This window comes from Micromonospora sp. SD19 (assembly GCF_054462275.1).
This window is the reverse complement of record NZ_JBTLMN010000001.1, coordinates 112,054-340,131: the sequence shown is the minus strand read 5'-3', so window position 1 is coordinate 340,131 and position 228,078 is coordinate 112,054. Positions and strand designations below refer to the sequence as shown.

The following is a 228,078-nucleotide window of genomic DNA, read 5'->3' as shown; positions in this document are numbered from 1 at the left end:
GCCTCGGCCAGACAGGCGCGTGCCACGACCGCACCCCGCCGCCCACGGATCAGGTCCGGGAAGGCCGCCAACTGCGCCGGATCGATGCGGCACCGGTTCAGCGCCGAGTCGAGGACCGAGACCGCTGGATAACGATCAACCCGAAGGATGACGTCCGCGACGGTGCGGAGCGGAGAGGTCGCCGGGATGCCCGCGACCTCGACGACGTCGCCAGCACCGACGGTCACCTGATGCACCGTCAGCCACGGCACCAGGGAGCGCTGGGGCCGAGGTCGGTCGACTGGGACCGAGACGTGCACCTGCGACGTCCGGCGAAGACCGGCGATGCCGTGCAGCTCCAACGCAGAGTCCAGAACAGCGAAGGCACCCGCACCGAGGCTCATGACCGCCGCGCGGATTCGCGCCCGCCGACGAGTCGAATCAGTCAGCTCCGCCTCTGGGACGAAGCAGCCACGAAGAAGTCGCTGCCACCTGCCGGAGCGGTGCAACTGCCGGATCTGATCCCTGGTCAGGCCGGCACGCAATGCCTGGCCCATGGTGACCATGCCGTCCTGCCCGGCCGCGATCTGGCGAAGAAGCTGATCCGCACCCACGCCCACACCCTGCCCACCCACCCCACCCGAGCGAAGCCCCTGTGGACAACTCCCGAACCTCTGTGGATAACCCCCTCGCCGGCTCGGTGATCACGAGCTTTACGTCAATCTCACGGAGAAATCTGACGCAAACTTCTTGATCACCGAGCCGGGGGACGCAGAAGGGTGGGGGTGGGGTTAGGGCAGGAGGGGGTGGAGGTGGACGTTTTCTTCTCGGCCTGGGCCTACGCCTACGACGCTCACCCTGGTGTTGCAGAGTTCCTCGACCCGGGCGATGTAGCGGCGGGCGTTCTCCGGCAGGTCTTCGGCGGTGCGGGCCTTGGTGATGTCCTCCCACCAGCCGTCGAGCTCCTCGAAGACCGGCTTGGCGTGGTGGAAGTCCGTCTGGCTCATCGGCATGTCGTCGACCCGCACGCCGTTGATCTCGTAGCCGACGCAGATCGGCACCTTGGGCAGCCCGGTGAGCACGTCCAGCTTCGTGATGACCAGGTCGGTGACGCCGTTGAGGCGGCAGGCGTACCGGGCCACGACAGCGTCGAACCACCCGCACCGGCGCTCCCGCCCGGTGGTGGTGCCGTACTCCGCGCCGATCTTGCGCAGGTGGTCCCCGTTGGCGTCGAACAGCTCGGTCGGGAACGGCCCGGCACCGACCCGGGTGGTGTACGCCTTGCTCACCGCGATGACCTTGTTGATCGCGGTCGGCGGGATGCCCGCGCCCACGCAGGCGCCACCGGCGGTCGGGTTGGACGAGGTCACGAAGGGGTAGGTGCCGTGGTCCATGTCGAGCATGGTGGCCTGGGCGCCCTCCAGCAGCACCGTCTCGCCCCGGTCCAGGGCGTCCCAGAGCATCGCCCGGGTCTCCGCGATGTACGGCTTGAGCCGCTCCGCGTACTCCAGGTACTCCTCGACTGTCGCCTCGAGGTCGATCGCCTTGCGGTTGTAGACCTTGAACAGGATCTGGTTCTTCTCGCGCAGCGCGAGTTCCAGCTTCTTGCGCAGGATGCCCGGGTCGAGCAGGTCCTGGAGGCGGATGCCGATCCGGGCGACCTTGTCCCCGTACGCCGGGCCGATGCCACGGCCGGTGGTGCCGATCCGGGACGAGCCGAGGTAGCGCTCGATGACCCGGTCCAGCGCCCGGTGGTGCGGCATGATCAGGTGCGCGTCGCCGGAGATCCGCAGCCGGGACACGTCGACGCCGCGCTCGGCCAGGCCGTCGATCTCGGCGAGCAGCACCTTCGGGTCGACCACCACACCGTTGCCGATGATGATCATCGCGTCCGGTGAGAGCGCGCCGGACGGCATCAGGTGCAGCGCGTACTTCTGGCCGTCCGGGGTGATCACCGTGTGTCCGGCGTTGTTGCCGCCGGAGTAGCGCACGACGTAGTCGACCCGCTCACCCAGCAGGTCGGTAACCTTGCCCTTGCCCTCGTCGCCCCACTGAGCGCCGATGAGCACGATCGCTGGCATCTTTTCCGCCTCCAGAAGGCTCGGGTGCCAGGTGGCGACCGCTCGGCGAGCCCGGGGTGTCAGGTTAACAAGTAATGACGGCGTGGCCGGCAGGGGTCGCGTCGAGAGGCAGGAGGCTCCTTCCGTGTACGACGTGGTGCTGCTCACCCTCGGTTCGGAGCGGGACGCTCCCGGGGCCTGTGGCAGCGGCGGGGCCTGCTGTGGCGGCGCGACGGGGGCCGACACCGCCCCGACGGGCCAGACCGACGCCGGCCAGCCAAGCAGCGATCAGGCCGAAGCCGAAAAGTGCGCGACGGAACGGCCACGGGTGCCGGTGCTGGCCTGCGCCGACGCGCTGAACGCCCGGGGCGCCCGGGTGGAGACGATCACCGCCCGCTCCGACGCCGAGATCGACGCGGTGTTGGCCCGGTTCGACGGCCCGGCCCGCCCGGACGGCCTCACCTGGCCGGACCCGGACAGCAAGACCCGGCTGGTCGTCGCCACGGCCAGCGACGGGCAGTTGCGGGCCGTGCTGCGCCGGCTGGTCAAGCGGTACGCCCCGGCGCCCAGCAAGCGCCCGGCGGACCTGCCCGGCAACCGGACCCTGCCCGACCTGCCGCCGGTGGCCGTACTCCCGCTCGACCCGGCCCGTGGCGGCACCCACCGGGACCTGGCGGCGCAGCTCGGGCTGCCCCGGGACCCGGCGGCGGTGGCCGCCGCGGTGCTGGACGGCACGCCGCGCCGACTGGACCTGCTCCGCAACGACGGCGGCTCGGTGACCCTGGACGGCGCGCTGCTCGGCGCCGCCGACGACGCCGGCCGGCCGCTGCACTGGCGCGCCCGGGTGGAGGTCGACGACACCATTCTCACCGACGGCGCGGAACCGCTGCTGGCCTGCGCGGTCGGCAACGCCGGCGGGTACGCGACGCTCGACGACGTCACGCTGCTGACCGCGCCGGACCCGGCCGACGGCCAGGTCGAGGTCGCGGTGGCCGTGCCGGTTGTCGTCCGCTCGGCCTGGGGACGCAAGCGGGTACGCCTCGAAGTTCGGCGGGCCCGTGGACGGGCGGTGTCGGTGCTGCCCCGGGAGGGCAAGGTGCCGTACCTCGACGATGGTGTCGAGGGCGAACTGACCCGCAAGCGTTCCTGGTGGATCGAGCCGGGGGCCTGGGCGGTCTGGTCGAGCTGACCTCGACGCATCGACCGGCCGACCCGCCTGCGCCGATCGGCCCTGCCCGGCGAATGGGCCTATCCTCGCAGGAGGACTGGGGAGGGCCGTAATGGACGAGAACGCCGACCGGGCGCAGGTGCCCGGCCAGCAGCCGGCGCCGGAGCGGGACATCGAACCACTCTGGCCGCCGGATCCGGGCGACCGGGGCACCGCCCCGCCCTGGGCTGCGGTCGCCGAGCAACGGGGTGGGCCGTCGCCGGTCACAGCGCCGGTCACGCCACCGGTGGCCGCGCCTCCGATCGGGCGACCGCCGGTTCCCGGCCAGCCCGGCGCCCCGGCCCAGTCACCGCCCTCGCCGTCGGACTACCCGTCGCTCACCGGCGCCGTCCCGGCCCCCGGCTGGGGGCCCGGCGGCCCGTCCGGCGTCGGGTCGGGTTGGGCGCCGGCGCAGCCGAGCTGGCCACCGGCGACCGATCCGGCCGCCGTGCCCCCGCCGCCAGCGACCGGTGGCCAGCCGACACCGCCGGCACCCGGCCCCGGAAGCAACGGCGGGTCAGGTGACGCCGGCCTGCCCGCGACCGCTGCCGCTGCGGTTCCGAACGTCGCCCCCGCGCCGGGGGACGGCCGACCCGCCCCGCACGACGCGGCCGGTGCCGCGCCCGACGTGGCCAGCCGGGCCGGCGAGGCGGCGCACGTACCGCCCGGCGACCGGGCTCCGACCGCCGCTCCGGTCGCGCCGGGGGGTGTCGACCTGGACCTGCCCTTCACCCTGGATCGCCCCGCAGCCACCGACCCCACCGCGGCGACCACCGAGCGGGCCGTCCCCGCCGCCACCGCGTCCGCCGGCAGCCCGAACACCACCGGCAGCCCGAGCAACACCGGCAGCCCGAGCAACACCGGCAGCCCGAGCAACACCGGCAGCCCGAGCACCACCGGTCCAGCGCCGGCAGCCCCCTCGGCCGCTGGCAGCGCAGCGGCCGGACCGACACCACAGCCCGACGGACCGACAGCGCAGCCCAATGGACCGACGGTGCAGGCCGGCGGACCAACAGCGCACCCCAATACGCCGGCCGCGCAGGCAGGTGGACCGGCACCGCAGGCAGGCGGGCCCGGTGCAGACGGGCCCGCCGATGGGCCGGGGCGGCCGATCGCCGAGTCGCCGTGGGCGTATCCGCCGCAACGCCCGGCTGGAGCGGCACCCGCCCAGGACGAGGCCAGCGCGACGCCTCCGATTCCGCCCCCGCCTCCCGTCGTCCCGTACGTCGGTCCCGCGCAGGCGCACCCGGGGCAGCCGCCCGTCCCCGGGCAGACCGGCTCGGCGCAGATTCCGCCGCCGCCCGACGTGACGCAGTTCAGCTACCCGCCGCCCGGCCCTCCCGCGCCGCCGCCCGTCGCGTCACAGGCCGGGCCGGCGACCCCACCGCCGGGACCGTTCCCGCCCTCGCCGGGTTGGTACCCACCGCCCTGGCAGCAGGGTTCACCCGCCGGTACGCCGGGGCAGCCGTACCAGGAGGCCGACGGGGTGACCCGGGTGCCGGCACCGGGGTACCCGGACGCGACGGCGTACCCGGACGCGAGCTGGACACCGGAGGACACCGCCGCGCCGACCGCCGAGGACTTCGCCCGACGCCGCCAGGTCCGACCCGCCGACCCGGTGGCGACCATGGGTGTACGCGCGGTGGTCAACAAGATGGGCCTGCTCCGGCTCGCCCCGGGCCGGCACGAGCAGGAGCTCAAGCGGGACATCGAGATGGTGCGCCGCAACTTCGGCGGTCTGCGGCAGGTGACGGTCGTCAACCCGAAGGGTGGCGCGGGCAAGACGGTGGCGATCCTGCTGCTCGCGATGACGTTCGGTCAGAAGCGTGGCGGCTACGTGCTGGCCTGGGACAACAACGAGACCCAGGGCACCCTGGGGATGCGCGCCCAGCAGGACTTCCACTCCCGCACGGTGCGGGACATGCTGCGTGACCTCGGGCAGTTCCAGGGCGCGCACGGGCGGGTGGGTGACCTGTCGCAGTACGTGCGTTCCCAGGGCGAGGGGATGTTCGACGTACTGGCCTCGGACGAGTCGGCCACCGGTGGCGAGATGTTGACCGCCGCCGCGTTCGCCGAGATCCGTGAGGTGGTCAGCCGGTTCTACAAGTTGATCTTCGTGGACACCGGGAACAACGTCCGGGCGCAGAACTGGCAGGCGTCGATGGACGCCACGGACCAGTTGGTGGTCACGATGTCGGCTCGTAACGACTCCGCCGAGACGGCGGCCCGGATGCTCGACCACCTGGAGCAGAGCGGCCGGCAACGGCTGGTCCGGCAGGCCGTGACGGTGGTGTCGATGCCGCCGTCCCGCAAGGAGATCGACCTGCCGGCCATCCAGGAGCACTTCGCGGCCCGCACCCGGGCGGTGCTGCTGGCCCCGTACGAGCGACTCATCGACAGTGGCGAGCCGATCCGGTACGGCGGGCTCTCCTCGGCCACCCGGGACGCCTGGCTGAAGATCGCCGCCGCGGTCGCCGAAGGGCTGTGACCCGCCGACGGCCGGCCCGATGTCGGGCCGGCCGTCGGGGTGGGGTCAGTTGCTCGCGAGCGCGTCCGCCGCTTCCGGGTCGCAGTCGCGCAGGAACTGGGCACAGCGGGCCGCCTCGTCGGCCTCGCCGATCTCGTCGGCCGCCCGGGACAGCACGTACAGGCAGCGGAGGAAACCCTGGTTGGGCTCGTGCGACCACGGCACCGGGCCGTGCCCCTTCCACCCACTGCGGCGCAGCTGGTCGAGGCCCCGGTGGTAGCCGGTGCGGGCGTACGCGTACGCCGTCACCACCTGGCCCTGCGTGAAGGCCCGCGCCGCCAGCTCCGCCCAGGCGGCGCTGTAGGTCGGGAAGCCGGCCGCCACGTCGGCGTACGCCTCATCGGTGCCGGCCTCGTTGGCGGCGGCCAGGGCGGCGTCGGCCTCGTCGTTCACGGGCAGGCGGGTGGCCGGTGGCTCTGGCAAAAGGTTCTGCATCGCCCCATTCAACCCGCTGGACAGGGCGACACGCGAGCGGGTCGGCCGACGTGTTCCGCTGAACGGCTGAGGAGTTGGTCACGCCTGCGGCCTATGCCGCCGCCTGGTGTTTTCCATTACAACTAATGGTCCGGAGCCTCCCCAGGAACCGGTTATGCAGGAGCCCGGTGGCCACGACCGCCGGGCTCCTGTCGGTTCCGCCCCCGGCCCGAGGTTTGACCTGCCCCGGCGGAGGGGCAGGATGGCCCGGTGCCGACCCCACCTCCCGCAGACGTCATCGAGCCGCACCTGCACGCCGGCGAGATCCAGACCCGGGCCGAGTTCGACCAGCAGCTGACCACCGGTCGGCTGACCGGGCTGACCGTGCAGGGTCTGCGGCTCGACCTCGCGCCGGTGCCCGACCTGACCGGTGTCGACGTCACCGGCACCCTCTTCGTCGGTTGCCGGTTCGCGGCCCGGGACGTGGGCGCCGACCTGGTCCGGCGCGGCGCAAACGTGGTGCCGCCGTTCTCCGGGTTGCCGTACCCGACCCAGCCGACCCACCTCTACACCCCGGAGGAGCTGGCCGCCGGGTTCGCCGAGGGCGGGTTCACCGGGATGTACGACACCCGGGTGTACGACCACTACCGGGCGCACGGCGGCGCGCTGCCGGACGTCAGGGAGGCGCTGGGTCAGCGGCTGCACGACCACGGCGTGGACAACGCGCTGGCCGACGCCACCCGGGTCTGGTTGGCCGCGTATGGGCCGCAGTCGGTGGTGGGCATCATGGGTGGCCACGCGGTGCGGCGCGGCAGTCCCGCGTACCGGATGGCGGCCGTGCTGGGTTGGGAGCTGGCGCGGGCCGACCGGCTGGTGGTGACCGGTGGCGGCCCCGGGGTGATGGAGGCCGCGAACCTCGGCGCCTACCTGGCGGACCAGCCGGCGGCCGAGGTCACGGCGGCGATCGACCTGTTGGCCACCGCCCCGGACTTCACCGACCACCACCGGTACACGGCCACGGCGTTGACGGTCCGGCAACGGTACGCGGGGGTGCCCCGGCAGCGTGGCGCCGAGCTGGGCTGGGCGCGGGCGGGCGGGCTGGCCATTCCGACCTGGCTGTACGGGCACGAGCCGGCGAACCTGTTCGCGGGGCGGATCGCCAAGTACTTCTCGAACGCGATCCGGGAGGACACCATCCTGCGCCTCGCCCGGGGTGGCATCGTCTTCGCGCCGGGGCGGGCGGGCACCGTGCAGGAGGTGTTCCAGGCGGCCACGAAGACCTACTACGGCACCGACGGGGCCAGCGGGGCGTACATCTTCCTGGACCGCGACTACTGGACCCGGGAGTTGCCGGTGGAGGCGCTGCTGCGCCCGCTGCTGGCCGCGTCCCCGTTCGGTGACCTGTCGTCGACGATCCACCTGACCGATGACGTTCGCGAGGCCGTACGCCTGCTGACGACCTGACGACCTGACGACGACGGCCGGCCCCCGTGCGGGGAGCCGGCCGTGGGTGGGACGTCGTTACTTGGTCATCGTGGTGCCGGTGGAACGCAGGTGCTCGCACGCCTCGACGACCCGGGCGGCCAGGCCGGCCTCGGCGGCCTTGCCCCAGGCGCGCGGGTCGTACTGCTTCTTGTTGCCGACCTCGCCGTCGATCTTCAGCACGCCGTCGTAGTTGCGGAGCATGTGGTCCGCGACGGGGCGGGTGAAGGCGTACTGGGTGTCGGTGTCGATGTTCATCTTCACCACGCCGTAGTCCAGCGCCTCGCGGATCTCGCTCAGCAGGGAGCCCGAGCCGCCGTGGAAGACCAGGCTGAGCGGCTTGTCCTTGCCGTACTTGGCGCCGACGGCGTCCTGGATCTGCTTGAGGATCTCCGGACGGAGCTTGACGTTGCCCGGCTTGTAGACGCCGTGCACGTTGCCGAAGGTCAGCGCCGCCATGTAGCGGCCCTTCTCGCCGAGGCCGAGCGCCTCGACCATGGCCAAGCCGTCCTCGGTGGTGGTGTAGAGCTTGTCGTTGATGGCGTTCTCGACGCCGTCCTCCTCGCCACCGACGACGCCGACCTCGATCTCAAGGACGATCTTGGCCTTGGCAGCCTCGTCGAGCAGCTGGGCGGCGATCTCCAGGTTCTCCGCGACCGGCACGGCCGAGCCGTCCCACATGTGCGACTGGTAGAGCGGCTGCTCGCCGCGCTTCACCCGCTCCTGCGAGATGCCCATCAGCGGACGGACGAACCCGTCCAGCTTGTCCTTCGGGCAGTGGTCGGTGTGCAGGGCGATGTTGACCGAGTACTTCTTGGCCACCTCGTGCGCGTACGCGGCGAACGCGACGGCACCGGTGACCATGTCCTTGATCGAGGGGCCGGAGAGGTACTCGGCGCCACCGGTGGAGACCTGGATGATGCCGTCGCTCTCCGCGTCGGCGAAGCCCTTGAGCGCCGCGTTCAGCGTCTGGGAGGAGGTCACGTTGATCGCGGGGTACGCGTACCGGCCAGCCTTGGCGCGGTCCAGCATCTCCGCGTAAGCCTCGGGGGAAGCGATGGGCATGTGATGCGCTCCTTACTTACCACTCTCGGCCGTGCTGGCCGCTGTTCTTCATTTGTGCGCCGGACCGCGCTGTCCTCCGCCGGAAGTATCCCGTAGGTGAGGTGCGCCGGAACAACCGACCCGGGTGCTAGCCGTTCACCGGCGGCCCGGGTTGTCCGGCACGATGACGCTGATCAACCAGGTCACCACTGTCATCACGATGGCTCCCCAGAACGCCGCCCAGAATCCGTCCACCTGGAACGGCAGGTCCAGCCCGCGGGCGATCCGGTCGGTGAGCAGGAACAGCAACGCGTTGACCACCAGCGCGAACAGGCCCAGGGTCAGTAGGTAGAACACGCAGCCGACAACCCGGATCACCGGTTTGAGCACTGCGTTGATCACACCGAAGATCAGCGCCACCACGATCAGGGTGAGGGCGGTGTTGCCACCCGATCGGGCGTGCACGTCCACCCCGGGCACGATCAGCGTGGTTATCCACAACGCGACAGCGGTGATCGCCAGTCTGATGAGGAAGCCCACGGCACCATCCTGGCATCGGGTCACGTCGCCGAGGGCTGATTCGGCCTACTCCGCTTCCGGGCGGTACGCCCGCCCAGCCCGTACGGTGGGTGGGAACCGTGCCCCGAGACCCCCGGGAGGGACGATGGGTCAGCCCGATGAGGACTTCACCCCCGGCGACCACCTCGCAGCCGACGAACGCGACCCGGAGGCCGATCCGGCGGACGCGGTCGAGCAGGCCACCGTCGCCGGCCCCGCCGACACCGACGGTGAGCCGCACCGCGGCCTGGAGGTCGACGACTGGGACGCGATGGAGCAGGCCCGGGTGGTCACCGGGGACGAGGACGACTACCGCTGATCCCGCCACCGGGACGGCTGCCCGTTGCGCCAGAGGGTGCTCAACCGTTCGGGCCGTTCGACAAATATCGATCCCAAAGGGTTACCGGAGGAGCTGACGGCTCCCTAGGTTGGACGAGCGCCATAGGCATCCCCACGGGAGGACCCCCATGCTCAAGCACTGGCTCCGCTGGCTGACCGGGCTCGGCGCCGCCGGCGCGTTGGTCGCTGCCTCCGCCACGCCCGCCGTCGCCGCGGCCCCGATCGCGCCCTACTTCCAGGACACCACACTGGCCGTCGGTTCGGAGCCGGCCACCCGCGCCCTGCTCCTGTACGCCAACGAGCCGACGACCCTGTCCAAGGTCTCCGTGCGGTACGACTATCGCTCCCTGGCCAACAAGATCACCGTCGTCTCCGAGGAGGACGGCCAGCGGTGCACCGCCCCGGAGCCGGGCGTTCTCGTCTGCGAGGAGCCCTTCGACGTCGTCCTCTACGAGGAGCCGCCGCTCGGCAGCGGGATCTACCGCAACGGGCTCAAGCGGGTGCGCATCGGCCTCACCGAGGATGCGCAGCCCGGTGACTCCGGGGACGTCGTGGTCAGTTTCCAGGCGGCCGGCGGGCGCAGCGGCAGCTACACCTCGCGCGTCCGGGTCGGCGAGGGCGTCGACCTGGCCGGCGGGCCGTTCACCACCGCCTCGGCCAAGCCGGGTGGGAAGTTCTCGGTGCCGCTGGTCGTGGCCAACGCCGGCGACCGGAGGGTCGAGGGGTTCGTCGCGGTCTTCGACCTCGCCTACTCGATCCGGACCACTGACCGGTTCAGCAACTGCCGCTACGCCGACGACCACCTGGTCTCCTGTCAGTTCGACGAGGAGATCCCGGTGGGCACCGGGCTGGCCGCCACGCTGAACCTCGAACTCGCCAGGGACACCTACGCCCCCACCAACCAGTCCGGCTACGCCCAGTTCATGACGGTGGCCGACTTCGAGGACCTGACCAAGGTGCGGAAAGCAGTCGGCGCCCGGGCGGCCACCCCCGGCAGCGGCCCGAAGCTGACCCTGGCCAAGACGTCCGGCGCCACCCGGCAGGCCGACCAGACCGACGTCAACCCGGGCAACGACTACACCGGGTGGACCATCAAGGCCACCGGCACGAACGGCACCGACCTCGCGGCGATCGGGGCCACGCTCAAGGGCACGGCCGGCACCGTCGTCACGGCCACCGTCGGCTTCCGGAACAACGGCCCGGCGACGCTCGACAATGTGAGCGAGGAGTACGAGGCCGCCACCCACACCGACGTCGAGCTGCCGCCGGGCACCTCCGCCGTCGAGGTTCCCAAGAACTGCTGGTTGCGGCAGGACAGCACCCGCACGTACCTGTGCGCGTCGGAGATGCTCCTGGTGGCCGGGAAGACCTACACCATGACGTTCCGGCTGCGCATCGACAAGGTCATCCCCAACGCCCGGGGCGCGGTACGGGTCAACGCGCCGTGCGAATGCCCCGCCGGTGGCGGCTTCAAGGCCGACATCAAACCGGCCAACGACAAGGCCGCCATCGTGGTCAACGCGGCCCAGAGCGGCGGCGGTCAGGACGATGGCGATGGCGGCGGTGGCGGCGGCGGTTCGCTGCCCATCACCGGCGCCCCCACCAACCTGATCGCCGGCCTCGGCGTCCTGCTGCTCGTCACCGGTGCGGGCAGCTACCTGATCGCCCGCCGCCGGAACAGCCGCTTCGTCGCCTGACCCACCCCGCACGACCGGTGCCCCGCCGTCCCGTACCCGGCCGGCGGGGCGCCGTCGCGAACGCTCCGTCCGTCATCGAACGGGGTTGACCCGCTCCGGGTGCTGGGCCACCCACTGCGCCAACCGGTCCTCGGCCAGCGCGGCGAGAAACGCCTTGCCCAGCTTCGGGTCCAGCGGCAGCAGCGTACGGTCGTCCACCGGCTCGCCGACCGGGAGACTGAGCCCCACCGCTTCGATGCTGTCCAGCTCGGGTAGCACCGCCACCAGCCTGGTCAGCGGCAGGCCGTCGTCGTCGACCGCCAGACCCTTACCGGGGGCCGACAGCAGCCCGGCGAGCCGCACCGGGTTGCTCAGCACGTCCTTAGCGGACACCGCTCGGATCAGACCGGCGACATAGCGCTGGGCGTTACGGTCCCGGTCGAACGCGCCGTCGGGAAGGTCCCGCCGTTGCCGCAGCAGGTCGACCGAGGCAGCGCCGTCGAGCCGCTGACAGCCGGCCGGGAAGGTCCGACGGGTGTGCCAGGACTCGACCTCCTCCGGCAGGCAGACCTGCACCCCGTCGACCGCGTCGGTGATCCGGCGCAGCCCCGCGAAGGTCAGCACCGCGCCGGCGTCGACGCGTACCCCGGTCAGGTCGGCGACCACCCGGCGGGTCAGGTCGTAGCCGGCGTCCAGGTCGGGCCGGGGCTCGCCGGCACCGGTGAAGAACGCGCTGTTGAGCTTGTCAACCCCCCGGCCGGGGATCGACACCCCCAGGTCGCGCGGCAACGAGATGAGGTACGGCCGGCTCCGGTCGGCCGGGATGTGCACCAGCAGGACGGAGTCCGCCAACCGGTACGACGGTTGCTCACCGAAGCCGTCGACCCCGAGCAGCAGGACGTTCAGCGCCTCGGACGGCGTGCCAGCCGGTTGACCGGACAGCGACGGGCCGTCGACCGGCCGGTCGGGGCGCAGTTGCGGCACCCCGACTCCGAGCGCGGCGAGCAGGGCGAGCGTGACACCGGCGGCCTGGAACCGCTGCCGGCGGCGACGGCGGGTAGCGGCGAGCCGGTCGATCGACGCCCGCAGTGGGCCGGTCGACGGGGTCAACGGTTCGTGCCGAACGAACGCGGCACGCAGGTCATCCTCGATCATGGTCACGCCTCCACGTACTCGGCCCGGAGCGTCGCCAGGGCCCGGGAGATGGACGAACGAACGGTCCCGACGGCACAGCCGAGGATGTCGGCGATCTCCATGTCGGGCAGGTCCTCGTAGTAACGCAGCACCAGAGCGGCCCGCTGCCGGCGTGGCAGCCGAGACAGCCAGGACCAGATCTGATCCCGGTCCACGGCGGACTGGGCATGGTCGGTGAGCGCCGGCACCGACGCGTCGGGTTCCCCGCGCAGCAGCACCCGGCGAACCCACGAGCCGCGCCGCCAGTCGATGTACTGGTTGGTGAGCATCCGGCGCACGTACCGCTCCGGCGAGTCCGCGCGGGCGACCCGACGCCAGTTGAGCTGGACCCGGACCATGGTTTCCTGAACCAGGTCCTGGGCCTGGTGCGGGTCACCGGTCAGCATCACCGCATACCGCAGCAGCGGGGCCAGCCGCGTGTCCGCGAACTCCTCGTACGTCACTGCACCTCCCGGGGGCTCCTGTCACAGATGACGGGAGCGGACCGACCGAACATTGCGGTGACTCTGATCAACCTTTTGGCTCGTCTTAGGCAATGGGCGGCTCCACGGGGTGCAGTGAGCCTGAGCGATTCCTTAAGATCCGCAGGCTCCACCTGATCCCCCAACTGGAGGAACCCCCTCATGCTCACCCACTCCACCCGGCGTTGGCTGGCCGGGCTGGGCGTCGCAGGCGCGTTCGTCGCCGCCTCCGCCACCCCCGCCTTCGCCGCCCCTGCGGCCGAGTTCGACCTGTACTTCCAGGACGTCACCGTCGCCGCCGACTCTGCTGGCGTCGTCCGGTCTCCGTCCCTGTACAGCAGCGAGTCCACGGTGCTCAACGAGGTCTCGGTGCGTTACGACTACAGCAGCCTCGCCGGCAAGATCACGCTGGCGGGCGAGAGCGGCAACGACTGCGCCGCCGACGGCGATGGCGTACTTCTCTGCCGCGAACAGGTCCCGGTGACCATTGACGAGCTGTTCGGCGGCTTCTTCGGCGAGGTCGTCATCGCGCCGACCGACAAGGCGACGAACGGCGACACCGGCGAGCTGAAGATCAGCCTCAAGGCCGCCGGTAAGGACATCGCCAGCTACACCTCTCGGGTCCGGGTCGGCGAGGGCGTCGACCTGCAGGGCGGGCCGGACACCACGGTGACGGCGGCACCCGGCGGCAAGTTCCAGGCCCCGGTGACGGTGTTCAATGTCGGCACGACCGAGGTCGATGGTGTCGTGGCCATGTTCGACACCGACTACGGCATCCGGACCAAGGAGCGGTTCGACAACTGCCTCTACGCCGAGGACTTCCTCTTCGCCTGCATCTTCGATGAGAAGATCCCGGCCTCCGCTGGCGCGACGGCCACCTTCAACTACGAGCTGGCCACCGACACCTATGCGCCGGGTCGCGAAAACAGCTACGCCTGGTTCATGACCCCGGCCGACTTCGAGGACCTCCTCGCGATCCGCGACGAGGCCGGCGCGGAGAAGGCCCGCCGCGGCAACGGCAAGACGCTGTCGCTGAAGGCGGTCTCCGCCGCTCGCGCGGCCCGTGCCGTGCAGACCGACACCGAACCCAACAACAACTTCAGCGGGCTGGCTGTCGACGTCACCGGCAAGAACGGGGCCGACCTGGAAGCCGTCGGTGCCACGCTCAACGGCAAGAAGGGCGCCGAGCTGACCGCTGCCCTCGGTTTCCGCAACAACGGTCCGGCAACGCTGGACTACCTCCGCAGCGAGGCCAACGTGACGTACGTCGACGTGACGGTGCCGACCGGCACCACCGCCATCGCGGTGCCGATGGAGTGCGCGCCGCGGACCGGTAACGACGTTGAGTGGCCGGAGGCGGGCAGCCCCGGCGCCGGCGAGTACCGCTGCTACCCGGGCCCGTTCGCACCTGCGGGCGAGACGCTGACCGGTGAGTTCACGTTCCGGATCGACAAGGTGATCGCCAACGCCACCGGCACCGTCAAGGTCAACGTGCCGTGCGAGTGCGAGGGCGGCTTCTACGACGATCTGAAGCCGGCCAACGACGTCGCCAAGATCCTGGTGAACGCGGCCGGCGGCACGGGCGGTGGCGACGGTGACGGCGACGGCGACGGTGGTTCGCTGCCGATCACCGGCCAGTCCACCGGCCTGATCGCCGGCCTCGGCGCGCTGCTGCTCGCCGCGGGCGTCGGCGGCTACCTGGTGGCCAAGCGCCGCCGGACCCGCTTCGTCGCCTGATCCACCCCGCGGCACCGGTGCCCCGTCGACCACCACGGTCGGCGGGGCACCGTCGTTGCACCCCACGACGCCGGGACGCTGCCGCCCGCGCCGTACGGCGCGGGCGGGTGGTGAGGGGCCGGTCCGGCGCGGCCGGGGCCCCGGGCTTCGGTACCCTTTGTGGCCGTGGACACAGCTGAGAAGACCCGCGCTCTCGTGGAGAGCGTCGCCCTGAACCCGCTCGATCCCAAGGATCTGTTGCAGACCTTCGGACTGATCGGCGTGTGGGTGATCCTCTTCGCCGAGACCGGCCTGCTGGTGGGCTTCTTCTTCCCGGGTGACTCGCTGCTGTTCCTCGCCGGGGTCGCCTCGTCACCGGTCGCGGACGCGATCTTCGGCGACGGCACCCGCCTCTCCCTTGCCGGCCTGCTGATCGGTGGCCCGATCTGCGCGATCGTCGGCGCCCAGCTGGGGCACTGGCTCGGCGCGCGGTACGGCCGGCCGATGTTCGAACGGCCGAACTCGCGGCTCTTCAAGAAGGAGTACGTGGAGAAGGCCGAGTACTACTTCCAGAAGTTCGGCCCGGCTAAGGCGGTGGTGCTGGCGCGCTTCATTCCGATCGTCCGGACGTTCCTCAACCCGGTCGCGGGCGCGCTCGGCATGCCGGCCAAGAAGTTCCTGCTGTGGAACATCGTCGGCGCGGTGCTCTGGGTGGACGGCATCCTGCTGATCGGCTACCTGCTGGCCGAGCAGATCTACCAGGCCATCGGCGACAAGATCGACCACTACATCCTGCCGGTGGTCGCCCTGATCATCCTGATCTCGGTGCTGCCGATCTTCTTCGAGTTCCTTCGCGACCGGCGGGCTCGCAAGCGCGGCGAGGCGGTCGCGATGGTCGCGGCGGCCAGTGCCGCCGGAGCGGTGGAGGCGGCCCGCGAGGCGTTCGACCACGACCGGCACCCGCACGGCCAGCAGCGCCCGGAGCACGGTCAGGACCGCTGAGGGGTACGACGACGGCCGGCCCCCTGGCGAGGGGGTCGGCCGTCAGCGTGTCGAACCCGGCCTCCGGCGGTGCGACCGGGGACGAGCAGGTGTCAACCACCGGTGGCGCCACCCCTGGCTCGCCACCGGACGCCGCCCCGGCTCGGGGCGGCGCGTGATGCCTACGTCAGCGAGCCTTCTTGGTGGCTCGCTTACGCGGCGGGGTCAGCAGGTCGGCGATCGTCGCGATCGCACTCGGGACCAGGCTGTAGTACGCCCAGACACCGCGCTTCTCCCGCTGCAACAAGCCGGCCTCGGTGAGGATACGCAGGTGATGACTGACCGTCGGCTGAGAGAGGCCGAGCGGTGCGGTCAGGTCACAGACGCACGCCTCACCCTCGGGGGCCGACTGGATCAGGCTGAGCAGCCGCAACCGAGCAGGGTCAGCAAGGGCCTTGAGGACCCCGGCCAGACGCTCGGCATCGGCACGTTCGATCGGCTCGCCGTTTAGCGGCGAGATCTGAGGCATAGTCATTTCGGCCAACGCAGTTCCCACGTATTCCATCCTTCCACCAGCAGCATCGATCCGCCTGCATATCAGCAGATCCGAATCGGCAGACTTTTACGCCACAAGGCCGAGGTCAGCCAACGTATAGGCCGCCCGGTACGGCAATCCGGCGGCTCGCACCGCGTCGCCGGCGCCTCGATCAACAATAACCACCACACCCACGACTTCCGCCCCGGCCTCGCGAAGCGCCTCGACAGCGGTCAAAACACTTCCGCCCGTCGTGGAGGTGTCCTCCACCGCCAACACGCGGCGGCCGGCCACCTCGGGCCCCTCGATCCGCCGCTGAAGACCGTGGGCCTTGCCCGCCTTGCGCACCACAAAGGCGTCCAGGGCCCGGCCGGTCGGAGCGGCGGCGTGCAGCATCGAGAGGGCGACCGGGTCCGCACCAAGGGTGAGGCCCCCGACCGCGTCGAACTCCCAGTCGGCGGTGAGGTCCAGCAACACCCGGCCGACCAGAGGCGCGGCCCGGTGATGGAGCGTGACGCGCCGCAGATCCACGTACCAGTCTGCCTCGCGCCCCGACGAGAGCACGACCCGGCCATGGACCACAGCCAGATCGGTAATGAATTTACGCAGGTCGTCGTGGTCCCCCATGGCGATAGAGGTTACTGCGCAACTCTGAACGCCGTGTGCGGGGTCCACCCTGATCAGCCCCGGGGGGAACCGATGACTGGCGATGTTCGACTACGCTCAGCGACTGGTCTGACAGCGGCGCGCCAACGCCGTCCCGCCGCCGGCTCGGGGCCGACGGGCCTGTCGAAGCTCAGCGCTCGTCGCGACCGATCCGGCCGCGGGTGTCCCGGGCGACCGCCTGGAGCAGTCGGCGCGGCGCGTGTCGCATACCGGCGACGACCACCTTGTACTTCCACGCCGGGATGCTGACCATCTTGCCTTTGCGCAGGTCACGCAAGGCTTCGTCGACCACATCCTCGGCTCGCAGCCACAGCCAGTCCGGCGTCTTGGACATGTTGATGCCGGCCCGCTGGTGGAATTCCGTGCGGGTGTAGCCGGGGCAGAGAGCCATCACCTGAACGCCGAACGGCCGCGTCGACTGGCCGACGGACTCGCTGAAGTTGGTCACCCACGCCTTGCTGGCCGAGTAGGTCGAGCCGGGCATGGCCGTACCGAAACCGGCGACCGAAGAGACATTTATCACTGCCCCATTTCGCCGTTCGGTCATCGGTCGAACCGCCGCGAGGGTCAACCGCATGACCGCGTGCACGTTGAGGCGCAACAGTCGTGCCTCGTCCTCGGCCGTGGAACGCAGGAACGGTTTGTTCAGGCTGATGCCCGCATTGTTGACCAGCAGGTGCACCGGGCTGCCCTCGGCGAGCCGCCGCTCCACCGTCGCACATCCGTCGTCGGTGGACAGATCGGCCGGGATCGTCTCCACCTCGCGGCCGTACGCGGAACCCAACTCGGTGGCCAGCTCACTCAACCGCGCCTCGTCTCGGGCAACCAGCACCAGGTGCCAGCCGTCGGCGGCCAGTCGCCGGGTGAACGCCGCGCCGATGCCGGCGGTGGCCCCGGTGATCAGGGCTCGCCGCTCGGCGGTGGTGGGGTCGAGCGTCACGTGGCGGTCCTCACCTGGGCGGGAACGGGGGCGCGGGCTGGTGCGGGGCGGGCGTGAACGTGGGCGGTGCGGTTGGCGTGGCCGAGCGGTGGCGGCCGAACCAGCTGTTCGTTGCGGGCAGCGCCAGCAGCGTGGCTACTACAAGGTAACCGAGCCCCTGTGCGACGGAAAGCCCGGCGTTGAGCGGAATCCACCAGGACGGGTACGCGTCGCCGATCAGGCCCAGCAACTCGGCGAGAGCCTGCTCGCCCGAGCCCAGCCGCAGTGGCGCGGCCCGTTCGCCGACGACCACCGCCACGCTGCAACAGCCGGCGAGCAGGCCGAGCCCGCTGACCACCCACGTCGCCACCCGCACGCCGTTGCGACCGGCCAGCAGCCCGAGGGCCAGGCCGGCGAGCAGCGGCGCGGAGAGCACCGCCACCACCGCCGACAGCACCATGGAGGCGCGGAGCAGGGTCACCACGTCGTCGATCTGCTCCGGGCTCGCCGACGTGTTGCCGGCGGCGGAACGGAACGCGTCGACCGTCGCGCCCAGCACCACCAGATCGACCACGGCGTACGCGAGCGCGGCGACCGCCATCACCAACAGCACGGACGCGGCCGACAGGACGGCGGCGGGCCGGCGGGCCGGTGGCGAATCCGGGTACGACACGACGAATCCCTCCGGTAGGCGTCGGGTTGCAACCTACTCGGAGGGATCGTCGGCGTCGTGCTTATCGAGCCGTCAGCTCGTCGACGGCGGGGTTGACCCGGGCCGGTCCGTGGGCGGCGTGTCGTCCGGCCGGTCCGTGGGCGGCGTCGCGTCCGGCCGGTCCGCTGCCGGCGGCGGGTAGCTCGGCTCCCCACTCGACGGATAGCCCGGCTCGCCGGAGGCCTGCGGGTAGCCGGGCTGACCCGGCGCCTGCGGGTAGCCCGGGTAGCTGGCACCCGGGGTCGGCGGCTCCCAGGCCGCGGTGGGCTTGCGGAAGAACTCGTTCGCCTTCGGCAGCGCCAGCAGGATCAGCGCGGTGAGCAGCGCGATCAGGCTGAGCACGCTGAGCAGGAGGCTGACCGGGGTGGCCCAGGAGGGCAGGGCCTCCTCCAGGCGGCGCTGGAGCTCCTCGGGGCTGGGCCCGTCGCCGCCGGTCCCGCCACCGGCGTTGAGACCGCCGGCCGCGTTGCTGAGCAGGCCACCGCCGACACAGCAGACCATGATGCCGCCGACGATCCAGGTGGTGATCCGGGCGCCGTTGCGGCCCTGGTTGTTGAAGAGGGCCAGCACGCCCAACACGACCGCGAGCAGCAGCAGCACGACGCTGCCGCCGATGCCGATCACGGCGAAGACGTCGGCCACCTGGTCGGCGCCCTCGGCGGTGCTGTCCGCATACGCGTCACGAATCGCGTCCCGCGTCTTGCCGAAGGTGCTGAGCGTGATGATCAGGCTGATCACCTGGAGTGCCAGGAACAGGAAGAGCAGGTAACTGGAAATCGACACAATGGATGGCCGCTGACGGGCCGGTGTGCGCTGGGAATCGACCACGATTCTCCTTCCCTAAGATCGCGCCCACACCGTATCGACAACCGGCCAGTTCGGCATGTCGCGACGAGCTCGGCGCGCCCACCGGTCCAGCTCAGCGGAGCTCGGGTGTGGGGTGGATCGTCAGGTCGGCGGGCCCGAGCAGGTCACCGCGGGAAACCCGCCAGCCCTCTTCGCCGTACGCCTCGAAGGAGAGCCGCGCGGCGCCACCGGACTGGTAGTCGTGATAGCGCATGGTGCCGGTCGACGGCAGCTCGGTCTCGCCCGTGGCGGTGTATCGCGCCTGCCCGGTCTCGGCCCAGGTGAAGCGCCGCCCGCCGAGTTCGATGGTCGGGGCGCCCGGCGTGACGGTGGCACTCGGTTCGGCGGTCCAGAACACCAGCTCGAGTTCGGGGCCGTCCTCCACGGAGAGCCGGTGGCGGGTGCCGGATCCGTCGTCGAGCAGGTGCTGCACCCAGCTCCAGTCACCCTCGACCAGGCGGATGGTGGCGCTCACCGCGTACTCCCGCTCGCGGATCCGCACGCGGTCGCCGGGGGTCAGGCGGAGCGGGCCACCGCGCGGCGACTGCGCCGGGCCGCCCGCTGACCGGACGGACGGCGGCAGGCCGCCGGGCCGGGTTGTCCGGCGGGCCCGCGCGACGAACAGGAGCACGGTCACCACGAGCACGGCAAGCGCCGCCGCCAAGTACGTCACCAGCGCGTTCACCCGACTACCTCCCCAGGTTCGTCGGCGCAGACGGTAACAACCTTCGGCACCAGCGGGACCCGTACCGTGACCGACAGCTCAGCTACCGACGGCACCGGTGGCGCCGCCTGCTGCGCATGGCTCAGGCGGCGGCGAGCCGCCGGCTGGCGTAGGTGCCCAGGGTTTCGCGGTCCATGACGCAGCCGACGAAGGTGGTGAACTCGCTCGGGTCGTCCCGCAGCGACGTCCACGCCGCTCGGGCCGCCGCCGGGTCGACACGCTCCAACAGCGTGGCCGCGTACGCCCGGCCGGCGGGTGTGCCGTCGGCAAGCACCCGGTCGAGTTGGCGGCGGACCTCCTCGGGGTGGTCGTCGAGGGCCGCCGACACCCGCTCGTACGCCTCCGTCACCGGCAACAACGTGCCGGCGAGGCCAACTCCCCCGAAGGCGAGCGTGTCAGCCGCCGCCAACTCGTCGGCGGCCGCACCAAGGTCCCGCTCCCACTTCCTACCAATCCCAAACATGCCCCACCCCTTTCCCCGTCCACCCCCGCCCCACCCTGTTGATCAAGAGGTTTGCGTCATGCGAAGACGCGAACCTGACGCAAACCTCTTGATCACCGCGTTGAGGGGTGGGGATTAGGCGGGGGTTATGGAGAGGGTTCCGGTTTCCGGGGTGCGGTCGACCTTTACCGTTTCGCCGTCGCGGATCTGGCCGGACAGGAGCGCCTTCGCCAGCTGGTCGCCGATCGCGCTCTGCACCAGGCGGCGCAGCGGACGGGCGCCGTAGATCGGGTCGTAGCCGTGCTCGGCGAGCCAGTCCCGGGCCGCATCGGTGACCTCCAGGCCCAACCTGCGGTCGGCCAACCGCCGCCGCATCCGGTCCAACTGGATGTCGACGATGGAGCGCAGGTCGTCCCCGCGCAGCGAGGCGAAGACCACGATGTCGTCCAGCCGGTTGAGGAACTCCGGCTTGAAGTGCGACCGGACCACGGCCAGCACACCCTCCCGGCGCTGCTCGTCGGCGAGCGTCAGATCGCTGATCACCGACGATCCGAGGTTGGACGTGAGGATCAGGATCGCGTTGCGGAAGTCGACAGTGCGGCCCTGGCCGTCGGTGAGCCGCCCGTCGTCGAGCACCTGGAGCAGCACGTCGAAGACGTCCGGGTGGGCCTTCTCCACCTCGTCCAGCAGCACCACCGAGTACGGCCGTCGGCGTACCGCCTCGGTGAGCTGACCACCCTCGTTGTAGCCGACGTAGCCGGGCGGCGCACCCACCAGGCGCGCGACCGAGTGCTTCTCGCCGTACTCGCTCATGTCGATGCGGACCATCGCCCGCTCGTCGTCGAAGAGGAACTCGGCGAGGGCCTTGGCCAGCTCCGTCTTGCCGACGCCGGTGGGGCCGAGGAAGAGGAAGCTGCCGGTCGGGCGATCGGGGTCGGCGATGCCGGCGCGGGCGCGGCGTACCGCGTCGGAGACCGCGCCGACCGCTTCGCCCTGGCCGACCACCCGGCCGCCCAGCGAATCCTCCATCCGCAGCAGCTTGGCCGTCTCACCCTCCAGCAGGCGGCCGGCGGGGATGCCGGTCCAGGAGGCGACCACAGCGGCGATGTCGTCCGCGCCGACCTCCTCCTTGAGCATCGCGCCGTCGGCCTGGAGCTGGGCCAGCTCCTCCTCGGCCTGCTTCAGCTCGACCTTCAGGGCGGGGATCCGGCCGTAGCGCAGTTCGGCCGCACGTTCCAACTCGCCGTCCCGCTCGGCACGCTCGGCCTCACCACCGAGGCGCTCCAACTCCTCCTTGGCGGTGGAGAGCTTGGTGATGTGGCTCTTCTCCGTCTGCCAGCGCTCGGAGAGCACGGTGAGCTGCTCGCGCTTGTCGGCCAGCTCCTTGCGCAGTCGCTCCAGTCGCTCGGCGGAGGCGGCGTCCGGCTCCTTGGCCAGGGCCATCTCCTCGATCTCCAACCGGCGGACCGCCCGCTCGATCTCGTCCACCTCGACCGGCCGGGAGTCGATCTCCATCCGGAGCCGGGACGCGGACTCGTCGACCAGGTCGATCGCCTTGTCGGGCAGGAACCGGTCGGTGATGTAGCGGTCGGACAGGGTCGCGGCGGCGACCAGCGCGGCGTCGGTGATCCGTACGCCGTGGTGCACCTCGTAGCGCTCCTTGAGCCCGCGCAGGATGCCGATGGTGTCCTCGATGGTCGGCTCGCCGACCAGCACCGGCTGGAAGCGGCGCTCCAGCGCCGGGTCCTTCTCGATGTGCTCGCGGTACTCGTCAAGCGTGGTGGCGCCGACCATCCGCAGCTCACCACGGGCCAGCATCGGCTTGAGCATGTTGCCGGCGTCCATCGAGCCCTCGCCCTTGCCGGCGCCGACGACTGTGTGCAGCTCGTCGAGGAACGTGATGACCTGCCCGTTGGAGTTCTTGATCTCCTCCAGGACGGACTTCAGCCGCTCCTCGAACTGCCCGCGGTACTGCGCGCCGGCGACCATCGCGCCGAGATCCAGCGAGATCAGCTTCTTGTCGCGCAGCGACTCGGGCACGTCGCCGGTGACGATCCGCTGGGCCAGACCCTCGACGATCGCGGTCTTGCCGACGCCGGGCTCGCCGATCAGCACCGGGTTGTTCTTGGTACGCCGGGAGAGCACCTGGATGACCCGACGGATCTCGGAGTCCCGCCCGATGACCGGGTCGATCTTGCCGTCCCGGGCGCTGGCGGTGAGGTCGACGCCGTACTTGGTCAGGGCCTGGTAGGTCTGCTCGGGGTCGGCTGTGGTGACCCGACGGTCCCCACCGCGAACGGTCGGGAAGGCGGCGACCAGAGCCTCCTCGGTGGCGCCGACGGTCTTCAGCGCGCCGGACACCGCCCCGCCCACCCGGGCCAGGCCGGCGAGCAGGTGCTCGGTGGAGGTGTACTCGTCGCCCAGCGGCCGGGCGATCTGCTCGGCGGCGCCGATGGCGTTGACGAACTCCCGAGCCAACGTCGGCTCGGCGATGCTGGAGCCGCGGGCGGCCGGCAGGTTGTCGACAGCGCGCTGGGCGGTCTGGCGCAGCTCGGTCGGGTCGGCCCCGACGGCGCGCAGCAGACCGGTGGCTGTCGAACCGTCGGTGTCCAGGAGTGACAGGAGCAGGTGCCAGGGCTCCACTGTTGCGTGACCACGCTGGTTGGCCAGCGCGACGGCGCCCGTGATGGTTTCCCGGCTCTTGGTGGTGAGTCTTTCGGTGTTCATGGGCTCCCCCGGATCGGCGTTGTCCACTGGATTGGACACAACCAGAGTTGAGCGTATTCCACTCAACCTTAGCGCGTGACGCCCATCACTCCCGGCGCCGCCACCGCCAGTCGAACTCGCCGGCCGCCGGCGGCGGGCCGGGCAGCGGGTCCGCGTCCGGCACCGCCGACAGGCCGGCCAGCAGGACCGCGAGCTGCCGGCGGCGCAGTTGGCGGGTCCGCTCCGGATCGGGTACGCGCACCGCGGCGCACGCCTCCAACAGCAACCCCAGATCCTGGACGACGGCGTCGGGGCGCAGCCGCCCACTGGCGCGTGCCCGGTCGACCAGGGCGCTGGCCAGCTCACCGGCGCGCACCGCGTCCCGCCCCATCTCCTCGGTCGGGGTGAAGGTGCCGGCCAGGTGGACGGTGAGCGAGTGCACGTCGGCGTCGACGATCCGGCCGAGGAAGCCGGTGAACGCGGCCCAGTCGTCCGGCTGGGCGAGGGCGGTCTCGGCCTCTGCGACGTACCGGCGCAGCCCGTCGTGGCAGAGCTGACGCAGCAGGTCCTCCTTGCCCGCGTACCGCCGGTAGAGCGCGCTGATGCCGACGCCCGCGCGGTCGGCGACGGCGGCGATCGGGGCCTTCGGGTCGTCGAGGAAGACGGCGCGGGCGGCTTCGAGGATGACCTCGTCGTTGCGGGCGGCCTGGGCGCGGCGACCGCCCAGCGTCTTGCCGGAAGTCGATGACATGTCGTCAGCCTAACAGTGGAACGGATCGTTCCGCTCTGCTACTGTGATTGCAGAACGAAACATTCCGTTCCGAAGGAGTTCCGGCATGAGCGACACCGCGATCCGCCCGTTCCGCGTCGAGATCCCGCAGACCGCCCTCGACGACCTGGCCGCCCGGCTGGGCCGCACCACCTGGCCCGCCGACCTGCCCGGCGCGGGCGACTCCTACGGGATGGGCACCGAGCGGGTCCGCGCCCTCGTCGACAGGTGGCGGGGTGAGTTCGACTGGCGCGCCGTCGAGGCCCGCCTGAACGCCCACCCCCAGTTCGTCACCGAGATCGACGGCGAGCAGATCCACTTCCTGCACGTCCGCTCGTCCCGGCCGGACGCCACCGCGCTGGTGCTCACCCACGGCTGGCCCGGATCGGTGCTGGAATACCTCGACGTGATCGCCCCGCTCACCGAGCCCACCGACCCGGACGCGCCGGCCTTCCACGTGGTCATCCCGTCGCTGCCCGGCTTCGGCTTCTCCGGCCCGACCCGCAACGCCGGCTGGAACCGGTTCCGCATCGCCCGCGCCTGGGCCGAGCTGATGAACCGCCTGGGGTACGACAGCTACGGCGCGGTCGGCAACGACGCCGGTTCGATGATCGCGCCGGAGCTGGGCCGGATCGAACCGCAGCGGGTGCTCGGCGTCCACGTCACCCAGCTCTTCTCGTTCCCCTCCGGCGACCCGGCCGAGTTCGCCGGGCTCTCCGAGGCGGACCAGGCGGCGCTCGGGCACCTCCAGTGGTTCTACGAGAACAAGTTCTCCTTCAACCAGGTGCACAGTCAGCAGCCGCAGACCCTGGCGTTCGGGCTGGCCGACTCACCGGTGGGGCTGCTCGCCTGGAACGCCCAGCTCTTCGACGAGAGCCTGGACGCCGATTTCATCCTGGCCAACGTCGCGCTCTACTGGTTCACCGGGACCGCCGCCTCGGCGATCCGGCTCTACTGGGAGGACGCGCACGCCGGCGAGCCGCCGGCCGGGCCGACCACCGCTCCGACCGCGCTGGCCATGTTCCCCGGCGACTTCCAGTCCATCCGCCGCTTCGCCGAACGGGACCACGCGAACATCGTCCGGTGGACGGCGTACGCGACCGACGTCGCCGGTCGGGGCGACGTCGGCGGCCACTACGCAGCCCACCAGGCCACCGAGGTGCTGGTCACCGACATCAGCGAGTTCTTCGCCAGCCTCCGCCGACCGAATTGATCGACTCGGTTCGCTGAGGGTCGGGGTGTCCGGGCTGTCCGGACACCCCGACATCGTGAAGGCCGAGTCGATCACCCACGGTTGGGCCTGCTCCCTCCAAGATCTGTCTTCTGTTCACGAAGCGGTAGCCTGGGTGAGTGCGAGTACGTGTCGAGCAGACCGCCTTACCCGGGATCGGGGTACGTCACGATCTGGTGACGGAGTCCGGACGCCGCCTGGGCGTTGTCTCCCACCGCAATGGCCGCCGTGATCTCGTCCTCTACGACCCCGACGACCCCGACGCCTGTCAGTCGGACATTCCGCTGACCGACGACGAGGCCGAGGCACTGGCCGACATTCTCGGTGCGTCGCTGATGCTCGGTCAGCTCTCCGGGCTCCGCGAGCAGGCCGCCGGTCTGCTCACCGAGCAGATCGCCATCACGGCCGGGTCGCCGTACGTCAACCGGAAGCTCGGCGACACCAAGGCGCGTACCCGCACCAGCGCCTCCATCGTGGCAGTGCTGCGCGAAGGCGAAGTGATCGTTTCGCCACTCCCCTCCTTCCGCTTCGCGGCCGGCGACGTGGTGGTCGTTGTCGGGACCCGCAGGGGTCTCGACGGCGTGTCCGCCATCCTCGCCGACAGTGACCCGGACGGCTGAGGCGGATGCACGATTTCACCACGCTGCTCATCGAAGTCGGTGCGCTGCTGCTGCTGCTTGGGCTCCTCAGCCGGCTCAGCCGGCGCTTCGGCCTCTCTCCCATCCCCCTCTACCTGCTCGCCGGGCTGGCGTTCGGGCACGGCGGGCTGCTGCCGCTGGACGCCAGCGAGGAGTTCTTCGCCGTCGGCGCCGAGATCGGCGTCATCCTGCTGCTGGTGATGCTCGGCCTGGAATACTCGGCCAACGAACTCGTCGGCAACCTGCGCTCGGCAGCGCCGGCAGGGCTGATCGACGGCGTCCTCAACGCGCTGCCCGGCGCGGGGTTCGCCCTGCTGCTCGGCTGGGACTGGGTCGCCGCCCTGGTACTCGGCGGCATCACCTGGGTCTCCTCCTCCGGCGTGATCGCGAAGGTCCTCGCCGACCTGGGCCGGCTCGGTAACCGGGAAACCCCGGTGATCCTCTCGGTCCTCGTCATCGAGGACCTGGCGATGGCTCTCTACCTGCCGCTCGTCACCGCCGTCCTGGCCGGCACCGGCCTGCTCGGCGGCGGGATCGCGCTCACCGTCGCGGTGGGCACCGTACTGCTCGTGCTGGTCCTCGCCATCCGCTACGGCCACCTCATCTCCGCCGCCCTGTCGGCGAAGGACCCGGAGGCGCTGCTTCTGGGCGTACTCGGTCTGACCCTGCTGATCGCCGGCATCGCCGCGTCGCTCCAGGTGTCGGCGGCGGTCGGTGCGTTCCTGGTCGGCATCGCCCTCTCCGGCCCGGTGGCGCACCACGCCACCGAGCTGCTCTCACCCCTGCGGGACCTGTTCGCCGCGGTGTTCTTCGTCTTCTTCGGCCTGACCACCGACCCGCAGGACATCCCGCCGGTCCTGCTGCCGGCACTCGCCCTGGCCGTGGTCACCATGGGGACGAAGACGCTCACCGGTTACCTCGCCGCCCGCCGTGTCGGCATCGCGGAACCCGGTCGATGGCGGACCGGCCTGGCACTCGTACCCCGAGGCGAGTTCTCCATCGTCATCGCCGGGCTCGCGGTGGCTGCCGGGAGCGTCGAGCCACGGTTGGCGGCGCTGGCCGCGACGTACGTCCTGATCACCGTGGTGACCGGACCGATTCTGGCCCGACTGCCTGACTTCCCGTGGTTCAAGCGGTGGTTGCGCACTCGGGCGGCGGCCCAGCGGCGGGAGTCGACACCGGTCCCCGACCCACTGCACTGAGCACCACCTGAACCCGCGGGACGGCCACCGGGAGGGGCGTAATGCCCCTCCCGCCAACGGTTGCGGAATTGCTCCTCATGGGGGCTACCGCAGCAAAGCGTGGGCGGGTTACCGTTTCGCCGCAGCAGCCAGGGTCCGCAGGCAGCGTTGCCAAAACGCGGGCGAGAGCGGAAGGTTGGCCGGTGAGCGTGCAGGAATCGACGTTCCACGGCTTCGCCAACCCCGTCGATCCGACTCCGGCGGAGTTGCGAGCTTGGGCGTACAAGCCCGATTCGGTGCCGTTGGCCTCGATGCCACCCGACTGGGACCTGCTGGTCTCCGGCGACCGACTGGTGTTGACGCTCTTCGAGTTAGCGATGGATCCGACCTGCCCGGCCCGGCGTTTCGCGCTGCACTGCCTGTACATCTACGCGGCCGACGGCATCCGGACGAATTTCCGCGCCCACCCGAAGCGCCGCTTCCGCAAGCTCGTCGAACAGGCCGAGCGGGACGGCGACGAGCTGATGAAGATCTGGGCGCACAACGGCCGGGTGCTGTTGGCCCGACCGGATCTCTTCGTCTACCGGGACTGGTGCGAGGGCGGCCTGGTCCGCGAAAACCGCCGCCTCGGTTGAGAGCGGGCTGATCGCCAGCGGTCTGCGCAGCGGGGTGTTGGTTCCTGCGCCGCTGTGGAGCTGATGTCGCAAACGATTCACCGGTTGGGGTCCCTGACGTGACAGGTGCGGACCACAGCGTGATGTCGTAAACGATTCAGCTCCAAAGGCTCGGTATAGGACCCCCCCCCCGCTGCGCCCCCGCGTCCCGGCCCGCACCCAACCGGCGAACGGGCCGGGACCCCCCGTGGGTCCCGGCCCGCACGTCGGTCGCCGGTCAGTCCTGCTTGCGTTCCGTCTCGGCTCGGCCCGGTTCGCCGCCGCGCTCGCCGTCTTCGGCGAACCGGCCCGCGATGATCCGGTCCCGGTAGGTCCCCTCGGTGACCTTGTCGAACTTCTCGCGGACGGTCTCGGCCAGTTTCTCCAACCGGTCCTCCGTCTGCTGGGCCATCTTCTTCGCCGGCTCCGCCATCGCTCCCCCTCGCCATGCCGGTGGGTCCGATTTAAGCCGATTGAACCCTTATCGACAGGCTAACCGAAGCGGCCCGGACCGCGCCGGGAAATCCAGCGCGGTCCGGGCCGGGCAGACAGCTCCGGGTGAGCGGCAGGTCAGCGATCGGGCGTGCGGCGAGGGCGCCACACCACCAGGGCGGTGGAGGTGCGGTTGGTCGGCACCAGATCCCGGCCCGGGAAGCGGGCCAGCGACTCCAGTTCGGCCACCCGGCGGTACGCGGCGTCCAGCTCCGCCTCCAGCCGGGCCACCCGCTGCTGCGCCTGCTCCAGCAGCCGCTCCAGCCCGATGATCCGCTTGACGCCGGCCAGGTTGATCCCGTCGTCCTGGCTGAGTCGCTGCACCTCGCGCAGCAGCACCACGTCGCGGACGCTGTAACGACGCCCGCCACCGGCCGCTCGACCGGGCTGCACCAGCCCGAGTCGGTCGTACTGGCGCAGCGTCTGCGGGTGCATCCCCGCCATCCGCGCCGCCACCGAGATCATCAGCACCTTGGCCTCGTAGGCAGGGTCGCCCGAACCGAGGAACTCGCCCGACATCCCGCTCACCTCCGCGTCCCCTCCACCGGACTAACTGACTCGACGCACCCGTGCGTCGAGATGTTCCCGGGCCGCCGGCGGAGTCTGCTCGGCGAACGACTCCAGCGCCGTGCGCGCCTCGTCGGACAACCGGGCCGGCACCACCACGTCCAACGTCACCAGCAGGTCACCAGCCTGCCCATCACGGCGGACCACACCCTTGCCCCGGGCCCGCAGCACCCGCCCGCTCGGCGTCCCCGGCGGAACCCGCAGGGTCACCGCGCCGTCGAGCGTGGGCACCCGCAGGTCCGTGCCGAGCACGGCCTCCGCGAAGGTCACCGGAACGGTCAGCGTCAGGTCGTCTCCGGTACGCCCGAACAACTCGTCCGGCCGAACCTTGACGTGCACGAAGAGGTCACCGGCCGGACCGCCGCGCTCGCCCGGCTCGCCGCGCCCGGCCAGCCGGATGCGTTGACCGTCGGCCACACCGGCCGGGAAGCGCACGTTCATGGTGCGGGTCTTGGTGACACCGCCGCTGCCGTGGCACTCCGGGCACTTCTCCTCGACCACGGTGCCGACGCCCTGGCAGTTGCGGCACGGCTCGGAGAAGCTGAACGACCCCTGGTTGCGGGTGGTCACCCCGGCACCGTGGCAGACCGGGCAGGTCTGCGGCTGGGTGCCGGGCTTGGCCCCGTTGCCGTGGCAGGTGTCGCAGACCCCCGGCGCGCGCAGCGTCAGGGGCAGCGTCACCCCGCGCACCGCGTCGCCGAAGTCCAGCGCCACCTCGGTCTCCACGTCCCGGCCACGGGCCGGACCGCGGGGCGCGGCCTGCCCACCGGCCTGACCGCCGCTGAAGATCGAGCTGAACAGGTCCTGGAAGCCGGCGCCTCCGAAGCGGCGATCGCCGCCTCCGCCGCCACCGAACATGTCGGAGACGTCGAACGGCATGCCACCCGGCTGGCCACCACCCCGGGCGTTGCGCCGGAACGCGCCCGAGCCGAAGAGCGAGCGCATCTCGTCGTACTCGCGGCGGCGGCCGCTGTCCGACAGCACGTTGTACGCCTCGGACGCGGCCTTGAACCGCTCCTCGGCCTTCGGGTCGCCCGGGTTGTGGTCCGGGTGCGACTCCCGCGCCACCTTGCGGTACGCCTTCTTGATGTCATCCGCGGAGGCGGCCTTGTCCACGCCGAGCACGGCGTAGAAGTCCTTCTCGATCCAGTCCTTCGAACTCACCGGTCCACCTCCTTCCGACCCTGGTGGCCCGGCCGTCCCGCCCACCGCGCAGCGGTGGGCGGGACGGCCTGGTCACTGGCTGGCACTATTCCGGATCCGCGACCGCTACCAGCGCGGGGCGCAGCAGCCGCTCACCGAGCTGGTAGCCGCGTCGCATGACCTGCACGCAGGTCGGCTCGCTGACGTCGGCCGAGGTCTGGTGCGCGACCGCCTCGTGCCGGGTCGGGTCGAACGGGTCGCCCTGCTCGCCGAAGGCGTTCAGGCCGAACTTGCCCAGCGCGGTGGTGAGCTGTTCCGCCACCGTGCCGAACGGCCCGACCAGGTCGCCGTGTTCCCGGGCCCGGTCCAGGTCGTCCAGGATCGGCAGCAGCGCGGCCAGCACCGAGCCGGTCGCCTGCTCCTGCACGAGGCTGCGGTCACGGTCGACCCGCTTGCGGTAGTTGGCGTACTCCGCCGACACCCGCTGCAGGTCCCTGGTCCGCTCGTCGAGCTCGGCCCGGAGCGCCTCCAGCTCGGCACCGAGCGAGGTGCCCGTGCCGCCGCCGTCCACCGGCTGCGCCGGGGCGTCCACCACCGGCGGGCCGGACGGTTCCGGCCCGTCGGTGGCGTTGACCTCGACCTCGATCTCGTCGACCACGACCTCGGCGTCCTCGACCAGACCCTCGGCCGGCACGCCGGCCTCAGCGTCGGCGGCGGCGCCCTCCGGCTCGGCGGTGTCGACGAGCTTGCGGTTGTTACGGATGACGACCCGCTCCCCGTCGCCGGTGGTCTGCTCCGTGGGCGCGGAGCCACCCGGCGTCGACCCGGTCTCGCCCGGGTCGGCGGCTCGTGGCTTCTGCGTCATGCGGCTACCTCATCCCCTTCGCGGTGGACACGTGTCGGAGGCCGACGGTCACTTCTTGCCGTCCTCGTCCACGATTTCCGCGTCGACCACGTCGTCGGCGCCGCCGGCCTGCGCGCCGGTCGCGCCGGTCGCACCCGGGCCGGGCTCGCCACCCGGCTGCTGACCCTGCTCGGCCTGCTGCGAGTAGAGCAGCGAGCCGGCCTGCTGGGAGACCTGCGCCAGCTTCTCGTGCGCGGACTTGATCTTCTCGACATCCTGCCCGCCGAGGGCGCCGCGCAGCTCGCCGAGCGCCTCGTTGAGCTGCTCACGGTTCTCGCTGGGCAGCTTATCGCCGCTCTCGGCGAGGAACTTCTCGGTCTGCCACTGCAGCGCCTCGGCCACGTTGCGGGTCTCGGCGTCGTCGCGGCGGCGCTTGTCCTCCTCCGCGTGCTCCTCGGCGTCCCGGCGCATCCGCTCGATGTCGTCCTTCGGCAGCGACGAGCCGCCGGTGATCGTCATCTTCTGTTCCTTGCCGGTGCCCAGGTCCTTGGCGTGCACGTTGACGATGCCGTTGGCGTCGATGTCGAAGGCGACCTCGATCTGCGGCACGCCGCGCGGCGCCGGCGGGAGGCCGGTCAGCTCGAAGGTGCCGAGCTTCTTGTTGTAGGCCGCGATCTCCCGCTCGCCCTGGAACACCTGGATCAGCACCGACGGCTGGTTGTCGTCAGCCGTGGTGAAGACCTCGGAGCGCTTGGTCGGGATGGTGGTGTTGCGCTCGATCAGCTTGGTGAAGATGCCGCCCTTGGTCTCGATGCCCAGGCTCAGCGGGGTCACGTCGAGCAGCAGGACGTCCTTGACCTCACCCTTGAGCACACCGGCCTGGAGGGCGGCGCCGACGGCGACGACCTCGTCCGGGTTGACGCCCTTGTTGGGGTCGCGGCCGGTGAGCTGCTTGACCAGGTCGGTCACGGCGGGCATCCGGGTCGAACCGCCGACCAGGATGACGTGCTCGACGTCAGAGATCTTGATCCCGGCGTCCTTCACGGCCTGCTCGAACGGGCCCTTGCAACGGTCCAGCAGGTCCTGCGTCATCCGCTGGAACTCAGCGCGGCTGAGCGTCACGTCCAGGTGCAGCGGGCCGGCCGCGCCAGCGGTGATGTACGGCAGGTTGATGTTGGTGGTGGTGGCGGCGGACAGCTCGATCTTGGCCTTCTCGGCGGCCTCACGGAGCCGCTGGAGGGCCATCTTGTCCTGGCCGAGGTCGATGCCGTGCTCACCACGGAACGTCTTGACCAGGTGGTCGATGATCCGCTGGTCCCAGTCGTCGCCGCCGAGGTGGTTGTCACCGCTGGTCGACTTGACCTCGATGACGCCCTCGGCCAGCTCCAGCAGCGACACGTCGAAGGTGCCGCCGCCGAGGTCGAAGACCAGGACGGTCTGCTCCTTGGAGCCCTTGTCCAGCCCGTACGCCAGGGCGGCCGCGGTCGGCTCGTTGACGATCCGCAGCACGTTGAAGCCGGCGATCTCACCGGCCTCCTTGGTGGCCTGCCGCTGGCTGTCGTTGAAGTAGGCCGGAACGGTGATCACCGCGTCGGTGATCTGCTCACCCAGGTACGCCTCGGCGTCCCGCTTGAGCTTCATCAGCGTCCGGGCGGAGATCTCCTGCGGGGTGTACTTCTTGCCGTCGATGTCGACGGACCAGTTCGTGCCGACCTCGCGCTTGACCGACCGGATCGTCCGGTCCGGGTTGGTCACCGCCTGGCGCTTGGCGACCTCACCGACGAGCACCTCGCCGTTGCGGGCGAACGCGACGATCGACGGAGTCGTCCGCGACCCCTCAGCGTTGGCGATGACGGTGGGTTCACCGCCCTCGAGAACGCTGACGCAGGAGTTCGTCGTGCCGAGGTCGATACCGACCGCACGTGCCATGTTCGCTTCCTCGCTTCGTAAGGTTGTGCAGGTGACGGGCGTCGCCCGTGGGCTGCTGGCGAGCACCGCCCGCAGCGGGCCCCACCACAAGTTGAGTGAACTTGACTCAATAGTGCCACGCGTTGGCCAATCGTCAAGTCGACTTGAGTCAACCCGACGCAACCCAGCCGTTATTACCGTCCGGTTGTCTTCCCTTGCATCGGTCGGGCACGCTTTAGCGGTGACGACGCACGGCGATCCCGCCACCCGTTCCGGTGCGCCCGCCGTCGCAGCCCGCACCGACCCGCCGGACGCCGCGGAGGAGCCGCCCGCCACCACCGGGGACGACAGCCTCCCCGGCGCACTGTCGGGCCTCCGGGAGGCGATCGGCGCGACCCGGTATCCCCTCGCGCTGCCCTCTGCCAGCTCCGCCCGGCACGCCGCGACCGCCCTCACCGACCAGCTCGACGACTACCTGCTGCCCCGGCTCGCCCGGTTGGACGCCCCCCTTCTCGTGGTGGTCGGCGGCTCCACCGGCGCGGGCAAGTCGACGCTGGTCAACAGCCTGGTCAAGGCCCGGGTCAGCGCGGCCGGCGTGCTCCGGCCGACCACCCGCTCCCCGGTGCTGGTCTGCAACCCGTCCGACGCGGCGTGGTTCCGGCAGGGTGACCTCCTGCCCGGGCTGACCCGCACCACCGAGCCGAGCGACGATCCGCGCGCCCTGCACCTCGTCACTGCCCCGGCCCTGCCCGCCGGGCTGGCCTTCCTCGACGCGCCCGACATCGACTCGGTCGTCGACGCCAACCGGGCGCTCGCCACCCAACTGCTGGCCGCCGCCGACCTGTGGCTCTTCGTCACCACCGCCGCCCGGTACGCCGACGCGGTGCCGTGGGAGCTGCTGCGCAGCGCCCGGGCGCGCGGCGCGGTGATCGCCATGGTGCTGGACCGGGTGCCCGCTGAGGCCACCGACGAGATCGCCGCACACCTGACCGAGATGCTCGCCGAGCAGGACCTCGACCGGGCGCCGCTGTTCGTGTTGCCGGAGACCTGGGTCGACGGTCAGGGGCTGCTGCCCGAGGGGGTGACAGCGCCGCTGGCCGACTGGTTCGCCCGGCTGGCCGCCGACGCTGACGCGCGGGCCGCGGTGGTCCGCCAGACCCTCGACGGGGCGCTGGCCGCGCTGCATCCCACAGTGGAGGACCTGGCCGACGCCGCCGACGAGCAGCTCGCCGCCGCCGATGGGCTGGACGAACGGGTCCGGGCCGCGTACCGGGGTGCCGAGCGCACCGTCGAGCAGGGGCTTCAGGACGGCCGGCTGCTGCGCGGCGAGGTGCTCGCCCGCTGGCAGGAGTTCGTCGGCACCGGCGAGCTGTTCCGCACGCTGGAGGCACGGATCGGCCGCCTACGGGACCGGGTCGTGGCCGCCGTCACCGGTCGCCCGGCACCCGCCGCCGAGCTGCGCAACGCCATCGAGTCCCAGCTGGTGACGTTGCTGCGCGGGGTGGCCTCGGAGGCCGCCGAATCCGCGTACACCGGGTGGAAGGCCCATCCGGCCGGCGCCGGGCTGCTCGACCCGGCGCTCGCCCACCCGAGCGACGACCTGCCCGAACGCGCCGAACGGATGGTCCGGGACTGGCAGCGCGGGGTGCTGGAGCTGGTCCGGGTGGAGGGCGGTGACAAGCGGTTCGTGGCCCGCACCGCCGCGTACGCGGTGAACGCCACCGGGCTGGCCGTGATGATCGCCGTCTTCGCCTCCACCGCGTTCATCCCGACCGGGCTGGAGTTGGCCACCGGGGCCGGCACCACTGTCGCCGCGCAGGCCGTCCTCCAGGCGATCTTCGGCGACCAGGCGGTGCGTACCCTCGCCGCCAAGGCCCGCACCGACCTGCTGGCCCGGGTGCGGACGCTGCTGGACGCGGAGGCCGACCGCTTCCTGAGCCGCACCGCCGAGGCCCGCCCGGCCGCGGACGCCGGCGACGGGCTGCGCCGGGCCGCCGGCCGGGTCGAGCTGGCCCGGCACCGCAGTGGCCTGTCGGCCGGCGACGAGGAGGGCTCCCGGTGAGCAACATCGCCGGCCGGGTACGCGAGGTGTTCCGCAGGGACCAGCGGGTCGACGCCGACGCGCTGATCGCCCGACTGGACGCGGTACGCCGGTTCCTGACCGCCGTGGACGGTCTGCTGCCGGACGGCGACCTGGTGCCCGCGCACACACTGGTCGAGCGGGCCGGCACCCGGCTCGCGCTGTCCCGGGACCACACCGTTGTCGCCCTCGCCGGTGCCACTGGCAGCGGCAAGTCCAGCCTCTTCAACGCGTTGGCGCGGCTGGAACTCTCGCCGGTCGGGGTCCGCCGGCCGACCACCGGCGTCACCCACGCCTGCGTGTGGGGGCCGTTGGAGGGCGCCAACCATCTGCTCGACTGGATCGGCGTACTGCCCCGGCACCGCTTCGTTCGGGAGAGCGCCCTGGACGCCGACGACGAGACGGCCCTGCACGGGCTGATCCTGCTCGACCTGCCCGACTTCGACTCGGTGCAGCGATCGCACCGACTTGAGGTGGACCGGCTCCTCGGCCTCGTCGACCAGGTGGTCTGGGTGGTCGACCCGCAGAAGTACGCCGACCGGGTCATCCACGACAGCTACCTGCGCGAGTTCCACCGGCACCGCGACGTCACGGTGGTCGTGCTGAACCAGGCCGACCGGCTGTCCCCGGCCGAGGTGCCGCGGGTCCTGGACGACCTGCGCCGGCTGCTCGACACGGACGGGCTGACCGGGGTTCCCCTGCTGGCCACCACCGCCGTCGATCCGGCCGGGATGGTCGGGCTGCGCGCCACCATGGAGCGCACGGTGGCCGAACGGCAGGCCGCGTTGCGCCGCCTCGCCGGTGATGTGGACACGGTCGTCGCCGGCCTGGACCAACTTGTTGGTTCGGCCCGGCCGGCGGGTGGGCCGGACGACACCGCCGTCAACGGGCTGAACCGGGCGTTGGCCGGGGCGGCCGGGGTGCCCGCGGTGACCGAGGCCGTGGAGCGGGCGTACCGGCACCGGGCCGGCGCGGCCACCGGCTGGCCCGTGGTCCGGGGCTGGCGGCGGCTGCGACCCGACCCGCTGCGCCGACTGCACCTGCCGGGCCCGCCCGGCGACCAGAGCGACCCGGCGGAAAGCCTGGTCGCGGCCACCTCGGTACCGGACCCGACGGCCGCCCAACGCTCGGCGCTCGGCCTCGCCATCCGCGCGGTGGCCGACCGGGCCGCCGCCGACCTGCCCGCCGCCTGGCCCGGCGCGGTGACGTCCGCCGCCCGGTCCCGCCTCGGCGACCTGCCGGACGCCCTGGACCGCACGATCGCCGGCACCGACCTCGGCCTCGACCGTCGACCGGTGTGGTGGCGTGCCGTCGGCGGTGTGCAGTGGTTGGTCACCCTCGCCGCCGTGGTCGGGTTGGGCTGGTTGGTGCTCGGCTACGCGCTGCGGGTTCTCGGCCTGCCCGCGCTGGACAACCCGATGGTCGGCGCGGTGCCGCTGCCGACAGCGCTGCTGCTCGGTGGCCTGCTGGCCGGGCTGCTGGTGGCGGTGCTGACCCGACCGGTGGTGCGGTGGGCCGCCCGACGCGCCCGGGCCCGCGCCGAACAGCGGCTGACGGCGCGGGTGGCCCAGGTGGGCGACGAGTACGTGCTGACTCCGGTACGGATCGTGCTCGGCTCGTACGCGCAGGCCCGCGACGCGCTGCGGGACGCCGCACGCGGCTGACGCTCCGCACGGCCCGCTACCGCTCTCCGTACGCCCACAGCGGCGTAGGGTCGGAGCATGGCCACGCCTCAGACCCCCTACGACGCGGTGCTGCACGCCGCACGCGACGTGACCAAGCTGGAGTCCGCCCTCGACGCCGAGATGCTGGGCAGCGCCCTGCTCGGCAGTGTCTACGCGATCGCGGAGACCGACCGCGACGCCGCCGTACGGGAGTTCGTCACCGGCTTCCTCGCCGCCACCAGCCGCCGCCGGGTCGCGGCGGCGACCACCATCCGGCAGGTGTTCGCCACGCTCGTCCCCACCGCCGAGGGCACCGAGCGGGTCCGTCCGGGCAGCCAGGCGCCCAGCTGGACAGCGCAGCTGGGCCGGGTGCACCTCACCGGCAGCTGGGCGTACGGCGACGTGTACGGCGATCAGACCTCCTACCTGGCGACCTTCGCCTACGACGACGAGTCCGGCGGCTCGGAGCACGCGCTGGTGGCCCTGGTGGACCACAACATCGGCATCACCAAGGACATCTTCGTGGGCGGGCCGGCCGAACGGATCCTGGACCAGGTCCGGCAGATGTGCGCCGACGACGAGTTGACCTGGTTCCGTACCGAAGATCCGGCCCGGCTCCGGGGCGAGGTGGCGCGTCATCTGGCGGTCACCGACGACCTGGGCGAGTTGCCCGGTGAGGGCTCGCTCGCCACCGACCGGGCGTTGGTCGGTGCCCGGCTGGCGATGCTGCCCACCGCGGCCGGTCCGACCGGCCCGGCGGAGGTCGAGCCGCTCTCCGCTGCCGAGCGCACGGACCTGGTCCGGCGGTTCCTCGCCGCGCCGGAAGCCGTCCGGTTCGGGCTGGACGCCGTCGACGGCCCCGAGTTGGCCTCCCTGCACTTCTGCCTGAGCCTGCTGCTGGACCACTCGGCGAGCTTCCCGGACGCCGATCCGATGCGCTGGAGCCCGGCGGTGTCCGGGCTCTTCCTGCTCGACTGGGTGCACCGCCGGGCCGTGCTGGACATGGACGACGCGGCGATGCTGCCCCGGGTGCTGCGGGCCTGGGCGCGGTACGCGTCGCGCCAGCGCGGGCTGCCCGAGGCGGCGGTGACGCGCACCGACGAGGCGATCGAGGAGATGGTGCCGGAGTTCGCCCGGCTCTACTCGACAGGTGAGCGGCGCAGCCCGGCCACCGCGGCGGTGGCGCAGCTGATGGCCGACGGGGTGGACCCGGACGATCCGGCCGCGTTGGACGCCTGGATCGAGGCGAACCGGCACCGGCTCGCCGACGACGGCGCCTGACCGTGTCCCGGGGGTGGGTGGCTCCGCGCCGCCCGCCCTCGCGGCGGCCCGCGACGCCTCCCCGGTCACTGAGCGGCCCGCGACCCGCCTCGGTCGCTGGGTGGCGGGTCAGCGCAACGGGCCGAAGACCACAGCGGCGATCAGCGCGCCGAGCACACCACCGGCCAGCACCTGCGGCACCGTGTGGTCGCGCAGCCGTACCCGGGACCAGCCGACCACCGCCAGCAGCGGTGCGGCCGCGACCAGCCGCGTCCCGAAGGTCAACATCAGGATGACCAGCGTGCCGGCGGCCACCGCCGAGTGGATCGACATCTTCCACCAGTGGCTGACCGACACGGCGACGACGAGGCCGACCAGCCCGGCCACCGCCAGCGCCAGCACCGGGCGGGGCGCGCCGAGCACGGCGAGCAGGGCGAGCCCTGCGGCGACCGAGCCGAGGCCGACGAGCAGCGGCGCGCGGCGCTGCTCCCGGCGGCCGACGTGGTGGTCGGTGAGCCGGCCACGGCGTACCCCGCCGACGATGTAGGCGAACGGAATGCCGGTGACGAAGAGCGTGGCGAGCAGCCCCCAGACGAGACCCTGACCGGGGCGGTTCGCGCTGTGCCAGCTCACCGTGAGCATCAGCAGCGACACGAGCACCGCCGGTGCGGTCACCTCGGTGACCAGCCGGGCGATCCACAGCCCCGGCCCGGGTCGGGTGGTGACCGGGCGGAGTTCCGCACCGCCGCCCACGCCACCCCCTCCGGTACGCGCCTGTTGCCGATCAGCACCGACGCCGGACGGGCCGAGCCTGATCGTCACCGTACCGTCGGCGAAGCCAGGGGGTGTGTCGGTCCGGGCAGCGGAGCCAGACTGACGTGGGGGGTCGGGGCGACGGCCGACGGCGACGGGTTCGCCGGGCCGGGCCGGCGGGTCGGTACCGCGGGTGGCGTGGGGGTGGGGGCCGGCACGGACCGGGTGCTGGTCGGCACGGCGGTCGCGGTCGCGTCGTCGGTCGGCGTGGGTGTCGGGTCCGGCGTCGGGTCCACCGTCAGTGTCGGGGTCGGATCGGGGTCGGCCGAGCCGGTCGGGCCAGGGTCGGTGGGGTCCGGGTCGGGCGGATCGGTGGGATCGGTTGGGTCGGTGGTGGGCTCGGTCGGGTCCGGGTCCGGGTCCGGCGGATCGGTGGAGTCGGTGGGGTCCGGGTCCGGCGGGTCGGTCGGGTCGGGGTCGTGGGGCGGCGGAGCGACGGGCGGGGGTACGGGCGGCGAGGTGCCTCGCGTGGGTTTCGGCGCGACGGGCGGAGCGCTGGTGCGCAGGTCCGGCCCGGGATCGGCGGCGGCGGGTCCGTGCGCTGGAGGTCGTGGGGCGGCGGTCAGCCAGCCGCTGGTCGGGCCGACGCTGGGCGTGCCGAGCGGCGGAGGCGGCGGTTGGCTGGCCATCGGCAGCGGGATCACCACCGGCCCGACGGAAGGGGTCGGGATGAACGGGGTGCTGCTGTCCGGCAGGGCGGTGCTGCCCGGGGTGGCCGAGCCCGCGCTGATCGCGGCGAGGATGGGCATCGACGCGGTGCCGGCCAGCAGCGCGACGGTGAGCAGGTAACCGCGGGTGGGGCCACCGGCGCTGGGGGCACGGTGAACGCCGACCACCCCGCGATAGCCGCCGGCCGACCGGTGCCGACCAAGTGCTGGTGCGCCGGGACCGTCACCTGGCTCGTACACCGCACACTCCTTGTCGTCGGGTCGTCGGGTCCTTGGCGGGCGCGGACGGAAACCGTCGGGTCAAACCCGACAATTCACCCGATCGGCGCGATCCTGTGGGAATCAGCCTCGCGCAGTCACCCTCCGTCAGCCAACCTCCACCGCGTGTCGACACGCGGTGCTGGCCGAACGGTGACGATTCATGCCGCAACGCCTGGGAGACGCGGGCCGTCACGATGGCGACAAACGGCGTCAAAGCAGGGTCGGTCGGAATGCGGGGGCAGGCGTACTGTGGGCGCGCTCACCTGCTCTGCGAATATGGAGCACGACGGCAACGCAGCCGTGACCTCCGCGCACCCTCGCGGCAGGCGCGGCCCGGCGCCGGCGCTCCCCGATCCGGGTTCGGCCAGAACCCGGTTCACGCCGTGCGGCAACCCCCACCGGGGCTAGGCGCGGCCGCCAGGAACCGGTCCGGCAGCAGCCGGGCAGGCGCACGAGTTGCGTGGCCGGGTGACCCCCCGGTGCCGACGCAGACACGACAGGGAGAGACCGATGGCAAAGGGCGACCCCGGGGGCACCACCCGCAGCAGGCGGGCCGCACCCCGCTCCAGGAAGGGCACGGCCGGCGACCCCGCGCTGGTGCAGCTACTCACCCCCGACGGCGAGCGGATCGACAGCGCCACCGGGCCGGACGGCACCGAGTACCGCGTCGACTTCACCGACGAGGAGTACCGCGGGCTCTACCGTGACCTGGTGCTGGTCCGGAAGCTGGACGCCGAGGCGACCGCTCTCCAGCGCCAGGGCGAGCTGGGCCTCTGGGCCAGCCTGCTCGGCCAGGAGGCCGCCCAGGTCGGCTCCGGGCGGGCGCTGCGTGCCCAGGACATGGCCTTCCCGACCTACCGGGAGCACGGCGTCCTCTACTGCCGGGGCATCGACCCGATCATGCCGCTCGGCCTGTTCCGCGGCGTCGACCAGGGCGGCTGGGACCCGAACGAGTTCAAGTTCAACATGTACACGATCGTCATCGGCGCGCAGACCCTGCACGCCACCGGCTACGCGATGGGCATCACCATCGACGGCAAGACCGGCACCGACGACGGCGAGGCCGCGATCGCCTACTTCGGCGACGGCGCCACCAGCCAGGGCGACGTGAACGAGGCGTTCGTCTGGGCCAGCGTGTTCAACGCGCCGCTGGTCTTCTTCTGCCAGAACAACCAGTACGCGATCTCCGAGCCGCTGGAGCGGCAGACCCGGGTCCCGCTCTACCAGCGGGCCGCCGGCTTCGGCTTCCCCGGCGTACGGGTGGACGGCAACGACGTGCTGGCCTCGTACGCGGTCACCCGCACCGCGCTGGACAACGCGCGGCTCGGGCAGGGGCCGAGCCTGATCGAGGCGTACACCTACCGGATGGGCGCGCACACCACCTCCGACGACCCGACCCGCTACCGGATCGCCAGCGAGGTCGAGGCGTGGCAGGCCAAGGACCCGATCGCCCGGGTCAAGGCCTTCCTGGAGAAGCAGCAGATCGCCGACGCCGGCTTCTTCGCCGAGGTCGACGAGCAGGCCCGCCGCGAGTCGGTGCACCTGCGCGAGCGGGTGCTCGAGATGCCGAACCCGGAGCCGGTGACGATGTTCGATCACGTCTACCCCAACGGGTCTCCGCTGCTCGACGAGCAGCGCGCGCAGTTCAGCCGCTACATGGAGTCGTTCGAGGGGAGCGCCCACTGATGGCCACGGAGACGCTCACCATCGGTAAGGCCCTCAACACGGGTCTGCGCCGCGCCCTGGAGAACGACAGCAAGGTCATCATCATGGGCGAGGACGTCGGCAAGCTCGGCGGCGTCTTCCGGATCACCGACGGGCTCCAGAAGGACTTCGGTGACCAGCGGGTCATCGACACCCCGTTGGCCGAGTCCGGCATCATCGGCACCGCCGTCGGTCTGGCCATCCGCGGCTACCGGCCGGTCTGCGAGATCCAGTTCGACGGCTTCGTCTACCCCGCGTACGACCAGATCGTGTCGCAGGTGGCGAAGATGCACTACCGCTCGGGCGGCAAGCTCAACATCCCGATGGTCATCCGGATCCCGTTCGGTGGCGGCATCGGCGCGGTCGAGCACCACTCCGAGTCGCCGGAGGCGTACTTCGCGCACACCGCCGGCCTGAAGGTGGTGACCTGCGCCAACCCGCAGGACGCGTACGTGATGATCCAGCAGGCCATCGCCTCGGACGACCCGATCGTCTTCCTGGAGCCCAAGCGGCGCTACTGGGAGAAGGGCCAGGTCGACCTGGACGCGCCGCTGTCCGACGCGTACCCCCTGCACTCCGCCCGGGTGGTGCGGCCCGGCACCGACGCCACCGTGCTGGCCTACGGCCCGATGGTGCGGACCTGCCTGGACGCGGCGACCGCCGCCGCCGAGGACGGCCGTGAGCTGGAGGTCATCGACCTGCGCTCGCTCTCGCCGCTGGACCTGCGGGCGGCGTACGAGTCGGTGAAGCGCACCGGTCGTGCGGTAGTGGTGCACGAGGCGCCGTCCAACATCGGCCTCGGCGCCGAGTTGGCCGCGCGGATCACCGAGGAGTGCTTCTACTCCCTGGAGTCGCCGGTGCTGCGGGTGACCGGCTTCGACACCCCCTACCCGGCCGCCCGGGTGGAGGAGGAGTACCTGCCCGACCTCGACCGGGTGCTCGACGCCGTCGACCGCACCTTCGGCTGGTGAGCGGCATGTCCCGGATCAAGACGTTCAACCTGCCCGACCTGGGCGAGGGGTTGACCGAGGGCGAGATCCTGGCCTGGTTGGTCAAGGTCGGCGACACCATCGAGCTGAACCAGCCGATCGTCGAGGTGGAGACCGCGAAGGCGGCGGTGGAGATCCCGGCGAAGTGGGCCGGGCAGGTGCAGGCGATCCACCACCCGGAGGGCAGCACTGTCGAGGTCGGTACGCCGATCATCGCGATCGACACCGACCCGGGGGCCGGCCCGCTGGAGACGCCGTCGACCACTGCCACGCCCAGCGGTGACCTGCCCACCCCGTCGGCGGCTTCGCTGGCGGCGGTGGAGGTGGCACCGGCCGAGGGCATGGTCGAGCCCGGTCTGATCGGCGGTGCGGCCCCTGGTGGTCGCACGGCGGTGCTGGTCGGCTACGGCCCGCGTACCACCGCCGCGAAGCGCCGCCCCCGCAAGGGCGCGGTTCCCGCGCAGGCCGTGGCCGCTCCCGCACCGGCTGCGCCGACTGCACCACCGGTGGTGGCTCCGGCCCGCAACGGGCAGGCCGCGCTGACCGGTGGTGGCGTGCTCGCCAAGCCGCCGGTGCGCAAGCTCGCCAAGGACCTCGGGGTCGACCTCGGCACGTTGACCGGGTCCGGGCCGCTCGGCTCGATCACCCGGGAGGACGTGCAGCGGGCGGCGAGCGGTGCGACCACCGTCGTGGCCGAGCCGGTCGCGGCGACGACCGCGCCCAGCTTCGGCGCCGACCGGGAGCAGCGCATCCCGGTCAAGGGGGTTCGCAAGCTGACCGCCGAGAACATGTCCCGCTCGGCGTTCACCGCCCCGCACGTGACGGAGTTCCTGACCGTCGACGTGACCCGGGCGATGAAGGCGCTGGACCGGCTGCGCGGCCGGCGGGAGTGGCGCGACGTACGGGTCTCGCCGCTGCTGCTGGTGGCGAAGGCGGTGCTGCTCGCTGTGCAACGGCACCCGATGGTCAACTCGACCTGGGCGGGCGACGAGATCGTGGTCAAGGAGTACGTCAACCTCGGCATCGCGGCAGCCACCGAGCGCGGTCTGATCGTGCCGAACGTCAAGGACGCCGGCCGACTCTCGCTGCGCGAGTTGGCGGACGCGCTGACCGATCTGGTGCAGACGGCGAAGTCCGGCCGTACCTCGCCGGCGGCCATGTCCGGCGGCACCCTGACCATCACCAACGTCGGCGTGTTCGGGGTGGACACCGGCACACCGATCCTGCCGCCGGGTGAGTCCGCGATCCTGGCGTTCGGCGCGGTGCGGGAGATGCCCTGGGTGCACAAGGGCAAGGTCAAGGTTCGCCAGGTCACCACGTTGGGGTTGAGCTTCGATCACCGGATCATCGACGGTGAGCTGGGTTCGAAGTTCCTGCGGGACGTCGGCGACTTCCTCACTGATCCGGAGGCGGCGCTGCTCGCCTGGACCTGATCGTTCGCGTCACCAGCCACGGCCGGTGTGCCACGGGTTAACGCCCGGCACACCGGCCGTGTCCGTTGGGCGACGGAACCATCGGTCAGGAGCCCCGTTGACCTTTGATTGTTAGGCGGGTGTCTCAGCTCACCTAATAATCGATGGAATTTCGCCGGCTTCTGCTGTTGAATAGATGCATCAGGGGCTGACAACCGAATAGCTAGGGGGACCCACCAATGAGCATGATCGAGCGAATCCGCAACCACCGCGACGCCACCCGCCGCGCCCGTGCCATCGAGCACGCGCTGCGCTCGGCGAACTCGCCGGCGGTCCGCGAGGAGATCCTCGTCATCGCCCAGCGTCACATGAGCTGACGCTCCACGACATTCCTCACCTCCTCCAGATCGATGGCCCACCCGGCCCACCGGGTGGGCCATCGGCGTTCAGCCGCCACCCACCACCGGGATTCCGCCCTGCCGCAGCGCCCGGTACGGTGGGCTTCGGTCGCCGCCCGCCGACCCGGCAGAGGCCGAGCCGACAGAAGCTGCTCGACACCAACCGGCCACGGTGAGTGACGGCCAGTGCTCCTTGGACGTGTCGTGCCACCACCCGATACCGTGCGGGGAGCCGGCACAGCGGTACGCCGGTGACGCCGGCAGCCACGCCGAGGAGACCGATCGGCACCGGCGAGCCGACATGTGATGGAGGAGGCGCACCCATGACGTCCGAGGGCCCGCACCGTTCCGGCCAAGAGCCGGACGAGGTGTCACCGGGCGCCGGCGGACCGGCGCCGTACGGCGACCGCCCGGCGCAGCCGGACAACGGCCAGAACGCCGCCGGCCCCGACCTGGGCTGGGCACCCCCGCCCCCGACACGGCCCAACCCGTCGGCGCCGGCATGGGCGACCCAGCCCGAGCAGCCACCGGCCCCCGCCTGGGGTGCCGCCGCTGCTCCACAGTCCAACGACCCGGCACAGCCCGCCTGGGCCGCCGGCGGTGGCGGGAGCGAACCGCCGCAGCAGCAGCCCGGTGCGTGGCCCGGCAACGACGGTGCCCCGGCTCCGGCGCAGCCCGACCCCTGGGCGGCGCAGCAGCAGGGTTGGACGCCCGCCGAGCAGAGCGCGCCCGCGCCGACCTGGACCCCGAGCGCCCCGGCCGAGCAACCGGACTGGGTGCAGGTCCAGCCGGCCGCGCGGGGCGCCGCACAGGTTCCGCCGGCCACCGCCGCCTGGCCCGCCCAGGAGGACCCGGCCGCCGGCTGGGGTGGCGCGGCGCAGCAGACCAACCCGCCCGCCGCCGACTGGCGCGGGGCCGAGTCCACCCAGTCCGACGCACCGCAGTCCGCCGCCTGGCCCGGCGGCGCTCAGCAGGAACAGGCCACCGGCAACGGCGGCTGGCCCGCTGGCGGCGCCCGGGACGACCAGCCGGTGTGGACGCCGGCCGAGCAGTCGCCACCGGCCTGGGGCCAGCCCGCCGAAGCAACCGAGCAGCCCGCCCCCGGCTGGGGTCAGGCCGCCCAGCCGAACGCGGCCCGTGGCGCCGCCCAGGTCCCGGCCCCGACGACGACCTGGCCCGCCCAGGACGACCCGGCCAACTCCGGCGGGTGGGCCGCGCAGCAGCAGGCGCAGCCCGCAGCGTGGAACGACGGCAACGACGCGCGGCAGGACCAGCCCGCGCAGCCGACCCCCGGGCAGCCGGCCGCCTGGGGCGGTGCCGAGAGCCGCCCGCAACAGCCCGACTGGGTGCTGTCCCAGCCCGAGCAGCCGACCGAGCGGCCGGAGCAGGCAGCGTGGACCCCGCCGGAGCCGAGCAACCTGCCCGCCCGGGCCAGCGCCAGCGTGCCCACCAGCGGCGGCGCACCCAACTGGGCCGCCAGCCCGGACAACGCCGCGCAGGGCAACTCCGGCGCTGTGGCGGAGGTCGAACCGTGGGCGCCCGGTGAGGTGTGGGGCCGCGCGGAGGCCGAGGCTTCCGCCCAGGCCCGTGGCGGCTGGGAGGCGGACCGGGCCGACGAGGCACCGGCCTACCAGCCCGGTCCCGCACCGGGCATCTCACCGGCGAACGCGGTGCCGCTGCCTCCGCAGGAGCAGCGCGTGCCGGGCGCCAGCCTGGCTGCCGCCCCACCGGCCGACTACGCGCCCCAGGCCCAGTTCGCGCCGATCCCCGAGCAGCCCGCCTACGCCGAGCGGGAGACCCCGGACGCCGCCGCGCAGTACGGTGGCCGCCCCGAGGACTCCGCCGCGAGCGCCGCGGTGGTGCCCGCCCCGCGTACCTCACCGGAGTCCGGAGCGGGCCGTGCGGCGGTACCGGTGTCGGACGCCGAGTCGGCAGCCGGCGCGGCGGCCCGGGCCACGGCGAGCGCTTCGGTGCCGCTGGCCAGCCGGGTGATGCCCCCGACCGACCAGGCGATCCGACCGACCGGCACCGCCGCACCGCAACCCCGGGTGTACGGTCGCCCGGCTCGACCGGAGCCGGAGGCCGAGCCCGAGCCGGAGGCGTTCCAGGGCAACCCGGGCGGCGACCGTCAGGGTGCCCCGGAGTGGCAGAACGACGCGCCGCAGCAGGCCACGCCCGACTGGCAGAACGAGGGCCAGCGGCAGATCGCGCCCGACTGGCAGCACGACGCGCAACGGCAGGCGGGGTCCGGCTGGGGTGGCGACTCCCCGGCCGAGCCGCGCTTCGACGACCGGCAGCCCGCACCGAACCCGTTCAACGAGGCCCCGTCGGCGCCGCCGGCGTTCCCGCCCGGTGTGCCGTCCTTCGTCGACGCCCCGGGTAACAACAGGCCGGTGAACGGCGTTCGGCCGCACGCCGGTGCCGACCAGCCGGCGGACCAGTTCGGCGGCCCCGGCTCGCCGTCCGCCGGCACCGTGAACGGGACGTCGACCTTCGGTGCGCCGACCTTCGGTGGCCCCGGTTCCGGCGGGCCCGGCTTCGGCGCGCCGGCGGCCGAACCGGTGTCGGGCAGCGGCTTCCCGCCGTCGTTCCCGCCGCCGGCGCAGTCCGCGCCGTCCTGGGGCCAGGAGGCCAGCCCGACGGACCAGGGCCGGTTCGACGCGTTCAAGCCGGACGCCGACGAGCCGAAGGTGGAAGCACCGGCGCCGAAGGTGCGCAACGGCCGGGTGCTGGCCGCGGTGCTGATCGCCGCGGTGCTCATCCTGGCGGTGCCGCTCGGTCTGCTGCTGCTGCTCGGCAAGGTCGGCGGGGACGACGCGCCGGCCTTCGACCCGGCGGTCGGCACCTGCGTGAAGCAGTCCGGCGAGGGCGGCGCCTCGGCGGCGGACTGTGGCGAGGCGGGTGCGTTCACGATCGTCTCGAAGGTGGACGCCAAGGAGAAGTGCACCGACACGACGCAGCCCCACGTGGTGCTGCCGGGTGACGGCAGCAACCGGGTGCTCTGCCTGAAGCCGGCCGCAAAGTAGCTGCACCGACGGCGGGGTCACGGGCAACCGTGGCCCCGCCGTCGTCGTACCCGCAGGTGGTGTCGGTGACCACCAAATCTCGCCCCCTCCGGCCGGGTGCGGGCCGATGGTCAGGCACGATGGGTGCATGAGCGCACGAGTACGGGCTCCCGAACTGCGCGGTCGGGGCTGGCTGAACACCGGTGGACGCGACCTCAAGCTCGCCGACCTTCGCGGCAAGATCGTCATCGCGGATTTTTGGACGTTCTGCTGTATCAACTGCCTGCACGTGCTCGACGAGCTGCGCCCGCTGGAGGAGAAGTACGGCGACGTGCTCGTCGTGATCGGCGTGCACTCGCCGAAGTTCGAGCACGAGAAGGACGCCGACGCGCTCGCCGCCGCCGTGGAGCGGTACGGGGTGCACCACCCCGTCCTCGACGATCCTGAGCTGGACATGTGGCAGCAGTACGCGGCCCGGGCCTGGCCGACCCTGTCGGTGATCGACCCCGAGGGTTACGTGGTGGCCACCATGGCCGGCGAGGGGCACGCCGAAGGGCTCGCCCGGCTGATCGACGAGTTGGTCGCCACCCACGAGGCCAAGGGCACCCTGCACCGGGGGGACGGCCCGTACGTCCCGCCGCCGGCACCGGAGACCGCGCTGCGCTTCCCGGGTAAGGCGACGCTGCTGCCGAACGGCAACCTGCTGGTCTCGGACTCGGCCCGGCACTCGGTGGTCGAGGTCGAGCCGGACGGTGAGACGCCGGTGCGGCGGATCGGCTCGGGTGAGCGGGGTCGGGCGGACGGGCCGGCGGCCACCGCGACGTTCTCCGAGCCGCAGGGCGTGTGCCTGCTGCCCACGCATGTCGCCGAGGTGGCCGGTTACGACCTGGTGGTGGCCGACACCGTCAACCACCTGCTGCGCGGCGTACGGCTGGAGTCCGGCGAGGTGGTCACGGTGGCCGGCAGCGGCCGGCAGTGGCGCGCCGAGGTCGACGACCACGCCCACGACGCGCTCGCCGTCGACCTCTCCTCACCGTGGGATCTGGCCTGGTACGACGACAAGCTGATCATCGCGATGGCCGGTATCCACCAGCTGTGGTGGTTCGACCCGATCAAGCGGACCGCCGGCATGTACGCCGGCACCACAGTGGAGGCGCTGCGCGACGGCCCGCTGGCCGAGGCGTGGATGGCCCAGCCGTCGGGGCTCTCCGTCTCGGTCGACGGCACCCGGCTCTGGGTGGCTGACAGCGAGAGCAGTGCGATCCGGTACGTGGAGAACGGCGTGCTGGGCACCGCCGTCGGGCAGGGCCTGTTCGATTTCGGGCACGTGGACGGTCCGGCGGAGTCGGCGCTGCTGCAACACCCGCTGGGCGTGTGCGCGCTGCCGGACGGCTCGGTGCTGATCGCTGACACGTACAACGGCGCGGTGCGCCGCTTCGACCCGGACAGCAACCAGGTCTCCACCGTGGCGGACGGGTTGGCGGAGCCGAGCGACCTGGTGCTCACCCCGTCCGGTGAGGTGCTGGTGGTGGAGTCGGCCGCGCACCGGTTGACCCGGCTCGCGCCGGGTGCCCTGTCGGCGGCGGGGGCCAGCACGGTGGACGGCCCCCGGCACCGCACCGAGCGCAAGCCGACTGATCTCGCGGCCGGCGAGGTCACCCTGGACATCGTCTTCACCCCGGCGCCGGGGCAGAAGTTGGACGAGACGTACGGGCCGTCGACCCGGTTGGTGGTGTCGGCGTCCCCGCCGGAGCTGCTGGTGGAGGGTGCCGGGACGGGCACCGAGCTGTCCCGTCGGCTGGTGCTCAACGGCGAGGTCACCGCTGGCGTGCTTCAGGTGACGGCTCAGGCGGCGACCTGTGACGCGGACGTGGAGCACGCGGCGTGCCACCTGACCCGGCAGGACTGGGGCGTACCGGTCCGGGTGGTCGACGGTGCCGTGACGCGGCTGCCACTGGTGCTCCGCGGTCTGGACGCCTGACCTGGTCGGAGGGCCCCGCGCGGGCCCCTCCGGTCAGGCGAACGGGGCGAGCGTGATGTCGGCGTCGATCAGGGTGGCGCGGACGAGTTCGGCTGCGGAGACCGCACCCGGGGTGTCGCCGTGCACGCAGATCGAGTCGACCGAGCAGGGGATGACGGTGCCGTCGACAGCCACCACGCTGCGGTGCGTGGCCATCCGCACCGCCCGTTCGGCGACCTGCTCGGGGTCGGTGATCACCGCGCCCGGGGTGCCGCGCGGCACCAGCGCACCGTTGGGCAGGTAGGCGCGGTCGGCGAAGGCCTCGGCCACCACCGGCAGACCGGCACCGACGGCGAGTTGGGCGAGGGTCGACCCGGGCAGGCAGAGCACCGGCAGCTCGGGGTCGTAGCCGGTGACCGCCGCGACCACCGCCGCCGCCTGGGATTCGTCGATGCTGGCCGCGTGGTAGAGCGCGCCGTGCGGCTTGAGGTAGCGGACCCGGGTGCGGAACAGCCGGCAGAACGCGTCCAGCGCCCCGAGCTGATAGGTCACCTCGTCGCGGAGCTCGGCGAAGTCGTACGCGATGTGCCGCCGGCCGAAGCCGGCCAGGTCGCGGTAGCCGACCTGCGCGCCCACCGCCACCCCACGGTGCGCGGCGCCCTCGCAGACCCGCCGCATGGTGGACGGGTCGCCGCCGTGGAAGCCGCAGGCGACGTTGGCGGAGGTCACCAGGTCCAGCAGCGCGTTGTCGTCGCCGAGTCGCCAGATGCCGAATCCCTCGCCCAGGTCAGCGTTGAGGTCCATGGAATCTGACGGTAGTACCTGGCCGTGCCTGCGCGAGCGCTGTCACGTCGGTGACCACCCCGATGACGGGGTATCCGCCGGTGGTCGGATGGTCCGCGAGGAAGATCAGGGGTTGTCCGTCCGCCGGCACCTGTACCGCGCCGAGCACGATGCCCTCGCTGGGGAGTTCGCCGGCGACCGCGCGGGGCAGCGGCGCGCCGGCGAGGCGCGCGCCGACCCGGTTGCTCACCGGGCTGATGGTGTACGCGCTGCCGAAGAGCCGGTCGAACGCAGTCGGCGTGAACCAGTCCTCGCGGGGGCCGGGGCCGAGCGTCAGGTGCAGCTCCGGCTCGGGGTGGGCGCAGCTGGTCGAGTCGACCGGCGCGGGTGCGGCGACCGGTTCGCCCAGTGGCAGCCGGTCGCCGTCCCGCAGCGCAGGTGGGCCGAGCCCGGAGAGGGTGTCGGTGGCCCGGCTGCCGAGCACCGGTGGCACGTCGATGCCGCCCGCGACCGCCAGCCAGCTCCGTACGCCCCGTCGGGCGGGGCCGATCCGCAGCACCGTGCCGGCCGGCACGCTGAGCGGGCGTCCGGTGTCACCGGGCCGAGCACCCGCCTGGACCGGGACCTCGGCACCGGTGACCGCGACAGTGGTGGCCCGGGTCAGCCGCACTGTGCAGCCGGTCAGGGTGATCTCCAGGCCGGCCGCGTGCTCCGGGTTGCCGACCAGCCGGTTGGCCAGCCGCAGGGCGGCCGGGTCGAGGGCGCCGGAGCGGGGTACGCCCAGGTGCGCCCAGCCGGGCCGGCCGAGGTCCTGCACTGTGGTGAGCGCGCCGGCGCGGAGCACCTCGATGGCGCCCGGGTGGGTCACGCCGCCACCATCCGGACGGTGGTGCCCGGGTTGAGGCGGGCCGGCGGATCGGCGGCGACGTCGAACAGCACCAGGTCGGTCCGGCCGACCAGCTGCCAGCCGCCGGGCGACGCGCCCGGATAGATGCCGGCGTACGGGCCTGCCAGCGCGACCGAGCCGGCCGGGACCCGGGGTCGGGGCGTGGCCAGCCGGGGCAGCGCCAACTCGGCGGGCAGCCCGGTCAGGTAGGGAAAGCCGGGGGCGAAGCCGCAGAACGCGACCCGGAACCTGGTGCTGGTGATCCGCTGCCGCACCGCTGACACGTCCACGCCCCAGTGGTCGGCCACCGCCGGCAGGTCCGGCCCGTCGAAGGAGACGGGCACGACCACGTCCGCCGCGTCGGCGTCGGGGTTGGCGGCGGCGCTGGCGTCGGCGTCGGCGTCGGCGTCGGCGTTGGCGTCGGCGCTGGCGTCGGCGTTGGCGTTGGCGTTGGCGTTGTGGCCTGCGGCTCTGGTGTGCTCGGGGCCGGTGGCCGCGGCGGCGACGGCGGACGCCCATCGGGTCAGCTGCCGGGCGGTGGCGGTCGGGTCGGGCAGGCCGTCGAGCAGCACGGTCCGGGCCGCCGGCACGATCTCGACGGCGATCAGGTCGCCCCGTTCCCGACGCCGCCACAGTTCGCTGCGCCACGCTTCGACGAGCGCGGCCTCGGGGATGTCGGTGGGCGTGGTGCAGTCGAGGAGCAGGGCGTGCGCCCCGACGGGTCGGATCCGCATCCGCTCATCCTCGCCGATGTGCCGCCGATCCGGTGTTCACGGTGATGGTGCCCGGTGTCACCAACGCCACTACTTACAAGTAACCTACGGTGTCGTAACCTGACTGGGTGACCACCTCCGCCCCGCTTCGCCTGAAGCCGGTCGACATCGGTAAGCCTCGGATGCGCGGCTGGCTCCACACGTACGCCTTCTTCGTCGCCGTGGTCTGCGGCATCGTGCTCTGCTCGATCGCCGCCACCAGGCCGGGATGGGCGCCACTGGTGAGCTGCCTCATCTACAGCCTGACGGTCTGCGGGCTCTTCGGCACGAGCGCGTTGTACCACCGTCGGGTGTGGTCGGAGCGCGGCTACCAGCTGATGCGCCGGATGGACCACTCGATGATCTTCGTGTTCATCGCCGGCACGTACACACCGCTCTGCGTGATGCTGCTCGCGCCCCGGCCTGCCACGGTGATGCTGGCCCTGGTCTGGGGTGGCGCGCTGGCCGGCGTGGCGGTCAAGGTGGTCTGGCCGCACGCCCCGCGCTGGGTGTCCGCGCCGCTCTACCTGGCGCTGGGCTGGGTGGCGGTGGCCATGCTGCCGGAGATCCTGCACGGCGGCGGCGTCGCGGCACTGGTGCTGCTGATCGTCGGCGGCGCGATCTACAGCGTGGGCGCGGTCTTCTACGCGTTGCGGCGGCCCAATCCGTGGCCGACCGTCTTCGGCCACCACGAGTTTTTTCACGCCTGCACGCTGCTGGCGGCGCTCTGTCACCACATCGCCATCTACTTCGCGCTTTTCGCCTGACCCGAACTCCGGGATCGGCGGCTCCCCGGGATCGGGCACCGCATCCCACCTCACGATCCGCGGGGGCGCGCGGGGCGCGGCTCCGGGGCCGGGGCCGAACGCGAGCCGGGGCCCCGCGACGCTGCGGGACCCCGGAGTGTGTGAGCGAGGATCAGACCGGTCGGCCCGGCCTACGCACCTCGCGGTACTCCTGCACGACCTGGTCGTTCTGGACCGGAACGACCCGGTCGGCCACCACGCGCTCCTCGCGCACCGGCGCGGCGACCACCGCGCGGCGGCGGCTGCTCCAGAAGTAGAGGGTGACGAGCAGACCGGCGACGCCGGCCAGCATCAGCACCCAGCCGACCACTGACAGGTCAAGCCAGCCCAGGTCGGCTTCCACTGCGAACGCGAAGATCGCGCCTATCGCGATCAAGAAGATGCTGCCACCAATGCCCATGTCTCGCTCCTCGGCTCTAACCTGGCGTACCTCGCGCCGCGGCCGTCGGTAGGGGTGCGGCATCCATCGACTTACCCCGGCACGGAGATCGCCAATCGGGCAAGCTGGGACCATGACGGACGCCGACCCCGAGACACGGACACTGGTGTTGCTGCGGCACGCGAAGGCCGAGCAGGGCAACGACGCGGCGGACGACGCCGAACGGCCACTGAGCGCCCGTGGGACCGCCGACGCGGCCGCGGCGGGGGCCTGGTTGGCGCACCACGGGCTGCTGCCCGACGTGGTGATCTGCTCGACGGCCCGCCGCACCCGGCAGACCTGGCACGGCGTGGCGATGGGGATGACCGGTTCCCCGCCGGAGGGTGGCCCGACCGGTCCCCGCCCGACCGTCCGTTATGAGCCGGGCGCGTACGACGCGCACCCCGAGGAGTTGTTGTCGCTGGTCCGCACGGTGGACCCGGCGGCCCGCACGGCACTGCTCATTGCCCACAATCCAGGCATCTCGCTGCTCTCGGCGCTCTTCGACCCCGAGGGTGTCGACGACGGGGGGCTGCGCACCGCCGAGTTGGCGGTACACCGCTGCCCGGTCGGCTGGTCGCAGTGGAGCAGGGCGGGAGCGCCGCTCACGGCCCGCCACACCGCAAGCGACTGAGCCACCCGCCGGCAGTCGACGGGTGGCTCAGCGGTACGCGTCCAGCCTGGGTGGGGATCAGGACGGCGGCGCGGTCGGTGGCGGCGGGTCCGGCGGTGGCGGCATCATCGCCGTCGGATGAGACAGCCGGTTCTCCTCCACGATGAGGGTTCGGGCCCGCTTGCGCCGGTCCTGCCAGAACCAGAGCGTGGTCAGCAGGACGGCCAGCCCAGCCAGGATGAACACCCAGCCGACCGCGCGTACGTCGATCCACCAGACGTTGGCTCTCAGCGCGAAGGTCAGGATCGCGCCGATCGCGATGAGAAAAATGCCGCTACCTACACCCATGTGCGCTGCACTCCCCCGTGCGGTGGCTCTGGGCGTTCCCTTTCGAGGTCACGCGACGGTTACCCGCCACGCCACCGGCATACCCGACCGGGCTCGCCGAATACGTGCCCGACGCGGGGTGGGACGGCGACGGCCGGCGAGGCAGACAGCCCCGCCGGCCGTTGCGGCGTCGGGTGGTGCGACCCGAAACCGTCAGACGTGCCGTGGCACGCTCAGAAGGCCTCCTCCGGGAGGTCCATGATGTCGAGGTCCGCACCCTCGATGATCCGCCGGTCGGCACCGATGCGGGGCAGCACCTCACGGGCGAAGAAGCGGGAAGCGGCCACCTTGCCGGTGTAGAACGCCTTGTCACTGGCGGAAACCTCGCCGGCCAGCGCCTTCAGCGCCACGTCGGCCTGCCGCTGCAGCAGCCAACCGACCACCAGGTCGCCGATCGCCAGCAGGAACCGCCGGCTGCTCAGCCCGACCTTGTAGAGGGCGCGGGTGTCGCCGCCCTGCGCCTCGCCCAGCCAGCCCGTCATCACACCGAGGATGTTCTGCACCTCGGCGAGCGCCTTGCCGAGCGCCTGCCGCTCGTCCTTGAGCTGACCGTTGCCCGCCTCGGAGGAGATGAACTCCTGGATCTCGCCGGCCACCGCCATCAGCGCCTTGCCGTTGTCCCGCACGATCTTGCGGAAGATCAGGTCCAGGCTCTGGATGGCGGTGGTGCCCTCGTACAAGGTGTCGATCTTGGCGTCCCGGACGTACTGCTCCAGCGGGTAGTCCTGCAGGAAGCCGGAGCCGCCGAAGGTCTGCAGGGCCTCGTGCCCGAGCAGCTCGTACGCCCGCTCCGAACCAACGCCCTTGACCAGCGGCAGCAGCAGGTCGTTGACCCGCTTCGCCAGCTTGGTGGCCTTCTCGTCGCCGGCCGCCTCGGCGATCGCGACCTTGTCCTGCCAGGTGGCGGTGTAGAGGACCAGGGCGCGCAGACCCTCGGCGTACGACTTCTGCATCAACAGCGAGCGGCGCACGTCCGGGTGGTGGGTGATGGTGACGCGGGGCGCGGTCTTGTCCGCCTGCTGGATCAGGTCGGCGCCCTGCACCCGGTTCTTCGCGTACTCCAGGGCGTTGAGGTAGCCGGTGGAGAGGGTGGCGATGGCCTTGGTGCCGACCAGCATCCGGGCGTACTCGATGATCATGAACATCTGCCGGATGCCGTCGTGCTTGTCGCCCAGCAGCCAGCCCTTGGCCGGTACGCCGTGCTCGCCGAAGGTCAGCTCGCAGGTGTTGGAGACCTTCAGGCCCATCTTGTGCTCGACGTTGGTGGCGTAGACGCCGTTGCGCTCGCCCAGCTCGCCGGTGGTCTCGTCGAAGTGGAACTTCGGCACCACGAAGAGCGACAGGCCCTTGGTGCCGGGGCCACCGACCCCCTCCACGCCCACCGGGCGGGCCAGCACGTAGTGCACGATGTTGTCGGTGAGGTCGTGCTCACCGGAGGTGATGAAGCGCTTCACGCCCTCGATGTGCCACGAGCCGTCCGGCTGCTGGATGGCGCGGGCGCGGCCGGCGCCGACGTCCGAGCCGGCGTCCGGCTCGGTGAGCACCATTGTGGAGCCCCACTGCTTGTCGATGAAGAGCTTGGCCCACCGCTTCTGCTGCTCGGTGCCCTCGACCTCCAGCACGTGCGCGAAGGACGGACCCGAGGCGTACATCCAGATGGGGGCGTTCGAGCCGAGCACCAGCTCGGCGAGGGCCCACCAGAGGGCGCGCGGCGCAGTGGTGCCACCCAGGTGCGGCGGCAGGTCCAGGCGCCAGAACTCGGAGTCCATGAACGCCTGGTACGACTTCTTGAACGACTCCGGCAGCGGCGCGGTGTGCGTGGCCGGGTCGAAGACCGGCGGGTTGCGGTCACTGTCCGTGTAGCTGGCGGCCAGATCCTCGCGGGCGAGGCGGTCCAGCTCGGCGAGGAAGGTGCGGGCCGTGTCGGCGTCGAGTTCCGAGTACGGCGCCTGGCCGAACGCCCGGTCCGCCCCGAAGACCTCGAACAGGTTGAACTCGAGATCCCGCAGGTTGCTCTTGTAGTGGGTCATGCTCGCTGGCCCCGCTTCCGGACAGGTGTTACCGATCAGTAACCCAGACTGTATTACTCGCGGGTAGGCAGCGACAAGCGGATCACCCAAGTGACGGCGATTACACACCTGCGGTGCCGCCGGCCGACTCAGCTCTCGGCGGCGCCGACCTCCCAGCTCGGGACGGCCACGGCCGCGCTGGTACGAGCACCCACGTACTCCATCAGGACCAGCGCGATGTCGTCGTCAAGCCGGCCGTGGACCCACTCGACCAGGGCGGTCTCCAGCGACGCCAGCCCGTCGGCGACAGTGCCATGGCCGAGCAGCCGCCAGGCCCGGTCGGCGGTGGGGAAGAACTCGCCGTCCCGCCGCGCCTCGCCGAGACCGTCGGTGAACAACAGCAGCCTGTCCCCGGGCTCCAGGCGTTCGACCCGGGGGCGGACCACCGGCATGAACCCGAGCGGAGGCGCCGGGGCCGGCGGTTCCAGCGGGATCACCGCGCCCCGACGCAGCAGCAGCGGCGGCGGATGCCCGCAGTTGACGATCGTCAGGGTGCCGCCCCGCTCCTCGACCAGTGCCGCCGTGACGAAGTCCTCGTCCCCGACGTTGCGGGCCACCGCCCGGTCCAGGTCGGCGACGACGGCCCGCAGGTCGGCCCGCTCGTACGCCACGTGCCGGTAGGAACCGAGGACGATGCTGGCCAGCCGGACCGCGTCCAGGCCCTTGCCTCGCACGTCACCGATGATCATGCGTACGCCGTAGGGGGTGTCGATCGCCTCGTACAGGTCGCCGCCGATCTCGGCCGTCGCGGTGGAGGAGATGTAACGCCCCGCTACCGAGAGCGTGCCGACCTGCGGTCCGAGCGGGCGCAACACCGCCTGCTGGGCCACCGAGGCGAGTTTGGTCAGCTCGACGATCCGCTCGGCCTGCCGCTGGCGAACCCAGGCCACCGCCACTGCCAACGCGGTGACGAGCGCGACCGCGACAACGTTGACCGAGGTGTCCAACGAAACCTTCGGCGCGACCAGCGCGAAGCCGACGCTGAACAGAGTCGCCGCGACGCCCACCCCCAGGACCACCAGCCAGGACGCCAGGGCCGCGGCGAGCACCGGTGCGGCGGCCAGGAGCGCGACGTAGTGCACCTCCCGGCCGTCCGCCACCTCCACCGCCGACACGATCGCGAGCAGAACGAGGGCCGCGCCGAGGCCGGCGCGGGATCCGGGGCTCAGCGGGCGGCGGCCCGACTGGAGGAGTCGCGTGGGTACGACTGACAGTTTGCCTGATCCACGTGAACCGGTGAATGAACCTGACCCGTCGTCCGAGCAGGTTCTGTCCGGCCGGCCCAGTCGGCTGACCGAATCGGCGTCGTCCGCGCCGCTCAGCCGAGAACCTCGTAGCGGACGGTGAGCGCGCCCACGTCGACCGAGGCGATGGTGGCGAAGGCGGCCCGGGAGAGATCCAGGCAGCGGCCGTCGATGAACGGGCCGCGGTCGTTGATCCGCACCGTCACCGACTTGCCGTTGGCCGGGTTGGTCACCCGGACCTTGGTGTTGAACGGCAGTGTCTTGTGCGCGGCGGTCAGCGCGTCAGGGTTGAACGACTCGCCGTTGGCGGTGAGCTGCCCGTCGGAATAGAACGAGGCACCGCACGAACCGCTCTCCAGCACCTTCGCCGCGGCCGTGGTCTTCTTCGCGGTCGGCTTCGGCTTCGGCTTCGGCGACGTGGTGCGCTCCTTGCTCCGGGAGGCGGCCTGCTGCGACCGGGTCGCCGACGGGCTTGCGGTCGCACTGGGCGAGGCGCTGGCGCTCGGGGAGACGCTTGGGGAGCTGGGGGTGAGGCTGCTCGCGGCGGTGGTCGGGGTGAGGTCGAGAGCAACCTGCCCCGACTGGTCGGAGCCGGAGGCCAGCTGCACGGCACCGACGGTGCCCCCGACCGCGAGGGCGACGCCGACCGCCGCGGTGGCCACGATGCCCGCCGGGGAGGAGAAGATGCGGGTACGGGAGTGCCTGCCTGCCACCGGCCCGGTCCTTTCGTCGTCTGAACAAACCGGGTCGGACCGTAACGAGAGAAGCACTTCCGAAGTCAACGTGATCATGGTGCTATGCCCGCATTTGCACAGGTACGTGTAGCCGATCATCCGATCCGGGGTGGGCCGGGCGGCCCGGGTGCGGCGGGACCCACCGTCCGTACCGCAGGATGAGCGGATGCCCTCCGAGCTGACCGAACGCCTGGCCGCCCTGTTCCGGTGGATCGACCCCGGCCCGGGCACCAGTCACCTGGTCAGCGACATCTCCGGTTGGTGGCGGGACCCGACGGTGCTGGCCGAACTGGGACCGGCCCTGGTCGCGCCCTACCGGGCCGCCCGGCCCACCGTGGTGCTCGCGCCGGCCGTCACCGGGCTGCTGCTGGGGCCGTTGGCCGCCACCGCCCTCGGGGTCGGCTTCGTGGCCGCACACAAACCCGGTGACGGACGGCTGCCGGCCGGACCGCTCACCTGGGCCCAGAGCCCACCGGACTACCGGGGCCGACGCGTCGACCTCGCCGTACGGGACCGACACCTCGGCCCCGACGACCGGGTGCTGGTGGTGGACGACTGGGTGCGCACCGGCGCGCAGCTACGCGCCCTCTACGACATCTGCGCCGCACGGGGCGCCGAGGTGCTGGGCACCGCCGTGGTGGCGGTGGACTGCCCGCCCGACGTCGCGGCCGACCTCCGGATCACCGGCCTGATCGCCGCCGCCGATCTGCCCGCTTGACCTCAAGCGAGGTTCAGCATTGACGATCGACTGATGAGTGACGGAGTTCTCGACGAGGCGTACGAGCGACTGCACCGCACCGGCCCCGAGTTCGAGGGCTGGTTGTCCAACCACGGGCCGATGGCCGTCGAGGCGTTGGTCCGGCACGGGCACCAGCAACGGGTGCACCGCTGGCTCGACGACTACCTCGGCCGCCTCGACGAACTGCCCCGGGGGCTGCACCCGATCGACGACTGGCGGTCAGCGCTGGGCGACCCGAAGCGCGCCGGCGACTGGTTGACCTACTTCGACGGCCAACTGCGCGAACACCCGTGGCGCGCGGTGCTCGGCACCTGGTGGCCCCGGCTGCTGCCGGGCATCGCCGCCGGTGCCACCCACGGGGTGATCCGGGTCGGGCACGCCGTACGCGCGCTCGACTCGGCCGACGAGAACCCACTGCGGCTCGCCGAGTTGGGCCAGGCCCTCGGCTACTGGGCGGCCCGCTGGCAGCCGATCCCCGGCACCGACCAACTGCTCGCCGGCAATCCGGAGCAGTCGGGCACCAGCGACGTCGACGTGGCGGCCGCGCTGGCCGGGGTGCCGCGGATCGACGACCAGACCGGGGGCATCCGGGATCGGCTGGGCCGGCTGCCGGACGTACCCCGGTGGGAGCCGGCGCTCGCGGCGCTGCGACCGGCGCGGAGCCCGGCCGAGGCGCAGCGCGGGCTCACCACGCTGGTGCACCGGGCCGGCCTGGACTACCTGCGCTTCGGGCACACCAACCCGGTCATGCTGGTGCACGCGGTGACCGCGCCGACCGCTGTGCTGCGTACCCTGCCGGCTCTGGACCGGGCCCTGTGGGCGCCGAGCCTCACCGCGGCCTGGGCCGCGACGGCGGCCATGACCTCGGTGTACGCCCCGGCCGACGGCATCGCGCCACCGACGGTGGCCCCGGCGACGCCAGCGGAGGTCTTCGCCCGCGCGGCCCGGCACGGCGACGAGCACGTGGTCAAGCTGGCCGACGCGATCCTCGACGCGTACGCGGCCAGCGGCGACGACCGGCTCCTCACCGCACCCGGCTACGCCGGCCAGTTGATCTGAGCGGGGCGACGGGTATTGCGGCAGCGTCCCGGCCCGTGCTGGCCTAGCCTCGGCAGGATGTGGCCTCGGATCGGTGAACTGCGCGCCCTCGCTCTCGGCACCCCCGGCGAGCTACGGGCAACCCTCAACACCCTGGTGCTGGCCGGGGTGAAGACCGCCACGGCCGGGCGGCTCGCCGAGTACGCGGACGAGGGCGAGGAGTTGGAGCACGTCGGCGAACGCCTGGCGCTGGTCGACGACGACGACGCCCTGGCCGGCGTCGTGGAGATCACCGGAGTCGAGGTGGTCCGTTTCGCCGACGTGCCCTGGGACTTCGCCCACGCCGAGGGCGAGGGTGACCGCTCGATCGAGGAGTGGCGGGGCGGGCACTCGGCCTACTGGGCGCGGCTCGGCACGCCGGTCGACGACGACACCCCGATCGTCTGCCTCCGCTTCCGGCTGGTCTCCGGCGGCGAGGGTGGGGTGGCCGGCGGCGACCTCGGCACCTGACCCGGCGGGTTCGGGTGCGGGGACTCAGCCCGGCGGGTTCGGGCGCGGCGGACTCAGCCGCGTAGTTGTGGCAGCAGCCGGGTCGCCACGTCCACCAGGACGGCCTCGTCACCGGCGTACCAGCTGCTGGCCCGCGGCCAGTGCGTCACCACGTCGGTGAAGCCCAGCTCGGCGGCCCGGCCGACCTGATCGGCGAAGAACTGGGCGCTGCTGAGCGAGAAGACCGGCGCCGCGTCCAGCGAGAGGTAGCGGTCCAGGCTGGCCGGATCGCGGCCGGCCTCGGCCAGGGTCCGGTCCATCCGCGCGGACAGCGCCGACACGCTGGCCCACCAACCCGCCAGGTCGTTGTCGTCACCGGTGCCGGTGGTCACCCAGCCCTGCCCGAACCGGGCCACCAACCGCATCGACCGTGGCCCGTTGGCGGCCACCACGAACGGCACCCGGGGCTGCTGCACGCAGCCGGGATTGTTGCGGGCGTCCACCGAGGCGAACCAGTCGCCACGCCAGGTGGTGCCGTCCTCCCGCAGGATCAGATCCAACAGCTCGGTGAACTCGGCAAACCGGTCGACCCGCTGCCGCGGTGGCAATGTCTCACCACCCAACACCGCCGAGTCGAAGCCGATGCCGCCCGCGCCCAGGCCGAGCAGCAGCCGACCGCCCGAGACGTCGTCCACGGTGGTGATCTGCCGGGCGAACGCGGCCGGGTGCCGGAAGTTCGGCGACGCCACGAGGGTGCCCAGCCGAATCCGCGAGGTCACCGTGGCGGCGGCCGTCAACGTGGACATCGAGTCGAACCACGGGCCGTCGACCAGGTCACGCCAACCCAGGTGGTCGTACGTCCAGGCGTGGTCGAAACCCCACTCGTCGACCTGGCGCCAACGACGCTGCGACTCCGCCCACCGCTGGTCCGGCAGGATCACGATGCCAATCCGCATGATCGCCACCCTAGCCGGGGACACCACCAGGGTCGGGTTCTCGCTCTCGTTTCGCTGTGGACCTCACGGCGGTCTGCCGGAGGGCGACCTGCGGCGTGCCCGCCGGCCACCCTCCGACCCGAGCGACTACGGTTTACGGCACCTGCCTGCAGGACGTGCCATTTGAACCCTGGTGATAAATGGCCTTACGGGTATTCGGGCCATACACTCCGTCGGAGGGTGTGGCTACCGCAGACTGAACGGCTCGTAGTGCCTTTTCGGTAGCTGGACCGAAACTGCTATCGGCAGTGAGCGGATAGACGCCCTGGCTACGGAGAACCCATTCGTAGCAGACGTTCATTGTGACCTGCAGCTGAAAGACGGCAGAGTTCGCATTGCCCCGACGCAGCGAGCAATTGACGTTACTCCCGTACGCAGGCACGTCGGCCCCGTTGTAAGAGATCCACCTGTTGCACGTCGAGGTGGCCATGGTCTCCACTCCACCTGCCGGAGCAGCCATTACAGGTGTAGCGGTGGCGGTAGCGGCGATGGCCGCCAGCGCAAAGATTGTCAGGACGCGACGCAGCAGCATATTTCCTCCCATGCCGCGGCATTTGGCGCTAGCCCCGTGCCCCGCCTCAATGCCCTCGGCTTGGACCGACGATACTGGACACAGCCAGGAAGATCAATGTCTCTGTTTTGAAAAGATGCAACCCGTCCACCCATAAATCGCTGCCCCTGCGGAGTGGAGGGTCGATCGCCGCGACGGGGACGACATCGCCGCCCGACCTTGGCTACCGTTCGGCCATGGACATACAGGCACGCCGGACCGACACGGTACGGGCGTTCGGCACCCTGTCACTGCTGGCGGGTTTCGTGGTCTCACTGCTCAGCATGCCGTCCAGCCATGAGCCGCTGAAGCCGCAGATCCTGGCCGCTTTCCTCATCCTGACCGGTCTCGGTCTGCGGATCGAGGCGGCGATCGGCGACCGGAAGTCCTAGGTCCACCGCCGCCACCAGTCCGTACCCTCGGGGGATGGCCACCGAGGCGGCTGCTGCCCGCGTATCCCCGGATCGCCGGATCCGCGTGATCCGCACCGTGGCGATGCTGGTCGGGGTGGTCGTTCCGTCCCTCGTCCTCCGCGAGCTGGTCGAGTTCCGGTTCGGCAGTGGGCCGCTGGCCGACGTCAGCGCTGTCGCGGTGCCGATGGCGGCGACCGCCTGGCTCGCGCCGGACGCCTCCTACCGCCGCCGCGACGCCCTGCTCTGGCTGATCGGCCCCGGCCTCTACGTCTTGGCGGTGATCGCCTGGCGAGTGGCCCTCGCGCCCTACCGGGACTGGCGGCCCCGACCGGAGGAGGCGCACCGGATGCGCTGGTCACGCGACCCGGAACACGCCGGAACGTGGCTGTTGAGCAAGCCGACGAGTGACACGGGTCACACTGGCTCCTCGTAGGGACATCGCGTTCGGCTCCGACCTCTCGGCGAGCGGCACCCGGACGGGGTGTCGACCGAGAGAGGACCAGGCGCGATGACGAAGGTGACCGCACAACTGTCGGTGTCGGTGGACGGCTTCTACGCCGGCCCGCAGTTCGACGGCAACGGCGACTGGATGGGCTCGACGGAGAGCGCGAAGTTCTTCCGGGTCACCCGGTGGGCGACCGACGCGGCGGCCTGGCGCGAACGGCAGGGCTTCAGCGGCGGGGAGCAGGACACCAACTCCGAGGTGATCGCCGAGTCGTTCGGCGCGGCCGGCGCGTACGTGATGGGCCGCCGGATGGCCGACGGGGGTGAGATCCCCTGGGGTGAGGAGCCGCCGTTCCGCGCACCGGTCTTCGTCGTCACCCACCGCCCCCGCCAACGGCTGATGAAGGGGGGAGGCACCAGCTTCACCTACGTCACCGATGGTGTGGCCAGCGCCGTCGAACAGGCGCGCGCCGTGGCCGGTGGCAAGGACGTCGCGGTGGCCGGTGGCGGCAGCCTGGTGCGTCAGGTACTCAAGGCCGGCCTGCTCGACGAGTTGGAGCTGCACGTCGTGCCGGTGGTGCTCGGCACCGGCCTGCGGGTCTTCGACGCGGACCTCGACCTGGGCGACCGGGAGGGCATCGAACTGACGCCCACCCGCGTCCTGACCACCCCGCAGGTGACCCACATCCGGTACGCGGTGCGCGGTCGCGCCCCGCTTGTGCTCGACGACCGGGGCCGTGGCGGCGGCCCGACGGCAACCGCGAACTGAACCACTGCCGACCGGAAAGGAGGAAACACCATGTCACAGCTGTTGCGGGTGCAGTGCTTCAACGTTTCACGCGACGGGTTCGGCACCGGAGAGGGGCAGAGCCTGGAACGCCCCTTCGGTCACGCGGACCCCACCCCACTGTTCTCCTGGCGTGCCGCCACCGCCAGCTTCGTGTACCGCACCGAGCCGGGCGGCAGTCGCGGCCTGGACGACTACCTGACCCGCGACGCCGAGTGCAACATCGGCGCGGAGATCATGGGTCGCAACAAGTTCGGCCCGCAGCGTGGCCCCTGGAAGGACCACGAGTGGACGGGATGGTGGGGGGACAACCCGCCGTTCCACACACCGGTCTTCGTGCTCACCCACCACGAACGCCCGTCGTTCACACTGGCCGACACCACGTTCCATTTCCTCAACGCCAGCCCGACCGAAGCGCTGGCCCGGGCGAAGCAGGCAGCCGCCGGTCGGGACGTCCGCCTCGGTGGCGGGGTGGCGACGATCCGTGAGTTCCTCGAGGCCGACCTGGTCGACACGATGCACATCGCCGTCGCACCCGTCGACCTGCACCGGGGCGAACGGTTGTGGGACAGCCCCGACGAACTGCTCGACCGCTTCCACCTCGAGTCGGTGCCCAGCCCCAGCGGAGTCACCCACCTCCTGTTCTGGAAACGATGACAGCGCTCCTGGCCGGCACTGTCGGCTACAGCCGGGCCAGCACCAGCAACCGGTTGCCGTCGGGGTCGGTGACCCGGGCGGATCGCTCACCCCAGGGCTGGTCGACCGGCTCCTCGGTGACCGTCGCTCCACCGGTGCGCAGCGCACCCACTGCCGCGTCACAGTCGTCGGCGTAGACGCACAACTCCCAGCGGTGCGACTCGGCCGGCTCGCCAGCCTCCGGGTTGGCGGCCAGGCCGAGCTCGCTGCTGCCCAGTCGCAGCGCGACGAACTCCGGCACGCCCTCGTCCGGGAACCGGTAGGTCAGCTCGAAACCGACCACGTCCCGGTAGAACGCGATCAGTCGTGGCAGGTCAGGTGTCGTCACGATCGGAAAGGCTTCGGTGAACACGGACCACCTCCACGCCGGACCCTAGCCGCTGCCGTGGTCCAGCCGGAACCACCGCCGTCGATCCCGGCAGGTGTCATCATCTGCCGGCCAGACTCACCCCGGCCTCAACCATTTCCGGGACAGGTGGCGTTCTACCTGGCGAGGGGGTGGGGATGACCGAGACGTTCCACGAGTTCGTGGTGCACCGCACGCCGGCGCTGTCCCGGACGGCCTACCTGCTCACCGGCGACCATCAACTCGCCGAGGACCTGTTGCAGAGCGCCCTGGCCCGGACGTACCGGCACTGGCGGCGGATCCGCGACACCGACCCCGAGGCGTACGTGCGGCGGGTGATGTACCACCAGCAGGTCTCCTGGTGGCGGCGGCGCCGGCTGACCGAACGCCTGGAGGCACAACCCACCGACCGGCCCGGCGACGACCACTCCGAGACGACAGCCCTGCGGCTGAGTCTGCTGCACGCGCTGCGCGGGCTCACCCCTCGCCAGCGCGCCGTCATCGTGCTGCGCTTCTACGAGGACCTGACCGAAGCCCAGGCGGCCGAGGTGCTCGGCTGCTCGGTCGGCACCGTCAAGCGGCACGGCCACGACGCCATCCGCCGGCTGCGGGCGACCGCCCTCGACCTGATCGACCCGACAGTGGAGAGGAGCCATCAGTGACCGCCCGACTCCGCGAGACGCTGCACGCCGCCGCGGCCGACGTCCCCGCCTACCCGGTCTACGAACGAGCGCTCGCCACCGCCCGCCGCTCCCGCCGCCGCGCCGTCGTCGCCGCTGTCGTGGTGCTCGTGCTCGCCACGCTGACCGGGGCGGTGCTCCCGCTGACGCGTACCCCTGTCGTGGATCCGGCGGCCGGCGCGGACGCCGCACTACCCGACCGGATCGCGCTGCCCCCGCTCGGTGCGCTGCACGCCACCGACCGACCCCGGCTTGGGCCCGCGTCGGTCATCTTCAGCGGGCAGGCGCGACGTCTCCAGGGCTGGGACGAGGACGGCATCGTCGGCGTGGTCAGCGCCGACTCCGACCGCTACCGGATCTTCTCGATGGGTTACGAGGCACCCGTCGGCGAGCAGGTCATCCTCTCGCCGGACGGCCGGTACGTGGCCCGGCCCGCCGGCCTCTCCGAGGACGGCCGGGTCGATCTCATCGACCTCGTCACCGGTCGTACCCGGCGACTGCACAGCAAGGTCACCAACAGTGTGGGGACGAGCCCCAGGGCCTGGTCCCCGGACGGCAGGCAACTGGTGGTCGACGACACCGTGCCGACCGACCCGACGCGCAGCGGCTACCGGCGGGTGCTGAGCATCGTCACGCTCGACGGTGAACGCTGGACCCAGCTGGCTGACGCCGCTCAACAGCCGATCTTCGGCTCGTCGGTGGCCTTCGCCCCCGGAGGTGGACGGCTCGCGTACCAGATCGGTCGGACCGTCACGGTCGCCGACCCGGACGGCCGGACGGTGTCCACCTTCGAACTGCCCGCCGAGAGCTGGCTGGCCGGCAAGGGGGCGTGGACGACGGACGGGGCGTTGACGCTGATCAGCCGGAAGGCCGGCAGCACCGACTGGAGCCTGCGCCGGGTCGACAGCGCCACCGGCCGGAACACCGCACCGCTGCCAGTGCCCGGCGTCACCGGCGTGACCGCCATCCGGCTGCTCGGCTGGGGCCCGGACGGGTCCGCGCTGGTGGTCGCCTACCAGCCCGAGCCCCTCAGCCCGGACCGGTTCGACCAGCCGCTGGAGCTGGACCAACGCACCGCCTACCCCAACGTGCGCGGCGTACGGGTGTTGGCGTTGACGCCCGACGCCAGCGCGCCACGAACAGTGATGACCGCCCCGGAGCAGATCCTCGCTGTCGACGTCGCCGACACTGTGATCAGCGCCGGTCGCACGCGCGCCGCGGACCCGCCCGGTGGGTTGGGTGGCCGATTCTGGTCCTGGACGATCCTGATCACCGTGGTGGTCGCCGGCGTCGTCGTCTACCGCAACCGCGGTGGGCTGGCACTCTGGCTCGACGACCGGCGGGTCCGTCGGGCCCGCGGGCCCGACCCGAAATGAGGTGCGGAGCGGCGGGCAGAACTGTTGGATCTCGACATGGTGCATGAGCTCGTTCGTCCTCGAAAAGCCCGCCCCGGGGACCACCTCGCGGTCCTCTCGCCGTCCTTCGCCGCGGCCGGCGCCTATCCGGCGATCCACGAACAGGCAATGCGACGGCTCGCCGACCTGACCGGTCTCGTACCGGTCGAATACCCCACCACCCGCCAGGTGGGCGCGAGCGCGGCAGCGCGGGCGGCGGACATCAACGCCGCCTTCGCAGACCCCCAGGTACGCGGCATTCTCGCCGTCGTCGGAGGCGACGACCAGATCACCGTCATCCCCCACCTGGACGCCGACCTGGCCCGAGCCGACCCGAAGCCGTTCCTCGGCACCAGCGACAACACCAACCTGCACCACTGGCTCTGGGGCCTCGGCATCGCCAGCTTCTACGGCGGGTCGTCCCAGGTGCACCTCGGCCCCGGGCCTGCCGTTGACGACGTCCACGTCCGGTCGCTGCGAGCGGCCCTGCTCACCGGGGGACGGCTGGAGGTCACGGATCCGGGTGAGTCCGAGGACATCGGCATCGACTGGGCAGATCCGCAGGCGTTGAAGTCCTTCGGCGAGCGCGAACCGACGCAGCCGTGGAGTTGGTACGGGCCGTCGCGCTCGGTCACCGGCCGCACCTGGGGTGGCTGCCTGGAGGTCATCCAGTGGATCCTGACGGCGGGACGCTTCCCGTTTCCTCCCGAGGCCCTACAGGGCGGGGTGCTGCTCATCGAGACGTCGGAAGAGCTCCTTCCCGCCCGCGAGGTCGGTTGGATCGTCCGATCACTCGGTGAGCGCGGTCTTCTCAGCGCCGTCGACGCGGTAGTGGTCGCCCGTCCGCCGGTCTCCGACCACAACCGTCGACCCGCGGCCGAGGATCGGGCACGGCTTCGTGAGCAGCAGCGGGACACGGTCGTCGACGTGGTGACCCGCTACAACCCCGAGGCGGTCGTCTGTGTCGGCGTCCCGTTCGGCCACACCAGACCACAGTGGATCCTTCCCCACGGGGGCCCGGTCACCGTTGATGGCGTGGAACGGCGAATCTTCGCCGACTACCGATAGGAAACCGCAGGGTATGGAGCCGACGCAGACGGCGCTCATCGTGCCGATACCCGAGGCCGAGGAGGCGGTCGGCAGGTTCCGGGCATCACTCGACCGGGCCGCCTCGTGGGGCGTCCCAGCGCACGTGACAGTCCTCTACCCGTTCCTGCCACCGCAGCAGATCGACGAGCGGGCCTTGGCCGCGCTGCGTGACACCATCGCCGGGATACCTCGGTTCGACGTCGCACTGACGCACGTCGACTGGTTCGGTGACACGGTCCTCTGGCTTGCTCCGCAGCCACATCGGCCCTTCCGCGACCTCACCGGGGCAGTGTGGCGACGGTTTCCTGAGGCACCCCCGTACGGCGGGGCGCACAGCGACGTGGTGCCGCACCTGACCATCGGTCACGACGCCGACAAGCCCGTGCTGACCCACGCGGCGGAAACCGTCGCCGCGCACCTGCCGATCAACGCGGCCGTCGACAGGGTCCGGCTGATCGCCGGCACACCGGACGTCAGCCCGTGGCGCACCGTCGGTGAGTTCCCGTTGGGCCCACCCCCAGCGGCAACTGGTACGGGTCTCCAGGCGGTCTCGGCCTGACGTCGAGGCGCGGCCCGGACATCCCCGGATGCCTCGCCCGACAGGTCACGGCTTGTCGATCAGCTCGATCAGCGCGGCGTCGCCCTGTCCGATGGTCCGTTGGTCGGGAGCGACTCGCACGGTGATTCGGCGGCAGCCGTCGAGTTCGACGTAGGTGCGGGGCTCGCTGGTGGTCAGTGGGATCAGCACAGCGAACCGGCTCGCACGGGTGCTGCACGGGTTCGCCGGTCGAGACGCCCGCAGCGCACCCTCGATCGCCGCTCGTTGGTCCTCCGGCAGCACCGTTCCGTGCGCGAACTCGCCGAGTGGCTCGCCGTGCCCCTGCCTACTCTTCGGCACGTAGTAGACGCAGAGGCGGACCTGCTGCCCGGCGGGGAACGGCTCTGGCAGGGTCACGAAACGGGCTTCAGGGTCGGCCGCCAAGGATGTCATGTCGACCTCGCGCTGGCTGCAACCCGCTCTGGCCGAATCGCGCTCGGCGACCGGACGGGTCGCCACGGTGGTCAGCGGCAGAGCATCGAGCGCTGCCCGGAAATCGTCCGGCAGATTGTCGTGGCAGGAATCGAGTGGTATGCCGGGCCGCATCCACCGGCCGTCCGCGTCAACGAGCGCGAGCCAGGGTGCCTCCTGCAGGACCGCTCTGCAGGCGAGGCCGGGATTCTCCGGCGCGTCGGGCCGGCGGAGGGCGGCGACGAGGGTGGCGACGGCGGCGACGTCATCGCTACGCCGCTCCGTCAAGAGCCACTCGGACCGGACAGGAGGACGCTCCACCCGGCAGACGACGACCGCGGTGGGGATGAAGTCATCGCCGAGACGGGGCAGGGCGGCTGCTTCACTCGTTGGGACACGGAAGCCGCGCGCGACCATCTCCGGTGCGGCCTCCACGCACGAAGTCCACCGCCCCTGACCGGCGGAATCGGCAGCCGTGTGCGGTGAAGGTACGCCGTTGAGTATCTGCGCCCCTCCGACGCCCAGGCCAACGACCACTGCCACGGCGAGCGCTGCGCTTCCGATCAGGCGCTGCCGGCGCCGGCGGACCCGCCTGGCCACTTCGACGACCCGGTCCGGTGGCGGTGTCAGTGGCGGAACGGCGCTGGTCAGCAGGAGCCTGATGTCCTCATCTTCATGCGTCACTTCGCGACCTCCAGGCGGCGAACAATTCAAGATCCGGATCGGTACGCAGAATCCGTAAAGCGCGGAAGGCCTGCACCTTTACGGTGTTGTGCGAGCAGCCGAGCACTTCCGCTGTCCGCTGCACCGTCAGGTCCTCGACGTAGCGGAGCACCACGATCGCCCGCTGCTGCCGGCTCAGCCGGGCCAGTGCGCGGCGTACGGCGTCCCGGTCGGCGGACTCCCCGGCCATGTCGCCACGTGAGGGCTGGTCCGGCGGCTGGCTCGGCACCTCACTGCGCCAGCGCCGTCGCCACCAGGAGACGTAGGTGGTGAACAACGCTCTGCGCAGGTACGCCTCGGGATGCCCGGCGCTGTTGATCGTGGCCCAGCGCCGCCAGACATCCGCCAGGACCGTCTGCAACAGGTCCTCGGCCCGCCCGGCATCACCGGTGAGTAGCCAGGCCGAACGCAGCAGCGCATCGGAGCGCGCCGCGACGAACTCGGCGAAGCCCTCCGGCGGTGCCAGTTCCCGGGGTCGTTGCATGGTGTGTGTCCCTCCCACCACCTGAACGCTCTGGGAGACCAGCGAGGTTAACGCGGGAAGGGCGAGGTCTTCGCGGTCTTGTAGCGCCGCCGGGGTTGCTGGCGTTGCTGACCGCAACAACATTGCAGGCGGGTGGCCTGGTTTGACCCCTGGTTGTACGACCTTGTGGCCCGTGGATGGCCCATCGCTATTCGGGAGCCCGCCGGCGCGACGTAACGATGGTCATGATCTTGGCGCTCTATCGGATGGACGCCGACGATCCCGAGGACCGGGCCGCTGGCCCGGTCGATCCCCTCCGACGTTAGGACCTGATGTCCGTTCAATTCCGCTCCACCCGCCAGCACCTGCTCCGTAGCAGTCTCCTGGTCGGCGCGCTGGCCGGGCTCGCCACCGGCCTGCTGCCCACCGGCCCGGCGGGCGCCGCCCCCTCCCGGGCGGACCTCGTGGTCGCCGCCTCCGTCGACACCGTCGAGGTGCCGGCCAGCGGTGGCTGGTCGACCCTTACCCTCGACGTACGCAACTCCGGCACGAAGGCCAGCCAGGATGTGACAGTGGCGTTCACGCTGCCGGCGGGCGCCTGGTTCTCCTCCGACGGGTTCGTGATCCCGCCGAGCTGGAGCTGTGACCTGCAGGGCACCGCGACCTGCGTACACGCCCCCCTGGCCGCCGGGGAGATCGCCGACACGCTGAACCTGCCGTTCGGGCTCCCGCCCGGCACAGCCGGAGACGCGGTGACCGTCACCGCCACGGCGAAGACCGGTATGGAGTCGTCGACCGCCAACAACATCGGCCAGGCGAGCGTGCGCTACATCCCCAGCACGATGGACCTCGAGTTCGTGCCCGCCGCAACCAGCCAGCAGCTCCTCCCGAACGAGTATGTCAATGTTTCCACGTCTCTCCGGAACTCCGGGAACTCCCCCTCGGGCGAGGTGACCGTCACCATCCCGGTGCCGGCCGGGATGCAGGGCTCGGAGATGTCGAGCGAGGGGTGGGACTGCGCGTTCGGCGACGGCGTCGCCGACGGCCGGACTGGCTGGCGCTGCATCCACAGCCCGCTGTGGCCGGGCGAGACGAGCGAGCAGCTGTACTACGGCGGGATCCTCACCTCCACCACCGTCGGCGACGTCGTGACGATGGAGGCGACCGCGGCGACGACGTTGCCGGAGACGACCCTGGAGAACAACACGGCGCGGCACACCGTCACGGTCGAGCAGGGGGCGATCGTCCGCGGCACCGTCTGGGTGGACGGCAACAACAACCGCGTGTGGGACACGTGCGAGGTGGGCGCCCCGGTCGGCTACGAAGGGATCTACCGCATCGAGGTGGCGACGCAACCCGGCTCGTCCGGCTCCGGCGGGCTGACCACCATCAATCCCGACGGCACCTTCACGGCGTACGTCCGCCCGGGCACCTACCGGGTGCAGTTTCACGTGTACGACCCGCACGAGTTCATCGACTCGATCGACTCGGACCTGATCTACTACTGGAACGAGACCGGTGGCGCCAACTACGGCCACACCGACTGGGTCACCGTAGCTACGGGTGACGAGGTGACGCTGGACGCGGGCGTCAGATCACGCTGGATCCAGACCTGCTGATATTCCTCGGCGCCGTTTCGGCGCGCCCGGGCGGTCCGGCCTTTGCGGCCGGGCCGCCCGGATCTCGTCGTGGGCCTATCGGCACGGTGTCCGCTCGACCTTCTGGCTACCGGCCTGTGGATGGCCCGCCGGGTGCTCGTGGCCTGGGAAACGTCGAAGGCCCTGGCTGGGACTCTCGTCCTGACCAGGGCCCTTCGCGTGGAGCGGGTGACGGGAATCGAACCCGCACTGTCAGCTTGGGAAGCTGATGTTCTGCCATTGAACTACACCCGCAAGCGGCACCACTGTACCCGAGTCGTCGAGCCCGTGCACCCAGGTACCCCCGCCGGCCGCGGGTGTCCGCATACCGCACAACCCTGGCCGACCCGGGTTGATCCACTCGGCTTGCTGAAAATCGGGGCGTCCGAAGCGCCGGGACACCGCGGTTTCACGGAAACCGAGTTGATCATGCGGGGTGCCGGCGGCGGGCGTACGTACAGCCCGGTGTCGGCTCCGTCCTCACGGAGCCGACACCGATGATCTTCCAGTCGTGGTCAGGCGGCCGTGCACTGGACGTCACGGCTGAGGCGGGTCGGGCGCGTCGGCGGGACGGCCAACGGGGTGGCCACCGCCGACGGGGCGTTTGGGTCGAGCCAGACCCGCACGGCCGGCCGACCCGGCGCGAGGCCGGGAACGCCCGCGATGTGCTGCTCACGGCGGGTAAGCATCGCCACGTCGATGGTGAACTCGAAGAGCCGCCAGTCGACCTGCGGCTCGGCGCGGGCGCTCTGCGCCAGCTGCGCCACCCGGACCGGATCGGTCACCGGACGGGCCCGCCCTGCCACGTATGCCTCGTCGTCGCTCTCCTCGGCCGGGAACGAGTGCAGCGCGTAGCGGCCGTCCCGTTCGAGGTCACGGCGCTTGGGCGAGTCGATGATGAAGCAGAACAGCCCCTCGGCGGTGATGACCGGGGAGACCGGATGGACGCGGGGCCCGCCGTCGGCGCGGACCGTGGCCAGATAGCCGAAGCCCGGCCCGTACTGCTGGAGGAGAACGCGGATCCCGTCGGCGAGTCGGGGCTCGTCGGCGGCGAATTCGGACCAGGAAGCCATGCGGGCATTCTATCGAACAAATGTACGAGCAGCGACCTCGACGCGCTGGTCACCGGCACCGAATCCGGGCACTTTCGGCAACGCGGCTATGGTGGTCCGATGCTGCTCTCCGACCGCGACCTGGTCTCCGAGATCAAGGCCGGCACGCTGGGCCTGGAGCCGTTCGAGCCCACCCTGGTCCAACCGTCCAGCATCGACGTCCGACTCGACCGGCTGTTCCGGGTCTTCAACAACCACCTCTACACCCACATCGATCCCGCCATGCAGCAGGACGACCTGACCTCGGCGGTCGAGGTCCCCGACGGTGAGCCGTTCGTGCTGCACCCCGGGGAGTTCGTGCTCGCCTCGACGCTGGAGGTCATCTCGCTGGGTGACCAGCTCGCCGGCCGACTGGAGGGCAAGAGCTCCCTGGGCCGGCTCGGGCTGCTCACCCACTCCACCGCCGGCTTCATCGACCCGGGCTTCTCCGGTCACGTGACGCTGGAACTCTCGAACGTGGCGAACCTGCCGATCACCCTGTGGCCCGGCATGAAGATCGGGCAGCTCTGCATCTTCCGGCTCTCCTCGCCGGCCGAGCACCCGTACGGCTCGGTGGTCTACGGCTCGCGCTACCAGGGCCAGCGGGGGCCGACGCCGAGCCGCGCCTGGCAGCACTGGCGCACCTGGCCCACCCGCTGAACCACGACGACGAGGGCCCGCCGCGACGGATCGCGGCGGGCCCTCTCGTCACCCGGGTCAGCCCGGGCGGCCGTAGCTGTGGATCGGGCCGTCGTCGACCTTCTTCATCTTGACCGGTTGACCGGCCTGCGAAGCGTGCACCACCCAGCCGCCGCCGACGTACATGCCGACGTGGTGGATGTCGCTGTAGTAGAAGACCAGGTCGCCGGGGCGCAGGTCGCCCCTGCTGACGTTCTTCGTGACGCGGCTCTGCGCGGCGGCGTTGTGTGGCAGCGACACGCCGGCCTTCGCCCAGGCGGCCAGCATCAGCCCGGAGCAGTCGTACGAGTTCGGACCCTCGGCACCCCAGACGTAGGGCTTGCCGATCTGGGCGCAGGCGAACTTGACAGCGGTGCCCGCGCCGCCGCCGGGGTAGCTGCCCGGGCAGGGCGCCGGGCGCAATGGGCCACCGCCACCGTTGCCGTACACCTTGAGGCGCAGCTTCTGCAGGCGGTCGATCTCTTCGTTGATCTGCTTCTTCTTCGCCGCCAGCTGAGCTTCGGTGCGGGTCAGCTGGGCCACCATCTCGTCCAGCGGCGCCTTCTGCGCGGCCAGCTGGTCGCGCAGGTCGGCGACCTCGCGTACGTCCTTCTGTTGGTTGTGCGCGAAGCGGTCGAGCATCTCGAGCTGGCCGACCACCTCGCTGGGCGACCGGCTGCCCAGCACCGCGTTGACGGTCAACACGTTCTCACCCTTGTAGGCGCGTACGGCCAGGGCGCTGACCTTGTCCATCGCGGCGTCGACCTGGCGCTCCAGCGGGGTGATCCGGGCGGCCAGGGCGTCGGCCTGCTTGCGCTTCGCGGCGAGGTCGGCGCGGGTGGCGTTGTGCCGTTCGATGATCGGTTCGAGCTTGTTCCAGTCGGCGTCGATCTGGCGCTCGATCTCGGCGACCGACGGGTCGGCGTGGGCCGCCGTGGCACTGCCGGTCAGGACGACGGCGACGCCGGCCAGGGCGGCGAGTGCGGTGGTGAAGCGGGACCAGCGTGGGCGCGGCACGATCGACGTCGGGCCGGCTGATGCCGACCGCTCGGACGACGGCCGCGGGGCATGGAGTGCCACCGGGGTTCCGTACTCCTTCTTCCTGACCGCCTACCGGGTTAGCTGACGGGTTCGGGCGGGAAGTCGGCGCCCTACCGCAGTGGCTGCGGATTCACCCCGAGGGACCTGGGTCCCCGGTTCGCTCGGAAACGACTCGGCGGTGTCGGTCCGTTACCGCCCGGGCTGGGCGGAGCTGCTGTCGGCCCGACGAATGACCAGAGTAGAGACGCTTGTTACCGATCCGCAACCCGCACGGCCGTGACACTCCGTACCGATTGGACGAGGTCACCGACCGTGTGTGAAGAATTCTTTCCCCACGCTTCGATAGATGGAAAGGTATTGACCTGACCTCCCGGACGGCGCGATGGTGACCTGACTCACTCCGCGAGAATCTAGGGGGTTCGATGCACCATCCAACCCTGTCGACGGGCTGGCGCGCACTGCTCGCCGCCGCCGTGGTCGCCGCCGCCACCACGGTGCCACTCTCCGTCGGCCCGGCCGCCGCCGCGTCCACCACCGACCGTCAGCAGCAGTACGCCGCCGCGGCCACCGAGTACGGGGTGCCGACAGTCGTGCTGCTCGCCGTCTCCTACCTGGAGTCCCGCTGGGACACCAACGCCGGCACACCGAGCACCAGTGGCGGCTACGGCCCGATGCACCTGACCGACGCCCGCCACGTGGCCGCCCTACCCGGGCGCGGTCACCACGACGCCGGTGCCGAGGACCCGCGCGGCGACGACTCGCGTCCCGCCCGGGTGCCCGCGCCCCGACCGGTCGAGGCCCCCGCGCCGTCCACCGCCGCGTTGCAGACCGTGGACGCCGCCGCCACGCTGACCGGCGTCGCCCCCGAGGCACTGCGCACCGACGCGGGCCTCAACATCCGGGGTGGGGCGGCGCTGCTCAGCGCGTACCAACGGGAGCTGGACGCCCCGGTCGGCGCCGACACCAACCCGGCCGCCTGGTACGGCGCGGTGGCCCGCTACTCCGGCGCGGACAGCGCCGACGCCGCCGCGGCCTTCGCCGACGAGGTCTTCACCACCATCGGCGCGGGCCAGTCCCGGGTGACCGACGACGGCCAGCGGATCACCCTGCCGGCCCGCGCGGTACGGCCCGAGCGTTCCTGGTTGGACCGGCTGGGCCTGCGCCGGCTGGCCCGCCCGGACGGGGTGGAGTGCCCCCGCACCATCTCGTGCGAGTGGATCCCGGCACCCTACGAGGCGTTCGGCGACGGGGACTACGGCAACCACGACCTCTCCGACCGGCCCGCCCGGCAGAAGATCGAATACATCGTCATCCACGACACCGAGGCGAGTTGGGCGACGACCCTGCGACTCGTCCAGGATCCGACCTACGTCAGCTGGCACTACTCGCTGCGCTCGGTGGACGGGCACATCGCCCAGCACGTGAAGACCAAGGACGTCGGTTGGCACGCCGGCAACTGGTACGTCAACGCGAAGTCGATCGGGCTGGAACACGAAGGCTTCGCGGCGCAGGGGACCTGGTACACCGAGGCGATGTACCGGACCTCGGCGAAGCTGGTCCGGCACCTGGCGCTGCGGCTGGGCATCCCACTGGACCGCCAGCACATCATCGGCCACGACAACGTGCCCGGCACCGTCGCCTCCACGGTGCGGGGGATGCACTGGGATCCGGGACCGTACTGGGACTGGACGCACTACTTCGACCTGCTGCACGCACCCCGACTGGACACCGGCACCCCGGCCACCGGGCTGGTCCGCATCGACCCCGACTACGCCACCAACCAGCCGGCGTTCACCGGTTGCGTCACCGCCGGCGTGCCGTGCGCACCGCGCGGCTCCTCGGCGGTGGTGCTCCGGAGCGCACCGTCCGCGGACGCGCCGCTGGTCAACGACGTCGCGCTCCGCCCGGACGGCACCCCGAACACGATGGCCGTGTCCGACCACGGGGCCCGGGCCTCCGCCGGGCAGACGTACGCGCTGGCCGGCCGGCAGGGCGACTGGACGGCGATCTGGTACCTCGGGCAGCGGGCCTGGTTCCACAACCCGCCGTCCGCGCCGACCGCCAGCTGGACCGTCGGCGTCGTGGCTACCCCGAAACCCGGACGGGCCACCATCCCGGTGTACGGACGGGCGTACCCGGAGCAGGCGGCGTACCCGGAGGGGGTGCCGTACCAGACGATCTCGCCGCTCCAGTACACCCTGGCCGCCGGGCAGCGGTATGCCGTCGGCGCGGTACTGGCCGGCGAGTACTACCGGGCCAGCACGTTCGACGGCTCGTCACCCGGCGACTGGACGGTGATCCGCGGCAAGAACCGCTACGCCCAGATCCAGTTCGGCCACCGGATCATGTACGTCGACCTCGCCGACGTGCAGCTGTTGCCGTCCCCGGTGGGCGCGCCCCGCTGACAACCACGACGGCCCCCGGTCGGTGACCGGGGGCCGTCGTGTCGCGCGAGGTGGATCAGCCGGGTCTACGGAACCCGGCGACAGGCATGGTGGTGATGCTGGACACCTGCACCGGCTTGCCGGCACGTGGCGCGTGCACCATCTGGTTGTTGCCCAGATACAGCCCGACATGACTCAGGCCGGAGAAGAAGAAGACCAGGTCACCGGGGCGGGCATCGCCCCGCGAGATGGCCTTGCCCTCGTTCCACTGGTCACCGGTGTGGTGGGTGAGGTAGATCCCGGCCGCCTTGTAGGCGTACTGGGTCAGCCCCGAGCAGTCGAACGAGTTCGGGCCGGTGGCACCCCAGACGTACGGCTTGCCGACCTTGCCGCAGGCGGTCTTGATCGCGGTACGAGCCGCCGCGCTGACCACCCCGTTGATGGTCGGGCAGGCCGCGGTCACCACGGTGGTCTTCGGCATCGACGCCTCGAGCTTCTTGATCTCGCCGTCGATCTGCTTCTTCTTCGCCGCCAGGTCGTTCTGCTGCTTGGTCTGGGTGACGATCAGCGCGTCCAGCTTCCGCTTCTCGCCGTCGTACTTGTCCCGCACGGCCAGCACACCCTCGACCTCCTTGCGCTCCTGCGAAGCGAGCCGGTCGAGGATGGTGAGCTGCTCGGTGAGCGTGTCCGGCTTGGCGCTGACCAGCAGCGCGCCGATGTCATGCGACGGGCCGGAGATGTAATAGCGGGAGGCGAGGTCGCCGACCCGGTTGAGCGCCAACTCGCTCTGCAGCGCCAGCGGCTCGATCTTCTTCTGCAGGTCCGCCGACTTCTGCCGGTTGACCTTCAGCTGCGCCCGGACCTTGTTGTACTGCTCGATGGTGGGCTCCAACTGCTCCCACTTCTTGTCGATCTGCGCCTCGATCTCGTCGACCGAGGGCGCGGCGTGTGCCGGCGCGGTCAGCAGACCGGCACCGACCGCCGCGGCGGCGACCAGGACCAGCACCCGGTGCGCGGCGCGACGCAGACCACCAGAGCGAGCAGACGCGTTCAGGTCGTGACGATGAGGGGGCATGGTTGCCACCGGCACCGACTCCTTTGCAACCGACCGCCGGGCGCCTCGCGTGAGGGAAGGGCCGAGGCAGACGACCCACAGCGGTCGGTGCCCCACATTAGGGAAGCTCGGGGCGGTAATCAAGGCGAGCGCGGTAACCATCACTGTCGTGCAACAGCTTGCACACCAAGGGTATTGGTCCATCACCCAACGATTGCGGTCAATACATCGTCAAGAGTGACCACACCGAGAGGCCGACGCCCGTCGCTGACCAGCACCATGTGCCGCCGTTCGCGACGCATGGCCAGCAGCAGATCGGCCAGCGTACGCTCCGGCGGCACCACCGCCAGCGGACGGTAGACGTCGGCCGGCACCGGGGACCGACGGCCCTGCCCGGCGTACCCGAGCACGTCCTTGACGTGCACGAAGCCGAGCACCCGACGGGTGGACCGCTGCACCACCGGGAACCGGGACCGGCCGGTCCGGGTCGCCAGCACCTCCAGTGACGCCGGTGAGACGTCCTCGGCCACCGTCACCACCGTCGACCACGGTTGCAGCGCGTCCGCCGCCGTCCGCGCGTGCAGGGCCAGCGCGCCCGTGATCCGCGCGTGCTGCTCCGCGTCGAGCAGTCCCTCGGTCCGCGCCTGGGAGACCAGCCCGGCCAACTCCTCGGCGGTGAACACCGTCTTCACCGACTCGGACGCCTCGATCCGCCAGAACGCGAGCACCCGTCGGGCCGCCCATTTCATCGCGAGCAACAACGGTTTGGTGGCCACACAGAACGCCAGCATCGCCGGGCCGAGCCAGAGCGCGGAGACCTCCGGTCCGGCCAGCGTGATGTTCTTCGGCACCATTTCACCGACGACCGTGTGCAGGAAGACCACCACGCCCAGCGCCAGCACGAACGCCACCGGGTGCACCGCCCGCTCCGGCAGACCCACCGCGTGGAACGGCGGCTCCAGCAGGTGAGCCAGCGCCGGTTCTGCGATCGCGCCCAGACCCAGCGAGCAGACAGTGATGCCGAGCTGCGCACCGGCGATCATCAGCGGGATCTGGTTCATCGCCGACAACGCCCAGCGGGCGCGTTTCGACCCGGCGGCCAGCGGCTCGATCACCGTCCGGCGGGACGCGATGAGCGCGAACTCGCTGCCCACGAAGAACCCGTTGCCGAGCAGCAGCACCACTGTCACCAGCAGCTCAGTCATCGTCGTCCGGATCCGCCGGGCGCAGCACCCGGACCTGCTCGATCCGGTGCCGCTCCACCTCGACCACTGTGAACTCCCAGCCGTCCGTCTCGACCGTCTCGCCGGCGAGCGGAATGTGCCCGAGCTGCGCCATCAGGAACCCGGCCAACGTCTCGTACGGCCCCTCGGGTAGCCGGAAGCCGGTCTGCTCGGCCAACTCGTCGGAGCGGAGCACCCCGTCGACCAGGACTGTGCGCTCACCGCCCGGCACTGTCAGCTCGGCCGACCCGTGGTCGTCGACGCTCGCCGGATCGAACTCGTCGGCGATCTCGCCGACCAACTCCTCGACGAGATCCTCGACGGTCACCACGCCGTCCGTGCCGCCGTACTCGTCGACCACGATGGCCAGGTCGGCCCCGGCCGCCTTCAGCGCGGCCAGGACACCGTCCAGGTTCAGGCTCTCCGGCACGTACACCGGTTCGCGGGCCACCGAGCCGACAGTCGTCGACGCCCGGCCGGCCAGCGGCACCCCCAACGCGTCGGGCACCGCGGCAACCCCGGTCACCAGGTCCAGGGTCTCCTCGTACACGGGGAAGCGGGTCCGCCCGGTCCGCCGCGACTCCTCCAGCAACTCGGCCACGGTGGCCGTGGCGCGCAGCGCGACCACGTCCACCCTGGGGGTCATCGCCTCCGCTGCCCGCTTGTCACCGAAGCGGATGGTGCGACGCAGCAGCATCGCGGTGTCAGTGGGCAGCGCGCCGGCCCGCGCCGAGATGCCCGCCAGCAGTCCCAGCTCCTCCGGCGAGCGGGCGCTGGCCAACTCCTCCTGCGGCTCCACGCCGAGCGCCCGGACCAGTCGGTTCGCCGAGCCGTTCAACCCTCGGATCACCCAGCCGAACGTCCGGGAGAAGGTGTGCATCGGGCCGGCCGTGGCCAGCGCCGCCGGCATGGGCCGGGCCAGCGCAGCGTTCTTCGGCACCAACTCGCCGAAGAGCATGGAGATCAGCGTGGCCAGCGCCAACGCCAGGAACGGGGTGACCCGCTCGGTGCTGTCTCCGGCCAGCGGGCGCAACAGCGGGGTGAAGAGACGAGCCAGGGCCGGCTCGGCCAGGTAGCCGGTGAGCAGCGCGGTGATGGTGATGCCGAGCTGTGCGCCGGAGAGCTGGAAGGAGAGTTCGCGCAACGCGGTGCGTACCGTCAGGGCGGCCTGGTCGCCCGCGGCGGCCCGCCGGTCGATCTCCGCCCGGTCGACAGTGACCAGGGCGAACTCGGCCGCGACGAAGAACGCGTTGCCCGCGGTCAGGGCTACGAAGCCGACCAGGGGCAACAGCGTCGTCAAGAGTAGGCCGTCGATGTCGCCTCACCTCGGCGAGATTCTTGCACGACGGCGGCGGCCCGCAGGGGCCACCGCCGTCGATGTTTCAGAACCCGGAGGTACGCGTCTCAGCCGCCGATCGGCGCGGTCTCCTTGCCGCCCTGCGGCTGCTCGGGCTTGACCGAACGGAGCAGCACGCTCGCCACGTCGATCACCTCGACCTGCTCGCCGGCGCCCTTGCCGTTGACCCCGTCGTTCAGCATGGTCGAGCAGAACGGGCAGCCGACGGCGACCGTCTTCGCCCCGGTGGCCATGGCCTCCTCGACCCGGTCCACGTTGATCCGCTTGCCGATCTTCTCTTCCATCCACATCCGGGCGCCGCCGGCACCGCAGCAGAAGGACCGCTCGCTGTTGCGCGGCATCTCGGTCAGGTCACCAGCGATAGCGTCGCCGAGGACCTCGCGGGGGGCCGCGAAGATCCGGTTGTGCCGACCCAGGTAGCAGGGGTCGTGGTAGGTGACCCCGCCGTCGACCGGCTGCACCGGCGTGAGCTTGCCGGTGGCGACCAGGTGGGCCAGCAGCTGGGTGTGGTGGACCACCTCGAACTCGCCACCGAGCTGCCCGTACTCGTTGCCCAGGGTGTTGAAGCAGTGCGGGCAGGTCGCGACGATCTTGCGCTTGGTCTTGTCCCGGCCCTCGAACGCCTCGTTCAGCGTCTCCACGTTCTGCTGGGCCAGCATCTGGAAGACGAACTCGTTGCCGATCCGTCGTGCCGGGTCACCGGAGCAGGTCTCGCCCTCGCCCAGGATCGCGAACTTCACGCCCGCCTCGTTGAGCAGCGTGGCCACCGCGCGCGTGGTCTTCTTGGCCCGGTCCTCGAACGCGCCGGCGCAGCCGACCCAGAACAGGTACTCGAAGTCGTCCACCTCGCCGACCCGGGGCACCTCGAAGTCCAGGCCCTTGGTCCAGTCCTCGCGGGTGTTCTGCGGCGCACCCCACGGGTTGCCCTTGTTCTCCAGGTTGCGCAGCATCACGCCGGCCTCGGAGGGGAAGCTCGACTCGATCAGCACCTGGTAGCGGCGCATGTCGACGATGTGGTCGACGTGCTCGATGTCCACCGGGCACTGCTCGACGCAGGCACCGCAGGTGGTGCAGGACCAGAGCACGTCCGGGTCGATGACCCCGCCCTCCTCGGCGGTGCCGATCAGCGGCTTGTCGGCCTCGGCGAGGGCCAGCACGTCCAGGTGCGCGAGCTGGGCCTGGGTGGCCTTCTCCTCGCCGGTCAGGTCCTTGCCGCCGCCGGCCAGCAGGTAGGGCGCCTTGGCGTACGCGTGGTCGCGGAGGCTCAGCACCAGCAGCTTCGGCGACAGGGGCTTGCCGGTGTTCCAGGCCGGGCACTGCGACTGGCAGCGGCCGCACTCGGTGCAGGTGCTGAAGTCGAGCAGGCCCTTCCAGCTGAACTGCTCGACGTGGGCGACGCCGAACTGGTCCTTCTCCGGGTCCGCCTCCTCGAAGTCGAGCGGCTTGCCCTGGCTCGTCATCGGGCGCAGCGCGCCGAGACCGGAGCCGGCCGGCTTGGCCGGCTCCCGCTTGAAGAAGATGTTGGGGAACGCCAGGAAGCGATGCCAGGCCACACCCATGGTGACGTTCAGCGAGATGACGATCAGCCAGGTCATCGAGATGGCGATCTTGATGAGCGCGGCGACGCTCGCCCCGTCCGACCAGTCGGGCAGCACCGCGCCGACCGCGTGGCTGACCGGGGTGGCCCAGAGCGGGTACTCGAAGTGGTCGGTGGCGACCTTGAAGCCGCGGATCAGCAGGCCGAAGATCAGGACCAGCAGCACGATCCACTCGACGAAGTAGCCCTGCCACATCGTCGATCCGGTGAACCGGGACCGCCCGCCCGGCCGGGTCGGCCGGTTGCGCAACCGGATCACCATCAGCACCAGGATGCCGATCAGGCCCAGCACGGTGATGATCTCGGTGGCCAGGCCGAAGATCGTCCAGGGCCCGATGATCGGCAGCCCGCCGGTCGGGGTGACCACCTCGAAGTACGCCTCGAGCACCAGCAGCGACAGCACGATGAAGCCGACCATCACGAACCAGTGCGCCGCACCGACCACGCCCCACTTGAGCATTCGGGTGTGGCCGGCGGTCTCCACCAGCATGGTCCTGGTACGGGCGCCCTTGTCGGAGAACCGCTCCGGAGCGGGTTGCCCCAGCCGGATGACGGCCGTCATCTTCATGACCGCGCGTACCGCAAGCCACACCGCCACGGCGGTGATGGCGGCCGCGAGGATCGTGGTGACGATCTGGACGCTGCCCATCGAGTTGGCCTCCCCGGTCTGCTGCCTGATGACCTCGCTCTGCTCGGTCATGCACTGCAGCCTACGCGAAGGTTACCCAGCGGTAACGTGAGTCATCTCGCAGTAGGCCACGCTGCCTGCGCACACCATAGGGGGCCCCGCCCGATCCTGCCGGGCAGGGGCTCGACGGGTGACGTGAGACCGCCGACGCGACGGCCTGCCAGATCAACGCCAGCGGGAGAGCAAGGCCAGCGAAGCGACCATCGCGCCGAAGCCGACGGCGAGGTTCCAGTAACCCCACGCCATGACCGGGTACTCCTGCTCGGACAGGTAGTAGAGCACCAGCCAGCCGATCCCGACGACGATCAAGGCGACCGCGGTGACCGGCAACCACACCGGGCTAGGCTTGCGCGACGACGCCGTCGTCGTCGGACGGACGTCCGTCGGCGGGGTGTACACCTTCTTCTTACGGACCTGAGACTTGGGCACGGCGCTCTCCAGAGGGGTGACGACCTCGTCCGGCCTGACAACCGGGCGCGGGGGCGACGGTCCATGGCCAATAATGTTCGAGAGCTAGCGTAGTCCCGATTGGCCGCCTGGACCACGAATGGGGTCAGGCCGGTGCACGGAGTGACCGAAAGAGGCGGGACTGTTCGCATCGCCGGCCCGGCCGGCACGGACCGATCCCCGACACGCGGAAGGAACGCTCGGTGGAGTACACATCCGGCGCAACCTCCTGGCAGAAGGTCCTCCGACGGGCCGTTGCCGGGCTGCTGCCCCGGCGACCGCGTCAGCGCCGTCCGGGCTGGTCGATCGGGGTGCCCCTGATCGCGGCGGCGGCCGGGTTGCTGTTCACCACCACCGCCACCACCGCCGGCGGCACCGCTCTCCGGGAGGACCGGCGGCCCCAGCTCAATCAGCTCATCGAGGACCGCCGCGAACAGGTGGCAGCCAGCGAGCGCCGCGCCGCCGAGCTGCGCGGCGAGGTCGAGCAGCGGACCAACACGCTGGCCGGCTCCGACGCCCCGATCAAGGAGCAGCAGAACCGCGCCCAGGGCAGCCTCCAGAACGCCGGGTTCACCGCCCTGACGGGCCCCGGGGTCACCGTCGAGCTGAACGACGCGCCGCAGATCGACCAGACCCAGTCGGACGCCAGCAACGACGACCTGGTGGTGCATCAGGGAGACGTACAGGCGGTGGTCAACGCGCTGTGGGCCGGCGGAGCCGAGGCCATGTCAATCATGAACGTCCGCGTGCTCACCACCAGCGCGGTACGCTGCGTCGGTAACACCCTGCTACTTCATGGCCGGGTGTACTCCCCACCGTTCAAGATCGTAGCAATCGGCGATCCCGCTGCCCTCCAGCAGGCCCTCGCCAGCTCTCAGGGAGTCCGGTTGTTCAAGGACGCGGTCGACGACTACCAGCTCGGCTACACGGAGACAGCCTCCACGGTGCGAGTCCCCGCATTCGAGGACTCCACCGCCCTGCGCTCGGCTACGGTGCCCAGATGAGCGGGCCGGACGAGCGTCGCGACGGGCGACACCGGGACCAGACCGACGAGCCGACCGCCTTCCTGCCCCCGTTGGATCGGCCCAGGTCGGCAGCCGACCGGCCGGCCCCGGCCGGCAACTGGCCCGAGCCGGTGCTGCACCCTCCCCGAGCCGGGCAACCGACGCGACCGAACGCCGACCGACCTGAACCGAACGAGACCCCGGGCCGACCGGGTGTCGAAGCCCCACCGCCCTGGCCGGGCACCGCGGCTCCCGGGCTGGGCCCGCACGGCAACGCCGGGGCTCCCCCCGCGACCACCCCCGGCCGGCCGGCCACCGGCAACCAGGGCCCGGTTCGGCCCGCTGCCCCCGGCAACGCACCGACCCGACCGGCCGCGCCCAGCGCGATGCCGACCCGCCCGACGACCTCCGGCCCGCCCAGCCGGCCGGCCTCCTCCGGCCCTTCGACCCCGCCGCTGGCCGACTCACCGACCGCGCCGATTCCGCAGGTCACCGCCCGGCCCGCACGGCCCACCGGCCCTCCGAGCACCCCGGCTGGCCCGGCCATGCCTGTGTCACCGGCCGCCCCTGGTCGGGCGGCAGCGGCCCGGCCGGAAGGCGTCGCGCCGTCGACCGGGCCCGGCCGGGTCCCGCCGAGCGCTGGCGGTGACCGGGGCGCGGATCCGGCCGCCACCGCGCTGATTCCGGCCGTGCCCGCAACACCCGCCACCAGGCCGCCGACCATGGACTCGACCGCGCTGATGGGTGCCGTTCCGCGCACCGCGGTCCCCGCCGAGCCGACCGGCGGCAACCCCGCCGACCCTCCCCAGCCGCGTCGGGGCGAGCGGGTGGTCCAACTCCGGCCGCACCAGACCGGCGAGGGCTACAAGAGCGTCTACTCCGAGCTCACCCGGCCGTCGTTCGGCTCCCGGCTGCGCACCGGTATCCGCGTCACCGGCGAAGTCCTGATCACCTTCGGCCTGGTGGTGCTGCTCTTCGCCGGGTACGAGGTGTGGGGCAAGTCGGCCATCGTCGACGCCCACCAGAACGACCTCAACAACGAGTTGGCCCAGGCGTGGGGCCCGACCGACGACCCGACTGTCGCCCCGTCGGCGGCTGGCCCGAGCGTGAAACCGTCACCTCCGGTACGCGGCAAGCCGCTCGCGGGCCTCTACATCCCCAAGCTCGACAAGAACTGGGTGGTGGTCGAGGGCGTCACCCAGGCCGACATCCGCTACGCCCCGGGCCACTACCCGGCCAGCGCGCTCCCCGGCCAGGTTGGCAACTTCTCCGTCGCCGGCCACCGCAACCGGGCCACCTTCTGGCGGCTGGACGAGCTCAGCGAAGGCGACGCGATAGTGGTCGAGAGCAAGACCGACTGGTACGTCTACCGGGTGTCGCAGTCGCGGATCGTCAAGCCGACGCAGGTGGAAGTGGTGGCACCGGTGCCCGGCGAGCCAAACAAGAAGGCGACCAAGCGGATGCTGACCCTCACCACGTGCAACCCGAAGTTCGACAACTACCAGCGTCTGATCATCCACGCCGAGCTGGACCGTACCCAACCCAAGTCGGCGGGCCGCCCGGCGGAGCTGGGAGGCTGACCCGATGTACGCGTTCATCTGGCGCAAGCTCCCCTTCGGCCTGGTCGGAAAGCTGACCGGCTCGGTGCTGCTGGTGGCCGCCACCGTCGCGCTGCTCTGGTATGTCGCCTTCCCGTGGGCCGAGCCCCTGCTGCCCTTCGACGACGTGCAGGTCGAGTCCGGCGTTCCCGCCGAGACCGGTGGCGGCGGCGACCCGGTGACCGGGGAGACCCCGGCCGGGGGAGATCACGAGCTGCCGTACGACACCGACCAGAACAACCCAGCGCCGTCCTCCCCAAGCAGGTGACCATGCGCGTCCTCGTGATCGACAACTACGACTCGTTCGTCTTCAACCTGGTGCAGTATCTGGGCCAGCTCGGCGTCGACTGCGAGGTCCGCCGCAACGACGAGATCGACGTCGCCGAGGTGGGCAGGGTGGGCGCCGCCGGCGTCCTGCTCTCACCCGGGCCGGGCAGCCCCGACCGGGCCGGCATCTGCCTGGACGTCATCCGGACGTACGCCGGCGAGCTGCCGATCTTCGGTGTCTGCCTCGGTCACCAGGCGATCGGCGAGGCGTTCGGGGCGACCGTCACCCGGGCCCCCGAGCTGCTGCACGGCAAGACCTCCGAGGTGCGCCACCATTCGGTCGGCGTCCTCGCCGGTCTGCCCGACCCGTTCACCGCCACCCGGTACCACTCCCTCGCCGTTCTGCCCGAAACGCTCCCCGACGAGCTTGAGGTCACCGGCTGGACCGGCTCCGGTGTGGTGATGGCGATGCGGCACCGGACGCTGCCCATCGAGGGCGTCCAGTTCCACCCGGAGTCGGTGCTCACCGAGGGCGGCCACCTCATGCTGGCCAACTGGCTGGCCGGTTGTGGTCACGCGGAGGCGCTGGAGCGCGCACCGGCGCTGGCCGCCGAGGTCGACACCCGCCGCCGCGCCGCGTTCGCCACCACCTGAGGCCGAACCGTCCCGGCCGTCATCCGGCCGGGTGGCGTGAGAACGCGGGCCGGCTGGGTCAGTTCCGCAGCGCGTTCTGGACCGCCGGATCCGCCGGCGAGCGGACCGCGGGCGGACGGCTCCGAACGGCGTCCCACGCCGCCTTGCCACTGGCGAAGTAGTCCCGGACCGACTTCTCGGCGAGCAGTGCGGTGCCGCAACCGTCGCAGCGGGCGGTCACCCCGTCGACGTCGAGGCCGAGATGGCGGCACAGCGTCACCGCCCGGGACAGGTGGTACGACTGGGTGACGATCAGGGCCTTCTCGACGCCGTACACCTCGCGCGCTCTCGCGCAGGTGTCGTAGGTGTCCAGGCCGAACGGGTCGGCCACCACCCGACGCCTGTCCACACCGCGCTCGGAGAGATACGTCGTCATCACCGCCGGCTCGTCACCTGACGCGCCACCGCCGTCGCCCGACACGAGAACGACAGTGGCCCGCCCGCTGGTCACCAGCTCGGCGGCGGTGTCCAGGCGACCGGCGAGACGGTCCCCGGGCCGCTGTCGGTCGGCGGCCACCTCGGTACCGAGCACGATCACCACGTCGACGGTCGGCGCGTCGGCGGCAGCGTACACGTGGCCGCGGGCGGCGAGCGTCGTCCACAGCCACGGGGAACTGGCGAGCACCAGCACGACAAGGCCCGCGAGTGCCAGCCAACGGAGGCGTCGGGGCCACCGCCGCACCGGCTTGACCGGGGACGATCCCGCCTCGGTCATGTCGGTGCCCACTGGTGGCTCAGTCCTGCGGCCGGCTCGGCGGGGGTGGGAACGGCAGACCGATGCCGCCCCCGTTGCCGGGAGTGGTCGGCGTGGTCGTCGGCGTGGTCGTCGGCGTGTTCGTCGGTGTCGGGTCGGTCTCCGGCTCCGGCTGACTCACCTTGATGGTCACCTTCGTGCCGGTGGGCTTCTTCTCCTTGCCGTTCGGGCTCTGGTCGGTGACCTTCCCCGCTTCGGCGGCGGGCACCTCCGGCCCGTTCTGCACGACGACCACGAAGCCGCGGTCCTTGAGGAACCGGGTGGCGTCGTCCTGGCTCAGCCCGACCACGTCCGGCACCTCGCGAACCTTGCCGTTCGAGACCGTGAGCTTGATCTTCGTGCCCTCGGGGACGCTCTCGCCGGAGGGTGGGTCGACGTCGAGAACCTCGTCCTCGCTCGCCTCGGCGTCCACCGTCTTGACTTCGTACTTGAGCTTCGCCTCGGTGAGCCGGTCGATGGCGCTCTCCCGCTTGCTGCCCTTGAGCCCGGCCGGAACGCGGACCTCGGGAACGCCGCCACAGACCTGAATGGTGACAGTGCCGTTCTGCTCCAGCCGGCTCGTCGGTGCCGGATCCTGGTTGACGACGTTGCCCTTCGTGCAGTCGCTGGCCAGCACCGGATCACCCACCTTCGGGGAGAACCCGGCGTTGCGGATCTCGTCGATCGCGACGGCCTGGCTCTTGCCGGTGAGGGTGGGCACCGATTTCAGGTCCTTGCCCTGCATGTTCCAGAGCAGGGCGGCGACCAAAGCGATCACCGCCAGCACGCCGACCGCGCTGAACATCGCGATCAGCCAGGAGGACGCCTTGCGCTGACGCGGGTCTCCCACCCGGGCGGGGATCTGCCCGGTCTGCGGCCCGCGGCCGGAAGCCGGGTAGCCACCCCCACCGCCGGCCGGGGCCATCGCCACCGTCTCCGCCTCGCGCAGCACCGGGGTGGCCAGCACGGGCCGGCCGGCGGCGGCGCGGAGCAGGTCCGCCCGCATCTCGCCGGCACTCTGGTAGCGGTTGAGCGGGTTCTTCGACAACGCCTTGAGCACGATCGCGTCGACGGCCGGCGTGACGTCCGGGTTGATGTCGCTGGGCGTCGGCGGCGTCTCCCGTACGTGCTGGTACGCGACGCTGACCGGGCTGTCCCCGACGAACGGGGGATGGCCGCAGACCAGCTCGAACAGCACGCAGCCGGCCGCGTACACGTCGGAGCGCGCGTCGACGGCCTCGCCGCGGGCCTGCTCCGGGGACAGGTACTGGGCCGTGCCGATCACCGCGCTGGTCTGCGTCATGGTGGTCGCGCCGCTGGCCAGGGCACGGGCGATACCGAAGTCCATCACCTTGACCTGGCCGGTCTGGGTGAGCATCACGTTGCCGGGCTTGATGTCCCGGTGGATGATGCCGTGCCGGTGGCTGAACTCCAGCGCCGCGCACATGTCGGCGCAGATCTCCAGCGCCCGGCGCGGCTGCAGTCGGCCCTCGGCGCCGAGGACCTCCTTCAAGGTCCGCCCGTTGACGAACTCCATGACGATGAACGGCAGCGTCTCGCCGGTCGGCGCGGTCTCCTCGCCGGTGTCGTAGACCGCCACGATCGCCGGGTGGTTGAGTGAAGCGGCGTTCTGCGCCTCCCGACGGAACCGCATCTGGAACGTCGCGTCCCGGGCGAGGTCGGTGCGGAGCATCTTGATCGCGACGTCCCGACCGAGCCGAAGGTCGCGACCGCGGTGCACCTCGGCCATACCGCCATAGCCGAGCAGCTCGCCGACCTGGTACCTGCCACCGAGCAGGCGGGCCTGCGCTGTCATCGCGTCTGTCGTCCTTCGCTCGTCGTCGTCCCGCCGTCGCCCGGCTGGAGTCGTACCTCCCGACGGTACGACGTCCGGGTCGGATCGTCGCCTTCGTCGAGTCGTAGCGCGCCGGACGCCACGGTGTGCGGCGCCAGCCCGGCCGATGCACCGGCCTGCGACTGCTTCCGTAGGTTGTAGGAAATCACGCCCGAGCAGAGCAGGACCAGCACGGCGAGCAGGATGGCGAGGAGCACCATCCCGGGGCGGGACCGCTGCGGCTGGGGTGACGGCACTGCCGGGCCGGCCTGTCGGACGTACGCCGGCGGGTGTTCCTGTCGGGGTGGCCCGGCGGGCACGGCAGCGGCACCGCGCGGGTAGCCGTTCGGTGCGCCCTGCGGCCGGGCTGGCTGAACGGCCGGCGCGACGGCGGTGGGGCGTGGCTGTTGGGCGGGCGCGATCGCTGTCGGCCTGGGCCCGCCCACCGGCGGGCGGGCAGCCGGCGGACGCATCTGATGCGCCTGCGGCACCTGGGCCCGGCCGGGCGCGGCGGGCGAGGCGGGCGCGCCCGAGACCGGCCCGGAGTTACCGGCCGCCCGGGCCTGCTGGGACAGCGCGGCCTTGAGCTGACGGGCGACCCCGGCGAGGGCGGCGGCGCTCGGCCAGCGGGCGGCCGGGTCCTTGGCCAACGCCCGTTCCACCAGGGCGCGCACCTGCGGAGGGATGTCGGACGGCAGCGGCCGGGGCGTCTCCCGGACGTGCCGCATCGCGATGTCGAGGGGATTGTCGCCCTCGAACGGCCGCCGACCGGCCAGGCACTGGTAGGCGACCACGCCGAGGGCGTACACGTCGGAAGCGGGGGTGGCCACGCCGCCGGTGGCCTGCTCCGGCGAGATGTACGAGGCGGTGCCGAGCACCGAACCGGCGGCGGTGAGCTGGCCGACCATGTCGGAGCGGGCGATGCCGAAGTCGGTCAGCACCAGCGTGCCGTTCGGCCGGACCAGCAGGTTGCCCGGCTTCACGTCGCGGTGCACGATGCCCTTTTCGTGCGCGGCGTGCAGCGCGTCGGCGGCCTGCGCGACGAGGGCCATCGTCCGGGCGGGAGTGAGCCGGCCGACCCGGCTCAACGTCGACGACAGGGCGTCACCTTCGACGTACTCCATGACCAGGAAGGCGATCTGCTGGTCGTTGCCGAAGTCGTAGACGTCCACCACGCCGGGATGGTTGATGGTGGCCATGGTGCGGGCCTCGCCGCGGAACCGCTCGCCGAAGTCCGGGTCGTCGAGTAGCGCGGGCAGCAGGCTCTTCACCGCGACCGTCCGGCCGAGCACCTGGTCGGTGCCGCGCCAGACGTCGCCCATGCCGCCGCTGGCGATCCGCTCGTCGAGACGGTAGCGGTTGCCGAGCTGCACGCCGGGGCTGAGCATGTCAGCGACCCCCCGGGTCGGTGATGGCGGCCCGCATGATCTGACCGGCGATCCGGGCGGCCTCGCCGCTACCACCCGGACCGGCCTGCTCCAACATCACGCAGACCGCGGACACCGGGTTGCCGTTCTTGTCCATCGCGAAGCCGATGAACCAGCCGTGGTCCGGTCGATCCGGGGCGGACTGGGCGGTGCCGGTCTTGCCGCCGACCGTGTAGCCGCCGATCGCGGCACTCTTGCCGGTGCCGTTCCGGACCACGCTGACCATCATCTCGCGCAGGTCGGTGGCGACCTGGGAACTGACCGGCTGGCGCAGCTCCCGCGGCTTGGCGGTGTAGTAGCTGGTGGTCCGGTCCGGTGCGAGCCACTGCCGGACCAGGTACGGCCGCATCTGGCTGCCGTTGTTCGCGATCGACGCAGCGATCATGGCGCCTTCGAGCGGGGTCATCCGGACGTTGTTCTGGCCGATCGAGGACTGGGCCAGTGCGGCCTGGTCGGTGCTGCCGTCCGGGTTCTGGATGTCCCCGGTCCGGCTGGCCGCCGTGGGCAGGCCGCCCTCACCCAGGTGGCCGACGGTCAGGTCCTCCTGCTCGAAGCCGAACTGCCGGGCCTTCTCTTTGACAGTGTCAGCGCCGAGCCGCACGCCGAGCTGGGCGAACCCGGTGTTGCACGAGTAGGTGACCGCGTCCAGCAGGCTTACCTGCCGTCCCGGGCAGATCGACGGATCGGCGTTGCGGATGGGCGTGCCCGACGTGGGCGCGGTGTAACTGGAACCGGCCGGGATCTGGGTCGTCGGCGTGACGCCGTTCTCCAGAGCCGCCGCGGCGACCACGATCTTGAAGGTGGAGCCCGGCGGCAGCGTCTCGGCGAGCGCGCGGTTCTTCAACGGCTCCGTCGGGTCCTTCTCCAGCTTGTTGAACGCCGCGGCCGCCTCGTTGCTGTCGTGGCTGGCCAGCGGGTTCGGGTCGAAGCTCGGCATGGAGACCAGCGCCTGCACCGCCCCGGTACGCGGGTCGATGGCGATCGCCGCGCCGCGCTTCGCGCCCACCCTGTTGTCACCCAGCTGGTCGTACGCCACGTCCTGGGCCTTCTTGGAGAGCGAGAGCAGCACGTTGCCGCCGCCGGTGTCATCCCCGGTGAACATGTCCTTCAACCGGTCACCGATCAGCTGGTCGCTGGTGCCGGCCAGGAAGTCGTTCTCCGACCGCTCGATGCCCTGATCGGCGAGGTTGACCGGCTTGTAGCCGAGCACGTGGGCGTACTTGGCGCCGCCCGGGTAGGTGCGCAGGAACTTCAGGTTGCCGGTGGTTTCCTTGCTGGTGGCAAGGGCTGTGCCGCCGGCCTCGATGTTGCCGCGCTTGCGGTCGTACTCGGCGACCTGGACCCGACGGTTGTAGTCGCTGGTGCGGTATTCATCCGCCTTGTAGGCCTGAATCCAGTTGAGGTTGGCGAAGAGCAGACCGAACAGGACCATGACGACGACGCCGACGCGGCGCAGGGGTGCGTTCACGGCTTGATCACCTCCGTGGGAGCACCGTGCAGCTGCTCCGGCGTGCTGCCGCTGGGACGGACGGCCTTGCCGCCGCCTCCTCCGGTCACCGGACGGCGGGCGCCGTCGGAGACCCGCAGCAGCACCGCGATGAGCAGCCAGTTGGCCATCAGCGACGACCCGCCTGCGGACAGGAACGGGGTGGTCTGACCGGTCAGCGGGATGAGCTTGCTGATCCCGCCGACGATCACGAAGACCTGGAGGCCGAGGGTGAACGCCAGACCACCGGCGAGCAGCTTGCCGAACGAGTCCCGGACGGCGAGCGCGGCACGCAGCCCACGCTCCACGATCAGCAGGTAGACCACCAGCAGCGCGGAGAGACCGAAGAGGCCGATCTCCTCACCGATGCCGGCGAAGATGAAGTCGTTCTGCACCTCGGGCAGGATCTCCGGCTGACCGCCGCCCGGACCGGCACCGAAGAGCCCGCCCGTGCCAAGGGCGAGCAGTCCCTGCACGAGCTGGTAGCCCTTGTCGGTCGGGTCGGCGAACGGGTCCAGCCAGATCTCCGCCCGCAGGTAGAAGTTGGCGAACGGCCCGCCCACCGTCGAGCCGAGGACGTAGGCGAGGTACGCGCCGCCGAAGAAGAGAACCAGGCCGATCAGCAGCCAGCTGACCCGTTCGGTGGCGATGTAGAGCGTCACCACGAACATGCCGAAGTAGAGCAGCGAGGTGCCCAGGTCCTTCTCGAAGACCAGCACCAGGACGCTGATCAGCCAGACGCCGACCACCGGGCCGAGGTCACGGCCACGGGGGAAGTCGATGCCGAGGAAGCGCCGGCTGGCCAGCGACAGCACCTCACGCTTGCGCACCAGGTAGTAGGCGAAGAAGACCAGCAGCGCCAGCTTGGCGAACTCACCCGGCTGGATGGAGAAGCTGCCCACCCGGATCCACAGCTTCGCGCCGTTGATCTCGGAGATGCTCGACGGCAGCACCGCCGGGATCATCACCAGCACGATACCGGCCAACCCCAGGGTGTACGCGTACCGCGAGATCGACCGGTGGTCACGCATGATGGCGAGCAGTCCGGCGGCGAGGATCACCGCACCGAGCGTCCAGGCCAGCTGGCGCCCGCCCTGCCCGGCGAAGACGGCCAGGTTCTCGCGCTCGGCCACCGGAGCGTCGCCCAGGTCGATCCGGCGCAGGAAGCCCACCCCGAGCCCGTTGAGCAGGGCCACCGCCGGCAGCAGGGCCGGGTCGGCGAACGGGGCGAGGAACCGGATGACCAGGTGCAGGCCGAGGAAGACCGCGCCGAGCGCGGCGGCCGGCATCCAGAAGTCCGAGGTGACCGTGTCCAGCAGGTTCGCTTCGACGGTCGCCCCGTACGCGGCCACCAGCACCATCGCGAGCAGCAGCAGGGACAGCTCGGCGTTGCGGCGCGACCGCGCCAGGCGTACGCCGGATTGCTCGCCCGCGGTGGCGGGCGAGGGTGCCGGTGTGGCCGCTACGGTCACGGGTGGAGTCCTCGGTATCTCAGCCGACGCTCACTCAGGAGACCGGCAGCTGGCCGGGTCGAGCGCCGGCGTGGCCGAGTCTGAGGGCGTGACGTCGGGTGTGGTGGTCGCGCCGGCCCCCCCGAGAGCGGTGGTGGCACCGGCGGTCGGGGTTGCGCTGACAACCCCGTTGGGGGTCGACGAGGCGTTGACGCTCGGGCTGCCGTTCGGGGTCGGCGTCAAACCGATCGGCGTCGGCGTGGGCGTGGGCGTGTTGGCCCCGGCGGCGGTCGGGTCGAGTGGGCAGAGCGGCTTCAGGTTGGGGTTGCTGGGGGTGTCGCTGGTCAGCTCGGCGAGCTGACGCTCGGCGTCCGGCTCGCTCTTGGCCCGGATGCCGACCTTGACGGTGTCCTGCGCGGCGACAGTGAGGTCGTCCAGCCGGGTGCCGCTGCGGCGGTGCACGCTGGACAGGTCCATCCCGGCGATCTGACCCTGGACCCCACGGAAGACGGCGACCTGCCCCTCTTCGGTGGCTCCCACGTAGTACTGCCGCTGGGTGTACGTCCAGCCGCCGAACGCCGCCCCGCCGACGATCACCAGCACGGCCAGCGCCATGGCGGCGGTCCGCACCGGGCGTCGTTTCGGCCGGTCCGGTTCGTCGTCGGCGGCCGCCGGCTCCTCGGGCGCGGCCGGGCGCGGCGCGGAGAGCGCCGAGGCTCGGGCGGCCGGGGTCGAGTCGTCGGCGGAGGTCGCCATTCCCCGGTCCCGGGCGGCGGCACCGCCGACGATCGGGGTCGCCTCGACGATGTCCTGGTCGGTGGCGTCGGCGATGATCACCGTGATGTTGTCCGGCCCGCCGCCGCGCAGCGCGAGCTGCACCAGCCGCTCGACACACTGCTGCGGGTCGGCGTACTCCCGCATGGTCTCGCCGATGGTTTCGGCGCTGACCACACCCGAGAGGCCGTCGCTGCAGATCAGGTACCGGTCGCCGGGCATGACCTGGCGGACCGAGTATTCCGGGTCGATGTCCCGACCGTCGAGGGCGCGGGTGAGCAGCGACCGCTGCGGGTGGCTGCTCGCCTCCTCGGCGCTGATCCGGCCTTCGTCGACGAGCATCTGGACGTACGTGTCGTCCTTGGTGATCTGCGCGAACTCGCCGTTGCGCAGCAGATAGGCCCGCGAGTCACCGATGTGGACCATTCCCAGCTTGCTGCCGGTGAAGAGGGTCGCCGTCAGCGTGGTGCCCATCCCCTCCAACTGCGGGTTGGCGTCCACCGTGTCGCGGAGTTGTTGGTTGGCGGTGCCCACGGCCGAACGCAACGCATCGACGAGGGCGTCCCCCGGGACGTCCTCGTCGAGCGGCGCCATGGCACCGATGACGATGTTGCTGGCGACGTCACCGGCGGCCATACCGCCCATGCCGTCGGCAACGGCGAGTAACCGCGGCCCGGCGTAGACGGAGTCTTGATTGCCGTCTCGGATCAGACCGCGGTCGCTGTGGGCCGCATAGCGCAGGGTCAGAGTCATGGCCGTAATTCGAGGGAAGTGCGGCCGATCCGGATCGGCACGCCGAGGGGGACGGGGGTTGGTCCGGAGACCTTAGCGCGATCGAGGTACGTGCCGTTAGTCGAGCCGAGGTCCTCGACGTACCACTGCCCGTCACGCGGCACGAGCCGGGCGTGTCGCGCGGAGGCGTAGTCGTCGGTGATGACCAGGGTGGAGTCCTCGGCTCGACCGATGGTGATCTGAGCTTCACCGAGAGTGATCCTGGTGCCGGCCAGCTGACCGGCTGTCACCACCAACTGGTGCGCCGCCCTACCCCGCTTCACCTTCGCTGGCTTGGCCGCCTGCCCCGTCGAGGCGCCCACCGCGCGTGGCGCGGCCACCAGGCGACCGGACCGGGCGCCCGCGAAGAGGTCCCGGCGGATCACGCCGACCACCGTGAACACGAAGATCCACAGCAGGATCAGGAACCCGAACCGGGCAACGGTGATGACCAGTTCCGGCAAGGCGGCTCAGCCGTCCACGCGGAAGGTCAGCGTCGTCGTACCGAGCTGGACCATGTCACCGGGGTTGAGCGCGACGGCGGAGACCCGCTGCCCGTTCACCATGGTGCCGTTGGTCGAACCCAGGTCGGTCAGCACGACCTGGCCCCCGTCGAAATCCAGCCGGGCGTGTCGCCGGGAGATGCCCACGTCGGGCAGCCGCAGGTTGGCCTGGTCGCCACGACCGATCACCGTCGACCCCATCTGGAGGGGATAGGTGCGACCGTCGCCGGAGACCAGCCGCACGTTGCGACCGCCGCCGTGCCCGGGCGGCGGACCGTAGCCACCGCCCTGGTCGTACGCGGGGTAGGCGGGCGGGCCGGCGTCGTAGCCGGGTGCCGACACCGGGGCGACCTCGCCGCCGGTGTAGACCTCGGCCGTGACCCGGAACATGCCCGTGTCGAGGCCCTCACCTCGCTCGATCTCGACGATCACGTCGCCGTAGACCGTCCACGCCTGCTCGCCGATGAACTCCGCCTGCGACTGGGCCAACTCCTGGGCCAGCGCGGCGGCGTACGGCGCCAGCCGACTATGGTCGAACGGCGAGAGATCGATCACGTAGCGGTTGGGCACCAACGTGCGCCCACCGGCCAGGATCGCCTTGTGCGCCTCGGCCTCCCGCTGCATGGCGTTGAGGATCTCCACGGGGTGGACCACCCCTTTGAAGACCTTGGCGAAGGCCCCTTCGACCAGGCCTTCCAGACGCTTCTCGAAGCGTTGCAGCACGCTCACCGGCTCCTCCTCGGGTCCCGAGGACATGATGGTATCCGGCCGGCGCGCGCGCAGCTCACACGCCGCTCGGCCGGCTGCTCTCGACCCGTTCGGAAGGGCCGGGACTGTCGTGCTAATCTTTCGTCCGCCACGAACGGTAACCGCTCGTGGCGAGCGCCGGGAACAGCGTAGTATTCCCGGGGCCCGTTGGCGACAGCGGGGCCAGGGCGGCTAAGGTGTTCCGGGTTGTGCCACGGGGATGTGGCGGAATGGCAGACGCGCACGGTTCAGGTCCGTGTGCCCGAAAGGGCGTGGGGGTTCAACTCCCCCCATCCCCACCACCGACGAAGGGCTCCGCATATGCGGAGCCCTTCCGTCATATCGGGGCGTGCCGGACGTCACGCTATGCTCCGATGGATTCTGCCTCCGATGGACCAGGAGTGGCGTGTGAGTGTCGCGTTGGTGACAGGGTCGGGTGGTCTGATCGGCTCCGAGGCCGTCCGGCATTTCGCCGGCCTCGGTCTGGATGTCGTGGGCATCGACAACGACATGCGCCGGTACTTCTTCGGCGAGGACGGTTCCACCTCCTGGAGCCTTGAACGGCTCAGCCGTGACCTGGGTAACGCCTACACCCATTTCGCGGTGGACATCCGGGACCGGGACGGCCTGGAGCAGGTGTTCAAGAAGTACAGCTCGGACATCGCCGTGGTGATCCACAGCGCCGCGCAGCCGAGCCACGACTGGGCCGCCAAGGAGCCGTACACGGACTTCGACGTGAACGCCGGCGGCACGCTCAACATGCTGGAGAACACCCGCCGACACGCGATCGACGTGCCGTTCATCCACTGCTCGACCAACAAGGTCTACGGCGACCGGCCCAACAGCCTGCCGCTGGTCGAGCTGGAGACCCGGTACGAGCTGCCCGAGGACCACCGTTGGTACCAGGGCATCACCGAAGAGATGTCGATCGACCACTCACTGCACTCCGTCTTCGGCGCCTCCAAGGTCGCCGCGGACGTGATGGTCCAGGAGTACGGGCGCTACTTCGACATGAAGACCGCCTGCTTCCGGGGCGGCACCCTGACCGGCCCGGCGCACTCCGCCGCCGAACTGCACGGGTTCCTGGCCTATCTGATGCGCTGCGTCATGGAGGGCCGGACGTACAACCTGTTCGGTTACAAGGGCAAGATGGTCCGGGACGCGATCCACTCCCACGACGTGCTGACCGCGTTCGAGGCGTTCTTCCGGGCCCCCCGCTCCGCGGAGGTCTACAACCTCGGCGGCGGTCGCCACTCCAACACCTCCCACATCGAGGCGTTCCGCATCGCGGAGGAGATCACCGGCCGGGAGGCGCGGATCAACTATGTCGAGCAGAACCGCACCGGCGACCACCAGTGGTACGTCAGCAGCATGGCGCGGTTCGAGGCGCAGTATCCGGACTGGAAGATCACTTACGACGTGCCGATGATCCTGCGGGAAATCTACGAGGCCAACGTGGACAAGTGGGTGGCCCAGCCGTGAGCAGCCGAACCAAGCGCAACGTGCTCGGCGTCCTGGTCGACGCCACCGACTACGCCACGGCGACCGACGCGGTGGTGACCGCGGCGCACGAACGGCGTCCCCTCGCGCTGACCGCGCTTGCCGTGCACGGTGTGATGACCGGGGTGCTCGACCCGGCGCACAACGCGCGGCTCAACTCCTTCGACGTGGTCACGCCGGACGGGCAGCCGGTGCGGTGGGCGCTCAACCTGCTGCACCACGCCGGGCTCAGCGACCGGGTGTACGGGCCGACCCTGACCCTGCACGTGCTGTCGCGGTTCGCGGACGAAGGGCTGCCGGTCTACCTGTACGGCTCGACCGAGGAGACCCTCGCCCGGTTGATCCCGGCCCTGGAGCGGATGTTCCCGGCGCTGAAGATCGCCGGGGTGGAGCCGTCCAAGTTCCGTGCCGTCCAGCCCGGCGAGGACGCCGAGATCGCCGACCGAATCCGGTCCAGCGGTGCCCGGCTGGTCCTGGTCGGCCTCGGCTGCCCGCGCCAGGAGGTCTTCACGTACGCCATGCGGCCACTGCTCGACATGCCGCTGATGGCGGTCGGCGCGGCCTTCGACTACCACGCCGGGCTGTTGCGCCAGCCCCCGCCGTGGATGCAGCGTGTCGGCCTGGAGTGGTTCTGGCGCCTCGGTCTGGAGCCGAAGCGGCTCTGGCGCCGCTACATCATCCTCAACCCGGCCTACCTGAGCCGCCTGGTCGCGCAGAAGCTCGGCCTGTGGAAGGCCCGCCCGCCGGCGCCGGCCACCGAGCGGCCGGCCAGCTTCTCGGTCTGAGCCCTACGACCCTTCTCGGTCTGAGCCCTACGACGCGAGGCCCCACCCGGCGTGCCGGGTGGGGCCTCGGTCGTGGGAGACCGGTCAGACGGTCAGGGTCCAGGTGTTGATGTAGCCGGTGTCGGCCGAGTAGGTGTCGCGCACCTGGAGCCGCCAGATGCCGTCGGCGGCCTCACCGGACACGTTGACCGTGTACGTGGCGTTGACGTTGTCCGCGCTGTCCGAGGTGCTGCTGTTCTTCAGCCGGTACGAGCTGCCGTCCGGGGCGAGCAGGTCGATGACCAGGTCACCGCGGTAGGTGTGCACGATGTTCACCGCCACCGTGGAGGCCGAGGAAGCGTTGCGACCGCAGCCGGAGATGGTGATCGAGCTGGTCACCGCCGAGCCGGCGTCCGGGATCGACACGTCGGTGCCGTTGGTGCCGGTGCAGCCGGTGGGCGGCGGCGGGGTGCTGCCGGTACCCACGTAGAGCAACAGGTTCGGCGAGCCGGAGCCGGGGTTGCCCACCACGTTCGGGGTCGCGTTGGCCACCAGTTGGTTGCGGACCTGAGCCGGGGTCCAGCTCGGGTTGGCGCTGGCCACCAGGGCCGCCGCTCCGACCACGTGCGGGGTGGCCATCGAGGTGCCGCTGATCGTGTTGGTGGCGGTGTTGCTGGTGTACCAGGCCGAGGTGATCGACGAGCCGGGCGCGAAGATGTCCAGACAGGTGCCGACGTTGGAGAACGACGACCGGGCGTCCGAGCTGGTCGTCGAGCCCACCGTAATGGCTTCCGTGGTGCGCGCCGGCGAGGTGTTGCAGGCGTTCGCGCCGCTGTCGTTGCCGGCCGCCAGGCCGTACGTGACGCCCGAGGCGATCGAGTTGCGCACGGCGTTGTCCAGGGAGCTGTTCGCGCCACCGCCGAGGCTCATGTTCGCCACGGCCGGCTTGATCGCGTTCGCGGTGACCCAGTCGACGCCGGCGATCACACCGGCGTTGGTGCCACTACCGGAGCAGTTCAGCACCCGTACGCCGACGAGCTGGACGGCCTTGGCCACCCCGTACGCGGACCCGCCGACGGTGCCGGCGACGTGCGTGCCGTGCCCGTTGCAGTCGTCGGCCGACCCGCCGTCGACGGCGTCGTAGCCGGAGGTGGCCCGGCCGCCGAAGTCGTTGTGGGAGAACCGGATGCCGGTGTCGATGATGTAGGCGTGCACGTTGCTCGCCGTGTTGGGGTAGGTGTAGGAGCTGTCCAACGGCAGGTTGCGCTGGTCGATCCGGTCCAGACCCCAGGAGGGCGGGTTGGCCTGCGTGCCGGAGATCGAGACGGTGTGGTTCTGCTCGACGTACGCCACCGCCGGGTCGGCCGCGATCCGCGCCGCCGCGTTCGCGCTCACAGTGACCTCGAAGCCGCGCAGCGCCGCGCCGTAGGTGCGGGCCACAGTGCCGCCGTGGCGGCCGGAGAGCCGCTTCGCGGTGTCGCCGACCCGGTCCCGGGCCACGGCGCTGTCCTTGAGTACGACGATGTAGCTGTCCGGCACGGCGGTGGCTCCGCCGGCGGCCCGAACCACACCGACGGGTTCGGCGGCCAGGGCCGGGGTGCCGACGGCCAGCACTGTCGCCGCGGCCACCCCGATCAGCACGGACCTTCGTGGAAGACCCATCTCCTACCTCCCTCTGACCGGCGGCGGAACGTGACCACCGGTCCCAACATCAATCGACAGTTGCCGATTTAGCTGAGGGTAGATCAGCAGCGGGGCAATTAAACATGTCGGAACGTCCATAACCTTCGAGTGATGACCCCCTACGGGCCCGGCGTCCGGGACGAACGGGGGACCGGCCCGGATTCGCCTCGCCGAGATTCGGGAAAGACTCTCGAGCATGGAGAGTCAGCTCACCATCCTGCTCCCGGTCGCCGCCGTCTGGCTGGCCGCCGGCATCGTTGCCGACGGCCTGCCCCGGCTGCGCAACACCCGCGTGCTGCGCCGGCGTACCGGATGGTTGCTGGTGCTCGCCCTCACCGGCGCGACGCTCACCGCGGCCGTGCTCGGCGGCGGCCTGTTCAGCGCGGGCACCGCGCCGGTCGACCGGGCCGCCGCCGGGCTCACCCTCGCCGCCGGCCCGGCGCTCGTGGCGACGGTCTGCTCCGTACGACGGATCCGCCGGCTGCGTGCCGGTGCCGGCGCGTTCGCCAGCGCCCCCGCCACCCCCGCGCCACACGGGCTGCGCGCCGCGGCGGCCCACCCGCTGGTCGGGCTGCCACTACAGGTCACCGCCCTGGCCACCGTGCCGGCGTTGGTCGCGGCGGCCGGCACCGACCTCGGCGCCGACCCCGGGGTCACCGGACCGGCGATCACCGTCGGCGCGGTCGCGGTGATCGCCATCGGGGTCCGGCACGCGCTGCGGCACAACCGCCTCGCCGAGCGGGCCCGGCCGGCCGTCGCACGGTCAGCGCGGGCGGCTGGCGCTCTGCACGTATAGCAACTCCAGGATCGACCTGGTCGCCTCGAACCAGCGATCCAGCCAGTCCTGCGAGGGCACGGTGCCCTTCGGCGGCAACTCCATCAGCAGGCCACGCAGCAACGGGTGGTCAGCCAGGGACTGGGGCGGCTCCACCGGCCAGCCGCTCGGTGGGAACGACGGCTCGATCAGCGGGTTCGGGTCCAGTGAGGGCAGCGAGAGCGGGGGATCCGTCGTCTCGGCGGCGCCCTCCCGCCCGGTCAACTCCTGGTCGGTCGAGACCACCTCGGTCAGAACCGTGTCCCGACGAGCGCCGCGGTACTTGCCACCGAACCGCTCCGGCTTCGCCGGGCCGTTGGTGAGATTTTCTGAACCGATCGTCGTCATCCGTCTCGCCTACTCGCTCGGTTGCGGGTCGGTGCGGCGGGTCGTCGACCAGCGCCGTACCGACCGGTTCAACGAGACGGGGGCGCTGTGGCGACGGGAATCCCGACGGAACCTCGCCGGCCACCGTCGGGACCCGCGACCGTCCGCCGTACCTACCGGGGACGGACACGGTGAAGTCCCCGTCCGGCGAACCGGACGGGGACTTCACTGACCACTCGGTCAGACCACGCCGAACACACCACCGCGGGTGCCGGCGACGAAGGCGTGCCAGTCGCCCGGCGCGAAGACCAGGGCGGGGCCCGCCTTGTCCTTCGAGTCCCGCACTCCGACCGCCCCCGTCACGTACGCCACCTCCACGCAGTTGTCACAGTTCGGCCCGCTCTTCGAGCTCTTGAACCACGCTGCCTGCGTCAGGTCCACCGGGAACCCTTTGGTCGCCATTTCCACAACGGCTCCTCTGCCAGTTTTGCGATGTGTGCGACGGACTCCTCCGGACGTATGGCCGCAGCGCGGATGTGATCGAAGATGAAGCTGTACTTCTGTAGTTCGTCGCTCTTCTCGAGGAAGAGCCCACCCGTGGCGTTCTCCGCGTACACAACATCCGGATCACCGGGCTCAGGGAAGCTGAGGATCGTGAACGTGCCGTCCATGCCGGCGTGCGCACCCACCTCGAAGGGCAGGATCTGCAGCGTCACGTTCGGCAACTCGGCCACCTCGACCAACCGTCTGAGTTGGCCGCGCATCACCTCGTCCCCGCCCACCGGCCGACTTACCACCGCCTCATCGAGCACCACCCACAGATCGACCGGATCGTCCTGGGTCAATAACGACTGACGGCCCAGACGGACACGCACTCTCTGGTGCACCTGATCGGCGGTGAAGTCCGGACGAGCGGCGCGGATCATGGCACCGGCGTACTCCTCGGTCTCCAGAAGGCCCGGAACGACCTGCTGTTCGTACGCCCGGATCGAACTCGCGGCCGCCTCCAGCCCGACGTACGCGCCGACGAGCACCGTGCTGTACGGGTGCCACCAACCCTTCTGGCGGGCCTCCCGGGCGATCTGCACCAGCTCGTCGCTCTCGGCGCCGACCACGCCGTAGATCCGCAGCATGTCCCGCACGTCGCGAGGGGTGGCCGTGGTGTGCCCGGTCTCGATCCGGGAGACCTTCGACGCCGAGCACTCCAACTGTTCGGCGACCACCTCGATGGTGATTCCGGCGGACTCCCGCTGGCGGCGCAGCTCGGCCCCGAGCCGCCGCCGTCTGATGGTGGGACTGCGCCGCTCACTCATCGCGCGACCCGTGACTCACTGGTCCCCGCCGCTGGCTGCTCGACCCCACTCGGGCTACCTCCGGTAACGCGCCACTGGGTGACACCCGCCGGGGGCGCGATCGTCGACCGGCGAGCGTTCGCGACGGAGGGGAGTGGTGCCGGTCCTCGGCCGGCCGCGACGGGCGAAACCGGCCCTCAGTGTGCCGCCCGGATGCGGATGGCTTCAATAGGCCTTTCGCGCGACACGCTCACGTATCGGCAAAAGTCGACGTGCAACTTGCATGAAGCACGTCACTGATGCACTCTGTCCGTATGGCACGGATCACTCAGCGTCCCCGTTCGGTCCCTCCCAGTGGTGACCCCACCGATCCGGGGGCGCCGAGCCCGACGCGGGTCCGGCCGACGACAACGAGACCTGCTCCGGGGTAATGACCCCGCCGCTGCAAGCCGGCAAGCTGCGGCGGCGGGCGCGGTTCCCGGAAGCAACCGGGTGGTGGTCGGGTGGCGGCACGTCACCAGCGGGGTACGGCCCGACCACCGCCATCCGCACCACCGGTTCACGAGGCACGACCCCGTCACCGGCCGAGACGTCCCCCGTTCAGGCACCGCCGGCGCAGCCGCCGGCCGATCCTCCCCAGGAGCCCATGTGCTTCCCCGCACCGGTGACGTACTGCACGTGACTCGCGCGGCGAGTGTCCAGTTCCTCAGGCCGATCAAGTTCCGGGTGATCCGGGTGCTCGACTGGCCGACCTATGACGGCTGGCTCTGGCTCGACGGCTACGAGTTGAACGCGGCGGGTGACGCGGTCACCCGACGGTCGATCTTCGTCCAGCGGGAAGGGCTGCAGCAGCTGCACGCCGCCCCCGAACCCCGTCCGCACACCGTGCGGACCCGCCGCCCGGTCGCGCGCACCCCGGTCCGGGTGGGCTGACCGAGCAGATCCGCCGCCGGTGGGCGTGCCGTCGCCATAGAATCAGGTACGCCCACCCCGGCACCGTTCCACCCGCTCGTCCAGGACCCTGACCCTGGGATGGTCATGGTCAATCAGCCCGCCCTGCGGCGGCACCACCGCTCCCGTATCGCCTATGCCATCGGACTCCTCGCCCTCTTCGGGGCGATGGCGACACTGCTGGTCCTCGTCCGCGACCCGGCGATGTCGTCCACCCGGCTGACCACACCGGTGCCCGCACCGGAGATCACCGTGCTCGACTCCGACCCGCCGACTGACGACGGTCAGTCGGTCGACGAGGAACCGGGCTGGATCGACACCCACGCGCCGGCCGACCACTACGGCGGTGCCGACCCGACCGGGGCGGTATCCGGCCTGGGTGCCGGCGGCCAGTCCGACAACCGTCAGGAGCTCACCGAAGCAGCTCCGGCCGGACACGACGCCGAAGAGATCCGCCGCTCGCTGTTCTGGTCCGGCATCTTCGGCCTGGCCATCTCGCTGGCCGGCATCGGCCTCGTCGGCACCCGCCGCCGGATGTGGTGACAAGCGGTCACGGCGTACGCGTCACAGTGGGGCTGGGTGTGGTCGGGGTCGTCCCGCTCGGAGGCTCGGCCTGCGAGACGATCAACAACACCTCATCGTCGGTCGACACCGACTCGCCCGCCCCCGGCTCGGTGCCCACCACCGTCCCCGCCGGCAGCTCCGACGGGCGGAACACCACCCGGTGGGCCAGGCCGAGCCGATCCAACAGCCCTTCGGCGGTGGCCTGCGGCAGGCCGGTGAGCGGTGGCACCGGCACCTCGTCCGGCGCGTCCGTGGTGGCCGGGCTGCTCGGGGACTCGCTGGTGGGTGCCGCCGAGGTGGGGGCCGCGCTGGTCGCAGGGGCGCTGGTGGCGCTGGTCGGCGGCAGTGACGGGGTGGACCCCGGATCGTCCCGGTCGTCATCCTGCGGGGAACGCACCAACCAGAGCGCGCCTCCGATCAGGCCGGCGAGCAGCAGCGCCAGGACGCCCCAGAGGATCGGCGACCACCACCGCCGACCACCCTGCTCCTCGACGTACCACTCTCCGGCGGAGTCATCGGGTCGGGGCGAGCGCACCTCCGCCCGCCCGGACCACGGCGGAGGTATCGGCGCCGTGTGGTCGGCCGGCGGGCCCGGCCGGTCAGCGTCGGCGGGCAGGGGACGGGTCAAGTCGTCGTCGTCACCGACGGGAGGCTCCTGGCGGTCGTCGCTCATCGCACGTCCCTTCCCGAACCCGGACGGGCGTCACGGCCCTCGACCGCCAACCTAGTCGTCCACACCGCCATCGGCGGGGATCAGCGTGCCGAGCCGCGCCGGCTGTCGACGAGGCCGAGCGGCGGGCACCCGCCGGGAAGCGGGACCCGCCGGCCAGGCGTCAGGGCGTGGGTTTCGTGGTCGGTTGCTCGACGGAGTCCGCGCCACACCAGAGGCTGACCTGGTCGTTCCACCGGGCCGAGCCATCCTCGGTGGGCTCCTGCCGACTGACCTTCCCGCTGCGTCCGGTGACGTAGCGGGGGTACAGGCCCTCGTCGACCAACTCGTCGGCGGCGTCCGCGCAGCTCTCGCCGACCACGTCCGGCACCTCGGCGGCCGGCGCCGGCCCGGCGACCTGTAGTTGCACTGTCGTCCCCCGGGCAACCTCGGTGCCCACCTCCGGTGTGGTGCTCTCGACCGTACGACCGACGCCGCCACCGAAGACCAACCGCCAACCCAACCGCTGCTTGCGCAGCGTCTCCCGGGCCTGCTCGAAGTCGGCGCCGATCACCGGGGGCACGGTCAGACCGGCACCCTTGGTCGCAGTGGCGGAGGTCTGGACCGCCGACGGTGTCGGCCGTCCGCTGCTCGGTCGCGGTGCGGTGGTCCGGCCGGTCGGCGCACCCGACGTGGTCGCAACGGCCAGCGGATCACCGGAGGGTGTCTCGTCCTCGCCGGCCAGCAACCAGCCACCTGTCGCACCGACCGCGGCGAGCAGCACCGCCGCCAACCCGCCACCGAGCACGACGCTGGCCCGGCCCGCACCGCCACCGGCGGCATTCTGCCGACCCGGGTTCGTGTCCGTCATAACGCCCACCGCCTCATCACCGGCGACCGTACCGCCCGCCGCCCAATCCGCCGCGCCGGCGTCCCACACCGGCGGGTCGTTGCGACTCGCCGCGCCGACGACGGGACGTTACGCTGCCCGGCATGGCCAGACAGGGCTGGGGAGTGTCGATCGCGACGGCGATCGGGGTCGCTGCCGGCGCGGGTGCCGCACAACTGGGCTTCGGCTACGGGCTCGGCGTCATCACCTGGACGCCCACCGATGCCGCTGCTACCGACACCGCCTGGGCGGACGGGCTCGCCTGGGCGACCTGGCTCGCCGCCAGCTCGACGGTCCTCGGCGCGGTCTGCGCGCAGCGGCTCCACCAACGCACCGCTCCGGCGAAGACCGCGATCTCTGCGCAGACCGCTACCGACGATGCGGACCGCCACGACGGCACGCCGCCCGGTGACCGAGAGCCGGAACACGAGCCCCCGGTCGACCCGCGTCCACCGACAGCCGGGGCCGCCCCGGCCGGGGTGACGAGCACACCACCGCCGGTGGCCGAGTCGCCGGAGCACGACCGCGGGGGCCTGCTGCGGCGGGTGGCCCTGGCGCTCGGTGCCGGGTTGGGCGGGCTGGTCACGGTGCTGTTGATCGCCGTACCCGCGCGGGTCGCGACCGGCGCGGACACCGGCGCACCGCAACGGACGGCCGCCGTTCAGGCAACACTGGGCATCCTGATCGGCGTCCTCGTCGCGATCTGGGCGCTGCGCTCCCGAGCCGCCGCCGTCAACGTGACAGCGACGGCAGCCTGGCTCTGGCTGCTCGCGGTGATCTCGGTGATCGACGGGGTACGCGTCGGACGAGGGCTGACCGGCGCGCAACTCGGCACCTGGCAGTTCGACCCGGACCACGCCCGGTACTGGATCGGGGGGCAGATCTACTGGCCGGGCGCCCTGCTGGCCCTGGTGCCCGCGCTGCTGATCGGGGTGCTGGCCGCCCGTCGGTCCGCCCGCTCGGGTGGGCACCGGGTGGGTGCGGCGGCCTCCGGCGCGGCCGGTCCGATGCTCGTCGCACTCGCCTACCTGACCACACTGCCGCACTGGTCCACGCTCGGCCCCGCGCAGCTCTCCACCCAGCTGATCGCCCCGTACGCGGTGATCGCCGGTATCGGCGGCTCGGTGCTGGCAGCCCGCCTCGGCGAGCGGGCCGAGCGACATCACCCGACCGAGCGGCGCCACCCGGCCGAACAGAGTCGGGCCGACCGGATTCCGGCAGCTCAGGGCACGGTCACCGACCCGGCCCCGGTCGCTCAGGGCACGCTGGCCGACCCGGCAGTGGTCACCGACACCGGTCCCGGCCCGGCGGCCTCCGGGTCGGCGGCCTCCGGGTCGACGGCCTCCGGTTCGACGGCCTCCGGTTCGACGGCCGGAACCGCTGCCCGGCGCCGGAAGCCCGACACCTCAACGCAGACGCCCCGCACGGATTCGCTGCCCGGCTCAGGCTCGCTGCCCGGCGAGGCGACCGCCGTACCGCAGGTCCCCGCCCCGCGAACCAACCCGGACGACATCGACCCGGCCCGCCCCAGCACCGAAGCAGCAGTCCCGACCCCCAGCCCCCGCCGCTCCCGACCACCCCGCCGCCAACCCCCCACCTAAGCCCACCCATCGACCCCTTCCATTGATCATGAAGTTTTTGCCATGACACGCCGGGCGAGGTGGCAATAACTTGATGATCAACCCGCACGGGGGTTAGGGGGTTGGCCAGGTGTGGACGGGTTGGTTGGTGCGCTGGAGTTCGGCGTAGCGCTGGACCATGTGGTGCAGGGCAGCTGTCCGGTCCATGCCATGGTGCCGTTCCGCCGCCCAGACCGCCTCGGTCTGCCAGACGGCGCCGTTGCGGCCGGTACGGCAGCGCTGCTCGATGATGCCGAGCAGACGGTCCCGCTGCGCCGCGGCGACACCGAACCCGTCCAGGCCGGCGGCGGCGGTGGGCAGCAGCTGGTCCAGGACCAGCTTGGTGACCGGCACGTCGCCGAGCCCGGGCCAGTGCAGCACGGCGTCGAGGCCACGTCGGGCGGCGGCGTGGAAGTTCTCCTCGGCCGAGCTGAAGGTGAGTTGACTCCAGATCGGCCGGTCGGCCTCGGCCAGACCGCGTACCAGCCCGAAGTAGAAGGCCGCGTTGGCCAGCATGTCCACCACCGTCGGACCAGCCGGCAGCACCCGGTTCTCCACCCGCAGGTGCGGGCGGCCGTTCATGATGTCGTAGACCGGCCGGTTCCACCGGTAGACAGTGCCGTTGTGCAGCCGCAACTCGCCGAGCTGTGGCACACCGCCGGCGTGCAGCACCTCCACCGGGTCCTCGTCCTCGCAGATCGGCAGCAGCGGCGGGAAGTACCTGACGTTCTCCTCGAAGAGGTCGAAGATCGAGGTGATCCACCGTTCGCCGAACCACACCCGGGGTCGTACGCCCTGGGCCTTCAGTTCGTCCGGGCGCGTGTCGGTGGCCTGCTGGAACAGGGCGATCCGGGTTTCGGCCCACAGTTGGCGGCCGTACAGGAAGGGGCTGTTCGCGCCGACCGCCACCTGCACACCGGCGATGGCCTGGGACGCGTTCCAGTAGTCGGCGAAGCTGTCCGGGGCGACCTGGAGGTGGAACTGGAGGCTCGTGCAGGCGGCCTCGGGGGCGATCGAGTCGGTGTGCGTCCGCAACTGCTCGACGCCGCGAATGTCCAGTTCGATGTCCTCGCCACGGGCGCCGACGATCTGGTCGTTGAGCACGCGGTAACGCTCGTTGGTGGAGAGGTTGTCCTCGACCAGGTGCCCCTCGGTGAGGGTGGGCAGGATGCCGACCAGGACGATCTTCGCGTCGGATCTGGCGGCGCGCTCGTCGGCCCGGGAGAGGCTGCCGCGCAGGTCGTTCTCGTAGTCGGCGAAGCCGGTGCCCTCGATCAGTCGGGGTTCGGCGTTGAGTTCGAGGTTGAACTGCCCCAGTTCGGTCTGGAAGAGGGGGTCGGCGATGTCGGCGAGGATCTCCTCGTTGCGCATCGCGGGCTCGGCGGCCGAGTCGACCAGGTTGAGTTCGATCTCCAGGCCGGTCATCGGCCGGTCCGCGTCGAAGCCGAAGTCGTCGAGCATCAGGGCGAAGACGTCCAGGCACCGCCGCACCTTCTGCCGATACCGGACGCGATCATCCCGGGTGAAGGCGCCCTCTGAGACGTCCCTGCCCATGTGTCCTCCCGACGGCCGGCGCGGTCGGGATCCTGCCGTCCCGGAAGCGCTTTGTGAAGCATCCACGGTAAGAGCGCCCACCTGACCGGGGCCAGAGGCCGACGCCGGTGATCCGGCGTCGACCGGCGCGGACGCGCTCGTGGCGCCATCTGTACCCCGTCGTCGCCCTGCAGGACCCGGTGGCGGTGCGATCAACTCGTGACAATTACCACGAGCGGAGACGACGCAGGGCCCGCGCCGACGTACGGCGCGGGCCCTGCGTGCCGGATCACCCGGGAGGATGCCCCTGACCCTCCGGCGATCCCCGAGGGATCAGGCCTGACGGACGGCCTCGCCCTCGATCTCAATCTTGATCTTGCGGCTGACCAGCACGCCCCCGGTCTCCAGGGCGACGTTCCAGGTCAGGCCGAACTCCTCGCGGTCGATCTCGGTGCTCGCGGAAAAGCCGAAGATGTCCTGGCCGAACGGGCTGCGGCCGACACCCTCGAACTCCACCTCCAGCTCGACCGGACGGGTGACGTCCTTGATGGTCAGCTCACCGGTGAGCACGAACTCGCTGCCGCGACGGGACTTGACCCCGGTGCTGCGGAACTCGAGCGTCGGGAACTTGTCGGCGTCCAGGAACTCGGCGCTGCGCAGGTGCGCGTCCCGGTCGGCCTGGGTGGTGTCGACGCTGGCGGCCTGAATGGTGGCGACGACCGACGACTGCAGCGGGTCCTCGGCAACGGTGATGGTGGCGGTCGCCTCGTTGAACTCACCGCGAACCTTGCTCACCATCATGTGCCGGGCAACGAAGCCGACCCGCTTGTGCGCCACGTCGAGCGCGTAGGTGCCGGCCGCCGGGATGGTGAGGCCGTCCCAGTCGCGGGTAACCGCATCGATGCTGCTGGTCATGCTGCTGTCCTCCAGGAGATTGTTTAATAGCCCAACGACTGCGTGAGCAACTATAACCGCAACAATATTCCCCGTGTCAAGCACTGGTATGATGAACGGGTGACCAACGTCTTCGACGATCCCCGGATCACCGCCGTCGGCCTGCTCTTCGAGGCACACGCCGGGCTGTCCGCCCGGTTCACCGCCCAGCTGGAGGAGCACGGCCTCTCCGCGGTCGAGTTCGAGGTCATCACCCGACTCGCCCGCTCGCCCGGCAACCAACTACGGATGACCGACCTCGCCGCCCAGACCTCCCTGTCGACCAGCGGAGTGACCCGGGTGGTCGACCGCATGGAGCGCGACGGGCTGCTCACCCGCCGGGCCTGCCCGAACGACCGGCGCAGCTCGTACGCGGTGGTCACCGCCGCCGGGATGCAACGCCTGAACGAGACGCTGCCCGGCCACCTGCAGATAATCGAACAGTGGTTCACCGGGCAACTCGACCCCGAGGCGCTGGCGGCCCTCCTCGACGGGTTGCGACGGGTCCGCGACGCCGCGCATCCGTGCGCCACCGCCGGCAGTGACGACGTCGACCCGGAGCAGCGCGCCGACGCCGACAGCGCCGCCCGACGACAGTGAGAAGCACTGTCACCGCCATTGCACGGCGGCAGAAAGACCGGCAGAACTGACCCAGCCAAGCTGGAGAATTCGGTCCAAGCCGACTTTCTGCCATCGCATCGGTGGCAGGCTTCCTGCACCGGGGATCACCGGGGGGTGACGGCGCGGGCGATCAGCGAGGGGTAGCACCAAAGGGGGCTCTTCGCCCGCGCCACTCTCCCGTCGCGATCCTCCCGAGGACACCCGGTTCGTCGCTCCTAGCGAGTCGACCCGTCCCGGTCGGCGACCAGCGCGTAGAGCAGGCCCGACTCCTGCGGCAACAGCCGGATGCCGGTCTCCACGCAGACCCGGTCCAGTCGATCGAGCACCGTCGGGTCCGCAGTGCTCGCGGCCAGTCCCACCAGCGCCTCCACCACGTCGCGGCGATCCTGCCCCGCGTTGTCGCTGGCGGCGGCGAACCACTCGGCGGCCAACTCCCGGTCACCCCGGTGCAGCGCCAGGTTCCCCTCGATCAGCGCGCACAGCCCGGCCTCCGGCCCACCCCACCTCAGCGTCGCGTCGCCCGACCGTTGTCGCGGCACTGTCGGCCGCGCCGGCAACGACTCCACGCCCCCGGCCCGCAACTCGGCCAGCACCTCGGTCGCCTCCGCGACCCGCCCGTCCTGGGCGAGCGCCAGCCCGACGGTCCCCAGCACCCGACGGCGACGCCCGGGGTCACCCAGCTCGGACAGGGCCTCGATGGCCCGCTGGCCCCGGTCGACAGCGTCCGCGTACCAGCCCTCCAGCCGGGCGACCTCGGCACGGTTGGCCCAGCCCAGCACCCGCAGTCGCCGCTCCCCGCTCTCGACGGCGAGCCGGTCCACAGCAGCGAGCCGGCGGCGGGCCGCAGCCAGGTCGCCGGCGCGGATCTCGTGCCAGGCGAGGCTGTTCTGGGCCACCGCCAGGTCCCGGGTCCGGCCGTTGCGGGCAGCCAACCGCAGCAGCGCCTCGGCCTGCTCGCGAGCCTCCTCCTGCCTCCCCACGGAGATCAGCAGGGTGCCGAGCACGTTGCGCGCCTCCAACTCCCCGGTGACGTCGCCGGCCCGCCGGAAGGTGTCCAGCGCCGCGCGGGCCGTCGACAGCTCCTCCGCCCCCGCCCCGTGCTCGGCAGCCAGCCGGGCGGCCCCGAGAGCGGCCCAGCCCCGCAGGAGAGGGTCGGCGTCGCCGGTCCGCGGGTCCGCCAACAGCCGCCGCAGCCACTGCCGCCCGACGACATCGCGTCCGCGGAACCGCCACCAGCGGGTCAGGCAGGCCGCCAGCCGCAGTGCGGTCAACGGGTCGTCGGTGGCCGCGTGGGCCAAGGACGAGCTGATGTCACTGCTCATCTCGTCCAGCCGGTGCACCGCGTCGGGCAGCCGTGGGCCGACCAGGTCACTGGCGGTCCGTGCCACCAGGCGCGCGATGACCTCCGCGTGTCGACGCCGGATGCAGGTCAGCTCGCCCTCACCGGTCGCCTGCTCGACGGCGTAGTCACGGACCGCGTCCAGCAGCCGGAACCGGAACGACCCGGTTCCGCGTACGCTCAGCAGCCCCAGCTCGACGAAGCGGTCCAACAGCGGCACCGGGTCGATCGCCACGGTGCCGTCCCGGTCGGCCTCGTCGGCGAGCATCTCCTCGGCCAACTCCACGGACCAGCGGTTGCCGAAGACGGCCAGCTGCCGCAGCGCGGCCCGCTCGTCCGACGCCAACAGGCGGTAGCTGAACGCCACCGCGTCCCGCAGGGTGACCGCTACCGCGCCCCCCGCACCGTTGTCGGGCACGCTCGTGCGACCGGTGCGCCCCTCCGGTGCGTCCCAGCGCGGGTGGGTGGAGGCGTCGACCGGAGTGGCCAGGTCGAGCACCCGGTCGCCGTACCGGTCGAGCAGTTCGGTGAGGTCGAGGAGCCGACCCCGGGCGGCCATCAGCTCGATGGCCAACGGCAGCCCGCCCAACCGGCGCACCAACGCGGCGAGCGCCGGCAGCTCAGCGGGGGTGGGCGGCTCCCGGCGCACCTGAGCGAGCCGGGCGGTGAACAACGCGACCGCCGGCCACGATTCGAGTCCGGCGTGCTCGGCCTCCGGCGGTGGCACGTCGAGCGGCGCGACCGGCCAGACCCGCTCACCGGGCAACCCGACCGGGTGTCGCCCGGTCACCAGGACCCGCAGTGAGGGCAGTGCGCCGATCAACCGGTGCAGGGTGGCGGCCACCGGTCCCGGGGCGTGCTCCACCGCGTCCATCAGCAGCAGCGCCGGCCGTCCGGCGAGCCGGGCCACGAGTTCGGACAGGCGCGCCACACCGAGTACTGACATCGAGGCGGCGAGCACGTCCGGACCGTCCGATCCCTCGCCGACCAGCACCCCGGCGACACCGCCCGGGTGGTCGGAGGCCACCAGGTGCGCCACCGACGTCGCCAGGGCGGTCTTGCCGACGCCGGCCAGCCCGACGAGGCTCACCAGCCGGGGCCCTCGCTCGGCGGTCAGCATTGCGGCCAGCTCGGTGAGGTCGCGATCCCGGCCGATCAACGCGACCGGCGGCGGGAGCGCGACCGCCGGGCCGGCGGGTGCGGCCGACGCGGCGTTGCCGCTGACCGCGAACGTCGTCGACGCGACGTCCGGTGGGGCCGGCTCGGCACCGACGCCGCGGGCCGCGGCCAGGAACGCCGCCCGGCTGGCGCCGGTCAGCGCCAACGCCCCGGCGAGCAGCTCGACGGTGGTGCGCTGCGGCCGGATCGACCGGCCACGCTCCAGGTCACGCACCGTCCGTACGCCCACCCCGGCCCGGGACGCCAGCTCGGCCTGGGTCAGGCCGGCGGCGCGTCGATGCCCGCGGAGCAGCTCCGGCAGTGTGGTCCGCCCAGCCGGGCTCCGCGACCAGTCATGATCCGGAGTCATGGGCTCGAAGAGTACGGATCGACTCCGACCATCGGCAGTCGAACGTCGGGCTACCGACGCCCGCTCGCCGAAACCCGACAGCCGTACGGACAGCCCGTCCAGAACGACCGGCTGATCAGTTCGGCTGGACCACTCAGAGACCCAGATCCCGAGCGATGATCATGCGCTGCACCTCGCTGGTGCCTTCGCCGATCTCCAGGATCTTGGAGTCCCGCCAGAACCGGGCAACCGGGTACTCGTTCATGAAGCCGTACCCGCCGTGGATCTGGGTGGCCTCCCGGGCGTTGTCCACGGCGATCGTGCTGGCGTGCAGTTTCGCGATGGCGGCCTGCCGCTTGAACGGCTCGCCGGCCAGCATCCGCGCGGCGGCGTCGTAGTAGGCCAACCGGGCGGTGTGCGCCTTCAACTCCATGTCGGCGATCTTGAACTGGATGGCCTGGTTGGCGCCGATCGGCTGACCGAAGGCGTGCCGTTCCTTCGCGTACCTGATGGACTCGTCGACGCAGCCCTGCGCGAGACCGACGGCCAGCGCGGCGATGGCGATCCGGCCCTCGTCGAGGATCCGCAGGAACTGCGCGAACCCCCGACCCCGAGCGCCGAGCAGGTTGGCGGCCGGCACCCGACAGTCGTCGAAGGTCAGCTCGTGGGTGTCCGAGGCGGTCCACCCCACCTTGGAGTAGCCGGGGGCCACGGTGAACCCGGGCGTCCCGGTCGGCACGATGATCGTCGACAGTTCCTTGGAACCGTCCGGGTTCGTGCCGGTCACCGCGGTGACAGTGACCATGGCCGTGATGTCGGTCCCGGAGTTCGTGATGAACGCCTTCGACCCGTTGATCACCCACTCGTCGCCGTCCAGCACCGCCCGCGTCTGCGTGCCGGCGGCGTCCGAGCCGGTGCCCGGCTCGGTGAGACCGAAGCCGGCCAGCGCCTCACCGCTGAGCAGCCGGGGCAACCAGGTCGCCTTCTGCTCCTCGGTGCCGAAGCGGTAGATCGGCATCGCGCCCAACGAGACCGCCGCCTCCAGCGTGATGGCCACACTCGAGTCGACCCGGGCCAACTCCTCCAGCGCCAGGCAGAGCGCGAAGTAGTCGCCGCCCATGCCGCCGTGCTGCTCGTCGAAGGGCAGGCCGAACAGGCCCATCTTGCCCATCTGCCGGATCACCTCGTACGGAAAGGTGTGCTGCTCGTAGTGCTCGGCGATGACCGGGGCGACCACCTCGCGGGCGAATTCCCGCACGCTCTCGCGCAGCGCCTCTTGTTCGTCGGTGAGCCGGAAGTCCATCTCATCCTCCTGTAAGGACGGTCCGCCTCGGCGCTCGTGACGCCGAGGGCGGGTCGCTGTGCGGGCCCGAGTCGATGATCAGACCGGGGTGACGCCGTGCCGACGGCGGGAGAAGTGCCGGTCCTTGGTGCGTGCCGCAGCGAACCGGCGGACCAGCTCGGTGCGCAGGTCGTGCGGCTCGACGATGGCGTCCACCACCAGTTCGCTGGCGAGCCGGACGACGTCGATGTCCTGCTCGTACTCGGCGCGCTTGGTGGCGACGAACGCGGCCCGCTCGTCCTCGTCCGCAATGGCGGCGATCTTGTTGGCGTAGACCGCGTTCACGGCGGCTTCGGCGCCCATCACCGCGATCTTCGCGGTGGGCAGGGCGATGGTCGCGTCCGGCTCGAAGCCGGGGCCGGCCATCGCGTAGAGGCCGGCGCCGTACGCCTTGCGGACCACCACGCAGATCTTCGGCACCGTCGCCTCGGAGATCGCCGTGATCATCTTGGCGCCGTGCCGGATGATGCCCTGCTTCTCCACAGCGCTGCCGACCATGAAGCCCGGTACGTCGCTGAGGAAGAGCAGCGGCACGTTGAACGCGTCGCAGAGCTGCACGAACCGGGTGGCCTTGTCGGCCGAGTCGACGAAGAGCACGCCGCCCTTGAACATCGAGTTGTTGCCGACCACGCCGACGACCTGGCCGTCGAGTCGACCGAAGCCGATGGTCAACTCCTTGGCCCAGAGCGCCTGGATCTCGAAGAACGAGCCCTCGTCGAGCAGACCCTTGACGTACCGCCGCATGTCGAACGCCTGCCGCTCACTGGCCGGCACCAGCGCGGCCAGGTCGGCCTTCGCGGGCGCGGCGACCGCCGGCGCGGCCGGCGGTTGCTGGGTCCAGTTCGCCGGCAGGTACGACAGGTAGGTCTTCACGACGTCGAGCGCGTCGGCCTCGGTCTTGCAGAGGAAGTGCCCCACTCCGGATTCGGCGGTGTGCACCTTCGCCCCGCCCATCGCCTCCAGGGTGGTCTTCTCGCCGGTGACCATCTCGACCATCCGGTCGGAGCCGAGATACATGCTGGCGTTGCCGTCGACGAGCGCCACCACGTCGCAGAACGCCGGGATGTACGCCCCACCGGCTGCGCTCGGACCGAACAGCGCGCAGACCTGCGGGATCGAGCCCGAGGCGCGGACCTGGTTCCAGAAGATCTTGCCGGCGCCCCGCCGGCCGGGAAAGAGGTCGACCTGGTCGGTGATCCGGGCGCCGGCCGAGTCGACCAGGTAGACCATCGGCACACCGGCGCCGTACGCGCGCTCAATGATGCGGATGATCTTCTCGACGGTGCGGGCGCCCCAGCTGCCGGCCTTGACTGTGGAGTCGTTGGCCATCAGGCAGACCTGTCGGCCGTCGATCGTGGCGGTGCCGGTCACCACGCCGTCGGCGGGCAGCCCGTCGGCGAGCGCGTTGGCGTAGAGGCCGTCCTCGACGAACGACCCCTCGTCGACCAGGAGCGCGACCCGTTCACGGGCGAAGAGCTTGCCCTTGGCCGCGTTGGCGGCGTGGTACTTGTCCGCGCCGCCGGACCGGGCGCGCTTGCGCAGCTGCTCCAGTGCCTCACCGTCGAGCGTCACGCCGACTCCTCCGCCAGAACGACCTGAACGATCGTTAGGCTAGCGCATGAGCACGACTGTCGGCGACCTACGAGCGAATCAGACAGTCGAGCCGAGAGCAAGACATTGAATAACATGAATGAGTATCGCTAGGCTCCTGACACCCCTCCTCCCGGATTGGAGTCAGCGATGACCTCACGACTCAATCGGCTCGCTGTCGCGTTGCTCGCGACGGCACTCACCACCCTCGGCCTCACGGTCGCCAACCCCGCGCCCGCGTCCGCCGCCATGACCATCTGCTACAACACCAGCCAGGCGGGCAGCTACGCCAGCGTCGCCAACCAGGCCGCCACGATCTGGAACAACGCCACCGTCAACCTGACGCTCACGGCGAACTGCGGCTCGAACCTGCGGATCTACCGGATCACCGGCGGCGGCTCGTACGCCGTGCGGACCAGCCTCGGCAACGGCCGGGTCTACATCGACACCCAGCAGGCCGCCCAGTACAGCGTGCTGCGGATCATGACCCACGAGATCGGGCACATCCTCGGCCTGCCGGACAACTACAACGGGAACTGCTCGCTGCTGATGTCCGGCGGCAGCGCCGGCACCAGCTGCACCAACCCGTACCCGAGCAGCGCCGAGGCGAGCCGGGTCAGCAACCTCTTCGCCGGCACGTTCAGCGCCACCGACCGCAGCGCGGACATCTTCCGCGACAGCTGGCCGAGCACGCTCACCCCGGTGAGCTGAGCGACCAGGCACCTGGAAGGGGCCGGCGACCGCGCCGGCCCCTTCGTCGCGTCCTCAGCTCGGCAGCGGCGTCAGCCGGGTACGCGGGCCGGCCCGCAGCACACCGGACGGCAGCTTCTTGCCGAGCAGCTCCTCGGCCAACTCCGCCACCTCGATCAGCGCCGGCAGGTCGATGCCGGTGTCGACGCCCATGTCGTGCAGCATGTGCACGGCCTCCTCGGTGGCCAGGTTGCCGCTCGCCCCCGGCGCGTACGGGCAGCCACCGAGGCCACCGACGCTGGCGTCGAACTCGGTCACCCCCAGCTCCAACGCGGTCAACAGGTTGGCCAGCGCCGTACCCCGGGTGTTGTGGAAGTGCAGCAGGACCGGCACGTGCGCGTTGCGGTCGCGTACCGCGGTCAGCAGCTCGCGGACCCGGCGTGGGGTGCCCATGCCGGTGGTGTCGCCGAACGCGACCCGGTCCGCGCCGTCGCGGACCACCCGGTCCACGATCCCGGCCACCCGCTGCGGGTCGATGTCCCCCTCGTACGGGCAGCCGAAGCTGGTCGCCACGATCACCTCGACCCGCGCCGAGGCACCGTGCAGCAGGTCGATCAGCTCGGCGATGTCGTCCAGCGACTCGTCGGTGGACCTGTTGACGTTGCGCCGGTTGTGCGTGTCACTGGCCGAGACCACCACCTCGATCTCGGTGAACCCGGCGGCGAGGGCCCGCTGCGCGCCCCGGGTGTTCGGCACCAGCGCCGAGTAGCGCACCCCGTCGGCCTTCACCGCCCGCCGCCACACCTCGTCGGCGTCCGCCATCTGCGGGATCGCCTTGGGGTGCACGAACGACACCGCCTCGATCCGGCGTACACCGGTGCCGGAGAGGGCGTCGAGCAGCCGCACCTTGGCGTCGGTCGGGATCGGGTCCTCGTTCTGCAACCCGTCCCGTGGCCCGACCTCACGGATCGAGACGAAACTCGGCAGGTCCACCATAAGGGGTCACCTCACTGTGACGAAAGCAGTGCTTAGGGGTTCCCCCAGCATGCCACTCCACTGTTGATCAAGAGGTTTGCGTCATCCTCGGCACGAATCCTGACGCAAACCTCTTGATCACCGCGCGGGGTGGGGGGGGGGGGTGGGGGTGGGGTGGGGTGGGGTGGGGTGGGGTGGGGGTCAGCGCATGCGGGAGACGATGGCGGTGTCGTAGGTGCCGGAGCGGAACTCGTCGTTGGTGAGCAGTTCGGCGAAGAAGGGGACGTTGTTCTTTGGGCCCTCGATCTGGAACGCCGCGACGGCCGCCTCCGCGCGGTCGAGCACCTCGGCTCGGGTCGCGCCGGTGATGATCAGCTTGGCCAGCAGGCTGTCGTAGAACGGGGTGACCGTGTTGCCCTCGGTGTAGCCGGAGTCCACCCGGACCCCCTCGCCCGTCGGCTCCACCCATGTCCTGATCACACCGGGGCCGGGCAGGAAGCGCTTCGGGTCCTCGGCGTTGATCCGCATCTCCATGGCGTGACCACCGGGGGTCAACGCGTCCGGGTCGAACGTCGGCGCCAGCCCGGAGGCCACCCGCAACTGCTCCTCGACCAGGTCGATGCCGTAGACGTACTCGGTCACCGGGTGCTCCACCTGCAACCGCGTGTTCATCTCCAGGAAGAAGAACTCCTCGGAACCGGAAGCAGCGCCAGTAGCGTCCCGCTGACGCGGGACCAACAGGCACTCCACAGTCCCCGCGTTGCGGTAGTCGACCGCCTCGCCGGCCCGCACCGCCGCCGCCAGCAGACGGGAGCGCAGCTCCGGCGAGACCGCCGGCGACGGGGACTCCTCGACCAGCTTCTGGTTGCGCCGCTGCACCGAGCACTCCCGCTCGCCGAGCGCCACCACCCGACCGTCGGCCAGACCGAGGATCTGCACCTCGACATGCCGTACCCGGGGAAAGTACCGCTCGATCAACACCGAACCGTCGCCGAACATCCGCTCGGCGAACGCGCGCACCTTGTCGTACTCGGTGCGCAGCGCGGCCTCGTCGACGGCCACGCCCATGCCCATGCCGCCACCGCCGGCGGCGGCCTTGACCATCACTGGGTAGCCGATCTCGGCGGCGGCCGACACCGCCGCATCCAGGTCGGCGGCCGGGTCGGTGGTGCCGGGCGCGACCGGAACACCCGCCGCCGCCATCAGGTTCCGAGCATTGATCTTGTCGCCCATCGCGGTGATCGCGTCCGCGTCAGGTCCGACCCAGATCAGGCCGCTCGCCTCGACGGTACGGGCGAACTCGGCGTTCTCCGACAAGAAGCCGTAGCCGGGGTGGATGGCCTGCGCGCCCGTCGACTTCGCGGCGGCGAGGATCGCCTCGGTGTTGCGGTAGCTCAGCGCCGGGTTCGGTGGGCCGATGAGGACCGCCTCGTCCGCCTCGGCGACGAACGGCAGGTCGGCGTCGGCCTCCGAGTACACAGCGATCGCGCGGATGCCGAGCCGCTTGGCGGTCCGGATGATCCGGCGGGCGATCTCGCCCCGATTGGCGACCAGCAGTGACTCGATCATGTTTCCTCCCGGCGTCCGGATGGTGGGACGATGTCAGGGAATCATGACCGGCACGGTTCTGACGAGTCGGCTCAGGCGAGCAGCGCGGCCAGGGTCGCGCCGCGCAGCAGCTCGGCACGACGTCGCCGGTCCACCTCACCGCCGAGGAACGGCGTCGAGTTCATCAGGCCGAACGCGGCGTGCGCGAGCACCCGCGCCTCACCATCGGGCATGCCCGGGTGCAGCGCGGTGAGCACCGTCACCCACTCCTCGACGTAGAGCCGTTGCAGGCGGCGGATCCGCCGCCGCGGCTCCTCGGGCAGGCGGTCCAGCTCGTGCAGGTGCAACGCGATCACCGCCGGGTTGGCCAGGGCGAACTCGACGTGGAAGTCGATCAGCGACTCCAGTACGCCGCGCGGGTCGTCCGACCGGCCGGCGGCGCGTTCCCGCCCACCTGCCAGCAACCCCTCACTGACCGGGATCAGCGCGGCGGCCAGCATGGCCTCCTTGCCGGCGAAGTGGTGGTACAGCGCCGGACCGGTGACCCCGGCGGCCGCACCGATGTCGTCCATCGACACGCCGTGATATCCGCGCGCTGCGAAAAGACCTACCGCGATCTCCAGGATCTCGTCCTTGCGGGACCTGCGCCGGCCCGCACCCGCCGCACCCCGTGCCTGCTGCTCCACCGTCACCGGGCAAGCCTAGACCGGGAACTGCCTGCGGTGGAGCGGCGGCTGACGGTCGTTCCGCACTGTGGTGGCTTGACCCTCGACCCGGTCGAACCGGCACGGTCACCGGCATGACCGCCACTGCTCTCGGCCGGGACTTCCGGCTGCTCTGGTCCGCTGCCGTGTCGTCGCGATTCGGAGACGCGCTGCGTACCCCGGCGCTGGCCCTGTTGGCCGCGACAGTGACCCGCGATCCCCGGATCATCGCGGCGGTCACCGTGGCCGGGCAGTTGCCGCCGCTGCTCTTTGGTCTGCTCGGCGGGGTGTACGCGGACCGCTGGGACCGCCGTCGGACGATGGCGGTGGTCGACGGGGTACGCGCTGGCGTGGTGGCGGCGCTGGCCGTGGTGGTCGCGCTCAACCGGGTCAGCGTCCCGGTGTTGCTGGTGGCGGCGTTCCTGCTCGCCGCGTTGGGCACCCTCTTCGACTCCGCCTCGTTCGCGCTGCTTCCCGCGGTGGTGCCGCCGGACGCGTTGCCCCGGGCGAACGGCCGGCTCCAGGCGGGGTCAGCGGTGGCCGGCGGTTTCCTCGGGGCTCCCGCCGCCGGTGTCCTGTTCGCCGTCGCCCCGGCCCTTCCGTTCGCCCTCGACGCCGTCACCTTCGCGGTGGCCGCGGTGCTCGTGCTGGCCCTCGCCCCGGCGCCACGGACCAGGGTGCGGAGGCGGCGCGGTTCGGTGTGGAGCGAAATCGTCGAGGGGCTGCGCTGGCTGCGGGCGCACCGGACGCTGTGGCGGCTCACACTGCTCACCGCGGCGAGCAACCTGGCGATCAGCGGGATCATGGCGGTGCTGGTGCTCTACGCGCTGGATGTGCTGCGGGTGCCGCCGGCCGGGTACGGGCTGTTCGCCGCCGCAGCCATCTTCGGGGGCCTGGCGGGGGCGCTCGGGTCGGGGCGGCTCGCCGCCCGGCTCGGCACGGTGCCGGCGCTGCGGGTGGTGCTGGCCGGGCAGACCATGGCGCTGACCGGCTTCGCGCTGGCTCGGCATCCGGTGCCGGGTGGGATCGCGCTGGCCGTCTTCGCCGCCGGCACAGTGGTGTGGAACAGCCTGTGGGCGTCGTACGGGCAGCGGCAGGTGCCGGGCGAGCTGCTGGGCCGGGTAGGTGCGGCGCAGCGGATGGTCGGTCTGCTCACCGCACCGCTCGGGGCGGCGCTCGCCGGGCTCGCCGCCGCGGCGTACGGCACGGTGCCGGTGGCGGGCACGGCGGCGGTGACGTTCGCGCTGGTCACCCTGACCGCGTGGCGGACGCTGCGGTCGGCCGCACCCGGCGTGCTGAGCCGCAGCGACGTGGCCTAGCTCGGCGTTCGCTCGCGGTGGGACAGCCCGGACAGGCGCAGCGCGATCCGTCGACGGGCCGGTGGAACGGCACCGAGCAGCCGGAGCAGCACGTCCCGGGCGGGCCGGCCGGCCGGGGAGACGGCCGCCAACCTGGTCAGCCCGGCGGCGAAGCTCATCACGTCCTCGGCCATCGGTCGCTGCCGGGCGTCGTAGTCGTCGAGCAGCGTCTCCGGGCCACCGTCGAGCACGTCCGCCACCGCGGAGCCGAGCGCGACCGCGTCGCAGATGCCGAGGTTCATGCCCTGCCCGCCGGCCGGGCTGTGCACGTGCCCGGCGTCACCGGCCAGCAACACCGGTCCGGCTCGGAAGGTGTCGGCGATCCGGTGGTGCACCCGGAACCGGGAGCCCCAGACCACGTCGGTCACCCGGTCGGGTCGTCGTACCGGGCCGCGCTCGTCGAGCAGCGCCTGAAGGTAGGCCGCATCCGGTTCGGGCGGTGCGTTCCGCACGGCGGCGACCATCCGAACCACCCCGCCGGGGAGTGGGGCCCAGACCAACGGCCCGGGGCGGGCGAGGAAGAGCGCCGCCTCGTCGCGGGGCAGCACGCTGTGCACCCGTACGTCGGCGAGGACGAAGGACTCCTCGTCGCTGCTGCCGGTGAAGCCGATGCCGGCCAACTCCCGGACCGTGCTGTGCAGGCCGTCCGCGCCGACCACGAACCGGGCGCGCACCGCCTGCCCGTCGACCTGCGCGAGCATGCCGTCACCGACGCGGCTCAGCCCGGTGAGCTGGCACGGCCGTCGTACCTGGACACCGAGCTCGGCCAACTTTTCGGTGAGCACGGTCTCGGTGACCGCCTGGGAGATCAGCAGCGCGTAGGGGAAGCGGGACGGCAGCTCGTGGAACGGCACCGACAGCAGCACCCGGTCCCGGTCGCGCACCGTGAAACGAGGCGTCCGCACCGCCTGGGCGATCAGCGGCGCGGCGGCGCCGATCCGGTCCAGCACCTCCAGGGTGTACGCGTGCACGACGGCGGCGCGGGAGGTCGTTGGCGGCGCGGCGAGGCGGTCCAGCACTGTCACCTCGACCCCGCGCCGAGCCAGCGTCAACGCGGTGGCGAGACCGGTGGGGCCGGCACCCACCACCAGGACGTCAGTGCTCGTGGGCAGCATGGCCACCTCCAGAAGACGGCTGCCAACATGTGTTGGCAAACACTTGTTGGCCACGCTAGAGCGCCTCACGATTGCGTGTCAACAAGTGTTGGCATACGGTCGTTGGCATGACCTCGTCCGCCCCGCCGACCCAGCCCCGCCGCTCCGACGCCACCCGGGCGGCGATCCTGCGAGCGGCCCGGGAACGGTTCGCGGCGGACGGCTACGAACGCGCCACAATCCGGGCCATCGCCGCCGACGCCCAGATCGACCCGTCGATGGTCATGCGCTACTACGGCAGCAAGGAAGGGCTCTTCGCGGCGGCGGCCGAGTTCGACCTCCGCCTGCCCGACCTGACCTCGGTGCCGCCCGCCCGACTCGGTGAGGTGCTGGTCCGACACTTCCTGGCCCGGTGGGAGGGCGACGAGACCCTGGTGGCGCTGCTGCGGGCCGCCAGCACCAATCCCGGTGCGGCCGAACGCATGCGCGGCATCTTCGCCAACCAGCTCACCGCCGCAGTGGCCACCTTCGGCACCGACCCGACGCTGACCGCCCGACGGGCCGGCCTGGTGGCCAGTCAGGTCCTCGGTCTCGCCTTCACCAGATACATCGTCCGGTTGCCGCCCATGGTGGACACCACGCCGGACGAGCTGGTCTCCTGGGTCGCGCCGACCCTGCAGCGTTATCTGACCGGAACGCCGCCGAGCTGACCCAACCTTTTTCCCCCTCCCGTGCGTCTGCCTGTTGACGCGTACCGCGCGACGGCCGGGAGGGGGGCGGATGGCGCCGACGAGGGACGACGGACGCGACGGCTACCTCGCCTTCGTGGAGAACCACCAGCACCGGCTGCTCCGCGCGGCCTACCTGATCTGCGGCAACCGGCACCAGGCCGAAGACCTCCTCCAGGACGCGCTGCTCAAGCTGGCGCTGCGCTGGTCCTCGGTCCGCGACGGCGACCCCTCCGCGTACGTGCGGGCCATCCTCTACCGCGACTCGGTGTCGTGGTGGCGGCGCCGACGGCGGGAGTGGCTCAGCGCCGCGCCGCCGGACCAGGTGGCCCACGACCGGGACGGCGCGTTACGGCTGACGATGCACGACGCGCTGGGCCTGCTGCCCCCACGGCAGCGAGCCGTGCTGGTGTTGCGCTACTACGAGGATCTGACCGAGGTCGCCACCGCTGAGGCGCTCGGCGTGACAGTCGGCACCGTGAAGAGCCAGTGCCACGCGGCGCTGCGCCGACTCCGCGAGGTCGCCCCGGACCTCGCCCGCGACGCCCGACCGGGTCGAGGCCCGGCCGATCTGGCCAGCGGTCTGGAGGTGAACCCGTGAACGAGCAGGAGCTGCGCCGACTGCTGACCGTCAGCGTCGAGGACGTGCTGCCCAGCCAGCCGGCCGCCGCCGGATGGGAGCGGGCTCGGCGTACCCGGCGCACCCGGCGGGCCGTCGCGGTGGTCGCCCTGGCCGTGGTGCTGGTCGGTGGCGGCACGGTGGCGGCGCTGCGACCGCCCGCCGATCCCGCGCCGGTCCCACCGGTGGGTCCGACGGTGACCCCGACCGTCGACCCCTCCCACGCGGGTCCGGTGCAGAAGCCGCCCGCCGAGCTGACCTTCCCGCCCGATCCGTTGGCCCGGCTCGGCGCTCCGGCGACGGTGCCGCTCTCCGAGCGACCGGTCCAGCGGGCAGTGGCGCTGTTCCAGCCGGTGGACGAGGAGAATCGCGCGGACGGCCCGGTCCGGGTGCTCGGCAACGACGGCGTGGTGCGCAGCCTCGACGTGGTGACGTTGGCACCGACCCGCGACGCGAGCGGCAACGAGGCGGGCGCGCTGAAGCCGGGAGTGCTGTCGCCGGACGGCCGGCAGGCCGCGTTCGCGCAGACCAAAGAGCTGGTCCTGATCGACCTCAGCACGGCGGCCGTCCGCCGGATCCCGCTCGACGGCTACCTGGAGCTGGTGGTGTGGGCGCACGACCGGGTGCTGGTCGGCGGCGACGACCGGACGTACGCGGTGGACCGGGTCACCGGGGCGGCCAGCATCATCGACGTGTCGACCTGGGAGTTGATCGCACCCGACCCGGACGCCGGCCGGGAGGCCCCGTTGATCGAGACCCACGGCGAGGGGACCAGCCTGATGCTGCGCAGCCGGACCGCCCGGGAGGGCGAACTCCGCTCCGAACAGCCGGTCAACGCCTCGCAGCTGCCCTCGCCCTACCAGGTCAACGAGTTCTACGGCCGAGGCTGGTTGCACGGTGAACGGCTGGCCCGGGCGGCCTGGATCACCAGCAGCGAGATCAACGGTGCCGAGGGGGCGGCGGTGCTGGACGCACGGACCGGCGCCGTACTCCACCTGCTCGACCTCGGCCGGGATCGCGCCAAGGGCTGCTGTGAGGTCCTGGGCTGGGACGGCAGGGGCGCGGTGCTGCTCCGACTGGAACCGGCCGCCCTGGCCCGCTGGCACCCGGAGACCGGCGAGATCACCGGCATCGTTCGCGACCTGCGCGGCCCGATCGCACTGGCCGGCTGAAACACCGTCCCCGCGCGACGTTCACTGTCACGCGGGGACGGTCGTGCCGGTCAGGCGGCCAGGCCGCCCGGCTGGTCGCCCTTCACCACAGGTGCCCGGACCAGGTTGCCCCACTCGGTCCACGAGCCGTCGTAGTTGCGCACCTGCGGGTAACCCAACAGGTGCCGCAGCACGAACCAGGTGTGGCTGGACCGCTCCCCGATCCGGCAGTACGCGATCACGTCGTCGTCGGGGCTCAGCCCGAGCTGGTCGGCGTAGATCGCCTTCAACTCGTCGGCGGACTTGAACGTGCCGTCCTCGTTGGCGGCGGACTTCCACGGCTTGCTGACCGCACCCGGGATGTGCCCGCCGCGCAACGCACCCTCCTGCGGGTAGTCCGGCATGTGCAGCATCTCGCCGGTGTACTCACCCGGCGAGCGGACGTCGACAAGTGGCCGACCGGCGGCGATGTGCGCCATGACCTGCTCACGGAAGGCCCGCAGCGGGGCGTCGTCGCGCAGCGGCACCGGGTAGTCGGCGCGCGGGCGGGCCGGCTTGTCGCGGGTCACCTCGCGTCCCTCGGCGATCCACTTCTGCCGACCGCCGTCGAGCAGTCGCACATCGGCGTGGCCGAAGAGCGAGAAGACCCAGAGGGCGTACGCGGCCCACCAGTTGAAGTTGTCGCCGTAGAAGACGACGGTGTCGCCCCGGCCGATGCCCTTCGCCGCGCACATCTCGGCGAAGCTCTTCGGGTCCAGGTAGTCCCGGGTCACCTGGTCGTTCAACTCCAGGTGCCAGTCGACCTTGACGGCACCGGGAATGTGACCGGATTCGTAGAGCAGCACGTCCTCGTCGGACTCGACGACGACGAGGCCCTCGTCGCCCAGATGCTTGGCCAGCCACTCGGTGGTGACCAACCGCTGCGGGTCCGCGTACGACTGGAGGCGGGGATCGGGATCGTTCGGCACAGACATGATCCCAAAGGTACGCCGGATCGCCGCCCGCGACCGCTGTAACGCCGGCCGGCCCACCACCCCCGCACGGGATGGTGGGCCGGCCGGCATTCGCCGGGTCACGATCGCCCGGCTGGGCCGCCCGCCGGGTTGCTCCGGCTAGCTGCTCGGCGGCTGGTTGCCGACGAAGAAGGTGAACGACGCCGAGTCCGACTGGGTGCCGTCCCCGTCGATGCTCCAGACGGTGAGCGAGGTTAAACCGGCCTTGGTCGGCGCCCAGGTCACCGACGCGGTGCCGTCGGCCGCCGCGGCCACGGTGCTGGTCACAGTGCCGAAGCGATAGCGGTAGCTGACCACGTCGGGCTGGCGCGGGGTGAAGGTGAAGACCCCGGGCACGCCCGGCCCCCCACTGGTGACGCCCTGCTGATAGACCGTCGCGGTGATCTTCGGCGCGGTGCTCAGCCGGAAATTGCTCGACGCGGTCGCGGTCACGCCGTCGGCGGTCACGCTGGTCACCGAGAGCGTCCGGTAGCCACCCCGGGTAGCGGTGACGGTCAGCGTGGCGGTGCCGTCGGCCGCCGCCTCCACCGTCTGCTCCGGGTCGCCGTCCAACTGGAACCGGTATCGGACCACCCCAGCCATCTGCGGCTGCACCGTGAACGTGGTCGGCACACCGATCTCGGTGAGTCTGCCGGTGATGATCGGCGCGACATCGCTGGCCCGGAATTCGTACCGCGCCTCGGGCGAGCGGTTCCCGGCCGCGTCGAGGCTCCACACCACGAGGGTGTTGGGCCCCGCCTCCGGGCGGAGCGTGACAGTGGCCGAGCCGCCGGGCCCGTCCGCCGACACCACCTGGACACCGTCGCCGCCGAGCAGCTCGTACCGGAAACCAACAGCGTCCGGTGTGGCCGCCGCGTCGAAGGTGAACTGTCCCGGCAACGCCGGGTGCCAACCGTCGACCGGGAAGTCACTGGAGGTGACGACCGGCGCGGCCTCCGGGCCCTGGAAGTCGGTCCGGAGGTAGCAGAGGCCGCTCCACTCGCCGGTCGCCTGGCTGTCCGCCGCCCGGACCTGCCACGCGTACACCCGGTCGTGGGTCAGCACCTCCCGTTCGAAGAGGCCGCTCTCCCGATCGCCGTCCCGCCCGTTGTACCCGAACCGTTCGATCCGGGCCGCCGGCTCGTCGACCGGCCAGAGCGCGAAGGTGGTGGTCAACCGGTCGGTGCCGCCGTTCGCGTCGATGTCCGGGTCGTGCAGGACGGCGGAGAGCGTCAGGTCGTCGTTCTGCCACCACTGGTACGGCTCCGCCGTGGTGCACGGTTCGCCGGAGGTCTGCAGCTCGGTCGGCACACCCGGCGGCTGGTTGTCGTCGATGGCAGGCGCGTTCGGTACGTCGTTCGCTGCGGCCGGCACGGCCGTCAGCGTGAGCGTCCCGGCGGCGACCGCCACGGAAAGCCCCGTCGCCAGCAGCGCCCGGAGCGGTCGTGCGGATGTCGTCGTGCCAGGTATGAGGGTCATCCCCCAGCCACCTTTCCCCGATGTCCCCGCCTTCCGATCAGCGGGGGCAGCGGATGTTATCGGGGCGGGCGGACATCGGGCGACCCCGATTCGATCAGTGCACTCCACAGTGGAGACGGCAGGGATCGTTCAGGCGCGGCGGTGGACGATCCGACCGGCTACCACTGTCACCAGACAGGTGCCGTCGTCGCCGTGCACCGCGAGGTCGGCCCGACCGTCCGGACGCAGCGTCGGCACCACGGCGGTGGGCAGCACCAGCAGGTCGCTCCGCTCGGCGGCGGCCCGCAGCGCCGGGTCGGCCAGGTGTTCCGCCAGGACCGCCGTCACCCCGGTACGCAACAGCGCGTGCACCCGTTCGCGCGGGGTCGGTGCGGGCGGTAGCGGACCGTCGTGCAGCAGACCCGGCCCCAGCGTCCCGGGCCAACGGCGAATCCGGGCCCCGGCGTACGCCGCAATCAACTCGGCCAGCGGGCCGACGGCCGCGACCCGGTCGCCGCTGACCAGCACAGCGTGCTCCGGCACCGGTTCGCCGTCCCGGTCGCGGCACAGCAGGGCCGCGGTGTGCAGGGTGAGCACGCTCAGTCGACGAGCGGGCCGAGTTGCGGGCGCTTCGCCGTCACCGTGTCGCCGGACGACCGACCGGTCAACCGCCGCTTCACCCACGGGGCGAGGTGCTGACCGGCCCACCGCAGATCGGCGGCGCGGGCGGCCAGCCACGGCGAGGGTGCCGGGTGCGGCGGGACCATCAGCCACTCCTCGTCGCAACCAACCCCCAGGGCGTTCAACACCTGGCCGGCGACCCGCCGGTGGCCGGCCGGGGAGAGGTGCAACCGGTCGGTGCTCCAGAGCATCGGGTTGAGGAAGGTGTCGTCGGCGTACAGGTCGACCATGATGGCGCCGTGCCGCTCGGCGGTCTCGCCGACCGCCTGGTTGAGCAGCTGCACCCGGGGTGCGACGAGGCGTTGGCCGGGCAGCCGGGCCATCACGTCCGCGAACCGGAAGAGGAGCACGTCAGCGCCGCCCGAGCGCAGTTGCCGGACCACCTCGTCGAAGCGGGCGACCAGCGTGTCCGGGTCGAAGGTGCGCCGCAGCACGTCGTTGCCACCGGCCGCGAAGCTGATCAGATCCGGCTTCATCGCCACCGCGGAGGGCACCTGCTCGGCGACCACACTGGGGAAGAGCCGGCCCCGGATGGCCAGGTTGGCGTACCGGAAGTCGGGGCCCGCCTCGGCGGCGAGTCGGGTCGCCACCAGGTCCGCCCAGCCCCGGTAGGTGCCGTCCGGGTACGCGTCGTCCATGCCCTCGGTGAAGCTGTCCCCGACCGCGACAAAACTGCGCCAGCGCACCCGCGCCTCCCTCACGCCACTTGTTGCCTGCGGCGACCAGTCTGTCACCGCGGGATCGCCCGGTGCCGCCCCGAATCCGCGACGTGTCGGAGGTCATTGCCCAGTTGCCGCCCGGCAGCCTGATTCGACGCCGGATCGCCGATATCGGGTGTTGCGCCGCCGATATCCGCGATGTCGAAACGGGATGGCTCAGCCTGACGCATCGACCGTAGGCTGCCCGGATGCTGCTACGCATGTCGACAGTGCTGCTGCGGACCCTGCGCGAGGACCCGGCCGACGCGGAGGTGCCGAGTCACCGGCTGCTGCTGCGTGCCGGTTACATCCGTCGGGCCGCACCGGGCGGCTACACCTGGCTGCCGCTGGGCAAGCTGGTGCTGGACCGGATCACCGAGGTGGTACGCGCCGAGCTGTTCGCGATCGGCGACCAGGAGGTGCACTTCCCGGCACTGCTGCCGGCCGAGCCGTACCGCACGAGTGGCCGGTGGGCCGAGTACGGCGACGACATCTTCACCCTCGCCGACCGGCGCGGCGCCGAGCACCTGTTGGCGCCCACCCACGAGGAGATGGCGGCGCTGCTGGTCAAGGACCTGTTCACCTCCTACCGGGACTTCCCGGTGACGCTGTTCCAGGTGCAGACGAAGTTCCGCGACGAGGCGCGGCCCCGGGCCGGGCTGCTGCGCGGCCGGGAGTTCCTGATGAAGGACGCGTACTCCTTCGACCTGGACGAGGCCGGGCTGCGCGAGGCGTACGCCCGGCACCGCTCCGCGTACCGGCGGATCTTCGACCGGTTGGGTCTGGACTACACGGTGGTGCAGGCGATGTCCGGCGCGATGGGTGGCTCGGCGTCGGAGGAGTTCCTGGCCGCGACGCCGGTCGGCGAGGACACCTTCGTGGGCTGCACCTCCTGCGACTACGCGGCCAACACCGAGGCGGTCCTCACCCGGGTGCCCGCCGCCGGCGATCCGGCCGCGCAGCCGGCCGCCGAGGTGCACGACACCCCGGAGACCCCGACGATCGCCAGCCTCGTGGATTTGGCCAACGCGCGCCGGTTGGGCGGTCGGGACGGCTGGACCGCCGCCGACACCCTGAAGAACGTCGTGCTGTCCGTCCGGCAGCCGGGCGCGGAACGGGCCGTGCCCCTGGTGGTCGGGCTGCCCGGTGACCGGGAGGTCGACCTGAAGCGGGTCGGTGCCGCACTGCACCCGGCGCAGGTGACCGTCTTCGAGGAGTGGGCCGAGCATCCGGAGCTGGTACGCGGCTACATCGGGCCGCAGCTGCTCGACAAGCTGGGCATCCGTTACCTGGTCGATCCCCGGGTGGTGGCCGGGTCGGCGTGGCTGACCGGGGCGAACGAGCCGGGCCGGCACGCGACCGACGTGGTCTGCGGACGGGACTTCACCCCCGACGGCACCATCGAGGCGGCCGACGTGCGCCCCGGCGACCCCTGCCCCGACTGCGGGACGGGCGAGCTGACCATCCGGCGGGGCATCGAGATCGGGCACATCTTCCAGCTCGGCCGCCGGTTCACCGACGCCTTCGCTGTCGACGTGCTCGGGCCGGCCGGCAAGCCGGTCCGGCCGACCATGGGCTGCTACGGCATCGGGGTCTCCCGGGCGGTGGCGGCCGTCGCCGAACAGCACCACGACGACCGGGGGCTGGTCTGGCCGGCGGCGATCGCGCCGTGTGACGTACACCTGGTGGTTGCGGGCAAGGGCCCGCAGCTCGACGCGGCGCTGGAGCTCGGCGGGCGGCTCGCCGCGGCCGGCCTGCGGGTGCTGGTCGACGACCGCACGCACGTCTCGGCCGGGGTCAAGTTCACCGACGCCGAGCTGATCGGCATCCCCCGGGCCGTCGTGGTCGGCCGCCGACTCACCGAGGGGTACGTCGAGCTGCGCGAGCGGGCCGGCGGCGAGCGCACCGAGCTGCCGCTGGACGGTCTGCTGGATCGACTCGTCAACGAGGTACGCCAGGAACGTGCGAGCCTGGTGTAGCCACGGCGTCACTGGGTAGTGCAGTCGGATCGGTGGAAACGTCTTCGGAGGCTCTCATGACCGGTTACCGGGTCAGCGACGTGATGACCAAGCAGGTGGTGTACCTGCCGGCCGAGACCACTCTGGACGAGGCGGCCAGGGTGATGAAGGAGGCCGACATCGGTGATGTGGTGGTCACCGATGGCGCCAGCCTCGCCGGCATGCTCACCGACCGGGACATCGTGGTGCGGGCCGTGGCGGAGAACAGCTCCCCGGCGGCCACCACCATCGGCGCGATAGTGACCCGCGAGGTCGTCATGATCGAGCAGCACTGCACGGCAGGTGAGGCGGCGGCGCTCATGCGGGATCGGGGCATCCGACGGGTGCTGGTCTGTGACAGTGACCGCAAGCTGGTGGGGATCGTCTCGCTCGGCGACCTGGCCATGCAGCTCGACCCCACCAGCGCGCTCAGCGAGATCAGTGAGCAGTCGCCCACTGTGTGACCGGGGCTCCGGCACCACGGCGGTAGCCTCGACGCATGGCTGACATGCCGGCCCGACTGGCCGAGATCGTCGACGAGTTCGCGGCCGCGCCGCGCGACCTGGTGCTGGAGATGCTCCTGGAATACGCGGACGTCATCCCGGCGCTGCCGGAGGGTGCCGCGGAGCGCGAGGGCATGGAGCAGGTGCCCGAGTGCCAGACGGCGTTCTTCCTGCGCGCCCGGGTGACACCGGAAGGCACCGTGGAGACGCTCTTCGACTGCCCGCCGGAGGCGCCCACCACCCGGGCGTTCGCCGGGATCCTCGCCGAAGGGCTGGCCGGCGCGAGCGCCGAGCAGGTGCTGGCCGTACCGGACGACCTCTACCAGCGGATGGGGCTGGCGCAGGCGATCAGCCCGCTGCGGGTCCGGGGCGGCACGGCGATCCTGGGTCGTCTCAAGCGTCAGATCCGGGAACAACGCGGCTGACCGCGAGGTTGGCACCGGTCATGGAGATCGAGATCTACGCGGACGTCATCTGCCCGTGGTGCTACATCGGCAAGCGCCGCCTGGATGAGGCCCTCGCCAGCTACCCGGGCGAGGTGACGGTCCACTACCGGCCGTTCCAGCTCGACCCGTCGCCGGTGCCGCAGCCCCTGCCGCTGGTGCAGGCGTTGGCCGGCAAGTTCGGCGGCCCGGGGCGCGCCCGGCAGATGGTCGACCACGTGACCCAGGTCGCGGCGGCCGACGGGCTGCGGCTCGACTACGACCGCGCGGTGATCGCCAACACCTTCGAGGCGCACCGGCTGGTCTCCTGGGCGAGCGACCAGGGCAGGGCCGCCGAGATGGTCGAGGCGCTGTACCAGGCGCACTTCAACCACGGCGTCGACGTCGGGTCGCGGGAGGCGCTGGCCACCCTGGCCGGCGAGGTCGGCCTGGACGCGGCCGACGCCCGCCGGTTCCTCGACTCCGACGAACGCGTCGCCGACGTCACCGCCGCCCTGGCCCACGCTCAGGCCCTGGGCATCACCAGCGTGCCGACCTTCGTGCTGGCCGGGAAGTACGCGGTCTCCGGCGCGCAGGAGGTGCAGACGTTGCTCGCCGCGCTGGCCGAGGTGGAGCAGCGCGAATCCGCAGCCCACTCACACTGAGTCACCAGCGGCCAGCATCCGGCATCGATGATCACGATGTTTCACGTGCAACGACATCGATGCCGATGCGTGGTCAGGCCGGCCTGGCCAGCCCTTCCACCACCTGCGCTCCGGGCAGCGCGCCCAACGCCGGCCCCGGCAGCGCGATCTTGCTGTGCCGTACGCCGGACCCGACGATCACGTGCGGTGTGGCGATGACCCGCGCGTCCACCAGGATCGGCCACTGGGCCGGCAGCCCGATCGGGGTGATGCCGCCGTACTCCATGCCGGTCAACTCGACAGCGTCGGCCATCGGGGCGAAGCTCGCCTTGCGGACGTCCAACGCCCGGCGGGCCACGCCGTTCACGTCGGCCCGGGTGGTGGCCAGGACGATGCAGGCCGCGTAACGGACCACACCCTCACGCTTGCCCGCCACCACGACACAGTTGGCCGACACGTCCAGCCCCACCTCGTACGCCGCGCAGAACGCCGCGGTGTCGGCGAGGTCGGCGTCGATCGGCGCGACCAGCACGTCGTTGACGTCCACCGGGGCGCTGGCCGGCCACTGGGCGATTGCCTCCGCGACCGGCGGGGCGAGCAGATCGAGGCGGGCGCGGGCCGGTTCCGTCTTCAGCGTTCCCATCACGGGTGCGATCCTCGCATCCGCGACGTTGAACCGTCCGGCGGCTCCCCGTCCGCCCGGCGACGCCACCGGGCCGGGTCGGACCGATCCGGCGCTCAACTGCCGGCGAGGAAAGCGTTGTCGCGCATGAAGGAGCGGTCGCGGGCGGCCGCCAACTCCTCTTCGCGCTGGGCCTTGGCCCGTTGCAACTCCAGATCCTCGAACGCGTGCCGGACACCCAGCCGGATCACGCCGTAGAGGAAGACGAAACCGAAGACGTAGAGGATCACCGTGGTGACGACAGCGAACATGGCGTCACGGTAAGACGAACGTGAACCGTTGTTGCGCTCATCTCCGCCCGGTTCCCCCGTACGTGTCAGCGGAGGGCGGCGGTTGAGCCGGACCGGATCAGGTCCAACCCGGTCAGCAGCGCGAAGAACGCGATCACGATCTCGCTGACGATCCAGGCGTGCCCCTCGGCCCATTCCCGCATCCGGGTCAACACCCGCGCCGCCCTGCTCCCGAGCAGCAGCAACGCCAGCAGCGGCAGCCCGAGCAGGAGCACTGTGAACAGCACGAACGGCACCAGGTGCCACCACGGCAGATCGTGACGGGCCACGCTCGCCCCGACGGTGGCCATGGTGAGGTCGTCCGTGGGGGTCGCCACGAAGAGCAGCGCACCCAGCCGCAGCGCCTGCGGCGCGTCGGCGCGCTCGATGCCGCCCAGCCAGCGCGGCGGTCCGGACCGGTTGCGGCGTAGCCAGATCAGCACGGCCAGGATCACCAGCAGGGCCAGCACCACCAGGTCGATGGCGGGACCGCGATCGATCTTCCCGGCGACGGCGCTGGCGTCGGCCGCCACTCCACCCACCAGCCGGGTCACCAACCACGCCACAGTCACCCCGGCGGCCACCACCAGCCCCGCGCCGGTGAGGAAGCCCAGCGACGCGGCCCGGGGCCGATCCGACGAGGCGAGGAAGACCGCCACCACCAGCTGCGTCCCGGCGACCATGACCACGGCGAGCGGCAGGACGGTCAGGAGGTTCATCGCCCGCCATCCTTCCGGCACCGGCAGCCGGGACGCGGCCGAATCCGCGGATCACCCGCCTTGTCGCACACCCCCGCCCACCACCACCCGGCCGGCGAGCACCGCCCCGAGCAGGGCCAGCCCAGCGGCCACCACGAGCGTCGTCGTGTAGCTGGCCGGGCCGGGGGCACTCCCGGCCGCCAGCACAGCCCCGGTCAGAGCGAGCACGGTGGCCGCGAAGAGGGAGTCGCTCAGTTGCAGTGACGAGCTGTTGCGACCCTGCTCACCCGGCGCGGAGAACTCCAGCGTGAGCACCGACAACGACGGATAGAGCAACCCCATGCCCAGACCGGCCACCGCCCAACCGACAACGGCGACAGCCACCGGGAGCTCGGGCCGGACGGCCAGCGCCACAGTGGCGGTGCCGATCGTGATGCAGCCCAGCCCGACGCGCGGCAGGGTGGCCCGCGATGCCGGCACCGGAATGCGGCCCTGCAACCAGGAGCCCACCGACCACGCCAACGCGCCGACGGTGAGGACCAGTCCGGCCGCTGTCGGCGAGAGGCCCCGCTCCCGCGACAGCATCAGCGGGATGACCACCTCGGCGCCGACGAAGGCCGCCGACGCCAGGCCCCGCAGCCCCACGACGGTGGGCAACCCTCGGGCCGCCCGGAGGAACCCGGCCGGCAGCAGTCGCGGGGCGCAGACCAGCAGGCCAACCACGGCGAGCGCGACCAGCACCAGGGCGGTGGCACCGCGCTGCTGTCCCCCGATGTGCAGCAGTGCGGCACTCACCGCGGCCCCACACGCCCAACCGATCCGCCCGAGCGCGCCCGCCGGTGGGCTCGCGGCCACACTCCGGCCCAACGACCGCAGGCCCGGATGGATCAGCAGCACCGCCGGCACCGCCACCGCCGGCACCGCCAGGAAGACCCACCGCCAGCCCAGGTACTGCACGATCAGGCCGGCGACAGCCGGCCCCACCAGCGACGGTACGACCCACGCCGCAGCGAACGCCGCGAAGATCCGCCGGTGCAGCTCCTGCGGGTACGCGTGCCCGACGATCACGTAGAGCGCCACCGAGAGCAGCCCGGAGCCGAAACCCTGCACGACCCGCCCGACGACGAGCGCGCTCATCACCGGGGCGGTCCCGGCGATCAGCAACCCCACCACGAACCAGGCGACGCCGTGCCACATCGGTCCGCGAGGCCCCCGGGCGTCGCACCAGATTCCGGAGACCACCATGGCCAGCACACCGGTGGCGAACGGGCCACCGAACGCGATCCCGTAGAGCGCCAGCCCGTCCAGGCTGCGGGCGACCGTCGGCATCGCCGTACCGACCGCCAACGCCTCGAACGCGAGCAGTGAGATCAACGCGACGCTGCCCACCGTCATCGCGCGGAACCGGGGTGCGAAGAGCCCTGGTGCGGTGGGTGCGGCGGTGACGGCTGTGCTCGACATCGGCCGAGCATGCGACCTCAACCCTGATTCATGTCAACCGTCCGGTGACCCGGCTCTCGTCACGCGTCCTGCAGAACCTCCCCGAGACCGCGCGCCAGACCGGAAAAATGCTGGTCTGCCAACACGTGGCCGGCGGTGATCACCACAGCGATCGGCCACTCGATGACCTGTAGCGCGGCGAGCACGCCGAGCCCGGCGTAGTAGACGACCTTGTCCGGTGGCGGGACCGCCACGTCACCCAGCATCGGCAGTTGGACCCGACGGCTGTACATCCGCATGTTCTCCCGCGAACCGTTGAGATGTCGCGTCAGCGTGCTCATGCCGGCCTCCCCATGTCCGGTGATGCTCGTCGGATTCCACGGCCCAACCTGTCCATGCGCCAGCGACGACGGAAAATTCCGCCGCTCAGGGGGCATAACGGATGGCAGGTCGGGAAGCCAGGCCGCCGGACGTGAGCGCGGTGGGAGGACGACATGGCCAAGGTCAGGACCAGCGGCAACAGGGAGCCGGGCTGGCGTCCGTCCAGCCGTACGCCTCGATGACGGCGGCGGGTCGCGCTGCCGGCCGCATCCTGCCGTCCTTCGGCGTGCCGCACCTGATCGGCGAGGCGTCCCGGACCGTCGGGTCGGCCGCGACCCGGCTGGCCCGGTCGGTCGGGCTCAGCCGGCGTCGGGTCTGGTCACGCCCCGGTCGGCACCACATCGAGGTACACGGCGTTTGCCAGGAGGGCGGCGACCAGCTCGCCCGGCAGGTCGAGGGTGCGCTGGAGCGGATGCCCGGGGTGGCCTGGGCCAGGGTGAACGCTCCATCCGGGCGGGTGGTGGTGGCCGTGCAGGCCCCCGAACCGGATCTCGACGACCTCATCGCCACCATCAGCCGGGTCGAACGGACCTGCGATCACGAGCCCGATCCGGAGATCCCACCCCCGCACCCGCCCGAGGAGGGCCCCCACAACCCGCGCACCCTCGGCGCGCTCGCCTCGGACGCGCTGGGTCTGACCCTCTGGGCGGCCACCCGGATCCTGCCGTTCGCGCCGCTGCCCGGTGAGGTGGCCGGCGTGCTGGCGGCGGTCGACCTGCAACCGAAGCTGCACGCGTTCCTCGGCAGGACACTGCGCTCCGACCCGCGCGCGGAGGTCCTCTTCCCGCTGGCCGAGGCCGTGGTGCAGGGTCTCACCGGCCGCTGGACCGGCATCGTCCTCGACGGCGCCCAACGGCTCGTGGAGTGGGGTGAGGACCGGGCCCAGTTCTCCGCCTGGGAAAACGCGGAACCCCGACTGACCGGGGACCCCGAGCGTGCCGTCGCCCGGTGGCCGATAGCCGACCGTCCCCGACCCAAGCCGCACGGCCCGGTCGAGCGGTACATCAACCGGATGCTCGCCGCCGGCGCGGCGGCCGGCGCGGCGGCGGTGCCCTTCGCCGGGCGCAAGCGGGCCGCCGCGCTGGGCCTGTCGGCGCTGCCGAAGGCGCCCGGCAGTGGACGTGAGGGGTACGCCGCCCAGCTCGGCCGGATGCTGGCGCGGCGCGGGGTGATCGCGATGGACCGCAGTGTGCTGCGGGAGTTGGACCGGATCGACACGCTCGTGCTCGACGCCGCGGTGCTCGGCTCGGACCGGGGCGTACTCGCCGACCTGGCGCCGGCTTCCGACGCGGACGTCGACGAGGTGGCCGAGCGGGCCTTCGCGTTGTTCGACCCCGACGATCCGGCCGCTTCCCGTGCGGCGGACGGCTGGCGGCTCGGACCGTTGGACCAGATGCCCGCGAACCACCTGGACGCCATCGCGGACGCGGGCCGGCTGCGCTCGGCCGGCGGCCAACTGCTCGGCCTCGCCCACGGCGACCGGCTCGCCGCGCTCCTGCGGGTCGAGCCGGAACCCGCACCCGGTGTCGACGGGCTGCCGGCCGCCGCGCGGCGGGCCGGCCTGCGGCTGATCGTTGCCGGTGGCGACGAGCAGCGGTACGGCTTCGCCGACGCGATGCTGCCCGGCGGGGACCAGTTGGTCGAGTCGGTCCGCGGACTACAGCGCGACGGCGCGATGGTGATGCTCGTCTCCGCCGACCGCAAGGCGCTCGGCGCGTCCGACTGCGGTCTCGGGTTCGCCGCGCCGGAGGAGCTGCCCCCGTGGGGCGCACACCTGCTGGTCGGTGCCGACCTGCGGGTGGTGGCCCTGGTGATCGAGGCGACCGGGGTGGCCCGGCGTACCGCCCAGCAGAACATTCGGCTGGCCATGGCCGGCACCGGTCTCGGGGCGCTGGGCGCGTTCACGGCCCCGCCGACCGAACTGCCCGGCCGGTCGCTCGTCGCGGTGAACGGCGCGGCCGGGTTGGCCTTCGCGAACGGGGTCTGGCAGGCCCGCCGGTTGCACGACCAGTCGGACACCCCGGCACCGGTGACGACCGCCTGGCACCTGATGCCCGTCGGTACGGTGCTCGACCACCTGCGCTCCACGCCGGACGGCCTGACCAGCGCGGAAGCGCAGCGCCGACGCCACAGCTCGGGCGCCGACGGCGGTGCCGAACCCGGAAGTGGTGGGCTGCTGCGCGCCTTCCTGGACGAGCTGTCCAACCCACTCACCCCGGTGCTGGCCGCCGGGGCGGTGCTCTCCGCGTCGTTCGGTTCACTTGTCGACGCCGCGCTGGTGAGCAGCGTGGTCGGTGGGTCCGCCCTGATCGGAGCGGTGCACGAACGCAACACCGAGAGGTCACTGGCGGAGCTGCTGTCGCGGTCGGCGGTGACCGCACGGGTCCGCCGGGACGGCGCCGATCAGGTGCTCGCCGCCGAGGACCTGGTCCTCGGGGATGTCATCGCCCTCGAACCGGGAGACTCGGTGCCCGCCGACTGCCGGGTGCTCGAGTCGGTGGGCCTGGAGGCCGACGAGTCGTCGCTGACCGGTGAGTCGCTGCCGGTCGCCAAGTCCAACCGGCCGGTGGTCGCCGCCGCCGTCGCCGACCGGCACTCGATGCTCTACGAGGGCACCACGGTCGCCGCCGGGCACGGCACCGCAGTGGTGGTGGCGACCGGCAACGACACCGAGGCCGGGCGCAGCCTCGCGTTGGTGCGGCAGGCACCCCCGACCAGTGGGGTGGAGGCTCGGCTCGGCTCGTTGACCAGCACCGCCATCCCGCTGGCGGCCGGTTCCGCGATAGCGGTGGCCGGCGCGGGCCTGCTTCGGGGCGTACCCCTGGCCGAAACGGCGGCGACCGCCGCGAACCTCGCCGTGGCGTCGGTGCCGGAGGGGTTGCCGTTCCTGGTCAGCGCGGCGCAGCTGGCCGCGGCCCGGCGGCTGGCCGAGCACGGCGCGTTGGTCCGCAACCCGCGCACCATCGAGGCGTTGGGCCGGGTGGACGTGCTCTGCTTCGACAAGACCGGCACCCTCACCGAGGGCCAGTTGCTGCTCGCCGGAGTCGGCGACGGCGTCGGTGACCGGTACGCGCCGGTGGACCGGTTGGACGACCGGCTCCGGATGACGTTGGCCGCGGCGCTGCGGGCCACCCCCGCCGCGAAGAATCCGGAGGAGTTGGCGTTGCAGACCGACCGGGCGGTCCGGCGGGGCGCCGGGGAGGCCGGCGTGGTGGAGCAGACCGGTGCCGCCGGCTGGCACGCTGCCGGGGGCCTGCCGTTCGAGCCGTCCCGCGGCTACCACGCGAGCATCGGACGGACCGACGGTCACCTGCTGTTGAGCGTCAAGGGTGCTCCGGAGACAGTGCTGCCCCGCTGCTCGTCCCGACGCACCGACGGCCGTCAGGAGCCGATGGACGACGCCGGCCGCGCCGAGTTGGAACGGATGCTCGCCGACCGGGCCGGTGCCGGAAACCGGATCCTGGCCGTCGCCGAGTGCCCGGTGAACGACTCGACGGTCACCGACTCCGACGTTCGAGGGCTCACCTTCGTGGGTTTCCTGGCCCTCGCCGACGGTGTGCGGGAGAGCGCCGCCCCTGCGGTACGCCGGATCCGGCAGGCCGGCGTGCACACCATCATGATCACCGGCGATCATCCGGCCACCGCCGAGGCGATCGCCGCCACCATCAGCGACCACGACGAACAGCGGGTGGTCACCGCCGGTGAACTCGACCAACTGGACGACGACGCGCTCGCGGAACGGTTGACCAACACCGACGTGGTGGCCCGCTGCACCCCTGCCCACAAGGTGCGGATCATCCAAGCGTTGCAGAAGTGCGGGCGGACAGTGGCGATGACCGGCGACGGCGCCAACGACGCCCCGGCGATCCGGCTGGCCGACGTCGGCATCGCCCTCGGCCAACGGGGCACCCCGGCCGCCCGCGCCGCAGCCGACCTGGTGGTCACCGACGACCGGTTGGAAACCATCATCGCGACCCTGATCGAAGGGCGGGCGATGTGGTCGTCGGTGCGGCACGCGCTGAGCATCCTGGTCGGCGGCAACCTCGGCGAGATCGCCTTCAGTGTGCTCAGCGCCGCGGCGACCGGCCGTTCCGCGCTCACCGGGCGACAACTGCTGCTGGTCAACCTGCTCACCGACCTGGCGCCGGCGCTGGCCATCGCGGTCCGGCCACCCGCGTCGGACCGCGCCGACGCGCTGCTGCGGGAGGGCCCGGACAGGGCGCTCGGCGAGAGCCTCACCAGGGAGATCGGGCTGCGGGCGACGGCCACCACGCTGGGGGCGACAGCGGGTTGGACGTTGGCCCGCTACACCGGACGCCGCCAACGGGCGGGCACCGTCGCCCTGGTCTCCCTGGTCGGCACCCAACTCGGGCAGACCATCCTGGCCGGCGGCACCAGCCCGGCCGTGCTGGCCTCCACCGTGGCATCACTGGGCGTGCTGGTCGTGGTGGTGCAGACGCCGGGGGTGAGCCAGTTCTTCGGCTGCACCCCGCTCGGGCCGGTCGGCTGGACCATCGGAGCCGGGTCGGCGCTCGGTGCCACCTTCGCCAACGGCGCACTCACGAAGCTGATGGAGCACGTGCCCCAGGCCCGACCCGACACCGCCTCGACTGACAACAGCGACTCGACGCACTGAGCGTCGGCACGCCGCATGCCGCCGGCTCACCGGGGTACCGGAGCCGGAGGAGGTGGACACCGTGGCAGAGCAACCGCAGGTGACGTTCATCGGTACCGCCACGACGGTGCTACGGATCGGCGGATTCACCCTGCTGACCGACCCGAACTTTCTGCACCGGGGCCAGCGGGCGTACCTGGGCAAGGGGTTGTGGTCGCGCCGGCGCACGGACCCGGCACTGCGGATCGCCCAGCTTCCCGAACTGGACGCGGTGGTCCTCTCCCATCTGCACGGCGACCACTTCGACCGGGCGGCCCGTCGGGAACTGGACCGGGAGCTGCCGATCGTCACCACCCCCGCTGCGGAACGCAAGCTGCGCCGCTGGGGCTTCCAGGCCGCACAGGGCCTGCCGACGTGGTCGTCCCGGGAACTGCACCGCGACGGTACGACAGTGCGCCTCACCTCAATGCCCGGACAACACGGCCCGGGCGTGCTCGACCTGCTGATGCCCGACGTGATGGGCACGATGATCGACGTGGAGCGCTCCGGGCGGCGGGAATTCCGGCTCTACGTCACCGGCGACACCCTCAACCGGCCGCTGCTCACCGCGATCCCCGAACGCTACCCGGACATCGACGCGATGCTGATCCACCTCGGCGGCACGAAGGTCGCCGGAATCCTGCTCACCATGGACGCCCGCCAGGGTGCGGACCTGGTGGAGCTGGTCCGTCCGCGGCTGACCGTGCCAATCCATTACGACGACTATCCGGTCTTCCGCTCCCCGCTGGCGCATTTCGTCGAGGAGGCCCGCCGTCGTGGCTGGGCAGGGCAGGTGCGCACCATCACGCGCGGCGAAACCATCGCACTCACCCAGCCCGCCTGACCGCGCCGCCGATCCCGGCCGTGCGAATCACCCAACGAGTCACGTCACGGAGACAGCTCCGCGTCGTCGGAAGAGTGGTCACCGGATCGGCGCAGGCAGTGGGATTTCACCGCTGATCGCCTTCTCGGCCAGCTCAACGCGCGCCGGATGGAGTGCGTCCTCGCTCAACGGGTGGGCCGGCACGTTGATGCAGCGCTGGCCTGACCTGGCGCTGCAGACGGGGCACTGCAGGAAGAAGCCACTGGACGGCACCAGTTCGACCCCCTGGGCCAGAGCGGATCTGCCGATCTTGACGATCGCCTGGTACAGGTCGTCGTCCTGGTGCCGGGTAGCGGCGGCGGCGACCTCCCGCATCCCTTCCCAGAACTGTTCGACAGCATTCGGCTCGTCGATGTCTATCCGCATGAGCGCGGATCCCCTGCGAACAGGGGGCTAAACCCACGGCGTGGCGCGTCGCCCGGGTCCATCCATTCCGGATTGGACCGACCGGCTTGCCTTGACCTCAACCAGACGAACCGAGTAGCGCCGGGGTGTTCCGACTATCCGATGCCCCTGGCAAACAGCGCCACCACGGTCGGATTGTGCGTGCTGAGGCTGATCCGATGCGCCCAACGTCCGAGGCCGACCAGTCCGATCTCGCGGGCCTCTTGTTCGGTGACGGCCGCGACGACCGCGCTCAGGGTGGTCGCATGATCGCCTATTCTCGATATGGCGATCGGGTTCACACGTGAGTCATCCGTGGCGCCGTCGTCCTCACACCAAGCAGGCGACACGCCGGCATACTCCACTGTCATGACCCACGTCGGGGTGGCAGGTGATTCCATGGATGCCCCTTACAGCTCCGGCCCAGCAGCGATCTGTGTCGCGGATGCGTGTCGGGTCAGAATGTGGGTTGGCCTGGTCCCGGAGGGCTCCGTCGGCGACCTCTTCGCGCAGTGACCAGTGCTCGATCGGCTGGGCGACCTCACTGTAGAACTGGAGGTCCTCGAAGCCGTAGGTCGCCACATCGCACCTGCACGACTTGCGGCACGCGTTCGCCACGTTCCTGCTCGACCAGGGCGAGGAGCTGCGGACGGTGATGGAGGTGCTTGGGCACTCCACGATCCGGATGAAGGCCGACACCTTGGCCACGTTCTGCCGGCGCGGGCTCGTCAGGCTGCCTCGGCCATCGACCGGATTCTCGGCCACGAGGGGACGGCGTAACCGGCTTGGCTGCACTCCGACCGAGATCAACCGGGGAAGGTGCTGGTGGAGCCCAGGGGACTCGAACCCCTAACCCCTGCCTTGCAAAGGCAGTGCTCTGCCAGTTGAGCTAGGGCCCCGTGGTGGCCACCGCGACGATCACTCGTCGCCGGGCCGGACGTCAGCGCAGGTCGGGCGCGGTGGTCGCCTCGTGCCACAGGGCACGCTCATCGTTCGACGCCTTGATCTTGTTGAACACGACGGCGGCCACACCGACGACGCCAGCCAGAATCAGCAGCTTCTTGAACATGGGGCGACCCCTCGCGCTCGACTACCGTCGGACGACTTGCGGTGGGGCTAGATGGAATCGAACCATCGACCTCAGAGTTATCAGCTCTGCGCTCTAACCGACTGAGCTATAGCCCCGCGTTGCGACGAGCAAGATTAACCCATCCGCTCTGCCGGCCCCAAATCGGGGTCCGAGCCTGCGAGCCGGGGCCCGTCGTCGCCGGCAAAAACCTACCTGAGCACGGGACGCCGGAGCGACCGCATTCCGCGATGCTCCGGCGTCCCGGTTGGCTCAGTCCCGCTCAGCGAGGGTCAGCTCGATCCCGCCGACCAGGTCGGCGCAGACGTTGTAGACGAACGCGCCGAGCGTGGCCAGCGCGGTGAACAGCACCACGTTGACCAGGCCGATCAGCGCCGAGCTGAGAATCACGCCCTTGGCGGTGATCTGGAAGCCGCTGGTGCTCTGCCCACCACCGGCGTTGACCAGGTCGCTCAGGCTCTCGTTGACGCTCTGGAACACACCCATCGCGTCCAGCGCCAGGTAGAGCACCGAGGTGGCGACCACCACGACGATGAAGAGCACCACCGACACCGCGAATGCGAACTTCATCACGGACCACGGGTCGATCCGCTTCAGGTTCAGCCGGGCCCGGCGCGGCCCGCGGGAGGCGGCCGAGCTGACCGACGTACGCGCCGCGCGCACCGCGTCACCGACGCGGGCGGCCCCCACGGCGGACGGGTTGCCGATCCCCGGCGGCAGGCCACCGCCGCTGGCCGGACGGCCGGCAGTGGCAGTGCCACGCGCCGCCTCCGGCTGCGGCTGGGTCATGCCGGGGGTGATCCGCGGCTGGGTGCCGGTGGACCCGGCCGACGTCGCCTGGCCGGGCCGGACACCGATCGGCTGGGTGGTCGTCGGACGGGTCGAGGGTGTCGCCGCCGGACCCGGAGGGTTGGCGGCGGCCGACGTCGGCGCCTCGGCGCTGGGCGTCGCCTCGGTCTTGTCACCCGCCCCGTCGTCCTCGCCCGGCTGCTCCGGCGGGGGCGTCATACCTGGAGCCCTGGTGAACTTCGGGGCAGGCGCATCGGCGGGGACCGTCGCCCGGCCTACGGCCGCGCGGCCGGTCGCTGGTGTGCCGCCCTTGGCGGCCTCCTCGTCGACCGGGTTGGCCGAGGTCCCCGTGTTCCCCGACTTCGCCTGTGTCTCCGTCATTCAACTAGTCCTGTTCGTCAGGCTCGTCGGCATTGCGAGCAATCGCCACGATAGTCACGCCGTCCGGGAGGTCCATCAGCTTGACCCCCATTGTGTTCCGGTCACGCGTACGGCGTACAGGCTTCACCGGAGTCCGAATGACACCACCATTGCTGGTGATCGCGAACAGCTCGTCGTCCGGATCGATCACCACCGCGCCAACCAGACCACCGCGCCGTTCGGTGATCTTCGCAGTCAACACGCCCTTACCTCCCCGGCCCTGCACCGGGTATTCCTCGATCGGGGTGCGCTTGGCATATCCCCCGTTCGTGGCCACCAGAACGTCCAAACCTTCCCGCACGACCTCCATGGCCAGCAGGACGTCGTCGTCCGTGAAGCGCATGCCGATCACGCCCGAGGTGGCCCGGCCCATCGGCCGCAGCGCCTCGTCGGAGGCGTTGAACCGGATCGCCTGTGCCTTCTTCGAGACCAGCAGCAGGTCGTTCTCCGGGGCAACCAGCGCAGCACCGACCAGCTCGTCCTCATCGCGAAGGTTGATCGCGATGATGCCGCCGGAACGGTTGGAGTCGAACTCCTCGAGCCGCGTCTTCTTCACCAGGCCGTTCTTCGTGGCCAGTACCAGATAGGGGGCTACCTGGTAGTTCGGGATCTCAATGATCTGCGCGATCTGCTCGTCGGGCAGGAAGGCGAGCAGATTGGCCACGTGTTGGCCCTTGGCTACCCTACTGGCCTCCGGCAACTCGTACGCCTTGGCCCGGTAGACCCGGCCCTTGTTCGTGAAGAACAAGATCCAGTCGTGGGTCGAGCAGACGAAGAAGTGGCTGACGATGTCGTCCTGCCGCAGCGTGGCGCCGCTGACGCCCTTACCGCCGCGTCGCTGCGAGCGGTACAGATCGACCTTGGTCCGCTTGGCGTACCCGGTGCGGGTGATCGTGACGACCACGTCCTCGCGGGCGATGAGGTCCTCCATCGAGACCTCGCCGTCGAACGGGATGATCTGCGTCCGGCGGTCGTCGCCCCACTTGGCGACGATCTCGCCCAGCTCCTCCGAGACGATCTTCCGCTGCCGCTCCGGCTTGGCGAGGATGTCCTTGAGGTCGGCGATCTCCAGCTCGAGCTTGGCCAGGTCGTCCACGATCCGCTGCCGCTCCAACGCGGCGAGCCGGCGCAGCTGCATGTCCAGGATCGCGGTCGCCTGGATCTCGTCGATCTCCAGCAGCCGGATCAGGCCCTGCCGCGCGTCGTCCACGGTCGGCGAACGCCGGATCAGGGCGATCACCTCGTCCAGCGCGTCCAGTGCCTTGCCCAGACCGCGCAGGATGTGCGCCCGCTCCTCGGCCTTACGCAGCCGGAACGCGGTCCGCCGGCGGATCACGTCGATCTGGTGCTCGACGTAGTAGCGGATGAACTGCGCCAGGTTGAGCGTGCGCGGCACCCCGTCGACCAGGGCCAGCATGTTCGCGCCGAAGGTCTCCTGGAGCTGGGTGTGCTTGTAGAGGTTGTTCAGCACGACCTTCGCGACGGCGTCGCGCTTGAGCACCAGCACGATCCGCATGCCGGTACGACCGGAGGACTCGTCGCGGATGTCGGCGATCCCGGCGAGCTTGCCCTCCTTGATCAGCTCGGCGATCCGCTCGGCGAGGTTGTCCGGGTTGACCTGGTAGGGCAGCTCGCTGACGACCAGGCAGGGGCGACCCCGCTTGTCCTCCTCGACCTCCACCACGGCGCGCATCCGGATCGAGCCGCGACCGGTGCGGTACGCGTCCTGGATCGCTGTGGTGCCGACGATCAGGCCGTAGGTCGGGAAGTCCGGGCCCTTGACGATGCCGAGCAGGGCTTCGAGGGTGGTCTCCTCGTCCTCGTCCGGGTGCTCCAGGCACCACTGCACCGCCGCGCCGATCTCCCGCAGGTTGTGCGGCGGGATCTTGGTGGCCATGCCGACCGCGATGCCCTCGGAGCCGTTCACCAGGAGGTTGGGGATCCGCGACGGCAGGATGGTGGGCTCCTTGGCCCGGCCGTCGTAGTTGTCCTGCAGGTCGACGGTGTCCTCGTCGATGTCCCGCAGCATCTCCATCGCGAGCGGGTCGAGCTTGCACTCGGTGTTGTGGCTGACGAACCCGTCCGAGACGAACGAGTGGTCGTCGGTGTCGACTCGGACGCTGTAGACCGGCTGCACACCGGCGTCAGTGATCTGCGCCACCTCGGCGTAGTAGAACCGGCCGTCGACCAACGGCTCGACCACGTCGAGCACCTCGGAGTTGGTGATCCGGGCCGCGATCTCATCCCGGTCCCGCTCCCACCGTTCGACGCGGTCCACGTTGTGCCGGCGCAGCCAGTCCTGCTCCGTCCAGCGCGTCGCGCCGTGCTCACGGATGAAGTCGCCGACCAGCGGCACGTGGTCGCTGGAGAGCGCCGTGCTGCTCGCCGGCACCTGGGCCAGCTCGGCCTCCAGCTTGGCCTGCTTACGGCCGAGGAAGCCGACGTGCGCGGCGAAGATCCGCGCGTCGCGCCGGTTGGTCACCACGACCTTGATCTCGCCACTGTCGTAGCGGGTCTGCCGGCTGACCACGCCGAACTCCAGCAGCAACTGCTGGACCTCGGCCGCCAATCGCTGGCTGCGAGTCGAGTACGAGATCTGCATGGTGTTGCGCGGCAGCAGCGACGACGAGCCGTCGCCCTCGAACAGCGCCTGGAGGAACGCCCGCTTGACCGCTGCCGGCCCCTGCCAGACGAACTCGGGAACGAACTTCGCGGCGCTGCGCGCGCCCATCATGTCGCCCAGAAGGCTCTCGCGCAGCGCGGTGAGGTCCTGAACATCGAGTTCGTGCAGGGTGCTGCCGGAGGCGATGACCCGCTCACTCACGTAGCGGGGGCCGCCGACGGCCAGGTCGTAGGCCGCGAGAACACGGACGAAGAACTCCCGGTCCACGTTGTTGAACCCGGCGCGGCTCGGGGAGACCCAGCCCTCACTGACGAAGGCGCCGGCGAGGACGGCGGCCTCGACGTGCTCCAGCATCGGGTAGCCGATCTCGTCCGGCACGCTGCGCTGGAGGACAACGCGGTCGCCGGGGGAGATCTCGGCGAGCAGCTTCCACAGCAGGGTCGGCACGCCGGCCACGTCCACCAGGCAGAGCACCGGGTGGTTGTGGGTGCCGGTCAGCTCGTACCCCTCGCGGGTGCGGAGCCGCAGCGTCGGGTGCTCGCCGGAATGGAAGAACTTGCTGGCGCGAACCAGGTCGCCGTTGCGGTCGCGGACCTTGAGGTCGATGTCGGTCTCGCTGGACGGCGCCGCATCGGCCACCACGTCCGCGATCCGCACGCTACCGTCAGCGGTGCGAATCCGGACATCCCCGGTGAGGCAGTAGCGCATCGCGGCGGCGGGATCGTTACCGGGTGAGCCGAAGTTGCCGTTGCCGTCGACCAGCGGGTAGCGCAGCGACCAGGGCTGCGCCATCCGGACCAGCGCGTCGTAGATCGCTGAGTCGCCGTGCGGGTGGAACTGACCCATCACGTCACCGACGACGCGGGAGCACTTCACGTAGCCGCGGTCCGGACGGTAGCCGGAGTCGAACATCGCGTAGAGGATCTTGCGGTGGACCGGCTTGAGGCCGTCCCGGACGTCCGGCAGCGCGCGACCGACGATGACGCTCATCGCGTAGTCGAGGTAGGAGCGCTGCATCTCCACCTCGAGCCCGACCGGTTCGATCCGGTCGTGCGCGACCACCGCGGCGATGGCCTCGGCGGGAACCTCGGGCTCGTTCGGTGTGGACTCGGGAGAATCGGTCACTGTATACCCTTATCAGACTCAGAGTCGTTTTCGTGCTGTGGATAACCGCTGTGGATACCGGCCAAGCTGTGGATAACTCTGTGGACCGCCGGATCGGCCGGGCAGTGCCCGGCCGATCCGGCGCAGTCCGTCAGATATCCAGGAACCGCACGTCCTTGGCGTTGCGCTGAATGAACGACCGGCGCGCCTCGACGTCCTCACCCATCAGCACACTGAACAACTCGTCGGCGGTCGCCGCGTCGTCGAGAGTGACCTGACGCAGGGTACGCGTCGCCGGGTTCATGGTGGTTTCCCACAGCTCGGGATAGTTCATCTCGCCGAGGCCCTTGAAGCGCTGGATGTCGTCCGGCTTGGCGTTCGGCTTCTTCTGCTGACGCAGCAGGATCAGGCCGTCCCGCTCGCGGTCGGAGTAGGCGTACTGGGCGTCATCGCCCTTCTTGTTCCACTTGATCTTGTAGAGCGGCGGGGCGGCCAGGTAGACGTGCCCCATCTCGACGAGCGGACGCATGAAGCGGAACAGCAGGGTGAGCAGCAGCGTCTGGATGTGCTGGCCGTCGACGTCCGCGTCGGCCATCAGCACCACCTTGTGGTACCGCAGCTTCTCCATGTCGAAGTCGTCGTGGATGCCGGTGCCCAGCGCGGTGATCAGCGCCTGGACCTCGTTGTTCTTCAGCACCCGGTCGATCCGGGCCTTCTCCACGTTGAGGATCTTGCCGCGGATCGGCAGGATCGCCTGGGTCCGTGGGTCGCGACCCTGCTTGGCCGAGCCGCCGGCCGAGTCACCCTCGACGATGAACACTTCGGACTCGCGGGGGTCGGTCGACTGGCAGTCCGCCAGCTTGCCCGGCATCGAGCCGGACTCCAGCAGCGACTTGCGCCGGGCCAGCTTGCGCGCCTGCTGCGCGGCGATCCGGGCCCGGGCCGCCTGGGAGGCCTTCGTGATGATCATCTTGGCCTCGGCCGGGTTGCGGTCGAACCAGTCGACCAGCCGGTCGTTGCAGACCCGCTGCACGAAGCTCTTCACCGGGGTGTTGCCCAGCTTGGTCTTGGTCTGGCCCTCGAACTGCGGGTTGGCCAGCTTGACCGAGATGATCGCCGCGAGCCCTTCGCGGATGTCCTCGCCGGAGAGCTTCTCGTCGCCCTTGAGCAGCTTCTTGTCGGTGCCGTACCGGTTGACCACGCTGGTCAGCGCGGACCGGAAGCCCTCCTCGTGCGTGCCGCCCTCGTGGGTGTTGATGGTGTTGGCGAAGGTGTAGACCGACTCGCCGTACGACTCGTTCCACTGCATGGCGATCTCAAGTGACATGCCCTCCTCTTCGGCCTCGAACTCGACCACGGTCTTGTGGATCGGGCTCTTCGAGGCGTTGAGGTGCCGGACGAAGTCCGCGATGCCGCCCTCGTAGAAGAAGGTGACCTCGCGCTGGCGGCCGTCCTCCTCCTCGGCCACCCGCTCGTCGAGCAGGTGGATGCGGAGGGCCCGGTTGAGGAAGGCCATCTCCTGCAGCCGCCGGTAGATGGTCTGGAAGTCGAAGTCGACTGTCTCGAAGACGTCGGGGTCGGGCCAGAAGGAGACCGCCGAGCCGGTGCGGTCGGTGGCCTCGCCCTTGTCCAGTGGGCTGGGCTTGGAGTTGGTGTACTGCTGCCGCCAGACGAAACCGGACTTGTGGATCTCCACGGCCATTCGGGTGGAGAGAGCGTTCACCACGGAGACACCGACGCCGTGCAGACCACCGGAGACCGCGTACGCCTTGCCGTCGAACTTGCCGCCGGCGTGCAGCACGGTCAGCGCGACCTCGACACCCGGCTTCTTGAGCTTCGGGTGAAGGTCGACCGGGAAACCACGGCCGTTGTCGGTGACCCGGACGCCGCCGTCGGCGAGCAGCACCACGTCGATGGTGTCGCAGTATCCGGCCAGCGCCTCGTCGACAGCGTTGTCGACAACCTCCCAGACGAGGTGGTGCAGACCGCGTTCGCCGGTGGACCCGATGTACATACCGGGCCGCTTGCGAACGGCCTCCAGCCCCTCGAGAACGGTGATCGACTCTGCGCCGTACTCCTGCTTGTCCTGCGCTGCCACCCTCGGCCACTTTCTCGCGTCAGCCGCGCCGGTAGGGGCGCGTCGGGCGCGGGTTCGGCGGACAGGACGCGACGTCGGCGCGCGGACCGGCGCCGGAGACCTCCGGACAGCGGGTCGAACGCGCCGGTCGCCGCGGTTGCCCGCGGATCGCGATCGGCTCGACCCGACGTGGAGAATGAACCTGGGCCACCGGCCCCGTCCCACTCCCGCACCGGGTCTTCGTCTCACTGTCAATCCTACTGTGCGCGGAGGACAGAACCACCACTCGGCACCCTCAGCGAGGCGGCTGAGAAGTCCATAGCCGGCAGAACCCCGTCGCCCACGACTCCCCCCACACGCCAGGCCCGCTTCGCACGCGCCGCCCCGGAACGGGTTGACCCGCGGTCGGGCGGGTCGGGGGTCGCGGCCGAACCGTCAGTGCCGTACGTTTGCGGCGCCCCGGAACCAGCCTTGATCTTTACCGGTTGGAACCGGGACGATCGACCCGATCGACCCGACACGTGCTCTTTAAGAGGTGACAGATGGGGCTGGACAACGTCGCGGTGCACTGGCCGCGGACCGGCCGCTTCTACGATCCGGTGGCGCCGGCCGAGTTCGTCGACTTCGGCGAGATCGTCGACCTACCGCGCATCTCCGCGCCGACCGCGGCGCTGGCCGAGCTCATCGCGAAGACCGGCACCATCCGGGCGACCGCGTACACCGAGTTGGTGGATCTCCTACTCGGCCTCGAAGGTGTGTTGTACGCCACAGACGCCGCCGCCGAGGACGAGGACCCGGTGATCGACCCGGACGGCTGCTCCTGGATCGCGAGCGGCATCGAACGGTTCGTGGCCGCGCACCGCCCCACCGGCGAGGCGGTCACCTTCGAGTCGGTGAGCACCGTGCTGCGTGCTCTGCTCGGCGACGGCCGGTTGGCCGAACAGCAGCTGCGCTGGCTGGAGAGTCGGCTCGACGCGCTGCGCGACGAGCGCGGCGATCCGCCGCAGTGGAACTTCACCTGCGCCGAGCTGGGCGTGCTGGCGGCGTTCTACCGGCGCTGCGCCGAGCGCGGGTTCGCCGTCTACGCCGACGCCTGAGCCGCCGCGTCCGTCTCCGGGCCGGCCGGCCGGTTGGCGGCTGAGATCAGCTGTGTGAGCACCGCGTGCAGGTGTTGCAGGTCCTCGACGGGCAGCCCGAGCCGCTGCACGATCGCGGCCGGGATCAGTTCGGCCTGACTCCGCAGCGCGGCGCCGCTGGCGGTGAGGGTGACGGCGAGGCTGCGCTCGTCGCTCGGGTCGCGTTCCCGGCGCAGGTAGCCGGCCGCCTCAAGGCGCTTGAGCAGGGGTGACAGCGTGCCCGGGTCGAGCTGGAGCAGGCGGCTGAGGTCGCGGCCGGACAACGGCGCGTGCTGCCAGAGGGCCAACATCACCAGGTACTGCGGGTGGGTCAACCCCATCGGTTCCAGCAGCGGCCGGTAGACGGCCACCACGCTGCGCGCGGCGACCGAGAGGGCGAAGCACACCTGCTGCTCCAGGGCCAGCGGGTCGACGCCGTCCGGTCGTTCGCTCATCGGTTGCCCTCCCTCCGCACGATGACTATCGTACCGATAATTGGTGCACCAATCATTCGTACCCCAACGGTCTGCTCGTGCGTCGGGCCTGACCCGGCGGGACGACGTGACCCGGAAAGAGGCGGCAGATGAGCGAGGACGGCGCGGTCACCAGGGCCCCGGGCGAGGGCGGCCGACTGATGCGGTGGGCCTTCCGGCACCTCGCCGGCCCCGCCGAAGGGGTGCAGGGCGCGGTGCAGGGCGGTTCGGCCGAGGCCCGCGAAGCGTGGAAACGCGACCTGGCCGAGCGCAAGCGCCACACCCGGGAGCAGCGGGAGCGCAAGCGGGCAGCCCGCGAGGCGGACCGGCGCGGCTGAGCCGGCGGCTCAGCCGTAGGTGTCGCGGGGGCCCCGGCCGCGCACCCGGCGTGGGCCCTTCCCCCAGGAGGGCGCGGCCGGCCCGTGGATGTGCAGCTTGCGCACCACGTTGTGACCGACCTCGCTGGCGATCTGCTTGAGCAGCGAGCCGGCCAGCAGCCGCAGCTGGGTGGCCCAGGCGGTCGAGCGCGCCTCCACGGTCAGCTCGCCGTTCTCCAACTTCACCGGGCGGCTGTTCTGCGCCACCTCAGCGCCGACGACCCGCTCCCAGGCGCCGAACACGGTGGCCTCGGCCGCCGGCTGTTGCCAGCCGCGCGCCTTGACCAGCCGGTTCAGCACCGCGCCGAGCGGCTGCGGATCGCGCGGGTCGGGGCCCGGGCCGGAGTAGCCACGCAACCGCCGGCCCGAGCCGCCGGCGGCGTCGCCACCGCCGGGCGCACGCCGGGCGCGGGCCGCCGCCTGCCGCCGGGACAGCGCCGCGTCGAGCACCGCCCGGGCCAGCTCCGGCCCGCTGGCGGCCGCCGCCGGCTCACCGCCCGCCGACTCCGCAGCGACCTTCGGAGTACGCGCAGCCGCGGCGTCGCCTGCCGCCGACCGCTCGGTGCCTGGCTTATCCGACACGGCGTACCGTCCCTTCGCCGACCTGGTAACGGGTGCCGCGCAGGGCGGCCGGCACGTCATCGTCCACCGCGCAGGTCACCAGCAGCTGACTCGCCCCGCCGACCAGCTCCGCCAACCGCTCCCGGCGGCCGGTGTCCAACTCCGCGAAGACGTCGTCGAGCACCAGCACCGGCTCGATGCCGTCGGAGCGCAACAGGTCGTACCCGGCCAGCCGCAGCGCGAGCGCGAACGACCACGACTCGCCGTGGCTGGCGTACCCCTTGGCGGGCAGCGGGCCGAGACTCAACGCCAACTCGTCACGGTGCGGACCGACCAGGGTGGTGCCCCGCTCAATCTCGGCGGAACGGGACGCGGCCAGGGCCGCCGTCAGCGCCTCTGCCAACGCGGCCCGATCGGTGGTCGACTCGGCCAGCTCGATCGACGGCCGGTAGGTGATGCTCGCCGCCCCCCGACCGGCGGCCACCGCGTCGTACGCCTTGGCCACGTGCGGGCTGAGCGCGGCCACCAGCTCCAGCCGGCCGGCGAGCAGCTCCGCGCCGTGCTGGGCCAGGTGGGCGTCCCAGACCGCCAGGGTGCCGAGGTCACCGCCCCGGGACCCACCAGTCTTGCGGGCCAGGTACGCGGTACGCAGCAGGGCGTTGCGTTGCTTGACGACCCGCTCGTAGTCGGCCCGCACACCCGCGTACCGGGGCTGGCGGTTGACCAGCAGGTCGTCCAGGTAGCGGCGACGCTCGGCCGGGTCGCCCCGGACCAGCTCCAGGTCTTCGGGGGCGAAGAGCACCAACCGCAGCGCCCCCAGCACGTCCCGGGCCCGTCGCGCCGGTGAGCGACCCAGCCGGGCTCGGTTGGCCTTGCCGGGCACGATCTCCAGCTCGACCAGAAGCTCGCGGCCGTCGTGCACCACAGCGCAGCGGATCACCGCGGACGATGCGCCCATCCGGACCAGCGGCGCGTCGGTGGCGACCCGGTGTGAGTCCAGGGTCGCCACGTAGCCCAGCGCCTCGACGAGGTTGGTCTTACCGACACCGTTGGCGCCGATCAGGACGTTCGCCCCCGGCTGGAGGTCGACGGCCACCCGCTCGTACGAGCGGAAGTCGACCAGTTCCAGCCGGTGAACGTACACAGGTTGTGGACGCCGCTCAGCGCTTGTGCACGGCGTGGCCACCGAACTGCTGACGCAGCGCGGAGACGGCCTTCATGGCGGGCGAGTCGTCCTGCCGTGAGGCGAACCTGGCGAACAGCGAAGCCGTGATGACGTTCAGCGGCACCGCCAACCGGACCGCCTCGTCGACCGTCCACCGGCCCTCGCCGGTGTCCTCCGTGTAGCCGCTCAGGTCGGCCAGCTCCGGGTCCTCGTCGAGCGCCCGGTCCAGGAGGTCGAGCAGCCAGGAACGGACGACGGTGCCCTCCCGCCAGGACTTGATGACGCCCGGCACGTTGGTCACCAGCTCCGAGGCGGCCATCAGCTCGTAGCCCTCGGCGTAGGCGTGCATCAGGCCGTACTCGATGCCGTTGTGCACCATCTTCGAGTAGTGCCCGGCCCCGACCGGGCCGGCGTGCACGAAACCGAACTCGCCCTCCGGCTTGAGCGCGTTGAAGATCGGCATCAGACGGTCCACGTGCTCCTGGGAACCGCCGACCATCAGCCCGTAGCCGTTCTGCCGGCCCCAGACGCCTCCGGAGACGCCGACGTCCAGGTAGCCAATGCCCCGCTGGTTGAGCCGCTCGGCGCGGGGGGCGTCGTCGCTGAAGCGCGAGTTGCCGCCGTCGATGATGATGTCGCCCTCGCCGAGCACCTCGGCGAGCTCGTCGATGGTGGCGTCGGTGACACCCGCGGGCACCATGACCCAGACCGCGCGCGGGGACTCGAGCTTCTCCGCCAGGCCGGCGAGGGTCGTAACGTCGCTGATCTGCGCGTTGTGGTCGAAGCCGACCACCTCGTGCCCGGCCGAACGCAACCGCTCCCGCATGTTGCCGCCCATACGGCCGAGTCCTACCAGGCCGAGCTGCATGTGTTTCTACCTCCGTGGATCTGGGTGTTGCTGGGCGCGATCAGCGCGAGACGCGGATCGGCATGATGAGGTACCGGTACCCCGGAATGACCTCGCCATCCTCGCCAGCGGGTGAGATCACCGCGGGCTTGAAGGCGTCGACGAACGAGAGCACGGCCGTCTGAGCGCCCAGGTTTGCCAGACCGTCGATGAGGTACTGCGGGTTGAAGCCGATGGTCAGTGGGTCACCGGTGAAGGTGGCCTCCATCGCCTCGCTCGCCCGCGCCTCCTCGGAACCGCCGGCCTCGACCACCAGACCGTCGGCGCTGAAGCTGAGCAGCACCGGCGTGGTGCGTTCGGCGACCAGCGCGACCCGCTTGACGACCTCGATCAGCGTGCTGACCGAAACTCGGGCCTCGGCGTTGTGCGTGGCCGGGAAGAGCGACCGCACCGGCGGGTAGTTGGCGCCGTCGAGCAGCCGGCTGGTGGTACGACGGGTGCCGCCGGCGAGACCGACCATGCCCTCACCGGCAGCCCCTTGGGCGAGGGCGAGGGTGACTTCGCCGCCCAGCGGGCCGAGGGCCTTGGCGGTGTCGTTCAGCGTGCGGGCCGGCACCAGGGCGTTGATGCTCACCTCGGGGTCGTCCGGCCGCCACTGGATCTCGCGCAGCGCCAACCGGTACCGGTCGGTGGCGAGCATCGACAACGTGTCGCCGGACAGCTCGACGCGGACACCGGTCATCATCGGCAGCGTCTCGTCCCGGCCGGCCGCGATGGCCACCTGGGAAACCGCCGTGGCGAACGCGGCGGCGTCGACAGTGCCGGCGCTCTGCGGCATCTCGGGCAGCGCGGGGTAATCCTCCACCGGCATGGTGGGCAGGGTGAACCGGGCGCTGCCGCAGACCAACTCGAGGTGCGCGCCGACCGCGGCGATGTCGACCGGCTTGGCCGGCAACGCCTTGGTGATCTCGGCGAGCAGGCGGCCGGAGACGAGCGCGGCGCCGTCGGCGTCGCCCTGCACCTCGACGGTCACCTGGCTGGAGACCTCGTAGTCGAACCCGGAGACCCGCAGGTTGCCGTCGGTGACGCGGAGCATCACCCCGGCGAGCACCGGTACGGACGGCCGGTTGGGCAGGCTCTTCGCGGTCCACGCCACAGCCTCGGCGAGCGCGTCGCGCTCCACTCGGAACTTCATCAATGCCTCCGCGTCGACGTCAGCGACAACTCTCTCATGCCGACCGCTGCCTACCGTCCCGCCCGACCGTGCGGGTACCCATCGCACCTTAGGGCGCAGGGACATCGGCTGTGCGCCCGACCCCATGGATCGTGTCGATGCTGACGGGCTGATCCGACAGCGTTCGGCCCGATCCACAGAAAGCCCAACGGTGATGATTGGTTTTTGTTCTCTTAGAAGAGATAACTCATCGTCTTCATCGCACCTGTGCAAACTGTGGAAAACCGAGGTCTGCGCAGCTCAGACAGGTTATCGACCGGTGATTTAGCTGTGGAGAACCGGGGGTACAACCGGCTTCTGTGTCCACAGCCCGGCGACGGCGGCCGGTTGTCCACCGTTGTCCACCGGTTGTCCACCGGTAATCCACCGACTTTCTCCCCAAGCCTGTGGATCGCGGGGAAGATCACCATTGCCGTCATCCCCAGAACCTTCAACAGCCCGTACACAGGTTGATGATGACCGGTGGATAACCCGACCGTCGTCCCCAGGCGTCCACAGCCTCGTGCACAGGGTTTCTCCACAGCCTGTGGGTAACTGGCGGAGGACGGACCGTAGTTATCCACCGACGGTGGATAACGAGCTGTGGACAACGAGTGGGGATCGAGGCGGTCACGGCCTCGATCCTGTGGTCTACACCATGTCGAGAGTCCAGCTGACTGACCCAAAAGAACGCCCGACCGGAGATCCGGCCGGGCGTGTCCTCAGGTTGTGCACCGCCGCGACGGCGGTCGTACCCGTCAACTGTTCTGCTTGATCCGGTTGGTCAGCTCGGCGATCTGGTTGTAGAGCGAGCGGCGCTCGGCCATCTGCTGACGAATCTTGCGGTCGGCGTGCATCACTGTGGTGTGGTCCCGGCCACCGAACGCCTGCCCGATCCGGGGCAGCGACAACTCGGTCAGCTCCCGGCACAGGTACATGGCCACCTGGCGGGCGTTGACCAGGACACGGGACCTGGACTGGCCCCGCAGGTCCTCCAGGCTCACCCCGAAGTAGTCCGCCGTCGAGGCCATGATCTGGTCGGCGTTGATCTCCGGGCCGGCGCCGTCGGGCATGAAGTCCCGCAGCACCTCCTCGGCCAGCGACAGCTCGACCGTCGACCGGGTCAGGCTGGCGAACGCGGTCACCCGGATCAGCGCGCCCTCCAACTCCCGGATCGAGTTCGACACCCGGGAGGCGATGAACTCCAACACGTCCGGCGGGGCGTACATCCGCTCCTGCGCCGCCTTCTTCTGCAGGATCGCGATCCGGGTCTCCAGATCCGGCGGCTGGATGTCGGCCAGCAGCCCCCACTCGAACCGGGTTCGCATCCGGTCCTCGAGGGTGGCGAGCTGGCGCGGCGACCGGTCCGAGGTGATCACGATCTGCTTGTTGGCGTTGTGCAGCGTGTTGAAGGTGTGGAAGAACTCCTCCTGGGTGCGCTCGCGGTTCTCCAGGAACTGGATGTCGTCGATCAACAGGATGTCGACGTCGCGGTACCGCCGCTGGAACGCGCTGGTCTTGTCGTCCCGGAGCGAGTTGATGAAGTCGTTGGTGAATTCCTCGGTCGAGACGTAGCGGACCGAGCGGGCGTTGCCGAGCGTGGTGGCGTAGTGCCCGATGGCGTGCAGCAGGTGGGTCTTGCCCAGCCCCGAGTGCCCGTAGATGAACAGCGGGTTGTACGCCTTGGCCGGCGACTCCGCCACCGCCACGCTCGCCGCGTGGGCGAACCGGTTGGACGACCCGATGACGAAGGTCTCAAACATGTACTTCGGGTTGAGCCGGTTGCCACCGGTGTCGGCACCGGGCAACCGGCGGTCGTCGCGGCCACCGTTGCGGTGGTCCACAGCGCTGCGACCCGGGCCGCTGTCCGTTCCGCTGTCCCGGGGGAGCGAGCGGATCACGTGCTGGTCGCGTGGCGACGCCGAGTCATCCCGGTAGCGGGGCTCGTAGGGCCGGGTGTCCGGGCCGGGTGGGTCGAGGCGGGCCGCCTGCTCGTCGTAGCCGCGCCGGTCCGGGCCCGGCCGGTTCGGCCGGATGGGTTCGGCGAAGGCGGCGCTGAACAACGCCTCCTGCCCGTCCCTGCTGGCCGGGATCAGCCCGGAGCGGTGCCCGTCGACGGTCGGCGCGAGCGGCGGACCCGCCGGCGCGGGTGGCGGACCCGGATCGGGCGTACGCGGCGCGGGTGACTGCTCGGGGATCATCGCGTCGGCGGCCGGCCGAGCGTCCTGGTCGTCGTCGAACGACGCGACGCCCGGGACGTCGAGGTCGAGCTGCCCGACCTCCGGAGCGCTGCGGTAGACGGTGCCAGCCGGTCGGCCGGTGGCGTCCTCGGCCACCCGAACGGTGACCGCGACCTGGATCGGTCGGCCGAGCCGGCGGGTGAGCGCCTCGGTGATCGCCGGGCGCAGCCGTGACTCGATCACGTCGCGGGTGAACGCGTCCGGGACGGAGAGCAGCGCGGTGTCCTCGACGATCGCCCGCAGCCGGGTCAGCCGTAGATAGGCACGCTGCTGGGCGGAGATGATCTCGTCGGCGAGTTCGTCGGTCGCCGCTAACCACACCGCGGCAAGGTCGGTCGTACCGGCCACCGTCGTGCCACCCCCTCGCCTCTGCTCCCGGCCGCCGCTGTCTGTCTGCCAGCCGGCCGTCCCGGGCCCGCCGCGTTCGCGGGTGGAACAACACCCACCCGGACGATCGACCGGTGGTCATCCACAAGTTATCCACAGCCTGTGTACCGACCGATTGTGGCCACCGCCGGACGCGGGTGGCACCTGCCCCTGCCTGAACGGGCGCTGAAGCGGGTTCACCGTGCCGAACGATTCACTGCCTTGTCCGGTCTTGCCTGTGCGACGACCGGAGCTTCCGACGCTCACCGCAATCGGGCACGGTAACAGCGTTGTCCCTGCGCCATCAACCGGCGACGCGGCGGCGCCCTTGTCGGCATCAGCGAAAACCGTCCTCCCGCCTCGGGCGCGTCCCGTTGTCCGCTGCTCGGGGTGTTTGACGGCCATTGCCCCCCTGCGTAGGCTGGAACGGCTGCTTTCTCGCCCTCTGCTAGGGTGATGGGTGCTTGCTGTCCGCGGTCGCATCCTCGCACCGCCGAGGTCCCGCCCCGCCGGACAGCACCGATCGTGGGCCACCGTCGCGGTGGCCTGGACCACCACACGACCCCGGCGATCCCGTCGCGCGGGGCGCGTACGAAAACGGAGAGCCTGACGTGAGCAAGCGCACCTACCAGCCGAACAACCGCCGGCGCGCGAAGACCCACGGCTTCCGGCTGCGCATGCGCACCCGTGCCGGCCGTGCCATCCTGTCGAGCCGTCGCGCCAAGGGTCGCACCACCCTGTCGGCCTGAGCCGACCGGGCCGGTCCAGGGGACGTGGGCAGTCGTGCTGGCCGCCGCACAGCGACTGCGGCGCAGCACTGACTTCGCCGCAGCGGTTCGCGGTGGCCGACGCGCCGGACGTGGCGCCGTCGTGGTCCACCTGGCCATGCCGGTGACCGTCGACCCCAGCACACCGACCTCGCCGGAGCCGGTACGGGACAACAGTGCGGAGCAGTCGTCTGCGCCCTCCCGTGCCGGCTTTGTCGTGTCCAAGGCGGTCGGCAACGCGGTGACCCGCAACCGGGTCCGCCGCCGACTGCGGGCGCTGGTCCGGGAACGGCTGACCGCCCTGCCCGCCGGCAGCACCCTGGTCGTCCGGGCGCTGCCCGCCGCGGCGCAGGCGTCGTACCCCCGGCTCGCCACCGATCTGGACGCCGCCATCGCGGTCGCCAGGTCGCCCCGGGAGCGGCGGTCCCGATGACTGACACCGAGCAGACCAGCCCCCGCCCGTCGACAACCGGTGCCAAGGTGCTGATCGCGCCCATCATCGCGTACCGTCGGTGGATAAGTCCGGCACTGCCGGCTCGCTGTCGGTTCTACCCGTCGTGCAGTGCGTACGCCCAGGAAGCGGTCGCTCGACACGGCGCGCTCCGGGGAGCCGTGCTGGCGGTCCGGCGGTTGTTGCGCTGCCACCCCTTTCACCCTGGTGGATATGACCCGGTGCCGGAGCCGGGCGGCCGCCGCCGTGCTGATGTGACTGGAGCCCCGAATTGAGTCTCGACTGGATCTACTACGCGATTTCGTGGATCCTGCTGACCTGGCACTCGGCCTGGGACGCCATCGGGGTGCCGGTCGGCGCGGTGCTCGGCACCAACTTCGCCTGGATCCTGGCCATCGTCTTCCTGGTGGTCACCGTCCGGGTGATCCTGTTCCCGGTCTTCGTCAAGCAGATCAAGTCGCAGCGGGCGATGCAGGCGCTCCAGCCCAAGGTCAAGGAGCTTCAGGAGAAGCACAAGGGTGACCGGGAGACGCTCCAGAAAGAAATGATGGAGCTGTACAAGAAGGAGAAGGCCAACCCGCTGATGGGTTGCCTTCCGATGTTCCTTCAGATCCCGGTCTTCCTGGGTCTCTTCCACGTGCTGCGCCGGCTCGATCCCGACAAGCAGAACAAGACCCTCTACGGCTGGACCGTCGACCAGTTCCAGAGCGCCTCGCAGGCGAAGCTCTTCACCGCTCCCATCGCCGGCAAGTTCGGCTCCACCGCCGACGAGCTGGCCAGCCTGGGCGCCAACGGCAGCACCGTGAAGATCATTGCTGGTGTCCTGGTCCTGGTCATGATCGCGACCACCTACCTGACCAGCCGTCAGATGATCCTCAAGACCGGTTGGGCGGAGGACCCGCAGCAGCGGATGATCCAGCGGCTGATGCTCTACGGCATCCCGGCGTCGCTGCTGATCTCCGGCGCGATCTTCCCGATCGGCGTCATCATCTACTGGGTCACCAACAACCTCTTCACCCTCGGCCAGCAGCAGTGGGTGCTGCGGAAGTTCCCGCCGCCGGTGACCGCGAAGACCGCCGCCCCCGCCACCTCCCGCAACCCGGTGCAGCCCGCCAAGTCCGGTGGCCTGTTCGGTCGCGGCAAGGCGGCCCCGCCGGTGCCGGTCAAGGCGGCAGCACCCAAGGTGGCCGGGCCGAAGCCGGGCGCCAAGCCGGTGAACAACCCGAAGAAGAGCCGCCCCGCCAAGCGGCAGGGCTGATGTGTGAGGGCCGCCGCCGGTGATCCGGCGGCGGCCCGTTCCGCACCGCGCAGCCGCCGTACGGCCGGCGCCGGGTGGAACCGACCGCGCACCGCGCGGCCACGGGCGACACTGCCCGTACAGACGTGCCTGTGGGCACCGGCAACCTCCAGCCGGCCCCGGGAAACCAGTCGGACCCGACGGTCCGGCCGAGCGAGTACGGAGATGAGACCGTGACCGAGACCAGCATCCCCCGCGCCGAGCAGTCAGTGGACGAGGAGGAGACCGCCACGCTCGCGGTGGACGGCGACGACACCGAAGCCGACGACACCGAGGCGGACGACGACACCGACACCGCCGCTGGCAGTGGCACCCGGGCGAAGAAGGCTGTGGGCGAGGGCGACCTGTTCCGGCAGAGCGAGATCGCCGCTGACTACGTCGAGGGCCTGCTCGACATCCTCGACTACGACGGCGACATCGACGAGTTGGTCGCCGCCGGCCGGCCGATGGTCGAGGTGGTCGGCGAGCGGTTGCAGAATCTGGTCGGTCAGCGCGGGGCCACCCTGGAGGCGCTCCAGGAGCTGACCCGCCTCGCCGTCTTCCGGCAGACCGGTACGCCGAGCCGGCTGCTGCTCGACGTCGGCGGCTACCGGGCGAACCGCCGCAAGGAACTCGCCGCGGTCGCCAAGAACGCCGTCGAGAAGGTCAAGGAGTACGGCGAGCCGGTCCGCCTGGAGGCGATGTCCGCGTTCGAGCGCAAGTGCGTGCACGACGTCGTCAACGCCATGTCGGGCGTGGCGAGCGAGTCCGAGGGTGTGGAGCCGAACCGGCGCATCGTCGTACGGCCGGCGGACTGACCGGGTGACCCACGACGACCTCACGGCGGAAGCCGTGTCCGGCCCGGGCGGCACGCCGCCCGGGCCGTCCGCTGTCCGCCCCGTCACCTCCGACGCCGACGCTGGCACGACGGGCAGCGACACCGCCCCGTCACCGGCCGACGCGGCGTTGCCGCCCGAGCTGGCGCCAGCCGCGCTCACCCTCTTCGGCGACCGTCTCGACCTGGCCGCCGCGTACGCCGAACTGCTGGCCACCGACGGGGTGGTCCGCGGCCTGATCGGCCCCCGGGAGGCCCCCCGCATCTGGGATCGGCACCTGCTCAACTGTGCTGCGGTCGCCGAGCGGATCCCGTCCGGCGCGACGGTGCTCGACGTCGGCTCGGGAGCCGGCCTGCCGGGTCTCGTCCTGGCGATCGCCCGCCCCGACCTCACCGTCACCCTGATCGAGCCGCTGGCCCGACGGACCTCGTTCCTGATCGAGGTCGTCGAGCAACTCGGCCTGGCCAGGTCGGTACGGGTGTTCCGGGGCCGGGCCGACGAGGCAGCCAGCGGATCGAGCGGCCGGGAGCCGATCAGCGGAGACGTGGTGACCGCGCGCGCGGTCGCGCCCCTGGATCGGCTGGCCGGCTGGAGTCTCCCCCTGGCGGTTCGGGGTGGCCGTCTGCTGGCGCTCAAGGGCTCGTCCGCCGCCGCCGAGATCGAGGAACACGCCGACGTGGTGGCGCGACTCGGCGGTGGGGAGCCAACCGTGCGGCTCTGCGGCGTCGGTGTGATCGATCCACCCACCACCGTGGTGGAGATCGTGCGCGAGCGGATGGTCGGTCCGCCCCGCCCGGCGGCGAAGAAGCGCGCCCGGGGCGGGCGTCCCCGCCGAGGTTGACACTTCGCGCCATCGGGCTTCCGGCCGGTGGGTTGCCTCGTTGTACCGGTACGGGTGGACGAGGGGATGAGAACCCGACGTGGACCGGCCGCGCCCGTCCGCCGTAGGCTGACCGCGCGTCGATAGTGTGTAGCGGATGACGGACGTCGCGGGTCTCCGACCGCTCCCGTGGGCCGTACGCTCCGGGTTGCGGGCGTGGACGCGGCCGAGTTGACCGGGGCGCGGACCGACCATCCGAAGCGGGCAGGGATGACAGGTGCATGACGACGGCAGGTACGACGATCCACGCGTGACCGGGTCGACCAGCGATCCCGTTTCACGTGAAACCGACTACCCGAGCTGGTCGCCCGGCGCGACCGGGCCATCGAACCGACCCACCGACAGCGATCCGCCGCCGGCACTCGACCCGCCGACGGGCACGGGGCGACCGGACGGCTCGGCCCTCGCGGACCCACCGGGTGGGCGCAGGACGCCGGAGGCGTCGAGTCGACCGATCAACGCGGCCGAGGTGCGGTCGACCTCGGGTCGGCGCAACACCGCCGCGGCGGTTCGATTCGAGCCGGCGGTCCCGCACCAACCCACTGCGGCTGCCGTTCGGGACGCCGCGCCGGTGGTCGCCGACGCCCCGGTCGCTTCGACCGAGTCGTTGGCCGCCGTGGCGGCCGACCCCACGTACGTTTCACGTGAAACCCCGACGCGCGAAGAGGATGACCCACCGTTGGCTATGGAGGCGATGCGCGCCGTGCAGATCCTGAATCCCAGTGGCGAGGTGACCATGCCTCGGCCGGACCGGACCCGGGTCATGTGCGTCGCCAACCAGAAGGGCGGCGTGGGTAAGACCACCACCACCGTCAACCTTGCGGTGGCGCTCGCCCTGCACGGCAACCGGGTGCTCGTGGTCGACCTCGACCCGCAGGGCAACGCCTCGACCGGGCTCAACGTCCCGCACCACACCGGAATCCCCGACGTGTACGACTGCCTGATCAACAGCGTGCCGCTGGTCGAGGTGGCGCAGGCGGTCGAGGGCATCCCCAACCTCTGGTGCGTGCCCGCGACCATCGACCTGGCCGGAGCCGAGATCGAGTTGGTGTCGGTGGTGGCCCGAGAGTCGCGTCTGGACCGGGCGATCGCCGCCTACCCGGGCGAGTTCGACTACGTCTTCATCGACTGCCCACCCTCGCTCGGTCTGCTCACCGTCAACGCTCTGGTTGCCGCGCAGGAGGTGCTGATCCCGATCCAGTGCGAGTACTACGCGCTGGAAGGGCTCAACCAGCTGATCAACAACATCAACCTGGTACGCCAGCACCTCAACCCGAAACTCGATGTCTCCACCATCCTGCTGACCATGTACGACCGCCGTACCCGGTTGGCCGACGCCGTCGAGCAGGACGTCCGGAACCACTTCGGCGACAAGGTCCTCCAGGCGGTCATCCCCCGCAACGTCCGAGTCTCCGAGGCACCGAGTTACGGCCAGTCGGTGATGACCTACGATCCCGGTTCGCGGGGCGCCACGAGCTACTTCGAGGCGGCTCAGGAGATCGCCGAGCGGGGCGTCAAGGAGCCGGTGGGCCGGAATGCGTAGTGCGGACAAGTCGCTGGGAGGCGTGGCATGAAGAACCGTCCTCGGGGCGGTCTGGGTAAGGGCCTGGGGGCGCTGATCCCGACCGGGCCGGTCTCGGGTGCCGCTGGCACCGCGACGGCCGAGCCGGACAACGAGCGCCCGGACGGCGCGGGCACCACGGCCGCCGTCTCCGCGGTGCCCGCCCGGGTGCCAGTCCACGAGCCGGAGCCCGTGCTCAGCCCGGTGCCGGGTGCGCGATTCGCCGAGATTCCGGTCGACGCGATCATGCCCAACCCGAAGCAGCCGCGTCAGGTCTTCGACGAGGAGGCGCTGGAGGAGCTGAAGACCTCGATCCAGGAGGTTGGCTTCCTCCAGCCCATCGTCGTACGGCAGCTCGACGACGAGAAGTACGAACTGGTGATGGGCGAGCGGCGCTGGCGGGCCGCCCAGGCGGTGGGCCGGGAGAGCATCCCGGCGATTGTCCGGGACACCCGCGACGACGCCATGCTCCGCGACGCCCTGCTGGAGAACATCCACCGGGCGAACCTGAACCCGCTCGAAGAGGCCGCCGCCTATCAGCAACTGCTGGAGGAGTTCGGGGCCACCCACGAGGAGTTGGCCCGGCGGATCGGCCGGAGCCGCCCGCAGATCTCCAACACCATCCGACTGCTGAATCTGCCCGCCCAGGTGCAGCGCCGGGTTGCCGCCGGCGTCCTGTCGGCGGGGCACGCCCGCGCTCTGCTGAGCCTCGACGAGTCAGAGGCGCAGGAACAGCTGGCCCTGCGGATCGTGGCCGAAGGGCTGTCGGTTCGGGCGACCGAAGAAATCGTCGCCCTGACGCTGAACGACGGCCCGGCGAAGGGTCAGGCCGCGAAGCGGCGGCCCAAGGCGCACGCGCCGGCCCTGACCGATCTCGCCGACCGGCTGTCCGACCGGTTCGACACCCGGGTGAAGGTGGACATCGGCCGGAGCAAGGGCAAGATCACGATTGAGTTCGCGACCGTTGACGACCTGGAGCGGATCGTCGGGATCATCGGCGTGCAGCAGGAGGAGAGCGGGGACTGAGCCCAGCCCGCTCACCCACGGCCGCGCCACCCCACCCGGGGGCGCGGCCGTTCCGCATCCCGGGGTCGTCACGTTTCACGTGAAACAGCCGGCGGCTTCGCTCAACGGATCGGCGGACCGGACGGACGCCGAATCGCTCAGCCGGCCCCCCGAGGAGCGCCTCGGAGTACGCGGGGGCAGACGGCCCGGCCGTCCACGTCTTCGGGAACGGCGACCGCGCAGATGCGGTCGGTGGACGCCGCAGTGGCGAACCGATCTCCTGCACGGGTCACAGAAGGCTCCGGAATGCTGGGGTCGACCCGAGCCACCCCCAGCCCCGCTCGACGCGACAGCGAGCCGCTGAGTGGCCTGCACGGCGCCTCCGCGGTGATCCTCGGGTGAGCCGAAGGGCCTGGGTTCGTGGTCGGACCCACCAGAGGCAATCCGCGCAGCGACGCCAGCCGCCGCCCTGCGCCGGTTTCACGTCAAACAGCGACACCGGCTCGTCGGTGTGTCAATCGACCCCTGCGGGTCGGGTTGACGGTCAGCTGGGTCGCCTCCGCGTCCCCACGCGTCGGCGTTGCGGGCACCGTTCAGCCGCCGGCCTCCGAGGCGGCCCGAACCGCCTCGGACGCGGGTTGGCGACAACGACCGACAGGTCGAAAAGTTATCCACACCGGTTGTCCACAGGCACCCCCCGTTTCACGTGAAACAGCGCGTGGGAGCGGGTGCGGGCCTGTGGATGACGGCCCGTGTTGAGGACCTCGGCAGCCTGTGGATATCGCCTCTCGGTGCCCGCGCGACCACTCGAGCCCGAGCGGCGGTGGCGCGATGATCCGGTGGCTCAGGACCGCTCAAACAGGTAGGGACAGCGGTGCCAGACTCGGTTAGGGTCAGCGTCGTGCACGACACCCCTCCCTCAGTCCCGGACTTCACCCAGTGGCCGTCATTTCCCTTCGAGGGTGACCTCCACGTGAAGCAGCTCGATGATCCGGTCCCGGTTGAACCGCCCCGGAAGGGTGAGGGTCTCCGGGAATGCACCGCCTGCAACGCGCCCGACGACGCCTACATCTGGGTGGGTGAGCGGTGGCGGGTACGCGCCATGGACCGCCCCACCGGTCTGCCTATGGTGCTCATCCTGGAATCGCGGACCCACCTCGACCTCGGTGACCTGCCGAACCTGCTGGCCGCCGAACTGGGCGTGATGACCGTGCGTCTGGAGCGGGCCATCCGCTCGCTCGACGGCGTCGCCCGGGTGCACGTCAACCGCTGGGGCGACGGCTCCGCTCACCTGCACATGTGGTTCCTCGCCCGGCCGTACGGTCGCCTCCAGTTGCGGGGCACGTTCCTGTCGCTGTGGGACTCGATCCTGCCGCCGATCTCCGAGGCGCAGTGGCGGGAAAATCTGGCACTGGTAGCGGCCTGGCTCGCCGAGTTCGGTGGCCGTCCGCTCGCCGAGCCACCCCGCATCCAGTGGCAGGCGCCGTCCAGTCTGCTGGCCCAGTCGGCTGCCGCGGATGCCGCCGCCGCAGCCGAGGCTGCCTCAGCGGCAGCAGCCGCAGCGGACGCGGTTTCGGTCATCGAGGCGGCAGAGGAGATTCCGGAACCGGTGCTGGACTCCCCGTCCGGTTCCGCTGACGCCGACAGCGTGCCGGCGGTCGGACCGGTCCCGCAGGCGAACGCCGGTGCCGGCTCGACGGCGACCACCGTCGCCGACCGGGCGGCTGAACCTGCTCGGACGCCACCCGTCACCAACCCTGCCGGTGTCCCGGCCGTCCCGGCCCGGGACGCCACCGCCCCCGCCGGCAGCGCGGCTTCCGACAACGCCGCATCCGACAGGACCGGATCTGACAGGACCGCATCCGAGAGCGCCGCGTTCGGCAGCGCCGCACCCGGCAGCGTCGCCACGGTGGGGACGCCCACCGACAAGGCGGCGGCAACGCCCACCGACAACCCGGCGGGAAGGCCGGGCGACGGGCTCCGCGTCGGCCCGGCGGGCGCAAGCGCGGACGCGCCAGACGTCGACTCGGCGGGCGCACGCGTCGACGAGGGCGGCTCGGCCCCCGCCATCCCGGCCGCCTCCGACCTCGCCAACGGCGGTGCCTCCGGTGCTGCCGGCAGGACGAGCATCCCCAGCGACCCGGGCGCAGCAGCGCGCACCAACGGCACCGACACACCAGACGTACGCGCGGGTCACTGATCTGGAACCGACCGTGTGGTTGGCCCGCCGGGTCAACCACACGGTCGACCCGCGCTCGCCGCGACGGGCTGACAGGTCGGTCAGTGAGTGGTGAGGCGGGCCGCCGCCCGGGCGACCAGGGTGCCGAGGAGCCGACCGAAGTCCAGTCCGGCCGCCTGCACGGCGAGCGGAAGCAGGGACGTCTCCGTCATGCCCGGCGAGACGTTGACCTCCAGCACGTGGGGCTGGCCGGCCGCGTCCACGATCACGTCGACGCGCGAGAGGTCCCGGAGACCGAGCGCGGTGTGCGCCGCGAGGGCCACGTCAGCGACAGTGGCTGCCACCTCCGGGGCCAGCCGGGCCGGGGCGTGCCAGGTGGTCCGCCCCGCGGTGTAGCGGGCGGCGTAGTCGTACACGCCGTTGCGGGGCACGATCTCCACCGGCGGCAGCGCCTGCGGGCCGTCGCCGAGGTCGACGACGGAGACCGCCACGTCGATCCCCGGCACGTACCGCTCCACCAGCGCCGTGGAGTCGTACGCGAAGCAGCCCACCATGGCGGCGGGCAGCGCGGCGGCGTCCCGGACCACCGCTCCGCCCAACCCGGACCCGCCCTGCGCCGGCTTGACCATCAGGGGCAACCCGAGACGGTCGACGATCCGGTCCAGGACGGCGACCGCACCCAGCTCGGAGAAGCGGTCGTGCGGAAGCGCCACCCAGTCCGGGGTGGGGATGCCGGCCTCGCGGAGCACCGCCTTGGCCGAGGGCTTGTCCCAGGCGACCCGGGAGGCCCGGGCGTCGCAGCCGACGTACGGGATGTCGCACAGATCCAGCACCCCGCGCAGCGAGCCGTCCTCGCCGGTCGCGCCGTGCAGTGCGATCACCACCGCGTCCGGCGGGTCGGCCGCGAGCGCCGGCAGCAGCGCCACGTCCGCGTCGCGCAGCTCGGCCTCCACGCCGACGGCGCGCAGCGCGTCGAGCACCCGACGACCGGAGCGCAGCGACACGTCCCGTTCGTAGGAGAGGCCGCCCGCGAGCACCACGACGCGGAGGTCGGCCGAGACGGCGGATTCGGTCACGAGGAGATGCTCGACGGTCGTACCCATGCCGGCATCATGCCAAGTCGGGCCCGGGCACGTCGGAACCGGCCCGGCCGCGCCGGCCGGCGGCGCCACCCACGGCGCCGAAGACCCGGCGCATGGCGATCTCCTGCTCCATCACACCGGACAGCCGGCGGATGCCCTCGCGGATCCGCTCCGGCGGCGGGAAGCTGAAGTTGAGCCGCATGGCGCCGGTGCCGGTGCCGTCGGCGTAGAAACCGGTGCCGGGGACGTAGGCGACCCGGGCGGCGACCGCGCGCGGCATCATGGCCTTCGAGTCGAGCCCGTCGGGCAGCGTGGCCCACACGAACAGCCCGCCGGTCGGTGTGGTCCAGCTGGTGCCCTCGGGCATCAGGTCGGCCATCGCGTCGAGCAGGGCGTCCCGGCGCTCCCGGTAGACCTCGCGGTAGACCTTGAGCTGCTGCCGCCACGGCATGGTGCTCAGATAGGTGGCCACCGCGGCCTGGGCGTAACCGCTGGGGCAGAGGATCTGCGCCTCGCTGGCGATGACCAGCTTGTCGCGGACCGCGTGCGGCGCCAGGATCCAGCCGACCCGCAGCCCCGGGGCGAAGGTCTTGGAGAACGTGCTGAGGTAGAAGACGCCGTCCCGGCGGCGGGCCCGCAACGGGGCCGGGGCTTCACCCTCGAACCCCAGCTGCCCGTACGGGTCGTCCTCGACGACGAGCAGGCCGGCGCGCTCGCAGATGTCGAGCACCCGTTCCCGGCGCTCCTCGCTGAGCGTCACACCGGTCGGGTTCTGGTAGGTGGGGATCGTGTAGAGGAACTTGACCCGCTGGCCGGCCCGCGCCAGGTCGGCGATAGCGGTCTCCAGCGCCTCCGGGATCAGCCCGTCCGCGTCCATCGGTACGTGGACGACCTGCGCCTGGGCGGCCTGGAACACGCCGAGCGCACCGACGTACGTCGGCCCCTCGGCGAGCACCACGTCACCGGGGTCGAGGAAGAGCCGGGCCACCAGGTCCAGTGCCTGCTGCCCGCCCACGGTGACCACGACGTCCTCCGGGGACGCGCCGCACCCGGCGTCGATGCCGGAGAGCGACATCACCTCGCAGATCCGCTCGCGCAGCTCAAGGGTGCCCTGACCGATGCCGTACTGGAGGGTGGTCACGCCGTGCTCGGAGCCGAGCCGGCCGAGCATCTCGCCGACCGCGTCCAGCGGAAGGGCGGCGATGTACGGAGCGCCGCCGGCAAGCGAGACGACCTCCGGGCGACTGGCCACCGCGAACAATGCTCGGATCTCGGAGGCGGTCATCCCGCGTACCCGCCGGGCGTACCGGTCGGTGTAGTCGTCGAGTGTCGTGCCGGTCATGACCTCACCTCGATCGCTGCTCGGGTGGCTCCCGCCCCGGGTACCCCGCACACCGCTGACCATGGCGGAGGGCACACCGATTGTCGATCGTAGTCCGCCGGAGCCCAGCAGCGGTCGGGCAGAGGCAGACCGACCACATGGCGGACCTCGTCAGCGTCCCCCTCGGGGGTGAGCATCTGCGCGTCCCCTCCCGTACCGCCGATCGGCGGCGTACGATCGCTCGTCGGGGGCAGGAAGGCGGCGCTGTCGTTCCATGCCGGTCTCACCACCGAGCCTATTGTGGGGATGCGCCATATGTCGCGACGTCTGGTCAGCCTGACCCTCGACACGTTGGAAGACCTTCCGCGCCCGTGCCGGCAGTGCGTCTACTGGGAGCTCGACCCGGTCTCCGCGGAGCGGGCCTGCGCTGCCGGCGACCCGGGCCTGGAGAAGGAGGCGTGGGTCTCCCAGACGCTGCTGGAGTGGGGCTCCTGCGGCAAGCTCGCGTACGTCGACGGCATGCCGGCCGGCTTCGTGATGTACGCCCCGCCCGCCTACGTGCCCCGTTCGATGGCGTTCCCGACCTCACCGGTCTCCGCGGACGCGGCACTGTTGATGACCGCGAACGTGGTCGCCGCGTTCGCCGGCGGCGGGTTGGGCCGGATGTTGGTGCAGGGTGTCGCCCGGGATCTGACCAAGCGGGGGATCAAGGCCATCGAGGCGTTCGGCGACGCCAAGTTCGGCGACGCGGACGACCCGGCCGGGGGTTGCGTGGCACCGGTCGATTTCTTCCTCTCCGTGGGCTTCAAGACCGTACGTCCGCATCCGCGTTTTCCTCGGTTGCGCCTTGAGCTGCGGACGGCGTTGAGCTGGAAGTCCGACGTCGAGTACGCGCTGGAGAAACTGCTCGGCTCGATGAGTCCGGAGACGCTGCTCCGGCCGGTCCGTCCCGCCCCGGCCACCCGCTCCACCAACGGCTGACCGAGGGCCGATCAGTCGACCACGGTGCCGGCGGTCACCACGGCACGCAGTTCGCTGACGTCGAGCGATCCGGTCGGGACGTCTCGTTCGATGGGGTAGTACATCCGCTGGACCGCCGCCACGATCGCCTCCACCACCCGGTCCCGGAACCGGGGGTCGACAAGGCGGGCGCGGTCCGTCGGCGAGGTGAGGTAGCCGACCTCGACCCGGACGGCGGGCATCCGCGTCAGTCGCAGCAGTTCCCACGTCTTGGCGTGGGTACGGCAGTCCCGCAGCCCGGTGCGGGCGACGATCTCCCGCTGCACCAGCCCGGCCAGTCGTTCACCGGTCGCCGAGGTCACCCCGTTGTCGGTGCCGTAGTGGTAGGTCGCCACGCCCTCCGCGTCCGGGTTGGCGTGGCCGTCCAGGTGCAGGGAGATGAACACGTCGGCGCCGAGGGAGTTGGCGAGCAGCGCCCGCTCGGCGTCCGGCAGGCAACTGTCGGGCGACGGGCCCCGGGTGAGCTGCACCCGCACCCCGGAGGCGGCGAGCCGCCCCTCCAGGCGGCTGGCCAGGTCGTGCACCAGGTCCGACTCCGTCCAGCGCAGCGAGCCGTCGGGCACCACCATGCCGGGGTCGGTGCCCCCGTGCCCCGGGTCGATGACGACCGTCTTACCCACCAGCGCCGGCCCGGACTGTCGGATCGCGTCGGATTCGCGGAGCCACTGCGGGCGGCCACCGACCACCTTGCGGCCGATCCGGCGCAGCGCGTTCATGGTGTGTGGGCCGCAGGAGCCGTCGGGGGTGAGCCCGACCTCGCGTTGGAACTGGGCCACCGCCCGCGACGTCCGGACACCGTAGATGGCGTCCGCGCGGCCCACGTCGTACCCCATTTCCAGCAGTCGCTCCTGCAGGGACCGGACATCCTCGCCGGTGAGCGGCTCGGGGACCGCGTGGTAGAGGGTGCGGGCGCCGAGCCGCCAGCGGGCGGCGTCCAGGGCGCGCCAGGTCTCGGCTCCGACCCGGCCGTCCACGCTGAGCCCCCGCGACTGCTGGAACGCGCGGACCGCCCGCTCGGTGTCGAGGTCGAACTCGTCGGTGTGCGGGCCGGCGGCGGCGAGCAGGTCGAGGCCGGTCAGGATGGTACGGATCTCCGTGACCGCGGGTCCCCGGTCACCGGGTCGGATCGGACGCACGCACGACCCCCTCTGCACGACACTGGCTGGCCGGGCGGCCCAGGCTTGAGGCTATGCGCTCCGGGACGGCGAGGTGGCTGGGGCGGCGAAATACGTCGTCGCTGCGGCCGGGAAGACGACGAACCCCGCACCCGGCGAGCGGGTACGGGGTTCGGGTGAGTTTCTGCTGGTCAGAGGGCCGATTCGATGAGCCGGACCAGCTCGCCCTTCGGCTTGGCACCGGCGATCGACTGCACCGGCTGGCCGTTCTTGAAGACGGTCAGCGTCGGCACCGACATCACCCGGTAGGCCCGGGCGGTCTCCGGGTTCTCGTCGATGTTGAGCTTGACGATGGTGACCTGGTCACCCATCTCCCGGGCGATCTCCTCGAGCAGCGGCGACACCTTGCGGCACGGCCCGCACCACTCCGCCCAGAAGTCCACCAGCACCGGCTTGTCGGCCTGTAGCACGTCAGCGACGAAGCTCTTGTCCGTGACCGCCTTGGTTGTTCCCACTATGCCCCTCCTCCGGGATGTGTTCGTTGTTTCAGCTGAGCGTCGCGATGAACCGCTCGGCGTCGAGCGCGGCGGCACACCCGGTGCCGGCCGCGGTGATCGCCTGACGGTAGGTGTGGTCGACCACGTCACCGGCGGCGAAGACACCGGGCACGTTCGTGCGGGTGCTCGGGGCGTCGACCTTCACGTAGCCCTCGTCGTCCAGCTCGACCTGGCCCTGGAACAGCTCGCTGCGAGGGTCGTGACCGATGGCGACGAAGACGCCGGTCACGTCCATCACCTTGGTCTCGCCGGTGTGCACGTTGCGAACGCGGACGCCGGTGACCTTGCCGTCGTCGCCGAGGATCTCCTCGACGGTGCTGTTCCACTCCACCTTGATCTTCTCGTTGCTCAGCGCCCGGCCGGCCATGATCTTGCTGGCCCGGAACGAGTCGCGGCGGTGGATGATCGTCACCGAATCGGCGAAACGGGTGAGGAAGGTGGCCTCCTCCATCGCCGAGTCGCCGCCGCCGACCACCACGATGTGCTGGTTGCGGAAGAAGAAGCCGTCACAGGTGGCACACGCGGAGACGCCGTGGCCCAGGTATTCCTGCTCACCGGGCACGCCCAGCGGACGCCACGCCGAACCGGTGGAGAGGATGATGGACCGGGCCCGGTAGGCGGTCTCGCCAACCCAGACGGTGCTCACCGCGCCGGAGCCGGCGTCGCCGGTGTCCACCAGCTCGACGCGGGTCACGTCGTCGGTGAGGAACTCGGCGCCGAACCGCTCGGCCTGCTTGCGCATGTTGTCCATCAGCTCGGGGCCGAGGATGCCGTCGGCGAAGCCGGGGAAGTTTTCCACCTCGGTCGTGGTCATCAGCGCGCCACCGGACTGCACGCCCTCGATGATCAGCGGCTTCAGATTGGCGCGTGCGGCGTAGACCGCCGCTGTGTAGCCGGCCGGCCCGGAGCCGATGATGATCAGGTTGCGGACCTCGTCCACTGCCGTCTCCCGAGTTGTGTGTGTTCGGCGTCGGCGCGAGCACCGATGCCGATCCGAGTTGCCGACGCCTGGGTGAGGCCGGCAGCTGACTTCCAGAACGTCATCGTACGAACCGGGGATTCCCGAGCCGGGCATCCGGTGGGTCAGGTCACGTGAGCGGTCATCGTGCCATCGACCGTGGATTCACCCTACCCGCGCCGAATACCTGCTGTCCGAGCCGGACCCGGGCACTCCGCACTCCGGGCCGCTCACCCAGGCCCACCGGCCTCCGGTGGCATCGGTGAAGCGAATGACCAGCGCCTGGTCACCCTGGAAGCGGGCGTAGTCGATCACCTCGACCACCAGTGGCACCGATCCGTGCTCCGCCGCGACGCTCGCCAGACAACTGGTCAGGGCCGTCTCGTCGGTCAGCCGGGCCAACTGGTCCGACCCGTCCGGAGAGGGCCGACGCTCGCCCTCGGCATCCACCTGCGGCTGCCCGCCCGGGGCGCTGCCGGTCGCCCGGCTGGTGGCGGGTGTCCTCGGCGAACCCGTGTCGTAGGCATTGCCGAGGGCCTGCGGGGTGTAGTTCGTACCACTGCGCAGCGCCGGCCCGGTGGTCCGGACCGTCCCGGCCCCCGCGGCGCCCTCGGGCGCGCTGGCCGGCCGATCCATGGCGGGGGCGCTGCCGGAGTCGTCCGACGCGGGCATCGACAGCTGGTTGAGGCCCAGGGCGACGGCGATGACGGCGATCGCGGCAGCGGCCACGGGTGCGCCACGGCTGGCCCAGCCGCGCCGGCGGCGACCCGGGCCGGTGGACACCCCGCGCCCCGGCCCCCCGGCGGGTGTGGGGAGAGCCGGCCGTCGACCGGCACCGCCCTGCGTCGGTACGACCACGGGTGTCGCCGGATCGACGCTCGACGCGGCGGTGCGCGCGTCCCCGGTCGAGGTGTCGTTCGTCGGCTGCGCGGAGGCCAACGCGGCCAGCAGCCGGTCGGTGATCGCCGGTGGCATCTGCGGGGACGGCTCGGCCCAGCGGGTCAGGTCCGCCCGGACCTCGGTCACGGCAGGGGCCAGCAGCGCGTACGCCTCGGCCCAGGACGGGTCCGCGGAGACCAGCTGGGCGACCTCGTCCTGCTGCGGGGTGCCGTCCAACGCCCCGCCGAGGTAGTCGGCGAGGAGGTCGGCGTCGACCTCCCGGAACCCCTCGGTCGTCACGTGTCCTCCTGGTTGGCGTCCCGCCGGTACCGGCCTGACCTCGATCCGACGCCCTCCACCGGGCTGGGGTTCCCCGGCGTGACGCCGGGCACGCCCGGGGCGGTCGGGTCCGGTCGGGCCGAAGACGTCGCGGCGGCAGCGGGGCGGAGATGCCCGAGCAGCACGGCCAGCCGTGCCCGGCCCCGGGCACACCGGCTCTTCACCGTCCCCTCGGCGACGCCGAGGATGCGGGCGACCTCGGCGACCGGATAGCCCTGCACGTCGACCAGTACCAGCGCGGCGCGTTGCTCGACGGGCAGCGCGGCGAGCGCCTCGCGGACCACCAGCACGGTGTCGTGGTCCGTCGCCGGTGCGGCCGGCTCCAGCCGGCCGGTGCCCGATCCGTCCTCGGAGCGGTTGCCGTCCGGCAGCGGCACTGTGGGGTGCGCCTGCCGGCGGCGGATCCGGTCCAGGCAGGCGTTGACCACGATCCGGTGCAGCCAGGTGGTGACGGCGGAGTCACCGCGGAACCGGGCCGCCGCCCGATGCGCCGACAGCAGGGCGTCCTGGAGTGCGTCGGCTGCCTCCTCACGGTCGCCGAGCGTCCGCAGGGCCACCGCCCACAACCGGTCGCGGTGCCGGTGGAACAGTTCGGCGAAGGCGTCCCGGTCGCCGGCGACGTGCGCGCGCAGCAGCTCCAGGTCCGGTGCGGCGGCACGCCCGTCCATCACCGCGTCCAGCGAGTGCGGTGCCCGGATCGTGGCGCCCGGCTCACGACCCCTGGACCGTAATCTCCTGCACCCCCAGCTTGAACCCGCCCTCCGACGGCGGCAGCTCGGTGATCCAGAACAGCAGGTACTGGTATTTCTGGTCGGCGTCGAAGCCGTTGAACGTCATTGTGGTGCCGTCGTGGTCCTCGAACGGCTGGCCGATGGCGGTCTTGTAGCTCGCCACCAACTGCTTGTCACCGTTGGTGCTGGACGGCGGGTTGGTGGTGCCGGCGAGAAGCTGGGCGGACGCACCGGTGGCTGACAGCACCGCCTGCACCGACTTGACGGTGTGCGGCTCGCCGAGGTCGATCCAGACGCCCATGCCCTTCTTCAGGTTGCCGAAGTTGGGCCTGTTCACGTAGGTCTCGGTCTCCCAGCCTTTGTCCTCGTCACCGTCGATGACCTTTTCGGCGCCTCGGACCTCACTGCGGTTCTTGCTGTCCGGGTCGATGATCCGGACATCCTTGACCGTCAACTTGCGCGCCGTCGCGGCGGCCGGGGTGGCGTCACCGGCCGGGGCACTGGAGGTCGGTGCGGCGACCGGGTTCGACTTCGGGTCGTCGTCGTCGCCGCCCAACGCGATGATTCCGATCAGCAGACCGACCAGGGCGACGGCCAACAGGCCGGCGATGCCGACGGCGACCTTGCGACCCCCCGCCGCGGCCAGCGGCGACGGCTCTTCTCCGGTTTCGGCGGCGAACCGCAGCGGCCCGCTGTTGTCGAGGTAGTGCTCATCCTCGGCCGGCACGTCCAGTCGCGCCAACTCGGCGGCCAGCACGTCGGAGGACGGCGGCGCGATCTCGGCGTCGAGCAGATCCATGGTCAGGTCGTCCAGGTACGCCGGGACGCCCGCCCGGACCTGGCGGGGTGCCGCGATGGCACCCGAGGCGTCTCGGACAGCGTCCGGGATCGCGGCGCGGCCGTGGCCGGCGGTGGCGCCCCGCAGCGGTGCCTCGGTGTGCGGCCAGGAGCCGGTCAGTGCGAAGTAGAGGATGCCGCCGACCGCCCGGATGTCGTTCTCCTGGCTGTCGGCGCCGTCGGTGCGGGCATCGGCCAGGACCACGCGGCCCTCGTCACTGATCATGACGGTGCCGGGGTGGACGTTGCCGTGCACCATGCCGGTGGCGTGCACAGCGGCGAGCGCGCTCGCGACGGCGTTGCCGATGGCGGTGGCCCGAGCCGGATCCAGGGGGCCGTCGGTGGTCAGATCCCGCAGGGACTGCCCGTCGACCCACTCGCGCACCACGTACGCCCGGTCGGCCTCGTCGATCGCGTCGTAGACGCCGACCAGGTTGGGGTGGATGACCCGGCTGGCTGCGACGGCGGCCTGAAGCATCTCGGTGGCGGAGTCACCGCCCGGGTAGCGCAGCACCACGGCAACGGGACGGCGCAGGATGACGTCGACCCCGCGCCAGACCAGCCGACCCGCACTGTCGTTGTTGATGTGCTCAACCAGTTCGTACCGCTCGGCGAGGACTTCACCGGCCGTGGGAGCACCGAAGGTCATGACCGGAGGAGCGCTTTCGTCCGCCTCCTGACCCTCGCCGACCTGGGTCACCCGTCCTCCCTCGGTGATCGTGTCGATCGATGAACCCGAACTGCTGGGCATGTGGCTTCCCGCTCTGCCGTTGAAGGAACCGGCCGACCGGTGTCGACGCCCAGCGTCGGCCCCTGCCGTACCCGTCGAGAGCGACCTTACCCGGGTTGCCCGTCTCTCCGACATGTCATCTTCCCGCTGTAACTGGCGGGGTTCCGGCAGTCGGAGAAGTCGTCCGGTTACGACCGTTGTCAGCCACGTTGCTGGCACATGTACTAGCTAATCTACGGCTTCACCGCAAGTGACCGAAGCCGGGGCTGGGCCGGCCTGGCGCTCGCGCTGCCTCGTACGTTCCCACCGATCGGTTCGCCACGCTCAGCCGTACGGTTGGTTATCCACAGGCTGAAGCGGTGGTTGACCGGCGAATCGCGGAGTTATCCACAGAAGCATCCCCAGCCTGGTGATCCGCGGTCACGGTCCGTATGAGTGCCAACTTGTTGTAATCAGGTGCTGGCGTTCAGCGACCGAGGCGGCGGCGAACCATCCCGACCACCTCGGTGATCTCCCCGATCCGCAGCACCATGGCCAGACCCAGGTAGGTCCCGCCGATCACCGCCCCGCCGATCACGAGCTGGACGATCGCCTGCAGGCGGCTCGGGGTGTCGTCGCCGGGCAGCAGCTTCACCACCAGGAGGCCGACCACTGCCGAACCGAGCGCCGCCACTGCCACCCTGCCGCCGGTCCGCATGATCTCGCCGAGACCGATGCGGCCAACCCGCGGTCGGAGCAGCCAGGCGGAGCCGATCGCCGCGGCCAGGTAGGAGACCGTGTTGCCGATCATCATGCCGGCGCCGGCGAAGCTCGCCGAGAAAGCCACGAAGAGCACGATCTGCACGCCGATCCGCAGCGCCACCACCGGAATGTTGATCAGGGCGGGGGTGCGGGTGTCCGGCAACGCGTAGAAGGCGAAGGTGAAGAGTTGGCTCACCGCGAACGGAACCAGCGCCAGCGCCGCGGCGAGCAGCACCACCGAGGTGGCTGTGGCGTTGTCCTCGTTGAACGCGCCGAACCGGAACAGTGTGAACGCGATCGGGGTGGCGAGGACGGCGTAGCAGACCGCGATCGGGGCGAGCACCGCCGTGACCGTGCGGGTACCCCGGGAGAGGTCGGCGGCGAGGTCGGCGTACCGGCCGTCGGCGGCGGCCGCGCTCATCCTGGGCATCAGCGCCGTGATGATCGAGACGGCGATGATGCCGTGCGCGGTCATCAGCAGCAGGAACACGTTGTTGTAGATCAGCGGGCCGGCGGCGTTCTCCTTACCGGCCCGGTTCAGCAGGTTGAACAGCACGATCAGCCCGACCTGGCTCACCGCGACATAGCAGATCATCCAGGCTCCGAGCCGGCCCAGCTCGCGTAGCCCCAGCTCGCGGAAGTCGAAGCGAAGCTTCCAGCGGAAGCCGACCTTGCGCAGGGCGGGCAGCAGACCCATCGCCTGGATGGCCACGCCTAGCAGGGTGCCGCCGCCGATCAGCAGAACCCGCCCAGTGGTCATGTCCTCCGGCTTGACGATCTCCGCACCGAAGATCGCGATGTAGAGACCGGCGGTGCCGATCACCACGAGGTTGTTGAGGATCGGCGCCCACATCGGGGCGGCGAAGTGCCCCCGGGTATTGAGCACCGCGCTGATCAGCGCGCTCAACCCCGAGAAGAAGATCATCGGCAGCATCAGCCGGGCCAGCCCCGTGACCAGACCGGAGTAGCCGTCAGCCGATTCCTCGCCCCCGTAAAGCCAGGTCAGCGGCGATGCCAACAGGAGTGCGAGCAGGGCCGCCGCGCCAAGCGCGAGCACCGCCAGGGTGAGCAGTCGCTGCGCGTATGCCTGTCCGCCATCTCTGTCGATCTTGCGCCGTCGCACCAGCACCGGGATCAGCACGCTGGTGAGGACGCCGCCGAGCAGGAACTCGTAGACCATCCCCGGGAGGATCTGCGCGGTGGTGTACGCGTCACCGACCAGCGCGCCGCCGAGCGCCGCGCCGATCACCAGGTTGCGTAGGAAACCAGTACCCCGGCTGACCAGGCTGCCGATCGCCATCACCGCACTGTTGGTCGCGGCGCTCGCCTCGCCCACCTGCTCCTGCGGCGGCGCTGTCGACTCCATGGCCGGTTGGTTCAGCGGTTCGGCGGAGATGAAGGTGGCACCGTCCCCGGGACGGGTTCCGGCCCCGCCGTCGTTCGCGGCGTTGGCGCTGCGGTAGAGCCCGCCGCTCATCTCCAGCCTCCCAGGGGTACGTCGGGTCGGACACCGACCCGCACGCCACAGACCATAGTCAACCCCCACCCGTTACCCGCGCCCGGCGGATCGGATCACACCCCGGCCCGATAAGCTGGCGATCCCATGTCCGAAGCCTCCGCTCCTCATGCCGCCGACCGCCGCGAACTCACCGCCGCGCAGCGCAACGCCGTCGCCGAACTGCTCCGGGTGTCCCCGGTCGCCGACGAGTTGGGCCGCCGCTTCGTCCGCGCCGGTCACGAGCTGCACCTGGTGGGCGGTTCGGTGCGGGATGCCCTGCTCGGTCGACTCGGGGACGACCTCGACTTCTGCACCGACGCGCACCCGGACGAGACCCTGCGGATCATCAAGGGCTGGGCCGAGTCGATCTGGGAGACCGGTCGGGAGTTCGGCACCATCGGTGCTCAGCGCGACGGCCTCCGGCTGGAGATCACCACGTTCCGCGCGGAGTCGTACGACCAGGTCAGCCGCAACCCGGTGGTGGTATACGGCACCAGCCTCGACGAGGACCTGAAGCGGCGCGACTTCACGATCAACGCGATGGCGGTCAGCCTGCCGGACCACCGGTTCACCGACCCGCACGGCGGGCTGGCCGACCTCTCGGCCAAGGTGATCCGTACCCCGAGCACGCCGGGTGAGTCGTTCGGCGACGACCCGCTGCGGATGCTGCGGGCCGCCCGGTTCGCCGCCCAGTTGCGGTTCGCGGTGCACCCGGACGTGCATCTGGCGATGACCGAGATGGCCGCCGACCTGGACCGGATCACCGCCGAGCGGGTCCGCGACGAGTTCACCAAGCTGCTCTGCGGCGCGGACCCGATCACCGGGCTGCGGCTGCTGGTGGACACCGGGCTGGCCGAGCGGTTCCTGCCGGAGCTGACCGGTCTGAAGCTGGAGATCGACGAGCACGCGCAGCACAAGGACGTCTACGAGCACACGTTGACGGTCGTCGAGAACGCGGTCTCCTACGAGGAGGAGGGCTGCGACTTCATCCTGCGGATGGCCGCCCTCCTGCACGACGTCGGCAAGCCGGCGACGAAGGCGGTCGGGTCCGACGGCCGGGTCAGCTTCCACCACCACGAGGTGGTCGGCGCGCGGCTGACCAAGGCCCGGATGAAGGCGATGCGGTACCCGAAGGAGGTCACCGCGAAGGTGACCGCGCTTGTCGCGCTGCACCTGCGCTTCTACGGGTACGGGCGGGGCGAGTGGACCGACTCGGCGGTGCGCCGCTACGTCGCCGATGCCGGTGACCTGCTTCCCCGCCTGCACAAGCTGACCCGCTCGGACTGCACCACCCGCAACCGGCGCAAGGCCGCCCAGCTCGCGGCCGATTACGACGCGCTGGAGGACCGGATCGCCCGGATCGCCGCCGAGGAGGACCTGGCGCGGGTCCGACCCGACCTGGACGGCAACGCGATCATGGAGCTGCTCGGCGTACCGCCGGGGCCGGTGGTCGGCCGGGCGTGGAAGCACCTCAAGGAGCAGCGCCTCGAACGCGGCCCGCTGGACCGCGACGCCGCCGAGGCGGAACTGCTGCGCTGGGCCCGCGCCGAGGGCATCATCGGTTGAGCCGCCGGTCGGCTCGGGTTGATCGACTCAGATGCGCCTTGTGGCGTCGCTCCAGCTATCGGTGACCCACCGTAACTATCCCAGGTCATTTCGGGCATTGCCTACACCCTGGAACCACCTCTTGACAGTGAGTCGTCTGCGCTGCGAATGTACAGCGGCACATTGATGATGAGCAGCACACGGGGGTGTGACGCATGACCATCTACGCGCTGGAATCTTGCTGGCCGGCCCCATCGCGAGGGCAATCATCTGGCCGCTGCCACGGAGTATGCGCGGGGTTCATCTCGAATCTCTTGCCTTCCTGGTCTGTTTGCGATCGCGCATCACGCTGAAGCCGTGATCGTCGGCGGGGGTTTCGCCTAACCCCTCTTTCCCCAGTTCCGTTTGTCTTGCCGCACCGTCGGGTGCCGGAACTGCTGTTCTGCGCCAATCGTTCGGCGTGCTGCTCCCTGTCCTGCCGTTGCTCACACCTGGCTGGGCGGGGCCAATGTTCAGGCATTGAGGTGGCAATTCACGACTTCATGCCGTTCGACCCCACCCTGTTCCAACATCGGGGGTGGAAGTTCGATCCAAACTTACGAGAGGCGGTACCGTTGCATTATCGGGTCAGTAATCGAACGGCAGTGGTAAGGCTACTGGCAGTCCTTCTCCTTATGGCCGTCGGAACAGTAGTCGTTCCGGCTGGGGCGGTCCATGCCGACGCCGCAGGTAAGGGCGGCGACTACGTACCAATCAACCAAACCGTGTTGCTGGACACCCGCAGCGGTACTGGGGGCTACACCGGCCCTCGGGACGCAGATACCGTGGCCACTGTCAGTGCTCTCGGAGTCGGCGGTGTGCCAGCCAACGGGGTCAGCGCGCTCTTGGTCGACGTGACGGCGATCAGCCCGACGGTCAACACTTTTGTGACTGTCTACCCGGACCAGGCCACGAGGCCAGCCGCCTCATCGCTGAACGCCTCAACCGGTGAGGTCATCTCGAATTCGGTGGTGGTGAAGGTCGGGGCGAACGGCAAGATCGCCCTACACAACCAAGCCGGCAAGGTCAACCTGAAGTTGGACGTGCAGGGCTATTTCACGACCAACACCGGCGGAATCGGTTCCGGCTTCGTGGCGATGGATCACATGGTGATGACCGATACCCGCCACAGGTTCTGGGGGCTACCGCGGAAACTGGCGAGCGGCGAAACTCGGAGTGTCACCTTGGGGCAACGCAAGCCCAGTGGGGGGTCATTCGCGCTGCCGAGCACTGCCAAGGCGGTGCTGGTGGACGTGGCCGTCATCGGCGCGACGTCTGGCGGCTGGTTGACCATCGGTTCGGACAGTCTTTCCGCCACTGGCATTGATTATCGGGCCGGCAACACCTCGATGGCAGTGAGTGTGAAGCTCAAGGGAGACGGCAGCCACGTCGTCCAGCTCGTCAACGCTGGTTCGGCGATCGATGTCGTCATCACGGTGCAGGGATACTTCACCGACAGCCCGACGACGGGGGCCGGCCTGCGCGCGGTGGATGCCAGCCGGCTGATCGACACCCGCAGCATCGGTAATGGGGCGCCGATCGCGGCCGGTGCCAGTGTTGATGTCGCTGTCGGCGGCACTAATGGGCTGCCGGTCCGAGGTGTTGCTGGCGTTGTCCTGAACGCCACAGCTGTCCGGCCTGCCGCAAGCGGGGCCTTTAGCGTCGCAGAGGGTTCCTTTGGGACGGATCCCTCTATTCTCGGCCCGGCACTTCAATTCAACGCTGGTGAGTCGGCGCGATCCAGCCTCCTGGTAGCACAGGTCAACTCCGAGGGGAAGGTGCGCTTCCGCAACACCTCAAGCGGCACCGTGCATCTGGTGGTCGATCTCCAGGGCTGGTTCGCCGACCCGGTGACCCCCCTGCCGATTGCCACGTACTCCCGAACTTCGGTGCTCCAGGCCAAGCCGGCCGGTACCGCCGTCGGAACCATCGAGTACGCCTTCGTGGACAACTCTGGGCGACTGCGGATCGGTCACCAGAGCAACCCGGACGACTTCTCCAGCATCCAGTGGAACCCCGCTTCCGGTTTGGAGGCTCTTACCGGGCAACCGGCGCTGAATCAGCCCGGCGGCAAGCCCGTCCAGGTGACCGTCCGGCACACCAACGCCACCATCTGGGCCGGCAGCCAGACCGCCGAGGGCGCGGCGACCTGGGGACCGATCGCCACCATCGGTGGATCGATGGCCGGCCCGCCGACGGCAGCCATGCTCACCGACGGCACGAGTGTCATCTTCGGCGTCGACGTCGACGGCCGGCTCTGGCACTACCGGCAGTCGGACAGCAGCCCTCGGTGGGCGAGCCTGGGCAGCGCCGGCCTGGTGGGTTCGGTCACGGCGGTGAACATCGACACTAGCCTGCGGATCATCGGCACCACCGCTGCCGGTTCGGTCAAGACCACTGTCTACGCCAACGACGGGTCCTTGTCGTCGTCCTGGACAGATCTCGGGGGCACCGTTACCGGTGCTCCTGCCGCGCTCGTCCACCCCGGTTACCGTACGGCCATCTTCGCCCGTGCCGCTGACGGCTCCGTGGTGGTGAAGCAGCAGGACCTCAGCGGTACATGGTCCTCCAACTGGAACGGCATCGGCGCCCAGATCGCCGCCGGACCGCCCGCCGTGATCCTCGATCCGGCACTCGGACGGACGGCGGTGGTGGTGCGGGGTTCGGACAACGAGATCTACCGGGTCTTCGAGGCATCCGCCGGCTCGGGTAGCTGGGGTGACTGGGCGCGCGTCAATCCGGACTACAGCGACCCGGCCGCAACCGATCCGACTGTCAGCCCGATCGTCAACAGCAGCGGCAACGGGTGGATGATCGTCTACCGGAACTTCAGCGACGCCACGCGGGTGTACCAGCGTCAGGTTCCGCCAGGTGGTGTGTCAGTCGCATCGGCCGGAGAGTTCGCCGGTCACACCGTTCCGGCGCCTCCCGCCTGATTCGGTCACGTTTCCTGAGCCGACGGCTCCCGTCACCTCACCGGTGGCGGGAGCCGTCTTCTGGTCGATGCGGTTGACCAACCACGATGGCGTCAGCGGCTCTCGACGGCCTTCCCGTCGACGGATGCGGCACCGTTGCCGGCCGGGGTCGACGCCGAGCCGAGCCGCGCCAGCAGGCCGGGCAGGTCGATCCCGGTGAGGTCGCTGCCGAGCTGGAGGCCCTGGGCCACGTTGCCGGCCACCGACTTCGTCAGCGACGACGCGCCGTCGGTGGAGATGACCGTCATCTTGTCGATCGCCCCGATCGGCGCACTGGCCGCCTCGACGACCTGCGGCAGCACCTTGACCAGCAGGTCCAGCACGGCCGCCTCGCCGTACGCGGCGAACGCCTCGGCCTTGCGCGCCATCGCGTCCGCTTCGGCCTCACCCTTCGCCAGGATGGCCGCGGCCTCGGCCTGACCCTCCCGCTCCACCGCCTCGGCGATCGCGGAGCGCCGACGCTGCTCGGCCTCACCCTCCTTGGCGCCCTCGATGGCGTTCGCCTCGGCGAGCGCGGCCCGCCGTGCCCGCTCACCCTCACCGGTGAGGCGGGCCTGTTCGGCGGAGGCCTGCGCGGCGGCGATGACGGACTGGCGCTGCGCGTCGGCGTGCAGCACCGCAGCGTTGCGGGCCGCCTCGGCCTCCTGTTCCACCTTGTACCGGGCGGCGTCGGCCGGCTTGCGCACCTCGGTGTCGAGTTGGCGCTGCTTGAGTTCGGCGTTGCGCTCGGCCACCTTCTGCTGCTCGGAGAGGATCGCCTGGTCCCGCTCGGCCTGGGCGAGCGGCCCGGCCGCCGCGGACTTCGCCTTCGCGGCGTCGATCTCGGCCTGGATGCCGGCCTGCTTGAGGGCCAGGTTCCGGTTCGCCTCGGCGATGGCCTCCTCGGCGAGCAGCCGCTCCTGCTCGGCCTGCTGCCGGGCCCGCGCCTCGGCGATCGCCGCGTCCTTGAGCACCCGGGCGGCCTCGGGCCGGCCCAGGTCCTGCAGGTAGGAGCCCTCGGCGAGGATGTCCTGGAGCTGGAAGGTGTCCAGCACCAGACCCTGGTTGGTCATCGAGTGCTCGGCCTCCTCGGCCACCGCGCTGGCGAACGCCGCCCGGTCCCGGATGACCTCCTCGACGGTGAGCCGGCCGACGATCGAGCGCAGCGCGCCGGCCAGCACCTCCCGGGTGAAGTTGTCGATCTCGTCCTGCTGGTGCAGGAACCGCTGGGCGGCGGCCCGGATCGCGTCCTCGGTGCCGCCGACCTTGACGATCGCCACCCCGTGCAGGTCGGCGCGGATGCCCTGCTTGCTCACCGCGCCCCGGATGCCGACGTCGATCCGTCGGCTGGACAGGTCCAGGGACTGGAGCTTCTGCACCACCGGCAGCACGAAGACCGAAGCGCCGAGCACGACCTTCTGCCCGGAGGTGTCGGTGGACCGCCCACCGTCGGCGGTCTGCGTGGTGCGGCCCTTGCGGCCGGTGACGATGAACGCCTCGTTCGGCCCGGCCACCTTGATCCGGGAGAGCACGAAGAGCACCAGGATGAGCGCGAGGAGAACCGCGCCGCCGATGGCGATGAGTAGTGCCATATGAGCAGTCCCGTCTACGAGGGGTTGATCAGTAGGTCTCGACGTGCACGCTGGTCTCGCTGAGCGCCTGCACGACGAAGACCTGGGCGCCGATCGGGATCGGTTGGTCCGCGCGGGCGCTGAGCTTGACCGGTTGGCCGGCGAGGCGAACGCGGACCTCGCCGTACCCGTCGGCCGGCACCGGGGTGACGACCAGGCCGAGCGCGCCGACCAGGTCGTCACGGGTGGGGGTGGCGTCGGTGCGCATGTTGCGCGCCGCCCGGCTCAGCCGGGACGCCAACCATCCGGTGGGCACGGCCGCGAGCACCCCACCGACCACCGCCCCGACGACCATGCCTGGGGTACGCGCACCGAGCAGTTCGTTGACGATGGCGCCGCCGAACCCGAACGCCCCGGCGAAGCCGGCGACCGTCTCGACCGAGATCGGCCCGTCCACGTCGGGGTGCCCGAACTGGAGCAGTTCGGTGCCGAGCAGGGCGAGTGCGAGCACACCGATGCCTGCCCCGCCGATGATCAGAAAGATGAGCGTCCCCGATGCCACGACCTTGACGGTATCGACGCCGCGCAACGCCGAACGGGCCGGCGAGAGGGCAAGATGATCTACCGCTGCCGAGTCGCTGACGGTGATCGGAAAAGGGCAGCGCCCACCCTCACCGAGCGGGCGGCGGAGGCGATCCGGTCCGCCGAGTAGTGGGACTCGGCCCGGCGCTGGTAGCCGCGCCGGCGAAGGAGTCCGGGACAGGGAGAATGGGTGGATGCGCTGGACCGTGCTCGACGCACCGATCGGTGAGTTCTCCGTCGCCACCGACGGCACCAGCGTCTGCGGTGCGCATTTCGGGCGGGTCGAGGCAGCCGCCGAGGCGCCCGACGACGCGCTGTCCCGGCAGGCCGTCGACGAGCTGCGGGCGTACTTCGCCGGTGAGCTGACCGGGTTCACCGTCCCGGTGTCGCCGCCACGCGGCTCCGACTTCGAGCGCGCCGTGTGGCGTGAGATGACGCGGATTCCGTACGGGCAGACGCTGACGTACGGGGAGGTGGCGCGCCTGGTCGGCGACCCCGGGGCGGCACGGGCGGTCGGGGTGGCCTGCAACCGCAATCCGATCCCGGTGATCGTGCCGTGCCACCGGATCGTCGGCGCGGGCGGCAAGCTGGTCGGCTTCGGTGGGGGCCTGCCCCGCAAGGTCAAGCTGCTGGAGTTGGAGGCCGGGGTCTCGTTGCGACGCGCCTGGTCCTGAACCACCCCAGGCGGGCCTCAGCCGGCGCTGGGCGACCCCTCCCGGCCGGTGCCGGGTGTCGTTGCGCCGGGCCACAGCGGGTCGACCGGGGTCCGTGACCGGAAGAAGGCGTTGGCCGGTGGCAGGGTCGGCAGGACCACCGCGACGAGGATCGCCACCGGCGCGCCCAGCCGCCCGGTCACCTGTGGTTCCGGAAGAGGTGCCGTGAATCACGGGACCGCCCCTCGTACCCGCGATGGCGGCGGACCCACGGCGAAGGGCCGGGTCCACGCGGACCCGGCCCTTCGACCTGCTTGGTGACTCAGCGCGTCAGCGCGCGACCTCACCGGCGATGAACTCCTCGACGGCCTGGTGGGCGTCGTGGTCGGCGTACTGCACCGGCGGGGACTTCATGAAGTACGACGAGGCCGACAGGATCGGGCCGCCGATCTTCCGGTCCAGGGCGATCTTCGCGGCCCGGACCGCGTCGATGATGACGCCGGCCGAGTTCGGGGAGTCCCACACCTCGAGCTTGAGCTCGGCGTTGAGCGGGGTGTCACCGAACGAACGGCCCTCGAGGCGGATGTACGCCCACTTGCGGTCGTCCAGCCACGGCACGTGGTCCGACGGGCCGATGTGCACGTCGCTCTTGCTCATCTCGTGCGGGATCTGCGAGGTCACCGACTGGGTCTTCGAGATCTTCTTCGAGACCAGGCGCTTGCGCTCCAGCATGTTCATGAAGTCCATGTTGCCGCCGAAGTTGAGCTGGTACGTGCGCAGCAGCTCGACGCCACGGTCCTCGAAGAGCTTCGCGAGGGCGCGGTGCACGATGGTGGCGCCGACCTGGCTCTTGATGTCGTCACCGACGATCGGCAGGCCGGCGTCGGTGAACTTCTGGGCCCACTCGGGGTCGGAGGCGATGAAGACCGGCAGGGCGTTGACGAACGCGCAGCCGGCGTCGATCGCGGCCTGGGCGTAGAACTTGGCGGCCTGCTCCGAGCCGACCGGGAGGTAGCAGACGACGACGTCGACCTGCGCGTCACGCAGCGCCTGCGCCACGTCGACCGGGGTGGCGTCCGACTCCTCGACGATCTCGCGGTAGTACTGGCCCAGACCGTCGAAAGTCGGACCGCGCTGCACCGTCACGCCGGTCGGCGGCACGTCGCAGAGCTTGATGGTGTTGTTCTCGCTGGCGACGATCGCCTCCGCGAGGTCCATGCCCACCTTCTTGGCGTCCACGTCGAATGCCGCGACGAACTCCACGGCGTTGACGTGGTAGTCGCCGAAGGCGACGTGCATGAGACCCGGGACGCGGTCGTTCGGGTTGGCGTTCCGGTAGTACTCGACGCCCTGAACCAGGGACGAGGCGCAGTTACCCACACCGACGATGGCGACGCGGACGGAGCCCATAGCGTCTGCCTCCTTCTTTTCTGTCACGGCCGCTCATTCCTGGTCTCTCCAGGCGGAGGCGGGCTGTTGTCTTCTCGTCGGCCGCCGGCTGTCCCGGTGTTCGGGACCGTCGGGGCTCGGCCGGAGCGCTCGTTGGCGATGAGCTCCTCCAGCCAGCGGACCTCGCGCTCACAGGCATCAAGACCGTGGCGCTGCAGTTCCAGCGTGTAAGCGTCGAGGCGCTCGGCCGCCCGGCCCAGCACGTCACGAAGCCCTTCGCGACGCTCCTCGATCTTGCGGCGGCGACCCTCCAGGATGCGCAGTCGGGTCGCCTGGTCGGTCCGGGCGAAGAACGCGAAGTGCACCCCGAAGCCCGTGTCGTCGTACGTCTCGGGCCCGGCCTGTGCGATCAGCTGGGCGAAGCGTTCCTTGCCTTCCGCGGTGATTTTGTAGACCACCCGACCTCGTCGGCTGGTCAGCGCGGGAACCTCCTCGGCAGTGGCGGGCGTCTCAGCAGCTTCGGTGATCCATCCCGCCGCCTGCAGCCTGCGTAGCGTGGGGTAGAGCGAGCCGTAGCTGATCGCCGCCCGGATCGCGCCGAGTTTGGCGGTCAGCTCCTTGCGCAGCTCATAGCCGTGCATCGGAGACTCCTGCAGGAGGCCGAGGATGGCGAACTCGAGCACGGGGCCACCCTCTCTTTACCCTCCGGCGTGGAGTGATAACCGCCGCGATGTATCGGACCGATACATCGCACGTTAGCGGGTCGCGGGGGTCGGGGCAAACCCCCGTTCCGAGATGTCGTCGTCACGGAATGTGAGCGCGGTCGCCTGCTCGGGCCGGACCGCGTACCCTTCTCCGCATGCGTACGCAGCGCCAGGTCGTCGACTACTCGCTTCAGAAGCGAGCGGTGCTGCGTGAGCTCCTGGCCGGCCGAGTCGGCACGTACGACGTCTGCGACGCATCGCCGTACCTGAAGAACGCCGCTCGGTTCCATGGTGAGCCGACCGACCGGCGCTGCCCGATCTGCCGCAGCGAAAACCTGACCCTCGTCCACTACATTTACGGTGACGAACTCAAGCAGTCCGCCGGGCAGGCCCGGACACTTGCCGAGTTGCCAGTGCTGGCGATGACGCTGCGTGAGTTCCAGGTCTTCGTGGTGGAGGTGTGCCTCGGTTGTGACTGGAACCATCTCGTCGAGCAGTACCTGCTCGGCCGGGACGGTCTGGCCGCCGACAGCGACGGCACCGGCGAGCAGGACGCGGCGGGCGCCGAAGGCGCCGGCCGGCGGAGGCGAGAGGCGCAACGGTGATCTCAGCTGGTTGTACCGGCCCCGGGGCCGCGGACGTAACCCGGGACGGTCGACTGGATGGTGGTCCGATTGGCCCGATTGATACGGCAATGACCCCGGTCGGCCGGCACCCCCGTGCCGGCGCCCCGGGTGAAGCAACTCACGGCAACCCGGTGGCGGCGCAGCAGCGCCCCACCGCGACCGGCAGGGTGTGAGGAATGAACTCGTACGGCGATCCCAGTTCTGCGCGCGGACGGACCCAGCACTCGGGTCCCGACGGTGACCCCGGACCGGGCGCGGACGACGCGTACCGCAGACCCGGCGGTGACTCCGGCGGGAGTGGCTGGTCAGCCTCCGACCGAGGCACGGCAACCCCAGGCCGGGCCTCGGTGACACCACGGGCTGCCGGTGGTCGCGCCACGGTTGGCGGCTCCGCCTCGGTGCCGCCGCGTGGCGGCGCGGCCGCCGGATCCGCCTCGGTGGGTTCGGCATCGCCGGGCCGGGCCGGACGGGCCTCGGTGCCGGTATCGCCGGCACCGGGTGTGGCCGCCACCGGTCGCGCTGGCGCCGGTCGGGCCTCGGTGCCCGTCTCCCCGGCGCCGGGCGCACCGGCAGGACGGGCGGCGGTCGGCGCCGCGGCTGTCGGGGCCGCCTCGGTCGGCACCGCCTCGGCGGGCCGGGCCAGCGTCGGCTCCGCGTCGGTCGGCGGTCGTGCGGCGGTCGCTCGGGCGAGCGTCTCACCGGTCTCCGGTGGGCCGGGCGGGCCCAATGGGCCGGGAGGCCCGGGCGGTCCCGGTCGGGGCGGTCGTGGTCCGGGTGACCCGGGTGCCGCGGCGCGGGCCAAGAAGCGCAAGCGGATGAACCTGCTGATCGCCGGGTTCGCCGTCTTCATCATGCTCGCCGGCATCGGCGTGGTCGGGTTCACCTACTACTCGACGAACGTGGTGCTCCCGGACGAGATCACCCCGCCGCAGGCGACCACGCTGTACGCCTTCGACAACAAGACGATCATCGCCAAGGTGGGGGATCAGAACCGCACCCTGGTCACCATCGACCAGATTCCGCAGTACGTGCAGGACGCGGTGGCCGCCGCCGAGGACCGGAACTTCTACCGGCACTCCGGTGTGGACTACAAGGGCATCGCCCGTGCCGGCTGGAACAACCTCTCCGGCGGCGACAAGCAGGGTGCCTCCACCATCACCCAGCAGTACGCGCGTAACGCCTACGACAACCTGAAGGACGACACGTACGCCCGGAAGGTGAAGGAGGCGATCCTCGCCTCCAAGCTCAACGACGAGTACACGAAGCCGCAGATCATGCAGCACTACCTCAACGTGATCTACTTCGGCCGGGGTGCCTACGGCATCGAGGCGGCGTCGCAGACCTACTTCGGTAAGTCGGTGAAGGACCTCAAGCCGGCCGAGGGCGCGGTGCTCGCAGCCCTGATCAAGCAACCGGAACCCAGCTCCACCCACCAGGGGTACGACCCGGCGATCAACCCGACCGACGCCCAGGACCGCTGGAACTACGTGATCGACGGCATGGTCAAGGAGGGCTGGCTCGGTGTGCCCGGCAAGGAGCCGCGGCCTACGGAGTACCCGATGAAGAGCATCAAGGCCCCGAAGAAGGGCGGCATCGGCGTCGACTTCGGCGTCGACACCCCGTACGGCAACGTCATCAACTACGTCCGCCAGGAGATGCGGGACAGGGGCATCTGCGTCGAGAAGGACGCGGAGGTGACCGACGCCAAGCCGCTGTGCTCCCAGGCGCTGATGGCCGGCGGCTACCGGATCCGCACCACGGTGGACACCAAGATGCAGGCCGCGGCGGTCGAGACGGCCCAGCGCAAGTCCAAGGGCTCCGAGTTGGCCGGTGAGCGGAGCAACATCATGGCCGCGGTGGTGGCGATCGACCCCACCAACGGTCGGGTCGTCGCGTACTACGGCGGTGACAACGGCACCGGCACCGACTATGCCGGCAAGAACACCGACTCCACCGGGGCGATCAGTGGCGGTCACTCCCCCGGTTCAAGCTTCAAGATCTACACCCTGGCGGCGGCGCTCAAGGAGAAGAAGTCACTCGAGTCCCGGTGGAAGGGCAAGGCTTTCAAGCCGACAGGCACCTTCAAGGTCAGCAACGCCGGCACCGACAACCCCTCCTGCGGCAACTCCTGCACCCTCAGGGTGTCCACGCTGAAGTCCCTCAACGTGCCGTTCTACTACGTCACCGAGGAGATCGGTGCGGACAAGGTCGTCGACATGGCCAAGCAGGCCGGTGTCACCACCATGTGGCGTACTGACACCAACCCGGCGAAGGCCTACGACCTGACCAAGACCGACGCGAAGGACGTCACGCCGGAGCCGTTCTTCAACGTGGTCGGCTACGGCCAGTACCCGATCACCGTGCTGGACCACGCCAACGGCGTCGCCACCTTCGCCAACGGCGGCGTCTACAACAAGGCCCACTTCCTCTACTCGGTCGAGAAGCAGAACCCGAACACCGGTAAGTGGGACAAGGTCTACAGCGAGAAGCTCGACTCGAAGCGCAGAATCGACAAGAGCGTCGTGGACGACGTGACGTCAGTGCTGAAGGACTACCCGGCCGCTGTCAACCATCGGCTCGATGACGGTCGCAAGGCGGCCTCCAAGACCGGCACCTGGGAACTCAAGGGCGGCAGCGAGGACAACGGCGACGCCTGGATGATCGGTTACACGCCACAGCTGGCCACCGCGGTGTGGGTGGGCAACGTGCGGGACCGCAAGCCACTCATCCTCAAGGACGGCCGCAAGGTCAGTGGTGGAAACCTCCCGGGCGACATCTGGGAGCGGTTCATGAACGAGGCGCTGAAGGGCAAACCGAAGCTCGACTTCCCGCCGGCGGCGAACGTCGGCGATCCGGACTCCGGAAACGGCGAAGCGCCTCCGCCTCCGCCCCCACCGCCGCCGCCGTCGAATCAACCCAACCAGCCGTGTAACCCGCTGATCGACCTGTTCTGCAACAACAACCCCGGGGGCGGTGGTAACCCCGGCGGGGGCGGCAACCCCGGGGGCGGCGGTACACCCGGCGGGGGCGGCAACCCCGGGGGCAATCCCGGTGGCGCCGGCGGTGGCCTGTTACCCAGCCTGCCACCCAACCGGGACTGACCCACACCAGCGCACGACGCCGCCGCCGGCCGGACGACCTGTCCCGGCCGGCGGCGGCGTTTTCGTACCCGGAACTCCGCGCCGGGACGGGACGGGCACCCCTGTCGTACGGCAGGATGCCTCTTCATGAGCACCCAGTCGACGCCCGGTATCGACGAAGCCGGAACCATCGACCACCCGTCCCGCTCCGATGGGTTCGTCCGCGGCATCTCCGCCGCGATCGGCGGCCCACTGGGCGACCACGCGACCGCGCTGAACCGGCCAGCCGGTCGGGAGCGCCGCTTCTGGACCGCCGTCCGGATCGTGCTGGCCCTGACCTGCCTGACGCTCGCGCTGCACTGGGTGCAGAAGTCGCCGTGTCAGGACGGCGCCTGGCAGAACAACGTCCAGTACACCCGGTTCTGCTACACCGACGTCCTCGCCCTCTACTACGCCGAAGGTCTCAACGAGGGCAAGGTGCCCTACCGTGACCACCCGGTGGAGTACCCGGTGCTGACCGGCTACTTCATGGGGGCACTGGGCCTGCCGGTGCACGCGATCGGTGACGGCGACCCGAGCATCAACCAGGGGCAGTGGTTCTACAACCTCAACGCGCTGGTGCTGGGCGCGCTCGCGGTGGCCACGGTGGCGGTGATCCTGGCACTGCGCCGCCGACGACCCTGGGACGCGGCGCTGTTCGCACTGGCCCCGGCGCTGGTGCTCACCGCCACCGTCAACTGGGACCTGCTCGCCATCGGGTTGGCCGCCTTCGGCCTGCTGGCCTGGGCCCGGAAACGACCGGCGGTGGCCGGCGTACTGCTCGGGCTGGCCGGCGCCGCGAAACTCTGGCCGCTGTTCCTGCTCGGGCCGATCCTCATCCTGGCGCTACGGGCCGACCGGGTCCGCGCCGCGCTCACCGCCATCGGTACGGCGGTCGCCGCCGTGGTGCTGGTGAACCTGCCGGCCGCCCGGGCGTACCCGGAGAACTGGGACCGGTTCTTCGAGCTGAACACCACCCGGCCGATCGACTGGGGCACGCTCTGGTACATCGGGCGCTACCTGGACGGCAAGGTCGGCAACGACCCCGCCCAGCTCGGTCCGTTCGAGTGGCTGAACGCCAACATCCCCACCCTCAACACCCTGTCGTACGCGCTGTTCGGGTTGGCCTGCCTCGGCGTGGCCGTGCTGGCGCTGCGGGCACCACGTCGACCGCGGCTGGCTCAGCTCGGCTTCCTGGTGGTGGCGGCGTTCCTCATCTTCAGCAAGGTCTGGTCGCAGCAGTTCGTCCTCTGGCTGCTCCCGCTGGTGGTGCTGGCCCGGCCGAAGTGGGGCGCGTTCCTGGCCTGGCAGATCGCCGAGGTCTGCTACTTCGTCGCCTTCTACGGCGAACTGCTCGGCGCGGCGACCAGCCGTCCGGTCTTCCCGGAGGGTGTGTTCGTGCTGGCCTCGACGTTGCGGCTGGCCACTGTGGTGGTGCTCTGCGGGTTTGTGGTGCGGGAGATCCTGCACCCCGAGCAGGACGCGGTGCGGGCCACCTACCCGGACGACCCGGACGGCGGCGTTCTCGACGGCGCACCAGACGCGCCCTGGATAGACCGGTGGCGCCGCAGAGAGACGAGCAGCGAACCGCAACCCGAGCCCGTCCCAACCACCTGACCCAGAGCCTGAAGGTCTACTACGGCCGGAACCACGTCAGGGTTTGCGGGGGAGCCCGCCCGGCGCAGGGATCAAGCCTGACCGCCCGGAGCCGGGCGGGATCCCCCCGCAAACCCCGCCCATGAAGAGCTTCAGAGCCGATAGACGACCGCGTCCCCGACCTCCTGCCGGCTGATGCCGAGCGACTCGACCGGGGCGTCAATGGTGATCTCCCACGGTGTGCCGGCGACCTGGCCGCGCAGCAGCACCACAGTGCGGACGCCGAGCGTGCGCAGGTAGTCGACGCTCGTCTGGTCCGGGAACGACTGGCTCACCCGACGGACGTCGTCGAGTTGGCGCGGTGTGAAGCCGCTACCACCGTTGACCACGTCGGGGAACCCGCTGGTCGACCAGAGCATCACGTGCTGGTCCAGGCTCTGATTGCTGGGCAGCACCAGCATCGGCCCTTCCGCCGAACGCATCGCCGCCGGCTGGGTCGGCACCACCGGATGCGGGGTGGTGTTCAGGCCCTCGACGGTGACCAGCAGCAGCGGCAGCAGGGTGGCCATCCGCAGCCACGGCCCCGGCCAGGACGGGATCCGTTGCGCGGTCAACTCGCGGACCCGGTCGGTGAGCGCGGTGACCGCGCCCGCCGCGAGCAGGGCGAGCAACAACGTGGTCCAGAGCATCAACCGCCCAGGGGTACGCAACCCGCTCCAGCCCGGCAGGTGCTCGAAGAGTGGCACGTAGGTGAAGGTGCCGTCGAAGAAGCGGGTGCCCATCGCGAAGGCCATCGTCACCAGCACCCCGACCAGCAGCAGCAGTCGCTGCCGCAGCCGCCAGACCGAGAAGAACAACCCACCCGCGGCGAGCGCGTAGAGCACGAAGCCCGGCAGGAGGGTCATCTCCGGGTGCCACGGCAGTGCCGCCCGGGCCCCCTCGTGCAGCCCACCCCAGATCCGCGACTCCGCGGGCGCCGTCACGAAGCCCGACGCCGGCGGCGAGAAGATGCTGATGTCGGCGATGGTGCGCTCGGCGTACGGGTGCAGCTCGGTCACCTTGTAGAACGGGAACGCCATCAACAGGCCGATACCGGCGAACAACACCCCGCCGAGCAGATCGGCGGTGAACAGCCGGCGACCGAACGGAACGGCCTGCCTGGTGCGCAGCCGCCGCGCGAAGAAGAGGACGGCAGCGACCAGCACCGTGCCGGCCAGGAAGTACGCGAACGGCAACCCGATGCCGAAGCCGAGGCTGAGCTGCCACGCCGCCACCAGCCAACCGGCGTAGACCCAGCCGTCATGCCGTCGCTCCGGTCGGTAACCGTGTCGGAGGGACCAACCGTGCCCGCGCGCCAACATCGCCAGTGCCAGCGGGATGCCCCCGTTGGAGAGCACGTGCAGGTGCCCGGCCTGGGCCAGCAGCCACGGCGCGTAGGTGTAACTCACACCGGCGACGGCGGCACCGATCCGGCCGGCCCCGAGCTGTCGGGCCAACGCGTACGCCCCGAGCGTGGCGAGCGCGTGCGCCAACACGAACATGATGTTGTAGCGCAGGATGGCGTCCTCGGGACCGCTGCCGAGCATGCCGGCCGGGGCGTACCCGAGCAGGGTGTCGGAGAACGCGAAGCTCCACAGCTCCGGGAAGAACGTGTTGGACTGCCACAGGCGCGCCGGGTCGGCCAGCAGGATGTGCCCGGACCAGGCCATCTGCCAGGCCTGCAGGCTGGGGTCCCAGTAGTCCTGCGGGAGGGTGTAGCGCGGATAGCGCAGCGTCGGCCAGGTCATCAGCACGGCCAGTGCCGTGGCGGCGAGGGTGGCCAGGGTCCACTCGTGGATCAGGAACCGACCGACGGCGCGGCCGGCCCTAGTGAAGATGGAGGGCCGTGGCTCCGGCGCGGAGGCGAACGCCTCCCAACGCTCCGGGCCGACGGGCTTCGCCTCGCCGTCGGCCTTGTCCGGACCGTCGGCGTCGTCACCCTTCGCGCCCTTGCCTGCGTCACCGCCCTTGCCTGCGTCACCGCCCTTGGTCGCGCCGCTGTCCTTGGCGGCAGTGCTGTCCTTGGTGCTGGTGCTGGTGCTGGTGCTGTCCTTGGTCGCGCCGGTGTCCTTGGTCGTGGTGCTGTCCTTGGCGGTGCTGGCGCTGGTGGTGCTGCCGCCCTGGGCGGCGTCCTGCTTGGTGGCGGCCTTCGTGTCGCCGCGCCGGGCCGTGTCGCTGGCGGGACCGCTCGTCGCGGGGGCGGCCTCGGGGTCGCCACTCGGGGCGGCTCCACTGCCTGCACCGACGTCCGGCGGCGAGCCCGCGGTGGTCTCGGTGGCGGCGTTGTCGGAGGTACGAGCCGGGTCGGAGGGGCGAGCCGGCTGGGTGGGCGTGCCCGGCGCGGCCGTGGTGGCGGGTCGACTCTCGGTGTCCGCGCCGGTGGGGGTGGGCGGGGTGTTGCCGGTCCCGGGCTGTCCGCTCGTCATGCCGCCGGGCTCTCCGCTCCGAGTTGCTCACGCAGAAAGTCGATGTCGGCGGCCTGGCCGGCCACGCCGCCCGGTGTCTCGACGACCACCGGCGCGCCGGCCGCCCGGATCACCGCCACCACCAGCTCCGGGTCGATAGTCCCGCCGCCGAGGTTGTCGTGTCGGTCCTGGCCGGAGTTGAACGCACCCTTGGAGTTGTTGGCGTGCACCAGGTCGATCCGCCCGGTGATCGCCTTTACCCGGTCGACCAGGCCGAGCAGCTCCTCGCCGCCGGCGTACGCGTGGCAGGTGTCCAGGCAGAAGCCGACCTCGTGGTCACCGATGGCGTCCCAGAGTCGGGCGAGCGCGTCCAGCCGTCGGGCGCAGGCGTTGTCGCCGCCGGCGGTGTTCTCGATCAGGACCGGCACGCCGAAGCCGCCGGAGTCTGCCGCGTACGCGAAGGTCTTGCGCCAGTTGTCGAAGCCGACGGCCAGGTCGTCGCCCGCGTTGACGTGCCCACCGTGGACGATCAGGCCCTTGGCGCCGATCGCGGCGGCCGCGGTGGCGTGCCCGAGCAGCAGCTTTCGGCTCGGGATCCGGATGCGGTTGTTGAGCGTGGCCACGTTGATGACGTACGGCGCGTGCACGTACAGGTCGACCTCGGCGGCGCGCAGCCGCTCGGCGTCTTCGCGCGGCTTGGGTGCCTTCCAACCCTGTGGGTCGGAGAGGAAGAACTGCACGGTGTCGGCGGACCGGGCGGCCGCCTCCGCCAGCGGGTCGGTCGAGTCGACGTGGGCTCCGATACGCATGCGAGCGAGCCTACGTCGCGACCCCGACGGCCGGGGCGACGGCCGGGGCGGTGTCGCGTCACCGGACGGACCGACGATCGTTGATGGGTGTGAACCGGCGACCAGCATTCCGGTGCCGCCTGTGGCGCGAGCGCCGCACCCGGTGATCGGCGGTCGCCGGCCGACAGCGAGGTCACCCCCGCCGCGCGGCCCGGCGCAGCGGGGGCGACCCCATCGCACAGCGGCCACCGAGCGACGACGATCTCGGAAAATTGTGCTTTTTCCCCCGACAAGGTACGAGTGCTGTTGTATCGTCAGATAACAACACGATAAAGCTCCGCGGGGCGTCTTCGGTCCAACCTCATCGGTGTGGTCGTTCCTCCCCAGGTCCCACCCAAGGAATGCGGACCGGACGCCCCGCGGCCTCGTAGACGGGGGTCCACCACCGGCCGATTGACGGCCGGACGGTGGGCCCCCGTCGGCATGTCCGGGTGCCGGCCCGACCACCCCGGGCATGATCGTTCGGACCGGGTATCCTGGTCAGGTTGTCCGCGTCCGGCCGGGTTCCCTCGGCGCGTGCGGACCACGACACAAGACCTCCTGCCACGGAAGGACCGTGGCCGCTTAGCCCACAGGAGGTGAGCACGTCTTGCGTCATTACGAGATCATGGTGATCCTCGACCCCAGCCTCGAGGAACGCACCGTCGCCCCGTCGCTCGACACGTACCTGAACGTGATTCGGACCGCGGGTGGCTCGGTTGAGAAGACCGACGTGTGGGGCCGCCGGCGCCTCGCGTACGAGATCAACAAAAAGGCAGAGGGCATCTACGCCGTCGTCGACCTGCAGGCCACGCCTGCTGCGGTCGCCGAGCTGGACCGTCAGCTGCGACTCAACGAGTCCGTGCTGCGCACCAAGGTCCTCCGACCGGAAATGCGCTAAGCCTTCAAACCCCCGGTTCGTCCGGATCAGCCTCCGCGACTCTGTCGTAGGGCTCTGGGAGCCTGTACGACGAGACGCTGAGTGCGCGAGGAGATGGTCATGGCAGGAGACACCACCATCACGGTCATCGGCAATCTGACCGATGACCCCGAGTTGCGGTTCACCCCCTCCGGGGCTGCGGTCGCCAAGTTCCGAGTCGCTTCGACGCCCCGTTTCATGGACAAGGCGTCGAACGAGTGGAAGGACGGCGAGCCGCTGTTCCTCGCTTGCACCGTGTGGCGGCAGGCCGCCGAGCACGTCGCCGAGTCGCTGCAGCGTGGCGCTCGGGTGATCGTGTCGGGCCGGCTGCGTCAGCGGTCGTACGAGACCCGCGAGGGTGAGAAGCGCACCGTCATCGAGCTCGAGGTCGACGAGATCGGCCCGTCGCTGCGCTACGCCACGGCGAAGGTGCAGAAGATGTCCCGCTCCGGCGGCGGTGGCGGCGGCTTCGGTGGCGGTGGTGGTGGCAACCAGGGTGGCGGCGGAGGCAACTTCGACGACCCCTGGGCTTCGGCCGCTCCCTCTCCCGCGCGTGCCGGTTCGGGCGCCAATTTTGACGAGGAGCCACCGTTCTAATGGCGCCGAGCGCCCGCGATCGCAAACCAGGAGCACGTGCAATGGCCAAGGCTGCGGCACTTCGCAAGCCGAAGAAGAAGGTGAACCCGCTCGACAAGGACGGGATCACCTATATCGATTACAAGGACACCGCGCTGCTGCGGAAGTTCATCTCCGACCGCGGCAAGATCCGCGCTCGACGGGTGACCGGCGTTACCTCGCAGCAGCAGCGGCAGATCGCCCGCGCGGTCAAGAACGCCCGTGAGATGGCGCTCCTGCCGTACACGGCCACCACCCGCTGAGAGGAGGCACCGATATGAAGATCATCCTGACTCAGGAAGTGTCCGGCCTCGGTGCCCCGGGCGACATCGTCGAGGTCAAGAACGGCTACGGCCGTAACTACCTGCTGCCGCAGGGCTTCGCGATCGCCTGGACCAAGGGCGCGGAAAAGCAGGTCACGGTCATCAAGCGGGCCCGTTCGGCCCGCGAGATCCGCGACCTCGACCACGCCAACGAGGTCAAGGCTCAGCTCGAGGGTCTCAAGGTCAACCTGAAGGTCCGCGCCGGCGACGGCGGGCGGCTCTTCGGCTCGGTCACCCCGGCCGAGATCGTCGACGCCGTCAAGGCGGCCAGCGGCCCGGTCCTCGACCGGCGTCGGCTGGAGGTGCCCGGTCACATCAAGTCGACCGGCACCTACCCGGTGAAGATCAAGCTGCACCCCGAGGTGACCGCGTCGTTCAACCTGAACGTCGTTCAGGGCTGACGTCCGCAACACCACCACGAGGGCCCGCACCGAGTAATCGGTGCGGGCCCTCGTGCGTACGTCATCCGATCCGACGCTGCCCGGACCCGGATGGCCCGCGCGGCCCCGGTCCGCACACCGCCAGCGCGGCCCGGCCCGCAGCCCGGCCGTCGGGTCACCCGATGGGCTGGCCCGTCACCGCGCTGATCAGCACCGTGGAGAGGCCGCCGCCCACCACCGCGGCGGCAACCGCGATGGTCGCCGACCGCCACGTCGTACCGACCCGACGCAGCAGCGCCGCCACCACCAGACTGCTCACCAGCGCCAAACCGAAGCGCGGCGAACCGGCGAGCAGTGACTCCAACGCGCGGGACCGCGCCGAGTCACACCCACCCCCGCTGATGTCGGTCACACAACCCGCCGGTGCCTGGCTGTCCAACGTCAACAACCAGACGAAGATCAGCATCGCCGGCACCAGGTAACAGGCCGCCGTGTACAACAGGGGCCGGACCGACCCGCCCGGGTCCGGGTCCAGCAGGTCGTCCTCCAGACGCCGCGCCCAGGCACCAGTGGCCGCCGACTCGACGCGCTGGCGCACCGACGCCGAGCCCACCGCCGGCCGGTCCGCCCGACGCCGGGGCGCACCCGCGCCCGGCACACCGGCCCGTGGTGCAGGCGAGCTGCGCGGTCGAGGAGCGGTGTAACCCACCACCGGAGACCGTGGCGCAGACGTCGGAGGATCTATCCACCGCGGGTCGTCGTCGGCCAGCCGGGTGCCGGACCAGAAACCGTCCTCACGGCTCGGCCAACCCTCGGCCGCCACCGAACGATCCGAGCGCGGCGGCAGCGTACGGTCCCACTGGTCATCCTCGATCGCGGACCGCTCCCACTGGCCGGTGCGGTCCGACCGCTCCCAACCACCGACGCTCTCCACCGCCGACCACTGCCCGCTCAGGTCCCCGCCGTCCGCTCCCGCCGCAGGCGGCCACGCGTGCACGCCCGAGGCGTCCCACGGGTCCACCGCCGGGGGGTACGACGGTTCAGGCTCCGCCACCCGGTCCGATCCGCGCACCCACGGGTCGGCCGCCGGACGGGTCCAGGACTCCTCCGCCGCACGACGGCTACGCCGGCTGGGTCGGCGGCTCGGCGCCTCGTCCGGCACCTGCTCGGTCGGGGCGGACTCGACATCCCCGCCCGACCAGATCACCTGCGGACGGCCGGCGGGTGCGCGGCGGGGACGACGGTCCGAGACCGCACCGGAGACCGGCTCGTCCCCACCGGCGTCGGCCCGTCGACGGCCGGCGTACCCCTGATCCTGCGGTCGGTCGAGCGTCCACTCCCGGGTGTGGTCCGAGTCTGGCGCGGGGCCGATCGCCGGCTGCTCCCGCCGACGCGTGTCGCCGCCCCGCCACTGCGAAGTCGCCGACTCGGCGGACCGCCGGCCCGCACCGGAGGGCGGCGGGTCGAGCTCGTCATCGTCCTCGTCCGGTGCCGCGTGACGACCGCCGCCGTCCGCGTGCCGGACCCCCGACTCCAGCGCCCACCGGGGCAGGTAGGCGTCGACAGGCTCGTCCTGGCCGCGGTCCAACGCACGGCGCCGGCTGGAGGTGCGGTAGCGCCCGTCCTCGTCGTACGGATCAACCGGAACAGACGCCGCGGGCTCACGCCACGAGGCGGTTGGCTGGCGCTCGCGCGGGCTGCCATCGCCGCGTCCCCAGTCCCGGTAATTCACGGCCGGAGTGTGACCCTTCTGAACCGAAAGCGGAATCCGCTGTCCAGGTGTAGCCGTTCGCTGGAGATAGTACGGGACGATCGTGTCACAGGCCCGACCGAAATATTCTCCTCCACAGGCTGGGGAGCATTTCCCCGCAGGTCAGCGAGCTATGGCCGAGAATTCCCCAATGGTTTTCCACAGGCTGTGCACACGCTGCGCACATGCTGTCCACCGGGATCCACAGGTTGTCCCGAGGCTCGTCCACCGGCGTTGTTGAGTCTCTGACCTCGGGGTCCGTATGGTTGGCCCTCGACCGCCGGCGATGGCCCCCGATCGACCGGCCCGGTCGGACGAGAAGTGTCGTACCCCAGCGGTAGAGCTGGGGTTGGATCCGGCGCAGTGGAGGGGGGACCCGTGTCGGTCACCGACGACATGCGGGCAGAGCCACGCTCCGGCGGAGGCCAGCCACCTTCGCAGCGGGATGGCCAGTTCGACAAGACCCCGCCCCAGGACGTCGCCGCCGAGCAGTGCGTCCTCGGCGGCATGCTGCTCTCCAAGGACGCCATCGCCGACGTCGTCGAGATCCTCAAGACCAACGACTTCTACCGGCCGGTGCACGCCACCATCTTCGACATCATCCTCGAGATCTACGGGCGCGGTGAGCCGGCCGACTCGATCACGGTCGCGGCGGCGCTGGCCGACTCGGGGGATCTCGTACGCATCGGCGGCGCGCCGTACCTGCACACGCTCATCGCCAGCGTGCCCACCGCCGCGAACGCCGCGTACTACGCCCGCATCGTCAGTGAGCGGGCGGTGCTGCGTCGACTGGTCGAGGCCGGCACCAAGATCGTGCAACTGGGCTACGGCACCGCCAGCGGCGGCAGCCGCGACGTGGACGACGTCGTCGACCTCGCTCAGCAGGCCGTCTACGACGTCACCGAACGCCGGGTCAGTGAGGACTTCGCGGTCCTGGCCGACATGTTGCAGCCGACGCTTGACGAGATCGAGGCGGTGGGCGCGCAGGGCGGTGTGATGACCGGTGTGCCCACCGGCTTCAGCGACCTGGACCGGCTGCTCAACGGTCTGCACGCCGGCCAACTTATTATCGTGGCCGGCCGGCCTGGTTTGGGCAAATCTACGGCAAGTATGGATTTTGCCCGAAATGCAGCTATTCGCGCCAACCAGGCTGCGGCCATCTTCTCGCTGGAAATGAGCAAGGTCGAGATCGTCATGCGGCTGCTCTCCGCCGAGGCGCGGGTGCCGCTGCACGTGCTGCGCAGCGGCCAACTCTCCGACGACGACTGGACCAAGCTGGCCCGCTGCATGGGCGAGATCAGCGAGGCGCCGCTCTTCGTCGACGACACGCCGAGCATGAACCTGATGGAGATCCGGGCCAAGGCCCGGCGGCTCAAGCAGCGGCACGACCTCAAGATGATCGTGGTCGACTATCTCCAGCTGATGACCTCGCCGAAGCGCACCGAGAGTCGCCAGCAGGAGGTCGCCGACCTGTCCCGTGGCTTGAAGCTGCTGGCCAAGGAGGTCGAGTGCCCTGTCATCGCGGTCAGTCAGCTGAACCGTGGTCCCGAGCAGCGCACCGACAAGCGACCCCAATTGTCCGACTTGCGGGAATCAGGCTGCCTCACGGCGGAGACCCGGGTGGTTCGAGCGGATGACAACACCGAGATCACGCTCGGTGAGTTGTTGTCAAGCAACGCTAAAGAAATCCCGGTCTGGGCGTTGGACGAGAGCCTTCGCTATACGCCCCGCACCATGACCCACGTCTTCCCCAGCGGCACCCGCGAGGTGTTCCGGCTGACCCTCGCATCGGGCAAGCAGATCGATGCCACAGCGAACCACCCCTTCCTCGCGTTCACCGGGTGGGTGCCGCTCGGTGAGCTGTCGCCCGGAGATCGCATCGCCACGCCGCGACACCTACCGCCTCCAATGGTCACCCGCCCGTGGGTCGATGCCGAGGTGGTCATGCTGGCTCACCTGTTGGGCGACGGCTCGTTCGTGCGCCGCCAACCCATCCGGTACGCAAGTCGTGATGAGCTGAACCTGCAGGCCGTGACGGAAGCAGCGAAGCACTTCGGGATTTCCGCCGTCCGCGACGACTACGCGGCCGCGAGGGTCACAACCCTCCGCCTGCCAGCGCCGTACCGCCTGGCTCGCGGTCGGCGCAACCCGATCGCGGCTTGGTTGGACGAGCTGGGCCTCTTCGGTCTGAGGTCACACGAGAAATTCATCCCTGCTGGCGTTTTCAGCCTGCCGAAGGAGCAGATCACCAGCTTCCTGCGGCACCTCTGGGCTACTGACGGTTCGGTGACCGTCAGTAACACCGGCCGCGGAGGGCGCGTCTATTTCGCGTCCACGAGCCGACGAATGCTCGAAGACATCTCTCGACTGCTCCTCAGGTACGGCATTACAGCCCGGCTGCGGGTCGTACCAGTCGTGGGACACCGCCCTCAGTACACGCTCGACATCTCCGGTCGGGACGACCAGTTGAGGTTCCTGCGCGAGATTGGCGTCCATGGGGAGCGCTCGGAGGGCTGCGCCGCTCTGCTTGCTGCTCTGGAGTCGACGGAGAGCAACACCAACGTTGACACCGTGCCGCGCGAGGTGTGGACCAGGGTGAAGGAGATCTTGGTCGAGCAGGGGATGACCCACCGTGAGTTCGCCGCCGCCATCGGCACCCAGTTCTGTGGCAGCGCCCTCTGGAAGCGCGCGCCCAGCCGTTCCCGACTGGCGGCGATCGCCACCGTCCTCGACGCGGCCGACCTCGACCTGCACGCGACGAACGACATCTTCTGGGACTCGATAGTGTCCATCGAGTCGCTCGGTGAGCAGGAAGTGTTCGACGCGACTGTGCTCGGGAAGCACAACTTCATCGCCAACGGCATCGCCACCCACAACTCGATCGAGCAAGATGCCGACGTTGTCATCCTGCTGCACCGCGACGACTACTACGACAAGGAGTCGCCGCGGGCCGGGGAGGCGGATTTTATTGTTGCCAAGCATCGGAATGGCCCCACCGACACGGTGACCGTCGCGGCCCAGCTGCACCTGTCCCGCTTCGTCGACATGGCCATCGGCTGACCGCACGGCACCGTCGACGGCTTAGGGCCTGTTTCATAAGGACTGGCCGGCCTGCGGCGGGCCCGGACGACGACCGGCGGCGTTGCGGTTTCGTCCGGATACGACACCGGTATCCGGACGAAACCGCGCCTTGCCGGATCGCCGCCCGGACTCCGCCTCGGCTCGACCGCCCTTATGAAACAGGCCCTAGCCGAGCAGCGGGAACCAGCCCGCCGACTCGCCCAGCTCCAGCCTGTCCCGGTCGGTCAGCGGCACCCGCCCGGTGGCCTTCAGCAGGAAGTCATGGTCGTCCCATGCGGTGGGTCTGACCGTGTCGTCGCTGAGCAGGCCGTCCATGGTCGCCACCGCGACGCGTACCGCAAGTGGGCCGGGCGGCGGGGCGTCGGGGAGTTCCAGCGTCAGGTCCAGGTGGTGGATGGCGGCCTCGGTGGTCAGGGTGGCGAGGAAATCCGGCACCCGCAGCACGTGGCCCTGTGTGGTCACGTACCCGTCAGGGGCGGCTGACGCGGCGGCGCGGACCGAGGCCGGGGCGGTGTCCCGCCAGAGGTCGACGATCCCGGTCGGACGGTCGAAGGCGGCGGCCGATCGGCGGACCCACCAGGCGTGCCGGGCGGAAGTGTCGTCGTCGCCGGGAAAGTCCCGCCAGTAGCTCACGTCGTCGACGTCGGCGGGGCCGTCGACGGGGCTGGCCAGGGCGACGAGTGCCCGTTGGGCGTCGCCGAGCACGTGCAGGAGCAGGTCGGCGACGAGCCATCCCTGACAGCGGGTGGCTCGTTGCAGGCCGGCGTCGTCCAGGCGGTCGACCACCGCGGTGATCCCGTCGTACGCCTGGGCCAGCGCCTCGTGCGGTCGGATCGCGGTCATGCGATTCAGCCTGGCATGAAGCCTGCCGCCCGCCAATGGTCACCGGTGGTGTGCCCGGGCCGACGCGTGGATCGACCCGGGCGAAGGCTTGCCTCGGCTCAGCCGAACATCTCGTCGAGGAAGCCCTTGCGCTTCTTCTGCCGGTAGTGGCCGTGGTAGCCGTGGTGCTGCTGCGGGTGGCCGTAGGCCGGCTGCGGCGGGTAGCCGTGGGCGGGCGGGGGCGGCGGCGGGACGTTGCCGTACCCGGGCTGGTGCGCCGGAGGCGGGGGCGGCGGCGGGTAGCCGGCCGGCTGCTGCGCGGGCTGACCTGGCGCGCCACCGGCCTGCTGGCGGCTCCAGTTGGCCTCCGCTTCGAACAGCTTCTCCAGTTCGCCGCGGTCCAGGAAGATGCCTCGGCACTCCCCGCACTGGTCGATGACGACGCCGCTGCGCTCGTACTGGCGCATTTCTCCGTGACACTTGGGACAGGTGAGGCTCATCTCCCGACGGTACCTGGTGCACCTAAGCGGTTGCTGTGAGCGCCTCGGTGACTTCTTCGTCGGACACCTCGTGGAAGTCGTCGTAGTAGACGCTCACCGCGCCGAAGTCGGGTGGGCGTTGGGCGCAGATGACCTGGTCCGCTTCGGCGGTCAGCAGCTCGTACGCCTCCTGCGCGCCGACCGGGACCGCGACCACGACCCGGTGCGCCCCGAGTTGGCGGGCGACCTCGACGGCGGCGCGGGCGGTCGCGCCGGTGGCGAGGCCGTCGTCGACGATCACCGCGGTCCGTCCGGTGAGGTCCAACTGTGCGCGCCCGCCCCGGTAGAGCCGTTCCCGGCGTTCCAGCTCTGCCTGCTCCTGCCGGCTGACCTGGGCGATGTCGTCGCTGCTGAGCCGGCCGGCCACCAGGTCGTTGAGCACCTGGACGCCGCCCGGGCCGAGTGCGCCGAAGGCGACCTCCCGGGCCCACGGCATGCCGAGTTTGCGGACGACCAGCACGTCCAGTGGCGCGCCGAGCCGTTCGGCGACGACTCGGGCGACAGGTACGCCGCCCCGCACGAGGCCGAGGACGACGACGTCTGGTTCGCCGATGAGTGCGCTGAGCCGTTCGGAGAGCACCCGGCCGGCGTCGGCCCGGTCGCGGTACGTCGTCATGCCTTCAGGTCTACGCCCTGACGGGTCGTTCCGCTCGGAAGTTACGCCGAAGTGCTCCGACCGGGCCAAACGTCGGGAAGCGGGGTGGCCGGCGTGTGGGCCGGGCGGTGCAGCGCGGGTGCCCAGGTCAGCAGCGCCAGTGGATACAGCAGGTAGCCGAAGCGGGTCGAGGGCATCAGGGCGATGGCGGCGAGCAGCCCGTACCCGCAGATGAGGGTGGCGGCGACGGCGGTGCGGGGCGGGCGGCGGGCGAGCCGGACGGCGATGGCCACTCCGGCGGCGACCAGCAGCGCGGCGGCGATGAGTCGGCCGGCGGGTAGCGTGCTGGCGATCAGGTAGCCGGGGAACGGTGACTGCGCGGGGCTGGTGACCAGCCCGTGGCCGAGCGGGAAGCGCAGCACGTTCTCGGTGAGGGCGTCGCGGTCCACCAGCAGGGCCGGGAGTAGTGCGGCGACGGGCAGGCCGATGGCGCCGGCGGCGACGCGGGTGCCGGCGCGGCGGGTCAGGCCCCAGATGATCAGGACCAGGGCGACCGGCCAGGCGAACAGTTTCAGCGCGCCGGCGAGCCCGACGGCGAGGCCGGCCCGGCCGGGTCGGTCGGTGGCGGCGAACGCGAGGGCCAGCAGGCAGAGCGCGAGTACGGGTAGGTCGTCGCCGCCGGTGGCGAGGGTGAGGGCGCAGATGGGCAGGACGGTGGCGGCCTGCACGCCGCGCAGCAGGGCGGCGTCCCGCTGGTGGGTGGCGGCGGTGGTGGTGGGCTGGCCGGCGGTGGCTCGTGTGCCGCGGAGGGCGGCGACGGCCAGGGCGAGGGCCAGCGCGGTGCCTATCGCGAACCAGACCCGGGAGTCGGTCCACCAGGTGTCGAGCAGCGCTCTGGGCAGGCCGAACATCGCCATGCCGGGTTGGTACGGGGTGTAGCCCATCAGTTGCTCGCCGGGTGGCAGGGCGGCGATGGCGTCGGGTCCGAGGTACGGGGTGCCGTGTTCCAGGAGGCGGTTGCCGGCCTGTTCCACTACCAGCACCTCCTCCTGGGCCCGGTCGGTGCGTCCGCCGGCCCGGTCGATGCTCTGCCAGGCCAGCGGCAGCAGTGTGGTGGCGGCCCAGGCGAGACCGGTGACCGTCCAGCGGGCTGGCAGGCCGGTCAGCCGGGAGGTCGGGGATCGTCGACGCAGCAGCAGTTGGGCGGTGACCGTCAGCGTGGCGAGCAGGTAGCCGACGGCGGCGACAGCGCCCCAGGCGCGGTGCGGCAGCAGGGTCGACGTGACCGCGGTGATCGCGGCGAAGGTGGCCGAGACGGCGTAGAGGCCGAGATCGAGGGCGAGCCCTCCGGCGGCGTTGTCGAGCGTCCGCCAGTGCCAGCGACGGCGGCGGGCGGTCGGGTCGTCGGCGATCACGCGCGACAGTCTGGCAGACCGGGCTGCCCGCGCTCCGGGCCGTCGCCTGCTCAGGCGGGCAGGTGGGGGAGGCGGTCGGGTCGGGAGCGGCCGGCCTGGCGGCGGTTCTGGCTCAGCCGGATCACGGCCCCCGCGTCGTGCAGCGGTGCGGCGAGGGTGCCCGGTCGGCCGCCGGAGCCGCGTTGCATCGCCGCGAGCAGGGTGCCGGACGGCATTGGTCGGGCGAACAGGTGGCCCTGGCCGGCGACGCAGCCCAACTCCCAGAGGGCTCGCCGTTGCGGTTCGCTCTCCACTCCCTCGGCGACCACGTCCAGGTCGAGGCTGCGTCCCAGGTCGAGGGTGGAACGGATAACGGCGGCGGCTTCCGCCGAACTCTCCATCGTCGTCACGAAGCTCCGGTCGATCTTCAGTTCGTGTACGGGGATCCGGGAGAGCAGGGACAGCGAGGAGTAGCCGGTGCCGAAGTCGTCCAACGCCAACCGGACTCCCTCGTCGCGTAGCCGGCTGAGCACCCGGTCGACCACGTCGAGTTGGCTGAGGGTCAGCGTCTCGGTCAGTTCCAGGACCAACCGGTCCGGTGGGAGGTCGTGGGCGCGCAGACGGGCCAGCACCGAGCCCGGGAACCGTGCGTCGAGCAGGCTGCGCGGGGACACGTTGACAGCGACCGGTACGTCGAAGCCGGCGTCGCGCCAACTCACCGCCGCGATCAGCGCCTGGTCGAGGATCGCTTCGGCGAACGCCGGCAGCAGGCCGGAACGCTCCACCGCCTCCAGGAACCGCAGCGGGTCGATCAGGCCGTGGACGGGGTGGTGCCAGCGGGCCAGAGCTTCCGCGCTGGTCACCTCGCCGGTGCCCAGGTCGACGATCGGTTGGAAGTTGACGACGAACTCGTGGTCGGCGACCGCGCGGGGCAGGTCACCGCCGAGAGTGAGGCGGCCGAGGTCGGCGGTGTCCCGGGTGGGGGCGTAGGTGGCGATCCGCTGTCCGGCCCGTTTGGCCTGGTACATGGCCACGTCGGCGCGGCGTAGCAGCTCGGCCATGCCGCCGTTGGACGGGGCGCCGGAGATCCCGCCGCTGGCCTCGACGCTGATGCGCATGCCGTCCAGTTCGAACGGCTCGTGCAGGGCGGCGAGCAGCGTCTCGGCCCGGTGCGCGGCCACCGCCGGGGCCGGCAGACCCCGCAGGAGTACGGCGAACTCGTCGCCGCCGAGGCGGGCCACCAGGTCGGTCGTCTGGGCCGCGCCGCGCAACCGGTCGGCCACCTGCACCAGCACCTGGTCACCGGCGGCGTGCCCGAGCGTGTCGTTGACCTCTTTGAAGTGGTTGAGGTCGATCAGCACCAGCGCGGTCACACCGTCGGCGTGTCGGGTGCTCAACTGCTCGGTGCCCTCGTCGAGGAGTTGTCGGCGGTTGGCCAGGCCGGTCAGCGCGTCGTGTGAGGCCGCGTACGCGTGCTCGTCGGCCACCCGGGCCAGTTCGGCGTACGCCTGGGCGTTGCGGACGGCCGTGCAGAGCGCGGACGCGAAGGTGCGCAGGGTGTACTGCTCCCGTTCGGAGAGTCGCACCGGGCCGCGGAAGCGCAGTCGGAGCATGCCGACGTCGACGGTGCGGTCGTGGCCTTCCAGCGGCGCGGGGACGACGGTGCCGTCCACGCCGGTGGGGGTGCCGGTCGGGCCGTCGAAGGTGATGCCGCCGGTGCCCCCGCGTACGGTGCGACCGCCGTCACGCAGCTCGATTTCGACCTCGTCGGCGGAGAACAACTCGGCGGCCTGGGTGACGGCGGTGGTGAGGACGTTGTCCAGGTCGACCACGTTGAGCGCGTCGGTGGTGCGGGCCAGCCGCTGCCACGCCTGCTGTTCGGTGCGACCGCGGATGCGCGCGGAGTAGGCCAGGTGCAGGCTCAGGACCAGGGGTGGGACGGCGAGCAGTAACCGGGGGTCCATCTGGAGGGTGAGCAGGGTCAGTGCCGCCACCACGAACCGGACCGCGTAACCAGCCAGGCGAAGATCCAGGTTGCTGCGGAACTGGGTCGAGATCTTGGTGCCGGAGGCGAGCGCGATCACGGGGATCGCCAGCAGCTCGTCGAGTAGTGACGCGAGGAGGTACGCGAGCGCCAGGACCCCCACCAACTGCGGGGCCTGCATGTCGGGCCAGGTCCAGTCGAGCACGGCGAAGGTTAGGCCCGCACCAGCCGCGACGAGGATGTTCTTGCCGACGCCGAAGGCCAGCTTGATCGGTGGTAGACGGGCCGAGGCGATGGCGATCCCGACGCAGGTGCAGAGCGCAACCCACGGGACGGGGGCGATCGCCGCCGCGATGACGATGGCCGCCTCGCTCCAACTGATGAGGTGCACCGCGGATCGGACCCGTACGCGCGTCTTGACGAACGCACCCAGGGCGATCATGGCGGTCAGCGTTACCAGGGTTGCTCCGTCTGGTGTCGGAGCCTCGACCGCAGGGAAGGTGAGCCTCAGGGAGGCGAACGTGACGACTGCGGCAGCAACGACGAGGAGACCGACGATCAGCCGTAGCCGTCGATCGGTCCCGTCATCGCGTCGTTGTGAAGAGGCCACGCAACTCCTGGATTACCTCGCCTGTCGTGCTAGCACCATATCGCCGGACGATGCAGAAGTCCTGCACCGATGTCAGCCCCACTCGTTTCCGCGCATTTCACCCACCCTCTCCTTCGTACGGCTGTCGGGCTCCGATGGCGCCGACTCTCTACGAATGGAGCTTAAATGGGGTTGGCCCTAGTTAGGGATGATAAATGTCGTTATCCTCAACATTAGTTAATCCCGTACTGATAAGTGACATTCTGTTTGCGTTCCGGTGCGGAGAGCGCTGGGATGTTCGCCTCCTGCATCCGCTCCGTCGCGGAATGTCGTGAGCCCTGCCGACCGATTAGACCGCGCCCTCAGTGTGGGTGCTCCGGTGCCGCAACTCATCCGCCGATTCGGCCAACCGCTCACCAGCTTCAGCCAGGAGTTCCACTCGTCGAGTGTCGGCGCAAGCGTTGACCGGTGAACGTGGCTGACCCTGGCGCTGCCCCAAGGTGCGGCCCGGGTGTGGAAGCCAGCAGTTGCGGCTTTCGTTCCTTCTTTCCGTGACGTGGCAAGGGTCGAGAACGCTAAGGCAACGGACGGTTCTTGCAATGTTCGCATTGCACTCGGCGACCTCGTCACAGTGGATGGCCGTGGAGCGCTCGCATCGACGGACTGATTGGCGTCGGGCGTTCCTTCCGGTGCCCGTAAGCTTCGTTGCGTGATCGGCTGAATACCCCGCTGGAGCAGGGGGACGGGTGGAGATTCAACTTCTGGGCGGCCTCTCAGTACGACTGCTCGCTGACAAGCTGCACCTGGGTACACCCAAACAGCAGGCTGTCTTCGCGATGCTCGCGGTCCAGCCCCGGCAACTGGTGACCCTGGGCGACCTGGTCGACGAGCTGTGGCCGGAGTCCCCACCGCGCTCTGCGGTGGCGAACGTACGGACCTACGCGGCCAATCTGCGTCGAACGTTCGAGGCTTTCGAGTCCGGTCGGGGTGTCATCGTCCGGCAGCAGAGCGGCTACCGGCTCGCAGTGGGGCCGGAATCCGTCGACATGTGTCTCTTCGAGACCGAACGCGTCGCCGGACGGGAAGCGCTGATGGCCGGCCGCCTGGATCAGGCCCTGGAACTGCTGGGGCGCGCCGTCGGGCGATGGCATGGGTCGATGCTCGCCGGCATCCCGCTCGGACCGGTGCTCACCGCGCACGCCGCGACCGCCGAGGAGGAGCGGCTGTTGGCGATGGAACTCCTCGCTGACGTGCAGCTGAGATCGGGCCGGGACGACCTGGCGATCCCGCTGCTGCGGGACATCATCGTGCGGTACCCCCTCCGGGAGCCCGCGTACGTGCTTCTCATCCGAGCGCTGTACGAGCGGGGCGACCACGCCGGCGCCGTCGGGACGTACGGCGAGGTCCGCGCCAGGTTGGCGGAGGAGCTTGGAATCATCCCGGGTGCCGAGCTTCAGGCGCTCCACCGCACGATCCTCACCGTGGCTGCGTCGCTCTCGAAAGCCAGCGCCGCGGTCCGTCCGACTGGCCTGAGTGCGCCCACCGCCTCGAACGTGCCCGCCCCCGCGGCCGTGGTGGCCTCCGCGGAACCACCCAGGCCCAGGCCGGTGGATCACCTTCCCCGGGCGGTCACCGACTTCGTCGGTCGGGAGGACGTGGTGTCGGGGCTGCTCGCGGAGACCCGCCGGGTCGAGGAGCGGGTGCCAGCCGTGCACATCATCGATGGCATGGCGGGTAGCGGCAAGACCACCCTCGCCGTGCACCTCGCCCGCCAGTTGTCCGCCCGGTACCCGGACGCCGCGCTCTTCATCGACCTGTGCGGGCATGGCGAGAAGAAGCCGGTGGAACCAGCGGCTGCCCTGGTCACTCTGCTGCGACAACTCGGGGTACCCGCCAACGGGGTGCCTGTCGACCTGAACGCCAGAGTGGAGTTGTGGCGACAGGAACTCGCTCAGCGGAGATCGGTGATAGTTCTCGACAACGCCGCGAACAGCGACCAGATCGTGCCCCTGCTGCCGACCGAGCCGACCGCCGTCGTGCTGGTGACCTCGCGTCGGCGCTTGTCCCACCCGGATGTGGGGCCCTCGCAGACGCTGCCGGTGCTGAGCCCTCAGGAAAGTGTGGATCTCCTCGGACTGAGCGTCGGACATGACCGGGTCGAGGCCGAGCCGGCGGCCGCCGCCGACGTGGTCCGGCTGTGTGGGCATCTCCCCCTGGCGATTCGGCTGGCCGGTGCCAGGCTCGCCCACCGTCGCGGTTGGCGGTTGGCCGAGATGGCCGAGCAGATGGCTGGCGACCCCCTGGTGCTGCACCACCTGGCGCAGGAGGCGAGCACCGTCACCGGCGCCTTCGCCGCCTCCTACGAACCGCTCCCGGACTCGACCAAGCGTGTCTTTCGCTTCCTGGGCTTGTATCCCGGTAACCGCTTCAGCACGGCGGCGGTCGCCGCACTGACCGGACTGACCATCGCGGAAGCGCACCAGGCGCTCGACGACCTGGTCGACAGCAACCTGGTGGAGGACCTGGACTCGGCGCGATACCGATTACACGACCTCATGCGCCAGTACTCCGTGGAGCTGTGCTCCCGTACCGACTCCGCTAGTGATCGAAGGCTCGGGCTGGCCCAACTGTTGGACTTCACGCTTGATGCGGCGCTGACGGCCGCCGAGACGCTGGAGCCCGGCGTGATGAAGTTCGGCGTCCCGCACCGTCCCTACGGACGACCCGAACTGGTCGCGGCCATTGGTGAGCCCACCGCCGACTGGTTGGAGGCCGAGCGGACCGACCTGGTGACGATGGTGTTGTCCGCGCTCGACTCGGGCTTCTACGAGTACTCCTGGCGGCTGGCCCGGGCCCTCTGGCGGTTCTGCTACATCCGTGGGTACTTCGAGGACATCCTGCTGACCCACCGTCACGCGTTGACCGCCGCGGAGGCGACCGGGGACATCTATGCGATGGCGTTGATGAACAACTATCTCGCCTCCGGCTACGTGCGCACCGGTGACATCCGGCAATCGCTCGACTACCTGACCCGCGCGGTCGCCCTCTCCACGGAGTCGGGGGACGTGCTGGCCACGGCTCGGTACCGCGCGAATCTCGCGGCCGTCTACTGGTGGGGTGGCAACCTGACCGAATCGGTGACCGTCGGTTTCGAGTGCCTGCGCGACTACAAGGGGTACGGCGCCGGCAGGGCACCGATGGTCCTACCGAATCTCGGCATGGCACTGATGATGCTCGGGCGCTACGAGGAGGCGCTGCGCCTGCACCGCCTGCACCTGGCCTGGGCCCGGACGAACTCCGAGGATTTTCACCTGCTCAACGCGCTGAGCCACATCGGTGGCGTACGTGTCCGGATGGGTGAGCTTCCACAGGCGATCCGGATCCTCATGGCCTCCTTGGCCCTGCGCGATCGCACCGGCCACCGGTACGCCGAGGCCGAGGTGCGCAACGACCTCGGGATCGCCTATCGCGGTCTCGGCCGTCTGGTCGAGGCCCAACAGCAGCACGAGGCGGCCAGACAGTTGTCGATCACCTCGGGGGAACGACACGTCGAGGCGGCCGCGCTGAACGAACTCGGCCGTACCCTGCTGGCGCAGGGGCGAGGTGGCGAGGCCGTCGAGATGCACCAGGCCGCCCTGCGACTGGCCACCCGGATCTCGCACCCGTACGAGCAGGGGCGTGCCCTGGCCGGCCTCGCCGACTGCTTCGCCCGCGCCGACCCGGCCGAGGCCCGCAGGCACTGGGAGCGGGCGTTGGCGATCTTCCGGCGGATGGGGGTGCCGGAGCGTTTCGAGGCCGAACGCCGCCTCGCCGAGTTGGCTTCCACAACTGTGACTTCAGGGCCCTGATCAGGTCTAACGGCTCTTATCGATTTCTTATCGCCGGGCCCGGTAACTTCTTGGCCGTATCGGCGAACGGGGGAGGTTCTGCTCCTGGGCAGAACCGGGTCGCCGACACGCACCCGCTGCCAGGTCCCCCCAGCGACCTCGGCGGCGGGTCGGTCAGGAAGGGGCGGCGTCGGGCCGTCGCACCGTCAGCACCCGGTGCGATCGTCAGCGTGACGTCGCTCCTTCCGACCACCGTCGTACCGCACCGATAGGCTCACGCCCGTGACCGAACCCGCGCAGCTCAGCCACGTCGATCGCGCCGGCGCGGCCCGCATGGTCGATGTCTCCGCCAAGGCGGTGACGGGCCGGTTGGCCGTCGCGGCCGGTCTTCTGCGGACGACACCCGAGGTCATCGACCTGTTGCATCGCGACGGTCTGCCCAAGGGTGACGCGCTGGCCGTCGGGCGGCTGGCCGGGATCATGGGGGCCAAGCGCACTCCGGATCTGATCCCGCTGTGCCACCCGATCGCCCTGCACGGCGTCACCGTCGACCTGCGGCTGACCACCGACACCGTGGAGATCACGGCCACTGCCCGCACGGCGGACCGCACGGGGGTGGAGATGGAGGCACTGACGGCGGTGGCCGTCGCCGGTCTCGCCCTGGTCGACATGGTCAAGGCGGTTGACCCGGCGGCCTCGGTGGAGGCGGTCCGGGTGCTGCGCAAGGAGGGCGGCAAGACCGGCGAGTGGGTTCGTCCGGAGGACCGGCAGTGATCCGGGCCCGGGTGATCGTCGCTTCCAATCGGGCAGCGGCCGGTGTCTACGCCGACACCAGCGGGCCGTTGCTCGTCGCCGGGCTGCGCGAGCTGGGCTGCCAGGTCGACGATCCGGTGGTGGTGCCCGACGGTGAGCCGGTCGGCGAGGCCCTGCGGGCCGCCCGCGCCGACGGTGTCGACGTGGTGGTGACCAGCGGTGGCACCGGAGTGACCCCGTCGGACCGGACGCCGGACGTGACCCGGGGCCTGCTGGATTACGAGGTCCCCGGCATCGCCGAGGCGATCCGCGCGCACAGCCGTGACCGGGTGCCGACGTCGGTGCTGTCCCGGGGCCTGGCCGGGGTCGCCGGTCGGATGCTGGTGGTCAACCTGCCCGGCTCGACCGGTGGCGCCCGGGACGGCCTGGCCGTTCTCGGGCCGATCCTCGGGCACACCGTCGACCAGCTTCGCGGCGGGGATCACTGAACCGCTTGGGCCACCTGGTGCACGCCAGGCCCGGACGGGTGTCGGTCCGTGCCGATAGGCTCGGTCGGTGAGCACGGAAACCGCACCCAACGCGGATCGGGTCAGCGCACCCCCGCCTGCCGGGTGGGAGGAAGCGCGTTCGCGGGTCTACGCGGTCGGCCTGGCCGCCGCGTTGCCCACCGTCGCCCGACCACTCGTCGACACCGACGGGTCGACCCTGGCCGAGCCGTTGACCACCCGCACCGACCTGCCGGCGTTCCCGACCTCCAGCGTGGATGGCTGGGCGGTGCGCGGCAGTGGTCCGTGGCGCGTCGTCGGGCGGGTCCTGGCCGGCAGCACCCCCGCGCCGCTCACCGAGGACGACACGACCGTCGAGATCGCGACCGGTGCGATGGTGCCCGAGGGGGCCACCGCCGTGCTGCGCGTGGAAGAGTCGAAAAATGCTGACGGCCTGGTCAGCGGCGTTCCCCGGAGCACGCCCGAGTGGCGCAAACCCGGCGAGGAGGCGTACGCCGATGAGGTGTTGCTGCCGGCCGGCACGCCGGTCGACCCGGCGGTGATCGGCCTGGCGGCCACCTGCGGGCACGACACGCTGCGGGTTCGACGGGCGCCGCGTGCCGCGCTGCTGGTCTTCGGCGACGAGCTGCTGACAGCGGGCCCGCCCGCGGCCGGTCGGGTCCGCGACGCGCTGGGCCCCTCGGTGCCGGCGTGGCTGCGGCGCTACGGCTGCCAGGTCCGCCCGTCCGACGTGGTCGGCCCGGTGGCCGACACGCTGCCCGCGCACGTGGCGGCACTGCGCTCGGCGCTGACGAACGCCGATCTGGTCTGCACCACCGGCGGCACGATGAACGGTCCGGTCGACCACCTGCACCCGACCCTGGAGGCGCTCGGCGCCGACTACGTGGTCAACACGGTGGCGGTCCGCCCCGGCTTCCCGATGCTGCTGGCCCGGCTGACCGGCCCCGACGGGCGTGCCCGGTTCGTGGCCGGGCTGCCGGGCAACCCGCAGTCCGCGATCGTCGCGCTGGTGTCGCTGGTCGCCCCACTGCTCGCCGGCCTCCAGGGCCGGTCGATGCCGGTGTTGCCGCAGGCCACGTTGGCCGAGGCGGTGCCCGGCCGCGGTGACCACACCCACCTGGCGCTGGTCCGACTGGACCGAGCCGCCGGGGTGGCGTCCCCGGTCCGCCACGTCGGCTCGGCGATGCTGCGGGGCGTGGCCGGCGCGGACGGGTTCGCCGTCATCCGCCCCGGCACCAGCGGCGAGCCGGGCGACCGGGTGCCGATCGTGCCACTGCCGTTGTTTCCCGGGGAGCGTGCGTCGTGACCGCACCAGCTGTCACCTTCGGCGAGGTCACCGACCGGCCACTCGACCTGGCCGCACACGAGGCCGCGGTCGCCGACCGGCGGGCCGGCGCGGTGGTGTCCTTCCAGGGCGTGGTCCGCGACCACGACCACGGCCGCCAGGTCACCAGCCTGGAGTACGAGGGGCACCCGAGCGCCGAGCAGGTGCTGCGCGAGGTGGCCGCCGAGATCGCCGCGGAGCCCGACGTCTACGCGGTGGCGGTCTCGCACCGGGTCGGCCCCCTGGCGATCGGTGACGTGGCGCTGGTCGCCGCGGTGAGCACCGCGCACCGGGCGGCGGCCTTCGCGGCCTGCGCCCGGCTGGTCGACGAGGTCAAGGCGCGACTGCCGATCTGGAAGCGGCAGGTCTTCACCGACGGCACCGAGGAATGGGTCAACTGCCCCTGACGGGTCACCTGCCCCACCCGTCAGCGGTGACCGTTGACCGCCACGGCCCTGGACAGCCGGTCGCCGTAGAACGCGGGCTCCGCACCCGGTCGCCAGGGCAGCGCGGCGACCAGCACGATCAGGGCGAGCGCGAGCGAGTTCTCCATCAGCGCGCCGAACAGACCGTCCTGGTAGTGCGACATCTCCGGCAGTTGGTGTTCGTACGGCCAGATCGGCGAGATCAGGAAGAGCAGGTAGAGCCCGATCGCGGCGACGCCGTGGCGCAGCCCGGTCAGCGTCGGGTACCAGATCGGCGGGCGGAGCCCGTTGACCCCGGGGAGCCCGCCGAAGACCGGCCCCTGACCGGTGCGCTGCGGTGTCCCCCGGCTCGCCTCGCGGCGACGCACAGCGGCGTCGGCCAGCACGATGATCGCCGGGATCACCCAGACCAGGTGGTGCGTCCAGGAGATCGGGCTGATCACGTTCGCGGTGAGACCGACAAGCGTGAAGGCGGTCAGCTCGTCACCGTCGGCGCGGGAACTCGCGGCCCGGGACAGGCCCAGCGCCAGGACCAGCACCGAGAAGGCGAGCCACAACAGCCCCGGAGTCTCGATCGAGTCGTACAGCCGGGCGAGCAGACCGGCGAGGGACTGGTTGGGCGTCATGTCCGCCGCGCCGACCCGTTCGGTCTGCCACAGCACGCTGCCGAAGTAGGTCCGTGACTCGTCGCCGACGATCGCGAAGGTCCCCAGCGTCACGCCGATCGTGGTGCCGATGGCGGTGGCCGCCACCCGCCACTGACGGGTGATCAGCAGGTAGGCGATGAACAGCGCCGGGGTGAGCTTGACAGCCGTGGCGAGGCCGATCCCGGCCCCGGCCCAGGCCCCGCCGTAGACGAAGCGCAGCAGCGGGCCGTCGGTGGCGGCGTAGTGGGTGCCCCGGCGGGACCGCCAGCGAAGGCCGATCAGGTCAGCCATGATCAGGGCGAACAGCAGGATGTTGACCTGGCCGTACCCGAGCGTCTCCCGGCCCGGCTCGATGGCGACCGCGAGCGGCACCGCCACGGCCACCGTGAACCACAGTGGCCACCCCAGCCGGTCCACGATGGGTCGGAGCAGCCCGGCCAGCACCAGCGCCAACGCGGCGATGCTGGCGGCGGCGTTGACCAGGCCGGCCGCGTCGATCGGCAGCTGCGCCATCGGCAACATGACCAGCCCGGCGAAGGGTGGGTAGGTGAACCCGAGCGTGGTTTCGGGCGCGATGAACTCGTAGAGCTCGTGACCGCTCGCCCACCACACCACGGCACCGTGGTAGATCTTCATGTCGAAGAAGTTGTACGGTCGCCCGAAAGCGCCGATGGCGAGCCATGCGGCATAGGCGACGGCGGCCACGATGGCACCCCGTACGACGTTCCTACGATCGATCCCGCGCGTCACGCGGTCGATCCCGCGCGTCACCCGTTGGATTGGGGCGAGGCGGTCCGCCCGTCTACCGACATCCGTCGGCATGGCGTGGCCACCCCCGTACCAAGGTTGTCCTATCCGTCCAGGTCCTGCACGGAGCCTAGAACGGCGCCTCACGTCAGTGCCTCCCGCGTTATGCGACCGTGTCCGATCCCACACATGTTTTTGACATTTCCACCGCGTTAACGCCTACCGGGTGGTTCAGGTAATTCGTGCCCTTAGCGGGGGGTGGGGGTGAGACCGAGACGGATCGACGCAGGTCAGCCGGGGAGCCGACGTGCGGTGGAGGCGGAGCGGACGGCGATTCGGGCCTCGCGTCGGGCGGTCCGGACGGCGCGTTGCACGGAACGTCGAGAGTGGCCGATGCGATGGCCCGTCCGCCACCGCAGCCCCGGCTTGCCGCCGGTGTCCGCCGCGGCGAGCAGCAGACCGCCGAGGAGCCCGATGTTCTTCAGGACGTGGATCTGGTTGTTGTTCTTGGCGATCGGGTCGTCGTTCTTCCAGAAGGGATGCCCGGCGACGGTCACCGGCACCAGCGTGCCGGCGAGGACCAGCGCCGCGGGTCGGCTGAACCGGCCGGTGGCCAGCATCAACCCGGCGCTGACCTGCACGGCGGCGTTGAGTCGGATCAACGTCTCGGTCTCGGTGGGGAAGCTCGGGTGCGCCTTCTTCAGCATCGGTGCGACCTTGTCGGTCACGGGTTTGGCGGCGGCCGACAGCCGGCCGGGAGCGCGGAAGTTGCGATACCCGCTGACCACGAAGATGCCGCTCAGCATGGCGCGGGCGAGGGAGCGTACGGGCGTCATGGATCAGTCATACCCCGTCGCGGCGTTTGCTACCCGGGCAACCGCAGGATCGGATTGGTGTTCGTACACGTACGCCACGCCGAATCGAGCGACAGTCACGGATGGACGGGCACCGACGGGTAACGTCGCGCGGGTGACCACGCTGCGGCTACGCCCCGAGGACCCGGCCGACGCCGGCTCGGTGCGCCGCGTGCTGGCCGCGGCCTTCGCCCGCCCGGACGTGACGACGCCGCCGGAGGTCAGCCTGGTGGACGAGCTGCGCGACACCACCGCCTGGTTGCCGGAGCTGGCCATGGTCGCCGAGTACGGCGGTGAGGTGGTCGGTTACGCGCTGCTCACCCGGGTGCGTCTGCGGCCGGAGCGAGGCGCCGACGTGCCCGTGCTGGCGCTCGGCCCGGTGGCGGTCGCGCCGCACCGGCAACGTGTCGGGCACGGCACAGCGGTCGTGCAGGCCGCACTGGACGCCTCCACCGAGTTGGGTGAGCGACTCGTCGTCGTCCTCGGCGCGCCGGCCTTCTACCGCCGGTTCGGGTTCGGCCCGGCGAGTGAGCTGGGCCTGACCGGTCCGTGGGCGGGCCTCGGTGAGCCGTGGCAGGCGTTGGTGCTGCCGCCGTCCACCAGCGAGGAAGGCCCGCCGCCGCGCGGCGAGGTGCTCTTTCCGGCGCCCTGGTCGAAGGTCTGACCGGGCCGACGCGTCAGGCCGGCTGCGTCCGCAGGTACCGGCCGAAGTGCGGGACCGTGAAGGCGACGGTGCCCCGCTCACCTGAGTAGATCAACCCCTTCTTGATCAGCGCGTCCCGGGCCGGGGAGAGGCTGGCCGGCTTGCGGCCGAGGGCTCGGGCGATCTCCGCGGTGGGCACCGCGGCGTCCATGTCGTCGCGGACCACCGCGCCGGGCTCGCCCTCCACCGCGGACAACGTGGCCATCGCCCGCATGTACTCACGTTCGGCGGGAGTGGCCCGTTCGAACCGGGACCCGAAGAACCCGACCGCCAGCTCAGCTTCCGCCTCGGGTGCGGCGACCCGCACGTCGGCGGCGGTGATCGGCGAGCGCGGCGCGTTGTCCCAGGTCGCCTTGCCGTACGCCTGGACGAAGTAGGGGTAGCCGCCGGACTTCTCGTAGAGCAGGTCGAGGGCCTTCTGCTCGTACTCGACCTCCTCGCGCTCGGCGGGCGCGCAGAGCGCCTGGTCGGCGGCGATCCGGTCGAGCCGGTCGATGCGCTGGTAGCGGAACAACCGTTCGGAGTACGACTTGGCGGCGCTGAGCACTGCCGGCAGGTGCGGAAGGCCGGCACCGACGACGATCAGCGGTGCGCCGAGCTGGGACAGCTCGTGGCAGGCGGCGCAGAGAGCCGACACGTCCTCCGGGCCGAGATCCTGCATCTCGTCGATGAAGATGGCGATACCGGTGCCCACGTCGCTGGCCACCGCCGCAGCGTCGCTGAACAGCTCGACCAGGTCGATCTCGATGTCGCCGGAGTCGGCCCGACCGCTGGCGGCCGGCACGTCGATGCCGGGCTGCCACCGGTCGCGCAGCTTGGTGGCGGCACCGGCCCGGCCGGTCGGGGTGGACCGCTGGGCGAACGCCTTGAGGACGCCGAGGAACGCGTCGATCCGGTCCGGTGCGCGGTGGCGGGGGGCCAACTCGCGCACCGCCATGTGCAGCGCGGCGGCGACCGGTCGGCGCAATGACTGGTCCGGTCGAGCTTCGATCTTGCCGCTGCCCCAGAGCCGGTTGATCGCCTGGGACCGGAGGGTGTTGAGCAGGACCGTCTTGCCGACGCCGCGTAGCCCGGTGAGCATCAGGCTGCGCTCGGGTCGGCCGCGGGCGATGCGCTCCAGCACGATGTCGAAGACGTCCAGCTCCCGCCCCCGCCCGGCGAGTTCGGGCGGGCGCTGGCCGGCGCCCGGCGCGTACGGGTTGCGGACCGGATCCACGCATCGCAGATTATCGGGCCATCTAGCTGCGGGGCTAGACATGGATAGATGGGGCTACCGGCGTGTCGGAACCGTCGACAACAAACTAGGGCTGTCTAGCGTCCACGCTAGACAGCCCTAGTTTTGCCAATCGGCGGACCGGCCGCCCAGCTCGGAGCTACCGCTTCTTCAGACAGAGCACGTAGTCGAACAGGTCGACCGAGTTGTCGTGCACGTAGTTCGCTGTCGCCTGAGGCGCGAGCACCTCACACCGGTCGCCGTCGGTGGTCGCCGGAATGCGCAGCAGCACCTGATACGTGTTCGGGCCGCACGGCACCTTGCGGAGCTCCGCGTCGTCCTCGCTGCCGTCGTTCACCACGCAGTCGCCCCGCGCGAACTCCTCGTCCGGAGACGGCGCGGCTGACGGCGGCGCGTCGCTGGGCAGGGCGGGTGGCACGACCGGAGCGCTCGTCGACGGGGTACGCGCCGCATCGCTGCCAGCGTCGGCCACCTTCCAGACCGCCCAACCGGCCAGGCCGAGGCACGGACAGAGCACCAGCAGCACCACCGCCGCGATGATGAGGGCGACGTTGCGGCCGGTCTTCGTCGGCGCGGCGGGCGGCATCCCGTAGCCGCCGGGCGGCTGCTGACCCCACGGGGCGGGTGGCTGACCCGGTATCGGACCGGCTGGCTGACCGGGCGTCGGGCCGGCCGGCGGGAACGGGCCCGGCGGAGGGTACGGCCCGGGCGGCGGGTAACCCGGGCCCGAGGTCGGCGGTGGCGCCCACATCGGAGTGGTCGGCGGCTCCGGATTGTCGGACTGCGGCCCCGGGTTGGTGGGCGGCGGCGCCCACATGGGTGCCGTCGGTGGCTCCGCGTCGGCCGGCGGCGGACCCCACTGCTGCCGGGTCGGGTCGTCGGAGGCCGGCGGGGTGCTCCACTGCTGCCGGGTCGGATCGTCGGAGGCCGGCGGGGTGCTCCACTGCGGCACGGTCGGGTCGACCGGTGGTGAGCTGTCAGGCCCGCTGGGCGGGCGCTGGTACGGGTCGTCCGGCTGATCGGAACCCGCAGGTCCGTAGGTCGTCATGTCATCCCCGGGGGTGGGTGGTCTCAGCGTTGCTTGAGGCAGAGGACGAAGTCGAGAGTGTCCAGCTCACTGTCGAAGAAATACCAGTTGGTGTAACCCTTCACCTTGTCGCACTTGGTCTCGGCGTCCCGCTCGCCGCTGGTCGGGCCGTCGATCCGGCTCAGCACCTCGTACGACTTCGCGGTGCAACCGCTGATCAGCAGCTTGGGTTTGCCGCCGGCGGCGCCGTCGTTGCGGACGCACTGGCCGACCTTGGCGAACCGGGGATCGGCCGACGACTCCGGCGCCGCCGCGCTCGGCGCGGGCTCGACCGCGTCCGCGCTGGGCTCACCGGCAACCGCCGCCGGACTGCTCGGCGCCGCCGCCGGCGCCGGGTCGCTCTGCCCATCGCGGAACCAGAACACACCGGCGACGGCCAGCACCACGAGGACGACGGCCAGCACCGCGATCAGCGGCCCCCGGCCGCGCCGGCCTGGTGCCGGATCCTCGCCGTACGGGTCGTCGGGCCGGTACGGCGGCTGCTCGCCGTAGGTCGGTGTCGGCTGGTACGAGCCGCCGTAGGGCGCGCCGGGCGCTGCACCGTACTGCGTTCCCGGACCGCCTCCGTAGGTCGGCTCGCCGTATGACCCGGGCCCCTGCGGGCCGGGCGGATACGACGAGACCGCCGGCGGGTAGGACTCGGGCGTCGGTGGGTACGACTCGGGCCTGGGCGGGTACTGCCGCTGCACCGGATGACCTGGTGTCTCATCGGGTCGCTGGCCACGCCACGGCCCCGGGTGGCCGCCTCCCGGTTGTCCGTAGTTCGTCATGCCGCCCTCCTGCACGAGTGGTGAGAGGCCGGCCACCAAAGCGCGACGCGGACTCCGAGGTCACCGTAGCGTGGTCCACTGATGAGCTCACCTCCACCGAGCGCCACGGCCCTCGCCGGCCGTCGCGTCAGCACCACACCGGCACTGATCTGGACCGCGTTGATCGTGGTCTACCTGCTCTGGGGGTCGACCTATCTGGCCATCCGGATCACCGTGGAGACGCTGCCCCCGCTGCTGTCGGCCGCCCTCCGGTTCGCGGTGGCCGGCCTGATCCTGGCGGTGGTGCTGCGGTTGCGCCGGGGCCCCGGCGCGCTGCGGGTGGACCGACGGCAACTCGGCTCCGTCGCGTTGGTCGGGGTGCTCCTGCTCGCCGGTGGCAACGGCCTGGTGGTGCTCGCCGAATCGGGGCCGCCCGGCGTCGCGGTGCCGTCCGGGATCGCCGCGCTGCTGGTGGCCACGGTGCCGCTGCTGGTGGTGCTGTTGCGCTCGGCCACCGGGGACCGGCCGCCGCTCTGGACGTTCGCCGGGGTCACTGTGGGCTTCGTCGGCCTGATCCTGTTGGTGCTGCCCGGCGGTGGTTCGGGCGCGGTGCCGCTGGTCGGGGCGTTGACTGTGGTGGCGGCGACCGCCTCCTGGTCGGTCGGGTCGTTCCTGTCCGGACGGATCCGGATGCCCGCCGACCCCTTCGTGGCCACCGTGTACGAGATGGTGGCTGGCTCGCTGGTGCTGGCGGTCGTCGCCGCCGGTCGGGGCGAACTGGCCGACTTCCACCCGGCGGCGGTCAGCACCCGGTCCTGGTTGGCGCTGGGCTACCTCATGGTGGCTGGTTCACTGGTGGCCTTCACCGCGTACGTCTGGCTGCTGCACAACGCGCCGATCTCGCTGGTGTCGACGTACGCCTACGTGAACCCGGCGGTCGCGGTGGTGCTCGGCGCGCTGCTGGTGGCCGAGCCGGTCACCCCGCAGGTGCTGCTCGGCGGTGCCGTCATCGTGGCCGGGGTCGCGGTGGTGGTGGTCACCGAACGGCCGCGTCGGTCCGGCACGGGATCACGATCGGGGGTCACGCCGGTGCGCGAGCGTCGGTAACGTCCGGGCCATGTCGGCCGCCGCGCTGGTGTCGATCGCTCTGCTCGGCACATTGGTCGGCCTCGTCGTACCCCTGATGTCGCGGCGCTTCGCCACGGCGGACGCCGGGTCGTGGGCGTTTGCACCGCCGCAGCCGTTCCGGCGGCCCTGGGTCGCGCCGATGGTGGCGGCCAGCGTCTTCGTCGGCCTTGCCGGCGCGGCTGCCGACGACCCGGCGTTACCGGTCTTCCTCGCGGTCGGGGCGGTCGGTCTGGTGCTCGCGCGGGTCGACCTGGCCTGCCTGCGGCTGCCCGACCCGCTGGTCCTCATTGCCGGGTTGCTGGCCCTCGGGGGTCTGACAGTTGCGGCGGTGCTGTCCGACGCTCCCGGCCGGCTGCTCGGCGTGCTGGGCGGCGCGGCGGTCGCGGGGACGGCGCACGTGCTGCTGGCAGTGCTGCCCGGGTCCCGACTGGGTTTCGGCGACGTGAAACTCGCCACCGTCCTCGGCCTGCCGCTCGGCTGGCTGGGGCGGGACGCCCTGCTGGCCGGGATTCTGCTGCCGCACGTCCTGCAGGGCGTCCTGGTCCTCGGCCTGCTGGCCGCCCGAAAGGTGCACCGGGACACCGCGCTACCCCTCGGCCCAGCCCTGCTGACCGGCGCCTGGCTCGCCGCTCTCCTCACCTGACCCCCACCCCGCGCCGCAAGCCCCGCGCCGCAAGCCCCGCGCCGCAAGCCCCGCGCCGCAAGCCCCGCGCCGCAAGCCCCGCGCCGCAAGCCCCGCGCCGCAAGCCCCGCGCCGCAAGCCCCGCGCCGCAAGCCCCGCGCCGCAAGCCCTGCGCCGCAAGCCCTGCGCCGCAAGCCCTCGTCGATCTTGCGGTTTCGGTGCCGGCACAAGGTGCATCTCCACGCAGAAGGGCAACAGAAAGCGCAAGATCGGCGCAGCTAAGGGGCGGGGTCTGGGGGGAGGAGGGGGCGGGGGTTAGATCAGGCGGAGTTGGCGGTCCTTTGGGCGGCGGGGTTCTTCTTCGCCGAAGCGTTCGAAGAGGCCCGGGTCGATGCTGGAGAGGAACGGCGAGGGGGCGCAGTCGCGCTCCGCGCCGTGGCGGATGCGGCGGGCCGCGTGACTGACGTACAGCCGGTCCTGGGCCCGGGTCAGGCCGACGAAGAAGAGCCGGCGCTCCTCGGCGACGGCGTCGTCGTCTGGTGTCGAGCCCGGCCAGCGCAGCGGCAGCAGCCCGTCCTCGACGCCGACCAGGAAGACCACCGGGAACTCCAGGCCCTTCGCGGCGTGCAGGGTGAGCAGCGTGACCGCCTCGGCGCGCGGGTCCAGCGCGTCCACCTCCGCGCCGGTCGCCAACTGCGACAGGAAGGTCTCCAGGTCGTCGCCGCAGCGCCGGGCCAACGGGGTCAGCAGGTCCACCGCCGAGCGGACGTCCTCGGGGCGGACGGTGCTGCCCGCGCCGTCCAGGGTGGGCACGGCGAACCGCTCCGCGACCACCTGACCGGCCAGCCGCACCCGGGCGGCCAGCGAGCCGGCCAGACCGTCGGCGTGCCGTAGCTCCCGGGCGATGGCGGCAACCCCGGGCCGATCCCGCAGCCGGTCGTGGGAACGCTTCTGCACGGGGATGTTGGCCCGGGTCAGGGCGTCCACGATCGGGGCGGCCTGCGCGTCGGTGCGGTACAGCACGGCGATGTCGGAGAACGACAGCGAGGTGGACCGGCCGTCGATGCGACCCGAGTCCAGCGAGCGGTGCGACAGCCCGCCGACCAGGTCGTCGACGGTACGCACCACGAAGTCGGCCTCCTCGACCACGGACGCCGCCGGGTAGCGCCCGACCAGCGGGGCCTCCGGGTCGAGCCGGGCCGGGTCCAGTCGTCGACCCCGCACCAGCGAGGACGGCGCGATGGCCTGCACCGCGGCGGCCAGGATCGGCGCCGACGAGCGGTAGTTGCGGTTGAGCCGCACCAGTCGGGCGTCGGTGAAGTCCTCGGAGAAGCGCAGGAAGTAGCCGACGTCGGCACCCCGGAACGAGTAGATCGCCTGGTCCGGGTCGCCGATCGCGCAGAGGTTGCCGTCGGTGGGGCTGAGCAGCCGCAGCAGCTCGTACTGCACCTCGTCGACGTCCTGGTACTCGTCGACGAAGATCCACCGCCAGCGGTCCCGGTACCGCTCGACCAGCTTCCGGTCGGCCCGCAGCAACTCCACCGGCAGGGTCACCAGCTCGTCCAGGTCCACCAGGTCCTGCTTACGCAGCAGGGACGTGTAGGTGGCGCTGTCGTCGCCGGCCTCGGTGCGGGCCGCCGCCCGCTCGGCGTCGTCGGCGATCCGGAAGTCGGCCGGCAGGCCCGCAGCGGCGGTGTTCTCCCGCAGGATCAGCAGCCCCAGCGCGTGGAACGTGCCCACTGTGACGTCCTCGGCGACCGGGCCGAGCAGGCCGTCGAGGCGGTGCCGCAACTCCTCGGCGGCCCGGCGGGTGAACGTGATCGCGAGGCAGTGCTCGGGGAAGACGTTCAGCTCCGCGCAGAGGTACGCGATCCGGTGGGTCAGTGTCCTGGTCTTGCCGGTGCCCGGACCGGCCACGATGAGCAGCGGGCCACCAGGTGCCGACGCGGCCACCCGCTGCATGGCGTCCAGCCGGTCCAGCAGGCCGGTACCGACCTCCTCCATGCCGGCGAGCATCGGCTCGAACGGTTCGTGCGGAGACGGCGGCGACGCGATCGGCGGCGCGGGCGTCGGGGCCGGCTTCCGCTTCGGCTCCGACTTCGCCGCCGCCGGGCGCTTTGCCGCGACCCGGGGCGCCGGCTCCGTGGGCCGTCGCTGCGCCGGCACCGGTACGTCGAACAGGGTCTCCTGCGCGCCCAGCTCGGCCGGGTCGAAGAGCGTGATCACGCCGTACTCGCCGTCGTAGCCGGGCACCCGCCGGACGTCGCCGCGCCGCAGCCGCCCGATGCCCTCCGCGAGCAGTTCACCGCCGGCCTGCTCGATGTCGGCCAACGGCGTCGTGGTCAGGATCTCCAGCTCGGGGCCGAGTGCGGCGAGCAACTCGTTGAACCGCCCCTCGACCTTCTTCGACCGGGCACCCACCTTGTTGATCTCGCCGAGGATCTCGGCCAGCGGCACCAGGTGAGTGACGTCCCGGGCGTGTGCCGGCCGGTGCCCGGCCGGACGGTCGGCCAGCTCCTCGACCCGGCTGAGGACACCCACGGTGAGCGGTTTGCCGCACTCGGGGCAGCGGCCGCCGGCGGTCCGGGTGCGCTCCGGAGACCAGTTCACCCCACACAGCCGGTGCCCGTCCGCGTGGTACTTGCCCTCCTCCGGGAAGAACTCGACAGTGCCGGCCAGGCCGTCACCGGTACGCAGCGCCTCCCGAACGGCGAAGTAGTCCCGTTCCGCGGTCAGCACTGTCGCCTCCCGGCCGAGAGCCGGTGGCGAGTGCGCGTCCGAGTTGGACACCAACTGGTAGCCGTCCAGGCTGCCGACGCGCCAGTTCATCGCGGGGTCGGAGGAGAGCCCGGTCTCCACGGCGAAGATGTGTTCGGCCAGGTCGGCGTAGCAGTCCGCGATCGCGTCGAAGCCGGACTTCGAGCCCAACGCGGAGAACCACGGCGTCCAGATGTGCGCGGGCACCAGGTAACCGTCGGGGCTGGCCTCAAGCGTGATCTCCAGCAGGTCGCGGGAGTCCAGTCCGAGGATCGGCCGGCCGTCGGAGCCGAGGTTGCCGATCCGGCCGAGGGCGGTGTTGAACCGGGCCACCGCGTCCAGATCCGGCAGGTAGATCAGGTGGTGCACCTTGCGGGTCCGGTCGTCCCGCTTGTAGATGGTGGAGATCTCCACGCTCAGCATGAACCGGACCGGGTCCGCCTCCGCCGTCGAGGCGAGTCGGGGTGGCAGTCGGCGGGCGATGTCCCGTTCCGCTTCCGGGTCGAGTCGGTAGAGCCCCGGCTCGGCCGGGCGCAGCGTCTCCCGCAGGTGGTCGTACCAGGCGGGGTGGGTGAAGTCGCCGGTGCCGAGCAGGCCGATGCCCTTACGCCGGGCCCACCACGCGAGGTTCGGCGTGGTGAGATCACGGCTGCACGCGCGCGAGTACTTCGAGTGGATGTGCAGGTCCGCGACGAATGGCGGTAGGCCACCGGGGGGTACGGCGCTGAACGGGGGCACGCCGCATCCTGTCACGCCCGCCGCGCCGGCCACCCGCCGCCACGCGCGGACGTGACCTCCGCTATGCCGAGCGCAGCTCGACCAGACTGATTTGCGGCTCCGCGCCGACCCGGACCGGCGGACCCCAGAAACCGGCGCCGTTGGTCACGTAGACCTTGGTGCCGTCCACCTCACCGAGCCCGCTGACCACCGGCTGCTCCAGCCGGACGGCCAGGTTGAACGGCACCATCTGCCCGCCGTGGGTGTGCCCGGACAACTGAAGATCGACGCCGTACCTGGCTGCCTCC

At 71.1% G+C, this 228,078-nt stretch carries 206 protein-coding genes, 4 tRNA genes, 1 pseudogene and 1 riboswitch (2 of these 212 cut by a window edge); of the genes and pseudogenes, 91 read left to right on the top strand and 120 right to left on the bottom strand.

Features of this window, described 5'->3' with window-relative positions; all coding sequences use genetic code 11:
- A protein-coding gene (locus ACX27O_RS01605) for a type IV toxin-antitoxin system AbiEi family antitoxin domain-containing protein (protein ID WP_358131160.1) crosses the window boundary here: on the bottom strand, positions 1 to 593 show its 5' portion. The gene continues 337 nt to the left of window position 1, outside the view; only the first 593 of its 930 coding nucleotides appear in the window; its start codon is at positions 591 to 593; its stop codon lies off the left edge, out of view.
- A gap of 177 nt (positions 594 to 770) precedes the next feature.
- Positions 771 to 2,060, bottom strand: coding sequence for an adenylosuccinate synthase (locus ACX27O_RS01600; RefSeq protein ID WP_030332147.1), 1,290 nt, complete (start codon positions 2,058 to 2,060; stop codon positions 771 to 773).
- 124 nt (positions 2,061 to 2,184) lie between these two features.
- Here ACX27O_RS01600 and ACX27O_RS01595 point away from each other — a divergent pair, with 124 nt between their 5' ends.
- Together ACX27O_RS01595 and ACX27O_RS01590 are read left to right on the top strand one after the other, a co-directional pair.
- Positions 2,185 to 3,228 (top strand): diacylglycerol kinase family protein, encoded by a 1,044-nt coding sequence (locus ACX27O_RS01595; protein WP_030332145.1) that lies wholly within the window; start codon positions 2,185 to 2,187, stop codon positions 3,226 to 3,228.
- Between the two features lie 646 nt (positions 3,229 to 3,874).
- On the top strand, positions 3,875 to 5,734 hold the full coding sequence (locus ACX27O_RS01590) for a chromosome partitioning protein (RefSeq protein WP_458939096.1): 1,860 nt from the start codon (positions 3,875 to 3,877) through the stop codon (positions 5,732 to 5,734).
- A gap of 45 nt (positions 5,735 to 5,779) precedes the next feature.
- Here the strand turns inward: ACX27O_RS01590 and ACX27O_RS01585 are convergent, their stop codons facing one another.
- Entirely contained in the window at positions 5,780 to 6,208 is a 429-nt protein-coding gene (locus tag ACX27O_RS01585; RefSeq protein ID WP_030332142.1) for a DUF3151 domain-containing protein, read from the bottom strand.
- A 249-nt stretch (positions 6,209 to 6,457) separates the two neighbouring features.
- Between ACX27O_RS01585 and ACX27O_RS01580 the strand changes: the two genes are divergently transcribed.
- Complete coding sequence (locus ACX27O_RS01580; protein ID WP_210866387.1) at positions 6,458 to 7,651, top strand: LOG family protein; 1,194 nt, start codon at positions 6,458 to 6,460, stop codon at positions 7,649 to 7,651.
- Between the two features lie 57 nt (positions 7,652 to 7,708).
- Here ACX27O_RS01580 and fbaA read toward each other — a convergent pair whose 3' ends face one another.
- Positions 7,709 to 8,734 (bottom strand): class II fructose-bisphosphate aldolase, encoded by a 1,026-nt coding sequence (fbaA, locus tag ACX27O_RS01575; protein ID WP_030332138.1) that lies wholly within the window; start codon positions 8,732 to 8,734, stop codon positions 7,709 to 7,711.
- 135 nt (positions 8,735 to 8,869) lie between these two features.
- Complete coding sequence (locus ACX27O_RS01570) at positions 8,870 to 9,253, bottom strand: phage holin family protein (RefSeq protein WP_210860147.1); 384 nt, start codon at positions 9,251 to 9,253, stop codon at positions 8,870 to 8,872.
- A gap of 124 nt (positions 9,254 to 9,377) precedes the next feature.
- Between ACX27O_RS01570 and ACX27O_RS01565 the strand changes: the two genes are divergently transcribed.
- Together ACX27O_RS01565 and ACX27O_RS01560 are read left to right on the top strand one after the other, a co-directional pair.
- Positions 9,378 to 9,590, top strand: coding sequence for a hypothetical protein (locus ACX27O_RS01565; protein ID WP_030332135.1), 213 nt, complete (start codon positions 9,378 to 9,380; stop codon positions 9,588 to 9,590).
- Between the two features lie 148 nt (positions 9,591 to 9,738).
- A complete protein-coding gene (locus tag ACX27O_RS01560) occupies positions 9,739 to 11,307 on the top strand; it encodes an LPXTG cell wall anchor domain-containing protein (RefSeq protein WP_358135342.1) in 1,569 nt (522 codons plus the stop codon).
- A 72-nt stretch (positions 11,308 to 11,379) separates the two neighbouring features.
- Here ACX27O_RS01560 and ACX27O_RS01555 read toward each other — a convergent pair whose 3' ends face one another.
- Both ACX27O_RS01555 and ACX27O_RS01550 read right to left on the bottom strand, forming a co-directional pair.
- Complete coding sequence (locus tag ACX27O_RS01555) at positions 11,380 to 12,441, bottom strand: LCP family protein (RefSeq protein ID WP_458938829.1); 1,062 nt, start codon at positions 12,439 to 12,441, stop codon at positions 11,380 to 11,382.
- Positions 12,442 to 12,443: 2 nt separating this feature from the next.
- Positions 12,444 to 12,923: a SigE family RNA polymerase sigma factor gene (locus ACX27O_RS01550; RefSeq protein ID WP_458938828.1), complete on the bottom strand. Its 480-nt coding sequence runs from the start codon at positions 12,921 to 12,923 to the stop codon at positions 12,444 to 12,446.
- A 180-nt stretch (positions 12,924 to 13,103) separates the two neighbouring features.
- On the opposite strand from ACX27O_RS01550, the gene ACX27O_RS01545 reads away from it, so the two are divergent.
- Positions 13,104 to 14,678 carry an LPXTG cell wall anchor domain-containing protein gene (locus ACX27O_RS01545; RefSeq protein ID WP_458938827.1) on the top strand — a complete coding sequence of 525 codons (1,575 nt, stop codon included), beginning with the start codon at positions 13,104 to 13,106 and terminating at the stop codon, positions 14,676 to 14,678.
- A 159-nt stretch (positions 14,679 to 14,837) separates the two neighbouring features.
- On the top strand, positions 14,838 to 15,659 hold the full coding sequence (locus ACX27O_RS01540; RefSeq protein ID WP_030332126.1) for a DedA family protein: 822 nt from the start codon (positions 14,838 to 14,840) through the stop codon (positions 15,657 to 15,659).
- A gap of 166 nt (positions 15,660 to 15,825) precedes the next feature.
- On the opposite strand, the gene ACX27O_RS01535 is transcribed toward ACX27O_RS01540, so the two are convergent.
- From ACX27O_RS01535 to ACX27O_RS01495, 9 genes are all read right to left on the bottom strand, one after another.
- A complete protein-coding gene (locus ACX27O_RS01535; protein WP_030332125.1) occupies positions 15,826 to 16,203 on the bottom strand; it encodes an ArsR/SmtB family transcription factor in 378 nt (125 codons plus the stop codon).
- A 57-nt stretch (positions 16,204 to 16,260) separates the two neighbouring features.
- Positions 16,261 to 16,800, bottom strand: coding sequence for an orotate phosphoribosyltransferase (pyrE, locus tag ACX27O_RS01530; protein ID WP_112586136.1), 540 nt, complete (start codon positions 16,798 to 16,800; stop codon positions 16,261 to 16,263).
- A gap of 169 nt (positions 16,801 to 16,969) precedes the next feature.
- Positions 16,970 to 17,779 carry an SDR family NAD(P)-dependent oxidoreductase gene (locus ACX27O_RS01525; RefSeq protein ID WP_458938826.1) on the bottom strand — a complete coding sequence of 270 codons (810 nt, stop codon included), beginning with the start codon at positions 17,777 to 17,779 and terminating at the stop codon, positions 16,970 to 16,972.
- Positions 17,780 to 17,789: 10 nt separating this feature from the next.
- On the bottom strand, positions 17,790 to 18,431 hold the full coding sequence (locus ACX27O_RS01520; protein WP_030332119.1) for a hypothetical protein: 642 nt from the start codon (positions 18,429 to 18,431) through the stop codon (positions 17,790 to 17,792).
- A 72-nt stretch (positions 18,432 to 18,503) separates the two neighbouring features.
- On the bottom strand, positions 18,504 to 19,298 hold the full coding sequence (locus tag ACX27O_RS01515; protein WP_210859999.1) for a hypothetical protein: 795 nt from the start codon (positions 19,296 to 19,298) through the stop codon (positions 18,504 to 18,506).
- Positions 19,299 to 19,389: 91 nt separating this feature from the next.
- Positions 19,390 to 20,001, bottom strand: a complete 612-nt coding sequence (locus ACX27O_RS01510) for a DUF4178 domain-containing protein (protein ID WP_210866383.1) — start codon at positions 19,999 to 20,001, stop codon at positions 19,390 to 19,392.
- Positions 20,002 to 20,122: 121 nt separating this feature from the next.
- The gene (locus ACX27O_RS01505) at positions 20,123 to 20,503 is read right to left on the bottom strand and encodes a hypothetical protein (RefSeq protein WP_030332106.1); all 381 of its coding nucleotides are present in this window, start codon (positions 20,501 to 20,503) and stop codon (positions 20,123 to 20,125) included.
- 114 nt (positions 20,504 to 20,617) lie between these two features.
- Complete coding sequence (clpB, locus tag ACX27O_RS01500) at positions 20,618 to 23,209, bottom strand: ATP-dependent chaperone ClpB (RefSeq protein WP_357835973.1); 2,592 nt, start codon at positions 23,207 to 23,209, stop codon at positions 20,618 to 20,620.
- An 85-nt stretch (positions 23,210 to 23,294) separates the two neighbouring features.
- Positions 23,295 to 23,939, bottom strand: coding sequence for a TetR/AcrR family transcriptional regulator (locus tag ACX27O_RS01495; RefSeq protein ID WP_279520290.1), 645 nt, complete (start codon positions 23,937 to 23,939; stop codon positions 23,295 to 23,297).
- Positions 23,940 to 24,024: 85 nt separating this feature from the next.
- On the opposite strand from ACX27O_RS01495, the gene ACX27O_RS01490 reads away from it, so the two are divergent.
- From ACX27O_RS01490 to ACX27O_RS01475, 4 genes are all read left to right on the top strand, one after another.
- A complete protein-coding gene (locus ACX27O_RS01490; protein WP_210861461.1) occupies positions 24,025 to 25,170 on the top strand; it encodes an epoxide hydrolase family protein in 1,146 nt (381 codons plus the stop codon).
- Positions 25,171 to 25,307: 137 nt separating this feature from the next.
- Complete coding sequence (locus tag ACX27O_RS01485; protein ID WP_030332098.1) at positions 25,308 to 25,808, top strand: cation:proton antiporter regulatory subunit; 501 nt, start codon at positions 25,308 to 25,310, stop codon at positions 25,806 to 25,808.
- A gap of 5 nt (positions 25,809 to 25,813) precedes the next feature.
- On the top strand, positions 25,814 to 27,028 hold the full coding sequence (locus tag ACX27O_RS01480; RefSeq protein WP_030332095.1) for a cation:proton antiporter: 1,215 nt from the start codon (positions 25,814 to 25,816) through the stop codon (positions 27,026 to 27,028).
- Positions 27,029 to 27,210: 182 nt separating this feature from the next.
- Entirely contained in the window at positions 27,211 to 27,642 is a 432-nt protein-coding gene (locus ACX27O_RS01475; RefSeq protein ID WP_030332093.1) for a hypothetical protein, read from the top strand.
- A 256-nt stretch (positions 27,643 to 27,898) separates the two neighbouring features.
- Here the strand turns inward: ACX27O_RS01475 and ACX27O_RS01470 are convergent, their stop codons facing one another.
- The 5 genes from ACX27O_RS01470 to dnaK all read right to left on the bottom strand — a co-directional run bounded on the left by ACX27O_RS01470 (position 27,899) and on the right by dnaK (position 32,635).
- Complete coding sequence (locus ACX27O_RS01470; protein ID WP_030332091.1) at positions 27,899 to 28,093, bottom strand: hypothetical protein; 195 nt, start codon at positions 28,091 to 28,093, stop codon at positions 27,899 to 27,901.
- Positions 28,094 to 28,230: 137 nt separating this feature from the next.
- Positions 28,231 to 28,671: a heat shock protein transcriptional repressor HspR gene (locus ACX27O_RS01465; protein WP_030332087.1), complete on the bottom strand. Its 441-nt coding sequence runs from the start codon at positions 28,669 to 28,671 to the stop codon at positions 28,231 to 28,233.
- 30 nt (positions 28,672 to 28,701) lie between these two features.
- The gene (gene dnaJ / locus ACX27O_RS01460) at positions 28,702 to 29,883 is read right to left on the bottom strand and encodes a molecular chaperone DnaJ (RefSeq protein WP_030332085.1); all 1,182 of its coding nucleotides are present in this window, start codon (positions 29,881 to 29,883) and stop codon (positions 28,702 to 28,704) included.
- A gap of 85 nt (positions 29,884 to 29,968) precedes the next feature.
- Positions 29,969 to 30,727 carry a nucleotide exchange factor GrpE gene (grpE, locus tag ACX27O_RS01455; RefSeq protein WP_030332083.1) on the bottom strand — a complete coding sequence of 253 codons (759 nt, stop codon included), beginning with the start codon at positions 30,725 to 30,727 and terminating at the stop codon, positions 29,969 to 29,971.
- A 48-nt stretch (positions 30,728 to 30,775) separates the two neighbouring features.
- Entirely contained in the window at positions 30,776 to 32,635 is a 1,860-nt protein-coding gene (gene dnaK / locus ACX27O_RS01450) for a molecular chaperone DnaK (protein ID WP_030332082.1), read from the bottom strand.
- Between the two features lie 220 nt (positions 32,636 to 32,855).
- On the opposite strand from dnaK, the gene ACX27O_RS01445 reads away from it, so the two are divergent.
- The 3 genes from ACX27O_RS01445 to ACX27O_RS01435 are packed head-to-tail and all read left to right on the top strand — an operon-like array spanning position 32,856 to position 37,639.
- Entirely contained in the window at positions 32,856 to 34,676 is a 1,821-nt protein-coding gene (locus ACX27O_RS01445) for an ABC transporter (protein WP_458938825.1), read from the top strand.
- Positions 34,673 to 36,358, top strand: coding sequence for a GTPase (locus tag ACX27O_RS01440; RefSeq protein ID WP_458938824.1), 1,686 nt, complete (start codon positions 34,673 to 34,675; stop codon positions 36,356 to 36,358). Before ACX27O_RS01445 ends, ACX27O_RS01440 begins: the two co-directional genes overlap by 4 nt.
- A 57-nt stretch (positions 36,359 to 36,415) precedes the next feature.
- On the top strand, positions 36,416 to 37,639 hold the full coding sequence (locus ACX27O_RS01435) for a hypothetical protein (RefSeq protein WP_030332077.1): 1,224 nt from the start codon (positions 36,416 to 36,418) through the stop codon (positions 37,637 to 37,639).
- Between the two features lie 108 nt (positions 37,640 to 37,747).
- On the opposite strand, the gene ACX27O_RS01430 is transcribed toward ACX27O_RS01435, so the two are convergent.
- The gene (locus tag ACX27O_RS01430) at positions 37,748 to 38,371 is read right to left on the bottom strand and encodes a phosphatase PAP2 family protein (RefSeq protein WP_051708464.1); all 624 of its coding nucleotides are present in this window, start codon (positions 38,369 to 38,371) and stop codon (positions 37,748 to 37,750) included.
- A gap of 65 nt (positions 38,372 to 38,436) precedes the next feature.
- Entirely contained in the window at positions 38,437 to 39,339 is a 903-nt protein-coding gene (locus ACX27O_RS01425) for a hypothetical protein (RefSeq protein ID WP_458938823.1), read from the bottom strand.
- A 531-nt stretch (positions 39,340 to 39,870) separates the two neighbouring features.
- On the opposite strand from ACX27O_RS01425, the gene pdhA reads away from it, so the two are divergent.
- From pdhA to ACX27O_RS01395, 6 genes are all read left to right on the top strand, one after another.
- Positions 39,871 to 41,046, top strand: coding sequence for a pyruvate dehydrogenase (acetyl-transferring) E1 component subunit alpha (gene pdhA / locus ACX27O_RS01420; RefSeq protein ID WP_030332072.1), 1,176 nt, complete (start codon positions 39,871 to 39,873; stop codon positions 41,044 to 41,046).
- The gene (locus tag ACX27O_RS01415) at positions 41,046 to 42,035 is read left to right on the top strand and encodes an alpha-ketoacid dehydrogenase subunit beta (protein ID WP_030332070.1); all 990 of its coding nucleotides are present in this window, start codon (positions 41,046 to 41,048) and stop codon (positions 42,033 to 42,035) included. The genes pdhA and ACX27O_RS01415 overlap by 1 nt, the downstream gene beginning before the upstream one ends.
- Positions 42,036 to 42,040: 5 nt before the next feature.
- Positions 42,041 to 43,486, top strand: coding sequence for a dihydrolipoamide acetyltransferase family protein (locus tag ACX27O_RS01410; RefSeq protein ID WP_458939095.1), 1,446 nt, complete (start codon positions 42,041 to 42,043; stop codon positions 43,484 to 43,486).
- Positions 43,487 to 43,704: 218 nt separating this feature from the next.
- Positions 43,705 to 43,842 (top strand): hypothetical protein, encoded by a 138-nt coding sequence (locus ACX27O_RS01405; protein ID WP_165435866.1) that lies wholly within the window; start codon positions 43,705 to 43,707, stop codon positions 43,840 to 43,842.
- Between the two features lie 344 nt (positions 43,843 to 44,186).
- Positions 44,187 to 46,889: an LppU/SCO3897 family protein gene (locus ACX27O_RS01400; protein ID WP_458938822.1), complete on the top strand. Its 2,703-nt coding sequence runs from the start codon at positions 44,187 to 44,189 to the stop codon at positions 46,887 to 46,889.
- Between the two features lie 127 nt (positions 46,890 to 47,016).
- Positions 47,017 to 48,849 (top strand): NHL domain-containing thioredoxin family protein, encoded by a 1,833-nt coding sequence (locus tag ACX27O_RS01395; RefSeq protein ID WP_030332064.1) that lies wholly within the window; start codon positions 47,017 to 47,019, stop codon positions 48,847 to 48,849.
- 33 nt (positions 48,850 to 48,882) lie between these two features.
- Here the strand turns inward: ACX27O_RS01395 and ACX27O_RS01390 are convergent, their stop codons facing one another.
- The 3 genes from ACX27O_RS01390 to ACX27O_RS01380 are packed head-to-tail and all read right to left on the bottom strand — an operon-like array spanning position 48,883 to position 51,231.
- A complete protein-coding gene (locus ACX27O_RS01390) occupies positions 48,883 to 49,632 on the bottom strand; it encodes a LamB/YcsF family protein (RefSeq protein WP_030332063.1) in 750 nt (249 codons plus the stop codon).
- Positions 49,616 to 50,578, bottom strand: a complete 963-nt coding sequence (locus ACX27O_RS01385) for a 5-oxoprolinase subunit C family protein (protein WP_400448207.1) — start codon at positions 50,576 to 50,578, stop codon at positions 49,616 to 49,618. The genes ACX27O_RS01390 and ACX27O_RS01385 overlap by 17 nt, the downstream gene beginning before the upstream one ends.
- Complete coding sequence (locus ACX27O_RS01380) at positions 50,476 to 51,231, bottom strand: 5-oxoprolinase subunit B family protein (protein WP_458938821.1); 756 nt, start codon at positions 51,229 to 51,231, stop codon at positions 50,476 to 50,478. The genes ACX27O_RS01385 and ACX27O_RS01380 overlap by 103 nt, the downstream gene beginning before the upstream one ends.
- Positions 51,232 to 51,338: 107 nt before the next feature.
- On the opposite strand from ACX27O_RS01380, the gene trhA reads away from it, so the two are divergent.
- Entirely contained in the window at positions 51,339 to 52,016 is a 678-nt protein-coding gene (trhA, locus tag ACX27O_RS01375) for a PAQR family membrane homeostasis protein TrhA (RefSeq protein WP_285792516.1), read from the top strand.
- Between the two features lie 151 nt (positions 52,017 to 52,167).
- Here the strand turns inward: trhA and ACX27O_RS01370 are convergent, their stop codons facing one another.
- A complete protein-coding gene (locus tag ACX27O_RS01370) occupies positions 52,168 to 52,455 on the bottom strand; it encodes a DUF6458 family protein (protein ID WP_030332055.1) in 288 nt (95 codons plus the stop codon).
- A gap of 112 nt (positions 52,456 to 52,567) precedes the next feature.
- Here ACX27O_RS01370 and ACX27O_RS01365 point away from each other — a divergent pair, with 112 nt between their 5' ends.
- Complete coding sequence (locus tag ACX27O_RS01365) at positions 52,568 to 53,107, top strand: SixA phosphatase family protein (RefSeq protein ID WP_458938820.1); 540 nt, start codon at positions 52,568 to 52,570, stop codon at positions 53,105 to 53,107.
- 57 nt (positions 53,108 to 53,164) lie between these two features.
- Here the strand turns inward: ACX27O_RS01365 and ACX27O_RS01360 are convergent, their stop codons facing one another.
- The 4 genes from ACX27O_RS01360 to ACX27O_RS01345 form a co-directional block, all read right to left on the bottom strand.
- Positions 53,165 to 53,434 (bottom strand): DUF6458 family protein, encoded by a 270-nt coding sequence (locus ACX27O_RS01360; RefSeq protein ID WP_030332052.1) that lies wholly within the window; start codon positions 53,432 to 53,434, stop codon positions 53,165 to 53,167.
- A 212-nt stretch (positions 53,435 to 53,646) separates the two neighbouring features.
- The gene (locus ACX27O_RS01355; protein WP_358137170.1) at positions 53,647 to 55,503 is read right to left on the bottom strand and encodes an acyl-CoA dehydrogenase; all 1,857 of its coding nucleotides are present in this window, start codon (positions 55,501 to 55,503) and stop codon (positions 53,647 to 53,649) included.
- 128 nt (positions 55,504 to 55,631) lie between these two features.
- Positions 55,632 to 56,756, bottom strand: coding sequence for a PP2C family protein-serine/threonine phosphatase (locus tag ACX27O_RS01350; protein WP_458939094.1), 1,125 nt, complete (start codon positions 56,754 to 56,756; stop codon positions 55,632 to 55,634).
- 104 nt (positions 56,757 to 56,860) lie between these two features.
- Positions 56,861 to 57,499 carry a septal ring lytic transglycosylase RlpA family protein gene (locus ACX27O_RS01345; RefSeq protein WP_030332045.1) on the bottom strand — a complete coding sequence of 213 codons (639 nt, stop codon included), beginning with the start codon at positions 57,497 to 57,499 and terminating at the stop codon, positions 56,861 to 56,863.
- Positions 57,500 to 57,686: 187 nt separating this feature from the next.
- On the opposite strand from ACX27O_RS01345, the gene ACX27O_RS01340 reads away from it, so the two are divergent.
- The 3 genes from ACX27O_RS01340 to ACX27O_RS01330 are packed head-to-tail and all read left to right on the top strand — an operon-like array spanning position 57,687 to position 59,807.
- Positions 57,687 to 58,238 (top strand): phosphoribosyltransferase family protein, encoded by a 552-nt coding sequence (locus ACX27O_RS01340; RefSeq protein ID WP_030332043.1) that lies wholly within the window; start codon positions 57,687 to 57,689, stop codon positions 58,236 to 58,238.
- Positions 58,239 to 58,271: 33 nt separating this feature from the next.
- On the top strand, positions 58,272 to 59,318 hold the full coding sequence (locus tag ACX27O_RS01335; RefSeq protein ID WP_030332042.1) for a questin oxidase family protein: 1,047 nt from the start codon (positions 58,272 to 58,274) through the stop codon (positions 59,316 to 59,318).
- A 57-nt stretch (positions 59,319 to 59,375) separates the two neighbouring features.
- Entirely contained in the window at positions 59,376 to 59,807 is a 432-nt protein-coding gene (locus tag ACX27O_RS01330; protein WP_036411454.1) for an ASCH domain-containing protein, read from the top strand.
- Positions 59,808 to 59,860: 53 nt separating this feature from the next.
- Here ACX27O_RS01330 and ACX27O_RS01325 read toward each other — a convergent pair whose 3' ends face one another.
- Positions 59,861 to 60,742, bottom strand: a complete 882-nt coding sequence (locus ACX27O_RS01325; RefSeq protein ID WP_458938819.1) for an LLM class flavin-dependent oxidoreductase — start codon at positions 60,740 to 60,742, stop codon at positions 59,861 to 59,863.
- Positions 60,743 to 60,875: 133 nt separating this feature from the next.
- Positions 60,876 to 61,082 carry a peptidoglycan-binding domain-containing protein gene (locus ACX27O_RS01320; RefSeq protein ID WP_369009997.1) on the bottom strand — a complete coding sequence of 69 codons (207 nt, stop codon included), beginning with the start codon at positions 61,080 to 61,082 and terminating at the stop codon, positions 60,876 to 60,878.
- 446 nt (positions 61,083 to 61,528) lie between these two features.
- On the opposite strand from ACX27O_RS01320, the gene ACX27O_RS01315 reads away from it, so the two are divergent.
- From ACX27O_RS01315 to ACX27O_RS01300, 4 genes are all read left to right on the top strand, one after another.
- Positions 61,529 to 61,723 (top strand): hypothetical protein, encoded by a 195-nt coding sequence (locus ACX27O_RS01315; RefSeq protein ID WP_030332039.1) that lies wholly within the window; start codon positions 61,529 to 61,531, stop codon positions 61,721 to 61,723.
- Positions 61,724 to 61,757: 34 nt separating this feature from the next.
- Positions 61,758 to 62,177: a hypothetical protein gene (locus ACX27O_RS01310; protein ID WP_210857708.1), complete on the top strand. Its 420-nt coding sequence runs from the start codon at positions 61,758 to 61,760 to the stop codon at positions 62,175 to 62,177.
- 75 nt (positions 62,178 to 62,252) lie between these two features.
- Positions 62,253 to 62,957, top strand: coding sequence for a dihydrofolate reductase family protein (locus ACX27O_RS01305; RefSeq protein WP_210857707.1), 705 nt, complete (start codon positions 62,253 to 62,255; stop codon positions 62,955 to 62,957).
- A gap of 30 nt (positions 62,958 to 62,987) precedes the next feature.
- Positions 62,988 to 63,632: a dihydrofolate reductase family protein gene (locus ACX27O_RS01300; protein WP_030332036.1), complete on the top strand. Its 645-nt coding sequence runs from the start codon at positions 62,988 to 62,990 to the stop codon at positions 63,630 to 63,632.
- A gap of 25 nt (positions 63,633 to 63,657) precedes the next feature.
- Here ACX27O_RS01300 and ACX27O_RS01295 read toward each other — a convergent pair whose 3' ends face one another.
- Positions 63,658 to 63,999 (bottom strand): VOC family protein, encoded by a 342-nt coding sequence (locus ACX27O_RS01295; protein ID WP_245233624.1) that lies wholly within the window; start codon positions 63,997 to 63,999, stop codon positions 63,658 to 63,660.
- Positions 64,000 to 64,175: 176 nt separating this feature from the next.
- Between ACX27O_RS01295 and ACX27O_RS01290 the strand changes: the two genes are divergently transcribed.
- The 4 genes from ACX27O_RS01290 (at position 64,176) to ACX27O_RS01275 (ending at position 67,739) form a co-directional block, all read left to right on the top strand.
- On the top strand, positions 64,176 to 64,679 hold the full coding sequence (locus ACX27O_RS01290; RefSeq protein ID WP_210857705.1) for a SigE family RNA polymerase sigma factor: 504 nt from the start codon (positions 64,176 to 64,178) through the stop codon (positions 64,677 to 64,679).
- On the top strand, positions 64,676 to 66,073 hold the full coding sequence (locus tag ACX27O_RS01285; RefSeq protein ID WP_357637283.1) for a WD40 repeat domain-containing protein: 1,398 nt from the start codon (positions 64,676 to 64,678) through the stop codon (positions 66,071 to 66,073). The genes ACX27O_RS01290 and ACX27O_RS01285 overlap by 4 nt, the downstream gene beginning before the upstream one ends.
- 147 nt (positions 66,074 to 66,220) lie before the next feature.
- Positions 66,221 to 67,159 (top strand): LD-carboxypeptidase, encoded by a 939-nt coding sequence (locus ACX27O_RS01280; RefSeq protein WP_458939093.1) that lies wholly within the window; start codon positions 66,221 to 66,223, stop codon positions 67,157 to 67,159.
- A 13-nt stretch (positions 67,160 to 67,172) separates the two neighbouring features.
- Positions 67,173 to 67,739, top strand: coding sequence for a 2'-5' RNA ligase family protein (locus tag ACX27O_RS01275; RefSeq protein ID WP_051708461.1), 567 nt, complete (start codon positions 67,173 to 67,175; stop codon positions 67,737 to 67,739).
- A gap of 45 nt (positions 67,740 to 67,784) precedes the next feature.
- On the opposite strand, the gene ACX27O_RS01270 is transcribed toward ACX27O_RS01275, so the two are convergent.
- Together ACX27O_RS01270 and ACX27O_RS01265 are read right to left on the bottom strand one after the other, a co-directional pair.
- On the bottom strand, positions 67,785 to 68,873 hold the full coding sequence (locus ACX27O_RS01270; protein WP_458938818.1) for a hypothetical protein: 1,089 nt from the start codon (positions 68,871 to 68,873) through the stop codon (positions 67,785 to 67,787).
- Positions 68,863 to 69,396 (bottom strand): SigE family RNA polymerase sigma factor, encoded by a 534-nt coding sequence (locus ACX27O_RS01265; protein ID WP_051708459.1) that lies wholly within the window; start codon positions 69,394 to 69,396, stop codon positions 68,863 to 68,865. The genes ACX27O_RS01270 and ACX27O_RS01265 overlap by 11 nt, the downstream gene beginning before the upstream one ends.
- Before the next feature lie 311 nt (positions 69,397 to 69,707).
- On the opposite strand from ACX27O_RS01265, the gene ACX27O_RS01260 reads away from it, so the two are divergent.
- Positions 69,708 to 70,994: a DUF11 domain-containing protein gene (locus ACX27O_RS01260; RefSeq protein ID WP_030332012.1), complete on the top strand. Its 1,287-nt coding sequence runs from the start codon at positions 69,708 to 69,710 to the stop codon at positions 70,992 to 70,994.
- 199 nt (positions 70,995 to 71,193) lie between these two features.
- On the opposite strand, the gene ACX27O_RS01255 is transcribed toward ACX27O_RS01260, so the two are convergent.
- Positions 71,194 to 71,267 (bottom strand) — tRNA-Gly (locus ACX27O_RS01255).
- Positions 71,268 to 71,527: 260 nt separating this feature from the next.
- On the bottom strand, positions 71,528 to 72,085 hold the full coding sequence (locus ACX27O_RS01250; RefSeq protein WP_030332010.1) for a pyridoxamine 5'-phosphate oxidase family protein: 558 nt from the start codon (positions 72,083 to 72,085) through the stop codon (positions 71,528 to 71,530).
- 99 nt (positions 72,086 to 72,184) lie between these two features.
- Between ACX27O_RS01250 and dcd the strand changes: the two genes are divergently transcribed.
- A complete protein-coding gene (dcd, locus tag ACX27O_RS01245) occupies positions 72,185 to 72,763 on the top strand; it encodes a dCTP deaminase (protein ID WP_030332009.1) in 579 nt (192 codons plus the stop codon).
- Between the two features lie 57 nt (positions 72,764 to 72,820).
- Here the strand turns inward: dcd and ACX27O_RS01240 are convergent, their stop codons facing one another.
- Positions 72,821 to 73,861 (bottom strand): C40 family peptidase, encoded by a 1,041-nt coding sequence (locus ACX27O_RS01240; protein WP_030332007.1) that lies wholly within the window; start codon positions 73,859 to 73,861, stop codon positions 72,821 to 72,823.
- Positions 73,862 to 73,874: 13 nt separating this feature from the next.
- A riboswitch (cyclic di-AMP (ydaO/yuaA leader) is annotated at positions 73,875 to 74,010 on the bottom strand.
- A gap of 234 nt (positions 74,011 to 74,244) precedes the next feature.
- On the opposite strand from ACX27O_RS01240, the gene ACX27O_RS01235 reads away from it, so the two are divergent.
- Positions 74,245 to 76,227 (top strand): N-acetylmuramoyl-L-alanine amidase, encoded by a 1,983-nt coding sequence (locus ACX27O_RS01235; protein WP_458938817.1) that lies wholly within the window; start codon positions 74,245 to 74,247, stop codon positions 76,225 to 76,227.
- Between the two features lie 55 nt (positions 76,228 to 76,282).
- Here ACX27O_RS01235 and ACX27O_RS01230 read toward each other — a convergent pair whose 3' ends face one another.
- The 5 genes from ACX27O_RS01230 to ACX27O_RS01210 all read right to left on the bottom strand — a co-directional run bounded on the left by ACX27O_RS01230 (position 76,283) and on the right by ACX27O_RS01210 (position 82,554).
- Entirely contained in the window at positions 76,283 to 77,296 is a 1,014-nt protein-coding gene (locus ACX27O_RS01230; RefSeq protein WP_458938816.1) for a C40 family peptidase, read from the bottom strand.
- Between the two features lie 167 nt (positions 77,297 to 77,463).
- Entirely contained in the window at positions 77,464 to 78,465 is a 1,002-nt protein-coding gene (locus ACX27O_RS01225; protein WP_112586035.1) for a hemolysin family protein, read from the bottom strand.
- Positions 78,458 to 79,783, bottom strand: a complete 1,326-nt coding sequence (locus tag ACX27O_RS01220; RefSeq protein WP_231392466.1) for a hemolysin family protein — start codon at positions 79,781 to 79,783, stop codon at positions 78,458 to 78,460. Before ACX27O_RS01220 ends, ACX27O_RS01225 begins: the two co-directional genes overlap by 8 nt.
- A 104-nt stretch (positions 79,784 to 79,887) precedes the next feature.
- Positions 79,888 to 82,086, bottom strand: coding sequence for a (Fe-S)-binding protein (locus ACX27O_RS01215; protein ID WP_210862128.1), 2,199 nt, complete (start codon positions 82,084 to 82,086; stop codon positions 79,888 to 79,890).
- 204 nt (positions 82,087 to 82,290) lie between these two features.
- Complete coding sequence (locus ACX27O_RS01210; RefSeq protein ID WP_030331997.1) at positions 82,291 to 82,554, bottom strand: cell division protein CrgA; 264 nt, start codon at positions 82,552 to 82,554, stop codon at positions 82,291 to 82,293.
- A gap of 221 nt (positions 82,555 to 82,775) precedes the next feature.
- On the opposite strand from ACX27O_RS01210, the gene ACX27O_RS01205 reads away from it, so the two are divergent.
- Genes ACX27O_RS01205 through ACX27O_RS01190 form a run of 4 tightly spaced genes read left to right on the top strand, consistent with a single transcriptional unit; the run spans position 82,776 to position 86,095 of the window.
- The gene (locus ACX27O_RS01205; RefSeq protein WP_030331995.1) at positions 82,776 to 83,576 is read left to right on the top strand and encodes a DUF881 domain-containing protein; all 801 of its coding nucleotides are present in this window, start codon (positions 82,776 to 82,778) and stop codon (positions 83,574 to 83,576) included.
- Positions 83,573 to 85,156, top strand: coding sequence for a class E sortase (locus ACX27O_RS01200; protein WP_458938815.1), 1,584 nt, complete (start codon positions 83,573 to 83,575; stop codon positions 85,154 to 85,156). The genes ACX27O_RS01205 and ACX27O_RS01200 overlap by 4 nt, the downstream gene beginning before the upstream one ends.
- Before the next feature lie 4 nt (positions 85,157 to 85,160).
- Positions 85,161 to 85,442, top strand: coding sequence for a hypothetical protein (locus ACX27O_RS01195; RefSeq protein ID WP_458938814.1), 282 nt, complete (start codon positions 85,161 to 85,163; stop codon positions 85,440 to 85,442).
- A 2-nt stretch (positions 85,443 to 85,444) separates the two neighbouring features.
- Positions 85,445 to 86,095 carry an aminodeoxychorismate/anthranilate synthase component II gene (locus ACX27O_RS01190; protein WP_210857867.1) on the top strand — a complete coding sequence of 217 codons (651 nt, stop codon included), beginning with the start codon at positions 85,445 to 85,447 and terminating at the stop codon, positions 86,093 to 86,095.
- Between the two features lie 58 nt (positions 86,096 to 86,153).
- Here ACX27O_RS01190 and ACX27O_RS01185 read toward each other — a convergent pair whose 3' ends face one another.
- From ACX27O_RS01185 to ACX27O_RS01150, 8 genes are read right to left on the bottom strand one after another with little or no spacing between them, the layout of a single operon-like run.
- Positions 86,154 to 86,849: a SanA/YdcF family protein gene (locus tag ACX27O_RS01185; protein WP_458938813.1), complete on the bottom strand. Its 696-nt coding sequence runs from the start codon at positions 86,847 to 86,849 to the stop codon at positions 86,154 to 86,156.
- A gap of 19 nt (positions 86,850 to 86,868) precedes the next feature.
- Positions 86,869 to 88,683 (bottom strand): Stk1 family PASTA domain-containing Ser/Thr kinase, encoded by a 1,815-nt coding sequence (pknB, locus tag ACX27O_RS01180; RefSeq protein ID WP_458938812.1) that lies wholly within the window; start codon positions 88,681 to 88,683, stop codon positions 86,869 to 86,871.
- On the bottom strand, positions 88,680 to 90,089 hold the full coding sequence (locus ACX27O_RS01175; protein WP_210857865.1) for a serine/threonine-protein kinase: 1,410 nt from the start codon (positions 90,087 to 90,089) through the stop codon (positions 88,680 to 88,682). Before ACX27O_RS01175 ends, pknB begins: the two co-directional genes overlap by 4 nt.
- Position 90,090: 1 nt before the next feature.
- A complete protein-coding gene (locus tag ACX27O_RS01170) occupies positions 90,091 to 91,596 on the bottom strand; it encodes a peptidoglycan D,D-transpeptidase FtsI family protein (RefSeq protein ID WP_030331980.1) in 1,506 nt (501 codons plus the stop codon).
- A complete protein-coding gene (locus ACX27O_RS01165; RefSeq protein WP_358128040.1) occupies positions 91,593 to 93,086 on the bottom strand; it encodes an FtsW/RodA/SpoVE family cell cycle protein in 1,494 nt (497 codons plus the stop codon). Before ACX27O_RS01165 ends, ACX27O_RS01170 begins: the two co-directional genes overlap by 4 nt.
- A gap of 30 nt (positions 93,087 to 93,116) precedes the next feature.
- Positions 93,117 to 94,592 (bottom strand): PP2C family protein-serine/threonine phosphatase, encoded by a 1,476-nt coding sequence (locus ACX27O_RS01160; RefSeq protein ID WP_210857863.1) that lies wholly within the window; start codon positions 94,590 to 94,592, stop codon positions 93,117 to 93,119.
- Entirely contained in the window at positions 94,589 to 95,074 is a 486-nt protein-coding gene (locus ACX27O_RS01155) for an FHA domain-containing protein FhaB/FipA (protein ID WP_030331975.1), read from the bottom strand. Before ACX27O_RS01155 ends, ACX27O_RS01160 begins: the two co-directional genes overlap by 4 nt.
- Before the next feature lie 6 nt (positions 95,075 to 95,080).
- Positions 95,081 to 95,869, bottom strand: coding sequence for an FhaA domain-containing protein (locus ACX27O_RS01150; RefSeq protein WP_007454122.1), 789 nt, complete (start codon positions 95,867 to 95,869; stop codon positions 95,081 to 95,083).
- Positions 95,870 to 96,076: 207 nt separating this feature from the next.
- Here ACX27O_RS01150 and ACX27O_RS01145 point away from each other — a divergent pair.
- From ACX27O_RS01145 to ACX27O_RS01135, 3 genes are all read left to right on the top strand, one after another.
- Positions 96,077 to 96,162, top strand: a tRNA-Leu gene (locus ACX27O_RS01145).
- A gap of 64 nt (positions 96,163 to 96,226) precedes the next feature.
- Positions 96,227 to 97,342: an NAD-dependent epimerase/dehydratase family protein gene (locus ACX27O_RS01140; RefSeq protein ID WP_030331972.1), complete on the top strand. Its 1,116-nt coding sequence runs from the start codon at positions 96,227 to 96,229 to the stop codon at positions 97,340 to 97,342.
- Positions 97,339 to 98,145, top strand: coding sequence for a WecB/TagA/CpsF family glycosyltransferase (locus ACX27O_RS01135; protein WP_210857862.1), 807 nt, complete (start codon positions 97,339 to 97,341; stop codon positions 98,143 to 98,145). Before ACX27O_RS01140 ends, ACX27O_RS01135 begins: the two co-directional genes overlap by 4 nt.
- Positions 98,146 to 98,229: 84 nt before the next feature.
- Here the strand turns inward: ACX27O_RS01135 and ACX27O_RS01130 are convergent, their stop codons facing one another.
- Positions 98,230 to 99,786: a S8 family peptidase gene (locus ACX27O_RS01130; RefSeq protein WP_030331969.1), complete on the bottom strand. Its 1,557-nt coding sequence runs from the start codon at positions 99,784 to 99,786 to the stop codon at positions 98,230 to 98,232.
- A 217-nt stretch (positions 99,787 to 100,003) separates the two neighbouring features.
- Here ACX27O_RS01130 and ACX27O_RS01125 point away from each other — a divergent pair, with 217 nt between their 5' ends.
- Positions 100,004 to 100,603, top strand: a complete 600-nt coding sequence (locus ACX27O_RS01125; RefSeq protein ID WP_358128042.1) for a hypothetical protein — start codon at positions 100,004 to 100,006, stop codon at positions 100,601 to 100,603.
- On the opposite strand, the gene ACX27O_RS01120 is transcribed toward ACX27O_RS01125, so the two are convergent.
- From ACX27O_RS01120 to ACX27O_RS01110, 3 genes are all read right to left on the bottom strand, one after another.
- Complete coding sequence (locus ACX27O_RS01120; protein WP_030331964.1) at positions 100,571 to 100,969, bottom strand: hypothetical protein; 399 nt, start codon at positions 100,967 to 100,969, stop codon at positions 100,571 to 100,573. The genes ACX27O_RS01125 and ACX27O_RS01120 overlap by 33 nt on opposite strands.
- Before the next feature lie 219 nt (positions 100,970 to 101,188).
- Entirely contained in the window at positions 101,189 to 101,410 is a 222-nt protein-coding gene (locus tag ACX27O_RS01115) for a DUF397 domain-containing protein (protein WP_210861763.1), read from the bottom strand.
- Entirely contained in the window at positions 101,380 to 102,261 is an 882-nt protein-coding gene (locus ACX27O_RS01110) for a helix-turn-helix domain-containing protein (protein ID WP_030331961.1), read from the bottom strand. Before ACX27O_RS01110 ends, ACX27O_RS01115 begins: the two co-directional genes overlap by 31 nt.
- Before the next feature lie 627 nt (positions 102,262 to 102,888).
- Between ACX27O_RS01110 and ACX27O_RS01105 the strand changes: the two genes are divergently transcribed.
- Positions 102,889 to 103,173, top strand: coding sequence for a hypothetical protein (locus tag ACX27O_RS01105; RefSeq protein ID WP_030331959.1), 285 nt, complete (start codon positions 102,889 to 102,891; stop codon positions 103,171 to 103,173).
- A gap of 99 nt (positions 103,174 to 103,272) precedes the next feature.
- Complete coding sequence (locus ACX27O_RS01100; RefSeq protein WP_030331956.1) at positions 103,273 to 103,734, top strand: hypothetical protein; 462 nt, start codon at positions 103,273 to 103,275, stop codon at positions 103,732 to 103,734.
- 7 nt (positions 103,735 to 103,741) lie between these two features.
- On the opposite strand, the gene ACX27O_RS01095 is transcribed toward ACX27O_RS01100, so the two are convergent.
- Together ACX27O_RS01095 and ACX27O_RS01090 are read right to left on the bottom strand one after the other, a co-directional pair.
- Positions 103,742 to 104,428 carry a PASTA domain-containing protein gene (locus ACX27O_RS01095; RefSeq protein ID WP_210861761.1) on the bottom strand — a complete coding sequence of 229 codons (687 nt, stop codon included), beginning with the start codon at positions 104,426 to 104,428 and terminating at the stop codon, positions 103,742 to 103,744.
- A gap of 160 nt (positions 104,429 to 104,588) precedes the next feature.
- Positions 104,589 to 105,275 (bottom strand): PASTA domain-containing protein, encoded by a 687-nt coding sequence (locus ACX27O_RS01090; protein WP_458938811.1) that lies wholly within the window; start codon positions 105,273 to 105,275, stop codon positions 104,589 to 104,591.
- Between the two features lie 122 nt (positions 105,276 to 105,397).
- Here ACX27O_RS01090 and ACX27O_RS01085 point away from each other — a divergent pair, with 122 nt between their 5' ends.
- Positions 105,398 to 106,894, top strand: coding sequence for a hypothetical protein (locus ACX27O_RS01085; protein ID WP_030331950.1), 1,497 nt, complete (start codon positions 105,398 to 105,400; stop codon positions 106,892 to 106,894).
- A gap of 93 nt (positions 106,895 to 106,987) precedes the next feature.
- Here ACX27O_RS01085 and ACX27O_RS01080 read toward each other — a convergent pair whose 3' ends face one another.
- Positions 106,988 to 108,466, bottom strand: coding sequence for a glutamate--cysteine ligase family protein (locus ACX27O_RS01080; RefSeq protein WP_210859680.1), 1,479 nt, complete (start codon positions 108,464 to 108,466; stop codon positions 106,988 to 106,990).
- Between the two features lie 312 nt (positions 108,467 to 108,778).
- Complete coding sequence (locus ACX27O_RS01075) at positions 108,779 to 109,360, bottom strand: YceI family protein (protein ID WP_210859682.1); 582 nt, start codon at positions 109,358 to 109,360, stop codon at positions 108,779 to 108,781.
- A 99-nt stretch (positions 109,361 to 109,459) separates the two neighbouring features.
- Between ACX27O_RS01075 and ACX27O_RS01070 the strand changes: the two genes are divergently transcribed.
- Positions 109,460 to 109,978, top strand: a complete 519-nt coding sequence (locus ACX27O_RS01070; RefSeq protein ID WP_030331945.1) for a MarR family winged helix-turn-helix transcriptional regulator — start codon at positions 109,460 to 109,462, stop codon at positions 109,976 to 109,978.
- Positions 109,979 to 110,214: 236 nt separating this feature from the next.
- Here ACX27O_RS01070 and ACX27O_RS01065 read toward each other — a convergent pair whose 3' ends face one another.
- From ACX27O_RS01065 to ACX27O_RS01055, 3 genes are all read right to left on the bottom strand, one after another.
- Positions 110,215 to 112,866, bottom strand: coding sequence for an ATP-binding protein (locus ACX27O_RS01065; protein WP_210859684.1), 2,652 nt, complete (start codon positions 112,864 to 112,866; stop codon positions 110,215 to 110,217).
- A 133-nt stretch (positions 112,867 to 112,999) separates the two neighbouring features.
- Positions 113,000 to 114,148 (bottom strand): acyl-CoA dehydrogenase family protein, encoded by a 1,149-nt coding sequence (locus ACX27O_RS01060; protein WP_030331942.1) that lies wholly within the window; start codon positions 114,146 to 114,148, stop codon positions 113,000 to 113,002.
- A gap of 78 nt (positions 114,149 to 114,226) precedes the next feature.
- Positions 114,227 to 115,759, bottom strand: coding sequence for an acyl-CoA carboxylase subunit beta (locus ACX27O_RS01055; protein WP_210866352.1), 1,533 nt, complete (start codon positions 115,757 to 115,759; stop codon positions 114,227 to 114,229).
- Between the two features lie 168 nt (positions 115,760 to 115,927).
- Here ACX27O_RS01055 and ACX27O_RS01050 point away from each other — a divergent pair, with 168 nt between their 5' ends.
- Positions 115,928 to 116,488, top strand: a complete 561-nt coding sequence (locus tag ACX27O_RS01050) for a snapalysin family zinc-dependent metalloprotease (protein ID WP_030331937.1) — start codon at positions 115,928 to 115,930, stop codon at positions 116,486 to 116,488.
- Between the two features lie 54 nt (positions 116,489 to 116,542).
- Here the strand turns inward: ACX27O_RS01050 and ACX27O_RS01045 are convergent, their stop codons facing one another.
- From ACX27O_RS01045 to ACX27O_RS01035, 3 genes are all read right to left on the bottom strand, one after another.
- The gene (locus ACX27O_RS01045) at positions 116,543 to 117,463 is read right to left on the bottom strand and encodes a hydroxymethylglutaryl-CoA lyase (protein ID WP_458938810.1); all 921 of its coding nucleotides are present in this window, start codon (positions 117,461 to 117,463) and stop codon (positions 116,543 to 116,545) included.
- Positions 117,464 to 117,643: 180 nt separating this feature from the next.
- Positions 117,644 to 119,011, bottom strand: coding sequence for an acetyl-CoA carboxylase biotin carboxylase subunit (locus tag ACX27O_RS01040; protein WP_358128049.1), 1,368 nt, complete (start codon positions 119,009 to 119,011; stop codon positions 117,644 to 117,646).
- Positions 119,012 to 119,082: 71 nt separating this feature from the next.
- Positions 119,083 to 119,682, bottom strand: a complete 600-nt coding sequence (locus ACX27O_RS01035) for a TetR/AcrR family transcriptional regulator (protein WP_030331931.1) — start codon at positions 119,680 to 119,682, stop codon at positions 119,083 to 119,085.
- Positions 119,683 to 119,789: 107 nt separating this feature from the next.
- Here ACX27O_RS01035 and ACX27O_RS01030 point away from each other — a divergent pair, with 107 nt between their 5' ends.
- Complete coding sequence (locus tag ACX27O_RS01030; RefSeq protein WP_210858075.1) at positions 119,790 to 121,013, top strand: MFS transporter; 1,224 nt, start codon at positions 119,790 to 119,792, stop codon at positions 121,011 to 121,013.
- On the opposite strand, the gene ACX27O_RS01025 is transcribed toward ACX27O_RS01030, so the two are convergent.
- Positions 121,010 to 122,167 carry an FAD-dependent oxidoreductase gene (locus ACX27O_RS01025; protein WP_210858074.1) on the bottom strand — a complete coding sequence of 386 codons (1,158 nt, stop codon included), beginning with the start codon at positions 122,165 to 122,167 and terminating at the stop codon, positions 121,010 to 121,012. The genes ACX27O_RS01030 and ACX27O_RS01025 overlap by 4 nt on opposite strands.
- A gap of 107 nt (positions 122,168 to 122,274) precedes the next feature.
- Here ACX27O_RS01025 and ACX27O_RS01020 point away from each other — a divergent pair, with 107 nt between their 5' ends.
- The 3 genes from ACX27O_RS01020 (at position 122,275) to ACX27O_RS01010 (ending at position 124,665) form a co-directional block, all read left to right on the top strand.
- Positions 122,275 to 122,856, top strand: coding sequence for a TetR/AcrR family transcriptional regulator (locus tag ACX27O_RS01020; protein WP_030331926.1), 582 nt, complete (start codon positions 122,275 to 122,277; stop codon positions 122,854 to 122,856).
- 70 nt (positions 122,857 to 122,926) lie between these two features.
- Entirely contained in the window at positions 122,927 to 123,475 is a 549-nt protein-coding gene (locus ACX27O_RS01015; RefSeq protein WP_036411447.1) for a SigE family RNA polymerase sigma factor, read from the top strand.
- Positions 123,472 to 124,665, top strand: coding sequence for a hypothetical protein (locus ACX27O_RS01010; RefSeq protein ID WP_458938809.1), 1,194 nt, complete (start codon positions 123,472 to 123,474; stop codon positions 124,663 to 124,665). The genes ACX27O_RS01015 and ACX27O_RS01010 overlap by 4 nt, the downstream gene beginning before the upstream one ends.
- 50 nt (positions 124,666 to 124,715) lie before the next feature.
- On the opposite strand, the gene ACX27O_RS01005 is transcribed toward ACX27O_RS01010, so the two are convergent.
- The 5 genes from ACX27O_RS01005 to ACX27O_RS00985 form a co-directional block, all read right to left on the bottom strand.
- Entirely contained in the window at positions 124,716 to 125,618 is a 903-nt protein-coding gene (locus tag ACX27O_RS01005; protein WP_458938808.1) for a sulfurtransferase, read from the bottom strand.
- A gap of 138 nt (positions 125,619 to 125,756) precedes the next feature.
- Positions 125,757 to 127,115: a hypothetical protein gene (locus ACX27O_RS01000; protein ID WP_156057553.1), complete on the bottom strand. Its 1,359-nt coding sequence runs from the start codon at positions 127,113 to 127,115 to the stop codon at positions 125,757 to 125,759.
- A 129-nt stretch (positions 127,116 to 127,244) separates the two neighbouring features.
- Positions 127,245 to 127,691 (bottom strand): imidazolonepropionase-like domain-containing protein, encoded by a 447-nt coding sequence (locus ACX27O_RS00995; protein ID WP_458938807.1) that lies wholly within the window; start codon positions 127,689 to 127,691, stop codon positions 127,245 to 127,247.
- Positions 127,692 to 127,693: 2 nt separating this feature from the next.
- On the bottom strand, positions 127,694 to 128,461 hold the full coding sequence (locus ACX27O_RS00990) for an SGNH/GDSL hydrolase family protein (RefSeq protein ID WP_030331914.1): 768 nt from the start codon (positions 128,459 to 128,461) through the stop codon (positions 127,694 to 127,696).
- A 44-nt stretch (positions 128,462 to 128,505) separates the two neighbouring features.
- Entirely contained in the window at positions 128,506 to 128,664 is a 159-nt protein-coding gene (locus ACX27O_RS00985) for a hypothetical protein (protein WP_156057550.1), read from the bottom strand.
- Between the two features lie 18 nt (positions 128,665 to 128,682).
- On the opposite strand from ACX27O_RS00985, the gene ACX27O_RS00980 reads away from it, so the two are divergent.
- The 4 genes from ACX27O_RS00980 to ACX27O_RS00965 are packed head-to-tail and all read left to right on the top strand — an operon-like array spanning position 128,683 to position 132,060.
- Positions 128,683 to 130,452: a proline--tRNA ligase gene (locus ACX27O_RS00980; RefSeq protein WP_210858070.1), complete on the top strand. Its 1,770-nt coding sequence runs from the start codon at positions 128,683 to 128,685 to the stop codon at positions 130,450 to 130,452.
- 56 nt (positions 130,453 to 130,508) lie between these two features.
- Positions 130,509 to 130,934: a CBS domain-containing protein gene (locus tag ACX27O_RS00975; protein ID WP_030331911.1), complete on the top strand. Its 426-nt coding sequence runs from the start codon at positions 130,509 to 130,511 to the stop codon at positions 130,932 to 130,934.
- A 35-nt stretch (positions 130,935 to 130,969) separates the two neighbouring features.
- The gene (locus ACX27O_RS00970; protein WP_030331909.1) at positions 130,970 to 131,398 is read left to right on the top strand and encodes a SufE family protein; all 429 of its coding nucleotides are present in this window, start codon (positions 130,970 to 130,972) and stop codon (positions 131,396 to 131,398) included.
- Between the two features lie 20 nt (positions 131,399 to 131,418).
- Complete coding sequence (locus ACX27O_RS00965) at positions 131,419 to 132,060, top strand: DsbA family oxidoreductase (RefSeq protein ID WP_030331907.1); 642 nt, start codon at positions 131,419 to 131,421, stop codon at positions 132,058 to 132,060.
- Positions 132,061 to 132,133: 73 nt separating this feature from the next.
- Here the strand turns inward: ACX27O_RS00965 and ACX27O_RS00960 are convergent, their stop codons facing one another.
- The 5 genes from ACX27O_RS00960 to ACX27O_RS00940 all read right to left on the bottom strand — a co-directional run bounded on the left by ACX27O_RS00960 (position 132,134) and on the right by ACX27O_RS00940 (position 135,469).
- Positions 132,134 to 132,682: a YbaK/EbsC family protein gene (locus ACX27O_RS00960; RefSeq protein ID WP_030331905.1), complete on the bottom strand. Its 549-nt coding sequence runs from the start codon at positions 132,680 to 132,682 to the stop codon at positions 132,134 to 132,136.
- 95 nt (positions 132,683 to 132,777) lie between these two features.
- Positions 132,778 to 132,972 (bottom strand): hypothetical protein, encoded by a 195-nt coding sequence (locus ACX27O_RS00955; RefSeq protein WP_030331904.1) that lies wholly within the window; start codon positions 132,970 to 132,972, stop codon positions 132,778 to 132,780.
- Positions 132,973 to 133,037: 65 nt separating this feature from the next.
- Positions 133,038 to 133,709, bottom strand: coding sequence for a GAP family protein (locus ACX27O_RS00950; protein ID WP_030331902.1), 672 nt, complete (start codon positions 133,707 to 133,709; stop codon positions 133,038 to 133,040).
- 51 nt (positions 133,710 to 133,760) lie between these two features.
- Entirely contained in the window at positions 133,761 to 135,149 is a 1,389-nt protein-coding gene (locus ACX27O_RS00945) for an MFS transporter (RefSeq protein WP_210862587.1), read from the bottom strand.
- A 59-nt stretch (positions 135,150 to 135,208) separates the two neighbouring features.
- The gene (locus ACX27O_RS00940) at positions 135,209 to 135,469 is read right to left on the bottom strand and encodes a hypothetical protein (RefSeq protein ID WP_210862586.1); all 261 of its coding nucleotides are present in this window, start codon (positions 135,467 to 135,469) and stop codon (positions 135,209 to 135,211) included.
- A gap of 218 nt (positions 135,470 to 135,687) precedes the next feature.
- Between ACX27O_RS00940 and ACX27O_RS00935 the strand changes: the two genes are divergently transcribed.
- Both ACX27O_RS00935 and ACX27O_RS00930 read left to right on the top strand, forming a co-directional pair.
- Positions 135,688 to 140,145 (top strand): cation-translocating P-type ATPase, encoded by a 4,458-nt coding sequence (locus ACX27O_RS00935; protein WP_358128091.1) that lies wholly within the window; start codon positions 135,688 to 135,690, stop codon positions 140,143 to 140,145.
- A gap of 61 nt (positions 140,146 to 140,206) precedes the next feature.
- A complete protein-coding gene (locus ACX27O_RS00930) occupies positions 140,207 to 141,007 on the top strand; it encodes an MBL fold metallo-hydrolase (RefSeq protein WP_358128062.1) in 801 nt (266 codons plus the stop codon).
- A gap of 78 nt (positions 141,008 to 141,085) precedes the next feature.
- Here the strand turns inward: ACX27O_RS00930 and ACX27O_RS00925 are convergent, their stop codons facing one another.
- Both ACX27O_RS00925 and ACX27O_RS00920 read right to left on the bottom strand, forming a co-directional pair.
- On the bottom strand, positions 141,086 to 141,412 hold the full coding sequence (locus ACX27O_RS00925; RefSeq protein WP_156057547.1) for a zinc finger domain-containing protein: 327 nt from the start codon (positions 141,410 to 141,412) through the stop codon (positions 141,086 to 141,088).
- Positions 141,413 to 141,546: 134 nt separating this feature from the next.
- On the bottom strand, positions 141,547 to 141,831 hold the full coding sequence (locus tag ACX27O_RS00920; RefSeq protein ID WP_358128064.1) for a hypothetical protein: 285 nt from the start codon (positions 141,829 to 141,831) through the stop codon (positions 141,547 to 141,549).
- 197 nt (positions 141,832 to 142,028) lie between these two features.
- Here ACX27O_RS00920 and ACX27O_RS00915 point away from each other — a divergent pair, with 197 nt between their 5' ends.
- Positions 142,029 to 142,283: a hypothetical protein gene (locus ACX27O_RS00915; protein ID WP_247675730.1), complete on the top strand. Its 255-nt coding sequence runs from the start codon at positions 142,029 to 142,031 to the stop codon at positions 142,281 to 142,283.
- On the opposite strand, the gene ACX27O_RS00910 is transcribed toward ACX27O_RS00915, so the two are convergent.
- The 6 genes from ACX27O_RS00910 to gyrB all read right to left on the bottom strand — a co-directional run bounded on the left by ACX27O_RS00910 (position 142,254) and on the right by gyrB (position 149,551).
- Positions 142,254 to 142,329: transfer RNA gene (locus ACX27O_RS00910), tRNA-Ala, on the bottom strand. The genes ACX27O_RS00915 and ACX27O_RS00910 overlap by 30 nt on opposite strands.
- A 41-nt stretch (positions 142,330 to 142,370) precedes the next feature.
- A complete protein-coding gene (locus ACX27O_RS00905; protein WP_209444550.1) occupies positions 142,371 to 142,499 on the bottom strand; it encodes a DLW-39 family protein in 129 nt (42 codons plus the stop codon).
- Between the two features lie 42 nt (positions 142,500 to 142,541).
- A tRNA-Ile gene (locus ACX27O_RS00900) sits at positions 142,542 to 142,615 on the bottom strand.
- A 154-nt stretch (positions 142,616 to 142,769) separates the two neighbouring features.
- A complete protein-coding gene (locus tag ACX27O_RS00895) occupies positions 142,770 to 143,687 on the bottom strand; it encodes a DUF3566 domain-containing protein (RefSeq protein ID WP_030331889.1) in 918 nt (305 codons plus the stop codon).
- Between the two features lie 4 nt (positions 143,688 to 143,691).
- Complete coding sequence (gene gyrA / locus ACX27O_RS00890; RefSeq protein WP_156057541.1) at positions 143,692 to 147,474, bottom strand: intein-containing DNA gyrase subunit A; 3,783 nt, start codon at positions 147,472 to 147,474, stop codon at positions 143,692 to 143,694.
- Positions 147,475 to 147,604: 130 nt separating this feature from the next.
- On the bottom strand, positions 147,605 to 149,551 hold the full coding sequence (gyrB, locus tag ACX27O_RS00885; RefSeq protein WP_030331885.1) for a DNA topoisomerase (ATP-hydrolyzing) subunit B: 1,947 nt from the start codon (positions 149,549 to 149,551) through the stop codon (positions 147,605 to 147,607).
- A 521-nt stretch (positions 149,552 to 150,072) separates the two neighbouring features.
- Here gyrB and ACX27O_RS00880 point away from each other — a divergent pair.
- Positions 150,073 to 150,627 carry a hypothetical protein gene (locus ACX27O_RS00880; protein WP_030331882.1) on the top strand — a complete coding sequence of 185 codons (555 nt, stop codon included), beginning with the start codon at positions 150,073 to 150,075 and terminating at the stop codon, positions 150,625 to 150,627.
- Here the strand turns inward: ACX27O_RS00880 and ACX27O_RS00875 are convergent.
- Entirely contained in the window at positions 150,612 to 151,100 is a 489-nt protein-coding gene (locus ACX27O_RS00875) for a MarR family winged helix-turn-helix transcriptional regulator (RefSeq protein ID WP_210861593.1), read from the bottom strand. The genes ACX27O_RS00880 and ACX27O_RS00875 overlap by 16 nt on opposite strands.
- A gap of 128 nt (positions 151,101 to 151,228) precedes the next feature.
- Between ACX27O_RS00875 and ACX27O_RS00870 the strand changes: the two genes are divergently transcribed.
- A complete protein-coding gene (locus ACX27O_RS00870) occupies positions 151,229 to 151,456 on the top strand; it encodes a hypothetical protein (RefSeq protein ID WP_030331879.1) in 228 nt (75 codons plus the stop codon).
- A 9-nt stretch (positions 151,457 to 151,465) separates the two neighbouring features.
- Here ACX27O_RS00870 and ACX27O_RS00865 read toward each other — a convergent pair whose 3' ends face one another.
- The 5 genes from ACX27O_RS00865 to dnaA all read right to left on the bottom strand — a co-directional run bounded on the left by ACX27O_RS00865 (position 151,466) and on the right by dnaA (position 157,869).
- Entirely contained in the window at positions 151,466 to 152,077 is a 612-nt protein-coding gene (locus ACX27O_RS00865; RefSeq protein ID WP_030331877.1) for a DciA family protein, read from the bottom strand.
- Positions 152,067 to 153,200 carry a DNA replication/repair protein RecF gene (gene recF, locus ACX27O_RS00860; RefSeq protein ID WP_030331876.1) on the bottom strand — a complete coding sequence of 378 codons (1,134 nt, stop codon included), beginning with the start codon at positions 153,198 to 153,200 and terminating at the stop codon, positions 152,067 to 152,069. The genes ACX27O_RS00865 and recF overlap by 11 nt, the downstream gene beginning before the upstream one ends.
- A gap of 16 nt (positions 153,201 to 153,216) precedes the next feature.
- Entirely contained in the window at positions 153,217 to 154,089 is an 873-nt protein-coding gene (gene gnd / locus ACX27O_RS00855; protein WP_030331875.1) for a phosphogluconate dehydrogenase (NAD(+)-dependent, decarboxylating), read from the bottom strand.
- A gap of 40 nt (positions 154,090 to 154,129) precedes the next feature.
- A complete protein-coding gene (gene dnaN / locus ACX27O_RS00850) occupies positions 154,130 to 155,263 on the bottom strand; it encodes a DNA polymerase III subunit beta (protein ID WP_030331874.1) in 1,134 nt (377 codons plus the stop codon).
- A gap of 776 nt (positions 155,264 to 156,039) precedes the next feature.
- Positions 156,040 to 157,869 carry a chromosomal replication initiator protein DnaA gene (dnaA, locus tag ACX27O_RS00845; RefSeq protein ID WP_030331873.1) on the bottom strand — a complete coding sequence of 610 codons (1,830 nt, stop codon included), beginning with the start codon at positions 157,867 to 157,869 and terminating at the stop codon, positions 156,040 to 156,042.
- Between the two features lie 629 nt (positions 157,870 to 158,498).
- Here dnaA and rpmH point away from each other — a divergent pair.
- The 9 genes from rpmH to ACX27O_RS00800 all read left to right on the top strand — a co-directional run bounded on the left by rpmH (position 158,499) and on the right by ACX27O_RS00800 (position 166,863).
- Positions 158,499 to 158,636: a 50S ribosomal protein L34 gene (gene rpmH, locus ACX27O_RS00840; RefSeq protein WP_007453904.1), complete on the top strand. Its 138-nt coding sequence runs from the start codon at positions 158,499 to 158,501 to the stop codon at positions 158,634 to 158,636.
- Between the two features lie 34 nt (positions 158,637 to 158,670).
- Positions 158,671 to 159,087: a ribonuclease P protein component gene (gene rnpA / locus ACX27O_RS00835; protein WP_030331871.1), complete on the top strand. Its 417-nt coding sequence runs from the start codon at positions 158,671 to 158,673 to the stop codon at positions 159,085 to 159,087.
- The gene (gene yidD / locus ACX27O_RS00830) at positions 159,084 to 159,380 is read left to right on the top strand and encodes a membrane protein insertion efficiency factor YidD (RefSeq protein WP_081883822.1); all 297 of its coding nucleotides are present in this window, start codon (positions 159,084 to 159,086) and stop codon (positions 159,378 to 159,380) included. Before rnpA ends, yidD begins: the two co-directional genes overlap by 4 nt.
- Entirely contained in the window at positions 159,377 to 160,363 is a 987-nt protein-coding gene (gene yidC / locus ACX27O_RS00825) for a membrane protein insertase YidC (protein WP_210858656.1), read from the top strand. The genes yidD and yidC overlap by 4 nt, the downstream gene beginning before the upstream one ends.
- Positions 160,364 to 160,575: 212 nt before the next feature.
- The gene (locus ACX27O_RS00820) at positions 160,576 to 161,199 is read left to right on the top strand and encodes a Jag family protein (protein WP_030331867.1); all 624 of its coding nucleotides are present in this window, start codon (positions 160,576 to 160,578) and stop codon (positions 161,197 to 161,199) included.
- A 148-nt stretch (positions 161,200 to 161,347) separates the two neighbouring features.
- Positions 161,348 to 162,058 carry a 16S rRNA (guanine(527)-N(7))-methyltransferase RsmG gene (gene rsmG / locus ACX27O_RS00815; RefSeq protein WP_030331865.1) on the top strand — a complete coding sequence of 237 codons (711 nt, stop codon included), beginning with the start codon at positions 161,348 to 161,350 and terminating at the stop codon, positions 162,056 to 162,058.
- Between the two features lie 256 nt (positions 162,059 to 162,314).
- A complete protein-coding gene (locus ACX27O_RS00810) occupies positions 162,315 to 163,640 on the top strand; it encodes a ParA family protein (RefSeq protein ID WP_081883821.1) in 1,326 nt (441 codons plus the stop codon).
- A 27-nt stretch (positions 163,641 to 163,667) separates the two neighbouring features.
- Complete coding sequence (locus ACX27O_RS00805) at positions 163,668 to 164,684, top strand: ParB/RepB/Spo0J family partition protein (RefSeq protein ID WP_030331860.1); 1,017 nt, start codon at positions 163,668 to 163,670, stop codon at positions 164,682 to 164,684.
- Between the two features lie 1,105 nt (positions 164,685 to 165,789).
- The gene (locus tag ACX27O_RS00800; RefSeq protein WP_458939092.1) at positions 165,790 to 166,863 is read left to right on the top strand and encodes a hypothetical protein; all 1,074 of its coding nucleotides are present in this window, start codon (positions 165,790 to 165,792) and stop codon (positions 166,861 to 166,863) included.
- Between the two features lie 80 nt (positions 166,864 to 166,943).
- Here ACX27O_RS00800 and ACX27O_RS00795 read toward each other — a convergent pair whose 3' ends face one another.
- Together ACX27O_RS00795 and ACX27O_RS00790 are read right to left on the bottom strand one after the other, a co-directional pair.
- Positions 166,944 to 167,945 carry a D-alanine--D-alanine ligase family protein gene (locus tag ACX27O_RS00795; protein ID WP_030331856.1) on the bottom strand — a complete coding sequence of 334 codons (1,002 nt, stop codon included), beginning with the start codon at positions 167,943 to 167,945 and terminating at the stop codon, positions 166,944 to 166,946.
- Positions 167,946 to 167,952: 7 nt separating this feature from the next.
- Complete coding sequence (locus tag ACX27O_RS00790) at positions 167,953 to 169,266, bottom strand: aminotransferase-like domain-containing protein (protein ID WP_030331854.1); 1,314 nt, start codon at positions 169,264 to 169,266, stop codon at positions 167,953 to 167,955.
- 294 nt (positions 169,267 to 169,560) lie between these two features.
- Between ACX27O_RS00790 and ACX27O_RS00785 the strand changes: the two genes are divergently transcribed.
- Positions 169,561 to 170,226: a GNAT family N-acetyltransferase gene (locus tag ACX27O_RS00785; protein WP_030331852.1), complete on the top strand. Its 666-nt coding sequence runs from the start codon at positions 169,561 to 169,563 to the stop codon at positions 170,224 to 170,226.
- An 11-nt stretch (positions 170,227 to 170,237) separates the two neighbouring features.
- On the opposite strand, the gene ACX27O_RS00780 is transcribed toward ACX27O_RS00785, so the two are convergent.
- The 7 genes from ACX27O_RS00780 to murJ form a co-directional block, all read right to left on the bottom strand.
- Complete coding sequence (locus ACX27O_RS00780) at positions 170,238 to 171,401, bottom strand: N-acetylmuramoyl-L-alanine amidase (protein WP_030331851.1); 1,164 nt, start codon at positions 171,399 to 171,401, stop codon at positions 170,238 to 170,240.
- A 170-nt stretch (positions 171,402 to 171,571) separates the two neighbouring features.
- Positions 171,572 to 171,895: a thioredoxin gene (gene trxA / locus ACX27O_RS00775; RefSeq protein ID WP_030331849.1), complete on the bottom strand. Its 324-nt coding sequence runs from the start codon at positions 171,893 to 171,895 to the stop codon at positions 171,572 to 171,574.
- Between the two features lie 31 nt (positions 171,896 to 171,926).
- Complete coding sequence (trxB, locus tag ACX27O_RS00770; RefSeq protein ID WP_458938806.1) at positions 171,927 to 172,877, bottom strand: thioredoxin-disulfide reductase; 951 nt, start codon at positions 172,875 to 172,877, stop codon at positions 171,927 to 171,929.
- Between the two features lie 183 nt (positions 172,878 to 173,060).
- Complete coding sequence (locus ACX27O_RS00765; protein ID WP_210860111.1) at positions 173,061 to 174,074, bottom strand: serine/threonine-protein kinase; 1,014 nt, start codon at positions 174,072 to 174,074, stop codon at positions 173,061 to 173,063.
- Positions 174,071 to 174,781, bottom strand: coding sequence for an RNA polymerase sigma factor SigM (gene sigM / locus ACX27O_RS00760; RefSeq protein WP_051708450.1), 711 nt, complete (start codon positions 174,779 to 174,781; stop codon positions 174,071 to 174,073). Before sigM ends, ACX27O_RS00765 begins: the two co-directional genes overlap by 4 nt.
- A 43-nt stretch (positions 174,782 to 174,824) precedes the next feature.
- Complete coding sequence (locus ACX27O_RS00755; protein WP_030331840.1) at positions 174,825 to 176,432, bottom strand: protein kinase family protein; 1,608 nt, start codon at positions 176,430 to 176,432, stop codon at positions 174,825 to 174,827.
- Positions 176,433 to 176,877: 445 nt separating this feature from the next.
- Positions 176,878 to 178,629, bottom strand: coding sequence for a murein biosynthesis integral membrane protein MurJ (gene murJ, locus ACX27O_RS00750; protein ID WP_210860025.1), 1,752 nt, complete (start codon positions 178,627 to 178,629; stop codon positions 176,878 to 176,880).
- A 126-nt stretch (positions 178,630 to 178,755) separates the two neighbouring features.
- On the opposite strand from murJ, the gene ACX27O_RS00745 reads away from it, so the two are divergent.
- Positions 178,756 to 180,216: a CCA tRNA nucleotidyltransferase gene (locus tag ACX27O_RS00745; protein WP_030331836.1), complete on the top strand. Its 1,461-nt coding sequence runs from the start codon at positions 178,756 to 178,758 to the stop codon at positions 180,214 to 180,216.
- Between the two features lie 803 nt (positions 180,217 to 181,019).
- Positions 181,020 to 183,170, top strand: a complete 2,151-nt coding sequence (locus tag ACX27O_RS00740; RefSeq protein ID WP_458938805.1) for a PLL family lectin — start codon at positions 181,020 to 181,022, stop codon at positions 183,168 to 183,170.
- A 92-nt stretch (positions 183,171 to 183,262) separates the two neighbouring features.
- Here ACX27O_RS00740 and ACX27O_RS00735 read toward each other — a convergent pair whose 3' ends face one another.
- Together ACX27O_RS00735 and ACX27O_RS00730 are read right to left on the bottom strand one after the other, a co-directional pair.
- Positions 183,263 to 184,780: a flotillin family protein gene (locus ACX27O_RS00735; RefSeq protein ID WP_030331832.1), complete on the bottom strand. Its 1,518-nt coding sequence runs from the start codon at positions 184,778 to 184,780 to the stop codon at positions 183,263 to 183,265.
- A gap of 28 nt (positions 184,781 to 184,808) precedes the next feature.
- Positions 184,809 to 185,321, bottom strand: coding sequence for an NfeD family protein (locus tag ACX27O_RS00730; RefSeq protein ID WP_036411488.1), 513 nt, complete (start codon positions 185,319 to 185,321; stop codon positions 184,809 to 184,811).
- Between the two features lie 214 nt (positions 185,322 to 185,535).
- Between ACX27O_RS00730 and ACX27O_RS00725 the strand changes: the two genes are divergently transcribed.
- Positions 185,536 to 186,015: a methylated-DNA--[protein]-cysteine S-methyltransferase gene (locus tag ACX27O_RS00725; protein ID WP_358128084.1), complete on the top strand. Its 480-nt coding sequence runs from the start codon at positions 185,536 to 185,538 to the stop codon at positions 186,013 to 186,015.
- A gap of 17 nt (positions 186,016 to 186,032) precedes the next feature.
- Here ACX27O_RS00725 and ACX27O_RS00720 read toward each other — a convergent pair whose 3' ends face one another.
- The 3 genes from ACX27O_RS00720 to ACX27O_RS00710 all read right to left on the bottom strand — a co-directional run bounded on the left by ACX27O_RS00720 (position 186,033) and on the right by ACX27O_RS00710 (position 188,066).
- Positions 186,033 to 186,197 carry a hypothetical protein gene (locus tag ACX27O_RS00720; protein WP_210860521.1) on the bottom strand — a complete coding sequence of 55 codons (165 nt, stop codon included), beginning with the start codon at positions 186,195 to 186,197 and terminating at the stop codon, positions 186,033 to 186,035.
- 127 nt (positions 186,198 to 186,324) lie between these two features.
- Positions 186,325 to 187,404, bottom strand: coding sequence for an inositol-3-phosphate synthase (locus ACX27O_RS00715; RefSeq protein WP_030331825.1), 1,080 nt, complete (start codon positions 187,402 to 187,404; stop codon positions 186,325 to 186,327).
- Between the two features lie 23 nt (positions 187,405 to 187,427).
- The gene (locus ACX27O_RS00710) at positions 187,428 to 188,066 is read right to left on the bottom strand and encodes a PadR family transcriptional regulator (protein WP_196920348.1); all 639 of its coding nucleotides are present in this window, start codon (positions 188,064 to 188,066) and stop codon (positions 187,428 to 187,430) included.
- A gap of 176 nt (positions 188,067 to 188,242) precedes the next feature.
- Between ACX27O_RS00710 and ACX27O_RS00705 the strand changes: the two genes are divergently transcribed.
- The 3 genes from ACX27O_RS00705 (at position 188,243) to ACX27O_RS00695 (ending at position 193,449) form a co-directional block, all read left to right on the top strand.
- Complete coding sequence (locus tag ACX27O_RS00705; RefSeq protein ID WP_030331821.1) at positions 188,243 to 188,692, top strand: DUF5318 domain-containing protein; 450 nt, start codon at positions 188,243 to 188,245, stop codon at positions 188,690 to 188,692.
- Between the two features lie 197 nt (positions 188,693 to 188,889).
- Positions 188,890 to 191,814 carry a transglycosylase domain-containing protein gene (locus ACX27O_RS00700; protein WP_030331819.1) on the top strand — a complete coding sequence of 975 codons (2,925 nt, stop codon included), beginning with the start codon at positions 188,890 to 188,892 and terminating at the stop codon, positions 191,812 to 191,814.
- 126 nt (positions 191,815 to 191,940) lie between these two features.
- Positions 191,941 to 193,449 carry a glycosyltransferase family 87 protein gene (locus ACX27O_RS00695; protein WP_210865602.1) on the top strand — a complete coding sequence of 503 codons (1,509 nt, stop codon included), beginning with the start codon at positions 191,941 to 191,943 and terminating at the stop codon, positions 193,447 to 193,449.
- A 131-nt stretch (positions 193,450 to 193,580) separates the two neighbouring features.
- On the opposite strand, the gene ACX27O_RS00690 is transcribed toward ACX27O_RS00695, so the two are convergent.
- Both ACX27O_RS00690 and ACX27O_RS00685 read right to left on the bottom strand, forming a co-directional pair.
- A complete protein-coding gene (locus ACX27O_RS00690) occupies positions 193,581 to 195,893 on the bottom strand; it encodes a hypothetical protein (protein WP_458938804.1) in 2,313 nt (770 codons plus the stop codon).
- Entirely contained in the window at positions 195,890 to 196,681 is a 792-nt protein-coding gene (locus ACX27O_RS00685) for a deoxyribonuclease IV (RefSeq protein ID WP_030331813.1), read from the bottom strand. Before ACX27O_RS00685 ends, ACX27O_RS00690 begins: the two co-directional genes overlap by 4 nt.
- 628 nt (positions 196,682 to 197,309) lie before the next feature.
- On the opposite strand from ACX27O_RS00685, the gene rpsF reads away from it, so the two are divergent.
- The 4 genes from rpsF to rplI all read left to right on the top strand — a co-directional run bounded on the left by rpsF (position 197,310) and on the right by rplI (position 198,957).
- A complete protein-coding gene (gene rpsF / locus ACX27O_RS00680) occupies positions 197,310 to 197,600 on the top strand; it encodes a 30S ribosomal protein S6 (protein ID WP_036411437.1) in 291 nt (96 codons plus the stop codon).
- Positions 197,601 to 197,681: 81 nt separating this feature from the next.
- Positions 197,682 to 198,215: a single-stranded DNA-binding protein gene (locus ACX27O_RS00675; RefSeq protein ID WP_030331808.1), complete on the top strand. Its 534-nt coding sequence runs from the start codon at positions 197,682 to 197,684 to the stop codon at positions 198,213 to 198,215.
- Positions 198,216 to 198,256: 41 nt separating this feature from the next.
- The gene (gene rpsR / locus ACX27O_RS00670) at positions 198,257 to 198,496 is read left to right on the top strand and encodes a 30S ribosomal protein S18 (protein ID WP_013289355.1); all 240 of its coding nucleotides are present in this window, start codon (positions 198,257 to 198,259) and stop codon (positions 198,494 to 198,496) included.
- Positions 198,497 to 198,510: 14 nt separating this feature from the next.
- Positions 198,511 to 198,957 carry a 50S ribosomal protein L9 gene (gene rplI, locus ACX27O_RS00665; RefSeq protein ID WP_030331806.1) on the top strand — a complete coding sequence of 149 codons (447 nt, stop codon included), beginning with the start codon at positions 198,511 to 198,513 and terminating at the stop codon, positions 198,955 to 198,957.
- A 154-nt stretch (positions 198,958 to 199,111) separates the two neighbouring features.
- On the opposite strand, the gene ACX27O_RS00660 is transcribed toward rplI, so the two are convergent.
- Positions 199,112 to 200,668, bottom strand: coding sequence for a hypothetical protein (locus ACX27O_RS00660; protein ID WP_357637393.1), 1,557 nt, complete (start codon positions 200,666 to 200,668; stop codon positions 199,112 to 199,114).
- Positions 200,669 to 201,049: 381 nt separating this feature from the next.
- Here ACX27O_RS00660 and ACX27O_RS00655 point away from each other — a divergent pair, with 381 nt between their 5' ends.
- A complete protein-coding gene (locus ACX27O_RS00655; RefSeq protein WP_458938803.1) occupies positions 201,050 to 203,746 on the top strand; it encodes a replicative DNA helicase in 2,697 nt (898 codons plus the stop codon).
- Positions 203,747 to 203,932: 186 nt separating this feature from the next.
- Here the strand turns inward: ACX27O_RS00655 and ACX27O_RS00650 are convergent, their stop codons facing one another.
- From ACX27O_RS00650 to ACX27O_RS00630, 5 genes are all read right to left on the bottom strand, one after another.
- A complete protein-coding gene (locus tag ACX27O_RS00650; protein WP_030331801.1) occupies positions 203,933 to 204,610 on the bottom strand; it encodes a maleylpyruvate isomerase N-terminal domain-containing protein in 678 nt (225 codons plus the stop codon).
- 98 nt (positions 204,611 to 204,708) lie between these two features.
- Entirely contained in the window at positions 204,709 to 205,089 is a 381-nt protein-coding gene (locus ACX27O_RS00645; RefSeq protein ID WP_030331799.1) for a TFIIB-type zinc ribbon-containing protein, read from the bottom strand.
- A 22-nt stretch (positions 205,090 to 205,111) separates the two neighbouring features.
- Entirely contained in the window at positions 205,112 to 205,744 is a 633-nt protein-coding gene (locus tag ACX27O_RS00640; RefSeq protein ID WP_030331797.1) for a phosphoribosyltransferase, read from the bottom strand.
- Between the two features lie 41 nt (positions 205,745 to 205,785).
- The gene (locus ACX27O_RS00635) at positions 205,786 to 207,138 is read right to left on the bottom strand and encodes a glycosyltransferase family 87 protein (RefSeq protein WP_358129603.1); all 1,353 of its coding nucleotides are present in this window, start codon (positions 207,136 to 207,138) and stop codon (positions 205,786 to 205,788) included.
- 50 nt (positions 207,139 to 207,188) lie between these two features.
- Complete coding sequence (locus tag ACX27O_RS00630; protein ID WP_458938802.1) at positions 207,189 to 209,711, bottom strand: putative bifunctional diguanylate cyclase/phosphodiesterase; 2,523 nt, start codon at positions 209,709 to 209,711, stop codon at positions 207,189 to 207,191.
- Positions 209,712 to 210,436: 725 nt separating this feature from the next.
- Here ACX27O_RS00630 and ACX27O_RS00625 point away from each other — a divergent pair.
- From ACX27O_RS00625 to ACX27O_RS00605, 5 genes are all read left to right on the top strand, one after another.
- Entirely contained in the window at positions 210,437 to 213,538 is a 3,102-nt protein-coding gene (locus ACX27O_RS00625) for an AfsR/SARP family transcriptional regulator (RefSeq protein WP_210865597.1), read from the top strand.
- 261 nt (positions 213,539 to 213,799) lie between these two features.
- The gene (gene moaC / locus ACX27O_RS00620; protein WP_210865596.1) at positions 213,800 to 214,291 is read left to right on the top strand and encodes a cyclic pyranopterin monophosphate synthase MoaC; all 492 of its coding nucleotides are present in this window, start codon (positions 213,800 to 213,802) and stop codon (positions 214,289 to 214,291) included.
- Positions 214,288 to 214,758 (top strand): MogA/MoaB family molybdenum cofactor biosynthesis protein, encoded by a 471-nt coding sequence (locus ACX27O_RS00615; protein ID WP_030331783.1) that lies wholly within the window; start codon positions 214,288 to 214,290, stop codon positions 214,756 to 214,758. Before moaC ends, ACX27O_RS00615 begins: the two co-directional genes overlap by 4 nt.
- A 67-nt stretch (positions 214,759 to 214,825) precedes the next feature.
- Positions 214,826 to 216,082, top strand: a complete 1,257-nt coding sequence (locus tag ACX27O_RS00610) for a molybdopterin molybdotransferase MoeA (RefSeq protein WP_210860117.1) — start codon at positions 214,826 to 214,828, stop codon at positions 216,080 to 216,082.
- Positions 216,079 to 216,507 (top strand): molybdenum cofactor biosynthesis protein MoaE, encoded by a 429-nt coding sequence (locus ACX27O_RS00605; protein ID WP_030331779.1) that lies wholly within the window; start codon positions 216,079 to 216,081, stop codon positions 216,505 to 216,507. Before ACX27O_RS00610 ends, ACX27O_RS00605 begins: the two co-directional genes overlap by 4 nt.
- A gap of 20 nt (positions 216,508 to 216,527) precedes the next feature.
- On the opposite strand, the gene ACX27O_RS00600 is transcribed toward ACX27O_RS00605, so the two are convergent.
- Together ACX27O_RS00600 and ACX27O_RS00595 are read right to left on the bottom strand one after the other, a co-directional pair.
- The gene (locus ACX27O_RS00600) at positions 216,528 to 217,994 is read right to left on the bottom strand and encodes a glycosyltransferase 87 family protein (protein ID WP_030331776.1); all 1,467 of its coding nucleotides are present in this window, start codon (positions 217,992 to 217,994) and stop codon (positions 216,528 to 216,530) included.
- A gap of 215 nt (positions 217,995 to 218,209) precedes the next feature.
- On the bottom strand, positions 218,210 to 218,755 hold the full coding sequence (locus ACX27O_RS00595; protein WP_030331775.1) for a DoxX family protein: 546 nt from the start codon (positions 218,753 to 218,755) through the stop codon (positions 218,210 to 218,212).
- Positions 218,756 to 218,888: 133 nt separating this feature from the next.
- Here ACX27O_RS00595 and ACX27O_RS00590 point away from each other — a divergent pair, with 133 nt between their 5' ends.
- Positions 218,889 to 219,437, top strand: coding sequence for a GNAT family N-acetyltransferase (locus tag ACX27O_RS00590; protein ID WP_210860113.1), 549 nt, complete (start codon positions 218,889 to 218,891; stop codon positions 219,435 to 219,437).
- 13 nt (positions 219,438 to 219,450) lie between these two features.
- On the opposite strand, the gene ACX27O_RS00585 is transcribed toward ACX27O_RS00590, so the two are convergent.
- The 3 genes and pseudogenes from ACX27O_RS00585 to ACX27O_RS00575 all read right to left on the bottom strand — a co-directional run.
- Complete coding sequence (locus ACX27O_RS00585; protein WP_030331772.1) at positions 219,451 to 220,692, bottom strand: ATP-binding protein; 1,242 nt, start codon at positions 220,690 to 220,692, stop codon at positions 219,451 to 219,453.
- Between the two features lie 157 nt (positions 220,693 to 220,849).
- Complete coding sequence (locus tag ACX27O_RS00580) at positions 220,850 to 221,296, bottom strand: LppU/SCO3897 family protein (RefSeq protein WP_051708488.1); 447 nt, start codon at positions 221,294 to 221,296, stop codon at positions 220,850 to 220,852.
- Between the two features lie 485 nt (positions 221,297 to 221,781).
- A pseudogene (locus tag ACX27O_RS00575) lies at positions 221,782 to 222,276 on the bottom strand (LppU/SCO3897 family protein); the annotation flags it as partial.
- Positions 222,277 to 222,648: 372 nt separating this feature from the next.
- On the opposite strand from ACX27O_RS00575, the gene ACX27O_RS00570 reads away from it, so the two are divergent.
- Positions 222,649 to 223,653, top strand: coding sequence for an EamA family transporter (locus tag ACX27O_RS00570; protein ID WP_358129607.1), 1,005 nt, complete (start codon positions 222,649 to 222,651; stop codon positions 223,651 to 223,653).
- Between the two features lie 10 nt (positions 223,654 to 223,663).
- On the top strand, positions 223,664 to 224,317 hold the full coding sequence (locus ACX27O_RS00565; protein ID WP_051708446.1) for an A24 family peptidase: 654 nt from the start codon (positions 223,664 to 223,666) through the stop codon (positions 224,315 to 224,317).
- Positions 224,318 to 224,611: 294 nt separating this feature from the next.
- On the opposite strand, the gene ACX27O_RS00560 is transcribed toward ACX27O_RS00565, so the two are convergent.
- Together ACX27O_RS00560 and ACX27O_RS00555 are read right to left on the bottom strand one after the other, a co-directional pair.
- Positions 224,612 to 227,791 carry a UvrD-helicase domain-containing protein gene (locus ACX27O_RS00560; protein ID WP_358129613.1) on the bottom strand — a complete coding sequence of 1,060 codons (3,180 nt, stop codon included), beginning with the start codon at positions 227,789 to 227,791 and terminating at the stop codon, positions 224,612 to 224,614.
- Between the two features lie 61 nt (positions 227,792 to 227,852).
- On the bottom strand, positions 227,853 to 228,078 hold the 3' portion of the coding sequence (locus tag ACX27O_RS00555; protein WP_458938801.1) for a metallophosphoesterase. Its footprint extends 1,019 nt past the window's final position; the window shows 226 of its 1,245 coding nt (coding positions 1,020-1,245); its start codon lies off the right edge, out of view — the gene reads right to left on this strand; its stop codon occupies positions 227,853 to 227,855.

Bases quoted from the DNA above. Each gene is read 5' to 3' on its own strand.
- ACX27O_RS01600 (WP_030332147.1), bottom strand. From the start codon at position 2,060: ATGCCAGCGATCGTGCTCATCGGCGCTCAGTGGGGCGACGAGGGCAAG.
- ACX27O_RS01585 (WP_030332142.1), bottom strand. From the start codon at position 6,208: ATGCAGAACCTTTTGCCAGAGCCACCGGCCACCCGCCTGCCCGTGAAC.
- fbaA (WP_030332138.1), bottom strand. From the start codon at position 8,734: ATGCCCATCGCTTCCCCCGAGGCTTACGCGGAGATGCTGGACCGCGCC.
- ACX27O_RS01565 (WP_030332135.1), top strand. From the start codon at position 9,378: ATGGGTCAGCCCGATGAGGACTTCACCCCCGGCGACCACCTCGCAGCC.
- ACX27O_RS01560 (WP_358135342.1), top strand. From the start codon at position 9,739: ATGCTCAAGCACTGGCTCCGCTGGCTGACCGGGCTCGGCGCCGCCGGC.
- ACX27O_RS01555 (WP_458938829.1), bottom strand. From the start codon at position 12,441: ATGATCGAGGATGACCTGCGTGCCGCGTTCGTTCGGCACGAACCGTTG.
- ACX27O_RS01545 (WP_458938827.1), top strand. From the start codon at position 13,104: ATGCTCACCCACTCCACCCGGCGTTGGCTGGCCGGGCTGGGCGTCGCA.
- ACX27O_RS01535 (WP_030332125.1), bottom strand. From the start codon at position 16,203: ATGGAATACGTGGGAACTGCGTTGGCCGAAATGACTATGCCTCAGATC.
- pyrE (WP_112586136.1), bottom strand. From the start codon at position 16,800: ATGGGGGACCACGACGACCTGCGTAAATTCATTACCGATCTGGCTGTG.
- ACX27O_RS01505 (WP_030332106.1), bottom strand. From the start codon at position 20,503: ATGTTTGGGATTGGTAGGAAGTGGGAGCGGGACCTTGGTGCGGCCGCC.
- clpB (WP_357835973.1), bottom strand. From the start codon at position 23,209: ATGAACACCGAAAGACTCACCACCAAGAGCCGGGAAACCATCACGGGC.
- ACX27O_RS01495 (WP_279520290.1), bottom strand. From the start codon at position 23,939: ATGTCATCGACTTCCGGCAAGACGCTGGGCGGTCGCCGCGCCCAGGCC.
- ACX27O_RS01490 (WP_210861461.1), top strand. From the start codon at position 24,025: ATGAGCGACACCGCGATCCGCCCGTTCCGCGTCGAGATCCCGCAGACC.
- ACX27O_RS01480 (WP_030332095.1), top strand. From the start codon at position 25,814: ATGCACGATTTCACCACGCTGCTCATCGAAGTCGGTGCGCTGCTGCTG.
- ACX27O_RS01470 (WP_030332091.1), bottom strand. From the start codon at position 28,093: ATGGCGGAGCCGGCGAAGAAGATGGCCCAGCAGACGGAGGACCGGTTG.
- ACX27O_RS01465 (WP_030332087.1), bottom strand. From the start codon at position 28,671: ATGTCGGGCGAGTTCCTCGGTTCGGGCGACCCTGCCTACGAGGCCAAG.
- grpE (WP_030332083.1), bottom strand. From the start codon at position 30,727: ATGACGCAGAAGCCACGAGCCGCCGACCCGGGCGAGACCGGGTCGACG.
- dnaK (WP_030332082.1), bottom strand. From the start codon at position 32,635: ATGGCACGTGCGGTCGGTATCGACCTCGGCACGACGAACTCCTGCGTC.
- ACX27O_RS01435 (WP_030332077.1), top strand. From the start codon at position 36,416: ATGGCCACGCCTCAGACCCCCTACGACGCGGTGCTGCACGCCGCACGC.
- pdhA (WP_030332072.1), top strand. From the start codon at position 39,871: ATGGCAAAGGGCGACCCCGGGGGCACCACCCGCAGCAGGCGGGCCGCA.
- ACX27O_RS01415 (WP_030332070.1), top strand. From the start codon at position 41,046: ATGGCCACGGAGACGCTCACCATCGGTAAGGCCCTCAACACGGGTCTG.
- ACX27O_RS01410 (WP_458939095.1), top strand. From the start codon at position 42,041: ATGTCCCGGATCAAGACGTTCAACCTGCCCGACCTGGGCGAGGGGTTG.
- ACX27O_RS01405 (WP_165435866.1), top strand. From the start codon at position 43,705: ATGAGCATGATCGAGCGAATCCGCAACCACCGCGACGCCACCCGCCGC.
- ACX27O_RS01400 (WP_458938822.1), top strand. From the start codon at position 44,187: ATGACGTCCGAGGGCCCGCACCGTTCCGGCCAAGAGCCGGACGAGGTG.
- ACX27O_RS01395 (WP_030332064.1), top strand. From the start codon at position 47,017: ATGAGCGCACGAGTACGGGCTCCCGAACTGCGCGGTCGGGGCTGGCTG.
- ACX27O_RS01390 (WP_030332063.1), bottom strand. From the start codon at position 49,632: ATGGACCTCAACGCTGACCTGGGCGAGGGATTCGGCATCTGGCGACTC.
- ACX27O_RS01380 (WP_458938821.1), bottom strand. From the start codon at position 51,231: ATGCGGATCCGACCCGTCGGGGCGCACGCCCTGCTCCTCGACTGCACC.
- ACX27O_RS01370 (WP_030332055.1), bottom strand. From the start codon at position 52,455: ATGGGCATTGGTGGCAGCATCTTCTTGATCGCGATAGGCGCGATCTTC.
- ACX27O_RS01365 (WP_458938820.1), top strand. From the start codon at position 52,568: ATGACGGACGCCGACCCCGAGACACGGACACTGGTGTTGCTGCGGCAC.
- ACX27O_RS01360 (WP_030332052.1), bottom strand. From the start codon at position 53,434: ATGGGTGTAGGTAGCGGCATTTTTCTCATCGCGATCGGCGCGATCCTG.
- ACX27O_RS01355 (WP_358137170.1), bottom strand. From the start codon at position 55,503: ATGACCCACTACAAGAGCAACCTGCGGGATCTCGAGTTCAACCTGTTC.
- ACX27O_RS01340 (WP_030332043.1), top strand. From the start codon at position 57,687: ATGCCCTCCGAGCTGACCGAACGCCTGGCCGCCCTGTTCCGGTGGATC.
- ACX27O_RS01335 (WP_030332042.1), top strand. From the start codon at position 58,272: ATGAGTGACGGAGTTCTCGACGAGGCGTACGAGCGACTGCACCGCACC.
- ACX27O_RS01330 (WP_036411454.1), top strand. From the start codon at position 59,376: ATGTGGCCTCGGATCGGTGAACTGCGCGCCCTCGCTCTCGGCACCCCC.
- ACX27O_RS01325 (WP_458938819.1), bottom strand. From the start codon at position 60,742: ATGCGGATTGGCATCGTGATCCTGCCGGACCAGCGGTGGGCGGAGTCG.
- ACX27O_RS01320 (WP_369009997.1), bottom strand. From the start codon at position 61,082: ATGAACGTCTGCTACGAATGGGTTCTCCGTAGCCAGGGCGTCTATCCG.
- ACX27O_RS01315 (WP_030332039.1), top strand. From the start codon at position 61,529: ATGGACATACAGGCACGCCGGACCGACACGGTACGGGCGTTCGGCACC.
- ACX27O_RS01310 (WP_210857708.1), top strand. From the start codon at position 61,758: ATGGCCACCGAGGCGGCTGCTGCCCGCGTATCCCCGGATCGCCGGATC.
- ACX27O_RS01305 (WP_210857707.1), top strand. From the start codon at position 62,253: ATGACGAAGGTGACCGCACAACTGTCGGTGTCGGTGGACGGCTTCTAC.
- ACX27O_RS01300 (WP_030332036.1), top strand. From the start codon at position 62,988: ATGTCACAGCTGTTGCGGGTGCAGTGCTTCAACGTTTCACGCGACGGG.
- ACX27O_RS01290 (WP_210857705.1), top strand. From the start codon at position 64,176: ATGACCGAGACGTTCCACGAGTTCGTGGTGCACCGCACGCCGGCGCTG.
- ACX27O_RS01280 (WP_458939093.1), top strand. From the start codon at position 66,221: ATGCGACGGCTCGCCGACCTGACCGGTCTCGTACCGGTCGAATACCCC.
- ACX27O_RS01275 (WP_051708461.1), top strand. From the start codon at position 67,173: ATGGAGCCGACGCAGACGGCGCTCATCGTGCCGATACCCGAGGCCGAG.
- ACX27O_RS01265 (WP_051708459.1), bottom strand. From the start codon at position 69,396: ATGCAACGACCCCGGGAACTGGCACCGCCGGAGGGCTTCGCCGAGTTC.
- ACX27O_RS01260 (WP_030332012.1), top strand. From the start codon at position 69,708: ATGTCCGTTCAATTCCGCTCCACCCGCCAGCACCTGCTCCGTAGCAGT.
- ACX27O_RS01250 (WP_030332010.1), bottom strand. From the start codon at position 72,085: ATGGCTTCCTGGTCCGAATTCGCCGCCGACGAGCCCCGACTCGCCGAC.
- dcd (WP_030332009.1), top strand. From the start codon at position 72,185: ATGCTGCTCTCCGACCGCGACCTGGTCTCCGAGATCAAGGCCGGCACG.
- ACX27O_RS01235 (WP_458938817.1), top strand. From the start codon at position 74,245: ATGCACCATCCAACCCTGTCGACGGGCTGGCGCGCACTGCTCGCCGCC.
- ACX27O_RS01225 (WP_112586035.1), bottom strand. From the start codon at position 78,465: ATGACTGAGCTGCTGGTGACAGTGGTGCTGCTGCTCGGCAACGGGTTC.
- ACX27O_RS01215 (WP_210862128.1), bottom strand. From the start codon at position 82,086: ATGGGCAGCGTCCAGATCGTCACCACGATCCTCGCGGCCGCCATCACC.
- ACX27O_RS01200 (WP_458938815.1), top strand. From the start codon at position 83,573: ATGAGCGGGCCGGACGAGCGTCGCGACGGGCGACACCGGGACCAGACC.
- ACX27O_RS01195 (WP_458938814.1), top strand. From the start codon at position 85,161: ATGTACGCGTTCATCTGGCGCAAGCTCCCCTTCGGCCTGGTCGGAAAG.
- ACX27O_RS01190 (WP_210857867.1), top strand. From the start codon at position 85,445: ATGCGCGTCCTCGTGATCGACAACTACGACTCGTTCGTCTTCAACCTG.
- ACX27O_RS01185 (WP_458938813.1), bottom strand. From the start codon at position 86,849: ATGACCGAGGCGGGATCGTCCCCGGTCAAGCCGGTGCGGCGGTGGCCC.
- pknB (WP_458938812.1), bottom strand. From the start codon at position 88,683: ATGACAGCGCAGGCCCGCCTGCTCGGTGGCAGGTACCAGGTCGGCGAG.
- ACX27O_RS01175 (WP_210857865.1), bottom strand. From the start codon at position 90,089: ATGCTCAGCCCCGGCGTGCAGCTCGGCAACCGCTACCGTCTCGACGAG.
- ACX27O_RS01160 (WP_210857863.1), bottom strand. From the start codon at position 94,592: ATGACTCTGACCCTGCGCTATGCGGCCCACAGCGACCGCGGTCTGATC.
- ACX27O_RS01150 (WP_007454122.1), bottom strand. From the start codon at position 95,869: ATGTCCTCGGGACCCGAGGAGGAGCCGGTGAGCGTGCTGCAACGCTTC.
- ACX27O_RS01140 (WP_030331972.1), top strand. From the start codon at position 96,227: ATGCTCCGATGGATTCTGCCTCCGATGGACCAGGAGTGGCGTGTGAGT.
- ACX27O_RS01130 (WP_030331969.1), bottom strand. From the start codon at position 99,786: ATGGGTCTTCCACGAAGGTCCGTGCTGATCGGGGTGGCCGCGGCGACA.
- ACX27O_RS01125 (WP_358128042.1), top strand. From the start codon at position 100,004: ATGGAGAGTCAGCTCACCATCCTGCTCCCGGTCGCCGCCGTCTGGCTG.
- ACX27O_RS01120 (WP_030331964.1), bottom strand. From the start codon at position 100,969: ATGACGACGATCGGTTCAGAAAATCTCACCAACGGCCCGGCGAAGCCG.
- ACX27O_RS01115 (WP_210861763.1), bottom strand. From the start codon at position 101,410: ATGGCGACCAAAGGGTTCCCGGTGGACCTGACGCAGGCAGCGTGGTTC.
- ACX27O_RS01110 (WP_030331961.1), bottom strand. From the start codon at position 102,261: ATGAGTGAGCGGCGCAGTCCCACCATCAGACGGCGGCGGCTCGGGGCC.
- ACX27O_RS01100 (WP_030331956.1), top strand. From the start codon at position 103,273: ATGGTCATGGTCAATCAGCCCGCCCTGCGGCGGCACCACCGCTCCCGT.
- ACX27O_RS01095 (WP_210861761.1), bottom strand. From the start codon at position 104,428: ATGAGCGACGACCGCCAGGAGCCTCCCGTCGGTGACGACGACGACTTG.
- ACX27O_RS01090 (WP_458938811.1), bottom strand. From the start codon at position 105,275: ATGACGGACACGAACCCGGGTCGGCAGAATGCCGCCGGTGGCGGTGCG.
- ACX27O_RS01085 (WP_030331950.1), top strand. From the start codon at position 105,398: ATGGCCAGACAGGGCTGGGGAGTGTCGATCGCGACGGCGATCGGGGTC.
- ACX27O_RS01080 (WP_210859680.1), bottom strand. From the start codon at position 108,466: ATGGGCAGGGACGTCTCAGAGGGCGCCTTCACCCGGGATGATCGCGTC.
- ACX27O_RS01075 (WP_210859682.1), bottom strand. From the start codon at position 109,360: ATGACCAGCAGCATCGATGCGGTTACCCGCGACTGGGACGGCCTCACC.
- ACX27O_RS01065 (WP_210859684.1), bottom strand. From the start codon at position 112,866: ATGACTCCGGATCATGACTGGTCGCGGAGCCCGGCTGGGCGGACCACA.
- ACX27O_RS01060 (WP_030331942.1), bottom strand. From the start codon at position 114,148: ATGGACTTCCGGCTCACCGACGAACAAGAGGCGCTGCGCGAGAGCGTG.
- ACX27O_RS01050 (WP_030331937.1), top strand. From the start codon at position 115,928: ATGACCTCACGACTCAATCGGCTCGCTGTCGCGTTGCTCGCGACGGCA.
- ACX27O_RS01045 (WP_458938810.1), bottom strand. From the start codon at position 117,463: ATGGTGGACCTGCCGAGTTTCGTCTCGATCCGTGAGGTCGGGCCACGG.
- ACX27O_RS01040 (WP_358128049.1), bottom strand. From the start codon at position 119,011: ATGATCGAGTCACTGCTGGTCGCCAATCGGGGCGAGATCGCCCGCCGG.
- ACX27O_RS01030 (WP_210858075.1), top strand. From the start codon at position 119,790: ATGACCGCCACTGCTCTCGGCCGGGACTTCCGGCTGCTCTGGTCCGCT.
- ACX27O_RS01025 (WP_210858074.1), bottom strand. From the start codon at position 122,167: ATGCTGCCCACGAGCACTGACGTCCTGGTGGTGGGTGCCGGCCCCACC.
- ACX27O_RS01020 (WP_030331926.1), top strand. From the start codon at position 122,275: ATGACCTCGTCCGCCCCGCCGACCCAGCCCCGCCGCTCCGACGCCACC.
- ACX27O_RS01015 (WP_036411447.1), top strand. From the start codon at position 122,927: ATGGCGCCGACGAGGGACGACGGACGCGACGGCTACCTCGCCTTCGTG.
- ACX27O_RS01005 (WP_458938808.1), bottom strand. From the start codon at position 125,618: ATGTCTGTGCCGAACGATCCCGATCCCCGCCTCCAGTCGTACGCGGAC.
- ACX27O_RS01000 (WP_156057553.1), bottom strand. From the start codon at position 127,115: ATGACCCTCATACCTGGCACGACGACATCCGCACGACCGCTCCGGGCG.
- ACX27O_RS00985 (WP_156057550.1), bottom strand. From the start codon at position 128,664: ATGCGTCAGGCTGAGCCATCCCGTTTCGACATCGCGGATATCGGCGGC.
- ACX27O_RS00980 (WP_210858070.1), top strand. From the start codon at position 128,683: ATGCTGCTACGCATGTCGACAGTGCTGCTGCGGACCCTGCGCGAGGAC.
- ACX27O_RS00975 (WP_030331911.1), top strand. From the start codon at position 130,509: ATGACCGGTTACCGGGTCAGCGACGTGATGACCAAGCAGGTGGTGTAC.
- ACX27O_RS00970 (WP_030331909.1), top strand. From the start codon at position 130,970: ATGGCTGACATGCCGGCCCGACTGGCCGAGATCGTCGACGAGTTCGCG.
- ACX27O_RS00965 (WP_030331907.1), top strand. From the start codon at position 131,419: ATGGAGATCGAGATCTACGCGGACGTCATCTGCCCGTGGTGCTACATC.
- ACX27O_RS00960 (WP_030331905.1), bottom strand. From the start codon at position 132,682: ATGGGAACGCTGAAGACGGAACCGGCCCGCGCCCGCCTCGATCTGCTC.
- ACX27O_RS00955 (WP_030331904.1), bottom strand. From the start codon at position 132,972: ATGTTCGCTGTCGTCACCACGGTGATCCTCTACGTCTTCGGTTTCGTC.
- ACX27O_RS00950 (WP_030331902.1), bottom strand. From the start codon at position 133,709: ATGAACCTCCTGACCGTCCTGCCGCTCGCCGTGGTCATGGTCGCCGGG.
- ACX27O_RS00945 (WP_210862587.1), bottom strand. From the start codon at position 135,149: ATGTCGAGCACAGCCGTCACCGCCGCACCCACCGCACCAGGGCTCTTC.
- ACX27O_RS00940 (WP_210862586.1), bottom strand. From the start codon at position 135,469: ATGAGCACGCTGACGCGACATCTCAACGGTTCGCGGGAGAACATGCGG.
- ACX27O_RS00935 (WP_358128091.1), top strand. From the start codon at position 135,688: ATGACGGCGGCGGGTCGCGCTGCCGGCCGCATCCTGCCGTCCTTCGGC.
- ACX27O_RS00925 (WP_156057547.1), bottom strand. From the start codon at position 141,412: ATGCGGATAGACATCGACGAGCCGAATGCTGTCGAACAGTTCTGGGAA.
- ACX27O_RS00920 (WP_358128064.1), bottom strand. From the start codon at position 141,831: ATGGAATCACCTGCCACCCCGACGTGGGTCATGACAGTGGAGTATGCC.
- ACX27O_RS00905 (WP_209444550.1), bottom strand. From the start codon at position 142,499: ATGTTCAAGAAGCTGCTGATTCTGGCTGGCGTCGTCGGTGTGGCCGCC.
- ACX27O_RS00895 (WP_030331889.1), bottom strand. From the start codon at position 143,687: ATGACGGAGACACAGGCGAAGTCGGGGAACACGGGGACCTCGGCCAAC.
- ACX27O_RS00880 (WP_030331882.1), top strand. From the start codon at position 150,073: ATGGGGCTGGACAACGTCGCGGTGCACTGGCCGCGGACCGGCCGCTTC.
- ACX27O_RS00875 (WP_210861593.1), bottom strand. From the start codon at position 151,100: ATGAGCGAACGACCGGACGGCGTCGACCCGCTGGCCCTGGAGCAGCAG.
- ACX27O_RS00870 (WP_030331879.1), top strand. From the start codon at position 151,229: ATGAGCGAGGACGGCGCGGTCACCAGGGCCCCGGGCGAGGGCGGCCGA.
- gnd (WP_030331875.1), bottom strand. From the start codon at position 154,089: ATGCAGCTCGGCCTGGTAGGACTCGGCCGTATGGGCGGCAACATGCGG.
- dnaN (WP_030331874.1), bottom strand. From the start codon at position 155,263: ATGAAGTTCCGAGTGGAGCGCGACGCGCTCGCCGAGGCTGTGGCGTGG.
- yidD (WP_081883822.1), top strand. From the start codon at position 159,084: ATGACTGACACCGAGCAGACCAGCCCCCGCCCGTCGACAACCGGTGCC.
- ACX27O_RS00805 (WP_030331860.1), top strand. From the start codon at position 163,668: ATGAAGAACCGTCCTCGGGGCGGTCTGGGTAAGGGCCTGGGGGCGCTG.
- ACX27O_RS00800 (WP_458939092.1), top strand. From the start codon at position 165,790: ATGGTGCTCATCCTGGAATCGCGGACCCACCTCGACCTCGGTGACCTG.
- ACX27O_RS00795 (WP_030331856.1), bottom strand. From the start codon at position 167,945: ATGGGTACGACCGTCGAGCATCTCCTCGTGACCGAATCCGCCGTCTCG.
- ACX27O_RS00790 (WP_030331854.1), bottom strand. From the start codon at position 169,266: ATGACCGGCACGACACTCGACGACTACACCGACCGGTACGCCCGGCGG.
- ACX27O_RS00785 (WP_030331852.1), top strand. From the start codon at position 169,561: ATGTCGCGACGTCTGGTCAGCCTGACCCTCGACACGTTGGAAGACCTT.
- sigM (WP_051708450.1), bottom strand. From the start codon at position 174,781: ATGGACGGGCGTGCCGCCGCACCGGACCTGGAGCTGCTGCGCGCGCAC.
- ACX27O_RS00755 (WP_030331840.1), bottom strand. From the start codon at position 176,432: ATGCCCAGCAGTTCGGGTTCATCGATCGACACGATCACCGAGGGAGGA.
- murJ (WP_210860025.1), bottom strand. From the start codon at position 178,629: ATGAGCGGCGGGCTCTACCGCAGCGCCAACGCCGCGAACGACGGCGGG.
- ACX27O_RS00745 (WP_030331836.1), top strand. From the start codon at position 178,756: ATGTCCGAAGCCTCCGCTCCTCATGCCGCCGACCGCCGCGAACTCACC.
- ACX27O_RS00735 (WP_030331832.1), bottom strand. From the start codon at position 184,780: ATGGCACTACTCATCGCCATCGGCGGCGCGGTTCTCCTCGCGCTCATC.
- ACX27O_RS00725 (WP_358128084.1), top strand. From the start codon at position 185,536: ATGCGCTGGACCGTGCTCGACGCACCGATCGGTGAGTTCTCCGTCGCC.
- ACX27O_RS00715 (WP_030331825.1), bottom strand. From the start codon at position 187,404: ATGGGCTCCGTCCGCGTCGCCATCGTCGGTGTGGGTAACTGCGCCTCG.
- ACX27O_RS00705 (WP_030331821.1), top strand. From the start codon at position 188,243: ATGCGTACGCAGCGCCAGGTCGTCGACTACTCGCTTCAGAAGCGAGCG.
- ACX27O_RS00700 (WP_030331819.1), top strand. From the start codon at position 188,890: ATGAACTCGTACGGCGATCCCAGTTCTGCGCGCGGACGGACCCAGCAC.
- ACX27O_RS00695 (WP_210865602.1), top strand. From the start codon at position 191,941: ATGAGCACCCAGTCGACGCCCGGTATCGACGAAGCCGGAACCATCGAC.
- ACX27O_RS00690 (WP_458938804.1), bottom strand. From the start codon at position 195,893: ATGACGAGCGGACAGCCCGGGACCGGCAACACCCCGCCCACCCCCACC.
- ACX27O_RS00685 (WP_030331813.1), bottom strand. From the start codon at position 196,681: ATGCGTATCGGAGCCCACGTCGACTCGACCGACCCGCTGGCGGAGGCG.
- rpsR (WP_013289355.1), top strand. From the start codon at position 198,257: ATGGCCAAGGCTGCGGCACTTCGCAAGCCGAAGAAGAAGGTGAACCCG.
- rplI (WP_030331806.1), top strand. From the start codon at position 198,511: ATGAAGATCATCCTGACTCAGGAAGTGTCCGGCCTCGGTGCCCCGGGC.
- ACX27O_RS00650 (WP_030331801.1), bottom strand. From the start codon at position 204,610: ATGACCGCGATCCGACCGCACGAGGCGCTGGCCCAGGCGTACGACGGG.
- ACX27O_RS00645 (WP_030331799.1), bottom strand. From the start codon at position 205,089: ATGAGCCTCACCTGTCCCAAGTGTCACGGAGAAATGCGCCAGTACGAG.
- ACX27O_RS00640 (WP_030331797.1), bottom strand. From the start codon at position 205,744: ATGACGACGTACCGCGACCGGGCCGACGCCGGCCGGGTGCTCTCCGAA.
- ACX27O_RS00600 (WP_030331776.1), bottom strand. From the start codon at position 217,994: ATGCCGACGGATGTCGGTAGACGGGCGGACCGCCTCGCCCCAATCCAA.
- ACX27O_RS00595 (WP_030331775.1), bottom strand. From the start codon at position 218,755: ATGACGCCCGTACGCTCCCTCGCCCGCGCCATGCTGAGCGGCATCTTC.
- ACX27O_RS00580 (WP_051708488.1), bottom strand. From the start codon at position 221,296: ATGCCGCCCGCCGCGCCGACGAAGACCGGCCGCAACGTCGCCCTCATC.
- ACX27O_RS00570 (WP_358129607.1), top strand. From the start codon at position 222,649: ATGAGCTCACCTCCACCGAGCGCCACGGCCCTCGCCGGCCGTCGCGTC.
- ACX27O_RS00565 (WP_051708446.1), top strand. From the start codon at position 223,664: ATGTCGGCCGCCGCGCTGGTGTCGATCGCTCTGCTCGGCACATTGGTC.